At 51.9% G+C, this 230,686-nt stretch carries 204 protein-coding genes, 9 tRNA genes, 7 rRNA genes, 3 pseudogenes, 3 riboswitches and 1 other annotated feature (2 of these 227 running past the window's edge); of the genes and pseudogenes, 64 read left to right on the top strand and 159 right to left on the bottom strand.

What is annotated here, in order from left to right:
* The 8 genes in view from recD to JL661_RS15495 are tightly spaced (at most 49 nt apart) and all read right to left on the bottom strand, a layout consistent with a single transcriptional unit that may run on beyond the window.
* Window positions 1-777: the 5' end (the start) of an exodeoxyribonuclease V subunit alpha gene (recD, locus tag JL661_RS15460; protein WP_062773213.1), read on the bottom strand. The gene continues 1,056 nt to the left of window position 1, outside the view; 777 of the gene's 1,833 nt are visible here — the first part of the coding sequence; it begins with the start codon at window positions 775-777; the stop codon falls past the left edge of the window.
* The gene (gene recB, locus JL661_RS15465) at window positions 777-4,394 is read right to left on the bottom strand and encodes an exodeoxyribonuclease V subunit beta (RefSeq protein WP_062773210.1); all 3,618 of its coding nucleotides are present in this window, start codon (window positions 4,392-4,394) and stop codon (window positions 777-779) included. The genes recD and recB overlap by 1 nt, the downstream gene beginning before the upstream one ends.
* 4 nt (window positions 4,395-4,398) lie before the next feature.
* Window positions 4,399-7,290: a pitrilysin gene (gene ptrA, locus JL661_RS15470; protein WP_174525727.1), complete on the bottom strand. Its 2,892-nt coding sequence runs from the start codon at window positions 7,288-7,290 to the stop codon at window positions 4,399-4,401.
* Window positions 7,274-10,675, bottom strand: a complete 3,402-nt coding sequence (gene recC / locus JL661_RS15475; RefSeq protein WP_036417861.1) for an exodeoxyribonuclease V subunit gamma — start codon at window positions 10,673-10,675, stop codon at window positions 7,274-7,276. Before recC ends, ptrA begins: the two co-directional genes overlap by 17 nt.
* 10 nt (window positions 10,676-10,685) lie before the next feature.
* Window positions 10,686-11,018 (bottom strand): prepilin-type N-terminal cleavage/methylation domain-containing protein, encoded by a 333-nt coding sequence (locus JL661_RS15480; RefSeq protein WP_036417863.1) that lies wholly within the window; start codon window positions 11,016-11,018, stop codon window positions 10,686-10,688.
* Complete coding sequence (locus tag JL661_RS15485; protein WP_225875399.1) at window positions 11,011-11,451, bottom strand: YgdB family protein; 441 nt, start codon at window positions 11,449-11,451, stop codon at window positions 11,011-11,013. Before JL661_RS15485 ends, JL661_RS15480 begins: the two co-directional genes overlap by 8 nt.
* 49 nt (window positions 11,452-11,500) lie before the next feature.
* Window positions 11,501-12,088, bottom strand: a complete 588-nt coding sequence (locus JL661_RS15490) for a prepilin peptidase-dependent protein (RefSeq protein WP_004237191.1) — start codon at window positions 12,086-12,088, stop codon at window positions 11,501-11,503.
* Complete coding sequence (locus tag JL661_RS15495; protein ID WP_004237190.1) at window positions 12,082-12,549, bottom strand: hypothetical protein; 468 nt, start codon at window positions 12,547-12,549, stop codon at window positions 12,082-12,084. Before JL661_RS15495 ends, JL661_RS15490 begins: the two co-directional genes overlap by 7 nt.
* A 483-nt stretch (window positions 12,550-13,032) precedes the next feature.
* Between JL661_RS15495 and thyA the strand changes: the two genes are divergently transcribed.
* Window positions 13,033-13,968 carry a thymidylate synthase gene (gene thyA / locus JL661_RS15500; RefSeq protein ID WP_062773207.1) on the top strand — a complete coding sequence of 312 codons (936 nt, stop codon included), beginning with the start codon at window positions 13,033-13,035 and terminating at the stop codon, window positions 13,966-13,968.
* Between the two features lie 76 nt (window positions 13,969-14,044).
* On the opposite strand, the gene lgt is transcribed toward thyA, so the two are convergent.
* The 3 genes from lgt to rppH all read right to left on the bottom strand — a co-directional run bounded on the left by lgt (window position 14,045) and on the right by rppH (window position 17,837).
* Window positions 14,045-14,941 (bottom strand): prolipoprotein diacylglyceryl transferase, encoded by an 897-nt coding sequence (lgt, locus tag JL661_RS15505; RefSeq protein WP_004237185.1) that lies wholly within the window; start codon window positions 14,939-14,941, stop codon window positions 14,045-14,047.
* A gap of 106 nt (window positions 14,942-15,047) precedes the next feature.
* Entirely contained in the window at window positions 15,048-17,294 is a 2,247-nt protein-coding gene (ptsP, locus tag JL661_RS15510) for a phosphoenolpyruvate--protein phosphotransferase (RefSeq protein WP_062773204.1), read from the bottom strand.
* A 9-nt stretch (window positions 17,295-17,303) separates the two neighbouring features.
* Window positions 17,304-17,837 (bottom strand): RNA pyrophosphohydrolase, encoded by a 534-nt coding sequence (gene rppH, locus JL661_RS15515; protein WP_015422452.1) that lies wholly within the window; start codon window positions 17,835-17,837, stop codon window positions 17,304-17,306.
* Between the two features lie 180 nt (window positions 17,838-18,017).
* Window positions 18,018-18,126: riboswitch (TPP riboswitch) on the top strand.
* A 69-nt stretch (window positions 18,127-18,195) separates the two neighbouring features.
* On the opposite strand from rppH, the gene thiB reads away from it, so the two are divergent.
* The 6 genes and pseudogenes from thiB to rluA all read left to right on the top strand — a co-directional run bounded on the left by thiB (window position 18,196) and on the right by rluA (window position 27,762).
* Complete coding sequence (gene thiB / locus JL661_RS15520) at window positions 18,196-19,206, top strand: thiamine ABC transporter substrate binding subunit (protein WP_004242184.1); 1,011 nt, start codon at window positions 18,196-18,198, stop codon at window positions 19,204-19,206.
* Window positions 19,182-20,792 carry a thiamine/thiamine pyrophosphate ABC transporter permease ThiP gene (thiP, locus tag JL661_RS15525; RefSeq protein WP_046024416.1) on the top strand — a complete coding sequence of 537 codons (1,611 nt, stop codon included), beginning with the start codon at window positions 19,182-19,184 and terminating at the stop codon, window positions 20,790-20,792. Before thiB ends, thiP begins: the two co-directional genes overlap by 25 nt.
* Complete coding sequence (thiQ, locus tag JL661_RS15530) at window positions 20,789-21,487, top strand: thiamine ABC transporter ATP-binding protein ThiQ (RefSeq protein WP_004237179.1); 699 nt, start codon at window positions 20,789-20,791, stop codon at window positions 21,485-21,487. The genes thiP and thiQ overlap by 4 nt, the downstream gene beginning before the upstream one ends.
* 72 nt (window positions 21,488-21,559) lie before the next feature.
* Window positions 21,560-23,935 carry a DNA polymerase II gene (locus JL661_RS15535; protein WP_062773201.1) on the top strand — a complete coding sequence of 792 codons (2,376 nt, stop codon included), beginning with the start codon at window positions 21,560-21,562 and terminating at the stop codon, window positions 23,933-23,935.
* Between the two features lie 213 nt (window positions 23,936-24,148).
* The gene (gene rapA / locus JL661_RS15540; RefSeq protein WP_036409232.1) at window positions 24,149-27,055 is read left to right on the top strand and encodes an RNA polymerase-associated protein RapA; all 2,907 of its coding nucleotides are present in this window, start codon (window positions 24,149-24,151) and stop codon (window positions 27,053-27,055) included.
* A 49-nt stretch (window positions 27,056-27,104) separates the two neighbouring features.
* A pseudogene (gene rluA / locus JL661_RS15545) lies at window positions 27,105-27,762 on the top strand (bifunctional tRNA pseudouridine(32) synthase/23S rRNA pseudouridine(746) synthase RluA).
* A gap of 236 nt (window positions 27,763-27,998) precedes the next feature.
* Here the strand turns inward: rluA and djlA are convergent.
* Window positions 27,999-28,820, bottom strand: coding sequence for a co-chaperone DjlA (djlA, locus tag JL661_RS15550; protein ID WP_004242174.1), 822 nt, complete (start codon window positions 28,818-28,820; stop codon window positions 27,999-28,001).
* A gap of 179 nt (window positions 28,821-28,999) precedes the next feature.
* On the opposite strand from djlA, the gene lptD reads away from it, so the two are divergent.
* The 6 genes from lptD to apaH all read left to right on the top strand — a co-directional run bounded on the left by lptD (window position 29,000) and on the right by apaH (window position 35,757).
* Window positions 29,000-31,369: an LPS assembly protein LptD gene (gene lptD, locus JL661_RS15555; RefSeq protein ID WP_062773195.1), complete on the top strand. Its 2,370-nt coding sequence runs from the start codon at window positions 29,000-29,002 to the stop codon at window positions 31,367-31,369.
* Window positions 31,370-31,439: 70 nt separating this feature from the next.
* The gene (gene surA / locus JL661_RS15560) at window positions 31,440-32,738 is read left to right on the top strand and encodes a peptidylprolyl isomerase SurA (protein WP_004237172.1); all 1,299 of its coding nucleotides are present in this window, start codon (window positions 31,440-31,442) and stop codon (window positions 32,736-32,738) included.
* The gene (pdxA, locus tag JL661_RS15565) at window positions 32,722-33,720 is read left to right on the top strand and encodes a 4-hydroxythreonine-4-phosphate dehydrogenase PdxA (RefSeq protein ID WP_049245661.1); all 999 of its coding nucleotides are present in this window, start codon (window positions 32,722-32,724) and stop codon (window positions 33,718-33,720) included. The genes surA and pdxA overlap by 17 nt, the downstream gene beginning before the upstream one ends.
* A complete protein-coding gene (gene rsmA, locus JL661_RS15570) occupies window positions 33,717-34,529 on the top strand; it encodes a 16S rRNA (adenine(1518)-N(6)/adenine(1519)-N(6))-dimethyltransferase RsmA (protein ID WP_004237170.1) in 813 nt (270 codons plus the stop codon). Before pdxA ends, rsmA begins: the two co-directional genes overlap by 4 nt.
* Before the next feature lie 10 nt (window positions 34,530-34,539).
* Window positions 34,540-34,917, top strand: coding sequence for a Co2+/Mg2+ efflux protein ApaG (gene apaG / locus JL661_RS15575; RefSeq protein ID WP_004237169.1), 378 nt, complete (start codon window positions 34,540-34,542; stop codon window positions 34,915-34,917).
* Between the two features lie 6 nt (window positions 34,918-34,923).
* Entirely contained in the window at window positions 34,924-35,757 is an 834-nt protein-coding gene (apaH, locus tag JL661_RS15580; protein ID WP_062773192.1) for a bis(5'-nucleosyl)-tetraphosphatase (symmetrical) ApaH, read from the top strand.
* Between the two features lie 96 nt (window positions 35,758-35,853).
* On the opposite strand, the gene folA is transcribed toward apaH, so the two are convergent.
* On the bottom strand, window positions 35,854-36,348 hold the full coding sequence (gene folA / locus JL661_RS15585; RefSeq protein WP_015422448.1) for a type 3 dihydrofolate reductase: 495 nt from the start codon (window positions 36,346-36,348) through the stop codon (window positions 35,854-35,856).
* 171 nt (window positions 36,349-36,519) lie between these two features.
* Here folA and JL661_RS15590 point away from each other — a divergent pair, with 171 nt between their 5' ends.
* Entirely contained in the window at window positions 36,520-37,134 is a 615-nt protein-coding gene (locus JL661_RS15590) for a LysE family transporter (RefSeq protein WP_004237166.1), read from the top strand.
* Window positions 37,135-37,145: 11 nt separating this feature from the next.
* The gene (locus tag JL661_RS15595; RefSeq protein ID WP_225310107.1) at window positions 37,146-37,898 is read left to right on the top strand and encodes a nucleotidyltransferase domain-containing protein; all 753 of its coding nucleotides are present in this window, start codon (window positions 37,146-37,148) and stop codon (window positions 37,896-37,898) included.
* Window positions 37,899-37,951: 53 nt separating this feature from the next.
* Here JL661_RS15595 and ftsP read toward each other — a convergent pair whose 3' ends face one another.
* The 7 genes from ftsP to nudF all read right to left on the bottom strand — a co-directional run bounded on the left by ftsP (window position 37,952) and on the right by nudF (window position 46,887).
* The gene (ftsP, locus tag JL661_RS15600; protein ID WP_062773237.1) at window positions 37,952-39,379 is read right to left on the bottom strand and encodes a cell division protein FtsP; all 1,428 of its coding nucleotides are present in this window, start codon (window positions 39,377-39,379) and stop codon (window positions 37,952-37,954) included.
* A 228-nt stretch (window positions 39,380-39,607) separates the two neighbouring features.
* A complete protein-coding gene (locus JL661_RS15605; protein ID WP_036413758.1) occupies window positions 39,608-40,354 on the bottom strand; it encodes a 1-acylglycerol-3-phosphate O-acyltransferase in 747 nt (248 codons plus the stop codon).
* Between the two features lie 79 nt (window positions 40,355-40,433).
* Window positions 40,434-42,695: a DNA topoisomerase IV subunit A gene (gene parC, locus JL661_RS15610; RefSeq protein WP_062773189.1), complete on the bottom strand. Its 2,262-nt coding sequence runs from the start codon at window positions 42,693-42,695 to the stop codon at window positions 40,434-40,436.
* 42 nt (window positions 42,696-42,737) lie between these two features.
* Complete coding sequence (parE, locus tag JL661_RS15615) at window positions 42,738-44,633, bottom strand: DNA topoisomerase IV subunit B (protein WP_004237161.1); 1,896 nt, start codon at window positions 44,631-44,633, stop codon at window positions 42,738-42,740.
* A gap of 95 nt (window positions 44,634-44,728) precedes the next feature.
* Window positions 44,729-45,307, bottom strand: coding sequence for an esterase YqiA (yqiA, locus tag JL661_RS15620; RefSeq protein ID WP_046024409.1), 579 nt, complete (start codon window positions 45,305-45,307; stop codon window positions 44,729-44,731).
* The gene (cpdA, locus tag JL661_RS15625; RefSeq protein ID WP_004242163.1) at window positions 45,307-46,140 is read right to left on the bottom strand and encodes a 3',5'-cyclic-AMP phosphodiesterase; all 834 of its coding nucleotides are present in this window, start codon (window positions 46,138-46,140) and stop codon (window positions 45,307-45,309) included. The genes yqiA and cpdA overlap by 1 nt, the downstream gene beginning before the upstream one ends.
* A gap of 108 nt (window positions 46,141-46,248) precedes the next feature.
* Window positions 46,249-46,887, bottom strand: coding sequence for an ADP-ribose diphosphatase (gene nudF / locus JL661_RS15630; protein WP_049245657.1), 639 nt, complete (start codon window positions 46,885-46,887; stop codon window positions 46,249-46,251).
* Between the two features lie 219 nt (window positions 46,888-47,106).
* On the opposite strand from nudF, the gene tolC reads away from it, so the two are divergent.
* The 3 genes from tolC (at window position 47,107) to JL661_RS15645 (ending at window position 50,621) form a co-directional block, all read left to right on the top strand.
* The gene (gene tolC / locus JL661_RS15635; RefSeq protein WP_004237157.1) at window positions 47,107-48,471 is read left to right on the top strand and encodes an outer membrane channel protein TolC; all 1,365 of its coding nucleotides are present in this window, start codon (window positions 47,107-47,109) and stop codon (window positions 48,469-48,471) included.
* A 306-nt stretch (window positions 48,472-48,777) separates the two neighbouring features.
* A complete protein-coding gene (locus JL661_RS15640; RefSeq protein WP_004242161.1) occupies window positions 48,778-49,455 on the top strand; it encodes a DUF1190 family protein in 678 nt (225 codons plus the stop codon).
* A 5-nt stretch (window positions 49,456-49,460) separates the two neighbouring features.
* Window positions 49,461-50,621 (top strand): glutathionylspermidine synthase family protein, encoded by a 1,161-nt coding sequence (locus tag JL661_RS15645; RefSeq protein ID WP_004242160.1) that lies wholly within the window; start codon window positions 49,461-49,463, stop codon window positions 50,619-50,621.
* Between the two features lie 75 nt (window positions 50,622-50,696).
* Here JL661_RS15645 and ygiD read toward each other — a convergent pair whose 3' ends face one another.
* Both ygiD and ribB read right to left on the bottom strand, forming a co-directional pair.
* Entirely contained in the window at window positions 50,697-51,476 is a 780-nt protein-coding gene (ygiD, locus tag JL661_RS15650) for a 4,5-DOPA-extradiol-dioxygenase (protein ID WP_062773187.1), read from the bottom strand.
* Window positions 51,477-51,662: 186 nt separating this feature from the next.
* A complete protein-coding gene (gene ribB / locus JL661_RS15655; protein WP_004237153.1) occupies window positions 51,663-52,316 on the bottom strand; it encodes a 3,4-dihydroxy-2-butanone-4-phosphate synthase in 654 nt (217 codons plus the stop codon).
* Window positions 52,317-52,483: 167 nt separating this feature from the next.
* Window positions 52,484-52,629: riboswitch (FMN riboswitch) on the bottom strand.
* A 141-nt stretch (window positions 52,630-52,770) separates the two neighbouring features.
* On the opposite strand from ribB, the gene ubiK reads away from it, so the two are divergent.
* The gene (gene ubiK / locus JL661_RS15660; RefSeq protein ID WP_004242156.1) at window positions 52,771-53,031 is read left to right on the top strand and encodes a ubiquinone biosynthesis accessory factor UbiK; all 261 of its coding nucleotides are present in this window, start codon (window positions 52,771-52,773) and stop codon (window positions 53,029-53,031) included.
* A 46-nt stretch (window positions 53,032-53,077) separates the two neighbouring features.
* Here the strand turns inward: ubiK and hldE are convergent, their stop codons facing one another.
* The 3 genes from hldE to JL661_RS15675 all read right to left on the bottom strand — a co-directional run bounded on the left by hldE (window position 53,078) and on the right by JL661_RS15675 (window position 58,439).
* Window positions 53,078-54,505, bottom strand: a complete 1,428-nt coding sequence (hldE, locus tag JL661_RS15665; protein WP_004237151.1) for a bifunctional D-glycero-beta-D-manno-heptose-7-phosphate kinase/D-glycero-beta-D-manno-heptose 1-phosphate adenylyltransferase HldE — start codon at window positions 54,503-54,505, stop codon at window positions 53,078-53,080.
* Between the two features lie 90 nt (window positions 54,506-54,595).
* Window positions 54,596-57,424 (bottom strand): bifunctional [glutamate--ammonia ligase]-adenylyl-L-tyrosine phosphorylase/[glutamate--ammonia-ligase] adenylyltransferase, encoded by a 2,829-nt coding sequence (gene glnE / locus JL661_RS15670; protein WP_062773184.1) that lies wholly within the window; start codon window positions 57,422-57,424, stop codon window positions 54,596-54,598.
* A gap of 46 nt (window positions 57,425-57,470) precedes the next feature.
* Entirely contained in the window at window positions 57,471-58,439 is a 969-nt protein-coding gene (locus tag JL661_RS15675) for a CYTH domain-containing protein (protein WP_015422446.1), read from the bottom strand.
* A 228-nt stretch (window positions 58,440-58,667) separates the two neighbouring features.
* On the opposite strand from JL661_RS15675, the gene JL661_RS15680 reads away from it, so the two are divergent.
* A complete protein-coding gene (locus tag JL661_RS15680; RefSeq protein WP_024474998.1) occupies window positions 58,668-59,285 on the top strand; it encodes a TIGR04211 family SH3 domain-containing protein in 618 nt (205 codons plus the stop codon).
* Window positions 59,286-59,316: 31 nt separating this feature from the next.
* Window positions 59,317-60,498, top strand: coding sequence for a multifunctional CCA addition/repair protein (locus JL661_RS15685; RefSeq protein ID WP_062773181.1), 1,182 nt, complete (start codon window positions 59,317-59,319; stop codon window positions 60,496-60,498).
* 30 nt (window positions 60,499-60,528) lie between these two features.
* On the opposite strand, the gene exbD is transcribed toward JL661_RS15685, so the two are convergent.
* Complete coding sequence (gene exbD, locus JL661_RS15690; RefSeq protein WP_004237145.1) at window positions 60,529-60,951, bottom strand: TonB system transport protein ExbD; 423 nt, start codon at window positions 60,949-60,951, stop codon at window positions 60,529-60,531.
* A 6-nt stretch (window positions 60,952-60,957) separates the two neighbouring features.
* Window positions 60,958-61,866 (bottom strand): tonB-system energizer ExbB, encoded by a 909-nt coding sequence (exbB, locus tag JL661_RS15695; protein ID WP_032098749.1) that lies wholly within the window; start codon window positions 61,864-61,866, stop codon window positions 60,958-60,960.
* A 377-nt stretch (window positions 61,867-62,243) separates the two neighbouring features.
* On the opposite strand from exbB, the gene JL661_RS15700 reads away from it, so the two are divergent.
* The 3 genes from JL661_RS15700 (at window position 62,244) to dkgA (ending at window position 65,090) form a co-directional block, all read left to right on the top strand.
* A complete protein-coding gene (locus JL661_RS15700; RefSeq protein ID WP_004237143.1) occupies window positions 62,244-62,942 on the top strand; it encodes a DedA family protein in 699 nt (232 codons plus the stop codon).
* A gap of 137 nt (window positions 62,943-63,079) precedes the next feature.
* A complete protein-coding gene (yqhD, locus tag JL661_RS15705; protein ID WP_004237142.1) occupies window positions 63,080-64,237 on the top strand; it encodes an alcohol dehydrogenase in 1,158 nt (385 codons plus the stop codon).
* A gap of 28 nt (window positions 64,238-64,265) precedes the next feature.
* A complete protein-coding gene (gene dkgA / locus JL661_RS15710; protein ID WP_004237141.1) occupies window positions 64,266-65,090 on the top strand; it encodes a 2,5-didehydrogluconate reductase DkgA in 825 nt (274 codons plus the stop codon).
* A 295-nt stretch (window positions 65,091-65,385) separates the two neighbouring features.
* On the opposite strand, the gene JL661_RS15715 is transcribed toward dkgA, so the two are convergent.
* From JL661_RS15715 to ribF, 9 genes are all read right to left on the bottom strand, one after another.
* Window positions 65,386-66,630: a YadA-like family protein gene (locus tag JL661_RS15715; RefSeq protein ID WP_218480986.1), complete on the bottom strand. Its 1,245-nt coding sequence runs from the start codon at window positions 66,628-66,630 to the stop codon at window positions 65,386-65,388.
* Between the two features lie 230 nt (window positions 66,631-66,860).
* The gene (carB, locus tag JL661_RS15720) at window positions 66,861-70,088 is read right to left on the bottom strand and encodes a carbamoyl-phosphate synthase large subunit (RefSeq protein ID WP_062773175.1); all 3,228 of its coding nucleotides are present in this window, start codon (window positions 70,086-70,088) and stop codon (window positions 66,861-66,863) included.
* Window positions 70,089-70,102: 14 nt separating this feature from the next.
* On the bottom strand, window positions 70,103-71,242 hold the full coding sequence (carA, locus tag JL661_RS15725; RefSeq protein WP_004237138.1) for a glutamine-hydrolyzing carbamoyl-phosphate synthase small subunit: 1,140 nt from the start codon (window positions 71,240-71,242) through the stop codon (window positions 70,103-70,105).
* 436 nt (window positions 71,243-71,678) lie between these two features.
* Complete coding sequence (gene dapB / locus JL661_RS15730) at window positions 71,679-72,494, bottom strand: 4-hydroxy-tetrahydrodipicolinate reductase (protein WP_032099050.1); 816 nt, start codon at window positions 72,492-72,494, stop codon at window positions 71,679-71,681.
* Between the two features lie 177 nt (window positions 72,495-72,671).
* A complete protein-coding gene (gene ispH, locus JL661_RS15735; RefSeq protein ID WP_004242138.1) occupies window positions 72,672-73,622 on the bottom strand; it encodes a 4-hydroxy-3-methylbut-2-enyl diphosphate reductase in 951 nt (316 codons plus the stop codon).
* A 112-nt stretch (window positions 73,623-73,734) separates the two neighbouring features.
* Window positions 73,735-74,166 (bottom strand): FKBP-type peptidyl-prolyl cis-trans isomerase, encoded by a 432-nt coding sequence (gene fkpB, locus JL661_RS15740; RefSeq protein ID WP_004237134.1) that lies wholly within the window; start codon window positions 74,164-74,166, stop codon window positions 73,735-73,737.
* A 60-nt stretch (window positions 74,167-74,226) separates the two neighbouring features.
* Window positions 74,227-74,748 carry a signal peptidase II gene (lspA, locus tag JL661_RS15745; protein ID WP_004242137.1) on the bottom strand — a complete coding sequence of 174 codons (522 nt, stop codon included), beginning with the start codon at window positions 74,746-74,748 and terminating at the stop codon, window positions 74,227-74,229.
* A gap of 3 nt (window positions 74,749-74,751) precedes the next feature.
* Window positions 74,752-77,565 (bottom strand): isoleucine--tRNA ligase, encoded by a 2,814-nt coding sequence (gene ileS, locus JL661_RS15750; RefSeq protein WP_032099047.1) that lies wholly within the window; start codon window positions 77,563-77,565, stop codon window positions 74,752-74,754.
* Between the two features lie 27 nt (window positions 77,566-77,592).
* On the bottom strand, window positions 77,593-78,537 hold the full coding sequence (gene ribF, locus JL661_RS15755; RefSeq protein WP_004237131.1) for a bifunctional riboflavin kinase/FAD synthetase: 945 nt from the start codon (window positions 78,535-78,537) through the stop codon (window positions 77,593-77,595).
* A gap of 351 nt (window positions 78,538-78,888) precedes the next feature.
* On the opposite strand from ribF, the gene rpsT reads away from it, so the two are divergent.
* Window positions 78,889-79,149, top strand: coding sequence for a 30S ribosomal protein S20 (gene rpsT, locus JL661_RS15760; RefSeq protein ID WP_015422441.1), 261 nt, complete (start codon window positions 78,889-78,891; stop codon window positions 79,147-79,149).
* A gap of 62 nt (window positions 79,150-79,211) precedes the next feature.
* Here the strand turns inward: rpsT and nhaR are convergent, their stop codons facing one another.
* Together nhaR and nhaA are read right to left on the bottom strand one after the other, a co-directional pair.
* Window positions 79,212-80,141, bottom strand: coding sequence for a transcriptional activator NhaR (gene nhaR / locus JL661_RS15765; RefSeq protein ID WP_004237129.1), 930 nt, complete (start codon window positions 80,139-80,141; stop codon window positions 79,212-79,214).
* A gap of 91 nt (window positions 80,142-80,232) precedes the next feature.
* Window positions 80,233-81,411, bottom strand: a complete 1,179-nt coding sequence (nhaA, locus tag JL661_RS15770) for a Na+/H+ antiporter NhaA (protein ID WP_004237128.1) — start codon at window positions 81,409-81,411, stop codon at window positions 80,233-80,235.
* Between the two features lie 252 nt (window positions 81,412-81,663).
* Here nhaA and JL661_RS15775 point away from each other — a divergent pair, with 252 nt between their 5' ends.
* A complete protein-coding gene (locus JL661_RS15775) occupies window positions 81,664-82,506 on the top strand; it encodes a DMT family transporter (RefSeq protein WP_004237125.1) in 843 nt (280 codons plus the stop codon).
* 364 nt (window positions 82,507-82,870) lie between these two features.
* Here the strand turns inward: JL661_RS15775 and dnaJ are convergent, their stop codons facing one another.
* The 5 genes from dnaJ to tal all read right to left on the bottom strand — a co-directional run bounded on the left by dnaJ (window position 82,871) and on the right by tal (window position 89,420).
* A complete protein-coding gene (gene dnaJ / locus JL661_RS15780) occupies window positions 82,871-84,016 on the bottom strand; it encodes a molecular chaperone DnaJ (protein WP_004237124.1) in 1,146 nt (381 codons plus the stop codon).
* 102 nt (window positions 84,017-84,118) lie between these two features.
* A complete protein-coding gene (gene dnaK / locus JL661_RS15785; RefSeq protein WP_049245647.1) occupies window positions 84,119-86,041 on the bottom strand; it encodes a molecular chaperone DnaK in 1,923 nt (640 codons plus the stop codon).
* Window positions 86,042-86,355: 314 nt separating this feature from the next.
* The gene (locus tag JL661_RS15790; RefSeq protein ID WP_004237120.1) at window positions 86,356-87,654 is read right to left on the bottom strand and encodes an MFS transporter; all 1,299 of its coding nucleotides are present in this window, start codon (window positions 87,652-87,654) and stop codon (window positions 86,356-86,358) included.
* A gap of 121 nt (window positions 87,655-87,775) precedes the next feature.
* Entirely contained in the window at window positions 87,776-88,360 is a 585-nt protein-coding gene (mog, locus tag JL661_RS15795) for a molybdopterin adenylyltransferase (RefSeq protein ID WP_004237119.1), read from the bottom strand.
* A gap of 106 nt (window positions 88,361-88,466) precedes the next feature.
* A complete protein-coding gene (tal, locus tag JL661_RS15800) occupies window positions 88,467-89,420 on the bottom strand; it encodes a transaldolase (protein ID WP_004237118.1) in 954 nt (317 codons plus the stop codon).
* 321 nt (window positions 89,421-89,741) lie between these two features.
* Here tal and yaaA point away from each other — a divergent pair, with 321 nt between their 5' ends.
* Window positions 89,742-90,524: a peroxide stress protein YaaA gene (gene yaaA, locus JL661_RS15805; RefSeq protein WP_004237116.1), complete on the top strand. Its 783-nt coding sequence runs from the start codon at window positions 89,742-89,744 to the stop codon at window positions 90,522-90,524.
* 91 nt (window positions 90,525-90,615) lie between these two features.
* On the opposite strand, the gene thrC is transcribed toward yaaA, so the two are convergent.
* The 4 genes from thrC to thrL all read right to left on the bottom strand — a co-directional run bounded on the left by thrC (window position 90,616) and on the right by thrL (window position 95,485).
* Window positions 90,616-91,908: a threonine synthase gene (thrC, locus tag JL661_RS15810; RefSeq protein WP_062773172.1), complete on the bottom strand. Its 1,293-nt coding sequence runs from the start codon at window positions 91,906-91,908 to the stop codon at window positions 90,616-90,618.
* 9 nt (window positions 91,909-91,917) lie between these two features.
* A complete protein-coding gene (gene thrB / locus JL661_RS15815) occupies window positions 91,918-92,850 on the bottom strand; it encodes a homoserine kinase (RefSeq protein ID WP_036413714.1) in 933 nt (310 codons plus the stop codon).
* Window positions 92,851-92,853: 3 nt separating this feature from the next.
* Entirely contained in the window at window positions 92,854-95,313 is a 2,460-nt protein-coding gene (thrA, locus tag JL661_RS15820) for a bifunctional aspartate kinase/homoserine dehydrogenase I (protein ID WP_062773169.1), read from the bottom strand.
* A gap of 29 nt (window positions 95,314-95,342) precedes the next feature.
* Window positions 95,343-95,460 (bottom strand) — a sequence feature (Thr leader region).
* Entirely contained in the window at window positions 95,399-95,485 is an 87-nt protein-coding gene (gene thrL, locus JL661_RS18695; RefSeq protein ID WP_064483359.1) for a thr operon leader peptide, read from the bottom strand. (Overlaps the previous feature by 62 nt.)
* Window positions 95,486-96,101: 616 nt before the next feature.
* Here thrL and arcA point away from each other — a divergent pair.
* A complete protein-coding gene (gene arcA / locus JL661_RS15830) occupies window positions 96,102-96,818 on the top strand; it encodes a two-component system response regulator ArcA (RefSeq protein WP_004237112.1) in 717 nt (238 codons plus the stop codon).
* A gap of 79 nt (window positions 96,819-96,897) precedes the next feature.
* Here arcA and creA read toward each other — a convergent pair whose 3' ends face one another.
* Window positions 96,898-97,389 carry a protein CreA gene (gene creA, locus JL661_RS15835; protein ID WP_015422440.1) on the bottom strand — a complete coding sequence of 164 codons (492 nt, stop codon included), beginning with the start codon at window positions 97,387-97,389 and terminating at the stop codon, window positions 96,898-96,900.
* A 211-nt stretch (window positions 97,390-97,600) separates the two neighbouring features.
* Here creA and robA point away from each other — a divergent pair, with 211 nt between their 5' ends.
* A complete protein-coding gene (gene robA, locus JL661_RS15840; protein ID WP_004242113.1) occupies window positions 97,601-98,521 on the top strand; it encodes an MDR efflux pump AcrAB transcriptional activator RobA in 921 nt (306 codons plus the stop codon).
* A 75-nt stretch (window positions 98,522-98,596) separates the two neighbouring features.
* On the opposite strand, the gene gpmB is transcribed toward robA, so the two are convergent.
* Window positions 98,597-99,244: a 2,3-diphosphoglycerate-dependent phosphoglycerate mutase GpmB gene (gene gpmB / locus JL661_RS15845; RefSeq protein ID WP_004237109.1), complete on the bottom strand. Its 648-nt coding sequence runs from the start codon at window positions 99,242-99,244 to the stop codon at window positions 98,597-98,599.
* A 189-nt stretch (window positions 99,245-99,433) separates the two neighbouring features.
* Here gpmB and yjjX point away from each other — a divergent pair, with 189 nt between their 5' ends.
* Complete coding sequence (gene yjjX, locus JL661_RS15850; RefSeq protein WP_004237108.1) at window positions 99,434-99,970, top strand: inosine/xanthosine triphosphatase; 537 nt, start codon at window positions 99,434-99,436, stop codon at window positions 99,968-99,970.
* A 50-nt stretch (window positions 99,971-100,020) separates the two neighbouring features.
* Here yjjX and JL661_RS15855 read toward each other — a convergent pair whose 3' ends face one another.
* Complete coding sequence (locus JL661_RS15855) at window positions 100,021-100,563, bottom strand: GNAT family N-acetyltransferase (protein ID WP_004237107.1); 543 nt, start codon at window positions 100,561-100,563, stop codon at window positions 100,021-100,023.
* 169 nt (window positions 100,564-100,732) lie between these two features.
* Between JL661_RS15855 and JL661_RS15860 the strand changes: the two genes are divergently transcribed.
* On the top strand, window positions 100,733-101,596 hold the full coding sequence (locus JL661_RS15860) for an AraC family transcriptional regulator (protein WP_004237106.1): 864 nt from the start codon (window positions 100,733-100,735) through the stop codon (window positions 101,594-101,596).
* Between the two features lies 1 nt (window position 101,597).
* Here JL661_RS15860 and trpR read toward each other — a convergent pair whose 3' ends face one another.
* Together trpR and sltY are read right to left on the bottom strand one after the other, a co-directional pair.
* Window positions 101,598-101,903, bottom strand: a complete 306-nt coding sequence (gene trpR, locus JL661_RS15865) for a trp operon repressor (RefSeq protein WP_004237105.1) — start codon at window positions 101,901-101,903, stop codon at window positions 101,598-101,600.
* A gap of 110 nt (window positions 101,904-102,013) precedes the next feature.
* Window positions 102,014-103,939, bottom strand: coding sequence for a murein transglycosylase (gene sltY / locus JL661_RS15870; RefSeq protein ID WP_062773166.1), 1,926 nt, complete (start codon window positions 103,937-103,939; stop codon window positions 102,014-102,016).
* Between the two features lie 580 nt (window positions 103,940-104,519).
* On the opposite strand from sltY, the gene JL661_RS15875 reads away from it, so the two are divergent.
* Window positions 104,520-104,945 carry an Exc2 family lipoprotein gene (locus tag JL661_RS15875; protein WP_004237103.1) on the top strand — a complete coding sequence of 142 codons (426 nt, stop codon included), beginning with the start codon at window positions 104,520-104,522 and terminating at the stop codon, window positions 104,943-104,945.
* A gap of 213 nt (window positions 104,946-105,158) precedes the next feature.
* Window positions 105,159-106,826 (top strand): energy-dependent translational throttle protein EttA, encoded by a 1,668-nt coding sequence (gene ettA / locus JL661_RS15880; RefSeq protein WP_032099035.1) that lies wholly within the window; start codon window positions 105,159-105,161, stop codon window positions 106,824-106,826.
* A gap of 346 nt (window positions 106,827-107,172) precedes the next feature.
* Here the strand turns inward: ettA and nadR are convergent, their stop codons facing one another.
* Genes nadR through serB form a run of 3 tightly spaced genes read right to left on the bottom strand, consistent with a single transcriptional unit; the run spans window position 107,173 to window position 110,839 of the window.
* Window positions 107,173-108,435 (bottom strand): multifunctional transcriptional regulator/nicotinamide-nucleotide adenylyltransferase/ribosylnicotinamide kinase NadR, encoded by a 1,263-nt coding sequence (nadR, locus tag JL661_RS15885; RefSeq protein WP_004237101.1) that lies wholly within the window; start codon window positions 108,433-108,435, stop codon window positions 107,173-107,175.
* Between the two features lie 12 nt (window positions 108,436-108,447).
* Complete coding sequence (gene radA / locus JL661_RS15890) at window positions 108,448-109,836, bottom strand: DNA repair protein RadA (RefSeq protein ID WP_015422438.1); 1,389 nt, start codon at window positions 109,834-109,836, stop codon at window positions 108,448-108,450.
* A gap of 25 nt (window positions 109,837-109,861) precedes the next feature.
* Window positions 109,862-110,839 carry a phosphoserine phosphatase gene (gene serB / locus JL661_RS15895; RefSeq protein ID WP_004242106.1) on the bottom strand — a complete coding sequence of 326 codons (978 nt, stop codon included), beginning with the start codon at window positions 110,837-110,839 and terminating at the stop codon, window positions 109,862-109,864.
* A gap of 101 nt (window positions 110,840-110,940) precedes the next feature.
* Here serB and JL661_RS15900 point away from each other — a divergent pair, with 101 nt between their 5' ends.
* On the top strand, window positions 110,941-111,609 hold the full coding sequence (locus JL661_RS15900) for a YtjB family periplasmic protein (protein WP_004237098.1): 669 nt from the start codon (window positions 110,941-110,943) through the stop codon (window positions 111,607-111,609).
* Window positions 111,610-111,621: 12 nt separating this feature from the next.
* On the opposite strand, the gene crcB is transcribed toward JL661_RS15900, so the two are convergent.
* From crcB to JL661_RS15980, 16 genes are all read right to left on the bottom strand, one after another.
* Window positions 111,622-112,005 (bottom strand): fluoride efflux transporter CrcB, encoded by a 384-nt coding sequence (gene crcB, locus JL661_RS15905; protein WP_004237097.1) that lies wholly within the window; start codon window positions 112,003-112,005, stop codon window positions 111,622-111,624.
* A 40-nt stretch (window positions 112,006-112,045) separates the two neighbouring features.
* Entirely contained in the window at window positions 112,046-112,960 is a 915-nt protein-coding gene (locus JL661_RS15910; protein ID WP_004237095.1) for an FUSC family protein, read from the bottom strand.
* Window positions 112,961-113,141: 181 nt separating this feature from the next.
* Window positions 113,142-114,308 carry an NAD-binding protein gene (locus JL661_RS15915; protein WP_004242104.1) on the bottom strand — a complete coding sequence of 389 codons (1,167 nt, stop codon included), beginning with the start codon at window positions 114,306-114,308 and terminating at the stop codon, window positions 113,142-113,144.
* Between the two features lie 12 nt (window positions 114,309-114,320).
* Window positions 114,321-115,313, bottom strand: coding sequence for an urea transporter (gene yut / locus JL661_RS15920; RefSeq protein ID WP_004242103.1), 993 nt, complete (start codon window positions 115,311-115,313; stop codon window positions 114,321-114,323).
* Between the two features lie 93 nt (window positions 115,314-115,406).
* Window positions 115,407-116,372 (bottom strand): urease accessory protein UreD, encoded by a 966-nt coding sequence (locus JL661_RS15925; RefSeq protein WP_015422437.1) that lies wholly within the window; start codon window positions 116,370-116,372, stop codon window positions 115,407-115,409.
* Window positions 116,369-117,007: an urease accessory protein UreG gene (gene ureG / locus JL661_RS15930; RefSeq protein WP_036417900.1), complete on the bottom strand. Its 639-nt coding sequence runs from the start codon at window positions 117,005-117,007 to the stop codon at window positions 116,369-116,371. The genes JL661_RS15925 and ureG overlap by 4 nt, the downstream gene beginning before the upstream one ends.
* 33 nt (window positions 117,008-117,040) lie before the next feature.
* Complete coding sequence (locus tag JL661_RS15935) at window positions 117,041-117,727, bottom strand: urease accessory protein UreF (RefSeq protein ID WP_004237086.1); 687 nt, start codon at window positions 117,725-117,727, stop codon at window positions 117,041-117,043.
* Window positions 117,728-117,751: 24 nt separating this feature from the next.
* Entirely contained in the window at window positions 117,752-118,435 is a 684-nt protein-coding gene (locus JL661_RS15940; RefSeq protein ID WP_032099033.1) for an urease accessory protein UreE, read from the bottom strand.
* 56 nt (window positions 118,436-118,491) lie between these two features.
* A complete protein-coding gene (locus JL661_RS15945) occupies window positions 118,492-120,210 on the bottom strand; it encodes an urease subunit alpha (RefSeq protein WP_024475038.1) in 1,719 nt (572 codons plus the stop codon).
* A 67-nt stretch (window positions 120,211-120,277) separates the two neighbouring features.
* Complete coding sequence (locus tag JL661_RS15950) at window positions 120,278-120,700, bottom strand: urease subunit beta (protein WP_004237083.1); 423 nt, start codon at window positions 120,698-120,700, stop codon at window positions 120,278-120,280.
* Between the two features lie 29 nt (window positions 120,701-120,729).
* The gene (locus JL661_RS15955; RefSeq protein ID WP_004242097.1) at window positions 120,730-121,032 is read right to left on the bottom strand and encodes an urease subunit gamma; all 303 of its coding nucleotides are present in this window, start codon (window positions 121,030-121,032) and stop codon (window positions 120,730-120,732) included.
* 423 nt (window positions 121,033-121,455) lie between these two features.
* A complete protein-coding gene (locus JL661_RS15960) occupies window positions 121,456-122,253 on the bottom strand; it encodes an ATP-binding cassette domain-containing protein (protein ID WP_004242096.1) in 798 nt (265 codons plus the stop codon).
* Window positions 122,253-123,059 (bottom strand): ABC transporter permease, encoded by an 807-nt coding sequence (locus JL661_RS15965; RefSeq protein ID WP_004237079.1) that lies wholly within the window; start codon window positions 123,057-123,059, stop codon window positions 122,253-122,255. Before JL661_RS15965 ends, JL661_RS15960 begins: the two co-directional genes overlap by 1 nt.
* Window positions 123,056-124,024: an ABC transporter permease gene (locus JL661_RS15970; protein ID WP_004237078.1), complete on the bottom strand. Its 969-nt coding sequence runs from the start codon at window positions 124,022-124,024 to the stop codon at window positions 123,056-123,058. The genes JL661_RS15965 and JL661_RS15970 overlap by 4 nt, the downstream gene beginning before the upstream one ends.
* Window positions 124,024-125,619: an ABC transporter substrate-binding protein gene (locus tag JL661_RS15975; RefSeq protein WP_004237077.1), complete on the bottom strand. Its 1,596-nt coding sequence runs from the start codon at window positions 125,617-125,619 to the stop codon at window positions 124,024-124,026. Before JL661_RS15975 ends, JL661_RS15970 begins: the two co-directional genes overlap by 1 nt.
* A gap of 669 nt (window positions 125,620-126,288) precedes the next feature.
* Window positions 126,289-127,065, bottom strand: coding sequence for an energy transducer TonB (locus tag JL661_RS15980; RefSeq protein WP_015422436.1), 777 nt, complete (start codon window positions 127,063-127,065; stop codon window positions 126,289-126,291).
* Between the two features lie 192 nt (window positions 127,066-127,257).
* Here JL661_RS15980 and JL661_RS15985 point away from each other — a divergent pair, with 192 nt between their 5' ends.
* The 5 genes from JL661_RS15985 (at window position 127,258) to JL661_RS16005 (ending at window position 136,130) form a co-directional block, all read left to right on the top strand.
* Window positions 127,258-127,800, top strand: a complete 543-nt coding sequence (locus JL661_RS15985; RefSeq protein ID WP_036417906.1) for an RNA polymerase sigma factor — start codon at window positions 127,258-127,260, stop codon at window positions 127,798-127,800.
* Window positions 127,797-128,759, top strand: a complete 963-nt coding sequence (locus JL661_RS15990) for a FecR family protein (protein WP_004237073.1) — start codon at window positions 127,797-127,799, stop codon at window positions 128,757-128,759. Before JL661_RS15985 ends, JL661_RS15990 begins: the two co-directional genes overlap by 4 nt.
* An 89-nt stretch (window positions 128,760-128,848) precedes the next feature.
* On the top strand, window positions 128,849-131,611 hold the full coding sequence (locus JL661_RS15995) for a secretin and TonB N-terminal domain-containing protein (protein WP_062773234.1): 2,763 nt from the start codon (window positions 128,849-128,851) through the stop codon (window positions 131,609-131,611).
* A 42-nt stretch (window positions 131,612-131,653) separates the two neighbouring features.
* Window positions 131,654-133,354, top strand: a complete 1,701-nt coding sequence (locus JL661_RS16000; protein ID WP_004237071.1) for an ABC transporter ATP-binding protein/permease — start codon at window positions 131,654-131,656, stop codon at window positions 133,352-133,354.
* Window positions 133,344-136,130 carry a M16 family metallopeptidase gene (locus tag JL661_RS16005; RefSeq protein WP_062773163.1) on the top strand — a complete coding sequence of 929 codons (2,787 nt, stop codon included), beginning with the start codon at window positions 133,344-133,346 and terminating at the stop codon, window positions 136,128-136,130. Before JL661_RS16000 ends, JL661_RS16005 begins: the two co-directional genes overlap by 11 nt.
* 736 nt (window positions 136,131-136,866) lie before the next feature.
* Here the strand turns inward: JL661_RS16005 and deoD are convergent.
* The 12 genes from deoD to JL661_RS16065 all read right to left on the bottom strand — a co-directional run bounded on the left by deoD (window position 136,867) and on the right by JL661_RS16065 (window position 149,503).
* Window positions 136,867-137,586, bottom strand: coding sequence for a purine-nucleoside phosphorylase (gene deoD / locus JL661_RS16010; protein WP_004237065.1), 720 nt, complete (start codon window positions 137,584-137,586; stop codon window positions 136,867-136,869).
* 68 nt (window positions 137,587-137,654) lie between these two features.
* Complete coding sequence (gene deoB / locus JL661_RS16015) at window positions 137,655-138,878, bottom strand: phosphopentomutase (protein WP_004237064.1); 1,224 nt, start codon at window positions 138,876-138,878, stop codon at window positions 137,655-137,657.
* A gap of 62 nt (window positions 138,879-138,940) precedes the next feature.
* Window positions 138,941-140,263 (bottom strand): thymidine phosphorylase, encoded by a 1,323-nt coding sequence (gene deoA / locus JL661_RS16020; protein WP_036417933.1) that lies wholly within the window; start codon window positions 140,261-140,263, stop codon window positions 138,941-138,943.
* Between the two features lie 92 nt (window positions 140,264-140,355).
* Window positions 140,356-141,135: a deoxyribose-phosphate aldolase gene (gene deoC, locus JL661_RS16025; protein WP_004237062.1), complete on the bottom strand. Its 780-nt coding sequence runs from the start codon at window positions 141,133-141,135 to the stop codon at window positions 140,356-140,358.
* Between the two features lie 446 nt (window positions 141,136-141,581).
* Entirely contained in the window at window positions 141,582-142,847 is a 1,266-nt protein-coding gene (locus JL661_RS16030) for a NupC/NupG family nucleoside CNT transporter (RefSeq protein WP_004237061.1), read from the bottom strand.
* 360 nt (window positions 142,848-143,207) lie between these two features.
* On the bottom strand, window positions 143,208-144,002 hold the full coding sequence (locus JL661_RS16035; RefSeq protein WP_004237060.1) for a TatD family hydrolase: 795 nt from the start codon (window positions 144,000-144,002) through the stop codon (window positions 143,208-143,210).
* A gap of 4 nt (window positions 144,003-144,006) precedes the next feature.
* Complete coding sequence (locus JL661_RS16040; protein WP_004237059.1) at window positions 144,007-145,071, bottom strand: patatin-like phospholipase family protein; 1,065 nt, start codon at window positions 145,069-145,071, stop codon at window positions 144,007-144,009.
* 33 nt (window positions 145,072-145,104) lie between these two features.
* On the bottom strand, window positions 145,105-145,509 hold the full coding sequence (locus JL661_RS16045) for a BON domain-containing protein (RefSeq protein ID WP_004242077.1): 405 nt from the start codon (window positions 145,507-145,509) through the stop codon (window positions 145,105-145,107).
* Window positions 145,510-145,610: 101 nt separating this feature from the next.
* Window positions 145,611-147,200: a peptide chain release factor 3 gene (prfC, locus tag JL661_RS16050; protein ID WP_004237057.1), complete on the bottom strand. Its 1,590-nt coding sequence runs from the start codon at window positions 147,198-147,200 to the stop codon at window positions 145,611-145,613.
* A gap of 124 nt (window positions 147,201-147,324) precedes the next feature.
* Window positions 147,325-148,557, bottom strand: a complete 1,233-nt coding sequence (fliB, locus tag JL661_RS16055) for a flagellin lysine-N-methylase (RefSeq protein WP_049245635.1) — start codon at window positions 148,555-148,557, stop codon at window positions 147,325-147,327.
* 111 nt (window positions 148,558-148,668) lie between these two features.
* Window positions 148,669-149,124 carry a ribosomal protein S18-alanine N-acetyltransferase gene (gene rimI, locus JL661_RS16060; protein ID WP_004237054.1) on the bottom strand — a complete coding sequence of 152 codons (456 nt, stop codon included), beginning with the start codon at window positions 149,122-149,124 and terminating at the stop codon, window positions 148,669-148,671.
* Window positions 149,093-149,503 carry a DNA polymerase III subunit psi gene (locus JL661_RS16065; RefSeq protein ID WP_032099229.1) on the bottom strand — a complete coding sequence of 137 codons (411 nt, stop codon included), beginning with the start codon at window positions 149,501-149,503 and terminating at the stop codon, window positions 149,093-149,095. The genes rimI and JL661_RS16065 overlap by 32 nt, the downstream gene beginning before the upstream one ends.
* A 91-nt stretch (window positions 149,504-149,594) precedes the next feature.
* Here JL661_RS16065 and rsmC point away from each other — a divergent pair, with 91 nt between their 5' ends.
* The 3 genes from rsmC to JL661_RS16080 all read left to right on the top strand — a co-directional run bounded on the left by rsmC (window position 149,595) and on the right by JL661_RS16080 (window position 150,932).
* Window positions 149,595-150,608: a 16S rRNA (guanine(1207)-N(2))-methyltransferase RsmC gene (gene rsmC, locus JL661_RS16070; protein WP_062773160.1), complete on the top strand. Its 1,014-nt coding sequence runs from the start codon at window positions 149,595-149,597 to the stop codon at window positions 150,606-150,608.
* Window positions 150,609-150,710: 102 nt separating this feature from the next.
* Window positions 150,711-150,797: transfer RNA gene (locus JL661_RS16075), tRNA-Leu, on the top strand.
* A gap of 48 nt (window positions 150,798-150,845) precedes the next feature.
* Window positions 150,846-150,932: transfer RNA gene (locus JL661_RS16080), tRNA-Leu, on the top strand.
* Between the two features lie 36 nt (window positions 150,933-150,968).
* On the opposite strand, the gene JL661_RS16085 is transcribed toward JL661_RS16080, so the two are convergent.
* From JL661_RS16085 to JL661_RS16115, 7 genes and pseudogenes are all read right to left on the bottom strand, one after another.
* Window positions 150,969-151,229 carry a DUF1435 family protein gene (locus JL661_RS16085; RefSeq protein ID WP_004237051.1) on the bottom strand — a complete coding sequence of 87 codons (261 nt, stop codon included), beginning with the start codon at window positions 151,227-151,229 and terminating at the stop codon, window positions 150,969-150,971.
* 179 nt (window positions 151,230-151,408) lie between these two features.
* Window positions 151,409-151,522: pseudogene (locus tag JL661_RS16090) on the bottom strand (GNAT family N-acetyltransferase); the annotation flags it as partial.
* Between the two features lie 9 nt (window positions 151,523-151,531).
* Window positions 151,532-153,187 (bottom strand): Na/Pi cotransporter family protein, encoded by a 1,656-nt coding sequence (locus JL661_RS16095; RefSeq protein ID WP_004237049.1) that lies wholly within the window; start codon window positions 153,185-153,187, stop codon window positions 151,532-151,534.
* Between the two features lie 343 nt (window positions 153,188-153,530).
* On the bottom strand, window positions 153,531-154,967 hold the full coding sequence (gene phoA / locus JL661_RS16100; RefSeq protein WP_015422431.1) for an alkaline phosphatase: 1,437 nt from the start codon (window positions 154,965-154,967) through the stop codon (window positions 153,531-153,533).
* Between the two features lie 81 nt (window positions 154,968-155,048).
* Window positions 155,049-156,530, bottom strand: coding sequence for an alpha/beta hydrolase-fold protein (locus tag JL661_RS16105; protein ID WP_080981830.1), 1,482 nt, complete (start codon window positions 156,528-156,530; stop codon window positions 155,049-155,051).
* A 179-nt stretch (window positions 156,531-156,709) separates the two neighbouring features.
* Window positions 156,710-157,336 (bottom strand): ATP-binding cassette domain-containing protein, encoded by a 627-nt coding sequence (locus JL661_RS16110; RefSeq protein ID WP_036417914.1) that lies wholly within the window; start codon window positions 157,334-157,336, stop codon window positions 156,710-156,712.
* A gap of 41 nt (window positions 157,337-157,377) precedes the next feature.
* Complete coding sequence (locus JL661_RS16115) at window positions 157,378-158,274, bottom strand: LysR family transcriptional regulator (RefSeq protein ID WP_049245686.1); 897 nt, start codon at window positions 158,272-158,274, stop codon at window positions 157,378-157,380.
* A 107-nt stretch (window positions 158,275-158,381) separates the two neighbouring features.
* Here JL661_RS16115 and JL661_RS16120 point away from each other — a divergent pair, with 107 nt between their 5' ends.
* The 3 genes and pseudogenes from JL661_RS16120 to umoC all read left to right on the top strand — a co-directional run bounded on the left by JL661_RS16120 (window position 158,382) and on the right by umoC (window position 161,685).
* Window positions 158,382-158,825: a PACE efflux transporter gene (locus tag JL661_RS16120; protein WP_049245684.1), complete on the top strand. Its 444-nt coding sequence runs from the start codon at window positions 158,382-158,384 to the stop codon at window positions 158,823-158,825.
* A 492-nt stretch (window positions 158,826-159,317) separates the two neighbouring features.
* Window positions 159,318-161,196, top strand: a pseudogene (locus tag JL661_RS16125) (glycoside hydrolase family 3 protein).
* Between the two features lie 69 nt (window positions 161,197-161,265).
* Window positions 161,266-161,685, top strand: a complete 420-nt coding sequence (gene umoC, locus JL661_RS16130) for a lysozyme inhibitor LprI family protein (protein WP_004237036.1) — start codon at window positions 161,266-161,268, stop codon at window positions 161,683-161,685.
* An 820-nt stretch (window positions 161,686-162,505) separates the two neighbouring features.
* Here the strand turns inward: umoC and rrf (JL661_RS16135) are convergent.
* The 4 genes from rrf (JL661_RS16135) to JL661_RS16150 all read right to left on the bottom strand — a co-directional run bounded on the left by rrf (JL661_RS16135) (window position 162,506) and on the right by JL661_RS16150 (window position 167,649).
* Window positions 162,506-162,621: ribosomal RNA gene (gene rrf, locus JL661_RS16135) — 5S ribosomal RNA — on the bottom strand.
* Window positions 162,622-162,729: 108 nt separating this feature from the next.
* Window positions 162,730-165,636 (bottom strand): 23S ribosomal RNA (locus tag JL661_RS16140).
* A gap of 312 nt (window positions 165,637-165,948) precedes the next feature.
* Window positions 165,949-166,025, bottom strand: a tRNA-Glu gene (locus JL661_RS16145).
* A gap of 80 nt (window positions 166,026-166,105) precedes the next feature.
* Window positions 166,106-167,649, bottom strand: a 16S ribosomal RNA gene (locus tag JL661_RS16150).
* Together the 16S, 23S and 5S rRNA genes with 1 tRNA gene alongside form the textbook arrangement of a ribosomal RNA operon.
* Window positions 167,650-168,134: 485 nt before the next feature.
* Between JL661_RS16150 and JL661_RS16155 the strand changes: the two genes are divergently transcribed.
* A complete protein-coding gene (locus JL661_RS16155; RefSeq protein ID WP_032099228.1) occupies window positions 168,135-168,680 on the top strand; it encodes a gamma carbonic anhydrase family protein in 546 nt (181 codons plus the stop codon).
* Here the strand turns inward: JL661_RS16155 and JL661_RS16160 are convergent.
* Genes JL661_RS16160 through dprA form a run of 5 tightly spaced genes read right to left on the bottom strand, consistent with a single transcriptional unit; the run spans window position 168,656 to window position 171,998 of the window.
* Window positions 168,656-168,919, bottom strand: a complete 264-nt coding sequence (locus tag JL661_RS16160) for a DUF1488 family protein (RefSeq protein WP_036418982.1) — start codon at window positions 168,917-168,919, stop codon at window positions 168,656-168,658. The two genes, JL661_RS16155 and JL661_RS16160, sit on opposite strands and share 25 nt — an antisense overlap.
* Window positions 168,916-169,734: a shikimate dehydrogenase gene (gene aroE, locus JL661_RS16165; RefSeq protein WP_062773586.1), complete on the bottom strand. Its 819-nt coding sequence runs from the start codon at window positions 169,732-169,734 to the stop codon at window positions 168,916-168,918. Before aroE ends, JL661_RS16160 begins: the two co-directional genes overlap by 4 nt.
* 22 nt (window positions 169,735-169,756) lie before the next feature.
* A complete protein-coding gene (tsaC, locus tag JL661_RS16170; RefSeq protein WP_062773588.1) occupies window positions 169,757-170,329 on the bottom strand; it encodes an L-threonylcarbamoyladenylate synthase type 1 TsaC in 573 nt (190 codons plus the stop codon).
* A complete protein-coding gene (locus JL661_RS16175) occupies window positions 170,319-170,864 on the bottom strand; it encodes a DNA topoisomerase family protein (protein WP_004242257.1) in 546 nt (181 codons plus the stop codon). The genes tsaC and JL661_RS16175 overlap by 11 nt, the downstream gene beginning before the upstream one ends.
* A 27-nt stretch (window positions 170,865-170,891) precedes the next feature.
* Window positions 170,892-171,998, bottom strand: a complete 1,107-nt coding sequence (dprA, locus tag JL661_RS16180) for a DNA-processing protein DprA (protein ID WP_004238601.1) — start codon at window positions 171,996-171,998, stop codon at window positions 170,892-170,894.
* 130 nt (window positions 171,999-172,128) lie between these two features.
* On the opposite strand from dprA, the gene def reads away from it, so the two are divergent.
* The 5 genes from def to mscL all read left to right on the top strand — a co-directional run bounded on the left by def (window position 172,129) and on the right by mscL (window position 176,939).
* Window positions 172,129-172,638, top strand: a complete 510-nt coding sequence (gene def, locus JL661_RS16185) for a peptide deformylase (protein ID WP_004238602.1) — start codon at window positions 172,129-172,131, stop codon at window positions 172,636-172,638.
* Between the two features lie 87 nt (window positions 172,639-172,725).
* Window positions 172,726-173,670 carry a methionyl-tRNA formyltransferase gene (gene fmt, locus JL661_RS16190; RefSeq protein WP_015422328.1) on the top strand — a complete coding sequence of 315 codons (945 nt, stop codon included), beginning with the start codon at window positions 172,726-172,728 and terminating at the stop codon, window positions 173,668-173,670.
* Window positions 173,671-173,751: 81 nt separating this feature from the next.
* Entirely contained in the window at window positions 173,752-175,044 is a 1,293-nt protein-coding gene (gene rsmB / locus JL661_RS16195; protein ID WP_062773591.1) for a 16S rRNA (cytosine(967)-C(5))-methyltransferase RsmB, read from the top strand.
* 24 nt (window positions 175,045-175,068) lie between these two features.
* Window positions 175,069-176,445 carry a Trk system potassium transporter TrkA gene (gene trkA, locus JL661_RS16200; RefSeq protein ID WP_004238605.1) on the top strand — a complete coding sequence of 459 codons (1,377 nt, stop codon included), beginning with the start codon at window positions 175,069-175,071 and terminating at the stop codon, window positions 176,443-176,445.
* Between the two features lie 86 nt (window positions 176,446-176,531).
* Complete coding sequence (gene mscL / locus JL661_RS16205; RefSeq protein ID WP_004242253.1) at window positions 176,532-176,939, top strand: large-conductance mechanosensitive channel protein MscL; 408 nt, start codon at window positions 176,532-176,534, stop codon at window positions 176,937-176,939.
* Between the two features lie 4 nt (window positions 176,940-176,943).
* On the opposite strand, the gene JL661_RS16210 is transcribed toward mscL, so the two are convergent.
* The 37 genes from JL661_RS16210 to JL661_RS16390 form a co-directional block, all read right to left on the bottom strand.
* Window positions 176,944-177,144 (bottom strand): alternative ribosome-rescue factor A, encoded by a 201-nt coding sequence (locus JL661_RS16210; protein WP_015422329.1) that lies wholly within the window; start codon window positions 177,142-177,144, stop codon window positions 176,944-176,946.
* Between the two features lie 7 nt (window positions 177,145-177,151).
* The gene (zntR, locus tag JL661_RS16215; protein ID WP_004238607.1) at window positions 177,152-177,601 is read right to left on the bottom strand and encodes a Zn(2+)-responsive transcriptional regulator; all 450 of its coding nucleotides are present in this window, start codon (window positions 177,599-177,601) and stop codon (window positions 177,152-177,154) included.
* A 163-nt stretch (window positions 177,602-177,764) separates the two neighbouring features.
* Window positions 177,765-178,151 (bottom strand): 50S ribosomal protein L17, encoded by a 387-nt coding sequence (gene rplQ / locus JL661_RS16220; RefSeq protein ID WP_015422330.1) that lies wholly within the window; start codon window positions 178,149-178,151, stop codon window positions 177,765-177,767.
* 37 nt (window positions 178,152-178,188) lie between these two features.
* Complete coding sequence (locus JL661_RS16225) at window positions 178,189-179,178, bottom strand: DNA-directed RNA polymerase subunit alpha (protein WP_004238609.1); 990 nt, start codon at window positions 179,176-179,178, stop codon at window positions 178,189-178,191.
* Between the two features lie 25 nt (window positions 179,179-179,203).
* Window positions 179,204-179,824: a 30S ribosomal protein S4 gene (gene rpsD / locus JL661_RS16230; protein ID WP_015422331.1), complete on the bottom strand. Its 621-nt coding sequence runs from the start codon at window positions 179,822-179,824 to the stop codon at window positions 179,204-179,206.
* A 37-nt stretch (window positions 179,825-179,861) separates the two neighbouring features.
* Window positions 179,862-180,251, bottom strand: coding sequence for a 30S ribosomal protein S11 (gene rpsK / locus JL661_RS16235; RefSeq protein ID WP_003863312.1), 390 nt, complete (start codon window positions 180,249-180,251; stop codon window positions 179,862-179,864).
* A 15-nt stretch (window positions 180,252-180,266) separates the two neighbouring features.
* Window positions 180,267-180,623, bottom strand: a complete 357-nt coding sequence (rpsM, locus tag JL661_RS16240) for a 30S ribosomal protein S13 (RefSeq protein WP_004242250.1) — start codon at window positions 180,621-180,623, stop codon at window positions 180,267-180,269.
* Between the two features lie 145 nt (window positions 180,624-180,768).
* The gene (gene rpmJ, locus JL661_RS16245; RefSeq protein WP_015422332.1) at window positions 180,769-180,885 is read right to left on the bottom strand and encodes a 50S ribosomal protein L36; all 117 of its coding nucleotides are present in this window, start codon (window positions 180,883-180,885) and stop codon (window positions 180,769-180,771) included.
* Window positions 180,886-180,918: 33 nt separating this feature from the next.
* The gene (gene secY, locus JL661_RS16250) at window positions 180,919-182,250 is read right to left on the bottom strand and encodes a preprotein translocase subunit SecY (RefSeq protein WP_004238612.1); all 1,332 of its coding nucleotides are present in this window, start codon (window positions 182,248-182,250) and stop codon (window positions 180,919-180,921) included.
* Between the two features lie 7 nt (window positions 182,251-182,257).
* Complete coding sequence (gene rplO, locus JL661_RS16255; protein ID WP_004242249.1) at window positions 182,258-182,692, bottom strand: 50S ribosomal protein L15; 435 nt, start codon at window positions 182,690-182,692, stop codon at window positions 182,258-182,260.
* Between the two features lie 3 nt (window positions 182,693-182,695).
* Window positions 182,696-182,875 carry a 50S ribosomal protein L30 gene (gene rpmD / locus JL661_RS16260; RefSeq protein ID WP_004238614.1) on the bottom strand — a complete coding sequence of 60 codons (180 nt, stop codon included), beginning with the start codon at window positions 182,873-182,875 and terminating at the stop codon, window positions 182,696-182,698.
* Between the two features lie 6 nt (window positions 182,876-182,881).
* A complete protein-coding gene (gene rpsE, locus JL661_RS16265) occupies window positions 182,882-183,382 on the bottom strand; it encodes a 30S ribosomal protein S5 (protein WP_004238615.1) in 501 nt (166 codons plus the stop codon).
* Between the two features lie 14 nt (window positions 183,383-183,396).
* Complete coding sequence (gene rplR / locus JL661_RS16270) at window positions 183,397-183,750, bottom strand: 50S ribosomal protein L18 (protein ID WP_004238616.1); 354 nt, start codon at window positions 183,748-183,750, stop codon at window positions 183,397-183,399.
* A 9-nt stretch (window positions 183,751-183,759) separates the two neighbouring features.
* Entirely contained in the window at window positions 183,760-184,293 is a 534-nt protein-coding gene (rplF, locus tag JL661_RS16275) for a 50S ribosomal protein L6 (RefSeq protein ID WP_004238617.1), read from the bottom strand.
* 14 nt (window positions 184,294-184,307) lie between these two features.
* Window positions 184,308-184,700, bottom strand: a complete 393-nt coding sequence (gene rpsH / locus JL661_RS16280; protein WP_004242248.1) for a 30S ribosomal protein S8 — start codon at window positions 184,698-184,700, stop codon at window positions 184,308-184,310.
* Between the two features lie 34 nt (window positions 184,701-184,734).
* Window positions 184,735-185,040, bottom strand: coding sequence for a 30S ribosomal protein S14 (gene rpsN / locus JL661_RS16285; protein WP_004238619.1), 306 nt, complete (start codon window positions 185,038-185,040; stop codon window positions 184,735-184,737).
* Between the two features lie 12 nt (window positions 185,041-185,052).
* Complete coding sequence (gene rplE / locus JL661_RS16290) at window positions 185,053-185,592, bottom strand: 50S ribosomal protein L5 (protein ID WP_004238621.1); 540 nt, start codon at window positions 185,590-185,592, stop codon at window positions 185,053-185,055.
* A 15-nt stretch (window positions 185,593-185,607) separates the two neighbouring features.
* Window positions 185,608-185,922 carry a 50S ribosomal protein L24 gene (gene rplX, locus JL661_RS16295; RefSeq protein WP_004238623.1) on the bottom strand — a complete coding sequence of 105 codons (315 nt, stop codon included), beginning with the start codon at window positions 185,920-185,922 and terminating at the stop codon, window positions 185,608-185,610.
* Between the two features lie 11 nt (window positions 185,923-185,933).
* The gene (gene rplN, locus JL661_RS16300) at window positions 185,934-186,305 is read right to left on the bottom strand and encodes a 50S ribosomal protein L14 (protein WP_015422333.1); all 372 of its coding nucleotides are present in this window, start codon (window positions 186,303-186,305) and stop codon (window positions 185,934-185,936) included.
* 175 nt (window positions 186,306-186,480) lie between these two features.
* Window positions 186,481-186,735 (bottom strand): 30S ribosomal protein S17, encoded by a 255-nt coding sequence (gene rpsQ / locus JL661_RS16305; RefSeq protein ID WP_015422334.1) that lies wholly within the window; start codon window positions 186,733-186,735, stop codon window positions 186,481-186,483.
* A complete protein-coding gene (rpmC, locus tag JL661_RS16310; protein WP_004238624.1) occupies window positions 186,735-186,926 on the bottom strand; it encodes a 50S ribosomal protein L29 in 192 nt (63 codons plus the stop codon). Before rpmC ends, rpsQ begins: the two co-directional genes overlap by 1 nt.
* The gene (gene rplP, locus JL661_RS16315; protein ID WP_004238625.1) at window positions 186,926-187,336 is read right to left on the bottom strand and encodes a 50S ribosomal protein L16; all 411 of its coding nucleotides are present in this window, start codon (window positions 187,334-187,336) and stop codon (window positions 186,926-186,928) included. The genes rpmC and rplP overlap by 1 nt, the downstream gene beginning before the upstream one ends.
* A gap of 14 nt (window positions 187,337-187,350) precedes the next feature.
* Window positions 187,351-188,052 (bottom strand): 30S ribosomal protein S3, encoded by a 702-nt coding sequence (gene rpsC, locus JL661_RS16320; RefSeq protein ID WP_004238626.1) that lies wholly within the window; start codon window positions 188,050-188,052, stop codon window positions 187,351-187,353.
* Between the two features lie 16 nt (window positions 188,053-188,068).
* A complete protein-coding gene (gene rplV, locus JL661_RS16325; protein ID WP_004238627.1) occupies window positions 188,069-188,401 on the bottom strand; it encodes a 50S ribosomal protein L22 in 333 nt (110 codons plus the stop codon).
* Window positions 188,402-188,415: 14 nt separating this feature from the next.
* Window positions 188,416-188,694: a 30S ribosomal protein S19 gene (gene rpsS / locus JL661_RS16330; protein ID WP_015422335.1), complete on the bottom strand. Its 279-nt coding sequence runs from the start codon at window positions 188,692-188,694 to the stop codon at window positions 188,416-188,418.
* Window positions 188,695-188,708: 14 nt separating this feature from the next.
* Window positions 188,709-189,533, bottom strand: a complete 825-nt coding sequence (rplB, locus tag JL661_RS16335) for a 50S ribosomal protein L2 (RefSeq protein ID WP_004238630.1) — start codon at window positions 189,531-189,533, stop codon at window positions 188,709-188,711.
* A 19-nt stretch (window positions 189,534-189,552) separates the two neighbouring features.
* Window positions 189,553-189,855, bottom strand: a complete 303-nt coding sequence (gene rplW, locus JL661_RS16340; protein WP_004238631.1) for a 50S ribosomal protein L23 — start codon at window positions 189,853-189,855, stop codon at window positions 189,553-189,555.
* Window positions 189,852-190,457 (bottom strand): 50S ribosomal protein L4, encoded by a 606-nt coding sequence (gene rplD, locus JL661_RS16345; protein ID WP_015422336.1) that lies wholly within the window; start codon window positions 190,455-190,457, stop codon window positions 189,852-189,854. The genes rplW and rplD overlap by 4 nt, the downstream gene beginning before the upstream one ends.
* A gap of 16 nt (window positions 190,458-190,473) precedes the next feature.
* Window positions 190,474-191,103, bottom strand: coding sequence for a 50S ribosomal protein L3 (gene rplC / locus JL661_RS16350; RefSeq protein ID WP_004238634.1), 630 nt, complete (start codon window positions 191,101-191,103; stop codon window positions 190,474-190,476).
* Window positions 191,104-191,134: 31 nt separating this feature from the next.
* Window positions 191,135-191,446, bottom strand: a complete 312-nt coding sequence (gene rpsJ / locus JL661_RS16355; protein WP_001181005.1) for a 30S ribosomal protein S10 — start codon at window positions 191,444-191,446, stop codon at window positions 191,135-191,137.
* Window positions 191,447-191,784: 338 nt separating this feature from the next.
* A complete protein-coding gene (gene bfr, locus JL661_RS16360; protein ID WP_004238635.1) occupies window positions 191,785-192,267 on the bottom strand; it encodes a bacterioferritin in 483 nt (160 codons plus the stop codon).
* A 116-nt stretch (window positions 192,268-192,383) separates the two neighbouring features.
* Window positions 192,384-192,575: a bacterioferritin-associated ferredoxin gene (gene bfd, locus JL661_RS16365; RefSeq protein ID WP_004238636.1), complete on the bottom strand. Its 192-nt coding sequence runs from the start codon at window positions 192,573-192,575 to the stop codon at window positions 192,384-192,386.
* 141 nt (window positions 192,576-192,716) lie between these two features.
* A complete protein-coding gene (gene tuf, locus JL661_RS16370) occupies window positions 192,717-193,901 on the bottom strand; it encodes an elongation factor Tu (protein WP_036413223.1) in 1,185 nt (394 codons plus the stop codon).
* Between the two features lie 110 nt (window positions 193,902-194,011).
* Window positions 194,012-194,087, bottom strand: a tRNA-Thr gene (locus JL661_RS16375).
* 6 nt (window positions 194,088-194,093) lie between these two features.
* Window positions 194,094-194,168 (bottom strand) — tRNA-Gly (locus JL661_RS16380).
* A 102-nt stretch (window positions 194,169-194,270) separates the two neighbouring features.
* Window positions 194,271-194,355: transfer RNA gene (locus tag JL661_RS16385), tRNA-Tyr, on the bottom strand.
* Window positions 194,356-194,371: 16 nt separating this feature from the next.
* Window positions 194,372-194,447, bottom strand: a tRNA-Thr gene (locus tag JL661_RS16390).
* Window positions 194,448-194,833: 386 nt separating this feature from the next.
* On the opposite strand from JL661_RS16390, the gene coaA reads away from it, so the two are divergent.
* The gene (gene coaA, locus JL661_RS16395; RefSeq protein WP_062773594.1) at window positions 194,834-195,778 is read left to right on the top strand and encodes a type I pantothenate kinase; all 945 of its coding nucleotides are present in this window, start codon (window positions 194,834-194,836) and stop codon (window positions 195,776-195,778) included.
* Between the two features lie 28 nt (window positions 195,779-195,806).
* Here coaA and birA read toward each other — a convergent pair whose 3' ends face one another.
* The 10 genes from birA to btuB all read right to left on the bottom strand — a co-directional run bounded on the left by birA (window position 195,807) and on the right by btuB (window position 206,470).
* Window positions 195,807-196,787 (bottom strand): bifunctional biotin--[acetyl-CoA-carboxylase] ligase/biotin operon repressor BirA, encoded by a 981-nt coding sequence (gene birA, locus JL661_RS16400; RefSeq protein ID WP_004238687.1) that lies wholly within the window; start codon window positions 196,785-196,787, stop codon window positions 195,807-195,809.
* Complete coding sequence (gene murB, locus JL661_RS16405; protein ID WP_062773597.1) at window positions 196,784-197,821, bottom strand: UDP-N-acetylmuramate dehydrogenase; 1,038 nt, start codon at window positions 197,819-197,821, stop codon at window positions 196,784-196,786. Before murB ends, birA begins: the two co-directional genes overlap by 4 nt.
* 139 nt (window positions 197,822-197,960) lie before the next feature.
* Window positions 197,961-198,076, bottom strand: a 5S ribosomal RNA gene (gene rrf / locus JL661_RS16410).
* 34 nt (window positions 198,077-198,110) lie between these two features.
* A tRNA-Thr gene (locus JL661_RS16415) sits at window positions 198,111-198,186 on the bottom strand.
* A gap of 35 nt (window positions 198,187-198,221) precedes the next feature.
* Window positions 198,222-198,337: ribosomal RNA gene (gene rrf, locus JL661_RS16420) — 5S ribosomal RNA — on the bottom strand.
* Between the two features lie 110 nt (window positions 198,338-198,447).
* A 23S ribosomal RNA gene (locus JL661_RS16425) occupies window positions 198,448-201,354 on the bottom strand.
* Between the two features lie 312 nt (window positions 201,355-201,666).
* Window positions 201,667-201,742: transfer RNA gene (locus tag JL661_RS16430), tRNA-Glu, on the bottom strand.
* A gap of 80 nt (window positions 201,743-201,822) precedes the next feature.
* A 16S ribosomal RNA gene (locus tag JL661_RS16435) occupies window positions 201,823-203,371 on the bottom strand.
* Between the two features lie 377 nt (window positions 203,372-203,748).
* On the bottom strand, window positions 203,749-204,615 hold the full coding sequence (gene murI, locus JL661_RS16440; RefSeq protein ID WP_036424778.1) for a glutamate racemase: 867 nt from the start codon (window positions 204,613-204,615) through the stop codon (window positions 203,749-203,751).
* Window positions 204,560-206,470 (bottom strand): TonB-dependent vitamin B12 receptor BtuB, encoded by a 1,911-nt coding sequence (gene btuB, locus JL661_RS16445; RefSeq protein ID WP_036424781.1) that lies wholly within the window; start codon window positions 206,468-206,470, stop codon window positions 204,560-204,562. Before btuB ends, murI begins: the two co-directional genes overlap by 56 nt.
* A 65-nt stretch (window positions 206,471-206,535) precedes the next feature.
* Window positions 206,536-206,721: riboswitch (cobalamin riboswitch) on the bottom strand.
* 107 nt (window positions 206,722-206,828) lie between these two features.
* Between btuB and trmA the strand changes: the two genes are divergently transcribed.
* From trmA to JL661_RS16475, 6 genes are all read left to right on the top strand, one after another.
* Entirely contained in the window at window positions 206,829-207,929 is a 1,101-nt protein-coding gene (trmA, locus tag JL661_RS16450; RefSeq protein ID WP_062773321.1) for a tRNA (uridine(54)-C5)-methyltransferase TrmA, read from the top strand.
* A gap of 435 nt (window positions 207,930-208,364) precedes the next feature.
* Window positions 208,365-209,054, top strand: a complete 690-nt coding sequence (locus JL661_RS16455) for a DUF4198 domain-containing protein (RefSeq protein WP_036424784.1) — start codon at window positions 208,365-208,367, stop codon at window positions 209,052-209,054.
* Window positions 209,055-209,063: 9 nt separating this feature from the next.
* Window positions 209,064-209,576 (top strand): nickel ECF transporter, encoded by a 513-nt coding sequence (locus tag JL661_RS16460; protein WP_004904707.1) that lies wholly within the window; start codon window positions 209,064-209,066, stop codon window positions 209,574-209,576.
* A 13-nt stretch (window positions 209,577-209,589) separates the two neighbouring features.
* Complete coding sequence (gene cbiM / locus JL661_RS16465; RefSeq protein ID WP_004237994.1) at window positions 209,590-210,222, top strand: cobalt transporter CbiM; 633 nt, start codon at window positions 209,590-209,592, stop codon at window positions 210,220-210,222.
* Window positions 210,215-210,931 carry an energy-coupling factor transporter transmembrane component T family protein gene (locus JL661_RS16470; protein ID WP_004237993.1) on the top strand — a complete coding sequence of 239 codons (717 nt, stop codon included), beginning with the start codon at window positions 210,215-210,217 and terminating at the stop codon, window positions 210,929-210,931. Before cbiM ends, JL661_RS16470 begins: the two co-directional genes overlap by 8 nt.
* Window positions 210,846-211,490, top strand: a complete 645-nt coding sequence (locus JL661_RS16475; protein ID WP_015422339.1) for an energy-coupling factor ABC transporter ATP-binding protein — start codon at window positions 210,846-210,848, stop codon at window positions 211,488-211,490. The genes JL661_RS16470 and JL661_RS16475 overlap by 86 nt, the downstream gene beginning before the upstream one ends.
* A gap of 64 nt (window positions 211,491-211,554) precedes the next feature.
* Here the strand turns inward: JL661_RS16475 and JL661_RS16480 are convergent, their stop codons facing one another.
* From JL661_RS16480 to JL661_RS16495, 4 genes are all read right to left on the bottom strand, one after another.
* Window positions 211,555-212,889: an NCS2 family permease gene (locus JL661_RS16480; protein ID WP_004237991.1), complete on the bottom strand. Its 1,335-nt coding sequence runs from the start codon at window positions 212,887-212,889 to the stop codon at window positions 211,555-211,557.
* Between the two features lie 129 nt (window positions 212,890-213,018).
* Window positions 213,019-213,792: an amino acid ABC transporter permease gene (locus tag JL661_RS16485; RefSeq protein ID WP_004237990.1), complete on the bottom strand. Its 774-nt coding sequence runs from the start codon at window positions 213,790-213,792 to the stop codon at window positions 213,019-213,021.
* A 1-nt stretch (window position 213,793) separates the two neighbouring features.
* Entirely contained in the window at window positions 213,794-214,531 is a 738-nt protein-coding gene (locus JL661_RS16490; RefSeq protein ID WP_004237989.1) for an amino acid ABC transporter permease, read from the bottom strand.
* A gap of 77 nt (window positions 214,532-214,608) precedes the next feature.
* On the bottom strand, window positions 214,609-215,442 hold the full coding sequence (locus JL661_RS16495; RefSeq protein ID WP_004237988.1) for an ABC transporter substrate-binding protein: 834 nt from the start codon (window positions 215,440-215,442) through the stop codon (window positions 214,609-214,611).
* A 630-nt stretch (window positions 215,443-216,072) separates the two neighbouring features.
* Between JL661_RS16495 and JL661_RS16500 the strand changes: the two genes are divergently transcribed.
* From JL661_RS16500 to JL661_RS16520, 5 genes are read left to right on the top strand one after another with little or no spacing between them, the layout of a single operon-like run.
* Window positions 216,073-216,660 (top strand): fimbrial protein, encoded by a 588-nt coding sequence (locus tag JL661_RS16500; protein WP_004237987.1) that lies wholly within the window; start codon window positions 216,073-216,075, stop codon window positions 216,658-216,660.
* 55 nt (window positions 216,661-216,715) lie between these two features.
* Entirely contained in the window at window positions 216,716-217,408 is a 693-nt protein-coding gene (locus JL661_RS16505) for a fimbrial biogenesis chaperone (protein ID WP_004237986.1), read from the top strand.
* Between the two features lie 14 nt (window positions 217,409-217,422).
* Entirely contained in the window at window positions 217,423-219,933 is a 2,511-nt protein-coding gene (locus JL661_RS16510; RefSeq protein ID WP_062773324.1) for a fimbria/pilus outer membrane usher protein, read from the top strand.
* Window positions 219,934-219,942: 9 nt separating this feature from the next.
* Window positions 219,943-221,022, top strand: a complete 1,080-nt coding sequence (locus tag JL661_RS16515; protein ID WP_004237983.1) for a fimbrial protein — start codon at window positions 219,943-219,945, stop codon at window positions 221,020-221,022.
* 13 nt (window positions 221,023-221,035) lie between these two features.
* Entirely contained in the window at window positions 221,036-221,728 is a 693-nt protein-coding gene (locus tag JL661_RS16520; protein ID WP_062773327.1) for a fimbrial biogenesis chaperone, read from the top strand.
* Window positions 221,729-221,760: 32 nt separating this feature from the next.
* Here the strand turns inward: JL661_RS16520 and JL661_RS18700 are convergent, their stop codons facing one another.
* The 9 genes from JL661_RS18700 to greB form a co-directional block, all read right to left on the bottom strand.
* A complete protein-coding gene (locus JL661_RS18700; RefSeq protein WP_062773329.1) occupies window positions 221,761-222,021 on the bottom strand; it encodes a zinc-ribbon domain-containing protein in 261 nt (86 codons plus the stop codon).
* A 124-nt stretch (window positions 222,022-222,145) separates the two neighbouring features.
* Window positions 222,146-222,916 (bottom strand): phosphate signaling complex protein PhoU, encoded by a 771-nt coding sequence (phoU, locus tag JL661_RS16525; protein ID WP_004904690.1) that lies wholly within the window; start codon window positions 222,914-222,916, stop codon window positions 222,146-222,148.
* Window positions 222,917-222,929: 13 nt separating this feature from the next.
* Window positions 222,930-223,706, bottom strand: coding sequence for a phosphate ABC transporter ATP-binding protein PstB (pstB, locus tag JL661_RS16530; RefSeq protein ID WP_004237979.1), 777 nt, complete (start codon window positions 223,704-223,706; stop codon window positions 222,930-222,932).
* Between the two features lie 31 nt (window positions 223,707-223,737).
* Window positions 223,738-224,625: a phosphate ABC transporter permease PstA gene (gene pstA / locus JL661_RS16535; protein ID WP_004237977.1), complete on the bottom strand. Its 888-nt coding sequence runs from the start codon at window positions 224,623-224,625 to the stop codon at window positions 223,738-223,740.
* Between the two features lies 1 nt (window position 224,626).
* Window positions 224,627-225,583, bottom strand: coding sequence for a phosphate ABC transporter permease PstC (pstC, locus tag JL661_RS16540; protein ID WP_004237976.1), 957 nt, complete (start codon window positions 225,581-225,583; stop codon window positions 224,627-224,629).
* A gap of 82 nt (window positions 225,584-225,665) precedes the next feature.
* Complete coding sequence (gene pstS, locus JL661_RS16545; RefSeq protein ID WP_004237974.1) at window positions 225,666-226,706, bottom strand: phosphate ABC transporter substrate-binding protein PstS; 1,041 nt, start codon at window positions 226,704-226,706, stop codon at window positions 225,666-225,668.
* A 295-nt stretch (window positions 226,707-227,001) separates the two neighbouring features.
* Window positions 227,002-228,336: a two-component system sensor histidine kinase EnvZ gene (envZ, locus tag JL661_RS16550; protein WP_024474736.1), complete on the bottom strand. Its 1,335-nt coding sequence runs from the start codon at window positions 228,334-228,336 to the stop codon at window positions 227,002-227,004.
* Window positions 228,333-229,052, bottom strand: coding sequence for an osmolarity response regulator transcription factor OmpR (ompR, locus tag JL661_RS16555; RefSeq protein WP_004237971.1), 720 nt, complete (start codon window positions 229,050-229,052; stop codon window positions 228,333-228,335). The genes envZ and ompR overlap by 4 nt, the downstream gene beginning before the upstream one ends.
* Window positions 229,053-229,102: 50 nt before the next feature.
* A complete protein-coding gene (gene greB, locus JL661_RS16560) occupies window positions 229,103-229,588 on the bottom strand; it encodes a transcription elongation factor GreB (protein WP_024474735.1) in 486 nt (161 codons plus the stop codon).
* Between the two features lie 185 nt (window positions 229,589-229,773).
* Between greB and JL661_RS16565 the strand changes: the two genes are divergently transcribed.
* A protein-coding gene (locus JL661_RS16565) for a Tex family protein (protein WP_049246095.1) crosses the window boundary here: on the top strand, window positions 229,774-230,686 show its beginning. The gene runs 1,418 nt beyond the window's last position; only the first 913 of its 2,331 coding nucleotides appear in the window; its start codon is at window positions 229,774-229,776; the stop codon falls past the right edge of the window.

Raw genomic sequence — 230,686 nt, forward strand, 5'->3', positions numbered from 1 at the left:
CTGATGATGGCGTAACCGGCGGCTGTCCGGCTGAGCGCCCAGCAGGCGGTGCAGGGTTTTGGCTTGCTCCGGCATCATGGCCCGCTGTGCATCCGTCAAATCAAGCTGCGCGATCGCCTCACCCAGTGATTCAGTCAGGCGGGCTGCCGCTTTGCCGGTCGGTGCTGCCAGTTCAATCAGCAGCGGCTCAGCGGCGGATTGCACCAGTGCCGCCAGAATACGGGCAACGGTTGTGGTTTTACCGGTACCGGGCCCGCCGGAAATAACGGAAGTCCGGCTGCTGACCGCTACCGCTGCGGCAATTTTCTGCCAGTCCTCCGGTTCTTCCGTACCGAACAATGCATCCAGAACCGGGCGCAGTTTCTCTGCATCAGCAGAAATCCGCTGAGGCCGGGAGAAAAATTCAGCCACCCGGCATTCATACTGCCACATCCGGTGCAGGTACAAATTCTCTTCTGACAGCACAACCGGGGCGGGAAGTGAGCCATCACTAACCGCATCAGAGGCAGACAGCGCCGCTTTTATCTCCGGCAGTCCCGGCTCATTCAGTGCCCGCCAGACAGACTGCATGATTTCCGCATGCCGTCCGCCCTGTTCCGCTGCGGGAATAATCCGCGACAGCGGCAGGCAGACATGTCCGCCGCCGGTTTGTGCACTGAGCAGCGCAAACACAAATTGCAGCAGCGGATGACTATCCGGTGCCAGCATCGCCGCAAACTGACAGTCCAGGGGACGCAGGATCTGCTCTGCACATAAGGTTTGTAAGTGAGTATTCATTAACCTTCCTCCCCTTTGAACAGGGCATCCAGTTGCTCCGTGAATGCCTGCTCTGGGCGATAAAACCAGATCCCCCGGCCGGGATGGTCCGGTGTCATGCCGCGCAGAAAGAGGTAATACACACCGCCGAAATGTGTCTGATAGTCATAATCCGGCAACCGGTGACGCAGATAGCGGTGCAGCGCCAGCGTATACAGCTGATACTGCAAATCATAGCGGTGTTCCAGCATCGCCTGCACCAGTGCGTCCGGCTGATAATCTGCGTGACTGTCACCCAGATAGTTTGATTTATAGTCCGCTATGTAATATTTACCGTCGTGATAAAACACAAGGTCAATAAAGCCTTTCAGCATACCGGTCACTGCCGCGAAATCCAGCGGCGGTGCCTGTGCTGACAACGGATCATACTGCCGCGTCAGTGCATCCAGTTTTTGCGCGGTCAGGTCGCCGTCTATCGGCAGGAAAAACTGCATTTCATCCTGTTTATAACGTACCGGGATTGCACTGAGCACCAGCCCTTCAGCGGACAGCGGCGTATTAACCAGATCCGTAAACCAGGTTTGCAGGAACGGTGCCCACTCAGCAGAAAATCCGTATGACAGCAGTTGCTCCCTCAGCCACTCAAGTGAGGGCTCACTATCAAATTCAAGCTCTTCAAACAGGCTGTGCAGGAATGTCCCCGCCATCGCACCGCGCGGGAAGGTGCCGGCGGTCTGTGCCGTTCCGGTTTCGTCCTGCACTTCACCGAGCGTATCTGTATCCAGTGACGGGCTGAGAGAACGGATCATCGCCATCATCTCTTCCTGCCTGTCCTGTGTATACACAGAGCCACCAGACGATGCGCCGTAACTCAGGCCGCTGTAACTGGTCACACGCCAGCGGCTGCTGACATTCCGGGTAAACGGCTTCACCGCCAGGGACGGCGGCTGTGACATACCGGGCTGCCACAGTTGCAGTTGTGGTTCTGTTATCCGGGTGACAGCAACCGGGCTGTCGCCCTGACAAAAAGCATCAAGCCGCTCCGCCAGGGTTTTGCTGTCACATGCCTGTCCGTTCTGAAGCAGATACCCCAGCCCGTTAAGATGCAGGTCGGTATTACCTGTTTTTTTACGGTTCCCTCTGATAATCGGCGCAACACCCAGGCTGCAATGGTAAACCGCCCGCGTCACCGCCACATACAACAGACGCAAATCCTCTGCCAGACGTTCTTTATCCGCCAGGGCAAGCTGTGTTTCATCCGGTGACAGTGTCAGGCACGGCTCGAAGGTGGTTTCATCATGATAAAGCCGCTGACCACCCGCCTGAAAATTACAGATAAACGGCAGCCACACCAGCGGGTATTCCAGTCCTTTGGATTTATGGATAGTGCAAATCTGAACCAGATGATGATCACTTTCCAGCCGCATCTGCTGACTTTCTGACTGCGCATCCGGGCGTAATACCTGTTGTGCCAGCCAGCGCACCAGGGCGTGTTCATTTTCCAGCGTCAGTGATGTTTCCTGAAGTAACTCACTGATATGCATGATATCGGTTAAGCGCCGTTCACCGTCCTGCCCCGCCAGAAGATTTTCCGCAATCTTCCGCTGACTGAGCACCCGGCGCAGCATCGGCAGAACGCCCTGCTGCTGCCAGATCTGACCATAACCGGCGAACTCGTCCACCAGCCTGTCACGGGCAGCTTCATCCTGATTCAGTGCATCAATTTGCGCAGCATTCAGACCAAACAACCCGGATGCCAGCGCACTGCGCAACAACCGCTCCTTTTCCGGATTCAGCACCGCCTGGAGCAGCCACAGCAACTCGCGGGCTTCCGGTGTGTCAAACACGCTGTCGCGGTTTGAGAGAAAAACAGACGGGATCGCCCGCTGGTTAAGGGCATCTTTTATCAGTTGTGCTTCCCGGCGGCTGCGTACCAGCACGGTAATATCTGCCGCACTGACCGGCCGTTGTTTCCCGGGCTTGCCAATCAGTGCCGTGCCGTTTTGTCCGGCATCCAGCCAGTCGCGGATCTGCCCGGCACACACTCCCGCCATTGTCCGCTCATAATCCCCGCTGCTGACCCCCTCTGCGGCCTGCCACCAGAACTGCACCGCCGGTTGTGTTTTTCCGCCGATAATAAAAGCGGCCTCATCATTATCCGGTGCGGAACTGACCGGCTGAAACGGGATCTGTTTAAAGCAGAAAGGCTCATCCGCCTGTAAAAACAGCTTGTTGACGCTGTCGACCATCGTCTTCGCGGAACGGAAGTTAGTCCCAAGAGTGTAATGCGCACTGACATCCTGCCGCGCTTTGATATAGGTGAAAATATCCGCGCCGCGGAAGGCGTAAATCGCCTGTTTCGGGTCACCGATAAACAGCAGCCCGTATGGATCTGCCGGTGTGCCGTTGTCACCGGTGTTTTCCTGGTAGATAGTGCGGAAGATCCGGTATTGCTGGGGATCGGTATCCTGGAATTCATCAATCATCGCCACCGGAAAACGTCTGCGCAGTGTCTGCGCCAGCAGAGCGCCGTTTTCCTGATGCAGCGCGTTATCCAGCCGGGTCAGCAAATCATCAAATCCCATTTCGCCCCGGTTCTGTTTTTCCTGCGTGATGGTCCGGCGGATCTCATACACCGCGCGGGTAAACAGGATATCCTCCAGCGTCAGTGCCTGCTCAGTCAGCTCCTCAATCGCAGAGAACACCGGATGTGACGGCGGCGTACCGCCTTTTTTGGTTTTTTCATCCAGCACTGCCTGACTGAAACGTTCTATATTTTTCGGCAGTGCGTAATGTGTGGTTTCGGTTTCCTTCGCCCAGTCATCAATGCCGGCAATCCATCCGGGCACCAGATTAGCGCGGTAACTGCTTTTATTCAGATCAGAGTTCTGAATAAGACTGACAAAATCAACATCACTTTCCCGCCAGCACTGTTTGACCTCATCAATCGCGGCGATAATTTTTTCATGGCGGGAAAGTAATGTTTCATCCGATTCCGGTGCATCTGTAATTCCGGGCAGTTCCCCCTGCAACCAGGGGTAAATATCCCGCAGCAGCGCCTCAGGATCAGACCAGAGCTGTGTAATGGCTCTGGCCAGTTCAACCGGCAGCGGGTAACAATGACGCCGCCAGAAGTCCTCGCAGGCCTGTTTACGGACAGGATGCTCATCCTGAATCAGCGTTTGTTCAAAGAGCACGCCGGATTCAAAGGCGTTGTGTGTCAGCATACGCTGACAAAAACCGTGGATGGTAAAAATGGCGGCTTCATCCATCTGCCGTTCAGCCAGCAGCAGGCGCTGAGCAGCACTTTGTTTATCCTCAATCAGCGCCAGAAGCGGACCGAATCCGTAATCCTCCTCCGGTTCCCCGCCTTCTTCATGACGCAGACAGGCGATCCGCAACTTATGGATGTTCTCACGGATACGCCCCCGCAGTTCATTGGTTGCCGCTTCGGTAAAGGTCACCACCAGGATCTCTTCCGCCGATAACGGCCGGACAAATGCCCCTTCACCAATACCCAGCAGCAGACGCAGATAGAGCCGGGCCAGGGTGTAAGTTTTCCCTGTACCGGCAGATGCCTCAATTAACCGCTGCCCCTGCAGCGGTATTGTCATCGGATTTAAAGATTCAGCCGCCATCGTTTTACCGGATTTCTTCTTTAACAGGTAACAGCGCCTGGAAAGCCGTGACAGACGGATACGTCGTCCATCCGGCCGGTTTCGCGTAATCATCCGCTTTGCCGCCGGTACCGGTCACCTGAGAGTAAAGCGCCAGTCCTTTTTTCGACATCACCGCGTTCTCATAGAATGTCACCACATCCTGTTTGGTCATTTTCTTCACTGCCGCAATCGTCTGCTCGCGGGTGTTGAAATCAAAGTAATTATTTTTGAAATCAAATGAATAACGGGATGCTTCTTCCTCAAAGGTTTCCGGCGGCTGTGTCATTTCGGTCAGCAATGCATTGCGGTATTTATCAAACTCCGCATTATCCAGTGCTTTCAGGCGTTTTTCCGCATTGATATAAAAATCATCAAAGCGTTGTGACAGATAAGCCGGATTCTTTTCATTGCTTTGCAGCAGGAAACCGATCCCCCACTGGCGGCCGAAGTTCGGGTTAAATGCAAACAGGGCATACCCCAGCTGTTCCTGTGTCCGCAGCTGATCATAGAACCAAGGATGCAGAATTTTCGACAGCACAGACGAGAATGCAGCACCTTCCGTCCGTGAATAACCGTCCGGAATAAAGATATTGGCCAGCGCGTTATCTGTGCTGTTGGCTTTTTCGTCAAAGTTTGGTTTCAGGGCTTTATCAATCACATAGTAATCCCCGACCCACCATTCCGTACCCTGTGAACCGAGCTGTGCCTGAGCTTTCGATGCAATCTGCTCTGCCTGAGGTGCTGTCAGATTACCGAACACAAACATCTGGAGCGCCCCTTCACGGATAAGACGGTTACGGTACTGCGTGATGTCACTTTCGGTAATGGTGTCCAGCGCTGCGAGGCGTTCTTTATCTTCGAAATAAGGCACTGATTTCAGACGGCTGAACGGACGCATTGCCATTTCATAGGCTTTGCCGTTATCCGATACCGCAACCTGCTCACGATACCAGGATTTCGCCTGTGCAAGCTCCGATACTGACGGTGTAAAGGACTGGTATTCACTCACTGCGGTGGTCAGCAGTTCCGGCAGATGCTGGGAATAACCACTGACGCTGATATTCAGACCGTCGTCATCACTGATATTGATCCCCATTCCTGCCACACTGGCCTGATAGCTGAGCTGATTCAGTTTCAGTTCACTGACATAACTGAGCAACGCGCTGGTGACAACATCTTTGGCTGTTCTGCCGGCATTCCGGTTACGCAGTTCCAGCGCGATAATTGCCTTCGGCTCATCCGCAAAATAGCGGCTCGGCATATAGAACAGACGCAGTTTTGCAGTGTCTGTCAGCTGTACCGGTTTTTGCTGTTCCTGCCGTTTGATCAGGTCAAAATTATCCGGAATAAACGGGTTCAGTGCAGGCAGAGAGAAACGGAAATCACCTTCAGATTTACGCCATTTATCCAGTTGAGCGGCAGTCACTGCATCCACCTGATAAGGCGCATCAACGAAATAGGCTTTTTTATTGCTTGGTTCCTGCGGGCTGGTATACCAGATGCGGGCTTTTTCCGGTGTTAAATCCGCAAGGCGGGCTTTGATGGCGGCAGGATCCCAGTCATCAGCCAGATAGCCGACATTCAGAACATTTTTTACCGGATATTCCATCATCGTATTTGCCAGTGATTCAACATAGTTCATATCACGGACAACCGAGCTGTAGCGGAATGCCAGCATATTCACGCGGGCGATTTCATCGAAATAGTCTTTATTGATCCCTTTTTCTTTAATCAGATTCAGGTACGCAAAAACAGCGGCGGTAATTTCATCGCGCTTCGCCATGCCCTCATCAGTCAGTGAGACAGAGATAATAAACACGCCCTGGTTACGTGCCAGGGTTGAGGATGCCGATGCACTGACGCTCTCCGCCAACCCGTTGGATATCAGCCAGTTCGCCAGCGTACCTTCACTGCGGCTTCCCAGCAGATACGCAATATAGGTATCTGTCTGCTTGCGGAAATCTTTGCTGTTGTTGTCGATGACAAACTCAAAATCCAGCGATTTCTGCGGCTGCGCAGGAACATAGTGAATGATTTTCTGCTGCTCGGCTGCGGTGATCAGCGGAACGGTAATCTGCGGAACAGCTGCGTGGCGATCCGGAATCGTGCCGAACGTCTCATTGGCCAGTTTTGCCAGTTCTTCCGGGGACTCCGGTCCGTAGATAACAGCTTTCATCAGATTGGATGAATAATAGGTATTATAAAACTTCAGCAGCTCTTCATGCAGGATGCTGCCGGGCTTATCTCTAAGGGTTTCCAGGTTACCACCGGAAAAACGGGAAATCGGATGTGCCGGGTTCCAGGTTTCCGCCCGGACCTGATACATGCGGTGCCCGTCACGGGAACGCGCCATGGTCAGCTCGGCGTTAACCGCATTACGTTCTTTATCCGCATTCACCGGATCCAGCAGCGGTTCTGCCAGGGCATCAGCCAGCCTCTCCGTTGCCCCTTTCAGCGCATTATTTTCCACTTCAAAATAGAAGTCAGTGTAATTGGAGCCGGTACTGGCATTATGGCTGCCGCCGTGCTTCGCCAGATAATCACTGAAATTACCGGGTTCAGGGAAACGTTTTGAGCCCATCAGCACCATATGTTCCAGATAGTGCGCAAGACCCGCCTGGCTCTGCGGCTCATCCATACTGCCGATAGCCAGACTGACCGCTGCAGCTGATTTACGTGCGGTTTTATCGGAAATCAGCAGAACCGTCATATTATTTTTCAGGGTGATTGCCTGATACTGACGCGGATCGTTGGCGCTTTTCTCAATCTCTCCGGGCAGAACCTGCCAGTTATTCTGAGCAAGTGCATTGGCACCGGTAAAAAAGAAAAGCAGCGTAAAAATAAACTGCACTAGTTGTTTAGGCATCAGCCTCATTCTCCCTGTTTTTCTGATGTTGAAACATCGGCAAAAAGAGTTGTTGTGAAAATTGCTTTATTGCATCCATAAGTGCTTCATCAAAATGGCGGAATGCGCGGACGACATAATCGTCCTCCGCCTCACCGGTAAACTGATATCCCCCCTGCAGTGTCTGCAGAAGCAGTAAACCGGCTTTATGTTGGAGTGCATCATCATCAGAGAGTTCACCGGTGTTCTCATCCGCCAGTGTGGTCAGCCATGCCCAGCCGCTTTTGACAAAGACAGGCAGCGGCTCATTCAGACCACGGACAAACACATCCAGCAGCTGACGCAGATAGCCCTGCGCCTGCTCTGCCGTCAGCGGCTCAAAGATCCACACCGTATCACCGCGCCCGTACATCCGGCTGTACTGCTGCCGTCCGCTCAGGCTGTATGTCAGATGTTCAATCCACAAACGCAGCCCGTCAGCGGCGGTAAGTGCCGCCGGACGCCAGCGGAGCAGCCCGTTCTCCTGAACTCCGGTCAGTTGCCCGCTGTAAGTATACGGCCCGGTAACATAGTGAAACGACTCAATATCAGATTCTGTCCGTGCATTACGGATTTTCTCCGCCAGAACATCCATTTCCTGTAATTGTTCTTCCCAGTAAACCTGTGCAAACGCCCCGGCCGGCAGTTCCCCCGCCGCCTTCAGTATGCGGAAGACCCGCTCTTCCGGTTCGCCGTCCACCAGCGCATCAAGCAGCCGGGTGTTAAACCCGTAACGCTGTAAATTATCAACACTGAACGGTTCTTCTTCCGGCAGAGCCACATCCTCAATATCAAAATGGACATTCAGACGCTGCTGAAAAAATGCCCTGACCGGATGACGGTAAAACCTCAGCAGCTGATCAATGGTTATTTCTGTTATATCTTCTGACGGAACCGGGACATTAAACGGCCCCTGCGCTTCGCCCTGCCGTAATGCTGCCGGTAACCACTGCGGCGAAAAGCTCTGAAATTCCGCGCCCTCCCGGTAGTTATCCGCCGCAAACGGAACCCTGGTGTGCCGGACAATCAGATGATTTTCCAGCGCTTCCCGGCTGGTATCCAGGTCAGCAAACCGGTCTTTCTCCAGACAAAAACTGAGACCGGCATATTCCAGCAGTTCACTGACCAGCACTGACGGGTTACGCTCTTCATTATCGCGGATAGATCGGCCGATATAACTGATATATAAATATTCTTTTGCTGACCCCAGCGCCTCCAGGAAAAGATAGCGGTCATCATCCCGGCGTTTGCGGTCACCCCGGCGGCTTTTTTCCGCCATAAGATCAAACCCCAGCGGCGGGATTGTCCTCGGGTACACACCGTCATTCATACCCAGCAGGCAAATAACCTTAAACGGCACAGAACGCATCGGCATCAGCGTGCAAAAGTTTACCGCTCCCGATAAAAAGCGCTGGCTGATTTTCTCGTCATCCAGCCGCAGAGAGAGCTCATCCCGGATCAATGCAAGCGGAACATCGCCGTCATAACAGGCTTTAACCCCCTGATCCAGTACCTGCTGCCACTGCTGTAACACCATACTGAGCACCGGTTCGGTATCCGGTGTCGTCATGAAAAAGGCAGACAGAAGCTCAGAACCGGTTTCACGCCATTGTGCCGGTGTCCGCGGTTCACTCAGTATTTTCTGCCACTGCCGCAACGTATCAATAAAAGCAGCCAGTTGTCCGACCCGGTCCGCTGACATACCGGAAACCTCGTCATACGGCAGGATCCCGCGCCAGGTACCTTCCTCCTCTGCCATGGCATAGCCCAGCAGCATGCGTTCCAGCCCGAATTTCCAGGTGTTCTGGCCAAAAACCGGCAGTGAGAAAGATTCAATATTATGGTCATCCAGCCCCCAGCGGACACCGGATCCGCTGACCCAGCGGCGCAGAAGCGGTAAATCGCTCTCATCCAGCCCGAACTGCTGCGCCACCGCCGGGACTTCCAGCAGACTGAGTACATGCTCTGAGGTGAAACGGCTCTGCGGTAATTCCAGCAGTGTCAGTACTGCCTGTAATACCGGATGAGCCTGGCGGGCTTTACGGTCTGAAATAGCAAACGGCAGATAGCGGTTTTCATTCCCCTGGCCAAATACCGCCTGAATATAAGGAGAATAACTGTCGATATCCGCCACCATCACAATAATGTCGCGGGGAGTCAGTGACGGATCATTTTCCAGCAGGTTCAGTAAATAGTCCTGCAAAATCTCGACTTCCCGCTGCGGACTGTGGCAGGAATGGAATGTCAGGGAACGGTCATTATCCGCAATCACCCGCCGCCGCTTACTGGTGACAAATTCCTCTTTGTTTTTTCCCACCACACTGCCGTCTTCCAGATTAAGAATATCCTGCTGAACAGCAGACAGCAGTGTATCTGCAGGGCGGTCGACAAAGGCTTTAATAGCATGGATTTCTTCAATTTCTTCCAGGAAAAACAGATTATCCCGGCCGGGACGCCCCCACGATGCCAGCAGCGGGTTACCGGTATTCTGTTCCCCGTCAGCCTCAAAATCGAACAGTGAAGGTGCATCCTCATCCGATTTAAACCAGCTGACGGCTTTTTTATCCCAATAACTTTGCGGCTTGCGCGCCAGCATACGCCGCAGTGCAGCCGGGCTCTGTAAATCGCCCCAGTAATACTGGCAGGGATTGGTAAACATCAGATGGATATGGGTATGTTGCCCGAGCGCCCGCAGAGCCTGCAGATAGACCGGCGGTAATGCGGAGATACCACAGATAAAAAGTCGGGGCGGCAGATTGGAAACCACTTCCGGATCACCTTCATTGAGCACATCAATAAAACGCTGATAAAGATTGGCACGGTGCCATTCCGGCTGCCCCAGGCTGCGGGTTAGTGTCTGCAAATCCTGCCACAGGCATTTCTGCCAGGACTGGTTCTGGCTCAGCCCGTCAATCAGTTCATTATTTTCCCACGCCGTCAGCCAGTCCGGCCGGTAGACAAGATACTGGTCAAATAAATCAGCAATACGTCCCGATAGCTGATGCAGTTTGCGTTTATCCCCGTCATCATCAAGATAATGGCGCAGCGGGGCAAAATCCGGATCATCAAGGCGCTGCGGCAGCAGTGACATCAGCTTCCAGGTCATTGCGCCCTTACTGAAGGCACTCTCCCTCGGAATGTCCGGCAGGACACGGGTAAACATATCCCAGATAAATGTGGCGGGCAGCGGAAATGTTATATTCGCGGCAATACCCAGTTTTTCTGCCAGGCTGATTTGCAGCCACTGAGACATCCCCGGGCTTTGCACCAGCACGGTTTCAGGACAAAAAGGATCATTAATTTTATCATTATCAATAATATGGCATATCAGATCTTTCAGCAGATCCAGATCATTGGAGTGATAAACTGTAAACATTGTCCTGTCCTTACATACATTGCCATCTGCCGGCGGTTAACCGGCGCTCTCCCGGAGAGACCAGCCCGATAGTAACGGAAATACAGCCCGGTGACACATTTTCCTGATAACTTTCCCATTTCTGCCGGGGAGATAAATGTGTCTGCATCATCTGCCGTAATATCCCGGGATCCGACGTAAAACGCATCATCTGATGCAGATGACGTACCGTGCTGACATCCGCATATTGCCGCTGTTTTCCGCTATGCAGGAGCTGATAATAGCGTAATAATCCGGTAACCAGAATCGCAAAAATAAAGGCACAAATCATCACTTCCGGTAACGACATGCCGCGCTCATTCATTGTTTTCTCCCGTTTCAGTATGCCGGTTGCAGCCGGGTTTTAAATCCGGCGGGCAAAAATCACTCCATCCCTGCGGTATTGCTGTCAATATCATGTTGTCTCCTTCTTCCCGTGCACTGACCAGCTGATAATGCGTGATATTTTGTTCAAACCAGGGAGAAAACATGCTGCCCTGTAATAACAGCTTATTGGCTCTCAGCCGCCGCAAACAACTCTTCAGTTCCGGATCCGGTGCTGTCCGGCAGTAAAACTGTGTTTCGTTCAGTGCTTTCCGGGACCACGCCAGTGTCAGCCCCCATTCCAGTGCAGAGGCCGCACCGGCATCCGCCCGGTAAAATGCCGTTTCATCCTGACCGTTACGCCACTCTGTCTGATAAAAGCGATGTAAAACAGACAACATCATCAGTGAAATTCCCAGCAACAGCATAATCATCAGCAACAGGGCATTGCCTCCGGAGTGACCGGCTTTCTCCCCGCCGGATCTACAGGTGGTAATTAGGCATGACAATCAGGCTTTCTCCGGTTCGCTGTATTAAGGGCATGTCCCGTCCGGTGAGTGTCAGGGTCAGTTTCAGGCCATTTTTTCCGTACAGTTTTACCGGCGTGACCAGAAACCGGGAAACATTCACATAGCGGCTATCCGTGACCTTTTGCCAGCCGGTATCCCGGCAGCTGCGGGCGTCGCGCGTCCATTCCAGTGCCTGCTTATTCAGACGGTAGCCGAAATGCTCCCCGATTTTACGGACATTCCGCTCCCAGCGGCCATTGTGATTGAGGTCGTAAGCAACAATGATGCAACTGCCGTCTGTCTCGCCGCGCCGGGCGGCAATTTCCAGCGGTTTGCCCTGACAGTGCCCCCGGCAGAATGCCGTCCGCCGGAGATCTTTTTCCAGCCGCAAAAGGGTTTCCCGCATTATCGTATCCAGCTTGTATTGCCGGTATGTGTTCAGTACATCCTGCCCCAGCGCCGGAAAAAAGCGGGTGACCGTGACCAGAAGAATTGCACTGACAGCCATTCCCGCCAGCATTTCAAATAGCAGTGAACCCTTTTCCCGCCTTTTATTCAGCATGACGGTACTCCGGATATCGTGTCCGGCGTGCACAACCGTATACGGCCCGGGGCCGAGATAATCAGTTTTATCTGTCCCTGCGTATTTTCCAGTAAAAAGCTGGCAGCAGAGGCGGTATGCCGGGTTCCCCAGAACAATACGGTACCGGTCGTGCCGGAAACAATCCGGACACCTTCCATCGGTGTGAATCCTTCCGGATCATCATCACACCGTGCTGCGGATACCTGATGACAGGCCCGGCTTTTCTCACCAAACGTAACCGCGATTTTCCGTGTTTCGTTCAGATAGGTTGCTTTCAGTTTATGGCTGCTGAGATATTGCTGAAACAACGCAGCCGTTTCTGTCAGATAACGCCGCTCTCTGTGGCTTTCCCATGAAATATTAATAAATGAAACAGGTAATGCCATAATAAATAAAACAATAATGACTTCCATCAGCGATATCCCCCGTTCTGTCAGCATGTATTCATCCGTTCGTTTTCTCTGCCGAAAAAATAACGGATTTACCACTCCCGGAAAGACAAAACCGAAAAAAATGCGATGCAACAGGAAAAAAAATTCTGCGGAATACTGCAAATTCACATTCATTTTTCGTGTTGTACGGAAAAAAATTATCTGCCAGAGAAAAAAAGTGTGGAGTGAACAAAATGAAGGCGCTAAAAAGTACAGACACCACCGCTCTTTAACAATACGAAAATTAACTGATATAAAAACCAGCCGCCGGTACTGTATTTGAATATCAGTACCGGTGAGCCGGAAATAATCAGATAAAGAATAAAAAACCCACTAATGATTTTTATAAATAACAAAAACATTAACTCAATTATTAATATGGTTAATAGATTTAACACTGATAAAAAATCAAAATAATATTATCTTGTATTAAAAAAATGAAAATAATGTTATAATATAAAAACCATATACTGCGTCAACAGGAAAACGAAAGTGGAACAATATTTAGACATTGCAAAGCGGATTCTGGAGGAAGGGAAATGGATTGAGAATAAACGGACAGGTAAAAGATGCCTGACAATTATTAATGTCGATTTCACTTACCACGTTGACAAAAATGAGTTCCCGCTGGTGACCACCCGCAAGGCATTCTGGAAAGCCGCAATTGCAGAGATGCTGGGTTACTTACGCGGATATGACAGCGCCGCTCAGTTCAGAGCCATCGGCTGTAATACCTGGAACGCTAACGCCAATGAAAATACCGACTGGCTGGCAAACCCGAACCGCAAAGGTGAGGATGATATGGGCCGCGTTTATGGTGTTCAGGGACGGCAGCTGAAAGTATCCCCGACAGAAGCACAGTATGATTTATTATTATCATTAAATGATTCCGGAGATAAAGAAGGTGTTAAAACACTGATTAATGAACTGCGAAAAAATACATTCGATCAACTCCGTAAAGTCTATGATAATTTAAAAAAAGGAATTGATGACCGCGGTGAAATTATTTCATTCTGGAATCCCGGTGAATTTAATCAGGGTTGCCTGAGACCCTGCATGTTTATGCATCATTTCTCCGTTCTTGATGGCACATTATATTTAAACAGTTATCAGCGCAGTTGTGATTATGCACTGGGTTATGTTTTCAATGCGCCGCAATGTTATTTCCTGCTGGCTATTATGGCTCAGATAACCGGCCTGAAATGCGGTAAGGTTTATCACAAAGTGGTTAACCTTCATTTATATGAAGATCAGCTGGAATTAATGCGTGATGTCCAGATTGCACGTAAGCCATTTGCATCACCGAAACTGCATATTAACCCTGACATTAAAACGCTGGATGATTTAATGACATGGGTAACCACCGATGACTTCACAGTGACAGATTATCAGCACCACGACCCGATTAAATATCCGTTCTCTGTCTGAGAAACCATTAAACAGCCGCGCATAAAAAAACTGCATCCGTTACGATGCAGTTTTTTATTACTCACTAAAGCCTGATCTATTCCGGTGCGTTCTGTTTTCCGGTATTACTCTGCTTTTTATTACCCGGGCATTTGTATGCCCATACCATCATCAGTACACCAATAATAATCATCGGCACAGACAAAATCTGCCCCATGCTGATCCCGCCGAATAAACCAAGCTGGGCATCCGGCTGGCGGAAAAATTCCACAATGATACGGAACAGCCCATAGCCGATCAGGAACAGACCTGACACACTGCCCATCGGGCGGGATTTACGGACAAACACATTCAGAATGATAAAGAGGACGATCCCTTCCAGCAGCATTTCATACAGTTGCGACGGGTGACGCGGCAGAACGCCGTATTGCTCAAGCACCGGCATCAGAGACGGATCAGCAGCAGCCAGTTTCACGTCTTCACTGTAAGACGTCGGGAACAGAATGGCCCACGGCGTATCGAGTGTCACACGTCCCCACAGTTCGCCGTTAATAAAGTTACCTATACGCCCCATACCGAGACCAAACGGAATCAATGGTGCCACGAAGTCAGCAACCTGCAGGAAATGACGCTTCGTGCGGCGGGCAAACCACCACATAGCAATAATAACGCCCATCAGTCCGCCGTGGAATGACATACCGCCATCCCAGACTTTGAACAGGTACAGCGGGTTTTCCGCAAACAGCGGGAAGTTATAAAACAGCACATAGCCGATACGGCCGCCCAGGAAAACCCCCACAAACCCGGCATATAACAGTGTTTCAACTTCACTGCGTTTCCAGCCGCTGCCCGGTTTGTCTGCACGCCGGTTGGCCAGCCACATGGCAAACACAAACCCGACAAGATACATCAGCCCGTACCAGCGTAACGCCACCGGCCCCACAGAAAAAATAACAGGATCAAAATCCGGAAATGCCAGATAAGTGTTACTCATCGTACCTCACACTGTGTGTTGTATCCGGCTGCGGTTACAGCTCTGCCTGCCGCAGACCGGGATATATGACTGTAAGGACAGAACGGCCTCATCTCCGGAGTGCCGGTCAGGCACTGCCCCGGATAAGCTGTCCCAGTCCCTTGTTCTCAATAAACAGTTCCGCTTTTTCACGGATCTCAGCCGCTGTCTGCGCATCCAGCAATGATGCCAGCAGCGGCTCCAGTACTCCGGCATCCAGATGCCGCAGCAGATACTTAATACGCGGGATACTCCGCCCGTTCATACTCAGCTGACGGTATCCTAAACCAATCAGTATCATTGCACCTAACGGATTTGCCGCCATTTCCCCGCAAACCGAGACCGGGATCCCCAGCCGGGTGGTTTCAGTCCGGACAAAATTCAGCATACGCAGGACCGCCGGATGGAGCGAGTCATATAATGGTGCAACATGTGTATTATTCCGGTCAACCGCCAGCAGATACTGGGTTAAATCATTCGTACCGACAGAAATAAAATCAATATATTGTTTCAGCTCCGGCAGCATAAACAACAATGACGGCACTTCCAGCATCACACCTACCGGCGGACGTTCCACCCGTTCCCCGGTCAGTACCGATACTTCCTCACAGGCACGATCAAGCAGGCGGATGGCCTCTTCAACCTCCGCAAGCCCGGAAATCATCGGGAATAATATCTTCAGATTATTCAGCCCGATATTGGCCCGCAGCATGGCCCGCAACTGGATAAGAAAAATCTCCGGCTGATCCAGCATCACACGGATACCGCGCCAGCCCAGACACGGGTTTTCCTCGCTGATAGGCATATACGGCAGCTGCTTATCAGCACCGATATCCAGTGTCCGCAATACTACCGGTTTCCCGGCAAAGAGTTGCAGCATATCCTGATAACGGACTTTCTGCTCTTCTTCTGACGGAAAACCATTATGCACAAGAAACGGTATTTCCGTACGGTACAGGCCAATCCCGTCAATACTTTTGACGATTTTTTGCTCATACTTCAGACTGAGCCCGGCATTCAGCTGAACGGAAACCCGTTCGCCGCTTTTCAGTGCAGCTGAGTGGCTGAGCTCATCCTCGGCCAGTTGGCTGATAGCCTGCTCCTGCTCAATAATCTGGCTGAATTCCTGTGCTATCAGCGGCTCCGGTTCGATATACACCACGCCCCGGTAGCCATCGAGGATAAGCAGACGGTTGTGTAACAGCTCCGGCTGAATATCCGCGCCCATGATAACCGGAATACCCATCGCCCTGACCAGAATGGCGGAATGGGAATGTGTTGCCCCGTCACGCACCACCACACCGGCAAGCTGTTCCTGCGGCAGCTCTGCCAGCAGGCTGGCACTCAGTTCATCAGCCACCAGCACAAAGCGTTCCGGCCACTGGTTGCTGCCGGTAAAATTATCATCAAGATGGAATAACAGCCGCTGCCCGAGTGCACGCAAATCCGTGGCCCGCTCGCGCATATAGCTGTCCTGAAGCCCGGCAAACCGGCCCGCAAATTGCTCAATGACCGTTTTGACTGCCCATTCGGCCACAAACCCCTGCTCCACAATACTGTATAACCCTTTTTTCAGTTGCAGGTCATTCAGCAGATGGGAGTAGAGATCGAAAATAGCGGCACTCTCTTTTTGTGAGGCGGCATTAAAACGCTTGCTGATACGGCGGCACTCTGCCGTGGCATCCTCCAGCGCTTTATTCAGGCGGGCACGCTCCTGCACGCGGTCCAGTGCCGAGGCTTCAGAAACATTCTCAAGCACCGGCTGTGAACGATCTTCCCAGCCATAGGCCATCACAATCCCGGAAGAAACCGGAATTGCCTGGATCCGGGTCTGGCGGAACTGCCCGAACAACCCTTTGGTCTGAGCCTGAGCCAGCAGCACGGCAAGCTGCATCGCCAGAGTGACAATAAAAGACTCTTCCGTTTCACTGAACAGGCGTTTTTCTTTCTGCTGAACCACCAGCACGCCCAGTAACTGGCGGCGGTAAACCACCGGCGCACCGAGAAATGCACGCAGGTTGTCTTCTTTAACCTGGGGGAGATATTTAAAACCGGGGTGTTCGCGGACATCCGCGATATTGATAAGCTCGGCGCGGCGGCCGACATGACCGACCACACCTTCGCCGAAAGCAAGGCTGACAGCACGGCCGCGGGGCTTTTTCAGCCCCTGCGTTGCCATCAGATAAAAACAGTGATGCTGATTATCTGCCAGGTAGATGGAACAGACATCCGTTCCCATCGCCTGACAGGTTTCTTTAACCAGAAGCTCCAGCGCTTCCGCGAGATCGGCGGCGGCAGCCACTTTTTCAATCACTTCACGTAAACGCGTCAGCATCCGTTCCCCCTAATTCTGGCGCCGGCGACGGTAGGGAAACGGTGCCCGCACAGCCGTCGCTTCGCTGTTGGCAGGCATCACAACGGAAGAAAACTCTTTCATTACGCGGCGGTATACATCACGTTTGAAAGAGACCACCTGACGAACAGGATACCAATAGGTGACCCAGCGCCAGCCGTCAAATTCCGGCGACTTGCTGCGGGTCACATTGACCTCTTTGTCCTCGCAGAGCAGCTGAAGTAAAAACCAGCGCTGCTTCTGACCGATACAAACCGGTTTGGTATCCCAACGCACCAAACGTTTGGGTAATTTGTAGCGCAGCCAGTTGCGGGTGACCGCCAGGATACGCACATCTTTACGCGTTAAACCAACTTCCTCATACAATTCACGGTACATGGCCTGTTCCGGTGATTCGCCGGGATTGATACCTCCCTGAGGAAACTGCCACGAGTGCTGTCCGTAGCGGCGGGCCCATAAAACCTGGCCTTCCTTATTACAAATTACAATCCCGACATTCGGGCGGTAGCCATCATCATCAATCACTCGACTACCTCAGAAAAAAACTGAAAGATAGCCAATTGTTTCACACTCCCATCATGGGGTAAACCTCTGCACTCAAAATCCTTCAGCCCGCCGCATTTCCGGCTCTGACAGAAGAAAAACAACACGCCACGTTAACGGTTCCGGACAGTGGCAAATTCCTGAGAAAAACACTACACTATTCCTCTCTCAACGGGGTGCAGCTCCGGCTTTCCGGCCGGTGTTGCTGAGATAACACCCGAGGAACCTGATCCGGTTAATACCGGCGTAGGGATTTGAGCCGCCACTGCTGACAGCACAGCCTGTCGCCATCATGCTGCACTCAGATCCTTTGCCAATCCTTCCCTTACAGGAGCGCAAAGTGTTACAGAAACTGACCAGAAATATCATCGCAGGCGGCCTTGCTGCTCTGTTCTCTTTCCAGGCGGCTGCGGATAACAGCAAGCCGGTTCTGACTGTCTATACCTATGACTCATTTGTTGCTGAGTGGGGACCGGGGCCGGAAATTAAGAAAAACTTTGAAGCGCAATGCAACTGCGAACTGAAACTCGTCGGTCTGAGTGACGGCGTGACGCTGCTGAACCGTCTGCGGATGGAAGGTAAAAAATCACAGGCCGATATCATCTTAGGTCTGGATAACAACCTGATGCAGGCGGCTCTGGATACCGGACTGTTTAAAGAAAGCAATGTTGATCAGTCAAAACTGGTGCTGCCGGTCAAATGGGAAAGCAAAACCTTTATTCCTTATGACTATGGCTGGTTTGCTTTTATCTACAACAAAGACACCCTGCCGAACCCGCCGAAAAGCATGAAAGAACTGCTTAACAGTGATCAGAAGCTGACCATTATTTATCAGGATCCGCGCACCAGCACACCGGGACTGGGATTACTGCTGTGGATGGAAAAACTCTACGGGGATGATGTGGCGGCACAGTGGGCCAAAATGGCGAACAAGACCCTGACGGTCACCAAAGGCTGGAGTGAATCTTACGGCCTGTTCCTGAAAGGTGAAGCTGACCTGGTACTGAGTTATACCTCTTCGCCTGGTTACCACATGCTGGCAGATAACAAAGATAACTATGCCGCAGCACTGTTTGAGGAAGGACATTATCTTCAGGTGGAAATGGCAGGTGTACTGGCCTCCTCAAAACACCCGGCACTGGCGGAACAGTTCATGCAGTTTATGCTGACACCGGATTTCCAGAAAACGCTGCCGACCACCAACTGGATGTATCCTGTGATTGATATGCCGCTGCCGCCGGTTTACGACAAAATGCCGAAACCGGCGAAAACGCTGGAATTTGATGCAAAAGAAGTGGCGAAAGAGCGCAATCAGTGGATACGGATATGGCAAAACGCAGTCAGCCGTTAATTGCCGCGTACCTGATACCGGGCGCACTCGCGTCCGGTCTTCTTCTGGTCGTTGCTGTCAGTGCCTTCGGGGCGCTGTGGTTTAACACACCGGATACAGACTGGCAGCAGATATGGGATGACAGCTACCTGTGGCATGTCGTCCGCTTTACCTTCTGGCAGGCTTTCTTATCCGCACTCTTTTCCGTTATCCCGGCTGTTTTCCTGGCCCGGGCACTCTGGCGCCGACGTTTCCCGGGACGGACGGTCTTTCTGCGGTTATGCGCGATGACGCTGGTACTGCCCGTGCTGGTAGCCGTATTCGGTATTCTGTCAGTTTACGGACGTAACGGCTGGCTGGCACATATTTCCGGTTTTCTGGATCTGGACTATACCTTCTCCCCGTACGGATTACAGGGCATTCTGCTGGCGCACATCTTCTTCAATATGCCGCTTGCCACCCGGATGCTGTATCAGCAGCTCGATAATATTGCCACGGAGCAGAGACAGCTCGCCGCTCAGCTTAATATGAATGAATGGCAGCATTTCCGGATTGTGGAGTGGCCTTATCTGCGCCGTCAGTTGCTGCCGACCGCCGCACTGATTTTTATGCTCTGCTTTGCCAGTTTTGCCACGGTGCTGGCACTCGGTGGCGGCCCGGCGGCAACTACCATTGAACTGGCGATTTATCAGGCACTGAATTATGACTTTGATATTGGCCGCGCTGCCCTGCTGGCGCTGATCCAGCTGGTGTGCTGCATCGGGCTGGTGCTCGTCAGCCAGCATTTGTCCGGTCATTTTTCTGTCGGCTTTACCCAGTCACTGCAATGGCGCAACCCGCAGGACACGCTGCCGCGCAGACTGGCTGACGGCCTGATCATCCTCTGTGCCCTGCTGTTTCTGCTGCCGCCGTTTTTTGCCATCATCGCGGACGGTCTGAATCCGGGATTACTGCCGGTCCTGCAGCAACCGGCACTGTGGCGAGCTTTTTTCACCTCGCTCGGAATTGCGCTGGCTTCCGGTTTTATCTGTGTGCTGCTGACCATGATGCTGTTATGGAGCAGCCGTGAACTGCGGCTGCGGCAGGCGGTCAGAGCAGGACAGGCCATGGAGCTTTCCGGGCTGGTGATCCTCGCCATGCCGGGAATTGTACTGGCTACCGGGTTTTTCCTGCTGCTCAACAGCACGACCGGCACCACTGATTTGGGAGCAATTCCATACGGGCTGGTGATCCTGACCAACGCGCTGATGGCGATTCCGTATGCACTGAAAGTGCTGGATAACCCGATGCGTGACCTGGCTGAACGCTATAACCCGCTCTGTCTCTCGCTGAATATCAGCGGCTTCAACCGGCTGAAACTGATTGAACTGAAGGCTCTCCGTAACCCGCTGGCACAGGCAGTGGCATTTGCCAGTGTGCTGTCGGTCGGGGATTTTGGTGTGATAGCCCTTTTCGGTAATGAAGATTTCCGCACACTGCCGTTCTATCTTTATCAGCAGATCGGCGCTTACCGCAATGCGGATGCCGCGGTCACTGCGCTGCTCCTGTTTTTACTCTGTTTCGGGCTGTTTACCGTTCTGGAACGTCTGCCGGGGAAACGCCCATGATTAATTTTGATCATATTCTTTACCGCTATCAGCAACAGACCATGAATTTTCATTTTTCCGTTGCCGCAGGAGAAAAAATTGCCATTCTCGGCCCGAGCGGGGCGGGTAAAAGTACCCTGCTGTCACTGATTGCCGGGTTTCAGTTTGCCGAAAGCGGTACTATTTTGCTGAATAATGAAGATCACACCCGCACACCGCCCGCTTCACGCCCGGTATCCATGCTGTTTCAGGAAAATAACCTGTTTGCTCACCTGACGGCGGAACAGAATATCGCCCTCGGTTTTCATCCCGGTATGAAACTGAATGCGGCGCAAAAAGTGCAGCTGGAACAGATCGCTGAACAGGTTTCGCTGACACCACTGCTGAAACGGCTGCCATCACAGCTTTCCGGCGGTCAGCGCCAGCGGGTGGCACTGGCACGGTGCCTGGTGCGTTCCCAGCCGGTTTTGCTGCTGGATGAACCTTTCTCCGCACTGGATCCGGCACTGCGCAATGAAATGCTGGCACTGCTGGAAACCATCTGTGATTCACGGCAGCTGACACTGATGATGGTCTCCCACAATACAGATGACGCGGCCAGAATCGCGCCCCGCGCGATGGTGGTGGATAACGGTACCATTGCCTTTGACGGCAGTACCGCCGCCCTGGTCAGCGGTGAGGTTCCCCAGGCTCAGATCCTCGGTATCCGTCCGTAAACCGCACCTTAAATACTGTATATATCCACACCACTCTGCTATAGTTATTTTTTCATCAGCAGAACGGACAAAATGATGGCAGGGCACAACAGTTTTCCCTCCCGTCAGGTGGCAGCACCGGCGGAAGCCGGTTTTATTCTGACCCGTCACTGGTCTGATACCCCGCGCGGTATTGAGGTCCGTTACTGGCTGGCGACAGATAACGGGCCACGGCATGTTTCTGTTCCGCTGCAGCAGGCTGTCGGCTTTGTCCCGCACCGGGAGCTGGCGGAAAGCCGTCCCTTCATTAACAACATTCCCGGCGCCACACTGACAGCACCTCCGCTAAAGGATTTTCATCAGGATGATGTCAGTGCCGTTTACTGCCGCCAGTACCGCCAGTTACAGCAGCTGGAAAAACAGCTCGGCGAACAGCATCTGCACCTTTATGAAGCGGATATCCGCCCCTGCGAGCGCTATCTGATGGAGCGTTTTATCACCGCCGCTGTCTGGGTGCAGCCACAGCCGGATGGTCATGTGCTGATGAAACCGCATCCGGATTACCGCCCGGCGCTGAAAATCGTTTCTCTGGATATCGAAACCACGGAGTTCGGTGATCTTTACTCCATCGGGCTCTCCGGTTGCGGTGCTGATACTGTTTTTATGCTCGGCCCGGAGAACGGCACACCGCTGACCAATCCTGATTTCACGCTGGAGTATGTCCCGCGCCGCCCGGATCTGCTTCACCGTCTGAACCAGTGGCTGGCGGAACATGATCCGGACATGATAATCGGCTGGAGCCTGATCCAGTTTGATCTGCGCATTCTGCAGCGCCATGCGGAAAAATATCAGATCCCGCTGATTTTCGGCCGTAATAATGCCCCGCTTTCCTGGCGGGAGCACGGCTTCAAACCCGGACAATTTTTTGCCGGTGCTCCGGGGCGGCTGATTATTGACGGTATCGATGCCCTGAAAGCCGCGACCTGGCAGTTCCCGTCTTTCAGTCTGGAGGCCGTGTCTCAGACACTGCTCGGCGAGGGCAAAGACAGCGATTCCCCGTATGACCGCATGGATGAAATCAACCGCCGTTTCCGTGAGGATAAACCGGCGCTGGCACGGTATAACCTTCAGGACTGCCGTCTGGTCACCCGGATTTTTGAGCACACCCATCTGACAGAATTTTTACTGGCGCGGGCTGCCGTAACCGGCCTGGCACCGGATCGCATGGGGGGTTCTGTCGCCGCCTTCACCCATCTTTATCTGCCGCCGATGCACCGTAAAGGCTATGTCGCACCCGACCCCGGCGAGAAACCCGGTGAGCCGATACCGGGCGGCTTTGTGATGGATTCTGCCCCGGGATTATATGACTCGGTGGTGGTGCTGGATTTTAAAAGCCTGTACCCCTCCATTATCCGCACTTTTCTCATCGACCCGATTGGTATGGTAGAAGGTCTTGCCGCACCGGAACAGGCGGTTCCCGGGTTTAAGGGGGCGTATTTTTCCAGGGAAACCAACTGCCTGCCGGATATCGTCAACCGAATCTGGCATGAGCGGGATATGGCAAAACTGGCAGGGGATAAGCCGCTGTCGCAGGCACTGAAAATTATTATGAATGCGTTTTGTGGTGTTCTGGGTGCCGCCGGATGCCGTTTTTATGATCCGCGCCTGACCTCCTCCGTCACCATGCGCGGACATGACATCATGCGCAAAACCCGCACTATTATTGAGTCTCTGGGTTATCAGGTCATTTACGGCGACACCGATTCCACCTTTGTCTGGCTGAAAAATGCGCACAGTGAAGCCGGTGCGGAACGTATCGGACGCTGGCTGGTGGAAGAGATCAATCAGTGGTGGCAGACACATTTAAAGGATGAATACGGGCTGACCTCTGCCCTGGAAATTGAGTATGAAACCCACTACCGGCGTTTTCTGATGCCGACAATCCGCGGAACTGACCTCGGCAGCAAGAAACGGTATGCGGGGCTTTCGGGGGATAACATGGTCTTTCGCGGGCTGGAGACGGTCCGCAGTGACTGGACACCGCTGGCACAGCATTTCCAGCAAACCCTGTACCGGCTGATTTTCGATAAAATGCCGTATCAGCAGTTTATCCGTGATTATGTCCGTGACACACTCGCGGGACGCTACGATGACCGGCTGGTGTACCGCAAGCGTCTGCGCCGTCCGCTGGCGGATTATCAGCGTAATGTGCCGCCTCATGTCAAAGCGGCCAGAATGGCGGATGAGTATAATGTCCGCATGAATCGTCCGCCGCAGTACCAGCGCGGTGCGGGGATAAGCTATATTATTACCCGCTCCGGGCCGCAGCCGCTGGAGATTCTGACGGCACCGCCGGACTATGAGCATTACATTAATAAACAACTGATGCCGATAGCCGACGCCATTCTGCCTTTCCTGGAGGATAACTTCACCACATTGTTAACCGGGCAATTATTGATGCCATTTTAATTTTGCCATTTTACAGGTGACGATGCGGATCTTATGGATTAACATAGCGCCCCTTTACTGCTTTTAACACCGGAGCAGAGTGATGCAGCTGACGCTGCTGTTCTGACTGTCGGTGTTTTTTCCCGGTGAATACAATGCCGTTTTTGTATCACCGGTAATGATGTCCACAGCATTTTTCTAATTAGCCCTGAATAACAGAATCGAGCCAAAAATATGCCGTTTACTCTTGGTCAACGCTGGATAAGCGATACTGAAAGCGAGCTGGGATTAGGTACAGTTGTATCTGTCGACGCCCGGATGATCACCCTTCTTTTCCCTGCCACCGGTGAAAACCGTCTCTATGCCGCAGCCGATGCCCCTATCACCCGTGTGATGTTCAACGAAGGGGATACCGTTACCAGTCACGAAGGCTGGCAGCTCAGTGTGACCGCCGTTGAAGAGAGCGACGGATTATTAACCTATACCGGGCAGCGTACCGATACCGGTGAGGAAAATGTCCGCCTGCGCGAAGTGTTTCTCGACAGTAAACTGACATTTAATAAACCTCAGGATCGCCTGTTTGCCGGTCAGATTGACCGTATGGATCGCTTTGCGCTGCGCTACCGTGCCCGCAAATTCCTGAGTGAAGAGTACCGCCGCGCCACCAGCGGCCTGCGCGGCATCCGCGCCAGCCTGATCCCGCATCAGCTGTTTATCGCCAATGAAGTCGGTAAACGCCACGCGCCGCGTGTTCTGCTGGCGGACGAAGTGGGCCTGGGTAAAACCATTGAAGCCGGGATGATTATCCACCAGCAGTTAATGGCCGGACGCGCCGAGCGTGTGCTGATTATCGTACCGGAAAGCCTTCAGTACCAATGGCTGGTGGAAATGCTGCGCCGTTTCAATCTGCGGTTTTCTCTGTTCGATGACAGCCGCTACACCGAAGCACAGCACGAGAGTGACAACCCGTTTGAGACCGAACAGCTGGTATTATGCTCGCTGGATTTTGTCCGCAAGAGCAAGCCGCGTTTTGAACACCTGGCTGAAGCCGGCTGGGATATGCTGGTGGTGGATGAAGCACACCATCTGGTCTGGAGCGAAGAAGCGCCAAGCCGTGAGTATCAGGTGATTGAAACCCTGGCAGAAAGCATTCCGTCTGTACTCCTGCTGACCGCCACTCCGGAACAGCTGGGCATGGAGAGCCACTTTGCGCGTCTGCGCCTGCTGGACCCGAACCGTTTCCATGATTTCGAAACCTTTGTTGCCGAACAGCAAAAATATCAGCCGGTTGCCGATGCGGTCACTCTGCTGCTCGACCGCGCACCGCTGACCAAAGATCAGCAAAATGCCATTCATGACCTGATCGCCGAACAGGATATTGAGCCGCTGCTGAAAGCCGCCAATACCGACAGTGAAGACGGCGAAAATGCCCGTCGCGAGCTTATCAGCATGCTGATGGACAGACACGGCACCAGCCGCCTGCTGTTCCGCAACACCCGCAACGGTGTGAAAGGCTTCCCACGCCGCGAACTGAAAGCGATTAAGATGCCTCTGCCGGCACAGTATCAGACCGCGATTAAAGTCGCCGGGATCATGGGCAGCAAAAAAACCACTGAAATCAAAGCCCGTGAAATGCTCTATCCGGAGCAAATTTATCAGGAATTTGAAGGCGAAAACGCCACCTGGTGGAACTTCGATCCGCGTGTTGAATGGCTGCTCGGCTTCCTGCTGGCAAACCGCAATGAAAAAGTGCTGGTAATTTGTGCCCAGGCCGCAACCGCTCTGCAGCTGGAGCAGGTTCTGCGCGAGCGCGAAGGCATCCACGCTGCGGTTTTCCATGAGAATATGTCCCTGCTGGAACGCGACCGGGCGGCGGCCTACTTTGCCTCCGAAGAGGAAGGCGCACAGGTGCTGCTCTGCTCTGAAATCGGTTCTGAAGGGCGTAACTTCCAGTTTGCCAATCAGCTGGTGATGTTCGATCTGCCGTTTAACCCGGATCTGCTGGAGCAGCGTATCGGGCGCCTCGACCGTATCGGTCAGAAACGCGATATTCAGATCAGTATTCCGTATCTGGAAAATACCGCACAGGCCGTGCTGCTGCGCTGGTTCCACGAAGGTCTGGAAGCCTTTGAATATACCTGTCCGACCGGCCGCACCATCTATGACCGCTATTACGACAGACTGATTAACCTGATGGCAAACCCGGCGGATCTCAGTGGTTTTGATGAATTTATCGCGGAATGCCGGAAGACTCATGATGTCCTGAAACAACAGCTGGAACAGGGCCGTGACCGCCTTCTGGAAATGCATTCCAACGGCGGCGAAGCCGGTAATGAGCTGGCCGCTGAAATTGCGGATCAGGATGAAGATACCGAACTGGTCACCTTTGCCCTGAATCTGTTTGATATTGTCGGCATCAATCAGGATGACCGCAGCGATAACATGATAGCCCTGACTCCGTCTGACCACATGCTGGTGCCGGATTTTCCGGGTCTGCCGGAAGACGGCTGCACCATCACCTTTAAGCGTGAACAGGCATTGTCCCGCGAAGACACACAGTTTATCAGCTGGGAACACCCGATTATCCGCAACGGTCTGGATCTGGTCCTGTCCGGTGATACCGGCAGCTGTGCGGTCTCCGTGCTGAAAAACAAAGCCCTGCCGGTCGGCACACTGCTGACAGAGCTGATTTATGTGGTGGAAGCACAGGCTCCGAAGAATCTGCAGCTGACCCGCTTCCTGCCGCCGACACCGGTGCGTCTGCTGATGGATGTGAAAGGCAATAATCTGGCATCTCAGGTGGAGTTTGAAAGCTTTAACCGCCAGCTGAATGCCGTAAACCGCCATACCGGCAGTAAGTTTGTCAATGCGGTGCAAAATGAGGTGCATCAGGTGCTGCGTCTGTCTGAAGACGTGGTTGCCGGTCAGGCCCGTGAGCTGATTACCGCAGCGAAAGCAATGGCAGATCAGCACCTTACTCTGGAACACGACCGCCTGCTGGCACTGAAATCGGTTAACCCGAACATCCGTGATGACGAGCTTGATGCCATTGAAGAAGAACGTCAGCAAATCCTGTCACATCTGGATGATGCCAACTGGCGCCTGGATGCTATCCGGCTGATTGTCGTTTCGCATCAGTAACCTGTATCCCGGCAGAGAATATCTGCCGGGTCTCTGATTTGGTGATCCCATGCTAATGGAACCCTATAACCCGCCTGCCGCTCCCTGGCTGAACATCCTCTGGCAGGATGAAAGTATCATTGTGGTGAATAAACCAAGCGGACTGCTTTCCGTACCCGGCCGTGCGCCCGAACATAAAGACAGTGTGATGACACGAATTCAGCGTGATTATCCTGCCGCAGAATCTGTTCATCGTCTGGATATGGCAACCAGCGGTATTATTGTGGTTGCGCTGACCAAAGCCGCCGAGCGGGAGCTTAAACGGCAGTTCCGCGAACGGGAACCGAAAAAAAACCTATGTTGCCCGTATCTGGGGACGCCTGGAGCCGGAAACCGGCATGGTGGATTTACCGCTGATTTGTGACTGGCCGAACCGGCCGAAACAGAAAGTGTGTTTTGAAACCGGCAAACCGGCTCAGACAGGTTATGAAGTGCTGGAATATGAGGAAAATGCCACGCGGGTAAGACTGTTTCCGGTTACCGGGCGTTCGCATCAGTTGCGGGTGCATATGCTGGCACTGGGACACCCGATTCTGGGGGACCGTTTTTATGCACACGATGAAGCAAGAGCCGCAGCGCCCCGGCTGCAGCTTCATGCAGAGGCGCTGTCTGTCACACATCCGGCAAACGGCAAGCCGATGCATTTTACTTGTAAATCAGATTTTTAGTGGATTAACACGGTCACCGAATTCATTGAGGCAAGAATCAGGCAAAGTGCTAATCCCGCTACTCCGATAAGAACACGGGTATTGGCCATGGATCATATCCTTAACATATTTAATAAAATATTTACGTAATTTTTCAACTGCATTTATATTTTATAGCAATTATATGAAAAGAATATGATCCGCCCTGCACTTTCCCGGCAACATGTTTTACACCTTTAAAACGGTATTAAACGGGATTATTTAAAGCCTTTCTCTTTTTTAATGAGATCATATGCTGCCTGGATAGATTGCGCTTTCTCTTTCGCCAGCTCCATCATTTCCGGTGGTAATCCCTTCGCCACCAGTTTATCCGGGTGATGTTCACTCATCAGCTTGCGGTAGGCGCGTTTGATGACAGTACTGTCGTCGCTTTCTTTCACGCCCAGCACCCGGTAAGCGGCGGCAAGGTCTGCGGTCTGATCGCGGTAATAACCCTGCTGAGACTGCTGCTGCCAATTACCGCTCTGTGCCCCGCCGTGCATCTGCGCCTGCATCATTGCCAGTACATTTTCAAACTGATGACGCGGGATCCCCAGCTCTTCGGCGATCACCAGGAGTACCTGGCGTTCATTCGGATGCAGCTCCCCGTCACCAAACGCCGCCTGGATCTGGATTTCCAGAAACATGCGCAGTAAATCCGCCCGCCCGTAACAGGCGCGGCGTAACTGGCGCAGTGCATCGCGCAGCGGGAAACCGGCCGCTTTACCTTCACGGAAAGCATTCTGAGCCTGAGTCCGTGCACTGCCGTGCAACTGCATGCGATCCATCAGGGCGGTGGCCAGATAAATGTCTGACTCCGTTACCCGGCCTTTTGATTTGGTCAGATGCCCCAGAATCTGAAAGGTTGTACTGAAAAAGAGTGCCTGTCTGGACTGATTGTTGCTGAATGAGCCACCCAATTGCTGACTGCGGACTTTATCAATCGCATGACCAATAAGAAAGCCGAGAAAAATACCCCAAAAACCGGCCCCTGACGCCATGCCTAATAAAATTCCGATGATTTTTCCCAAATAGTGCATATACTCCTCAATTCAACAATGCCCTTGGCGCAATTTTGCATTATCATACTACCCATTCTGTACGATGCCTAACGCCATTTGGATACGTGAACCTGTTTCACGCGCGCTCTTTTTTCGTGTAAATTAGGCTTTTGGCGTTCGGGCAATGTGCTACCGAGGACGGAATTGCAGACATACTTATGAAGAAGAGTTATCCAACCCTGCTGGCCACCATTATCTGGGCAGCGTTATACAGTCAGGCTGCACAAGCCGCCACACTTGCCGAGCAATGTATGCTGGGTGTTCCGGTGTATGACGAACCGGTTGTTGACGGTAAACCCGGCGATTTTCCGGTCAATATCACTGCACAAGGTGTGTCAGGCGAATATCCGCACGCGGTAAAATATGATGGTGGCGTTGATATCCGCTCAGGTAACCAGAATCTGAAAGCGGATGAAGTCGAAGTTACCCAGAGCGGTGAAGAAACTAACCCTGTCCGTATTGCGACAGCGACCGGTGATGTCCGCTATTCTGATCCGCAAATCCGTCTGAAAGGGCCGAAAGCGTGGCTGAATCTCAATAACAATGATGCTGATGTTGAGAAAGGTGATTACCAGATGGTCGGCCGTCAGGGCCGCGGTGATGCCGACAAAATGAAGCTTCGCGGCGAAAACCGTTATACCATCCTCGAAAACGGGGTCTTTACCTCCTGCCTGCCGGGCAATGACAGCTGGAGCGTCAAAGGCTCTGAGGTCATTATTGACCAGGAAGAGCAGGTTGCGGAAATCTGGAACGCCCGTTTCCGTGTCGCCAATGTCCCGATCTTCTACAGCCCGTACCTCCAGTTACCGATCGGTGATAAACGCCGCTCCGGTTTTCTGATCCCGAACGGCAGCTATTCCAAATCATCCGGCCTGGAATTTACCCTGCCGTATTACTGGAATATTGCCCCGAATTACGATGCCACTATCACGCCGCACTATTTCAGTAAACGCGGCCTGAAAATGGATAATGAATTCCGTTACCTGACACAATTCGGTACAGGCACACTGGCCTTTGATTTCCTGCTGGATGATGAGCAGTATAAGAAGGACAAAGAAGCTGCCGGTGATGCAGAGTGGGCGAAACGTGATTCCAATGACCGCTGGTTATTCTACTGGGGTCACAGCGGGTCATTTGCCCAGGACTGGTGGTTCTCCTCTGACTACACCAAAGTCAGTGACTCGCGCTATTTTACCGATTTCACTTCCGCTTACGGTAACTCCACTGACGGCTACGCCACACAAAAACTGGCTGTGGGTATCCGAAAATCGAACTGGAACGCCACCGTAACCGCCAAACAGTTCCAGATTCTGACCAACAATGATAACGCGACATCCTACCGTGCTGAGCCGCAGTTAGATCTCAATTATTATAAAAATGACCTCGGAGTGTTTGATTTCCGTGCCTACGGTCAGGTCTCCCGCTTTACCAGCGTAGGTAAAAATAATCCGGATGCCGTCCGTATTCATGCGGAACCGACACTCAGCATGCCGCTGTCTAACGGCTGGGCCAGCTTCAATACTGAAGCGAAACTGATGGCAACCCATTATGATCAGGATATTCCTGAAGTACTGAAGAACTCCGAACTTGAAAAAAATGTTACCCGGGTGCTGCCGCAGTTTAAAGCTGATGCGAAGATGATCTTCGAGCGGCCGATGTTCTTTAATGACAGCTTCACCCAGACATTAGAGCCGCGCGCACAATACCTGTATGTCCCGTATAAAAACCAGGACAATATCAATAACTTTGACTCCACACTGATGCAGTCCAGCTACAGCGGTCTGTTCCGTGACCGCATGTACAGTGGTCTGGATCGCATTGCATCCGCCAACCAGGTCACCACCGGGGTAACCAGCCGGATTTATGATGATGAATTAGTTGAACGATTTAACGTTTCTGTGGGTCAAATCTACTACTTTGAACGTCCGCGTACCGGTGACTCTCAAAATACTGTCGTGGATGAAAAAGATGAAACCGGTTCGATGGTCTGGGCAGGTGATTCCATGTGGCGTTATAACGACAACTGGGGCCTGAAAGGCGGTATTCAGTATGACCGCCGTCTGGGCAGTGTCTCCATGTCCAACGCCACTCTGGAATACCGTCAGGATGCCGAGCGTCTGATTCAGCTGAATTACCGCTATGTGGACCGGGACTATATTCAGGCGATGCGTCAGCATACCCGGTATGGCGAAAAATACGTTTCACCGCGGAACCAGCAAGGTATCTCTCAGGTCGGTATTGTGGCCAGCTGGCCGGTTGCAGAGCAGTGGGCCTTTGTCGGTCAGTATTACTATGACACCAAAGAGAGCCAGCCGGCCAGCCAGTTAGTCGGTCTGCAATACAATACCTGCTGCTGGGCGGCAAACGTCGGTTACGAGCGTAAGATTATCGACTGGAAAAATGACGCCAGTGAGTACGACAATAAAATCACGTTTAATATCGAATTACGCGGTATGAGCAGCAATTACAGTCTGGGCAGCCAGAAAATGCTTGAGCGCGGTATTCTGCCGTATGTTCCGGCATTTTAACCGCCTGAGCTGACACAATTTTCACATGCCGTACCGGCGGTACGGCGATACGAAACATGATGGGATACTTATGAAAAACTGGAGAACACTCATTCTCGGCCTGATGTTCACGGCAAGCACAACCTCATTTGCAGCACCGCAGCAGCTTGATAAAGTTGCGGCAGTCGTGAATAACGGTGTGGTTCTGGAGAGTGATGTCAATAATATGCTTCAGACTGTCACCATGAATGCCCGCAATGCCGGTCAGCAGATTCCGGATCAGGCAACATTACGTCAGCAGATTCTTGAACGTCTTATCATGGACAATATCGTGATGCAGATGGCCGGACAGATGCAGATCTCTATCCCTGACCAGGCGGTTGACGGCGCTATCGAAGATATCGCCCGTCAGAACAACATGACCCTTGCCCAGATGAAAGATCGTCTGAAACGCGACGGTATGAGCTATGACAAATACCGCAGCGATATCCGCAAAGAAATGATGATGGCGGAAGTCCGTAACAACGAAGTCCGCCGCCGTGTGGTGATCCTGCCGCAGGAAGTTGATTCTCTGGCAAACCTTATCAGCACGCAAAACGCTGCGGATACTGAACTGAACATCAGCCACATCCTGATCCCGCTGCCGGAAAACCCGACAGAAGAGCAGATGAATGCAGCAAAAGAAAAAGTCACCACCATTATGAATGAACTTCAGCATGGTGCCGATTTCGGTAAACTGGCGATCACCTATTCTGCGGATCCGCAGGCGCTGAAAGGCGGTAATATGGGCTGGAGCCGTTTACAGGAGCTGCCGGGTCTGTTTGCCGAGCGCCTTCAGACAGCCAAAAGCGGTGAGATTGTCGGGCCGGTTCGCTCCGGTGTCGGCTTCCATATTCTGCGCGTGAATGAAGTCCGCGGAAACAGCCAGCCGATTTCTGTGACTGAAGTGAAAGCCCGTCACATTCTGATCAAACCGTCACCGGTGATGACCGATGACCAGGCCCGCAGCAAACTGCAGCAGATTGCCGCTGATGTGAAAAGCGGTAAAACCTCCTTTGATGCTGCGGCAAAACAATTCTCAGAAGATCCGGGCTCTGCCCTGCGTGGTGGTGAGTTAGGCTGGTCAATGCCTGATATCTACGACCCGGCTTTCCGCGACGCACTGATGAAACTGAAAAAAGGCGAACTGAGTCAGCCTGTCCGCTCCTCTTTCGGCTGGCACCTGATCCAGCTTGAAGATACCCGCAACGTGGATAAGACCGAAGCGGCTCAGAAAGATCGCGCTTACCGTATGCTGTTTAACCGTAAATTCAGCGAAGAATTACAGAGCTGGATGCAGGAACAGCGCGCCGGCGCTTACGTGGAAATTTTAGATGGCAGTAACAAATAAGCTGAAACCTGTCGTTATTACCCCCGGCGAACCTGCCGGGGTTGGTCCTGACCTGACAGTCGCGCTGGCACAGCGCGACTGGCCGGTAAAACTGGTGGTCTGTGCTGACCCGCAACTGATGCAGCAACGCGCACACGCCCTGTCACTGCCGCTCACCCTTGAACCTTATTCACCGGATACCGCCTGTCAGCCACAGCGCGCCGGTACACTGACGATTCTGCCTGTTGAACTGAAAGTGCCGGCTGTCGCCGGTGAGCTTAACGTGGCAAATGCCGCCTATGTGACCGAAACACTGGCCCGTGCCTGTGACGGCTGTTTACAGGGTGAATTTGGTGCTTTGATTACAGGCCCGGTGCACAAAGGCATCATTAACGATGCCGGGATCCCGTTTATCGGCCACACAGAATTTTTCGCTGACCGCAGTCACTGCAAGCGTGTGGTGATGATGCTGGCCACCGAAGAGATGCGGGTGGCGCTGGCGACCACGCATCTGCCGATTTTACAGGTGCCTGCAGCCGTTGACCGCACCTGCCTGCATGAAGTGATCACTATCCTCAATCATGACCTGCGCACCAAATTCGGTATCGCGCAGCCACATATCATCGTCTGCGGTCTGAACCCGCATGCGGGGGAAGGCGGCCATATGGGGCATGAAGAGATAGACACCATTATCCCGGCACTCGATGAGCTGCGGGCACAGGGCATTTCCCTGGAAGGTCCGCTGCCGGCAGACACCCTGTTCCAGCCGAAATACCTGGAGCGTGCGGATGCCGTGCTCGCCATGTATCACGATCAGGGCCTGCCTGTGCTAAAATATCAGGGATTCGGCCGTGCCGTGAATATCACGCTGGGACTGCCGTTTATCCGGACCTCTGTCGACCACGGCACAGCCCTGGAACTGGCAGGTACCGGCAAAGCAGATGTGGGTAGCTTTATCACCGCATTAAATTTAGCGATTACAATGATTAAAAACAGTCAATGAATACACGAGTCCATCAGGGGCATTTTGCCCGTAAACGTTTCGGGCAGAACTTCTTAACCGATCAATTTATTATCGACAGCATTGTTGCGTCGATTAACCCGCAACCCGGCCAGGCGATTGTTGAAATCGGGCCGGGACTGGCTGCACTGACTGAGCCGGTCGCCGATCGCATGGACAAAATGACGGTCATTGAAATTGACCGTGATCTGGCCGCCCGTCTGGCCAGCCATCCGTTTTTACAAAGCAAACTGACCATTATTCAGCAGGATGCCATGACCGTGGATTTCACGGCACTGGCACAGGAACGCGGCCAGCCGCTGCGGGTGTTCGGTAACCTGCCGTACAATATCTCCACGCCGCTGATGTTCCATCTGTTCACGTTCACTAACGCAATCAGTGACATGAACTTTATGCTGCAAAAAGAAGTGGTTAACCGTCTGGTTGCCGGTCCGGGCAGCAAAACATACGGCCGTCTGAGTGTCATGGCACAGTATTACTGCCAGGTCGTTCCGGTTCTGGATGTGCCGCCGACGGCATTCCGCCCGGCACCAAAAGTGGATTCAGCGGTTGTCCGTCTGATCCCGCACCGCGAAAATCCGTATGTACTGAAAGACGTCGCGCTGCTCAGCCGTGTAACCACGCAGGCCTTTAACCAGCGCCGCAAAACGATCCGCAACAGCTTAGGTGATCTGTTCAGTCCGGAAACCCTGACTGAGCTGGGTATTGATCCGGCCACCCGTGCAGAAAATATCAGTGTTGCGCAATACTGTCTGATGGCCAATTACCTGGCGGAACATCCCGCCTCATAGGGGATTCATCATGAATAACGACCCGAGAATTTGTATTCAGGTTCAGAGTGTTTATATCGAAAGTCAGTCTGAACCGGATGCGGAACGCTATGTTTTCGCGTATACCGTTTCTATCCGTAACCTGGGTCGTGATCCTGTGCAGCTTATCAGCCGCTACTGGCGCATCACCAACAGTGAAGGCCGCCAGACAGAAGTTCAGGGGGAAGGTGTCATCGGTGAACAGCCGGTGATCCGGCCCGGTGAAGAGTATCGTTATACCAGCGGCACAGTTCTGGAAACACCGCTGGGCACCATGGAAGGTTATTACACTATGGTGGATCACGAGGGTGCGGATTTCATCAGTGAGATCCCTGTTTTCCGGCTCGCAATACCAACCTTTATTCACTGATTTTCTATGGCAACCTATCTTATCGGCGATGTTCATGGCTGTTACCATGAACTTCGCGCATTACTGGCTCAGGCTGATTTTGATCCCCATGCAGATACCCTGTGGCTGACCGGCGATCTGGTCGCCCGCGGCCCGGATTCACTGGATGTCCTCCGCTATGTCAAAAGCCTGGGTGACTGCGTCAGGCTGGTGCTCGGCAATCATGATCTGCATCTGCTGGGGATCTACGCGGGGATCAGCCGTAACAAACCGCGCGATCATCTGAACAAACTGCTCAGCGCACCGGATCTGGATGAGCTGATCAACTGGCTGCGCCGTCAGCCGATGTTGCAGGTTGATCATGAGAAAAAACTGGTCATGGCACACGCGGGGATCACCCCGCAGTGGGATCTGGATACCGCTATTATATGTGCCCGTGAAGTGGAAGCGGTTCTCAGCAGTGATACCTATCCGCTGTTTATTAATGCGATGTATGGTGACCTGCCGAATGACTGGTCACCTTCCCTCACCGGCCTGCCGCGTCTGCGCTTTTCCACCAATGCCCTGACACGGATGCGTTACTGTTTCCCGGGCGGGCAGTTGGATATGGTCTGCAAAGATAAACCGGATCAGGTTTCCGCGCCGCTGAAACCTTGGTTTGCCCTGCCGTCAAAACTGCCGGAAGGCTACAGTGTGGCCTTTGGTCACTGGGCGTCACTGGAAGGTAAAGGGGCACCGCGTGGTATCTATGCACTGGATACCGGCTGCTGCTGGGGCGGACAGCTCACCATGCTGCGCTGGGAAGATCGCTGCTATTTCTGGCAGGAATCTTTTGCGGTGCGGGATGAGGATAATGACTGACCGGCCACCGGTAACAGACAAGAAAAAAGCAGAGCCGGTGGCTCTGCTTTTTTTATATCAGCATTATTTATGAAATAATACGAATCAACTGATTAATCAGCTCTTACGGCGCTCTAAGATTTCAAAGCAGAAACCGTGAGAGTTTGCTTCATCCGCGTCATGATATTCCATAAAAGTAGAGTCCCACTCATCCGGCTCATAGTCAGGGAAGTAAGTATCCCCGCTGACTTCCGCATCAACGTGTGTCAGATATAAACGATCCGCCAGCGGCAGGAATTGTCCGTAGACTTTACCGCCGCCCATTACCATGATCTCACCGTCTGTTTCTTTCTGTGCAATCGCCAGTGCTTCTTCCACAGACTTCGCCCAGACCACGCGATCATCGTTGCCCGGCGTACGGCTGAGCACGATATTGAGGCGATCCGGCAGAGGACGGCCGATAGATTCATAAGTCACACGACCCATGATCACCGGTTTATTCACCGTATTACGTTTAAACCATGCCAGGTCTTCCGGCAGTGTCCATGGCATCGCATTTTCCATGCCAATAACCCGATCCATAGCTAAAGCAGCGATCAAGCTAATGTTCATTCATTTCACCTTAGGGCTGAGAGAAATTTTGCCGTCACTATACGTAAACTACTCAATGCCGTCGACTGAATTCAGTGTTTCATCAATACAAATAATTTATTTGTCTTCACACTTGAAGGTGAGTCATACTTTTACTCTGCATTCAGGTCTTTTTCAGCAAGGATATACCACATGTATGACGCCACTCTGATGGTCACCACCATCGCTGCGCTCGGTATGATCTCCCCGGGCCCGGACTTCTTTCTGATTGTGAAAAACGCAGCCCGTTACCAGCGTGCCGCCGCCATGATGACCGCATTGGGCGTGCTGTCCGCGATCGCCATTCACATGACCTACTGCGTGGCCGGGCTTGCTGTGATCATCACCACCACACCGTGGCTGTTTATGATCCTCAAATATGCCGGGGCGGCTTACCTTATCTGGATAGGGATCAACAGCCTGCTGGCACGTGCCGGGCATACCCTTGATACCGGGGACGGCTCACATCAGCGCATTTCTTATAAGAAAGCCTTTATGCAGGGATTTCTCTGCAACCTGCTGAACCCGAAAGCCACACTCTTTTTCCTTGCTATTTTTACCCAGGTACTGGATATCAATTCCGGATTTGGTGAAAAACTCTGGTATGCTGCTATTGTGATGGGACTGGCAGTGGTTTACTGGCCATCGCTGGTACTGCTGATTCAGAGTGCTCCGGTACGCCACGGATTGGCGAAAATTCAGAAATATATCGATAAGGTCCTTGGCGTCGTCCTGATTGGCTTTGGCGTCCGGGTCGCAATGAGCTGATGATTATGATAATGAAAACAGATAAATACACTTTTCAGCCGGAATTTCAGAATGTGATACAGGATGCAGTACAGTCCCTGTGTACTGCACTGCCGGGTATTCTGCACAGCATCTATGTTTACGGCAGTGTGGCAGAAGGCCGCGCTGTCCCGGGCCGCTCTGATCTGGATCTGACCCTGGTTTTGCACCGGCCGCTCAGTGCGGCGGAAAAAACCATTCTCCGTTGTCTGGACAAAGCACTGACCGCGCGTCACAGCAGTGTGTCAAAAATCGGGTTTGATACCGGCCTGCTGTCAGAAGTGACCTCTGCGGAAGAACAGCCGGTCTGGGCTTACTGGCTGGCACACTTTTGCCTGCCGGTCTGGGGTGATGACCTGACACTGAAACTGCCTGTCGTGACACTGAACCGTGAGATTATACACGGCATTAACGGTGATTTTCCGGTACTCGTCCGTACCAACCTGATGCAGTTACAGAAAAGCCCGCCGCTGACTGAGATCCGGCGGATAAAACGGGAAACCGCGCGGCGTCTGCTGCGTGCCACCGCCCTGGTGTGGAATGACTATGAGACCTGCACTTACCCGCTGCCGCTGCCGCAGATGGCCGGAAAAGCGATTGCGCTGTATCCGGAAAAGCGCCACGCGATCACCTTCCTGCTGGGGCAGACCGAAGAACCGGATACCGGCATCATTCAGTTTATCGCAGTAGCAGGGACATTCTCCCGCTGGCTGCGGGATGAGGAAAAACGGCTGCTGAGCCGCTGAGAAAACCATAAAAAGACCGCTGATTATTCAGCGGTTTTTTTATATCCGGTATTTTAATACTGGGAAGAAGGTTCGATTTCCAGCTGCCCGGTAACCCCTCTGTCAGCCTGCTCCAGGAACTGGCTGTAATAGAAGAACGGGAAGTGGGAATACGACGACTGCATCATCTGCACCAGCAATTCACTGCGCCCGTCAATCCAGACAGTATCTTTCCAGCCGTAATCCTGCGGCTGCGGGGACTGACCGTTATGGTTGATCACCTTAAAGCGGACACCGCTGATATGGAACGGCTGCGGGGTATCGGTTGTGACAACCCAGCGCTCCCAGTTGCCCTGCTGTGTGCGGATATCAGTGCGGCTCATATCCCACATCGCGCCGTTAATCCCCGGCGGTGACAGACTGAGTGACACATCGCGGTTACGGACACCGGTCGTGATTTGTGTCGGATCCTGAATCAGGGTGGTTGGTAAATTATCCGTTACCAGCGAGATCAGGCCGGTTGCGCGGATAGTCAGCACATTGGTATTCACCAGTGTGTTTGATGTCTCAAACAGACTTTTAAAACGCTCTGTCAGAGTAGCAGATTCCCCGGCCGTGATAGTCAGTGTTTCTGTTTTTGACATATCGATCAGCACTTCACGCCGTTCACCCGGTGACAGGGACAGCACCTCAACCGCCACTGGTGACGGCAGCAGCCCCTGATCAGAGGCAATCATATAGAACGGACGGCCGTCACTGAGTTTCAGTTCAAAGCGGCGGGCGTTTGCGGCATTAACCATGCGCAGCCGGATCCAGCCTTTCGACACTTCCAGATACGGATCTTCCGCACCGTTGACGATCAGCCGGTCACCGATAAACATACCGTCACTTTCTGTGCGGTACTCCGGTGAACCGAAGGAATCCAGGCGTTTATCCTGAATGATCAGCGGGAAATCATTGACGCCGTACTCTTTCGGCAACGGCAGATTACGGCTTTCCTCATCATCCACAATCCACATGCCGGCGAGCCCGTTATAAACGTGCGGCGCCATCCGGTTCGGGGTATTGGCATGATACCAGCAGGTTGCAGCCGGCTGGCGCACCGGGATCACCGGCGACCACTCGGTATTCGGTGAAATCAGACGGGCAGCGCCCCCTGCGACAGTACCGGGCACCAGCAGCCCGCTGACATTGACCGCAACCGGCTCTGACAGGCGGTTGCTGTAAATCATTTTGATGTCATCGCCGTTACGGACGCGGACAGTCGGCCCGAGATAACGGCCGTTAAAGCCCCAGACACTGGCCTGAGTTTTACCGTTAAATGACCAGTGTGTACGCTGCATCGTCAGAAATAACGGCTGTCCGTTGCGGCTTTCCAGCAATGGCGGAACAGGTAACGGCTGACTGCCGCCCTCATCTGCCGCGCGGACAGACAGAGGCAGTGAGCCTAAACACACAGCTAAGCCGGATGCTTGAATAAACCGGCGCCGACTCAGGGTCATAGCATCTCCGAAAAAAACGTTTCCATGATTTTTATGATTTGTGCCGAACACCCGTATGCCGGTGAGCAGACAGAGACATCCGTGTTATCGTTTCATGAAGGGCATACGCTTAACAACGGAGTGTTAAGCGTATGATATAGCGGATGAAGAGCAATTCCTAAACTTATCTATGATAAGTTGCAAAATAATAAGGCTGGTATTGTATAACCAGCGTGACAGTCACGGAAATTAAGCGTCTTTACGACCCTTTTGTTTTTCCATTTCAATCACTTCCTTATCCAGCTCCGCGATACGTTTGATCATCATCTGGCGGCAATCTTCGGCCAGTTCACGCACCTGTTCACGGGTATATTTTGAGGTATCAACCGGCGGCAGCATTTCCACAATCACCACACCATTATCCCAGCGGTTCAGTTTAATACGCCCCTGAGTGGTGGACACACATACCGGCACCACCGGCACACCGGCGGCCATTGCCGCGTGGAAAGCACCGGTTTTAAACGGCAGCATACCGCGGCCCCGGCTGCGCGTGCCTTCCGGGAACATCCAGACAGAGATATTGCGTTTTTTGATCTGATCCGCCACCTGGGTAATGGTGTTATGGGCCTTGCTGCGGTTGCTCCGGTCAATCAGGATATTCCCCGAAATCCAGTACAGCTGCCCGAAAAACGGGATCCAAATCAGACTGCGTTTACCGACAGTCACTGTACGCGGCTGCACCGCATTCGACATAGTGATCATGTCATAGTTGTTCTGGTGGTTGCCCACATACACACAGGAACCGTAGTGTTTCGCTTCTTCCGGAATGCGGTACACCATTTTGATGCCGAAAACATGAGAGAGCTTGCCGTACATGCGGCCGAAAGTCATCACATGCTTCGGGTTACGCGGGCTGGTCAGGCAGATAAGAATGCCGGCCAGACTACCGAAAATACAATAAAAAATAACGATGATGATACGTAAAATGGCTAACATGCGTCCCCCGCAAAATGGCCTTTTAAGAAAAGCGGGGCAATCATTGCCCCGTGAATAGTATCGCTGTTAATACCGGATATTACGCCTTCGGCTCCGGTACAGAAATATCAATCCGTTCGATCTTTTTCTGCATGCCGCGCGGCAGTGCCGTACCACGGCGTCCGCGCTCAGCACGGAATTTCTGCAGATCTTCCGGACGCAGCATCAGTTTACGCTTACCGAAATGCAGTGTCACACTGGCATCCGGGCGGATCACAAACAGATGTGCCAGACCGTCTTCCCCGGCTACGGCCGCCGCAGAGGTAATGGAGATAATTTTGTTCCCCTTCCCTTTTGACAGCTGCGGCAGGTCACCGACAGGGAACAGCAGCATCCGCCCTTCCTGCGATACTGCCAGCAGAAGGTCGTTTTCCTCGTCATTCACCTCAATCGGCGTCATGACTTTCGCGTTATCCGGCAGCGTGATCAGTACTTTCCCGGCTTTGTTTTTCGCGACCAGGTCACTGAATGTACAGATAAAGCCGTAACCAGCATCCGAGGCCATCAGGTACTTCTGATTTTCATCGTTCATCAGTACCTGTTCAAACACGGCACCCGGCGGCGGTGTCAGTTTGCCGGTCAGCGGCTCGCCCTGACCACGGGCACCCGGCAGTTCCAGCGGATCGAGCGAATAACTGCGCCCGGTGGAATCAAGGAATACCACCGGCTGATTACTTTTGCCCCGTGCCGCGCCAAGGAAGGTATCACCCGCTTTGTAGTTCATGCCGGACGGGTCGATATCATGGCCTTTGGCGCTGCGCACCCAGCCCATCTGTGACAGCACAATCGTCACCGGTTCGGACGGCAGAATGTCATGCTCGCTCATGGCTTTCGCCTCTTCGCGCTCGTTGAGCGGGGAGCGGCGATCGTCACCGTACTGTTTAGCGTCTTCCTCAAGCTCTTTTTTCAGCAGCGTGTTCATACGCCGCTCAGAGCCGAGAATAGCCTGTAATTTATCACGCTCTTTGGCCAGCTCATCCTGCTCGCCACGGATTTTCATCTCTTCGAGTTTGGCTAAATGGCGTAATTTCAGTTCGAGGATGGCTTCCGCCTGAGTATCACTCAGCCCGAAACGATCCATCAGTACCGGTTTCGGCTCATCTTCCGAACGGATGATTTCAATCACTTCATCAATGTTGAGATACGCGAGCAGCAAACCGTCAAGAATATGCAGACGGCGCAGTACTTTTTCCAGCCGGTGATTCAGGCGGCGGCGCACCGTTTCGCGGCGGTAAACCAGCCACTCATTGAGGATCTCAACCAGCCCTTTAACCGCCGGACGTCCGTCCAGACCGATCATATTCAGGTTGATACGGTAGCTTCTTTCCAGATCCGTGGTCGCGAACAGGTGAGTCATCACCTGATCAAGATCGATCCGGTTACTGCGCGGCACAACCACCAGCCGGGTCGGGTTTTCATGATCCGACTCATCGCGCAGATCTTCCACCATCGGCAGTTTTTTCGCCCGCATCTGTGCAGCTATCTGCTCCAGCACTTTCGCGCCGGAAACCTGATGCGGCAGCGCGGTGATCACCGCATTACCGTCCTCAGTTGTCCACACCGCGCGCATACGCACAGAGCCACGGCCGGATTTATAGATTTTACGGATATCCTCCGGTCCGGTGATGATTTCCGCTTCTGTCGGATAATCAGGGCCGGGGATAAACGCCATCACCTCTTCGAGAGACAGAGACGGCTTGTCAATCAGCGCCAGCAGTGCACCGGTCACTTCACGGGCATTGTGCGGCGGAATATCCGTCGCCATACCGACCGCAATCCCGGTGGTGCCGTTGAGCAGAATGTTCGGCAGACGCGCCGGTAACATTTTCGGCTCCTGCATGGTGCCGTCAAAGTTCGGCACCCAGTCTGCGGTGCCGTGTCCCAGTTCACTGAGCAGCACTTCCGCATATTTTGACAGGCGCGATTCGGTATAACGCATGGCGGCGAAGGATTTCGGATCATCCGGTGCCCCCCAGTTCCCCTGACCGTCCACCAGCGGGTAGCGGTAAGAGAACGGCTGCGCCATCAGTACCATCGCCTCATAGCAGGCGCTGTCGCCGTGCGGATGGTATTTACCCAGCACGTCACCGACGGTACGGGCAGATTTTTTGTATTTGGCGGAGTTGCTTAACCCCAGTTCAGACATGGCATACACGATACGCCGCTGAACTGGTTTTAACCCGTCGCCGATAAAAGGGAGTGCCCTGTCCATGATGACGTACATGGAATAGTTGAGGTAGGCATTCTCTGTAAAATTATGAAGCGCCTGGCGCTCCACACCGTCATGAGTTATTTCACTCATTCACTCTGTTCCTCTGACCTTTTGTGCCGTCACGGGGTGACATCACACATCCAATTCCACCCGATCACCCTTTTCCTGCAGCCAGTTACGGCGGTCTTCCGCACGTTTCTTGCCGAGGAGCATATCCATCACCGACATCGTTTCCTGATAGTTTTCCTCACTGATAGTGAGCTGTACCAGACGCCGGGTATTCGGATCCAGGGTCGTTTCACGCAACTGGCCGGGGTTCATTTCCCCCAGCCCTTTAAAACGCTGCACATTCGGTTTGCCGCGCTTGCGGCTTAATTTATCCAGAATTGCATTTTTCTCGCTCTCATCGAGGGCGTAATGCACCTCTTTGCCGAGGTCGATACGATAGAGCGGCGGCATAGCCATATAGACATGACCGGCTTTCACCAGCGCCGGGAAGTGACGCACAAACAGCGCACACAGCAGGGTGGCGATGTGCAGCCCGTCCGAGTCCGCATCCGCGAGGATACAGATTTTGCCATAACGCAGGGTGCTTAAATCGTCGCTGTCCGGATCGATACCGATAGCCACGGAAATATCATGCACTTCCTGAGATGCCAGCACTTCATCAGACGACACTTCCCAGGTATTCAGTATCTTACCGCGCAGCGGCATGATGGCCTGGAATTCGCGGTCACGCGCCTGCTTGGCTGAACCGCCCGCCGAGTCCCCTTCCACCAGAAACAGTTCGGTCTGATTCAGATCCTGGGATGAACAGTCCGCCAGTTTCCCCGGCAGCGCCGGACCTGACGTCAGCTTTTTGCGCACCACTTTTTTCGCGGCCCGCAGACGGCGCTGGGCGCTGGCAATCGCCATTTCCGCCAGCTGTTCCGCTGCCTGTACGTTCTGGTTGAGCCACAGACTGAATGCATCCTTCACCACACCGCTGACAAATGCCGCGCACTGGCGTGATGAGAGACGTTCTTTGGTCTGACCGGCAAACTGCGGATCCTGCATTTTCACGGAGAGCACATACGCACAGCGCTCCCAGATATCGTCAGCGGATAACTTCACGCCGCGCGGCAGAATATTACGGAATTCGCAGAACTCGCGGATACCGTCGAGCAGCCCCTGGCGCAGGCCATTGGCATGGGTACCGCCCAGCGGGGTCGGGATCAGGTTGACGTAGCTTTCAGTCAGCAGTTCGCCGCCTTCCGGCAGCCACAGCAGCGCCCAGTCCACCTCTTCGTTGTCCCCGGCATGTTTGCCGGTAAACGCCGCTTCCGGCAAAGTGACCAGGCCGTTGACGTTTTCCATCAGGTAATCGGTCAGGCCATCCTGGTAGCACCAGCGCTGTTCAGTCTCGTTCACATTATCTTTGAAAAGGATCTCAACACCCGGGCACAGCACGGCTTTGGCTTTCAGCAGATGCACCAGCCGGGAGACAGAGAAGCGCGGACTGTCAAAAAACTGCTCATCCGGCCAGAAATGTACGCTGGTACCGGTGTTGCGTTTGCCGCACTGCCCGATGACAGCCAGTTCACTGACTTTGTCACCATTTTCAAAGGCAATCTGATAAACCTGTCCGTCACGGCGGACAGTCACTTCGGTGCGTTTTGACAACGCATTGACCACGGAAATACCTACCCCGTGAAGACCACCGGAAAACTGATAGTTTTTATTGGAGAACTTCCCCCCGGCATGCAGGCGGGTCATGATCAGTTCGACCGCAGAGACTTTCTCTTCCGGGTGGATATCCACCGGCATTCCGCGCCCATCGTCAATCACTTCAACAGACTGATCTTTATGTAAAATAACTTCGACAGATTTAGCGTGACCAGCTAAAGCCTCATCGACGCTGTTGTCGATAACTTCCTGAGCAAGGTGATTCGGCCGCGTCGTGTCCGTATACATACCCGGACGGCGGCGGACAGGCTCCAAACCACTGAGGACTTCAATATCCTCTGCGTTATAAGATGATTGCGTCATGTTGGATTATCGGTTTTTCGCTAAAAAATAAACAAAATACGTGAATGATACTGGCGATAATACCAGTCCCTGATAAATTTAAATACGATTTTTCATTAATGGCCGAGGCCGAGGAACTCAATTATCTGCGGAAAATAGCGCTGAAATCCGGTAAAGGCATGGTTTCCGCCGGGTTCAATCGTCTGTTTGCATGCCACCAGATGGGTGACCGCCTGGCGGTAATCCAGCACTTCATCGCCGGTCTGCTGCAATAACCAGATCAAATCCGGTGATTCGACAGGATCGGCAAAAATCGCCCGTAAATCCTGCATATGATGCGGTTCGAGTGTGTAACGCTCGCCGGTGTAGGGGTTTTGATTTTCCCCGAGATAATCCTGAAGCAGATCAAACGGATATACTGCCGGATTGACCACCACAGCGGGGACATCAAACGCCTGTGACAGCCAGAGGGCAAAATACCCGCCCAGCGATGACCCGACAATTCCGGTGGTCTCACCGGCCAGCGAGTTCATCAGATCTTCCAGAAACAGTGCAGCTTCATCCGGATAACAGGGGAGCTGCGGCTGTAACATCCGGATCGCCGGATGGTGCTCAGCCAGCCACGCTTTCAGCATCGTCCCTTTCTCTGACAACGGGGAACTGTTGAAGCCGTGCAGATAAAGGAGCGTCGCCATCAGTAACCGTCCGAACCCAGGTCGGGGCTGAATTCATCCGTATCCAGCCGGAACAGCTGTGTGGTCAGCGACGGATTATCACCGGTGGTCAGCTCCAGATAACGCCAGCCCGGAGCGGCGGTATCCAGCGTAAAATTGGTGCAGTGCGGTTTGAACTGGACACAGGTCGACGGCGTGGCCAGCATGCGGATACCGTTCCACATCACATCCAGATCCTGATGAATATGCCCGCACAAAATACCTTCAATATTCTGATAGCGGGTCAGAACCTCAGCCAGCATATGCGAGTTGCGCAGACTGTGCTGATCGAGCCAGGTACAGCCGGATGCCAGCGGATGGTGATGCAGCATAACAACAGTATGGCGGTCAGGCTGCTGCGCCAGGCAGTTATCCAGCCAGATAAGCTGATCATCACTCAGTTCGCCGTGCGGCACACTCTGAACCTGACTGTCGAGCAGCAGGATCTGCCACTGATCCCCGAGCAGCACCTGCTTGGAGGGAGAGATACCGGCGGCGGCCAGCTCCTGCGCCATGGACGGCTGGTAATCATGATTCCCCGGCAGCCAGACACACGGCGCCGGTAAACGGGCAATACCGTCCGTAAACCGCTGATAAGCCCGGGTGCTCTGATCCTGAACCAGATCACCGGTGGCAACAATCAGGTCGGCCGGTAACTGCTGTTTTACGATAGCATCCAGCACGGCATGGTAACTGTGCAGGGTATTAATGCCCAGCAGCGTGTCGGTTTCGCCGGCAAAAAGATGCGTATCAGTAATCTGTAAAATTCTGACCGCAGCGCCGTCAGCCACGGGCAAGTGCAACGGGGTTTCCAATCGATGTCCTTGTTATTTTAACAACTAACATATAATGATAACGTGTTTCGGCGGAGAAGATCTGCAATCCCGCACACAATTCCCCGGATGCGTATAAAAAAATCCGGATTATTTATCCCGCCACGTTGTGCGTATACGTTCATAGTGCAGTGTAAGCCACTGAATTGCAATGACAGTTGCTGCGTTATCGATCACACCTTTTTCAACCCATTCATACGCCTGTTCCCGGCTGACCACATGAACACGGATGTCCTCATTCTCCTGCGCCAGCCCGTGAACCCCGCCCGCCGCTGTGGTATCTGCCTCGCCGATATACACATACATCCGCTCGGACGTCCCGCCCGGGCTTGAAAGATAACTCAGTGCAAAGGTACAGCGGCCGATTTTCAGCCCCGCTTCCTCTTCCGCTTCACGCCGTACCACATCTTCAGCGGATTCCCCGCTTTTATCGATCATCCCGGCCACGGCTTCCAGCAGCCAGGGCGTCTGACTGCTTTCGATGGCCGGCAGACGAATCTGTTCAATCAGCACAATTTCATCACGAACCGGGTCATACGGCAAAATCACTCCGGCATTGCCCCGTTCGAAGACCTCGCGGCGGATTTCCGGGCTCCAGCCGCCCTCAAATAACCGGTGACGGAAACGGTATTCATTAATCTTAAAGAATCCTGAAAACAGGGTTTTCTTACTGATTATCTCCACGTCATCGCTGCTGAACTCAAAAGGTAATCCTGATGTGTGTTTCATACTATTTTCTCCGCCAATACATCAATTATCAGTGATAATGGCCTTTTTCCTCTGCTGAGATAAAGAAATTTTCATCCCGTTGAGGTAAAGTTAAGCTAATTTAACGCAGAAGGCACAAACGGCTACCTTTATTAGCGAGCGGACTCTGCTAGAATTAGAGCCATTTGGTGCTTCCCGTGAGGCAACTGACAGATTAGCGCTGTGCAAAAAGGAATCCTAATGAAGAAACTGCTTTCTCTTCTCATTGCTGTGAGTGTGGCAGGTTTCAGCTCTGTCACCCAGGCTGAAGACCTCCTGCAGGTTTATCAAAAAGCGAAAGAGACCAACCCGACCCTCCGTCAGACTCAGGCTGAACGTAACCAGGCTTTCGAAAAAATTAACGAAGCCCGCAGTCCGTTACTGCCGCAGTTAGGTTTAAGCGGGGGTTATGACTATAACACCGGTTACCGTGATAACAGTAACCAGAGCAATAATGCACTGAATGCACAGCTGAAACTGACTCAGACAATTTTTGACATGAGCAAATGGCGTCAGCTGAACCTGCAGGAACAAACTGCCGGGATCAGCGATATCACATTCCAGAGTGCCCAACAGCAGCTGATTGTGGATACCGCCGTTGCTTACTTTAATGTTCTGCGCGCGCTGGATACCCTGTCTTTCGTACAGGCACAGAAAGAAGCCGTCTACCGCCAGCTGGATCAGACCACTCAGCGTTTCAATGTGGGTCTGGTAGCCATTACTGACGTACAAAACGCCCGCGCTAACTACGACAGTGTTCTGGCTCAGGAAGTCGCCGGCCGTAATGATGTCGAAAACGCCATTGAAGCACTGCGTCAGGTGAGCGGTATTTATTACAGCGAATTAGCCTCCCTGGATGTGAACCGCTTTAAAACCAATGCCCCGGATGCCATCGAAGCCCTGCTGAAAGAAGCACAGGAACGTAACCTGAACCTGCTGGGTGCCACACTGAGCCGTAATCTGGCGAAAGAGCAAATCAGCCTGGCGGAATCCGGTCACTATCCGACTGTAAACCTGAGTGCCGGCACAGGCGTAACCAACACCGATTACAGCGGCAACGGCTACCCTAACGGCCGCCCAAATAACAGCTACGCCGGTCAGAGCACCATCGGCGTGAACGTCAGTATCCCGCTGTACACCGGTGGTGCCGTGTCATCACAGGTTGATCAGGCTCAGTACGGCTATACCGCTGCCAGCGAAAAACTGGAAGCGACACTGCGTCAGGTTGTTCAGACCACCCGCTCTTCTTACAACAATATCAACGCCTCAATCAGCAGCGTGAACGCCTACAAACAGGTTGTGACCTCTGCGGAAAGCTCACTCGATGCAACCGAAGCCGGTTATCAGGTGGGTACGCGTACGATTGTGGATGTGCTGAACGCCACCACTACCCTGTATGAAGCGAAGAAAAGTCTGTCCAACGCCCGTTATGACTATCTGATTAACCAGCTTTATATCGGTCAGGCACGCGGTACGCTGAATGAAGACGATATCCTGCGCCTCAACCAGGTGCTGGGTAAAACTATTTCCACATCACCGGCTTCCGTGGCACCGACCACCCGCTGATCCTGATGTTTGTATGATAAGAACCCGCCTTCCGGCGGGTTTTTTTATACTTTTGCTGTTTTTGCGGATAATACTTCTGCCGGGCAGTGAAATATCAGGTTATATACCGGAGGCCGCAATATAATTACACCGGCCGGGCGTATTCCCCCCCGTAAAAATACCGCGATACCGGTATCTTTTTTTTCTGTTAATCTGATTTAATTCACATCAGATGCAAAAAGCAGATTATTGCTTTAATTTCACACAGTTTTCCCCTATCCTAGACAGTAATTACCTCCCATAAAACCGTTTCCGGATATAACGACGATGACAATGAAACGCACCAAGAATATTAACCGCGACGCTTTCCGCAAAACCTGGCGTCAGTACCGCCTGGCACCTGTTGCGGCTGCTGTCGGCGCTGTTCTGATGTTAACCGCCTGCGATGAAGCCGATGAAACCGTTGCGCTCTACACCACCGCAGAGCAGTGCTCCGCCGCGAACCCGTCACAGGCCGGTGAATGTACCACTGCCTATAACAACGCACTGGAAGAAGCAGCAAAAACCGCACCGAAATATGCCACCCGCGAAGACTGCGTGGCGGAATTCGGTGAAGCCCAGTGTACTCAGGCACCAACAGAGCTGGCGAATAACAGCCAGCAGCAGCAACCTGCCCAGGCATCCGGCAGCTTCTGGATGCCGCTGATGGCCGGTTATATGATGGGCCGTATGATGGGCGGCGGTGCCGCTGCTTCTCAGCCGCTGTTCACTTCCCGTAACCCGGCAAGCCCGGCTAACGGCAAGTTTGTTGATGCCACCGGTAAAAACTACGGTTCTGCCACCGGCGGACGCAGCATGACAGTACCGAAAACCGCCATGGCACCAAAACCGGCCACCACAACCACCACAACACGCGGTGGCTTCGGTGACAGCGTGGCGAAACAGAACACCATGCAGCGCTCATCCGGCAGCAGCAATTCATCTTCCCGTTCAATGGGCGGCTGATTTACATGAAACGCGTAGCGATTAGCGAGCGCCCTGACTGGCGCGGGAAAGCCGAGGAATTCGGCTTCCATTTTCATACTATGTACGGCGAGCCGTACTGGTCAGAAGATGCCTGTTATCAGTTTTCTATGGCACAAATCGATGAAATCGAGGAAGTGACCAGCGAACTGCATCAGATGTGTCTTCAGGTGGTGGATAAAGTCACACAAAGTGACGAGCTGATGGCCCGTTTTCAAATCCCGAAACACTGCTGGGATTTCGTGCGTGAGTCATGGGCAACCCGCCAGCCGTCGCTTTATTCACGCCTGGATCTGGCCTATGACGGCGTGAATCCGCCGAAGTTACTGGAAAATAATGCGGATACACCGACATCGCTGTATGAATCCGCTTTCTTCCAGTGGATCTGGCTGGAAGACCAGATTGCCGCCGGTAACCTGCCGGAAAATGCCGATCAGTTCAACGGCATCCAGGAAAAGCTGATTGAGCGTTTCGGGGTGCTGGCGGAAGAGTACGGGTTCCGTTATCTGCACATGGCCTGCTGTCAGGATTCCGTGGAAGATCGCGGTACTATCCAGTATTTGCAGGATTGTGCACAGGAAGCCGGTGTCACCACTGATTTTCTGTTTATCGAAGATATCGGGCTGGGCGATCGCGGTGAGTTTACTGATCTTCAGGATCAGATTATCAGCAACATGTTTAAACTCTATCCGTGGGAATTTATGATGCGGGAGATTTTCTCCACCAAGCTGACAGACGCCGGTGTTCGCTGGCTGGAACCGGCCTGGAAGAGCATTATCTCCAACAAAGCCCTGCTGCCAATGCTGTGGGAAATGTTCCCGGATCACCCGAACCTGCTGCCTGCCTATTTTGCGGATAAACCGTATCCGGAAATGGAGAGCTACGTCATCAAGCCGCTGTTCTCCCGCGAAGGTGCCAATATCCGTATTATCGAAAACGGCAAAGAAATCGCCGCAGCGGACGGCCCTTACGGCGAAGAAGGCATGATTGTCCAGCAGTTCCATTCCCTGCCGAAATTCGGCGACAGCTATACCCTCGTAGGCAGTTGGCTGGTAAATGATGAATCTGCCGGGATCTGCATCCGTGAAGATAAAGAGCTTATCACCCAGGATCTCTCCCGTTTCTATCCGCATGTCATTATTGACTGACGAATAGTCTCTGGCTGATACAAAAATCCCCGGGACATCAGATGTCCCGGGGATTTTTTATGACAAAAGAAATCGTCAGCCGACTTTGACTGTCAGCATACTCAGTGAGCCGGATTCAATACCATCCACCGGTACGGTGACCGGCTCGCTGCCCTGCCGCATACCGAGAATATAGAGCAGCGGCAGATAGTGTTCCGGCGACGGATTCGACCGTTTGCCGTCTTCGCGCTCAAGTGCATTCACCAGCGGATGCGGCCGGGCGTCGCTCTCCAGGTTATCACGCACGAAATTATTAAAGCTCACTGCCCACGGATACGGTTCGGCCTGTGCATTCTGCCAGTCCATTTCTCGCAGATTATGCACCACATTACCACTGCCGAGCACCAGCACACCTTCATCGCGCAGTGCCGCCAGTTTACGGCCGGTATCATAATGCCATTGCGCCGGTTTGCTGCCGTCGAGGCTGAGCTGCACCACCGGGATATCCGCATCCGGATACATTTTCACTAAGATCCCCCAGCTGCCGTGATCTAACCCCCACTCGCCGTGATCTTCCCCGATATTATCATCACTGAGCAGATCTTTTACCCGCGCCACCAGCGCAGATGATCCGGGAGCCGGATATTCCGTTTCATGCAGCGCAGGCGGAAAACCGCGAAAATCATGGATAGTGCGCGGGTGTGCGGCAGATGTCAGCCACGCCCCCTGTGTATACCAGTGCGCGGAAATCACCAGAATGGCGGACGGGCGTGGCATCTGTTCTCCCAGCTGCCGCCAGGTTTCGGTATAACGGTTGGTTTCCAGGACATTCATCGGGCTGCCGTGACCCGCAAACAGAACCGGTAATCGTTTCATTGCTGACCTCACACAAAAATTGTTCACTGAGATCAGTGTATGCCATTCCGGGATTTATCACGCAGGGTAATCATGATGAAGTTATTCAAAAAATATGACAGGAGTGCGGATACAAAAATGCCGCTGTGTCAGCAGCGGCATTCTCAGGATTTCAGTCTTGTTCAGTTACTGACCCTGTCAGTGATGTCAGCCCGCTTTCGCCATTAACTGCTCACGGTACTGCACCAGGTCATCAATAGTCACAACCGGCATATCATGGGCTTTTGCAAACACAATCACTTCCGGTGCACGGGCCATTGAGCCGTCATCGTTGGTCAGTTCACACAGCACACCGTACGGCTTCAGACCGGCGAGTGTCGCCAGGTCAACAGAGGCTTCGGTATGACCGCGGCGGGTTAACACACCACCATTCTGCGCGCGCAGCGGGAATACGTGGCCGGGACGGTTCAGATCCGCCGGAACAGCGCCATCAGCCACCGCAGCGCGGATGGTGGTGACGCGGTCAGCCGCAGATACCCCGGTGGTCACACCGTGAGCGGCTTCAATCGTGACGGTAAAGCCGGTTTTGAACTGGCTGGAGTTGTTCTCCACCATCATCGGCAGCTCAAGCTGCTGACGGCGTTCGTCAGTCAGGCACAGGCACACGATACCGCTGCCGTGACGGATGGTCAGTGCCATCTGCTCAACGGTGATGGTTTCGGCGGCGAACACCATGTCGCCTTCGTTTTCGCGGTTTTCATCATCGAGTACCATTACCCCCCGTCCCTGACGGATAGCTTCAATGGCACGTTCTGCACGTTCAATCGGATTGCCGTAATCTGATAACAGCGTCTGATTCATGGTAAATAAACCTCATCGTAATTAAAAATGATTACCAGAACCAGGGCATCTTAGGAGTTGCATACATATCATAACGCCATGTCATAAAACCATGCCGCAACAGGTTTTTACCTGTGCAGATAATTGATGATATGCGATCGGACGGGCGGATATTGCCCGGCTGATGCTGACTCTCTCCCATCCGGACTATAACCGTCGGCCCCGGAATTACACCGGATCTGCTGACCTTCACCGTAGTGAAGCGCTCGCGGGCTTCATTCGCAATGGAATGTTTACCGCCGGTGGGGACTTTCACCCCGCCCTGAGATAGCAGAGTTACTATACCCCCAACGAGTGAGCCCGGCCAGTGGTTATTTTTACCGGGGGCTCAAAATGAGAACTCAGACTGGTTCAGAATCCCGTAACAGGTTACTATTTGCGGCATAACGATCCTCCGGCTCAGAAAGGAAAAATCATGATTGACCCGAAAAAAATTGAACAGATTGCCACACAGCTGCAAAGCGCGCTGCCGAAAGGTGTGCGGGAGATCGGAGCGGATATCGATAAAAAGATGCGTGCCATTTTACAGTCACAGCTCGGCAAGCTGGATTTAGTCAACCGCGAAGAGTTTGATGTGCAGACTCAGGTGCTGCTGCGCACCCGCGAAAAACTGTCGCAGATGGAAAAACGTCTGGCAGAGCTGGAAGCGCGCCTGGCGGAAAAAGGCGGCGAGTAATGACAACAGGAGATACGCCGTGCGTATCTCCTGCATAATCAGCCGGTTACTTTGATTTATTGATCGTATTGATGATATTGGTGGTGGAAATGCCATCCTCAAAATTGAGGACTTTCACTTCCCCGCCTGCGGCCCACACTTCCTCACTGCCGGCGATCTCTTCCGGACGGTAATCCCCGCCCTTAACCAGCACATCCGGCAGAACAGAAGCGATCAGACGCTGCGGCGTATCTTCCTCAAACGGCACCACCCAGTCCACGGCACCCAGCGCACCGAGTACAATCATCCGCTGATCCAGCGGGTTGACCGGACGGCTTTCGCCTTTCAGACGTTTGGTGGAAGCATCACTGTTTACCGCCACAATCAGGCGGTCACCCAGTTTGCGGGCGTTGGCAAGATAAGAGACGTGTCCGGCGTGCAGAATGTCGAAACAGCCGTTGGTCATCACCACTTTCTCGCCGCGCTGACGGGCATCCGCCACCGCCTGATGCAGCTCTGCTTCGGTCATCACACCAAAGCCGTTATCGCTGCGGCCGCGTACGGCATTTTCCAGTTCAACCGGCGATACGGTGGATGTCCCCAGCTTACCGACCACCACACCTGCAGCGGCATTGGCCAGCGCACAGGATTCGTCCAGGGTTTTCCCGGCGGCCAGCGAGGTTGCCAGCACACCGATTACCGTGTCCCCGGCACCGGTCACATCAAACACTTCCTGCGCCTGTGTCGGCAGATGCAGGGCAGGCTGTCCCGGACGCAGCAGGCTCATGCCCTGCTCGGAGCGGGTCACCAGCAGTGCCTGCAAATCGAAATCACGGATAACTTTCAGGCCTTTTTCTTCGATATCCGCATTATCGGTGCATTTCCCGGCCACAGCCTCAAACTCTGACATATTCGGCGTCAGTAAGGTTGCGCCGCGATAACGGGCAAAATCGGTGCCTTTCGGGTCGATCAGAATCGGTACACCGGATTTGCGGGCCAGCGCGATCATCTCTTCCACATGCGCCAGTGCGCCTTTGGCGTAATCAGACAGCACCAGCGCGCCGATGTGCGGCAGCGCCTGTGCGATACGCTCAAGCATCGGCTGCGGATCTACATCCGAAAAACCTTCTTCAAAATCCAGGCGGATCAGCTGCTGGCTGCGGGATAACACGCGCAGCTTGGTGATCGTCGGGTGTGTCGGCAGGCCGACAAAATCACAGCGGACTTTCACATCATTCAGGCGCTCGGTCAGTGCACGGGCGGCGTCATCAATACCGGTCAGCCCCACGAGGCGGGAATTTGCCCCCAGAGACGCGATATTCATGGCCACGTTTGCCGCACCGCCGGGACGCTCTTCAATTTCAGTGACTTTCACCACCGGTACCGGGGCTTCCGGGGAGATCCGGCTGGTCGGCCCGTGCCAGTAACGGTCTAACATCACATCACCGACGACTAAAACTGCGGCATTCTGAAAATCCGGGAGTGTTACTTTCATTCCCTGCTCCACCTTATGAATAACGAAATTATTGCTGATAATATCACAAACTGGCCGCCGGACAGAAAATCCGCGTGCGGCAACCGGTGCTTATTCCCCGAGCCAGTGCTGCCAGCGGGCGCGGACAAATTCGCGCTCAGCGGCAAATTCCGTCAGCGGCACCACGCCGGATTTATCCTGCAAAGAAAGATGATGCAGCCTGTCGCGCATCATAATATAGGCCGCAGTCAGCCGCAGTGACTCCTCTTCCGGCATCACATCATAATTAGCCATCAGCTCAAAAATCCGGACATTATCAGACCAGCGGATCAGCGCTTTATTCTCCGGTGCAAAACGCAGTACCAGATACTGAGCGATAAATTCAATGTCCGTGATCCCGCCCGGATCAGTTTTGATGTTAAACACGCTGTCATCACGGCTGCCGAGATGCTGATACATTTTTTCGCGCATCTCACGGACATCCAGTTTCAACTGTGCGTTATCACGCTGACGGCACAGAATATCGCGGCGGATGCTGTCAAAACGGGCAGCAATCGCCTCATCTCCGTACACCTGACGGGCACGGATCAGCGCCTGATGCTCCCAGGTCCAGGCGCTGTTCTGCTGGTAATCCGCAAATGCCTCCAGCGTGCTGACCAGCATCCCGGCTTCCCCGGATGGCCGCAGACGGGCATCCACCTCATACAGCACGCCGGATGATGTGCGGGTGCTGAACAGATGCATAATGCGCTGCGCCAGCCGCAGATAGAACTGCCGCGCGTCGATTTCACGCGGGCCGGTGGTTTGTGTGCCTTCCGGGCAATCCAGCAAAAACACCAGGTCGAGATCAGAACTGTAGCCCAGCTCCCAGCCGCCCAGCTTGCCGTAGCCGATCACCGCAAAGCCTTTGTCCCCGTCGCGGGTCAGATGTGCAGGTTCACCATAACGTCTGACCATCTGCCCCCACGCCTGCTGCACCACAGCACCGATCATCGCTTCTGCCAGCCAGGTAAGGTGATCACTCACTTTCATTACCGGCAGCACGCCGGTGATATCTTCCGCCGCGATCCGCAACAACTGCGCCTGCTTAAACTGACGCAGTGCCTCAAGCTGCTGCTCCTCATCGTCTTCCGGAACCCGCATCAGATACTGACGCAGCTCATCGCGGTACGCATTCAGTGGCAGCGGCTGGTAGAGTGAGGCCGGATCCAGCAGCTCATCAAGCAGCAGCGGATGGCGTGCCAGTTGCACGGCAATCATCGGGGATGCCGCACACAACCGCACCACATGGGTCAGTACCACATCGGATTCCAGCAGCAGCTCCAGATAGGTGGTCCGGCTGACAATGCTGAGCAGCAGCGGTGTCAGGCGCTGCAACACCCGCTGTGCATCCGGTTGTGATACCAGTTTCGCCAGCAGTTTGGGCAGCAGGTGGTCCAGCACATCCCGTCCGCGCGGCCCGATGGTCCGTTTGCCGAGATCCTGCCGGAACCCCTGTAAGCCGGTAAGAAACTGTGCGGCATCATCTTCATTCAGGGAAAACAGTGACGTGATATCAGTCAGTTCCGGCTCACTCTCCCACAGCGAGATAAACGGCTGTAAGGCGGTTTCATCCTCACTTTCCTCATCATCCTCACCGATAAGATCGGTAAAAATCTGGTGCACTGCCACCATTTTACTGTTCAGCACCGTTTCCAGATCCACCCACAAGGCGGCATCCATCCCCTGCGCCAGCCGCGCCTGATCCAGCGGTGAATCCGGCAGCGTCTGTGTCTGGCTGTCATTAATGGCCTGCAGCAGATTTTCCAGCCGCCGCAGATACGCGTAAGCATCCAGCAACTGCGCGACCTGCTCCTCACCGAGCAGCCCCAGACGGGCAATTTCCGCCAGTGCCGCATGCAGGGATTGTGTCTGTAATCCCGGCTCACGTCCGCCGCGGATCAGCTGAAAGACCTGAGTGATAAATTCCACTTCCCGGATGCCCCCGGCACCGAGTTTAATATTGTTGGTCAGCCCGCGCCGCCGGACTTCGCGGCCAATCATACCTTTCATATTGCGCAGAGACTGGATCACACTGAAATCGATATAGCGGCGGTAAACAAACGGACGCAGCATCCGGCGCAGCGTCTCACTGTAAGCAGAATCATCACGACCGAGGATACGCGCTTTGACCATCGCATAACGCTCCCAGTCGCGTCCCTGCTCCTGATAATAATCTTCCAGGGCGGAGAAGCTGAACACCAGCGGCCCGCTGTCGCCGAACGGCCGCAGGCGCATATCCACGCGGTAGACGAAACCGTCCGCCGTGGCGTGATCCAGCATTCTGATAATTTTTTGTCCCAGGCGGGTAAAGAACTGCGCGTTTTCCAGCTCGCGGCGGCCACCTTGTGTGACACCGTTTTCCGGATAAGCAAAAATAAGATCGATATCGGAGGAGAAATTCAGCTCGCCGCCGCCCAGTTTCCCCATCCCGAGGATCAGAAGCGGCATTGCGCTGCCGTCTGCCGAGCAGGGTGTGCCCCAGTCCGCACAACAGCGCTGATAAAGCCAGTCACGGGCGGCGATAATCAGCACTTCCGCCAGTTCACTGAGCTGACGCAGCGTCTCTTCTGTCGTGCTCCGGCGCAGGATCTGCATGACGGCAATGCGCATCAGCATCTGATAACGGAACAGGCGCAGCACCCGCATCACATCCTCTTCCTGTGCGGCATCCGCCATCATCTCCGTCAGGCGGGCGGCATAATCCTGCCATTCATCCGGCTGCGGTGGTGTATTGCGGAGGGCGGAGAGCCAGTCCGGGTGGCGGATACACTGCTCTGCCACAAAATCACTGCCGGCAAAAATCAGCGCTTCCTGTTCAGAGTAAGGCACCAGTCCGGTATCAAGCCGGGCGGTTACCCGCTCAGCAGCTTGCCGGAGTATCGGGGTCAGCGGCAGCATCAATGTTCCTTTTGTTATCAGATTCACATAACAGCTCAACACCCGGTTACGGCATGGCAGGCGCCGCCATCCACAGTGCGAAAACCCATTGCGTGAAAGCCAGTTTACACTGCAACCATACCGGACTGAAACAGACATCCGCAGATTTTGCATCCGCTTCCGCCAGTGACGATGCCACCTCCGGCAGCGGACAGTCACGGACGAAATCAGGCACCGCGCCGGGATAGTGGTCTGCCAGTGTCAGCAGCAGAGAAAGGGTTTGCTGCAATGCCGGTAATGCACCGTCCGCATCCAGCAGCCAGGCTTCTTCCAGGCTCTGCCACTGTTTGATCAGACGGACAACCACATCGGTCAGCGGGGTCTGCGGATCCCACGCTGTGAACAGTTCAGGCAGTTTCGGTACCGGTGCGCCCTGTGCCAGCCAGTAGCCGCGTGCCGCTTTGCTGCGCCCGGCAAGGCGCAGCCCCGGCAATTCCGCCAGAGCTTTGGCAGCTGTCAGCAAATCAGCGGCTGTACCTTCTTTCAGTTCCATCTCAAATTCGCAAATCGGACATTCTGCCTCACCGGCAACCACACTGCCCTGATCCAGCACCGCTTCCACCACACTGTGATTGACTGTCAGCAGCCACTTTTCACGGGCGAAATCCGTGGTAAAACGAGCCTGCAGTGATGATTGCAGCGCCGCGACATCCGTTTCCGGCGGCCAGACATCAGCAGGCAGTGCCGCTAAATCCAGTTCCGGGCGGGAGAGCGGAATATTATATTCAGGACGCTGATGTAAACCGCCGATATCATTTCCGGCCGTTTTCAGGGTCATTTCATATTCGGTATCACATCCCCGGATCCGCAACCCCATATCCCACTGCCGCAGTGTGTCGTCAGCTGTTTCAAAATAGCTGTTGGTCAGGCGGACAGCACGGAAATGCTGATGAGGAAAGGCGGTCAGCGCGGCGATCACCGCCGTGATGGCTTCCGGTTTTACCGCAAATTTCAGTTCTGTTTCGTAATCGCTCATAGACATTCCCGTAATCTTATACCGTTATTTATCGTCAGTCTGACCCTGCATTCGTGATAAAGATGACACTAATTTGTTATAAACAGCCGGATTTTTCGCTGTTTATCCACTTTATCCCGTCATTTATTCCGTTGTTAAGAGTAATCTCATGGCTGTTTAACGTTTGCACCCGCACACTTAACTCATTAGTATGCTATTCATAACCAACGATTGATAAAGCTTATGACGATGAAAAAACTCGCCTTACTCCCTTTGCTGTTTGCAGCAACCGTCAGCATTACCGCCCATGCTGAAGAAATCCGTTATGTCTCTGATGACCTCTCCACCTATGTTCACAGCGGCCCGAGCAACCGCTATCGCATTGCCGGTTCACTCAATTCCGGAGAAAAAGTCACCGTTCTTGATGTGAATAATGAGAGCGGTTTTGTCCGTGTCCGTGACAGCAAAAACCGTGATGTCTGGTTACCGAAAGAGCTGCTGAGCACCACGCCGAGCCTGAAAGAACGCGTACCGGCCATGGAAGAAGAAATTAAAACCCTGCGCGGCAAACTCGCCAATATCGACGGCACCTGGAACGACAAAACGGCGGACATGCAAAACCGTGTGGCCGCCAGTGATGATATCATCAATAACCTGAAAAAAGAGAATGACAGCCTGCGTAATCAGGTTGTGGTCGCAAAGAAAAAACTGGATGCCATCAGTGTGCAGCTGGATGACAAACAACGCGATATTATCCTGCAATGGTTTATGTACGGCGGCGGTGTAGCCGGTGCCGGTCTGCTGCTGGGTCTGCTGCTCCCGCATATGATCCCGCGCCGCAAGAAAAAAGATCGCTGGATGAACTGAGCCTCACAGTAACCGCAGTACGGAGAAAAGCGTGGATATTTATCTGGTCGGCGGCGCAGTCCGCGATGCCCTGCTGGGTCTGCCTGTCTCGGACAGAGACTGGGTGGTTGTCGGTGCCACCCCGGAAATGATGCTGGCGCGCGGCTATCAGCAGGTCGGGCGTGATTTCCCGGTATTTCTCCATCCGGATACCCGGGAGGAGTATGCGCTGGCCCGGACAGAGCGGAAAACCGGGGCCGGATATACCGGGTTTGCCTGTTACAGTGCGCCGGATGTCACGCTGGAAGATGATTTACAGCGCCGGGATCTGACCATCAATGCCATTGCCCAATCAGTTGATGGCACACTGCATGACCCGTATCACGGGGCGGATGACCTGAAAAACCGGGTGCTCCGCCATGTTTCTGCGGCGTTTACGGAAGATCCGCTGCGCGTGCTGCGCGTGGCACGCTTTGCTGCCCGTTTCGCCCCGCAGGGATTTGTTATTGCACCGGAAACCCTGGCGCTGATGTCTGCTATCACGCAGCAGGGAGAGCTTGCCCATCTGACGGCGGAGCGGGTCTGGAAAGAGACAGAAAAAGCCCTGAACAGCCCGTGCCCGGATATCTATTTTGCGGTACTGCGTGATTGCGGTGCGCTGGCAGTGCTGTTTCCGGAGCTGGAAGCCCTGTTCAGCGCCACTGACGGGCAGACAGGCTATGACATCCTGTCCGCCGCACTCCTGCGCCGGACAGTGCTTCTGACTGACAGTACAGATATCCGCTTTGCTGCGCTGTGTCTTTACCTGAGCTGTCACAGTACCGCAGAGGGAACCGCCGCAATTCAGAAGATGTCTGAGCGCCTGCGGGTGCCGAACCCGGCACGGGATCTGGCTCTGCTTGCCACCCGTGATTACCGGACTGTTCATGACATCAGCCATCTGGCCGCAGACGATATCATTGCCCTGTTTGATTCACTGGATGCCTGGCGCAAGCCGGAGCGCATCACTCAGTTGGCTATCCTTTGTGAAGCGGATTACCGCAGCCGGATAGCACCGGATGCAGCAGATTATCCGCAGGGGCAGTTACTGGCTGAGGCCTTCGCGCTTGCACAGCTGGTTGCCGTCAAACCGGTGATTGAGGCCGGTTTTAAAGGCGCGGACATCAAAGCGGAACTCACCCGCCGCCGCGCTGAGGCCATCAGAGTGTGGCAACAAAAAAGCCGTTCATCATGAACGGCTTTTTTCATTTCAGGCTGCGGATGATTATTTCTCCGCCGACTCCATACCCACTAACCCGACTTTCAGATATCCCGCTTTGCGCAGAGCATCCATAATGCCCATCAGCGTTTCATAATCGACTGTTTTATCTGCCTGGAAGAAGATCGTGGTTTCCTTATTGGATTCCGTGGTCTGATCCAGGATCTGAGCCAGTGTTTCTTTTGTGACTTCCTGCTCGCCCACCAGCAGCTGGTTATCTGCTTTCACCGTCAGGAAGACCGGTTTTTCCGGACGCGGCTGTGGTTTTGCCGTTGAGGCCGGCAGATTCACTTTAATATCAACGGTCGCCAGCGGTGCGGCCACCATAAAGATGATCAGCAGAACCAACATCACATCAATAAAAGGTGTGACGTTAATTTCATGCAATTCGCCGCTGTCATCCGACTCTTCGTTAAGACGCATTGCCATCAGATATTACCCTGCTTTGCTGTCTGCCAGGTCGAGATCACGGCCCAGCCATAAAATAGTGTGTGCTGCGGTATCACCCAGGTCACCACGGTAAGCGGAAATCATACGGGCAAAGATGTTGTAGATAACGACCGCAGGAATTGCCGCGACCAGACCCAGTGCCGTTGCCAGCAGTGCTTCTGCAATCCCGGGGGCCACAACCGCGAGGTTGGTGGTCTGTGAGTGAGCGATACCGATAAAGCTGTTCATGATACCCCATACGGTACCAAACAGGCCGACAAACGGTGAAATAGCCCCGATAGTGGCCAGATAGCCGTTACCGCGTCCCATATGACGGGCAACACCGGCAACGATACGCTCCTGACGGAATGTCACACGGTCTTTGATGCCGCTCAGATCACGGCTTTTTTCTGATGCAGTCCGCTCATTGACGGCATCAAGCACCAACATCCGGGTGACGCTCTTTTTCCCGAATGTATCGGCGATGGCAGCTGCTTCATCCAGCGAGCGGGCATCTTTGATTGCTGCCGCTTCACGGCGGATACGGCGGCGGGAAGCGATAAGATCCGCGCCCTTGGCAAAGAAAATGGACCAGGTAATCACTGAGGCGATAATAAGGCCGATCATAACCGACTTAACGATAACATCCGCGCCCTGATACATGGAAATCACGGACAATTCCGCCGCAAAGCCACGGTTACCGTCTGCCGGTGCTGCGCTGATTTCCTGAACAGGAACCTCTGTCGCGGATACCGGGGCCGCCGGTTGTTCAGGCGTCTGAGCAGGCTGACCGGCGGTTGCTGCCGGCGCGGTGACAGGTGTTGTTGTCGCTGGTGTGACAGCTGCAGTGTTATCTGCGAATGCACTGCCGGTTAAACATAATGCCAATAGCACAGAAACGGTCAAATTACGCATCAGTTGGCCTTCAACTCTCTTTTGTTATGAACTCTTTCTCAGCAAAAAATAAATCGTGTTATTCATCGCTACCCAAAAAACGAAACCCGCTGATCATACCAAACCCTGAGCAATTTGATAGTAATTATCATTACCGTTTACCAAAAAAATGCGATTCCGGCGGAAAATTTCACACGGAATGCTAAGGGTTTTCAGTCATCCGTCCGGGATCACCACAGATAAAACGCACAAAAAATGCCCACAGAGACATGATTCACCAACCTCCCTTTATACCGTCAGTGAATCGGAAGAAAAACCCGATCAAATCAAACGGGTGAGCAATTTTTGCGATACACTGTCTGTACCGTTGTTCCGGATCTCGTTTTACAGGAAATCTAATGTCTAGTTTATCAGAGATTGTGAGTGCGCTCTGGTCTCACGATTTTGCCACACTCTCTAATCCCGAAGTCCTCTGGCTGGTTTACGCTATCCTCTTCACCGTTATTGTGCTGGAGAACGGCATTCTGCCCACCGCGTTTCTGCCCGGGGATACCCTGCTTATTTTGTCAGGCGCACTGATTGCGAAGGGCGTGATGGATTTCCTGCCGACACTGGCTATTCTGACCGCCGCCGCCGGTATCGGCAGCTGGCTGGGTTTTGTTCAGGGGCGCTGGCTGAGTGATACCAAAACCGTCAGGCGCTGGATGACGCAGATCCCGAAAAATTACCATCAGAAAGCCGAAGTGCTGTTTAACCGCCACGGCCTGTATGCCCTGCTGATCGGTCGTTTTCTCGGTTTTGTCCGTACTCTGCTGCCGATGCTGGCAGGTCTCTCCTCGCTGCCGAACCGCCGTTTCCAGTTCTTTAACTGGCTGAGCGGATTCCTCTGGGTGGCGATTATTACCACCTTCGGTTATGTGCTCAATCAGATCCCGTTTGTCAAAGCACACGAAAAAACGGTAATGACCGCACTGCTGCTGATCCCGGTCTTTTTCCTGATTGTCGGTATCGTGGCATCCCTGTATCTGCTCATCCGACACTACCGCAGACGCCGCGCCCTGCTTAACCGCAGACGCCACCGCGTCCATAAGAAATAAGATAAGGGCTCCTGCGGGAGCCTTTTTGCTGCCGGTGTGCCGGAAAGCACAATCCGGTTCGCCACCACGCCTGCCCTGATTTACACTACACTTAATGGTTATCCGCTTCATTTTTCCTAATCTTACCCGGAGAAATAATGAACAACTTCACTCTTTTCACCCCGACAAAAATTCGTTTCGGCAAAGGCCAAATCGCCAAACTCAGCAGTGAAATCCCGAAAGATGCCAAAGTACTGATGCTGTACGGCGGCGGCAGTATTAAGCGTAACGGTGTTTACGAGCAGGTACTGGCTGCCCTGGACGGTTATGATGTTCATGAATTTTCAGGTATCGAACCGAACCCGGCCTATGAAACGCTGGTAAAAGCGATTGCGTATATCCGTGAGCATGACATCAGCTATCTGCTGGCGGTCGGCGGCGGGTCTGTTATCGACGGTACCAAGTTTATTGCCGCTGCGGTGGATTATCCGGGCGATCCGTGGGATATCATCACCACCGGAGGCCGCAATATCCGCAGTGCACTGCCGATTGCCTGTGTGCTGACACTTCCGGCCACCGGTTCTGAAACCAACTGTTTTTCTGTGGTCAGCCGCCGTGAAACCGGAGATAAGCAATCATTCGGTCACCCGCTGGTGCATCCGAAGTGTGCCATTCTTGATCCGCAGACCACTTACACCCTGCCGCCGCGCCAGACAGCCAACGGTGTGGTCGATGCCTTTATTCACACCCTCGAGCAGTATCTGACGTATCCGGTGAATGCCAAAATTCAGGACCGGTTTGCAGAAGGTATTCTGCTGACACTGATTGAGGAAGGCCCGAAAGTACTGGCAAACCCGGAGGATTATGACAGCCGTGCCAATGTGATGTGGGCCGCCACCCAGGCGCTGAGCGGGCTGATTGGTGCCGGTGTGCCGCAGGACTGGGCAACCCACGCACTGGGCCATGAAATTACTGCGCTGTACGGACTGGATCACGCGCAGACACTGGCGATTGTGTTACCGGCACTGCTGCGGGAAAAACGCAAAACCAAGCGCGAAAAATTATTACAGTACGCTGAGCGTGTCTGGCATCTGACAGACGGTTCTGAAGAGAGCCGGATTGAGTGCGCCATTGAAGCAACCCGCGTTTTCTTTGAAGAGCTGGGCATAAAAACCCGTTTCTCTGATTATCAGATTGATGACAGCGGCATTCCCAAACTGGTTGCCAAGCTTACTGAACACGGCCAGACTGCCCTGGGTGAACACCAGGACATCACACCGGAAGTCAGTGAACGGATCTACCGGGCTGCCGTCTGATACACCATAAACACTGATTGGAGGCCACATGAACAAACCTGCATTAGTTACCTTATCTGACGGACACTTAATGCCGCAACTGGGGCTGGGTGTCTGGAAAGCCGGGAACGACGTGGTCGGCTCTGCTGTGCAGACCGCACTCGAAACCGGTTACCGGCTGATTGATACTGCCGCGATTTATCAGAACGAGGAAGGTGTCGGTGAAGGACTGAAAGCGACCACCGTTCCCCGAGACGAGTTGTTTATCACCACCAAACTGTGGAACAGCGATCAGCAACATGCCGGTAAGGCGCTGGAAGCGAGCCTGAAAAAGTTACAGCTCGATTATGTGGATTTGTATCTGATCCACTGGCCCGCACCGGCAGAAGACCATTATGTCTCCGCCTGGGAGCAGTTGATTGAATTACAGAAATCCGGACTGACCCGCAGTATCGGTGTCTGTAATTTTGATATCGGCCATTTGCAGCGCATTATCCACAAAACCGGCGTGGCACCGGTACTCAATCAGATAGAACTGCATCCTCTGCTGCAACAGCGCGAGCTTCAGGCCTGGAATGCGACCCATTCCATTCACACTGAATCCTGGAGTCCGCTGGCACAGGGCGGCGAAGGCGTTTTTGATACTGATATCATTCAGGCATTAGCGGCGAAATACCAGAAAACACCAGCACAGATAGTGATTCGCTGGCATCTGGATCGCGGGCTGATTGTGATACCGAAATCAGTCACCCCTTCGCGGATTCATGAAAACTTTGATGTCTTTGATTTCCGTCTGGAGAAAGAAGAACTCTCACAGATTCAGTCTCTCGATTCAGGTACCCGCTTAGGGCCGGATCCAAAAGAATTTAATTAAGTTAGTTACTGTCTAAAAGCCATCTGTATAAATTATACAGGTGGTTTTTATTTATTTTATAACTGCTTTTCAAATGACCATTCAATAAACAAATAATTCATAAATAAAAAAGGGGAAATACACGAACGCAATATGTATTTCCCAAAGCATGGCAAATATAGCAGGATTAATTATCCAAATTTCAGCCTTGCTGTCATCAATATAATTAATTCACTATTTATTAAAAATAAATTCAAACGCCAATATGAAAGGAGGAGTATATGAAACATGACCTTTCAGTCACCATAACACAGCATTACCATTCAAGGTTAAAAGCCATGTTGTACATCACATCGTTCGAACCGGTGTATGCAACACCAGTCTTCACAGCGATGTTCTCGTTGAACCGGTAACCGGTTCCCACTGCGACTGCCTGAGTGGACTGGTATCCGCCCATCGCCGCAGTGATATTCAGTTTACCGACACCGTACGGCTGGAACAGACCGTTCAGTGCGGCACTGGCCGCCAGACCGTTATCAAGGCGCTCGTTGGTTTCACGTAAATCATTTTCCAGTGAACGCAGATCCTGGCGGTTCTTCAGGATATCGAGGGTATTTTTATCAATTTTGGTCGCGTGTTTATCAATATCTCTTCTGTTAGCATTAGCCACATTGGTTGTCGTATTACTCTTTTTGCGAACATCTTTTAAATCTGTTGTCAGCTTGTCTGAACCGGCTTTCAGTTCAGAGATCATTTTTCCCTGCTGCTGAATTTCGTTACCCTGTGAAAAATTCACTTCATCTGTCAGTTCGATAGCTGATTCCAGATTATTAATTTCCTGCTCATTCTTCTTACTATCTTGTTTTAACTGATAAATTGCATTATCGGCAGGGATCGCTCGTTCAATCAGAGAATTGATATTATTTCTTATGTTTTTATTTTCCGAATGAAGTTCTTCGAGTTGATCATCCTGTTCTTTATTCACAGTCTGAACGGCTGAGATATCCGTATGCAGTTCACCCACAGATAAAATGACAGATTCACTCTGTATTTTGATACTGTCTGCATCCTGTTTTAACTGAGATATCTCATTGAATACCGGTGATATTGTCTCATTTATCTCATTGATTTTAACTTCAGCAGACAGGGCTGCCGCCCCCAGTTTCTCCAGCTTAGTATCCTGTTTTTCATTAGCATCCTGTATATTTTTCATGTCACTATTAAATTCATCAATAGTTTGAGATAATGACTGATTATAAACAGGGGAATTACTCTGTATCTCCGTAACACTGTTCAGTGTATGATTAATTTTGTCATTTAAGTAATTATATGTTTGAATAACTTCTGAAATACCCGCACTGCGGTCATACTCATTTTTAATTTCAGATGTAATCAATGGCTGATAATTATTTTCTACAAAATATAATTTAGTACTGGTTTCCGGTACTAATACCGGAATCTCGTCTTCAGTAACTTTTTTATATTCAGATAAATCAACAAGTGTTCTTGCATAATAGTAGTTGCTGTTATCATCAGCGTTCGCATATGAAAAAGGCAGCATGATAAGCAGGGAAATTAAATTTTTTTTTCATTCATTAACTCTCAATATAGATAAAACAGGATTTGAAAAAATATACCTGCATTACCGCAGAGAAAGAATAAACAAAACATAAACACAAAAAAAAGCCAAAAAATATAGTTAGGTAATTATTTTAACAGAAGAGAATCGAATCGTTTTTCCGGAGAAATAAAAAATCCGCCGCAGCGGATTTTTTATTTTAACAAACGTGATTATTTATCTTTAATCAGGCTGTGCATTTCCTGTACTGAAATCACTCTCTCTGTCGGATCCATATTCAGAGACAGTGTGGTGGCAAAGCCGCCGTTCATGGTGGTGTCGTAATGCACTTTATATTGCAGGGCGCTGCGGCGGATCACTTTGGAATCCTCAATCGCCTGACGACCGGCGGTGGTATTCACAATGTAATCGTATTCGCCGTTTTTAATTCTGTCCTGAATGTGAGGGCGACCTTCGTGCACCTTATTCACCAGGCGCGGGTTAATACCCGCCTCACCCAGCACAATCGCAGTACCGTGTGTCGCATCCAGCTCAAAACCCTGTTTCAGCAGTTTTGCCGCCAGATCCACCACCCGCGCTTTATCACCTTCGCGGACAGAGAGCAGCGCACGGCCTTTCTTCTTCAGTGAGGAAGAGCTGCCGAGCATGGCTTTGGCAAAGGCTTCCGCAAAGGTGCGTCCCACGCCCATCACTTCCCCGGTAGAGCGCATTTCCGGCCCTAAAATCGGGTCAACGCCCGGGAATTTGTTGAATGGCAGCACCACTTCTTTCACCGAGTAGTACGGCGGGATGACTTCTTTTGTCACACCCTGCTGCGTCAGTGTCTGACCGGCCATCACGCGCGCTGCGACTTTCGCCAGCGGCACCCCGGTGGCTTTGGAGACAAACGGCACCGTACGCGCCGCACGCGGGTTAACTTCAATCAGATACACTTCGTTGTCTTTGACCGCAAACTGGGTGTTCATCAGACCGCGCACACGCAGTTCCATCGCCAGTTTTCTCACCTGGTCGCGCATCACATCCTGGATTTCCTGACTCAGCGTGTAAGCCGGTAACGAGCAGGCAGAATCCCCGGAGTGAACCCCCGCCTGTTCGATGTGCTCCATAATGCCGCCAATCAGCACCTGTTCGCCGTCGCAGATAGCATCGACATCCACCTCAATCGCATCGTCGAGGAAGCGGTCAAGCAGTACCGGCGCGTCATTGGAGACACTGACTGCATTCTGGAAGTAACGGCGCAGGTCGGTTTCGTCGCAGACGATTTCCATCGCGCGACCGCCCAGCACATAAGAAGGACGCACCACCAGCGGATAACCAATTTCTTTTGCCCGCTCAACCGCCTGCTCAATATTAGAGACGGTGGCGTTTGCCGGTTGTTTCAGGCCGAGGCGGACGACCGCCTGCTGGAAACGCTCGCGGTCTTCCGCGCGGTCAATCGCATCCGGGCTGGTACCGATAACCGGCACACCGGCCGCTTCCAGGCTGCGCGCCAGTTTCAGCGGAGTCTGGCCGCCGTACTGAACAATCACACCCGCCGGTTTTTCGACACGCACGATTTCCAGCACATCTTCCAGCGTCACCGGCTCGAAATAGAGGCGGTCAGAAGTGTCGTAGTCAGTGGAAACCGTTTCCGGGTTGCAGTTGACCATGATGGTTTCGTAGCCGTCTTCACGCAGCGCCATCGCCGCGTGTACGCAGCAGTAGTCAAACTCAATGCCCTGGCCGATACGGTTCGGCCCGCCGCCGAGTACCATAATTTTCGGTTTGTCGTTGTTCGGCTGCGCTTCACACTCTTCTTCATAGGTGGAGTAGAGATAGGCGGTGTCAGTGGCAAATTCCGCCGCGCAGGTATCCACACGCTTATAAACCGGCCACAGCTGATAGCTGTCACGCAGTTTGCGGATTTCAGCTTCCGCCACACCGACCAGTTTTGCCAGCCGCGCATCCGCAAAACCTTTGCGTTTCAGGTGACGCAGGAATTCGGGGGTCAGGCCGTTAATCCCGACTTCTGCCACCTGCTCTTCCAGACGCACCAGCTCTTCAATCTGTACCAGGAACCAGCGGTCAACGTTGGTCAGGTTAAATACGCCGTCAACTGACAGTCCGGCGCGGAATGCGTCCGCGATATACCAGATCCGCTCGCCGCCCGCTTCTTTCAGCTCACGGCGGATGCGGGTCAGTGCATCCGGGTCGTCCAGGTTCACTTTCGGATCAAAACCGGTCGCGCCCACTTCGAGGCCGCGCAGCGCTTTTTGCAGGGATTCCTGCTGAGTGCGGCCGATAGCCATCACTTCACCGACGGATTTCATCTGTGTGGTCAGACGGTCATTGGTGCCGGCAAATTTTTCAAAGTTAAAGCGCGGGATTTTTGTCACAACATAGTCGATGGACGGCTCAAAGGAGGCCGGTGTCAGGCCGCCGGTGATGTCGTTTGACAGTTCATCCAGCGTGTAGCCGACTGCCAGTTTGGCCGCGATTTTGGCAATCGGGAAGCCGGTCGCTTTGGAGGCCAGCGCGGAGGAGCGCGATACACGCGGGTTCATCTCGATAACAATCAGACGACCGGTTTTCGGGTTCACCGAGAACTGCACGTTGGAGCCGCCGGTTTCCACGCCGATTTCACGCAGCACCGCCATCGAGGCGTTACGCATGATTTGGTATTCTTTGTCGGTCAGGGTCTGTGCAGGGGCAACAGTGATAGAGTCACCGGTGTGGATCCCCATCGCGTCGAAGTTTTCGATGGAGCAGACAATGATGCAGTTATCATTTTTGTCCCGCACCACTTCCATTTCATACTCTTTCCAGCCAATCAGTGATTCATCAATCAGCAGTTCGTTGGTCGGGGAGAGATCCAGGCCGCGGGTACAGATTTCCTCGAATTCTTCACGGTTATACGCAATACCGCCGCCGGTGCCGCCCATGGTGAATGACGGGCGGATAATGCACGGGAAACCGACATCATCGGCGACCGCAAACGCTTCTTCCATGGTGTGTGCGATACCGGAACGCGCTGTATCCAGACCGATTTTTTTCATCGCGATATCGAAACGGCGGCGATCTTCGGCTTTATCAATCGCATCTGCTGTCGCGCCAATCATTTCGACGCCGAACTCTGCCAGCACGCCGTGACGTTCCAGATCCAGCGCACAGTTCAGCGCGGTTTGTCCGCCCATGGTCGGCAGAACGGCATCCGGGCGCTCTTTTTCGATGATTTTGCGCACCACTTCCCAGTGAATCGGCTCGATGTAAGTCGCATCCGCCATTTCCGGGTCGGTCATAATGGTTGCCGGGTTCGAGTTAACGAGGATAACGCGGTAGCCCTCTTCGCGCAGGGCTTTACACGCCTGGGCGCCGGAGTAGTCAAATTCACAGGCCTGGCCGATAACAATCGGACCGGCGCCTAAAATCAGGATGCTGCTGATATCTGTACGTTTTGCCATTTTTCTGCTCCTGATCAGTGACGGGCGTTTTTCATCAGTTCAATAAAGTGGTCGAACAGCGGGGCGGCGTCGTGCGGGCCCGGGCTGGCTTCAGGGTGACCCTGGAAGCTGAATGCAGGCTTATCATTACGGTGAATACCCTGCAGTGTGCCGTCAAACAATGATTTATGCGTGACGCGCAGTGTCGCGGGCAGCGTCGCCTCATCCACCGCAAAACCGTGGTTCTGCGCGGTAATCATCACCACATTATTTTCAATGTCTTTAACCGGGTGGTTGCCGCCGTGGTGACCAAATTTCATTTTGATGGTCTTTGCACCGCTGGCGAGTGCCAGTAACTGGTGCCCCAGGCAGATGCCGAACAACGGAATATCGGTTTCCAGGAAACGGGTGATAGCCTCAATCGCATAATCACACGGTGCCGGATCACCCGGGCCGTTGGAGAGGAAAATACCGTCCGGTGCCATTTTCAGCACCTCTTCCGCCGGGGTCTGTGCCGGTACGACGGTCAGGCGGCAGCCGCGATCCACCAGCATACGCAGAATATTGCGTTTAGCACCGAAGTCATACGCCACCACATGAAACGGCAGCTCTTCCGCTGTTTTATCCGCCGGTAAGCCGCTGTCCAGTGTCCAGGAGCCCTGTGTCCAGCTGTATGGCTGCGCGGTGGTGACTTCTTTCGCCAGATCCAGCCCGTTAAGCCCGCTGAAGCTCTGTGCATTTTTCAGCGCCAGTGCCGCATCCGGGTGTTCACCGGCGATGATGCAGCCGTTCTGAGCGCCTTTCTCGCGCAGTAATCGGGTCAGTTTGCGGGTATCAATATCGGCGATAGCCACGACGTTGCGGTGTTTCAGGTATTCGGAGAGGCTTTCTTCACTGCGGAAATTACTGGTGGTCAGCGGCAGGTCGCGGATAACGAGGCCTTGTGCATAAACATCCGGGGATTCTTCATCAGCACTGTTAGTGCCGGTATTACCAATATGGGGATAAGTGAGAGTGACTATCTGGCGGGAATAAGAGGGGTCGGTGAGAATTTCCTGATACCCCGTCATCGAGGTATTAAAAACAACTTCGCCGGTAACGGCACCCTCTGCGCCGATGGCGCGTCCGTGAAATGTGGTTCCGTCTTGCAGAACCAGGATTGCTGACTTAAACAAAACACCCTCCGGAGGAATAATAAATCACAATTAGTGCATATTAATTCAGATTTGGGGCTATAAAGCAATGCCAAAATAGAAATTTAACCAAATTTTGACAAATTGCGGCGCATTCTAAAGATCGAACGGGCAGTTGTCCAGAGAAAATCGACTTTTTTATATTTTTTTACTCATCATGATCAAAACAGGCTGGCTGACAGGGATAAAACAGTATCATTATTAGCTTTATGCTGAATTTTTGATGAGATGACTGAAAAAAAGGCTAACGGCCGGAAAAAGAGGTGAGAAAGGCAAAAACAGCAATAAAAAAGAGAGTAACAACGATGATAATGATAAAAAACATAGGTCAGATAAAGAATTATAAAAAAAAGAATAGTTAAAGCAGTGATAAATCAAAATATCACTGCTTTATCAATCTGTTGTAATTTATACTTTATTATAAATTTTCCAGATCAAGCACATCCTTCATAGTGAATAGACCGTTCTTTTTATCACTCAGCCAGGCTGCTGCCTTAACCGCGCCATTTGCAAATGTCATCCGGCTTGAAGCCTTGTGGCTGATTTCAACACGCTCGCCGATATCCGCAAACATCGCTGTGTGCTCGCCCACAATGTCCCCGGCACGCACAGTGGCAAACCCGATAGTGTTCCGCTCCCGCTCGCCGGTATAGCCTTCACGGCAATACACCGCGCAATCCTTCAGGTCACGCCCCAGCGCCCCGGCAATAGATTCTCCCATCGCCAGCGCTGTTCCGGACGGCGCATCCACTTTATGGCGGTGATGCGCTTCAATAATTTCAATATCGGTATAGTCGCCCATGACTTTGGCCGCCTTTTCCAGCAGTTTCAGCACCAGATTGACGCCAACACTGAAATTCGCCGCAAAAACCACAGGAATTTGCTGCGCAGCCTGTGCAATAGCGGCCTTTCCGGCATCATCAAACCCGGTGGTGCCGATAATCATCCCTTTGCCGTTCGCGGTACAGAACGTCAGATGTGTCAGGGTGCCTTCCGGGCGGGTGAAATCAATCAGGATGTCGAAATTGTCTTTCTGGCTGTTCAGATCAGCCGTCAGGATCACGCCATTGCGCCCGGTACCGGCCAGTTCACCGGCATCAGTCCCGGTGAGTGAGGAGCCTTCGCGCTCAAATGCCGCACCCAGCACCACATCATCATTCTGTGCAATCGCCTGAATCAGCTGGCGTCCCATGCGGCCACCGGCACCCGCAACCGCGAGCCGTAACTTACCCATATTTGTTATCCTCAGTTTTCTGTCTGTATGTCAGCAGATTAACGGCTGTCCGGCCGGATTACCAGTTACCCGCCGCTATCATCAGAAAATCACAATACAGCCCGCCGATTATCAGTAAAACTGTATTTACCGGACTGCAGACAAAAAAAAGCAGAACCTGCGTTCTGCTTTGCTGTGTCAGACTTCTTTGATATCCACCCGTAACTCTTTCGGGACTTCAAAGATAATATTTTCCTCACGCCCCTCGAGCTGACTGATTTCATCCGCCCCCAGTTCCTGAAGACGGCTGATCACCTGCTGTACCAGCACATCCGGTGCGGATGCCCCGGCCGTCAGGCCGATAGTATCCACATCACGTAGCCAGGCGGGATTAATATCATCCGCAGAATCAATCAGATAAGACGGTTTTCCGACCCGCTGCGCCAGCTCCGCCAGCCGGTTGGAGTTTGATGAGTTTTTAGAGCCAACCACCAGCACCAGATCTGCCTGACCCGCCAGATCCCGCACTGCTTCCTGGCGGTTGGTGGTGGCATAGCAGATATCGTCTTTGCGCGGCCCGATGATTTTCGGGAAACGGGCATTCAGCGCATCAATAACTTCGGAGGTATCATCGACAGACAGAGTGGTCTGCGTCATAAAGCTGAGGTTTTCCTCATCTTTGACGTTCAGTTTCCACACATCTTCCGGGGATTCCACCAGATACATGCCGCCTTCCGGGTTGTTGTACTGTCCCATCGTCCCTTCCACTTCCGGATGCCCGGCGTGGCCGATCAAAATCGCCTCTTTGCCTTTGCGGCTGGCACGGGCCACTTCCATATGCACTTTGGTAACCAGCGGACAGGTGGCATCAAACAGCATGGTGAGATTACGGGAACGCGCTTCCTGGCGGATTGCCTGCGAGACACCGTGGGCGGAGAAGATCAGAATGGCGTTATCCGGTACTTCAGCGATTTCCTCAATAAAAATCGCGCCGCGCTCACGCAGATCATTGACCACATAGCGGTTGTGCACGACTTCATGACGGACATAGATAGGCGCACCATATAACTCCAGCGCCCGCTCCACAATACTGATTGCCCGGTCAACACCTGCACAGAACCCCCGCGGGTTAGCCAGTAAAATACGCACGTTCAGCCTCCAAACGATCGCCCGGACGGGCAGTAAAACAAAAATTCAACATTTGCGCGCTACTATACCAGAGCCGTCCCCCGGACCGTAATGCTAATTATTGCTCTGTGTCTTATGCAGTGACGTCACGGACACTGATATCAAACGTCACATCCTGTCCGCACAGCGGATGGTTGAAATCCACCTCGACAGAATCTTCAGTAACGGATTTGATAATCCCCGGCATTTCGCTGCCGTTCATGGCGGTAAACAGCATGATCGTGCCGGTTTCCGGCAGACCCGCTTCCAGGAAATCGGCGGCAGAGAAAAACTGAATCAGATCCGGGCTCGGCTTGCCGAACACCGCCTCACCGGGCAGTGTGAAGGTTTTTTTATCCCCGGCGGATAAGCCCAATAATTGCTGCTCCAGTGCATCAGACAAACTGCCGTCACCGAGGCGGAACAGTGCCGGTTTGCCTTGTGCTTCTGTGGAATCCGCCACCGAGCCGTCAGACAGTTTCAGGGTGTAATCCAGTAATACGCTGTGATGTTCTGCAACCTGCATATAATTATTACTCTCTGTATCAGATAAAAAATATCCGCCTGGCGGCGGATATTCGGGTCATCAGTCTGATGATGTCTTGTTCTCTGGTTTGTCGCTTTTCTTACCGTCAGGGATAAAGCTTTCAATAATGATAAGCCCCGCCCCGATGATGATCCAGCTGTCCGCCAGGTTGAACGTCGGCCAGTGCCAGTCACCGACATAAAAGTCGATGTAATCCACCACAAAACCGTGCATCAGGCGATCAAGCAGGTTGCCGATCGCCCCGCCGATAATCAGTGCATAGGCAATATTACTGAGTTTATTGCGCGCACTGGTGCGGTACATCATCACCAGTAATGTCACGGAGATACCGATAGCCACCGCTGTGAAGAACCAGCGCTGCCAGCCGCCCTGAGATGCGAGGAAGCTGAATGCGGCACCGTAATTCCGCACATAGGTCAGATTAAAGTACGGTATCAGTGATGTGGATTCATGCAGCCCGTAATTGGCTAAAATCAGCTGCTTTGAAATCGCATCCAGTACCAGTACCAGGACCGCCAGCCACAGCCAGCGCAATCCGGTCGAACACAGTGGTTTTTTCATTTATCAGGCAAACTTACGTTCTTCACCGTTTCCGGCTACGTTTGTCACACAGCGGCCGCACAGTTCAGGATGTTCACTGTCCTGACCGATGTCGGTCGCATAATGCCAGCAACGCGGACACTTACTGCCTTCCGCTTTGCCGAAGCCGATGCGCAGGCCGTCCAGCTCACTGTTTACTGCACTTTCCGGTGCCGCAGACAGCGGTTTCACATCTGCCTGAGAGGTCAGCAGCACGAAACGCAGTTCATTACCCAGGCGGTTCAGCTGTGCCGCCAGAGCATCATCCGCATACAGGGTCACCGCTGCTTCCAGCGAACCGCCGATCAGTTTGTCGGCACGTGCCTGCTCCAGCACTTTGTTGACTTCACCACGCACCGCCAGCAGCGTTGCCCAGTAATCATCGTTCATGCTGTCCTGTGCATTCAGTCCGAACAGGCCGTCATACCACTCTTCAGTGAAGACGTACTGAGGACGTTTGCCCGGCATCACATTCCAGATTTCATCAGCGGTGAAGGACATGATCGGCGCCATCCAGCGAACCAGAGCTTCCGCGATGTGGAACAGTGCGGTCTGACAGCTGCGGCGTGCCAGGCCATCGCTTTTCGCGGTGTACTGACGATCTTTGATGATATCCAGGTAGAAAGAGCCCATTTCCACCGAGCAGAACTGCATCAGACGCTGTACCACTTCATGGAAATCATAGGCTTCATACGATTTCAGAATATCAGCCTGTGCCGCCAGTGCGCGGCCGACAGCCCAGCGGTCTGCCACAATCATCTCTTCCGGTTTCACCATATCGGTTTCCGGATTGAAACCATTGAGGTTCGCCAGCAGGAAACGCGCAGTGTTACGGATACGGCGGTAAGAATCTGCAGAACGTTTCAGGATTTCATCCGAAACCGCAATTTCACCGGAGTAGTCAGTAGAAGCAACCCACAGACGCAGGATATCCGCGCCGAGTTTGTTCATCACATCCTGCGGGCTGATGGTGTTGCCCAGCGATTTGGACATTTTGCGTCCCTGACCATCGACGGTAAAACCGTGAGTCAGTACTTCGCGGTAAGGCGCTTTGCCTTTCATCGCGGTGGACAGCATCAGTGAGGACATAAACCAGCCGCGGTGCTGGTCAGAACCTTCCAGATACATGTCCGCAGAATTGCCATGGAACTCCGGACGGGCATCGACAACAGCAAAGTGGGTGGATCCGGAGTCAAACCAGACATCCAGGGTATCCGGTACTTTTTCATAGATATCGGCATCATCACCCAGCAGGTCGCGCGGATCGAGATCCCACCATGCCTGAATACCGTGCTCTTCCACACGTTTGGCGACGTCTTCCATCAGTTCCAGGGTACGCGGATGCAGTTCCTGGGTCTCTTTATGGACAAACAGAGACATCGGTGTGCCCCAGGTGCGCTGACGGGAGATACACCAGTCCGGACGGTTTTCCACCATCGCGGTGATACGCGCTTCGCCCCAGCCCGGGATCCACTTCACGCCTTTGATTTCATTCAGAGACTGCGGACGCAGACCGTTCACATCCATCCCGATAAACCACTGTGGTGTGGCACGGAAAATAACCGGTGTTTTGTGACGCCAGCAGCACGGATAGCTGTGCGAAATATTTTCACTGTGCAGCAGTGCGCCTTTCTCTTTCAGCAGGTCCAGAATGATGTCATTGGCTTTCAGCACAAACACACCGTCCAGTGACGGATAAGTGCCGCTGACATAACAGCCGTTCGGGCCGACCGGGTTGGCGGTTTCCAGGCCGTATTTCTGGCCGATTACATAGTCGTCAGGACCGTGGCCCGGCGCAGTATGCACAGCACCGGTACCCGCATCCAGGGTGACGTGATCGCCGAGGATAGCCGGAACGTCAAAGCCCATAAACGGATGATTAAACCGCAGCAGTTCCAGGTCGCTGCCTTTGCAGCCCGCTTCAACAGTCCAGCTGGTGATACCGGCGCGTTTCATCACGCTTTCCACCAGGTCAGCGGCCAGAATCAGGCGTTCGTCGTTCACGCGGACTAACTGATAATCAAATTCCGGGTTCAGGGAAATCGCGCGGTTCGCCGGTAAAGTCCACGGGGTGGTGGTCCAGATAACCAGAGAAACCGGCAGCCCGTCATTTTTCACGCCGAATTTGCTGTAAACCGCATCCGCGTCCGCAGCGGTGAAACGCACGTCAATGGACGGGGAGGTTTTGTCGTAATATTCCACTTCCGCTTCCGCCAGGGAAGAGGCACAGGAGGTACACCAGTGAACCGGTTTTGCCCCTTTGACCAGATGGCCGTTGGCAATCACTTTTGCCAGTGCGCGGATAATGTGAGCTTCGGTTTTGAAGTCCATGGTCAGGTACGGATGATCCCAGTCACCCAGCACGCCCAGACGGATAAAGTCTTCCTTCTGGCCTTCAATCTGCTCTTTTGCGTATTCACGGCAGGCAGCACGAAACTCAGCCGGTGTGACTTTATCACCCGGCTTGCCAATCACCTGTTCGACTTTGTGTTCAATCGGTAAGCCGTGGCAGTCCCAGCCCGGAATATACGGGGAGTCGAAACCGGCCATGCCTTTGGATTTAATAATAATATCTTTGAGAATTTTATTGACTGAGTGACCAATGTGAATGCTGCCGTTTGCATACGGAGGGCCGTCATGCAGGATAAATGTTTTTTTACCGGTTTTGGCTTTACGGATCGCCTGGTACAGACCTTCTTTGTACCAGCGTTTCAGCATATCAGGTTCGCGCTTTGCTAAGTCCCCGCGCATAGGGAACCCTGTCTCCGGGAGATTCAGGGTATTTTTATAGTCACTCATTCGATTCTCAGTTCCAATATTATTCCGTTAAACACATAACGAGGGGTTGGATTGTAAAAATTCCCTTGCCGCAATCTCATCCCGCGCGATTTGCGCTTTCAGCTCATCGAGCGAGGCAAACCGCTGTTCATTTCGCAATTTCTTGCGCAGTACCACATCCGGATGCTGCCCGTATAAATCCATTGCCGCATCAATCAGATGAACTTCCAGTTGCTGGCCCTTGCCCTGTACAGTCGGGCGGGAGCCGATATTGGCCACACCCGGCAGCGGATGCGGCCCGAGGCCGTATACGTCCACAGCGTACACACCGTTTACCGGTGCGGCCAGACGTTTCAGGGGGATATTGGCAGTCGGGAAACCGATCGTGCGCCCGAGTTCGTTGCCGTGCACCACGCGCCCGCTGATGCGGTAAGGGTGCCCGAGCAGTGCCTCAGCCAGTGCCAGATCGTCATTTTCCAGAGCACGGCGAATGGCCGTGCTGCTGATCCGTTTGCCGTTATCACAAAAACTTTCCGTGCTGCGGACCGTGAAACCATACTGTTTCCCTGCCTCACACAGCCCGTTAAAATCGCCCTGACGATTTTTTCCGAAACGAAAATCATCCCCGACCACCAGAAATTTTACCCCGAGCTGTTCAACCAGCAGGTGTGAGATAAAGGCATCCGGTGTCAGTGATGCAAATTGTTTGCTGAATTTAACACACAATAAGTAGTCCACACCGTACTGCGCAAGATATTTTACCTTATCGCGCAGCCGGGTCAGGCGTGCCGGCGCTTTATCCGGGGCAAAAAATTCCAGCGGCTGCGGCTCGAAGATCATGACGACCGACGGCAGCCCCAGGCGTTTTCCTTCCTGCGCCAGATGTGACAGTAATGCCTGATGTCCGCGATGAACGCCATCAAAATTACCGATAGTCAGCACGCAACCATGGTGACGCGCACGAATATTGTGAGTACCGCGAATTAGCTCCATAGCCGGCTCAATACAGTCAAAATTAGTCCGATTATACCTTGTCCGCCGCGTCAGGTTAACCCACTAATGCGGCTGAATCGCGAATTCTCTGTACAAAAAGCGGGGCATCCCCCTCTGCGGAAAGTGAAAAATAATTTTTTTCGTCAGAATCTTACCATTCCGGTGACTTTTTTCCGTGTAAGGGCTGTATTCCCGCTGCGTAAACTGATAAAATCCCCGCCCATCACAACGTACATTTGCGTCGCTGTACAACGACGCATATTTGCACAAATCCATTGACAAAATAAAGCGGAGCAGGCATATTCCTCCACCTTTGTATTGTCCTCGAAGAATATATTTGGGAGTTGGACCTTGGCTAATATCAAATCAGCTAAGAAACGCGCCATTCAGTCTGAAAAACGTCGTCAGCATAACGCTAGCCGTCGTTCTATGGTGCGCACCTTTATCAAGAAGGTTTACGCTGCTATCGCTGCCGGCGACAAAGAAGCTGCTCAGAACGCATTTAATGACATGCAACCACTTGTGGATCGTCACGCTGCTAAAGGCCTGATCCATAAGAACAAGGCTGCCCGTCATAAGGCGAACCTGGCTGCTCAGATCAAAGCAATGTAATCTGATTGTGCAGACATAAAAAAAACCGGCATCAGCCGGTTTTTTTATGTCCTTTTTCTGCCTCAGTCCGGTAAACCGGCATCCGCAGCCGACTGCGAACCACTGAACAGCGCAGAGAAATCCTTGTTACACACCCGCTGAACCGCCGGATGCTGGATCATACGCTCGGCAAAAATCACATAATACTCTTCTTTGATGGTATCCACTGTTCCCAGTTCGACAACATCACTGTCCGCAAAAATGCCTTTGGTGTAGAGCGACGGCGCCACAAAAATTGCATTGTGATACATACCAAATGCTTTCATCAGTGCCGCATCGTCAAACTCACCCAGAATTTCCACCTCCAGGTTTTTATTGCGGATCCAGGTCAGCAACTGACGGCCGAGCATCGAGCGGCGGCCGGGCACCAGCAGGCGGCGCTCTTCCAGGCATTCCGGGAACGGCTTCTGCGGCGCGGGCTGGCGGCAGTAGAAACTCATACTGCATTCCCCGAGCTTCACGGAAAACAGCCCTTCCTGCTGGGTGGAATCCACCGGGCAGTCAGAGAGGATCATATCCAGTTTGTGCTGGCTGAGCTGCTCCAGCAGCATTTCGTGAGTGGATTCAAAACAGCGCAGATGGATTTGCTCATGCTCCATCACCGCCGTTTCCAGCACTTTGCTGACCAGACGTTTTGACAGTGCGTCCGCAACCCCGACATCAAACAACAGATTGGATTCGCGGCTGTAAGTGACAATATCCAGCATTTCCTGGCTCAGCATAAACATTTTGTCCGCATAGCGGAACACCAGCTGACCGAGTTCTGACGGCACCAGGCCGCGTCCCTGACGTTTGAACAGCTTACCGTCCAGACGCTCTTCCAGCGCCTTGATTTGGCCGGTAATGGTTTGCGGGGTGAGATAGAGCGCTTCTGCCGCCCCCACCACCGAACCTTCTTTGCAGACGTGCCAGAAATAATAGAGGTGATTGTAGTTTAAATGGGAGACTCGCATAGTTTTTCCCGGTACATACCTTATCTTTTTTTGATGATTAACTCGGAAATTCTGTTGTATTCACCGGCCGCGGAGGCCGGTGAATAACGGATTACTGCCGGACTGTTTTCTTCGGTAACACGGAATGGAGCAGGAACAACCCGGTAACTGCCGCCATAGTGGAACCAATCAGAATTCCCAGCTTGGAGTAGGTGTTAAATGCTTCCGGAAGCCCGGTAAATGCCAGTCCCGCGATAAAGATAGACATTGTAAAACCGATCCCGCATAACACCGATACAGCGAATATCTGGTTAAGAGTAATCCTCTCCGGCAGTTTTGCAAAGCCCAGTTTTACCGAAATCAGACATGCGGTGAAAATCCCCAGCGGTTTGCCGACAAACAGACCGAGCAGGATCCCCAGCGGCAGTGTACCCATCAGTGCATCAAAGGAAATTCCCTGAACACTGACACCGGCATTGGCAAAGGCAAACAACGGCAGGATCAGAAACGCCACCCACGGATGCAGCACATGCTCCAGCTCCTCTGACGGTGAGTGCTCACCATCTTTACTGCGCAGCGGGATCAGGAACCCGACGATCACTCCGGCCAGAGTTGCGTGCACGCCGGATTTCAGAATACACACCCACAATATCAGCCCCGCAATCATATACGCAGCGGTGTTGCTGACATTACGCCAGTTCATCACACACAATACCACCACCATCAGTGCCGCCAGCAGCAGCGCTGTCAGTGAAACGGTTTTGGTGTAAAACAGCGCGATAATCACGATAACCCCGAGGTCATCAATAATCGCCAGTGCCAGCAGAAAGACTTTCAGCTCTGTCGGTACTCTTTTACCCAGCAGTGCCATTACGCCGAGGGCAAAGGCAATATCGGTTGCGGCCGGAATCGCCCAGCCCTGTGCAGCAGCGGCATCCCCGCCGTTAAACAGCAGATAGACCAGCGCCGGGGCTATCATACCGCCGAGTGCGGCAATTGCCGGAAACATCGCTTTGTCGCGCCCGGCCAGAGAGCCGGTCATCAGCTCCCTTTTTACTTCGAGCCCGACGACCAGGAAAAATATCGCCATCAGAGCGTCATTAATCCATAATAACAAGGGCTTATCAATTTCCAGTGCCGCAAATTTTACAGCAACAGGAATATCAAGAAACGACTGATACAACGCCGACAACGGCGTATTCGCCATTACCAGCGCGATCAGCGCGGCGATAATCAGCAGTATGCCGCCTGCGGCTTCGAGTTTTAAGAACTGTCGGATAATTGCGGTCATGGGTTAACTCCTTTAATACTGTCGGCGTTAATAATATGCAAACAATTAACTCGAAAAAAGCAGATTATTCAGCAATAATAACTCGATAATTCCTGATCAATAAGGGTTTGAATCACAGAATTTCCTGATAAACACCCTGAAATTAACTATATATTAACATTTTAGTTTCTGTGAAGTGTATCGTATGATCCCTCATACCGGCGGATATTCTGTTGCCGTTGCCACCGCTCACTGAATAAAACAGGTTATCCCATGTCCGCCACGCTGTTTATTGCTGTACTGTTTGCTGCCTTCTTCCATGCATCCTGGAATGCGGTGATTAAATTCGGACAGGATCGCTTTCTGGGTATCGCGGTGATGACCATCTGGTCCGGCGTGGTCTCTGTTCCCGCCCTGTTTTGGCTCGGCTTACCGGATGCAGCAGCGGTAAAGTGGCTGCTGCTGTCTGCCCTCTTTCACATCGGTTATGCCATTTGTCTGAGTAAAGCGTATTCAAAGGGCGATCTCAGCCAGATTTACCCGGTTTCCCGGGGTTGTGCCCCGCTGCTGACGACCCTGTTTGCGGTACTTCTGTTTGGTGAGCACCTGCCGTGGCTCTCTTTAGCCGGTATTCTGCTGATCATCACCGGGGTTATCCTTCCCGCGCTGAAACACGGAGCCTCCGGGCACGCCCGCAGCGGGCTGATCTATGCGGTGATCACCGCCTTTTTTACCGCCTGTTACACACTCTCCGACGGCTTCGGTGCCCGCAGCAGCACAGACTCACTGACTTATATTTTCTGGTTGTTCGCCCTGAACGGACTGGTGATGGTGGTGATGGGTTTTGCCCGTTACCGCCACCATTTCACCCGTGACTTTCTGCGTTACAGCAAGCCCGGGCTGACCGGCGGTATTCTGCAAATCTTCAGCTACGGCATTGTGATATGGGCCATGGGACAGGCGCCGATAATGATTGTCGCAGCGTTACGGGAGACCAGTGTGCTGTTCGCACTGCTGCTCTCCGCGTATTTCCTGAAAGAAAAGCTGACTCCCGCCCGGATTCTGGCCGCCTGTATTATTGTGGCCGGGGTGATTGTGACGAAGATGGGGGGATAGTTTCAGCCCTGATGTTATACAGCGTGTTCAGCATCAGCAGATTTATTTCACCTGACTTCACATTCACTTTTACCGCGTCAGGTGCAGTCATCTCCTGCCGGGCAAACTCGGCCCGGGTATTGCAGACCTGTGTCACGGGTATGCTTTTCGCAACACCGGCGCTGTGTCCGGTAGATACTGAAGGCTGAACTGCAACCAGTCCGGCGTGAATAATGGCGGATCCGATAGTATTCATCGCGTTAATCCCTGTTGATAATCAGAGCAAAAACAATAACGCGTTCAGATAAAACAACTTTTACAAAACACACAAAAAAACCGGCCGGGAAAATTATCCCGGCCGGTTATATACATATCTGACAATGGCTTATTTGGTCAGGTCATCAAAGAATTTTTTCACACCGTCAAAGAAGCGTTTTGCTTTCGGGGTGTTGTTGTGACCGCTCTGGCCATCCACAGATTCACCGAACTCACGTAACAGTTCTTTCTGTTTTTCGCTCAGTTTCACCGGGGTTTCCACCACCACACGGCACATCAGGTCACCCTGCATTCCGCCGCGCGCCGGTCTGACACCTTTGCCTTTCATGCGGAACAGCTTGCCGGTCTGGGTTTCTGCCGGGATTTTCAGCTTAACGCGCCCGTCCAGTGTCGGTACTTCAATTTCACCGCCCAGCGCCGCAACCGTAAAGCCAATCGGCACTTCACAGTAGAGATTGCTGCCGTCACGCTCGAAGATATTGTGCTGGCGGACATGAACCTCGACATACAGATCGCCTGCCGGAGCCCCCATTTCGCCTGCTTCACCTTCGCCGGTCAGACGGATACGGTCACCGCTGTCCATCCCCGCAGGGATTTTGACTGACAGGGTCTTATAGCGTTCAACACGCCCGTGACCATGACATTTGCTGCACGGATCTTTGATGATTTTGCCGCGGCCGTGACAGGTCGGACACGCCTGCTGCACTGCAAAGAAGCCCTGGCGCATCTGCACCTGGCCCATACCGTGACAGGTCGGACACTCCTGCGGCTCTGTACCTTCTTTCGCCCCGCTGCCGTGACATTTATCACAGGTTTCCAGGGTCGGAATACGGATCTCTTTGGTCACACCACGAACCGCTTCTTCAAGGGTCAGTTCGATGTTGTAACGCAGGTCTGCTCCGCGTGCCGCGCGTTGCTGACGGCGACCACCACCAAAAATATCACCGAAGACGTCACCAAAGATATCACCGAAATCAGCACCGCCGAAACCGCCGCCGCCAAATCCGCCGCCACCGCCCATACCGCCCTGCTCAAATGCCGCGTGGCCGTACTGGTCATAAGCCGCACGTTTCTGTGCGTCGGTGAGGATCTCGTATGCTTCTTTTACTTCTTTGAATTTATCTTCCGCGTCTTTATCGCCCTGATTACGGTCAGGGTGATATTTCATCGCAAGGCGTTTGTAGGCTTTTTTAATCTCTTTGTCATCCGCAGATTTCGAGACGCCCAACACCTCGTAGTAATCTTTTTTTGCCATCCGTTTTGTCCCTTAACACAAGCACACGGGCGCAGAGTTTCCTCAACGCCCGTGCCGGTTTTCAGTGATTAATAACAGTCATCACCGCGCCCGCTAAGGGCCTTATTTTTTGTCTTTGCTGTCGTCAACTTCTTCGAATTCAGCATCGACAACATCATCATTTTTACCTGCATCCTGCGCGGCATCAGTACCTGCTGTACCTGCCTGCGCCTGCTGCTGGGCAATTTCCATCAGTTTGGCAGAAGCGTCGATCAGCGCTTTCGTTTTCTCTTCGATAGCGGCTTTATCTTCGCCTTTCGCTGCGATTTCCAGCTCACTCACCGCCTGCTCGATTTTCACTTTATCGTCGCCCGGCAGTTTGTCGCCCGCTTCTTCGATCTGTTTACGGGTAGCGTGAACCAGCTGATCTGCCTGGTTACGGACCTGTACCAGCTCTTCGAACTTACGGTCAGCTTCAGCGTTGGCTTCCGCATCACGTACCATTTTCTGGATCTCTTCCTCGTTCAGACCGGAAGATGCCTTGATGGTGATGTTCTGCTCACGGCCGCTGTTTTTGTCTTTCGCGGACACATGCAGGATACCGTCGGCATCGATGTCAAAAGTAACTTCGATCTGCGGCATACCGCGCGGAGCAGCCTGAATACCATCCAGGTTAAACTGACCCAGTGATTTGTTGTCACCGGAACGTTTACGCTCACCCTGCAGAACATGGATAGTTACCGCAGACTGGTTGTCTTCCGCTGTGGAGAACACCTGGCTGTGTTTGGTCGGGATAGTGGTGTTCTTCGCAATCAGCGGAGTCATCACGCCGCCCATGGTTTCGATACCCAGAGACAGCGGGGTAACGTCCAGCAGCAGCACGTCTTTAACATCACCACCTAACACACCGCCCTGAACCGCAGCACCAACAGCCACAGCTTCGTCCGGGTTCACGTCTTTACGCGGCTCTTTACCGAAGAAATCAGCAACGGTTTTCTGAACCAGCGGCATACGGGTCTGACCACCTACCAGGATGACATCATTGATATCATTCACTGACAGACCGGCATCCTGTAATGCAACTTTGACCGGATCCATAGAGCGTTTAACCAGATCTTCAACCAGTGATTCCAGTTTCGCACGGGTCACTTTGATGTTCATGTGTTTAGGACCGGTCGCGTCCGCCGTGATGTACGGCAGGTTAACGTCAGTCTGCTGTGCGGAAGAAAGCTCAATTTTCGCTTTCTCGGCAGCTTCTTTCAGACGCTGCATTGCCAGCGGGTCGTTACGCAGATCGATACCCTGTTCTTTCTTAAATTCTTCAACCAGATAGTTGATCATGCGGCTGTCGAAGTCTTCACCACCTAAGTGGGTGTCGCCGTTCGTTGCCAGCACTTCATAGGTTTTTTCGCCGTCAACTTCATCGATTTCGATGATGGAGATATCGAAAGTACCACCACCGAGGTCGAAGACCGCGATAGTACGGTTACCCACTTCGCGATCCAGGCCGTAAGCCAGTGCCGCTGCAGTCGGTTCGTTGATAATACGTTTTACATCCAGACCTGCGATACGGCCGGCGTCTTTGGTTGCCTGACGCTGAGCATCGTTAAAGTAAGCAGGTACGGTGATAACCGCTTCGGTTACCGGCTCGCCGAGATAATCTTCAGCGGTTTTCTTCATTTTTTTCAGGACTTCAGCAGAAACCTGTGGTGGTGCCATTTTCTGGCCTTTTGCTTCCACCCATGCGTCGCCGTTATCAGAGCTGACAATTTTGTACGGCATGATGTTCATATCGCGGCGCACTTCTTCATCGTCAAAACGACGACCAATCAGACGTTTGATTGCAAACAGTGTGTTCTGCGGGTTGGTAACAGCCTGACGTTTTGCCGGCTGACCGACCAGGATTTCACCATCCTGTGTATACGCAATGATTGACGGCGTTGTGCGGTCGCCTTCTGCGTTCTCCAGGACACGTGCCTGATTACCATCCATTACAGCAACACAAGAGTTGGTTGTACCTAAGTCGATACCAATAATTTTACCCATCTAAAGGCCTCCGAATAATTCTGTTCGTCTTACGCTACCGATGTATATGAGGTTCAATTTTCACTTTTCAAGAAAAAATTTTTCGCTCACCCGTCACCCGGAATATTTCCTGACGGTACCGGACATCCGCAGCGTTAAAGGGGATTCAACTGAGTTTCAGTTTCCGATGACAAGTAGATGGGGCCATAAATGCATTCATCAAGGGGAAAATGAAAAAAAAACAGATTATTTAAAAGAAAATGATGAAACACTGAAAAATGCCGCGCTGACAGTCATATCAGCACGGCATTCACACAACACAATGCAGGGGGTTATCAGGAGCTGAACACCATCATCCGCTGACGCACCGCCGCTTTCCCCATATACAGTCCCAGCAGCAGGCCGATCAGTGAAAGCCCCAGCATGTAATACGCCGGTGCCAGCGGGGTCCATTTCAGGAATAGCGTGACCACCACCGGCGTCAGTCCGCCGAAAATGGCATAAGAAAGGTTGTAGGAGAACGAAATACCGCTGAAGCGGATCTCCGCCGGATAACTGTTCACCATCACAAACGGTACCGCGCCCACCACGCCGACACTGAATCCGGCCAGTCCGTAGGTCAGCGACAGCGGCGTACCCGGCTCACCGGCGGTCAGGTAAAAATAGCCGGTGCAGACCGCCAGCAGCAGGCTGCCGAAGGTAAAGACCACAGAGGCGCCCAGTTTGTCACACAGATAACCCGCCACCAGACACCCGGCACACAGTGCCAGAATCGCGGTCATATTGGCGACTGAAACCACCGCTTTTGCCAGGCCGAACTCCGTCTGTAAATACGCCGGTGTCAGCAGGATCACCACCACAACCCCGGCGGAGAGCAGCCAGGTCAGCAGCATGGAGATAACAATCGCTTCTTTGTGATTCACCACCACGGTTTTCAGCGGCAGCTCTTTCGCCAGTGCTTTTTGCTGCTTCATCTCCTGAAAGATAGGGGTTTCCGCCAGCCAGCGGCGCAGATACAGTGCCACAAACCCGAAAATCCCCCCGAGGAAGAACGGTACACGCCAGCCCCAGGCAAGCTGCTGCGCTTCAGTAAAGAGTGTCGCCATCATCATGGCCACCAGCGAGCCGAGCAGGATACCAACCGTCAGCCCTGCCGTCAGTGTGCCGCAGGCAATGCCGATACGATGCTTCGGCACATGCTCGGAGACAAATACCCAGGCACCAGGCACTTCCCCGCCGATAGCCGCCCCCTGCATTACCCGCATTAATAAAAGCAGTAACGGCGCGGCAATGCCGATAGATTCATAAGTCGGCAGCAGGCCGATACAGAGTGTCGGCACCGCCATCAGCAGAATACTGAGGGAAAACATTTTCTTGCGCCCGACCAGGTCACCGAAGTGTGCCATCACAATACCGCCCAGCGGGCGTACCAGATAACCGGCAGCAAAGATCCCGAAAGTCTGCATCTGCACCAGCCACGCAGGGATGTCAGGCGGGAAAAACAGTTTGCCGATAGTGACGGCAAAAAAGATGAAAATAATAAAATCGTAGAATTCGAGTGCGCCGCCCAGAGCCGCGAGAGAGAGTGTTTTATAGTCCTGCCGGTTGAGTGTCCGGGGAATGGTCTGTGCCATGGGTTCACCTTTCCTGTCTTTACATTGCTGTTATCTTTACTTTACATAAGTGGATAACCGCATCATAGGACAAGAAAGGTGTCCGGGGGAATGTTTTTTATTTTATGCTGAAAACGCAGCATTACTGCGGCTTTATTGCTGATTTAGGGCGAAACGCCGCGACAATTTCAGGGTCAGTTTCGATGTAAGGCCCGTCGAGCAACTGTATACAATACGGTACACTTGCAAAAATACCGGAAACCATTACTTTGCCGTTTTCATCTTTCAGCCCTTCCAGGGTCTCAGCGATAGCTTTCGGCTGCCCCGGCAGATTGAGGATCAGTGACTGATTGCGGATCACGCCCACCTGGCGGGATAAGATTGCCGTCGGCACAAATTTCAGGCTGATCTGACGCATCTGCTCGCCGAAACCCGGCATTTCGCGATCCGCCACCGCCAGTGTTGCGTCCGGAGTCACATCACGCCGCGCCGGGCCGGTTCCGCCGGTTGTCAGCACCAGATGGCAGCCGAATTCATCCACCAGCTCACACAGCGTCTGGCTGATCATCGCTTCTTCATCCGGGATCAGGCGGGTTTCTGTCTGAAAAGGCGTGGTGATAGTTTTTTCCAGCCATGCCTGTAAGGCCGGAATGCCTTTATCTTCATAAATACCACCGGATGCGCGGTCAGAAACCGAGACAAGACCGATGCGCAACACATTGTTCATAGTCACCTCAACGTCATTTTGACTCCGGGGCACAGCATAGCATTGCCGCCGGAAACAAAAAAGGCAGCCTGCCGGCTGCCTTTTATATCTGACTGTATTATAACGATTACAGCAGATCGGCGATCATTTTTTCCAGTTTGCCCTGGTCTACCGCAAACTTACGGATACCGTCCGCCAGTTTCTCGGTTGCCATAGCGTCACTGTGGTGGCCCCAGTAGAACTCAGCTTCTGTCAGCGGTGCAGGACGCGCTTTCACTTCGCCTTTGTATTCCAGTTTGCGTTCAACCGCACCGGTCGCTTCTGACAGCTCTTTCAGCAGTGCAGGGGCGATAGTCAGGCGGTCACAACCGGCCAGTTCCAGGATTTCACCTGAGTTACGGAAGCTTGCGCCCATAACCACGGTTTTGTAGCCGTGCTCTTTGTAGTAGTTGTAGATTTCAGTCACTGAAATCACGCCCGGATCTTCTGCCGGTGCGAACTCTTTCTTGTCACTGTTTGCTTTGTACCAGTCGAGGATACGGCCAACGAACGGAGAAATCAGATATACACCCGCTTCCGCACAGGCACGCGCCTGAGCAAAGGAGAACAGCAGTGTCAGGTTACAGTTGATGCCTTCTTTTTCCAGCTGTTCCGCCGCGCGGATACCCTGCCAGGTGGAAGCCAGTTTGATCAGGATACGATCGTTGCTGATGCCGGCATCGTTATACAGTTTGATGAGACGTTTTGCTTTCGCGATACTCGCCTGAGTGTCATAAGAGAGACGGGCATCCACTTCTGTGGAAATGCGACCCGGAATCAGTTTCAGGATCTCCAGACCGATATTCACCGCCAGTTTGTCACCGGCATCGATAATCTGCTGTTCACGTGAATCGCTCTGTGCACGCGCCCAGGTCACCGCATCATCAATTAACTTACGGTACTCCGGAATCTGCGCCGCATTGAGGATCAGAGAAGGGTTGGTGGTGGCATCCTGTGGTTTGTAAAGCTTCATCGCTTCGATGTCACCGGTATCGGCCACAACCGTGGTCAGATTACGCAGGGAAGTTAACTTATCGGTCATTTTCGTCTCTCATCTTATGTCAGAAGATACTCTGAATAATCCAGCATGCCTGCAGGCGGGCTTTGCGTAGTCAACACCCCGGCATTCTGAAGTATGGCGAGTACAGATGGCAATATGCCGCAACTGCACCTGATAATATCACGGACAGCCCGCCGCGCAAGCAGGGAAAATCCGGTGCCGCACCGGTGATCCGCCGTTATTCCGCTGTAATCCGGAACGCCTCCTGTTTTGTATGTATTACCGATTACAGTGATTTGCCCGCTCTGTGCTTTTTTTTGGTAGAGTACCGTTAATAATGACAATATCAGACCGGAGCCGACCATGCTGCTGACTATTTCCCCTGCCAAAACCCTCGACTATGACAGCCCGTTAGCCACTGAACGCCATACTCAGCCTGAGCTGCTGGCACAATCAGAAGCCCTGATGGAAACCTGCCGCAAACTGACCCCGGCGGATATCGGCTCGCTGATGCATATCAGTGATAAACTGGCGGGTCTGAATGCCGCCCGTTTCGGGGAGTGGCAGCCGGATTTCACGCCGGACAATGCCCGTCAGGCTATTCTGGCATTTAAAGGGGATGTGTATACCGGGATGCAGGCGGAAACCTTCAGTGAAGCCGATTTTGATTTCGCCCAGCAGCATCTGCGTATGCTTTCCGGCCTGTACGGCGTGCTGCGCCCGCTGGATCTGATGCAGCCTTACCGTCTGGAGATGGGGACGAAACTCGCCAATCCGCGCGGCAAAGATCTGTATGCGTTCTGGGGGGATATTATTACGGACAATCTCAATCAGGCACTGGCCGCACAGGGTGATAATGTACTGGTCAATCTGGCCTCTGATGAATACTTTAAAGCGGTGAAGCCGGAGAAACTGAATGCGGTGATTATCAAACCGGTTTTCCTCGATGAGAAAAACGGCAAATATAAAGTGATCAGTTTCTATGCTAAGAAAGCACGCGGCCTGATGAGCCGGTTTATTATTCAGAACCGCCTGACACAGCCGTCTCAGCTGACCGGCTTTAACCTCGACGGTTACCGTTTTGATGAGAGTCAGTCCGGTGAGCGGGAACTGGTGTTTACACGTTCAGAACACCACGCAGCATAACCGCCGGATAATTCAGCTGCGCCATCCATGGCGCAGTATGCTTTTTGTTCTCTTACCCGTTATCATCTCGCTATCGCTGATTGATAAGAAATTACGGCTTCACCGTCTTCAGCATATAGTCCCGCAGCGCCGCGAAATCCGCTGGTAACACGGCTGACAGCAGTGGTAAATCAGCCCGCTCCGCCAGTTCAGCCGGTAACGACAGTTTACTGCCCAGAATCGCTTCCACACTCTCCAGGAATTTTGCCGGATGCGCCGTGCCGAGGAAAATACCGTACTCACCGGGCTGCAAGTCACTGCGCAGCTGGCGATAAGCAATCGCGGCATGCGGCTCGGAAATATAACCTTTCGCAGCCAGATCGCGCATCGTTTCGCGGGTTTCGTCATCACTTACCGCACCGGAACGCAGATCCTTCAGAGACCAGCCTTCGCGCGCAAACAGCGCCTCAATACGCGGCCAGTTATTCGGCTGGCTGACATCCATGGCATTGGATAACGTTGCCACCGTCGCCGCCGGTTTCCACTGTCCGTCCGCCAGATAGCGCGGTACCGTGTCGTTGGCATTGGTCGCGGCGATAAAGCGTTTCACCGGCAGCCCCATCGCTTTCGCCAGCACCCCGGCGGTCAGGTCACCGAAGTTGCCGCTCGGCACCGAGAACACCAGTTCACCGCGTTTTTCCGCCGGAACCTGTGCCACCGCTTCAAAGTAATAACAGATTTGTGCCAGCAGACGGCTGATATTAATAGAGTTTGCCGAGTTCAGATGCAGCGTCTGCTTCAGTTCCTCATCATCAAATGCCTGTTTTACCAGTGCCTGACAGGCATCGAAATCATCCTGCACCGCCACGGTATGGATATTACCGCCGAGGGTACAGAACAGTTTTTCCTGTAACGGACTGATTTTTCCCTGCGGATAGAGGATCACCACCTGCACATTTTTCAGGCCGTAAAAGGCGTGTGCGACGGCAGCACCGGTATCCCCTGAAGTCGCGGTCAGAATAGTGACCGGCTTGTCACCGGCAACCGCGGCCAGCGCCTGGGCCATAAAACGTCCGCCGAAATCTTTGAATGCCAGTGTCGGGCCGTGGAACAGCTCCAGACAGGCCACATCCGGCTCTACCGGGTTCAGCGGTGCCGGGAAAGCAAAGGCGGCACGGACACGCGCTGCCAGCTCAGCTTCCGGGATCTCATCACCAATCAGGGCATGCAGAATGGCGGTGCTGCGGCTGACAAAATCCATCGCCAGCAGCTTATCCATTTCCGCCTGCTCAAAAAACGGAATCTCACGCGGGAAGAACAGCCCCTGTCCGCGTCCCAGCCCCTGTTTTACCGCCTGTGCAAAACTGACTTTTTCACTCTCATCTTTTAAATTGTACAGTTCCATTTTTTACCTTTATGCACTTATCTGACGTGCGCCTTTGAGATCGAGACGGCACAGATGGACAAACCCTTCGCTGTTCTGCAAATACTGTGTGTTAAAGACATCCGCTACCTGCTCTGCCGCTGATTTGCTGTCACAGACCGCAAACAGGGTCGGACCCGAGCCGGAGATGCCGCATGCCTTCGCGCCGCGTGCAAGCACCTGCTCACGGACCGCATCAAAATTCGGTAATAATTCACGGCGGTACGGCTCTGCCACCACATCACGGATCATCGCCGCCGCCAGGTCAGCCTGTCCGGTATGACAGGCGTGGATGAATCCGGCCAGGTTGCGGCCGTGGCTGACAATATCCGCCCGTGAATAGGTCGCCGGTAAAATCGCCCGTGCCTGCGCCGTGGAGACTTTGATACCCGGATACGCCATTACCCAGTACCAGTGTTCAAACCCCGGCACAGCCTGGCTGACGCTGTCGCCGGTTTCAATATTGAGCTGCAATCCGCCGAGGAAGCAGGGGGCGACATTGTCATAATGCACACTGCCGGAGATGCGCCCTTCCATCTCGCCCATCAGACGCAGCAGCGCCATTTCCTCCAGCGGCCTGCCGGTATACTCGTTCAGCGCCACCAGCGCGGCCACCACCGAGCAGGCGCTGGAGCCGAGCCCCGAGCCCACCGGCATATTTTTTTCCAGCACCATAGCGACCTGCAGATCATCATGAATGATCTCACTGAACCGTTCACGGCACTGATACACAATATTGTGCTTCGGATTCACCGGCAGTTTCCCGGCAAAACGCCCGCGGTTTCTGAGTGAAAACGTCTCTGCCTTCGCGATGGACACACAGTCGCCGAGCAGTGCCCCGCTGACCGGAGACACTGCCGCACCCAGCACATCGAACCCCACACTCACATTCCCGATTGACGCCGGTGCATAAATTTTTATCACGTTTTACACTCCCAGTTTCCATGACATTGTCCGCAGCACATCCGCAAACACCCCTGCCGCTGTCACATCATTCCCCGCGCCGTAACCGCGCAGTACCAGCGGGATAGGCTGATAGTAGCGGGTATAAAACGCCAGGGCGTTCTCGCCGTTTTTCACTTTATACAGCGGATCGTTACCGTCTGCCTCAGTGATTTTCACCTGACAGCGGCCGTGATCAATGATGCCAACATAACGCAAAACACGGCCTGCTTCTGCGGCTTTCGCCACACGCGCGGCAAAGGCCGCATCCAGTGACGGCAGATTCGCCATAAAGGTATTCACATCGCCGGAAGCATCGAAGTCCGGCGGCAGCACGGAATCCACCTCAATATCGGATAATTCAAGGGAAAGTCCCGCTTCGCGGGCCAGGATCAGCAGCTTACGCGCCACATCCATCCCGGAGAGATCATCACGCGGATCCGGCTCGGTAAAGCCTTTGGCTTTCGCCGCAGCTGTTGCCTCAGACAGTGACATTCCTTCATCCAGCATACCGAAAATAAAGGAGAGCGAACCGGACAGAATACCGCTGAACTGCATCAGTTCATCCCCCGCGTTGAGCAGGTTTTGCAGGTTTTCGATCACCGGCAGCCCGGCACCGACGTTGGTGTCGTAACGGAACTGACGTTTTGATGCCGCCGCCGCACTGCGCAGTTCATGGTAATAATCCATCGGCAGGGTATTGGCTTTTTTGTTCGGCGTCACCACGTTGAAACCGTCCTTCAGGAAATCCGCATATTGCAGGGCGATTTCCTCATTCGACGTACAGTCCACAATCACCGGGTTGAGGAAATGGTATTCTTTTTCCAGGCGGATCAGACGGCTGAGGCTGAACGGCTCTTTGGCCTGCGCCAGCGACTGACGCCAGTCCTGTAAATCAATGCCGCGCATATTGGTCAGCATCGCTTTTGAGTTGGCGATACCGCACACACGCAGATCGATACTCCGGGCTTTCAGCCACGCCTGCTGGCGGCGGATTTGCTCCAGCAGCGCACTGCCGACCCCGCCGGTGCCCACCACAAACACCTCCACAATGCGGTCAGTGTTAAACAGCATCTGATGACACAGACGCACACCGGCGGCCGCGAGATCATTATCCACCACCGCAGAAATGGAACGTTCAGACGAGCCCTGCGCGATCGCGATAATATTGATGTTGGCGCGCGTCAGTGCCGAGAAGAACCGCGCGGAGATGCCTTTGAGTGTCCGCATACCGTCCCCGACCACGGAGACAATCGCCAGGTTATCCAGCACATCCAGCGGGTCGAGCACGCCCTCTTTCAGCTCCAGATAGAACTCTTCTTCCAGTGCCTGCTGAGTGCGGGCCTTATCTTTCTGCGCCACACAAAAACTGATGCTGTATTCGGAAGATGACTGTGTAATCAGCACGACAGAGATATTACGCCGTGACATCACCGTAAACACCCGCGCCGCCATCCCGACCATCCCTTTCATGCCCGGGCCGGAGACGTTGAACATCGCCATATTATTCAGATTGGTGATCCCTTTCACCGGCAGGCTGTCATCACGCTGGCCGTCGCCGATCAGCGTGCCCGGCGCGTCCGGATTGAGGGTGTTTTTAATCAGACACGGGATCTGAAACTGGGCAATCGGCGCGATAGTACGCGGGTGCAGGACTTTTGCCCCGAAATAGGAGAGTTCCATCGCCTCCTGATACGACATGCCTTTCAGCAGACGGGCATCCGGCACCAAACGCGGGTCACAGGTATACACGCCGTCCACGTCAGTCCAGATCTCACAGCAGGAGGCACGCAGACACGCTGCCAGTACCGCCGCAGAATAGTCAGAACCGTTACGCCCCAGCACCACCAGCTCACCGTTTTCATTACCGGCGGTGAATCCCGCCATCAGAATGATGTGGTCAGACGGAATATTCAGCGCTGCAATACGTTTTGTTGATTCATTAATATCAACGGTGGATTCCAGATAACCACCAAACGCCAGCAGACTGGCCACCGGGTCAATCACTGTCACTTTATGGCCGCGGGCTTTCAGCAGTGATGCCATCACCGCAATGGAAAAACGCTCGCCGCAGCTGATCATATTGGCGTTGATGCCGTCCGGACACTGCCCCAGCAGTGACACACCGTGCAGTACCCGGCGGATCCGGCTGATTTCCTGCTCTGTTTCATGCTTCAGCCGGTCATATTCAAAGCCCGGTACCGCATCGCGCAGCCCGTCCAGAATCGCCCCGAGAATCGCGGCGGCATCGTGTACCAGGGTGTTTGCTTCCTGCCCGCTGACGGTCTGCTCCACCATCGCCACTAAGTAATTAGTGATTTTCGCCGGTGCGGAAAGCACCATGGCGAGCTGTCCCTGCGCGAGTTTTTTCTCCGCGATTCCTGCGATGTTCAGTATACGATCCGCGTTTGCCACGGATGTGCCGCCAAATTTAAGTACACGCATGTGTCACCTGCTCCTGCCGTTTTTAGTCCAAAAAAAAAGCCCGCACAGTCATTGTGCGGGCTTTTTTCGTGATTTCAGATATGCGTCAGCCCGCACCGCCGGTGGTAATGGTGGTGGTGGTAATAATAATCATGGTCAGGCTGTGATTACGCATGGGGTTCCTGTCTGTCATTTGTCTGGTTAACCCTATTACGGTTAAAGGAAAGGCAGGTTGATGTCAAATTATTCTTCAGATTTGCCCGCAGAATCAGACAATTTGAATCTGATCACATATCAGAATAAAAAGAAATTACGGCAAATTAACGCGGTTATCATCTCATCAACCGGCATTTAATTTTACAGAACCAGGAGTTTCTGTATTTTTTCACTTTTATCATGCAGGTTGCGTTTTTCGCTGTTTACCCGGCAGAAAAATGTACAATAATCAGACAAGTCAGATATAATGCTTAACATTGTATTTCTATTTATTTGACAATCATTAAAACCGGCAATTAACAATTGAAAATTGTGTTAACGTGCTACAATTGATTTTGATATGTATCAACAAAGGTTAGATTTCCGGATGGTAAATGATTGGGTTGCTGTTATATTGGTGTTAATAGACTAATATTGGTACGAATCGTTTCAATTCCTTACGTTCTGAGTTGAGTGATTGTTAAAATGCGGTCTGAACAAGATTTTTTTTCTGTCTGTGGTGATGTGCCGGACATAACCACAACGATACCGGCACAGGTTACACGGGCAGATAATCAGATTTCTTATTATTCTAAGTAATTTAGGTAGCGACTATGCAAACCCCGCATATTTTAATTGTTGAAGATGAGATCGTCACCCGTAACACCCTGAAAAGTATTTTTGAAGCAGAGGGTTACGTGGTACATGAAGCCACTGACGGTGCAGAGATGCACAATGTGCTGTCAGACCATGATATCAATTTGGTTATCATGGACATCAACCTCCCGGGAAAAAATGGTCTGTTGCTGGCGCGTGAGCTCCGCGAACAGGCAAACGTGGCACTGATGTTCTTAACCGGCCGTGATAATGAAGTGGATAAAATCCTCGGTCTGGAAATCGGTGCTGATGACTACATCACCAAGCCGTTTAACCCGCGTGAACTGACTATCCGCGCACGCAACTTACTGTCACGGACCATGAATCTGGCCGGTGGCAGCGAAGAGCGCCGCAGTGTGGAAAGTTACAAGTTCAACGGCTGGGAACTGGATATCAACAGCCGCTCATTAATCGGACCAACCGGCGAGCAGTACAAGCTGCCGCGCAGTGAGTTCCGTGCAATGCTGCACTTCTGTGAGAATCCGGGCAAGATTCAGACCCGCGCTGAACTGCTGAAGAAAATGACCGGCCGTGAACTGAAACCGCATGACCGTACAGTGGATGTCACCATCCGCCGTATCCGCAAGCATTTCGAGTCCACACCGGATACTCCGGAAATCATCGCCACCATTCACGGCGAAGGTTACCGGTTCTGCGGCGATCTCGAAGAGTAATCTTCCGCTGCGGTAACATATATACGAAATCCCCGGTGATGCCTGGCACCACCGGGGATTTGTTGTTGCTGTTATCCGGTTATTTGTTCCACGGAATGATCGGCACCGCGCTCAGCGCATTCTTCGGCGAGCCGTCGACCACTTTATCCGAATAGGTCAGATAAATCAGCGCGTGACGCTTCTCATCATAGAAACGAACCACCTGTAACTTCTTGAATACCATGGATGTCCGCTTCTGGAACACCACCTGGCCTTTATCTTTGCGGCCTTTTTTCACTTTATCACTGACTGTGACCGGCCCGACCTGCTGACAGGAAATCGCGGCATCAGATGTATCCTCCGCCAGACCCAGCCCACCCGAGATCCCGCCGGTTTTTGCCCGGCTCAGGTAACAGGTGATATTTTCCACATCCGGATCATCAAAGGCTTCCACCACAATCTTGTGGTCCGGCCCCAGAATTTTGAACACGGTGTCCACAGAGCCGATTTCTTCACCATGGCTCAAAAAGGATAACGAACTCAATGAAATAGCTGTGATAATTCCCAGTATAGACCGGCGAGTCTGATTCATAATCTTAATAGCCCAAGAAAATCATTTGAAAATTGTATGATTTTAAAGATAATCCATGTTACCAGTTTATGATAGTCGCCCTGTTCTTAAAACATTTTTTCCGGCCAAAAGTAAGAATTGGTAAATGATTATCCCGTTGATAATCACTCAGGTTAGAATATAAATTCGTTATATCTCTTTCAGAACTTCATCAATCCAATAAGGGAGATGTATGGATCAGACCAGCATCATTCGCGATTTACTCCGTTGGTTAGATGAGCATTTAGATCAGCCACTTTCCCTCGATAACGTCGCTGCGAAGGCAGGCTACTCCAAGTGGCATTTACAACGTATGTTCAAGGACGTTACCGGTGAGGCCATCGGCGCTTACATCCGCGCCCGCCGTTTGTCACGCGCAGCCATTGCACTGCGGCTGACTGCCCGTCCTATTTTAGATATCGCATTACAGTATCGTTTCGATTCACAGCAAACCTTTACCCGCGCATTCAAGAAACAGTTTAATAAAACACCTGCGCTGTACCGCCGTCTTGACGAATGGTGCTCTGACGGAATCTGCTCCGCCATTCTGCTTGATGATGTGCCGATGCCGGAGCACGAGTTTGTCACGCTGCCGCCGCGCACAGTCACCGGTATAGAGAACAGCTGTTCACATCGTCTGGAAGACTGGGCAACCGCGTGTACCCACATGCGCCAGGAGTTCTGGCTGCATCATATTTCTGTGGCGAAAACTATCCCGGACTATGTTTACGGGCTTTACAGCACTACCCGTAATCCGGACAAAGAAGATGAGCAGACAGTCCATTACACCACTGCCGTGGCGAAGGAATTTGCTGCCTTTACCACTGAGGAAAATGTTCACGAGGTGGAAATGCCCGGTGGCGAATATCTCTGCTTCACCTTCAGCGGCATTCCTTACCGCGGTGCGATGCAGGAATTCCTGTTCACGATTTACGGCCAGTGTGTGCCGCGACTGGGGATCACCCGCCGCCGTGGTTACGATATTGAGAGCTATAAACTGAGAAAGGGAACCGACATCCGCTATCCGGATGCGGCTGATGTGGATGAGACTGATCCGCGCCATCACATCGAGGAATTTAAATACTATATTCCTGTCAGACGTGACGCGCAGTAACAGCCTTCCCGCAGAACAAACACCGCCGCCGGTGGTGTCTTGTTCACCCGGGCGGTGTCTGATTCACCGGTTTACTCAGCGCTGCACTTCATCCAGCGCCGGAAGACTCAGATGTGTGGTGTCACCGGCCGTTTCAACTACCCAGCCATCCGCCAGCCACGGGCTTTCCTGATACTCCAGAACGGATAACGAACAGTTGCGCAGACGCAGACGGCGCTCCGCATACGCCGGCAGCCCCAGCACAGAGCCAATCAGGCATCCCAGCGCAATACCGTGACTGACCAGCAGAACTTTGCTGCCCTCCGGCAAATCCAGCGTGCTCTCCAGCGCCGCCCGCATCCGGCTTTCCAGCTCCGCGAGAGATTCCCCTTCCGGGATACGCCCGTCTTCCGCGCCGTTAAGCAGACTTTTACGCCAGCCCTCTTCTTCTGCGGTCAGGGTATGGATCTGACGTTTTTCCAGCACGCCCATATTGAGCTCACGCAGACGCGGATCCGCAATAATCTCACAACCGCAGGCTTCTGCGATCAGTTTCGCGGTCTGCTGTGTGCGGCCCAGATCACTGGCAATAATATGGGTGATCCCTTCATTTTTCAGACGCGCGGCAACCTGCTTCGCCTGATCGATACCACTTTGTGTTAACGGGCTGTCAGAATGACCCTGGATACGGCGCTGAACGTTCCATTCAGTTTCGCCGTGACGGACAAGAAATACCTGTGACATAACTATCAATCTCTGCTTTTACTGTGTGAAAGTCTGATTACCCCGCTACCATACCGTAAAAACATTCCCGGGATCACGCTTTATCCCTGAAACTCTTTCACCGCACGGCACCGTCTAAAAAAATCTGCGGAAAGCCGTCAATATTCGCTATACTGCGGCAAACATAATTACGTGGATAGTTTAATTATCATGTTTCATATTATCGCAGCAACGACTAATCCGGCCAAAATTCAGGCTATCCGTTCCGCTTTTGAAGTGGTACTGGGTAACGGCAATTTTGATATTGAAGATGTCAATGTGGACAGCAGTGTGCCGCAGCAGCCTATCGGGAACACAGAAACCCGTACCGGTGCCCGCCAGCGCGTCAATGCGGCCCGTCAGGTCAGACCGGAAGCGGATTTTTGGGTTGGTGTTGAGGCGGGTATTGAAGGCGATATGACCTTTGCCTGGATTGTTATCGAGCACCGTCAGCTGCGCGGGGAATCCCGTTCTGCCAGCCTGATGCTGCCGGAAAAAATTCTCGCGGGGATCCGCGAAGGCCGCGAACTGGGTGATGAAATGGCCGACCTGACCGGGGTGGAAGATATCAAACAGAAAGGCGGAGCGATCGGTTTCTTCACCGGCGGCGCGCTGACCCGCACCAGTGTCTATGAGCAGGCAATTATCCTGGCGCTGGTGCCTATCCAGCATGAAATTTATAAATCCCTGAACACCAAAGAATCCTGATCTGAAAAACCGGACCGGTACTCACCGGCCCGGTGACCTTCCCGGCACATTTACTGCTGTGCCAGCCACTCTTCCCGCGTAATGCGGCTGATATGTTCAGTCCGGTAATCATTCAGGAACTGATTGAATTTATTCTCTTCGGTATGATGATGACGGAACCCGCATTTGGCCTGGGCGCGGTGTGACTGTTCATTGTTTTCAAAATAGCCGCACCACAGTGCATCCAGCTCCAGGGTTTCGAATGCATGGCGCATCACTTCCCTGACCGCTTCCGGGATCAGACCCTGTCCCTGGTACGGTACACCAATCCAGTAGGCGATTTCCCCTTCCCGCTGACTGATGTCAAAGTTGCTGTTTTCACCGATCAGGATCCCGATACAGCCCACAGCCCGTCCGTTCGCTTTCAGTTCAGTGGCATAGACCTCATCGAGGTTAAAAACGGTGCGGATAATATCGGCACTTTCCTCAGCGCAACTGTGCGGCGGCCAGCCGGCAATCGGGCCGACGCGGTCATCTTTCGCCACTTCATATAAATCGGCGGCATCGGTTTCTGCCCACGGGCGCAGAATCATACGTTCTGTTTCTAATTTCATACTGCTTACCTTACTTCAGTTATACATTCAGCCTCAGCGGCTCTCTCTGTGATGACAGGAAGTGTAGCCTGACGGCAGACCGGCGGTAAGCAACAAACCTCCGCACTTCCGGTACTTTTGAAAACTATTGTGATAAATTTCCTCTGATATCTGCTTCAGGACGGCAAAAATGGCAACTCACGATATTACACTGACAGATCAGATTCCGGTGCTGACGGAAGAAACAGACACATTACTGACAGGGGAAAGCACACTGGCCGATCACAACGGCGTACCGCTGACCTTCGGAAATGCGTATCTCACCCTGATGATCTGCCGGGCGGGATACGCGCATATGTCACTGAACTTTAAATCTCAGCCTGTACGGGCGGGGGATATTCTGGTGCTGGCGGAAGATACGATCGCGCTGCTGAAAAAGCGTTCGCGGGGATTCCGTGTGTTTTTTTGTCTGATCCCGGCCTCCTTCTCTGCCGAAATCGCCTATGTCCTGCCGAACCCGCTGTTTCTGTTTCTGCATGAATATCCCCGCTGCATTCCGCTGCCGGAAGAAAAATCGCTGCTGACAATGTGGCTGGCACAAATGCAGGATATCACCCGCAACAGCCCGGTTTACCGGCATATCATGCAGCGTAATCATTTACAAAATCTGTTTTTGCGGATAGCGGAAAGAATGCCGCCGGATGCCCCGGCCGCCATACAGAAGTACAGCCGGAAAGAGACGCTGTGCTGGCAGTTCTGGGAACTTATCTGCCGCCACAGCCGGGAACACAGGGATGTGCAGTACTATGCACGGCGGTTAAATATCACGCCGTTTTATCTGTCACAGCTGACCGGAACGTTTTTCAATCACTCGCCCAAGTCACTGATCAACCGCCGGGTTATCCCCGAAATCAAGACACTGCTGCGTTACAGTACGCTGTCAGTAGAGCAGATCGCAGATAAACTGCACTTTGATGATCCGTCCTACCTGTGCCGCTATTTCAGACGGGAAACCGGCATTTCCCTGACAACGTACCGGCGGCAGAACAGCTGAGTTATTTTTTACCGCTGAGGAGTTCCTGCTCCAGCCAGGCTTTTACCTCTTCCGGGGCATATTTCAGGCTGTTGGAGCCCCGGGTGATGGTCGCAATGCCGACCCCCAGCTCACTTTTCAGCTCCCGCTGACTCATCTTACCGCGCAGCAGTTCCTCAACGATCCGCACACGTGTGCCCAGCGCTGTGCGCTCATCCGGGGTAAAAAGCAGCTGAAAAAGGTGGGATTCAATATCCTGTGAATAGGCATTGCGCAGCAGGCTGACAAAGCGCTGCCAGTCGCTGTCCTGAAGTTGGTCTGTCGTCATGTGTCACCCCATAGGATCGGGAGTACAAAAAGTACCCGTTAACTAGTACATCTAGGATAACACAAGCCCGGTGCAGCTGTCTTCTGCTGAACCGGGCCGGAGGGGAATGATCAGTAACGCATTGATTGTTCGGAAGGTGTCAGTACATCCGCCGGGCGCTGCCCTTTCAGGAAGTTCTGATAAAAGACATCAAATGCCAGCACATTCTTCACATAACCCCGGGTTTCCGCGAACGGAATGGTTTCCACGAAGGCAACCGCATCGAGCCGTCCGCCGCTGTTGCTCAGCCAGCGGGTCACACGGTTCGGGCCTGCGTTATACGCAGCACTCGCCAGGATCCGGTTCTGACCGAACTGGTTATACACGCCGTTGAGATACGCGGTGCCTATCTCGATATTTTTGCGCGGATTAACCAGCTGCGCACTATTGCTGTAATCCGCAATACCATTGTCGCGGACCGTCTGGGTTGCCGTTGCCGGCATCAGCTGCATCAGCCCCGTTGCGCCGACCGGCGAACGCGCCTGCGGGTTCCAGGCACTTTCCTGACGGGCTATCGCCATCGCATAGCTTTTGCTGATATTTTTATTCTGAGTGAACTCATCAAACTCACTCTGCCAGGCCAGCGGGAAGCGCTCTTCCAGATGATCCCACAGCTTGCCGTTGATCGTCGCCTGCACACTCAGATCCGCCCAGCCCTGCTCCAGCGCATAACGCGCCAGCTGTGCTTTGCGCGCCGGTGTCTGGCTGTCCACCAGATTCAGCCACTCGGTGCGGGCCAGCCCTTCCATCTGCCAGTACAGCAGCTCACGGATACGCTGAATTTCCGGCAGATTGCTGATGCTGTTGTCCGGTTTATCCGCCGCATTGATCATCATGACATACGGTTTACCCAGACGCTGTGCCGCCACCATCGGATAGAACCCGCGACCCTGAGTGATTTTTTCCAGAATGGCATCTGCTGCCGCTTTATTGCCGCCTTTTTCCAGCAATACGGCGCGCCAGTACTGCCATTCCTCTTTCTGCTGAGCATCCGCCGGTAACCGGGTCAGCCAGCGATCCAGATCGCGGTCATCCGCGTTACTCAGCGCCAGACGCACACGGCGCTCGCGCAGGGTGACAGAATCGGTTTCCTGAATCACTTCGTCACGCCAGGCAGCCTGCTCATCTGTCACATCGCTCCCCATATACTGCCACGCAACGGCATCTTTCAGTTGCTGACGCTCGCTGTCATTCATTTTCTGGGCGCGCGCCACACTGTTCAGGTCAGCCCTTGCCGCATCAGGTGATTTGCGGGCATAGGCGGAGAAAGCGGAGATGGTGGCCTGACGGGTGAAATCAGTCGGGCTCAGTTGGGCAAATGTCACCACTGATGCCGGGTTTTTCTGTAAGTTAATCAGACCATTGCTGATGGTCTGATAAGAGGCAGGCAGGCGTTTTGCCAGATAACTGACCAGAGAGGTGTTGCCGTTTTTCAGCGCCAGGCTGATGCGTTCAAGAACACGTTCCGGTGTCAGTCCGCCGGACTGATCCCAGACATCAAATAGCTTATCGCAGGAGGACGGCAGGGAATTTCCCGCCAGCCAGACTGATTTCGCCCCGTCCAGCGCCACCTGACGGTTTCCGGTCTGCCAGTTGGCATAGTAATAGTCACACTTCGCACTGACCGGTTTTGGTACAGTCGTGCTGTAGCTGACCAGCCCCTGCCAGTCATTACGTTTGGCCAGCTCACTGATAAATTTATTTTTCAGACTTGCCGCTGACGGCAGATTCAGATGGGTATCCGTAAAATTTTTCACCTGACCTGCTGTCAGCAGGCTCATGTCCTGTGTCAGCTCACGGTATTCCAGATAAGGATAGAGCGGATAGTCCCGCAGTGACGGCATCAGGCGTTCCACTTCCGCCATATTATTGGCATCCCAGGCAGATTTGACATCCTGATAGCGCTGACGCTGCTCACTCAGTGAATCCGCTGACGCCAGTGCTGAAAACATCAGCATGCTGAGGGCTGCCACGCCCGGCCATATACATTTCCTCATGATCTGCTCCTGTCTCCTTCATTACCGTTTATCTGCACAATACCTCAGACCCTGATACACAGTGTAAGTGCCCTGTCACGCAGACACAAATCATACCGTTGTGCCGCATAACCAGATACCGGAAATTATATTATTCAGAATATATGTCTGATTATTCTTATTGTGCATTCCCTTTACCGTAAATGATGGTTTATTAAACAGGATGCAGTGATATCGTCTGGTGCACTCATCATTCTTACTATATAGTAAAGTTAAATTTAAAATTATAATGATAACACTTCAGGAAACCGGCTACCGCCGTAAGCGGGATCCTGAGCACTACCAATAACTCTATAAGTAGTGAACACATTTCAGACGACTCCGGTCGTCTTTTTTTTTACCCCTTGCTCCGGGATAAACACGCTATTTTAATTAATCAGATAGTTATATTTTTGAAGTATTTTTATTTTCCAGATTACAGACAGAAATCATAAAATATATGATGTACATCACTTGCTGTATTTCCGGTTTCCATTAAAAATATTCTCATATTTTTACACCACATCCGGTTTACTGATAACCGTAAAGGACGTAATACATTATGAATAATATAAAAAACATAATAATCATCTCTGCATTATTTGCTCTGACAGCATGTGCATCACAGCAGACCGCCTATGAGAAAATCACCCGACACTATGTCTACCAGCAGGCCGCGCAGGATTCTGACCCTAACTTTCAGACTCATATAAATGGCTCCGTTAAACTTATGACGCCGTTTTTTAAACAATTCTATGATGCCGGTATAAAAGATAAAAAAGACGGAATAACACCGCAACAATATAAAGAGCGAATTAGTTATTTCAGAAGTAACGAATTTTTGAGCCGTATGACCGGGACAACACAGTTTATTTCACCAAAAGTACATACTGAGAAAGTAAATGAAAGTGACCGCACGGACCGGCAGAAAAAAATGCTGACAGACAATATTATTGCTGCTTATGAGGCCGGTTACAGCGGCCGTTAGCACACCGGCCCCGGGTTCATCATGATACGGATCCCGGCGACGGCACGATCACCGTGAGAATAACGCAGGCCGGTGTTAGAATGGGGAATCTGCTGTACCCGCCGGTCACTGCCGGCAACCGGGCAATACTGACACCGGAGTGGCTTTAACTAAACGTAAAACTTAGTCATAATGCCCCGCAGATGCCCCATCAACGAAAAAAGGTAGACTACATTGGCTCAATACGTTTATTCGATGCACCGTGTCGGCAAAATTGTGCCGCCGAAGCGTCATATACTGAAAGATATCTCTCTGAGTTTCTTCCCGGGCGCCAAAATCGGTGTTCTCGGCCTGAATGGTGCCGGTAAATCAACCCTGCTGCGCATCATGGCAGGTGTGGATACCGATATTGAGGGCGAAGCACGTCCGCAGCCCGGCCTGAACATCGGCTATCTGCCGCAGGAACCGAAACTGAATCCGGAACACACTGTCCGTGAAGCGGTTGAAGAAGCGGTTGCGGAAGTGAAAAATGCCCTGACCCGTCTGGATGAAGTGTACGCGCTGTACGCCGATCCGGATGCGGATTTTGACAAACTCGCCAAAGAGCAGGGTGAGCTGGAAGCGATTATCCAGTCTCATGACGGTCATAATCTGGATAACCAGCTGGAACGTGCGGCAGATGCCCTGCGTTTACCGGCCTGGGATGCCAAAATCGGTAATCTGTCCGGGGGTGAGCGCCGCCGTGTGGCTATCTGCCGCCTGCTGCTGGAAAAACCGGATATGCTGCTGCTCGACGAACCGACCAACCACCTGGATGCGGAATCTGTCGCCTGGCTGGAACGCTTCCTGCACGACTACGAAGGTACCGTTGTGGCAATCACCCACGACCGTTACTTCCTTGATAACGTCGCCGGCTGGATCCTCGAACTTGACCGCGGTGAAGGTATTCCGTGGGAAGGAAACTACTCCAGCTGGCTGGAGCAGAAAGATGCCCGTCTGGCACAGGAAGCGTCTTCTGAAGCTGCCCGCCGCAAGTCTATCGAGAAAGAGCTGGAGTGGATCCGTCAGAATCCGAAGGGTCGTCAATCCAAAGGCAAGGCCCGTCTGGCCCGCTTTGAGGAACTGAACAGCGTCGAGTACCAGAAACGTAATGAGACCAACGAACTCTTTATTCCGCCTGGCCCGCGTCTGGGTGACAAAGTTCTGGAAGTGGAAAACCTGACCAAATCCTATGATGGCCGTACCCTGATCGATAACCTGAGTTTCTCGCTGCCGAAAGGGGCGATTGTCGGGATTATCGGGCCGAACGGCGCGGGTAAATCCACCCTGTTCCGTATGATCAGCGGCAAAGAACAGCCGGATTCCGGTACTATCACTCTCGGTGATACCGTGACTATCGCGTCTGTTGATCAGTTCCGTGATGCCATGGATGATAAGAAAACCGTCTGGGAAGAAGTGTCCGGCGGGCAGGATATCATGCGTATCGGCACCACTGAGATCCCGAGCCGTGCTTATGTCGGACGCTTTAACTTCAAAGGCGTTGACCAGGGCAAACGTGTCGGTGAGTTATCCGGTGGTGAGCGCGGCCGTCTGCATCTGGCCAAACTGCTGCAGGTCGGCGGCAACATGCTGCTGCTCGATGAACCAACCAACGACCTGGATATCGAAACCCTGCGTGCACTGGAAAACGCCCTGCTGGAATTCCCGGGCTGCGCTATGGTCATTTCCCATGACCGCTGGTTCCTTGACCGTATCGCCACCCATATCATCGACTATCAGGATGAGGGCAAAGTGGAGTTCTTCGAAGGTAACTTCAGTGAATATGAAGATTACAAGAAACGGACTCTCGGCGAGGCCGCACTGGAGCCGCACCGCATCAAGTACAAACGTATGACCAAATAGGCCATATAACGGAAAATGCCGCGTGGTGAGGGACCGCGCGGCATTTTTTGGTTGGATGGATAAAAGAGTGTCTTTTGTTACGGGTATTACATTGAACCTGGTACTTAAGGTACAACCGAAGCTGACTTACTACTTCATACTTACCGCTTTCATAACACTTAAAACTGATAAATAAATCAATCAGTTAACACCATCAGTAAAGGGATCCTTTACTCTTCATCTTTCCTCCCTTTGTTGCCCTGAATTCTGTCGGACGCTGTGTGTTGTCCTTGTTCTTTCAGTATAGAAGAGAAAAATAATTTCTCACGGAAATTACCTGATTATTTTTCGATTCTCACAACATTCTTTATTTTTGCTGATCCCCGTCACGAATTTCAGGGGTATCCAGCATCAGCAGACGCTGAACCAGCTCGACGCACTCGAGAAAACGGGTGTCGTAATCCGCCGATGTCACATGGACAAACTTAATACCGTTTTCCCGCAGCATATCGATCAGCAGGTCCTGAAACGCTTTGCGGTCATTGTCACTGCCGAGGCTGCGCAGTCCGTCAGCCACCCACGGCGTGTTATTTTCCAGCAGGATCACCAGGTCAAAGCGGTACTCCGCAATCAGTGCCTGCACAAACGGATGCTCTTTACCCTCATACCGTTTGCAGAAAGCCTGGGTCGTGACAAAATCCGTATCCACAAACGCAACTTTATTGGCATATTTTACTGCAAAATCAATATACTGAGCATGACCCAGCGCGATTTTGTCATAGTCGGAATATTGCAGCGCCATTTCATCACCGCCCAGGTGGGAAAACACATAATCGCGTCCGTATTCCCAGGCACTGGTGGTATTGAACATATTCGCCAGTTTATTAACGAGGGTGGATTTTCCGCTGGATTCCCCGCCGAGCACCGCCACAGTGCGCACAAAGAAGGGTTTGACCTCTGTCGGAATATAGTCCCAGTAGCGGAACGGCGCCTGACGGATCTGCCGCCCGCTGATATTCATAAAGGTACGTTCCGGGTCGATAAGCACTGTTTCAATGCCGAACGATTCACGGTAACGCGGCACATCCGCTTTTTCGCCTGAATAGATAAAATCCGGCGTGATCCCTTTTTCCCGCATAAACTGACACACACCCTGACTCCAGTGTTCCCAGCCGTGCGGATACGGATCATAAGCGTGCTCATCAAATGAGTGAATGCGGATATTTTTCTGATACTTAAAGGTTTGCAGAAGCCAGCGCAGGCGATCACTGACGGTCGGCTGCTGAGACATTGAACTGTTGATAAACAACGCCTTATCACGCGGTTCGTCGTGACAGAGGATCACATGCAGCTCATCCACCTGGCTGCACGCCCTCTGGATCAGGTAAATATGGCCGGTGTGCAGCGGGTAAAATTTCCCGAACACCACCCCGGTAATTTTCTGCTTCAGCGGGTAATCGAGCCCCAGCGCACTGTGCAGCCCGGCCAGCTTCTGGCCGCCGGGACTTTTGATTTTGTTGTTAATCAGCTGGCTGAGATACCCTTTGGTCACCCCGCACTGATCCGCCAGTTGCTGGAGTGTGACACCCGCCTGTTTAATGGCTTGTTTCAGATAGGAAAAATCGGTCATTCTCTGCCTCACTTATTCCAGTTCATCCAGCACAGACAGGGCATCCGACAGTTTTTTCACCCCGAACACCTGCATACCCGGTGGCGGGTTTTTCGGGCGGTTGGCATTCGGCACAATCGCCCGTTTAAAACCGTGTTTGGCCGCTTCCGAGATCCGCTCCTGGCCGCTCGGCACCGGACGGATCTCCCCCGCCAGCCCGACTTCACCGAAGATCACCACATCACGCGGGATCGGCCGGTCACGGAAACTGGAGACCAGCGAGAGCAGCAGCGCCAGATCCGCACTGGTTTCGGTGACTTTCACCCCGCCGACCACGTTGACGAACACATCCTGATCCGACATCTGCAATCCGCCGTGACGATGCAGTACCGCCAGCAGGATAGCCAGCCGGTTCTGCTCCAGCCCGACCGCCACACGGCGCGGATTCGACATCATGGAGTGATCCACCAGCGCCTGGATTTCCACCAGCAGCGGACGTGTGCCTTCCCAGACCACCATCACCGAACTGCCGGACGTGATTTCATCCCCGCGGCTCAGGAAAATGGCGGACGGGTTGCTCACCTCGCGCAGCCCCTGCTCCGTCATGGCAAACACACCCAGCTCATTCACCGCACCAAAGCGGTTTTTATGGCTGCGCAGTGTGCGGAAACGGGAATCGGCCTCGCCGTCGAGCATGACCGAGCAGTCAATACAGTGCTCGAGTACCTTCGGTCCTGCCAGAGAGCCGTCTTTGGTGACGTGGCCGACCATAATGATCGCCACACCCCGGGTTTTGGCAAAGCGGGTCAGATAGGCAGCTGTTTCGCGTACCTGTGCCACACTGCCCGGCGAAGACTGAATATCCGCCATGTGCATCACCTGGATGGAGTCAATCACCATCAGCTTCGGCTGTTCCTGCTCTGCGATCAGGCAAATCTGCTCAATCGCCGTTTCCGACAGCATATTGAGATTGTCCATCGGCAGCCCGAGGCGGTGCGCCCGCATCGCCACCTGCTGTAAGGATTCCTCCCCCGTGACATACAGGGTTTTCATCTGTGCGGCGAGCTGGCACATGGTCTGTAACAGCAGGGTACTTTTCCCGGCGCCCGGGTTACCGCCGATCAGAATGGCACTGCCCGGTACCACGCCGCCGCCCAGCACACGGTCAAATTCTTTGAAACCGGTGGAGAAACGCGGCAGTTCCTCAAGACTGATTTCCGACAGCTTCTGTACTTTGCTGACACCGCTCTGCCCCGCATAGCCGCTGAGGCGATCATTGCGTGCCGCAGACGATGAGACAGAAGCCAGCCGGACTTCCGTGATGGTATTCCACGCCTGACACGCGGTGCACTGCCCCTGCCAGCGGGGATAATCCGCCCCGCACTCGTTACAGACAAAGGCGCGTTTTGCTGGTTTTGCCACTCGTGACCCCGTAATAACTGATAAATTAACGTTCTTCGTGTTTCAGACCACCACTGAGGGTGCACATCACCCCCATCAGGTCGGCATGGCGGATAGCCACTTTTGCCCGTGCATACACTTTCGGTTTGGCGTGGAAGGCAATGCCGAGACCGGCTTTTTTCAGCATTTTCAGGTCATTGGCACCATCACCGATCGCCACGGTCTGCTCTAAAGGAATATTGAGAAATTCCGCCAGTTTCACCAGCGCCTGCGCTTTGTATTTGGCATCCACCACCGGACCTTTGACTTTGCCGGTCAGTTTGCCGTCTTTGATTTCCAGCTGATTGGCATAGACGGCAATCAGGCGCAGAGAATCTTTTAAATGATTGGCGTAGAAAGTAAATCCGCCGGAAGCAATCGCGACATGCCAGTCCATCGCCTGGAGTTTACGCACCAGGCTGGTCAGCCCCGGCATCAGCGGCAGCGTATCCAGCACCTGCTGTAAAATGGCGGCATCCGCCCCGGCCAGCAGGCCGACACGCGCTTTCAGGCTTTCGCTGAAATCCAGTTCGCCCTGCATCGCTCTTTCCGTCACCTCCGCGACTTCATCACCGACGCCGGCTAATCTGGCGATTTCATCGATACATTCGATTTGGATCGCAGTGGAATCCATATCCATCATCAGTAATCCGGGGGAGCGCAGTTTCGGGATATTACCCAGCGGCACGACATCCATCTGAAACTCATCTGCCACCCGCTTGATGCGCCCGGTCAGACTGCCCGCAATCCGCACCACCTGATAATCATCGATCCGCCATGACGAGACCACCACAATTGCCGCCCCCAGCCGGTGCTGGAAATCGCTGATCCGCGCCTTATCCAGCCCGCGTCCGTACAGCAGCCAGCCGCTGTCACCCGCCCGGTAGTCCAGCGGCATTACTTCATCACCGCTCAGGGAAAGAGGAAGGCCCGGCCACTTATGGATTTCATTCGGCAAATAACAGTAGGTCAGACTCGTCGACATCAACAGATACTCCTATAATCCCTGATAATATTCATGATGGTAGCAGATAAAAATTTCCGCTTCTGGCAATATGGTGGCGACAACGGAAAAACGGATAAACAATGGCCAAAACGAAGTTAACATTCCGGCTGCATAAAACAGCCATTATTCTGATTTGTCTCGCCCTGATGGTGTGTCTGTTACAGGGTGTGTCTTATTTCAGCCGCGTCCACCAGCAGTCGTCAATGGATCAGTTTAATGAACTGGCCTATTCGCTGGCACAACAGGTGGCGTTTAACCTTTCCGATGCTATAGACGATAACGGGAAAGTGCTCAATAAGAAACAAATTACGGCAAATTTAGCGCAGCTGACCACCAACAGCCGCATTCTCGATGCCACAGTATATCAGGATGACGGGGTACAGATAGCCGGCAGCGGCGAGAGTATCACTGTCCGCGACCGCCTGGCGCTGGACGGGCAAAAAGCCGGCAGTTATTTTAATCATCAGATTGTCGCCGCCATCCCGGGAAAAAAAGGTCCGAAAGGCTTTCTGCGCCTGACCATCGATACCCACCGTCTGGCCACAGAATCCACCCAGGTGGATAACACCACCAACCTGCTGCGGGTGATGTTACTTCTCGCTCTCGGTATCGGCTTTGTGCTCGCCAATAACCTGCTGCAGCTGACCCCGAGCCGCTGGCAGCAATCCCTGTATCTGCTGACCGCCAATCTGAAAAATGAAGATGAAAAGCCGGGGAAGAAAACGGAAGAGAAAGAAAAAGGGGAATAATTTCCCCTTTTTTTACCGGTGCTGCAACACCTGCCAGGTCAGCAGGCCGAGCCAGGTCATCAGCAGGGAGCTGAGTACATGCAGGGCGATTTCTGCCATACCGTGGTGGATGCGCCCGGCCTGGAAAGCCTGCACAATCTCGAGTGAAAAAGTCGAGAATGTCGATAACGCGCCGCAGAAACCGGTGACAATAAACAGCCGCCATTCCGCCGGAAGTGTCGGGTGAGAAGAGAAAAACGCCACCGCCAGCCCGATAATATAACCGGCAATAATATTAGCGAGATACGTCCCCAGCGGCATCATTGCCAGCACCGGGTTGAATTTATTACTCAACACCCAGCGGCCGAGGCCGCCGAGTACTGATCCTGCGGAAATGCTGAGGATCACATTTAACATAGAAAAACCTTACGTCATTTTTGTTTCAATATTTCTGTGTTTATGCGCATTTCTTTAAAATGTCAATCTGAACCAGCCCGCACACTTCATCCAGCAGCTTGATTACTTCCACACTCATCCCGACCATCATGGCATCCGCCGAGTTACTTTCCGGCTGTGCATTGATCTTCTGATGCAGCTCATGTGTGCTGGCACGCAGTGCCTGGAGCTTATCCATGGTGTCATCGTCTTTCCCCTGCACAAAGATATCAGAGAGCAGTTTCATGATCTCACTGTTGCTTTTCTGCAACTGCACAATGTAGGGATTTTCGGTGTTCAGCGCATGAGCGAAGTAGTTTTTACTGAAGGTATCGGTCAGCAGTTCCAGTATCGCCACCAGCCGCCGGATGCGCCCGTGAATGGCCGTAAAGGTGGCAGCCGGAACATGGGTTTCTTTGACAGCCGGTGCAATGTAGGTATTACAGGTCAGCAGTGTGGATAACGTGTCTTTCAGCTGATTATCCCATCGCTCCGGGTCGGTACTGCTCAGTTTCATGATGTGCTCATCATATAATCTGGCAATATCGCGCAAAATAGTGCTGATATTCATCCGCCAGAACACAAACCCTTTCAGCGGCAGAATCGCCGAGAACACCAGTGCCAGAATCGAGCCGCCCACCGTCTGCGCCGAACGGATCAGCGCAGAGTCCATATCCCCGACCGGTGCGGTGGCAACGATACTGATGGTCATCCCGATCAGCATCCCGACATACATGTTTTTACCCAGCGCGATCAAGCCGCAGACAAACATCGCAATAGTCGCCAGCGCCAGCATCAGCGGGAAAGAGTGGGTTTCCGTGTACAGCAGCAACATCCCGATCAGTGAGCCGATAACAGTACCAAGGGTGCGCTGCATCGAGCGGATCAGCACATTTCCCCAGTACGGCATCGGCATCAGGATAGAGATAAGTGTCATAATGATATAATCGAGCTTATCGCTGTGTAATTCCCGGAACACCAGAAACGTCAGTGTAAATGCCAGCGCAATGCGGATGCCGTGCAGCTGTTTAAACCGGGAATAGAAAAATGACTGAGCCCGGGAGATCCCGTGGCTCAGATTTATTTTTTTTTTCTTTATGCTTCACAACCGGCCCTGCTTATGGCGCTTTGGCTAATAAGATGTCAGCCATAACGCTGTTATTGATGCTTTCACCGCACAGCATTTTCATCAGCACTTCACTGCCGAGCTGTGACAGGGAGAAGGTCATATCCGCATGCAGCAGGCGCATTTTGTCGCGGTTCTCTTCCTGATTCACCACAGTCACGGTTTTCACGCCTTCACCGGCCAGCTGTTTCACCGCCAGCAGCGCAAAGGTGTTATCCGCATCATTATCACTGATAGCCATCACACAGCGGGCATCTTTGACATTAGCTTCATTCAGGGTCACGGCATCCGCACTGTCACCGGCCACGGTCACGGTGCCGTCAGGGAAGTGCTTTTTGTCCTCATCAGAACAGATCACCACCACCTGCAAACCGCGTTTTTTCAGTCCTTTATAGATATTGACCGCCAGCGGATTCGCGCCGATAACAACATAATGCTCTTTCATGTGTAACAACCTCTTTTTGACAATCTCGCGTGTGCCGCGCAGGACGACACCCACAATGTACACAATGGATGTGGTGAAAATCGTGATACCGAACACCACCACCGTCAGGGTAAACATCCGCGCTTCCACGCTGATCGGGATGATGTCCCCGAAACCGACCGTGGTCATACAGACCAGGGCAAAGTAGAAGGCCGCTGAGATATCCGTGACATGCGGCTGGAACTCATTGCCGAGATACAGGGTGCCGAAGACGGAATAGACCACCAGCAGGATAATACTGCTGACCGCCACCACGCCGGCACTGGTCAGGCTGTGATGCGGGAACTGCCGCCACAGGCAGCCGGACGCAATCAGCAGCGCCAGCGAGAATAACCCCTGCAGTGAGTATTCCCGGGCCAGCCCCAGATCCATCAGTACCATCGTGAGCAGGATAAACAGGGAGAACAGCCAGGCGATGCGTGCGCCGGTCAGCATCAGCAGCGCCAGCAGTGCCAGCAGTAACCCCAGCATAAAGCGGGGAATATCCAGCAGTTTTATAAACCCGAGCGACTGTAACCACGCGGTGAAACCGCCGTCCTGCCAGGCAATATCTCCGGTATAGGAAAACAGAACCGGCGACAGGATCATCACCCCGTCAATAAACAGCAGCACCGACAGGATCACCCGCAGACTCAGTAATTTATGTAACCCTGTCTTCAGTAGATTACTCTGCATATTTCTCCCCTTTTACTGACGGTGTTCCGGCATGATGTCCTGATTCGGCACCAGGAACAGCCAGGAGGCCAGAACAAACGGCATGGTCAGTGTCGGAATGCCGAACGGCGAGACCACCACATCCAGCGCGCCCTGGACAAACACCGTAAAAATCACACCCACAACGGTATACACCAGCACTTTGAAACTCGGTTTATTAAATGTGGAACCCAGCGCGATCGCAGTTAACACGGCGCTGAATGAATACAGCCCGGTATGCACACTACCGAAGTCTGCTTTCAGGAAAGATGCCACACCAAAAGCCAGCAGTGAGCCAAAGACCGCAAAGACCGCCGCCCACACAGAACTGACTGCCAGACCGATCACAAACAGGATCCCCACGGTAATGCTGCTCAGCAGAAAGACCTCTGACACACCACGAAAAATATCCGGGATCAGATCGGAATACGGGATCCCGGCGATCGGTGCCACATACTGATCCGGCAGTGCCGGCCCCGGCAGACTGACGCCTTTGATACCGAAGAAACTGTAACTGGCCAGCAGGATAGTCCAGGTCACCAGCACGAAAGGCGCGGTCAGCGCAGCAACTTTCCAGTTTTTCAGGAAATCGGTCAGTGAGATGGTGGCGATCACCGCCACGATACTGCCGAGCACAATGGCCGCCCACATAAACGGTGTGTTATCCAGGAAGGTCGGCAACGCCACACCGACCAGACAGCCGTTATAGCCGTACAGCCCGGCACGCAGTGAGGTGACATCCATTTTGCTGACATACGCCGTCAGCGTGGACACCACGGTACCGAGCAGACAGCCCCAGCCGACCGCCGGAATACCTTCACTGTATGCACCGGTAAAAATAGCGGCGAAAAAGAACAGCCCGGTCAGCGGGTTGTTCTGAAACATCACCTGCGCACAACCACGCAGCGTGATATCAATAAAATGTATGACAGGATTGGATCCGGCCAGTTTATTCCAGCCGTTCTGACTGACTGTTGAAGTTGCCATCGTCTTTCCCCTGAAGGTAAACCGGACAAAGGGACTGATTATGCTGATAATAACCAGTCCCCTGAGTAACCACCGGTGTCATCCTGCAGCGCATCAGCGCCACAGGAACGGTTTCTGCAATGTGATGCCGAGGATCTCTTCCCGGGCGATTTGCCAGAAATAACGGACAGCCTCTTTGGTTTTCGGGCTGTCGATTCCCAGCACTTTGAAGACCAGACCGCACTCGTTCGGCAACTGCGTCGCCCCGAATGCAACCTCTTCATCCGTGTCATAACGGGCTTCCAGACGCTCCAGGATACGGGCATGATGCTCTTTCGGTGTCAGTAAAATCACGTTACCGAAAACATCAAAACCCCCCATCACGCCGACCACATTCAGTGCTTCTTTTTTCGGTTCCAGAATGTATTTTTCAACAAATAATTCTTTTCCCTCATTGTCCTGCGCCCGGATCTTTGAGGAAAAAATATCAAACCCGAACTGTTCGTCCGGATGGTGATATTTCCGCCCCGACATCAGGATCTCGGAGTAGATCACGGTTGCTGTCGGATCAACCGTGATCTGAGTGTCCGTTAAAAAACGGGCATTACGGTGCGGGATAATCGGATCCGGCATAAACTCCAGATAACCGCCGGCTTCCACCACCACATTCTGGTACTGCGTGGCGTAGTTCGCCTCCATCATGTGGATTTTGGTGGCGGACTGTGTGGTGACGTGGGCGCACGCCCCCTCTTCCACAATCAGATCCAGCGCCTGGCGGTCGCCCTGTAACAGGCAGCCGGAGGTGGAAATCATAGTGACACACGGCATCTGCGGCATCATTTCATCCCAGTACAGCGCGCGCTGCACCAGGGAAGGTACGCGGCGCTCCATTTCCACCATTTCACTGCGGTATTCCCGTTTGGCAAACCGCAGTTTCAGATAGCCGCTTTTCCCGATGGCACCACTTTGCATCTGCTTTGGCTCATCCTGGTAAGGCGCCATTTCCGGCGCCTTTTCCCCTAAGAGATGAGCCCGGAGGCGCGTAGGCGTCCCCGCAATCTCAGCCCTCAGTTGTGTCATGCTTTCGCTCCCGGGATCTGATGGGTGAACAGGAATTTATCCATGATCATATCCACCAGCTCCACCACGCCTTCGCCGGTTTTGCAGTTGGTCATGACATACGGACGGTTGCCGCGCACCACTTTGGTGTCACTTTCCATCACTTCCAGGCTGGCACCAACATACGGTGCGAGGTCGATTTTGTTGATGACCAGGATATCCGCCTGCACCAGGCCCGGGCCGTTTTTACGCGGGATTTTTTCCCCTTCCGCCACATCGATAACATAGATGTAGAAGTCAGCGAGTGCCGGGCTGAAGGTCAGCGTCAGGTTATCGCCGCCGCTTTCAATCATGATGACGTCGCTGTCCGGGAAACGCTCTTCCATATCTTCCACGGCTGCAATGTTCATACTCGGGTCTTCGCGTACGGCAGTGTGCGGGCAGGCACCGGTTTCAACGCCGAGGATTTTCTCTTCGTCGAGGATCCCTTTCAGGGTGCGTTTGACCTGCTTCGCATCTTCGGTGGTCACGATGTCATTGGTGATGATTAACGGCTTGATCCCGCGTTCGATCAGGATCGGGGTGATCACTTCAATAATCGCCGTTTTACCTGAACCAACAGGGCCGCCGATGCCGATCCGTGTCATTTTTTTCATCAATATACTCCCGGAAAATAAGTCAGCCGCCTGTCAGTTCATAAACAGGCGGACAAAAGATTTGGTATGAACTGCCGCAAGGACGTCGATCACCGGCACATAGGAAGACATCTGTTCAATGTCGCCGCAGGCTGCAATATCGCAGAAGGTTTCAATGTCGTTGTTCAGCTCAAATAAAATGTGCTGTGTTTCAAAGTGCGTGATCCGCATCAGGCGCATGGCGGCGCTGAGGATCGTCATTGCGATCCCGTACTGATGCATAACCACCACTTCGCGTTCGCCGATACCCTGTACCGCCATCACAATAGCCTGAGTGACAGGCTGGGTGCCCGGGGTGTCCCCGCTTTTAATCTGTGCCAGCCACCATGCCACGAGCGGATCGTCAAAAATATGGACAGAAATTTCCGCCAGTTTTTTCCCCATCCGCGTTGCCATCAGGCGGGCTTCTTCATTCAGTTTGCGGTTATTCACCGCCCGGTCGACCCGCAGAATGGCGTCGTTATCACCGGCAAGCACTGCGCGGTGTGCCGCGACAACAGCAATACCGTCACCGCTCGCCGCCTGTTTCAGCGCGGTGCGGACAAAGCCTTTCAGGGTTTCGGCATCATGTACCACACCCGTCTGAATCGCCGATTCCACACCGTTTGAGAAAGTAAAGGCGCCGACGGGAAGTGCCGAATCACCAAACTGCATGATCCGGATAAGATCAGCCGCTTTCATCACACGTTCTCCCGTTCCGGTCTGTCAGTGTTTGTGGTCATGGTCGTGATCGTGGTGATGATCATGACTGTGGCCGTGGTCGTGACTGTGGTCATGATCATGGCTGTGCCCGTGATCGTGGCCGTGTGAATGTGAGTGCCCGTGGTTATGTGCCACATGCACGTGAGTATCTGTCTCTTCCGCGCCGCCGAACAGCAGACGGGATTCTGAGTTGGTCAGGATCGGCAGAATGGTTTCGCCTTTGACGAAGGCAAACGTATCATTGCCGAAGCCGTGGGTGCGCATCACCGATTCCATCACTTTTTCACTGACGGTCAGCGGGACATACACCTTGTTTTCTTTGATAACGGCTTTCCAGTGCTGGTTACCGAGCGCATGGCCCAGTTCAAAACTGATGCGGATCTGCTCTTCCGGCGTGCTGCCCTGAAGACGTTTAAGATCAACAACCATGACATCACGCAGATCGATCTGGACAACAACCATCGTATTGGTGGCGTCGTCGGTGTGGATCACATCTCCGTCAGACAACAGCACGTTGCGATCCAGCGCGATCCCGATATCCAGCCCGTTTTGGGTGTGTTTACGGCAGCGGCTTTTCTGGGCTTCACGCTGATCGAGGATCAGCATATCCACCGTCATTTCGTTCGCTTTATCAGCCCACGCCTGATCTTTTCTGACGTTGCCGAGAATGTGCTCAATGAGGATCATGGAATTACCTTTTTGTTATGCCCGGCGGGCAGAACAACACCCGCCGGGGAAGTCAATCAGCCGAAGAAATAACGCTGGTTCATCGCCGCCACCGAGATTGGCTGGCAGGTCGCATGTTCCCCGTTAACTTTCACCGCGAAGGTTTCCGGATCCACTTCGATATCCGGGGTTTCGCCGTTACGGACCAGGTCGCGTTTGGTAGTGGTGCGCATGCCCTGAACCGCGACAACTTCGCGCTCCAGACCCGCTTTCTCTTTCACGCCATCTTCCAGTGCTGCCTGGGAAACGAAAGTCACACAGGTATCCTGCAGGGTTTTACCCATCGCACCAAACATCGGACGATAGAAGACCGGCTGCGGAGTCGGCAGGGAGGCGTTAGGGTCACCCATCGCTGCCCAGTTGATCATGCCGCCTTTGATAACCAGTTTTGGTTTCGCGCCGAAGAAACGCGGATCCCACAGGACCAGGTCCGCCATTTTGCCGACTTCGACTGAGCCGAGCACATGGCTGATACCCTGGGCAATCGCCGGGTTGATGGTGATTTTTGCCACGTAACGCAGAACACGGAAGTTATCGTTACCCGCCGCATCTTCCGGCAGCTTGCCGCGTGCCGCTTTCATCGCGTTAGCGGTCTGGATCACACGCAGCCAGTTCTCACCGACACGGCCCATCGCCTGGGAGTCACTGGAGAACATGGAGATAGCACCCATATCATGCAGTACGTTTTCCGCTGCGATGGTTTCCGGACGCACGCGGCTTTCCGCGAAGGAAACGTCAGCCGGGACATTCGGGTTCAGGTTGTGACATACCATGATCATGTCGAACAGTTCTGCCTGGCTGTTGATGCCGTACGGCAGTGTCGGGTTAGTGGAGCTCGGCAGCACGTTCGGCTGGCTGACCACTTTGATGATGTCCGGCGCATGACCACCGCCCGCACCTTCGGTGTGGTAAGTATGGATAGTACGGCCTTCAAAGGCTTCGATGGTATCTTCCACATACCCGCCTTCGTTCAGACTGTCAGTATGTACCGCAACCTGGATATCATAATCATCTGCCACACGCAGGGCATGACGGATGGCGTTGGAGGTTGCACCCCAGTCTTCGTGGACTTTCAGACCGGCAACACCGGCAATGATCTGTTCAACCAGCGGATCGCGGGCAAAAGAGTTACCTTTCCCGAGCATACCGACGTTAACCGGTAAACCTTCCAGTGAACGCAGCATCGCGCGGATGTTCCACGGACCGGCGGTAACCGTTGTCCCGTTGGTGCCGTCTGTCGGCCCGATACCGCCGCCGAAGAAGGTGGTGACACCGTTGGACAGCGCCGCATAAGCCTGCTGTGGTGAGATCAGGTGAATGTGGGTATCGATACCCGCCGCTGTCAGGATCAGATGCTCACCGGAGATAGCATCGGTGGCCACACCGGCGACCATTCCCGGGGTGATACCGTCCTGCAGGTTCGGGTTACCGCTCTTGCCGATACCGACAATTTTACCGTCCTTCACACCCACGTCCGCTTTGATGACGCCTAATTTGGCATCCAGGATAGTGACGTTGGTGATAACCAGGTCGAGCACGCCGTTGTCGCTGGTCAGCGTGTTGTTCGCGCCCATCCCGTCACGGAGGGATTTCCCGCCGCCGTAAACAGATTCTTCGCCGTAACCGCGTAAGTCTTTTTCAATTTCGATATAGAGATCGGTATCACCAAGACGGATTTTGTCTCCGGTGGTCGGCCCGAACAGGCCGCAATATTCTTGTCTGGAAATCTGTGGCATAACGTGTTCCTTATTTCGTTCAGGATGCCTGTGCATCACTGCCGGAAAATCGTGTCAGGACGGAGAATTACTTCTTCGCTTCTGCTTTATGGCTGAAACCGCGGGCAATTGCCTCGTTCAGTGCAATCGCTTTTGCCGGACGTTCGCTGGTGGCCACATTATTACCGGCCCAGCCGTCCACCAGGTTGTTAAACCCGTAAACTGTCTGTTTGCCGCCGTAAGGAATAAGAGAAACTTCAGTTTCATCACCCGGCTCAAAACGGATTGCGGTGGTGGATGAAATATTCAGGCGTTTGCCGTAAGCCGCTTCGCGATCAAATTCCAGGGCATGGTTCACTTCAAAGAAATGAAAATGCGAACCGACCTGAATCGGGCGATCCCCGGTGTTACGGACTTTAATTTTGGTTTCCGGCTTACCGGTATTAAATTCAATCGGGGTATCCGCAAAAATGACTCCGCCTAACGGCGTGGGTTGTTTTGTATTGCTCATAATCAGAACCTCACCTTTTTGCTGTACGTTTATTTGATTGGGTTATGAACCGTCACCAGACGGCTGCCGTCTGTGAAAATCGCCTCAACCTGCACATTCGGGATTAAATCATCCACCCCTTCCATCACGTCGGCTTTGGTCAGTACGGTGGCAGCTTCTTTCATCACATCTTCCACTGTTTTGCCGTCACGGGCGCCTTCCAGTGCTGTCACGGTAATAATCGCGACCGCTTCCGGGTAATTCAGTTTTACCCCTCTGTCGCGACGTCGCTGCGCGACATCCGCCAGGGTATATACCATCAGCTTTTCAACTTCTCTCGGGGTTAATTGCATAACGCCTCCACAATTGAATGAAAACAGAGTCATCAGACAGCAATCCGGATATCAGTATTCCGGGATACCGTGATTTCAGTTTTTATTTCAGTGACGCATCCGCTGAATGCAGACACAATCCGCCACTGACCGCCGGACATGCGCAGGCGCACACCCGGAAATACTAAAGCGTGAAAAATGTAAGCTGTTAATCAGCCATAAAAAAAATAAATCATGCACCGCTGTTCTCCTGATAAGAAAACGAGGTTCAGATCCCTTTCAGACTATGCGGAGTTTCCGTTACCGCATATAAATGAATTAATATCCGCTACTGTGTTTAAATATAAAATAAATAACCCTGCTGATTTTCAGCAAATAAATAAAAAATACTCATATACGGACGAATTAAAGCGGATTATCACCTGTATTCATCCGTCATTCTTATTACCGCCTCATCCCGGTATATTTCCGCCCCGCCAGAAAACGGTGTTCCGGCAGTGCGTCCCACAGTGACTGCAGCCACGGGCTACCTTCCCCGTTCAGTAATGCCTGCGATGTCAGTGTTTCCTGTAAAACCCCGTGACGCAGCACGGCAATCCGGTCAGCAAAGCGGGCGGCCATCGCCAGATCATGCGTGACCCACAACACACCGCGCCCGTCCGCACACAGCACTTTCAGATGCGCGAGTATCTGCCCCGCATGTTCGTCATCCAGCCAGGACGTAATTTCATCCGCCAGAATATACTGCGCCCCGGTCAGCGTTGCGCCGCAGGTCAGCACCCGTTTTGCCATCCCGCCGGAGAGCCGGTTCGGAAACGCATCCGTCAGCTCAGGCCGGAGGTTATAACGTTGCAGCTGGCGCGCCACGTCGTGCATCTTCACATGCATACCGCTGAGTGTGGCCGCGCGTTCCAGCTGCGGGCCGACCCGCACCAGCGGATTCAGCGCACTCACCCCCTGCGGTACGTAACACAGGGTGTTGCCGCGGTGCAGTTGTTTACTCTCTTCCGTCAGGGTTTCCCCCGCCAGCGAGATAGCACCCCGGCAGCGCATATTATCCGGCAGCAGTCCCAGCGCACTCTGCAGAAGCAGACTTTTGCCTTCCCCGCTGCTGCCGACCAGCGCCACCAGCTCACCGGGCTGAACTGCCAGGGAGATATCTGTCAGCAGCGGCTGCCAGCGTTTTTTCCGCAGCCAGCTGAACTGTGCGACATCAATGGCAAGCCGGTCAAATTTCAGCATTATGCGATCCTCAGCCAGAGCTGTTGTAAGGCTTTCGCAAACTGATCAAACAGTAACACCAGTCCGACCAGCACCAGTCCCGGGAAAAATGCCAGCCACCAGGCACCGGTACTGAGATAGCGCAGTGCATCTGACAGCAGGATCCCCAGTGATGCCTCATGCGGCGCAAGCCCGAAGCCCAGAAAACTGAGCGCCGCACTGTGCAGTACCGAATGCGGGAACATCAGCAGTGTGCCGACAATCCACTGCGGTAATAACATTGGCAGATAATGATGACGCCAGCAATACAATCGCGAATTTCCCATGCGTTGTGCCAGCATCACATAATCCGTTTCCCGCACCCGCAGAATTTCCGAGCGCAGGATCAGCGTCAGTTTCGGCCAGTGTGTCAGGGCTATCGCCCAGATCACGCCGGATTTTCCGCCGCCCAGGGTGAAACAGATTAAAATCAGCAGCAGCAGATGCGGCAGCGCCAGCAGTGCATCAATCACCCCGCGCACCAGATAATCTGTTCCTTTGTTAACCGTTGATAACCCGGCCATTGTCAGCGCCACCAGCCCGCTGGTCAGGGCGGAAATCAGTCCGATCTGCAGACTGGTTGCCATGCCCTGAAAAGTGCGATCCCACAGATCACGCCCCAGGCTGTCAGTGCCGAACCAGTGCGTGACAGACGGTGCCTGCCGCCGCGCCAGGAAATCCATATCAATATCAGTGTGTGTGATCCATATGGCATAGACGCCCAGCAGGATCAGCATCAGTAATGTGCCCGTCAGTTTTAACAGCGCACGGTTCGGGTTATACGTCATGATTCGCGGATCACTCCCTGATTCACGCGGCGCAGTAAAATATCCGCCGTGCTGTTACCGATAAAAATCAGGATCGCGCAAAACATCACAATACCCATCAGCAGCGGGATATCCCCCCGCAGCCCCGCGTCTATCGTCGCCTGTCCCAGTCCGGGATAGGCGAACACTTTCTCCGCCAGCAGTGAACCGCTCAGCAGTTCCCCCACAGAGGCAAACTGTAAACAGAGTGCCGGGGTAATGGCGTGACGCAGCACATGAAATTTAATCATCGGCCAGCCTTTATCCCCCTGCGCTTTCGCATAACGGATAAATTCGGTCCCCATCACTTCCGCCACTTTTGCCCGTGTGTGCAGGGCAATGTTACCGACACCGAGTAAGCCCAGCGCCAGCACCGGCAGAATCAGGTGATGAATTTTCTGCCCGAAGGTTGCTGTATCCGCATCCTCGCCCATCGGCCAGGCACAGCAGATTGGTGCCCAGTTCAGGGTGACCGCAAACAGCGACAGCAGCAGCAACCCTATCCAGAACGTCGGTATCGAAGCCAGCAGATACGACAGTGCCGAAATAATTTTGTCCGGCCAGCGGTTCAGATAACGCCCGGCCACCAGCCCCAGCAGCAGCCCGGCAATGCCCGAAAGCAGCCAGGCGCTGATAAGGAGTGCCAGTGACGGCCCGAGCCGCGCCGAAATCACCTCTGACACCGGCGCGTTATACAGCATAGAGTAACCGAGATCGCCCCGCAGCATCTGTGAGAACCAGATCCAGAACCGCTGCCACAGCGGCTGATCCAGTCCCCAGCGGGCGGCAATCGCCGGATACTGCTCCGGCGGCACATGCAGCAGATCATTTCCGATATAGGCTCTGATCGGGTCAATTGGCGAATAGCTCAGGAGGATAAATACCCCCGCCGCCGTGACCGTCAGCAGACAAACAAACCGCACGAAAAGGAGCAGGGCACTGCGCATTATTTACAGGTCCAGGCCCAGTCATCCACACTGTTGAGCAGTGACCATGACCCGTGGATCTCCGGTGCCCCCTTGCCCAAATCAACACAATCACTCACCACATAGGTATGCTGTACATTCAGCAGCCACGCCCAGGCGGCATCCCCTTTAATCCCGGTACCGGTTTTGCCGTTCCAGTCCACCTGCTGCCAGACAGGAATGGCGGCTTCCTGATCCGGCGCACTCATGGCTTTCTCAAGAATGGCATCCACCTGCGGATTTTTGTAATAGCCCGGGTTGTAGAATTCCACACCCGCCGCTTTGCTGCTGTAGTGATGGACTAACTCCATCGGATCCAGGCTGCCCCAGCCGAACAGCGTCGGGTTGGCGTGCATATGGCGTTCGACGGTTTCCCAGCTGCCGGACTGTAAATCCAGTTCAATGCCGATTGGTTTCAGGAAGGCGCGGATAGCCTGTGCCAGGTCACGGCGGGTGGTATCCCCGCTGGTGTACCACAGCGTCAGTTTGGCGACTTTGCCGTCTTTCTCACGCAGCCCGTCTTTATTGAGTTTCCAGCCGGCTTCTTCCAGAATCTGTTTTGCTTTTTCCGCATCACCATCTTTAAAGGCGGCTTCCGGGTTGTTCCACGGCAGGCCGTGAACACCGGTAAAGGCCGGTACGGCGTACCCTTCCATCACCTGCTCAGACAGCAGTTTGCGGTCAATCGCATAGTTGATGGCTTTACGGATGGCAACATCAGAGGTGATATCGTTACCGATCGGGTAACCCTGTGCATCTTTTTCACCGGCTTTCGGGATAGGGAAAACAATACCGCGGTTTTCCACGCTGGCGCGTTCCACCAGTTTCATCCCTTTGACATCACCGGCAGTTGCGGCAATCACCGGCGGAATGCGGACAACCTCAAGCTGGCGGCTCTGTGCGGCAGCAAAGGCGGCATCCTCATCCAGGAAGACAAACACCAGCTTGTTAAAGTCATTTTTCGGCCCGGCGTAGTACGGGTTAGCCTCAACAATCAGCTGCTGGCCCGGCTGGAAAGCTACCAGGCGGTACGGCCCGGCACCCACCGGTTTTTGGGCATACTGTCTGGCATCATATTTATCGGCGGATACAATGCCGAGAGAGCCGAGCACGTTGATAAACGTACTCTGAGGTTCGGACAGGGTGATTTTCACTGTCAGCGGATCAATTTCCTCTGCTTTGGCAAAGTTACCCATATCGATTTTACCGCCGCCGGCGGCCGCATTGTTATAGGTGAACGCCACATCTTTGGCGGTCAGCGGGGAGCCGTCAGAGAATTTCAGGTCTTTTTTCAGCTTCAGTGTCCACTCTTTGCCGTCGGCATTGTGGTCGTAGCTGTCCAGCAGGTAGCTGTGCCAGGAAAGATCGGCCTTTTGTTTGAGCAGCGGGCTGTGCAGTAACAGATAACTGCCGTGGCTCCAGCCGAGCATCGGGTCAAACCCTTCTGTCGGTTCTGCGCCGATGGCCAGCCGCAATGTATGACCGGTATTTTCTGCCGCAGCCAGCGCTGAAGCACTGATTGCTGTACCTAACAGCAGAGAGACGAGTGTTCTTGCAAAAACTGACTTTTTAGTCATTACTTGTCCTTACCTAACTAAAATTTACAATGTTTAATTTTGAGTTAATCCGGCGTTACGCAAAATCACCTATAAAAAATTAATCTACCAAAGAAAACAGAGTTTATACCACTAAAATCACGTCCGAAAATGATGCATATTAATGAATCGTGGTAAAAATCGGATTTCTCATATATTAAATTCTTTTATTCAATCCTGCTGCTGAATAATAACATCATTACATATTTCTCTGATAATTTCAGAATGAAATATTTTGTAACAACCTACCCGTAAACAGACTAAAAATGATTATTTGCCAAAGCATTATGATGTTTACACACGGGCTCGCAGGTGATGTTATCAGCATGACAGTTACACATTTCTTAACAGCTTAACACACTCTTTTTGATTATAACGGTTGAATTCTCTTTAGTATTATATATTAATAATATTAATTATTTTCTTTCGGAAAATATAATCATAACACGTCATCACAGGATTTTATCCAGGTCTGAACCCGCTTTACTGCGCCTGTTGCAATATGAGTAACTGAAACTCATTCAGATAAATTAAGAAAACCACAGAAAAACCGAAATATTAAGCAGAGAAAAGATAACAAGGGAAACAAAAATGCGGAAAATACAGACAATTCCTGGTAATAAAAACGTAACTTCGGGAATTGTCTGCTGGTTACAGGTAAAAACCGATGGGAGTGACTATCTCAATATGACCGTTTCTGCCGCGTTCCTGTGGCGGCAGCGGGAAAGGTGATGCCCGTTGTACGGTGGCAAGCGCTTCTTTATCGAGCAGTTTTGTGCCGGATGAATTAACCAGCTCCGCAGAGACAACATTTCCCTGCATGTTCAGAGTCACTTTCACATGAGAAACGCCGGTGGATTTATAGCGCAGCAGTGCGCGCGGATAGCGTTTATATTTCGCCAGATGCGAATGTACCGAGCTTTCCCAGCCGGTACTGCCGCTGACCGGCTGCGGTGCATGGCTGGTAAAATCCGCACGGCTCGCGGAACTGTCGCCCTGACGCGGCGCGGAAGTGCTTTCTGCCAGTACCGGAGACGGATTATCCGTTTCCGGCATTTTGATCTCTGTTACCGGTTTTTTGTCCGCTTTTTTCTTTGGTTTTTCCGCTTTCCGTGTCCAGGTGCCCTGGTCAGAAACCGCCAGTTTATCGACAGCAGACTCCCGCTCCGGCTCAGCCACCGGCTGTGGTGCCGGTTGTGACATCACCTGTCTGACACCTTCCGCCTTTTCCGGCGGTGCACTTTCCAGCTGATAAACTCCCGGCATCAGTACAAACGCCGGGGGCAGCATGCCTTTCGGCTCATCCGCTGAAAAACCCAGCCAGCCCAGAAACAGTGCCAGCAGCAGCGCGTGAGCACCCACACTGGCAGCTGTGCCGCCGACTGAATATCGCCTGTTCTGATAACAGGCCGCAGCCACATTCAACATCACTCAACTCACTTTTTTAATCGTTATTCACGTATTTCAATTTGTAAAATTACAGGCATAATGATAACGCAAATGATATTGCTTTTTATTATTAAATAATAATTCAAATAACAACAATGAGATTTTTTGGATTTTTCTAAGCAATGCGTAATGACTCCTTCAATTACGATGACTTCGATACACACCAGAAAAATGACGACTGAAAAATCGGTAAGCAGGCTTATCGCCGGAGCTTATCACTCAACCTACCATCAGCTTGTCCGCTTCTTCCATAAGCGGCTGGGCAACAGTCAGGATGCACGGGATTTGTCGCAGGATGTGTTTGCCCGCTGGCTCAAAGGCGGCAACGAGACATCTGTGCAGGAAACCCGCGCGTTCCTGTTTAAGATCGCCAACAATGTGCTGACCGACCACTGGCGTCACAGCCAGCGGAAGGGCCGAGACCGAGTCAGTGAATGGGATGATTCACTGACAGAGAAAGTGGCACAGGCACATGCCGATCCTCAGGTACAGCTCGAACACCGGCAGCGGCTGGACAGGCTGTATCAGGTGCTGAATGAACTGCCGCCCCGTCAGCGGGAAGCCTTTGTGCTTTACCGGTTTGACGGACTTTCGCAAAGTGACATTGCCGAACGGATGGATATTTCTGTCAGTATGGTGGAAAAGCATATTGCCCGTGCCCTGCTGCAATGTAAACGCGCCATGAATGCCGCAGAGCAGAAGGACGGGGAATGACAGACCGGCGGGAGCAGGACGAACGGGAAGACGCCGCCGCACTGTGGTTTACGCGCTGGCACAGCCAGAGCATGACGGCACAGCAGCAGCGGGAATTACAGGCATGGCTGGCGGCTTCCCCGGAAAACCGGCAGGCGTTTGATGATATGGCGCTGCTGTGGCGGGAGATGTCGGCCCTGCCGCGCCCGGAAATCACAGAGCAGGCACCCGCCCGGGCTTTTCCGCTTCTGCGCCCGCTGCGCCATACCCTCGCCGGACTGTTTATCCTGGTGATGCTGTTTCTGCCCTACAGCCAGTTACCCGCCCTGCTGATGGATAACCTGACGCTCGCCACCGCCGCGGAAAGCAAATCCATGATCCTGCCGGACGGCAGCCGCATTTTTCTCAGCCGTGACAGCGAAGCGGATATTACCTATGAACAGACACACCGCCGTATTTCCCTGGTGCGCGGTACCGCCTTTTTTCAGGTGAAATCCAACCCGTGGCGGCCGTTTGTTATCCGCGCGGACGGCAGAGAGATAACGGTTGTCGGCACGGAATTTGATGTCAGCCGCCGGGGAACGGAAGTGGCAGTCTCTGTGGCAAACGGGATTGTCGCCCTGCGGGATGCGCCGGATGAAAAACCGGTGTATCTGCGTGCCGGGGATAAAGCTGTCAGCCCCGCGCAGGGCGCTGCACTGCTGCTCAGCCATATCCCGCCGGAACAGGCCGGGGAGTGGCGCAACGGACAGATCACCCTCACCGATACCCCGCTGCGTGATGTTGTTGACCGCCTCGCACCTTACAGCAACCACCCCGTCTCACTTGCCGCGAATGCGGCGGATCTGACCGTCTCCGGCCGGGTCACCCTTTCCGAAACCGATGCCTTTTTCACGGCACTGCCGCTGCTGTTACCGGTTGAAGTCACCGAACTGCATGACGGCAGCCTGTTGATTGTGAAGAAAAATAAAAATAAATGAAAAAAAGAATAATTATCAGGTGAGGATAATTCTCATTTCCGCGTCTTCTGATACAGGGGATAACTATGACACTTCCGGAAATGATAAAAATGACAATAAAACCATCACCATTCAGCATCAGGGCGGCCGGTTCTGCCATTGTGCTGGCACTCGGGCTGACAGCGGCACCGGCCGGAGCCGCAGATCTCACGCTTGATCTGCCCGAACAGGCACTGAGCCGTTCACTGAACACCATCGCACAGAAGGGACAAATCCAGTTACTGTATGATGCCGGACAACTCGGCGCACTGCGGGCACCGGCTCTGCACGGCAGCTATTCCGCACAGACCGCCATCCAGACACTGCTGGCAGGCTCCGGCCTGACGCTGGTGCAGCAGGGCAGCAGCTATGTTATCCGCCCGCTGACAACCGAAGCGGAAACCATTTTAATCCCGGAAACCCGGGTTCAGGGCGAACTGGCTTACCATCCGGCCACGGATGTCATGTCTGCCCCGCAATACATTACTGCGGAGGAGATCCGCCAGCGCAATACCGGCGACGGCAACGTCACGGAACTGCTGCGCACCAACCCGGCGGTACAGTTCGCCGGTAATGACAGCTCGTCCCTCAACCAGGGCGAAATCAAACCATCACGGATTTCCATTCACGGCGCATCCAGTTTCCAGAACGCCTATAAACTCGACGGCATCAGTTTTAACAACGATTTCGACCCGGCAAAAGATACCCTGGGTGAAACCTCCACCCGTCTGGACAGCGGCGACCAGGGCATGTATATAGACAGCCGTCTGATCGACAGCGTGACGGTTTACGATAACAACATCCCGGTGGAATTCGGCGGCTTTACCGGCGGCAGTGTGGATGTCACCAGCCGCCGCTGGAACGGCGAAAACAGCGGCCATATGTATTACCGCACCACCCGCTCCTCCTGGAATCATCTGTTTGAGGATTCCTCACAGCCGATTGATTCATCAAAAAATGATATCAGTCACCCAGCCCGTTTCCAGAATGAATATAACAAACACGATTTCGGCGGCTGGTTTGAAGTCGGTGTAACAGAAAACAGCGGCCTGACGGTATCCGCCTCCCGCCGTACCTCCACCATCCCGGCCAATACCTCGGTACTGATGGCAGTGATGGAAGGTGAAGAACTGATCGGTTATGAGTTTGATAAGCGCAAACGCAACCAGAAACGTACCTCAGACAACCTGTTTGTGAAGTATGCAATGGATCTCTCGCCGGTCACCACGGCGGATATTTCCCTGAATTATTCTGACTACAAGGCGCGTTTATTCGCCTCCAATATTGCCAACTCCGGTTATGACAATAACCACAAAGGGTTAGGTGTGACCGGTGTTCTGAAACACCAGACCAGCCTGGCTGATCTGGAATTCACCCTGGGTTATCAGAAACTGAAAGATAACCGCGTGAATGACGAGCAGAATTTCTATGAAATGAAGAACCGGTCACCGGACGGAAAAACGATTGTTAACACCAAAATGGGCGGACTGGGTGATCTACGGACCGAGCAGGACAATGTCACCACCAAAGCCGTCGCCCGTTTCCTGCCGTCAGAAGGCTTCGGGATCACACACCGCCCGACACTCGGGATGGAATCCACCCATACCAAAGGCCGCTATATCCGCGATAAGTCGCACTATCACACCAGCGAGGACTATGTCAGCTATGCGGAATGGGGGTTTGAGGATCCGGTAGTCAACAAGCACCGCTTCCTGCCGGGAACCGCCTCTGTCAGTTATAACAACTACTCCCTGTTTGCCGATGACAATATTGAAATCGGCCGCCTGACACTGCGTCCGGGTGTCCGTGTTGACCGGGATGATTTTGTCCGGCAAACCAATATCGCGCCGCGCCTGGCCGCCACTTACGACCTGTTCGGTAATAAAGAAACATTGCTGATCGCCGGTGCCAACCGTTATTACGGCCGCTCCATGCTGACTTATGCCCTGTACGGCGCGCAGAATGCCGGGCTGGAAAAATGCTATATGTGCGGCTTTATGGGCATGGATCCGACCTGGGATAAAACCAATGATTATGAAGGCCTGGATTCACTGAAAACCCCGTATAACGATGAGATTTCCCTCGGCCTGCAACAGGAAATCCTCAGCACCACCTGGCGTCTGACCTATGTCCACCGTGAAGGTTACGATGAAGTCCGCAGCCGCACCAAATACAACAACCTGACCGAGTCAGATAAATACTCCGATAAAGGAAAAATCCGTACCTTTGATAATGCCGGACGCAGCAAACATGACTCCGTTACCCTGGCTGTCAGCAACAGTCAGCCGTGGGAATGGGGACAGGCAACCCATGTCTTTACCTCCTCAATCGTCTGGCAGGATACCAAAACCAACTTCCCGTCTGACCAGGGCTATGCCTTCTTTGAACCGGGCACTGCCATTAACTCCGACAAAGTGATGTACGGCGGCAAAGTGATCGATGTCAGTGATCTGCCTGCCAGTAACTTTAACTCGCCGCTGAAGCTGAACGTTGAGCTGACCAGTGACTGGGATAACTACAACATTTCCTGGTACAACCGCCTGCAATGGTGGGGCGCGCGTAATCAGGCTGTCCGTCATGACAACGAAGTGGTCCGTGATCCGCAGTACGGCGAGTTACGTGTCTATCAGAAAGAGCATTTCGCATCCAAATTCACCTGGGATACCCGCGTGAACTGGAAACCGGAGTTTGCTTACGGCGCGTCTGTCTCGCTGGAAGTGAATAACGTTCTGAATAACAAAAATGTCGCGGATACCTTTATCTACGCCGGTAACAAGGTGATTGCCTATGATCCGGGCCGTCAGTTCTGGTTACAGCTGAATTACGATTTTTAATCTGAGCATGTGAGCAATGTCTCTTAACGTTATGAATAATCAATGAAAACAATAAAACAATTTTTCTGGCTGGTGAAGCCGTTCTGGGGGCGGCGTGCCGCCCTGTTTTGCTGGTTCTTACTGTTGTTGTCTCTCGGGCTGACACTCTCCTCTGTCTGGTTCAATATCCGCATGAACCAGTGGAACGGGGATTTTTATAATGCACTGCAAAAGCTGGACGGCGCGGCGCTGTATCAGCTGATCAAATTTTTCGTCGTGCTGGTCAGCGGGCTGATTCTGGTGGTGGTGCTCGGCACGTATTTCCGGCAGAAACTGGCTATCCGCTGGCGGGAGGGGATGACAGAACAGATCCTCAGCCGCTGGCTGTCGCCGCAGAGCCGCCATTACCTGCTGCGCCTGACCGCCCGCGAGCCGGATAACCCGGATCAGCGGATTGCCGAGGATGTCCGCCTGCTGGTGGAATCTACCCTCAGTCTGCTGATCACCTTCCTGCATTCACTGCTGACCCTGATTTCCTTTGCCGCCATCCTCTGGCAGCTTTCCGGCAGTATTCTGCTCTCTGTCGCCGGTACTGACTGGCGCATCGACGGCTATATGTTCTGGGCCTGTATCGCCTACACCTTAGTGGGTATCGCGCTGACACAGCTTATCGGCGGGCCGCTGCGCAAACTGAATATGGAAAAACAGCAGCGTGAGGCGGATTACCGTGCGGCACTGATCACCCGCAGACAGCACGGCGATGCCATTGCCGGACAGCGGGGGGAGTTACAGGATAAACAGCAATTGCTGGCCCGCTTTGCCCGGGTGGCGGCCAACTGGAATCAGCTGATCCGCTGCGAGCGGAATTTATCCTTTTATACCGTGGGTTATCAGCAGGTGACCGCACTGGCACCGATCCTGTTTGCTCTGCCGAAATTCCTCGCCGGGGAACTGATGCTGGGCGGATTAATGCAGCTGCGTCAGGCCTTCAGCAGTGTTGCGACGTCACTCGGCTGGTTTATTTTTGCCTATAAAGAGATAGCCGCCTGGCAGGCGACGGTAACCCGTCTGTACCATTTCGTCCGTCTGCTGGAAAATGACGCGGTGTCTGATGTCACCGAAACCCGTCAGTCGGCAGTGCGCCTGGATGTTTGCGCCGATATTCTGCTGCCGGATAATCGTCCTCTGCTGGAGAATGTCTCACTCTCTCTGCACGCCGGAGAATTTGCCATTATCAGCGGCCGCTCCGGACTGGGTAAATCCACTCTGCTGCGCACACTCAGCGGTCACTGGCCTTATTACCGGGGCAATATCAGCCGTGAACAGGATGTAATGTGGGTGCCGCAGTCACTTTATCTGCCGTCCGGGACACTGAAATCCCTGCTCGCCTATCCGCATACCGCCGCACAGTTCACGCCGGAGGCTTACCGCGAAGTGCTGGACGCCACCGGGCTTGCTGCACTGACACCACAACTGGATACCGATGCCGACTGGCGTCAGCGCCTGTCCGGCGGTGAACAGCAGCGGTTGCTGATCGCCCGTCTGCTGCTCAGTCAGCCAAAGCTGATGCTGCTCGATGAAATTACCTCCGCACTGGATGATGACAATGCGGTCCGCATGATCCGTCTGCTCCGTCAGCGTCTGCCGGACAGCACGCTTCTGCTGGTCAGCCACCAGCGTTTTCTTCAGCAGGAGGCAGATCGCGTGATCGCCCTGTCCGCCCCTGCCGCCACCTGCACATCAGGAGTCCGATATGCATTATAAACTGACCTTTGCCGGTGTGGTGCTGATCCTCACCGGCTGTACCGCTGTCAGCACAACCGGCACAGATAACCGTCCGCTGCCGCAGCGCAGTGATTTACAGCACATCCGCCTGGCAAACGGCATGAATGTGTATCTTCTGTCACGCCCGCAGCCCGGCGCAGAGCTGCGGCTGCTGGTGGAAAGCGGTTCATTACAGGAAACAGAAGAGCAGCGCGGTCTCGCGCATTTCACCGAACATATGGCCTTTAAAGGCACCACGCATTTCCCGGACACACAGAGTTTTAAACAGCTGGAAAAACAGGGGCTGAATCTCGGCAGCCATGTGAATGCCGCCACCAGCCTCAATTCCACTGTCTATAAACTGTCGCTGCCGCAGGCCACCCCGGAACAGATTCAGACCGGTTTGCAGGTACTCGCCGACTGGGCACAGGGCATGACCTTTGACCCTGTTGCGTTTGATAAAGAACGTTCCGTGATTATTGAGGAGTGGCGGCTGCGTCAGGGCATCGGCTTCCGCATCAATAATGCCCTTGAGCAACTGCGCTATGCGGGCAGTCTCTATGCGGAGCGTGACCCAATCGGGTTATTGGATGTGATCCGCCATGCACCGGTCAGCACAGCAAAAGACTATTATCAGACCTGGTATCAGCCGCAGCGGATGAGTCTGGTGGTTATCGGACAGTTTAACCGCCACGACGTCAGCAATCTGGCGGAGGCGTATTTTAATCAGCCCGCCAAAGAAGATGCCGCACAGGATGATCCGGCCCGTCAGCGCTTTGCCCCGCACCCAGGACTGCTGGTAAAACCCGTCTTCGATAAAGAGCAGGGACAGCGCATTATGCAGTTCGCGCTGCAGCGGGATATCCGCGCGCCGCTCAATACCCGTGACGGGCAGTATGATGACCTGCTGGATAATCTCTGGGTGACTATCCTCAACCAGCGCCTGACCGCGCTGGTGGATAACGGACAGCTACCGGCTGCCAGTATCAACCCGCAGGGCGCCATGCTGGACAGCCGCCGTCTTCAGCAACTGATGATAGTGCATCCGCAGGGCGGGGATTACCTCGGCAGTATCACCTTATTGTGGACAGAAATTCAGCGCCTGGCGACACAACCCGTCACACAGGCAGAGCTGGACGATGCCCGGCAGAGCCTGCTGGCGAAACTCAGTCAGCAGGCCGCCGGTGAATCCCGCTACGGTAATGATTATCTCGCCGATACCATCACCACCGCACTGGAATACAGAATGCCGGTTCAGGACAAACGTCAGCAGCTCACCACAGCATGGGAACTGCTCAAACCGGTCACACCGGATACGCTGAAAACCCATGTGAGCGGATTCCTGAATCAGGCATCACCACGGCTGGCGCTGCTCGGGCCGGACAGCGAACAGGCCCGTTTTGATGAGAAAGCGTTCACTGACCGCTGGCAGCAGATCCGGCAGTCCGCCCCCGGGCCGTTTTCCCTGACCGTGCGGCAGGTCGCGCTGAATGTCACCCCGGCGGCGGCCGGCAGCATTGTTCAGGAGCAGGCACTGCCGTTACCGTCCACGGAATCGTGGCAGTTATCCAACGGTCTGCGGGTCATTGTGCATCAGGATAAAAGCCTGAAAGATAATATTCAGATCAATCTGCGCATTCCGGGCGGCCGCTCACTGGAGCCGGCCGGACAGGAAGGACTGACCGACTGGGCACTGAAACTGCCGGAAAGCAGCGGTTACGGTGAGCTGAGTGCCCGTGAGCTGACCTTATTCAGCAAACAGCACAGTCTCAGCCTGCGGCCGTACAGTGAGCTGCTGAATCACGGATTCCGGGGTGAAGCCCCGCCGGAAGAACTGGATACCCTGCTGAAACTGCTGCATCTGAAGATCACACAGCCGCAGTTCAGCGGCGAAAAATTACTCCGCAATCAGCAGCTGACACTGGAAAGCCTGAACAGCACTCCGGTGGAGCGCCGCTTCCTGGATGCCATTAACCGTGAAAGTCATACTCACGGCGAACGTCTGGTGATAAATGAAAACGGCGGCTGGCGTCAGTTTACTGCCGCGCAGTTACAGCAGAACCACCGTCTCCTGCTCAGCCCGGTACAGGACATGACACTGGTGATCAGCGGTGCGGCAGATAAAAAACAGATAAAACAGGCTGTTGAGAAATGGATCGCCACCCTTCCCGCTTCCGGGCAGCGCCTGCAGTGGCGGGATCCGGCTATCGCACCCAAAATGCAATCCTTCAGCCGGACTTACCCGATAGCCAGCTCTGATAAAACCATGGTGAGTATTCAGTATGCCGCCCCGGCACAGTGGTCACTGAAAGAAAGCCTGACACTGCAACTGGCCGACAGCATCATCAGCAAACAGTTGCGCAGCGCATTGCGGGAACAGGCGGGCGGTATTTACGCCCTGAGTTTCTCCTCTATGCTGGCAAAACTGCCGTCACCGTACTACAGCGCCCGGCTGAATTTCACCACCGATCCTCAGCGCGCCGCAGAGATGACAGCACTGAGCCGGAATGTGCTGAAAACCCTGAAAACAGACGGTGTGAGTGACAATGCCCTGAAAGAAGCCAGAGCCAACTGGTTACTGGAAAAACAGCAGGTTTACCAGAGTGCGGCTTTCTGGACAGAATCACTGGCTCAGATTGCCGGGGACGATAATGAGTTTACGCGGATAACCGCAGAAGAGGCGTTAGTTAATCAGATAACCGCAGAGGATATAAACCGGGCATTATCCCGCTACAGCGGTGAGAATGAAAAATTATTTATGCTCACACCGCCATAATAATATAAAGCCGCTTAACAGCGGCTTTATTATTTCCGTTAACTGACAGAAATAACAATCATTGTATTAACGAATAATGAGAATATATTTTGTGATATATCTCCGTATTATCCCCCGAATGAGGCAGAGATAAAGAGAAACACAGTTGTTATATTTTCTGCGGGTGCCTGATTCTGTCCGGATCAGGCTATGTTTTCCCTGTTCCGGATAGAAGAAAGCCCCGATTACGTTTTTCAACATAAACCGGGGCCGAATCTCTACCAAACAATAGGGATTTTGCCTCCTTAAATTAAAGGAGTCAAGAGAAATGACCGGAAGATCAATAACAACATTAGCTATAGTTGCAGTGGTATTAATAACTGCTCTTACAATTTCTGATGTTGTAAATTCGTTACTCAATAATCATCGGGTATCCGATTTTTCATTGAAAGGCGGAGATATGCTGGTTGACGCAACATTGTCCTGTAACGATAAATGATGCTGAGGGGAGAAAATCCCCCCGTTTCTCTCTGTTGCAGGTAACGGTTAATCAGGCACCTTATTTTACTTTATTATTAACATTAATTTTATCCATAACCTACGCTAAAATTCTCAATAAAACCTGTGACTTTAGTTTTAAAATTACGATAGGAAATGGTGTTTCAGAAATTCATACCAGACCTGATAACAGTAAAAAATAAAAAAACCGCTGCAGGGAAATAATACCGGCAGCGGTTTTTATAATGACTGAAATAAATTACTTCTTATCGCCCAGTAAAACAGATTCCAGCGCGATAGTGATCATTTCATTAAAAGTAGTCTGGCGCTCTTCTGCCGGTAAATTTTCACCGGTACGGATATGGTCAGAAACGGTGCAGATAGTCAGTGCTTTTGCACCGAATTCAGCAGCCACACCATAAATACCGGCAGCTTCCATTTCCACGCCCAGAATGCCGTATTTTTCCATCACGTCAAACATTTGCGGATCCGGTGTATAGAATAAATCCGTAGAGAAGATATTACCGACACGCGCTGGGATCCCGGCGGTTTCTGCCGCTTCAACCGCATTACGTACCAGCCCGAAGTCCGCGATAGCCGCGAAATCGTTATCCTTGAAACGCAGACGGTTCACTTTGGAATCCGTGCTCGCGCCCATGCCGATAACCACATCACGCAGTTTGACATCACGGCTGATAGCCCCGCAGGAACCGACGCGGATAATGGTTTTCACGTCAAATTCAGTGATCAGCTCTTTGGCATAAATAGAGCAGGACGGGATCCCCATACCGTGGCCCATCACGGAGATACGGCGGCCTTTATAGGTTCCGGTAAAACCCAGCATGCCACGCACATTGTTGACTTGTTTAATATCTTCCAGAAAATTTTCTGCAATGTATTTCGCGCGCAGCGGGTCGCCGGGCATCAGAACAACATCAGCAAAATCACCGCGTTCGGCATTAATGTGAGGGGTAGCCATAAAAAAATCCTTTCAGTCAATCCAAAGGGAAAGGGCAGACTGAAAGCCTGCCCGAAAAAAAAGACACATTACAGCATGTTTTTGCCGTAATCCATCGGGGATAAATTAAAATAGGATGCAACAGTCTGCCCGATGTCCGCGAAGGTTTCACGGTAACCCAGAGAGCCCGGTTTGACTTTCGGCCCGTACACCAGCACAGGGATATGTTCGCGGGTGTGATCGGTACCCGGCCAGGTCGGGTCACAACCGTGGTCTGCGGTCAGGATCAGAATATCGTCCTCTTTCACCAGCTTCAGCATTTCCGGCAGACGGCGGTCAAACAGCTCCAGCGCAGCAGCATAACCTGCCACATCACGGCGGTGACCGTACGAGGAATCGAAATCAACGAAGTTGGTAAACACGATGGTGTTATCACCCGCCAGTTTTATCTCTTCCAGTGATGCATCAAACAGCGCATCAATACCGGTCGCTTTCACTTTTTTGGTGATACCGACATGGGCATAAATATCCGCGATTTTACCGATAGATACCACTTCGCCCTGCTTCTCTTCCACCAGCTTCTGCAGCATGGTCGCTGACGGCGGCTCGACCGCGTAGTCGTGACGGTTACCGGTACGTTCAAATGAACCGGCTTTTTCACCGGTAAACGGACGCGCAATCACACGCCCGATGTTGTAACCGCCTTTGGTCAGTTCTTCGCGGGCAATTTCGCACAGCTCATACAGTTTTTCCAGGCCATACGTTTCTTCGTGACAGGCAATCTGGAAAACGGAATCCGCAGAGGTATAGAAAATCGGTTTGCCGGTTTTCATATGCTCTTCGCCGAGCTGATCCAGAATCACAGTACCGGATGAGTGGCAGTTGCCGAGGTATCCCGGCAGATTGGCGCGTTTAACGAGGATATCCAGTAATTCCTGCGGGAAGCTGTTTTCATGATCGCTGAAATAGCCCCAGTCAAACAGAACCGGCACCCCGGCAATTTCCCAGTGGCCGGACGGGGTATCTTTACCGGAAGATAATTCCCCGGCATAGCCGTATGCGCCGATAATTTCCGCATTCTTATCCAGACCTTCCGGGAAGTGTCCGGTGGATTCCTCAGCTGCTTTACCCAGCCCCAGACGGGACAGATTAGGCAGATGCAGCGGGCCTTTACGGCCTTTATCTGCTTCACCGCGGGCACAGGCCTGTGCGATATGACCTAACGTGTCAGCGCCGGTGTCGCCGAAATCAGCGGCATCATGTGCTGCGCCGATACCGAATGAATCCAGCACCATAATAAATGTACGTTTCATACTTCTCTCCTGTGTCAGATCACGTCAGGATGCAGGGCTCCGCGTGAATAACAAAATTGTTCTTATTCGCTGATCCGGCGGTAAATCAGCGGGGTATCTGTAACCGGGCTCTCACTGAGTGTGACTGCCCGGCGCACGGCCTGAGCAGCTTCATTCCACGCATCTTCATTATTGGCGTGGATCATCGCCAGCGGCATCTGTCCGTCAGCAACACTGTTGATCGGCGCGATATCACTTAACCCGACACTGTAGTCAATCGGGTCGCTGGCCTTACGGCGTCCGCCGCCCAGCGAAACAACCGCCATACCCAGTGCGCGGGTATCCATGGCGGTCACAATCCCTTCTGTCTCAGCATAGACCGGTTTACTGAGCACTGCCGATGGCAGATAGTGCGAATAGCGTTCGATAAAATCAGCCGGTCCGCGCTGCGCGGCAACCATCCGGCCGAAGATTTCCGCCGCTTTACCATTATCCAGCACCTGCTGTAATTTTGCTTCCGCCTCTGTGCGGTCAGCCGCCAGCCCGCCGGAAACCAGCATCTCTTTGCACAGCGCCATAGTGACTTCATACAGGCGCGGATTGCGGTACTCACCGGTCAGGAAACGCACCGCTTCACGCACTTCCACCGCATTACCGGCGCTGGATGCCAGCACCTGGTTCATGTCGGTCATCAGTGCAGTGGTCCGGCAGCCCGCGCCGTTGGCAACCTGTACGATCGCCTGCGCCAGCTGCTCTGATAATTCATAGGTTGGCATAAATGCCCCGGAACCGACTTTCACATCCATCACCAGTGCATCCAGTCCTTCGGCCAGTTTTTTGCCGAGGATAGAGGCGGTGATCAGCGGAATGGAATCCACGGTTGCCGTAATATCGCGGGTCGCATAGAAACGCTTGTCCGCCGGTGCCAGTGAGTTGGTCTGGCCGATAATCGCCACACCGGTCTCTTTGATGATACGGCGGAAGGTTTCATCATCCGGGAAAATATCAAAGCCCGGAATCGCTTCCAGTTTGTCGAGCGTGCCGCCGGTATGTCCCAGGCCGCGGCCGGAGATCATCGGGATATAGCCGCCGCAGGCAGCCACCATCGGCCCGAGCATCAGGGAGGTCACATCCCCCACGCCGCCGGTGGAGTGTTTATCCACAACGGGGCCCGGTAAATCAAGGTTTTTCCAGTCCAGCACCGAGCCGGAATCCCGCATCGCCAGTGTCAGCGAGACGCGCTCCTGCGGGTTCATATCATGAAAATAGATAGTCATCGCCAGCGCGGCAATTTGTCCCTCAGAGACTGAGTTATCACGCACGCCGTTAATAAAGAAACGGATTTCCTCATCAGAGAGCGGGTGTCCGTCCCGTTTTTTGCGAATGATTTCCTGAGCCAGAAACACAGTGAACTCCTTAAAATACCGGATCCGTCCCGGTACCACAGATACCGGGTTAATCAGAAAGCCGGGCGGCAAAAGCGGCCCGGAAAGCGTGATTAATACTTACTGTCAGATTTGGCGTCTGCGTAGCCCAGTGCATTGAGCAGGCTGGCTAACAGGCTGGATGCGCCAAAGCGGAAGTGACGGGAGTCAGCCCAGCCTTCGCCCATGATACGGTCAGCCATCGCCAGATACTGCGCGGCTTCTTCCGCAGTGCGGACACCACCGGCCGGTTTGAAACCAACGGTTTTACCGACGCCCATATCACGGATCACAGTCATCATGATTTCCGCAGTTTCCGGCGTGGCGTTGACCGGCACTTTACCGGTGGAGGTTTTAATAAAGTCAGCACCGGCTTTGATGGAGATTTCAGATGCCTGACGAATTAACGCAGGATCTTTCAGCTCACCGCTTTCGATAATCACTTTCAGCAGCACATTGTGTTTCGCACAGACTTCTTTGCAGGCTTTCACCATATCAAAACCAACCTGGGTATTACCGGCCATCAGTGCGCGGTACGGGAACACCACATCCACATCATCTGCGCCGTAAGCAATCGCAGCATTGGTTTCAGCCAGTGCAATCTCAATGTCATCATTACCGTGCGGGAAGTTGGTGACAGTCGCGATACGCACTTCCGGCGTACCCTGCTCACGCAGAACTTTACGGGCCAGCGGGATAAAACGCGGGTAAATGCAGATGGCCGCAGTCTGGCCGGCCGGGCTTTTCGCCTGATGACACAGCGCAGTGACTTTCGCGTCAGTATCATCATCATTCAGGGTGGTTAAATCCATTAAGGACAGCGCGCGCTGCGCTGCGGCGGTTAAATCGGTCATAAAACTCTCCAACGTATGTCTGCGCCGTTGCCGGGCAGACGCAATATCTGAACGATGCAAAATGTGTTGGCGAGCGGGACTTGGTTCCGTGAAGACGTTGTCTCTCTTGAGATAAGAGCTAACGCTGAGATCCTTCTCACCGCGCTGTAATACAGGTGACTGATAAACAGAATCACCGAATCCGTTACATGGTATCCATGCCGTATTTGAGCATGTCCTGGCGCTATAATACGTGCCTTTCATCACGTTTATATAACAGCATTTACATCAATACATATGATTATGTGATAAAAATCACGTTAATGGCCTGATATGCACAAAATGGCAGCACATATTCACGGCATAGTATAGCGCAGGAAAGGGATAAACAGGGAGAGACAGAAAGACAAGTACACTGAATCAGTGAAGTGCACAGGTGAACCGGGTTCACCTGTGCAGGAAGAGCATTACAGTGCCAGGAAGAAACCGGCGATGGTTGCACTCATCAGGTTGGAGAGAGTACCGGCCATCACAGCTTTCATACCCAGACGTGCCACGTCTTTACGGCGGTTAGGTGCCATACCACCCAGGCCACCCAGCAGGATAGCAACAGAAGAGAGGTTGGCAAAACCGCACAGTGCAAAGGAGATAATCGCTTTGGTGTGATCAGACAGCGGTTGTAAACCGGCAGCAATCACCTGTGCATCCGGCTTCATGTATTCACCGAAGTTCATGAAGGCAACGAATTCGTTGACCACAATTTTTTGTCCGATGAACGAACCGGCGGTCATAGCTTCACTCCACGGCACACCAATCAGGAAGGCGATTGGCGAGAAGACCCAGCCGAGGATCAGTTCCAGTGACAGCTGCGGATAGTCAAACCAGCCACCGACGCCGCCCAGGATACCGTTGATTAAGGCGATCAGCGCGATAAACGCCAGCAGCATCGCACCCACGTTCAGTGCCAGCTGCATACCGGAAGATGCACCGCTTGCCGCCGCATCAATGATGTTGGCAGGGCGCTCTTCTTCCGCCATACCGGCCATTGCTTCGGTACGGTCATCAAAGTGTTCGGTTTCAGGCACCATCAGTTTCGCAAACAGCAGGCCGCCCGGTGCCGCCATAAAGGATGCCGCGATCAGGTACTCCAGCGGTACCCCCATCTGCGCATACCCGGCGAGAACTGAACCGGCCACGGATGCCAGACCACCACACATCACCGCAAACAGTTCAGAGTTGGTCATCCCGGAGATATACGGACGCACCACCAGCGGGGCTTCAGTTTGTCCGACAAAGATGTTGGCTGTCGCGGACAGGGATTCGGTACGGGAGGTGCCCAGCAGCTTCTGTAAACCGCCGCCGAGGATTTTAATCACAAGCTGCATAATGCCGAGGTAATACAGAACGGCAATCAGCGAGGAGAAGAAAACGATAACCGGCAGAACACGCAGGGCAAAGACGAAACCGCCACCGCCGAATACCTCGAACATTTTGTCGGATACCAGGCCGCCGAAAATAAAGTCCATCCCTTTCTGGCCATAGCCGATAACACTGGCGACACCGTCAGACATTGCCAGGAGGATTTTACGTCCCACCGGGACATAGAGAACCAGCGCACCGATCAGTACCTGAATAATGAAGGCACCGACAACAGTCCGCAGTTTGATTGCCCGGCGATCACTTGAAAACAGCACTGCGATAAAGATCAGCGCTGCCATCCCGACCAGACTCATAAGGAGTTGCATGGAAGTATCCCTGTTCACGATAATGTAGATTAATAGTCCTGCTCCGCATGCAGCTCTGAGCAGGACCCTGTGGCGCTGATTATACCCGGTCAGTCCGGCCAACAATCAACTTGCGTCACAAATAACGACTGAAAAAAGTAACAAAAAATACAAAAATATGATGATAATCACATTATTCAACTATTTTACCCTGAAAAGTCTCCCGCAAAGCCGGGAATTGGCGGGTATTTAACCAGATGACGAACATGAAATAACATCTGCTTACAATTGTAAGTGATTTCAGGTGATTTGGCACACAAAATGCAGGCTTTAACAGGACAAAATCGCGGGAAAATCGATTCAGGAATCTTAATCAGATGATTGCAGCGAAAAAAGTGTACAGCTGTTGCGATAAATCTGAGCAGCAATCTCTTCCGGAGACTCACTGCGCAGTGAACAGAGCACTTCAAATGTACGGACAATCCGCTCCGGCCGGTTCGGTTCACCCTGAAAACCGCTGAGCGGCATATCCGGGGCATCCGTTTCCAGCAGTAACGCAGAGAGCGGGAGCTGCGCGATTGCCCGCCGGGTCTTCTGAGCCCGGTCGTAAGTAATCGTCCCGCCGACCCCGATGTAATAACCCAGCTTCACAAAGGCATCCGCCTGGGCAAAACTTCCTGAAAATCCGTGAATCACACCACGGCGGGGCACCGGGTGACGGCGCAGAACAGCAGCGAGCGTGTCATGGGTTTTGCGGGAGTGCAGAATAACCGGTTTATCTGTCCGTGCGGCCAGTTTCAGTTGAGCAATAAAAAAATCCAGCTGCTTATCCCACTGCGGCTCCGCCATATAGCGATCCAACCCGATTTCCCCCACCGCCACGCATTCTGTCCCGCTTGCGGTGATAAACGACTCAAGCTGTTCCAGATGTTCAGGGGTGTGTTCGGCAATATAAAGCGGATGCAGACCAAATGCCGCGTGCAGGCGGGGAAATGCATCGCCGGATGACCGGCACAGCCCGGCCACCGTGCTGAGGTTCCGATTGCTGACCGCCGGGATAATAATATCGGTCAGCCCGGCCTGTGCCGCTGCGGCTTTATGGCGGGTAAGATCATCCGTAAAAAACGGGAAATCGAAATGGCAGTGGGTATCAATAAATTGCATTTATTCAGTCCGCCGGCTTTTCCGGTGAGCGTTCCGGTGAATGTAATACCGCCGCTGTACCGTCCGTGACCGGCAGTTGTGAGTCGTTGTCGTTGGATGCGGGCGGAACCCTCAGTACGGAACTTCGTACCGGCTCATATGACGCCCAGCGCTCACCGAGTGTTGCCAGAAAATAACGTCCGCTGCGGCGGCCCAGCCGGTAATCCTGCATCAGCGTTTTAACCCGGCTGCCGAGCGCATTGCTTGCCAGCGGTGCATTCGGATAAATTTCAGCAATTTCAACCCCGGGCGGCGGTGACTGAATAAATTTTTGTGTCCGGTAATAGCTTTTGGCATGCTGTTTCATCATGGCAACCATCCGTTTCAGATGGCTTTTTTCCAGCCAGCGTTCCATCCTTTTCACCCATTCCGGGGTGTAATAGAGCTGTGACGGCACAGTCCGGATCACCACAATCCGGGTCGCGCCCCGCCGCCATGCCTCAATAACCGGCACCGCATCACTGATGCCGCCGTCGTGATACGTGATGCCGTCAATTTCCACCCCTTCACGGTAGAATCCGGGGATAGCGCTGGAGGCTTTGATATATTCCAGCCAGTCTTCGGCCTGCGGGCTGAAATACGCGGCATCCAGATTATCCGCCCTGCTGGCACACATATAAAATTCCTGCCCCTGATCAAAGCGCCGCAGTGCATGCGCAATATTCAGCGGACATTCCGCAGAGGTTGAAGAAATAAGCCAGTCGAGATCGATAAGATTGCCGCCGCGGATAAAACGCAGCGGATTAAAGAATTGTTTGTCGGTGGTGTAGCGGGTAATGACATGACGGGCGTAGCCGCGCTGACCGCACAGATACGCAGACAGGTTCTGCGCACCGGCAGAGGTGCCTATCAGCAAATCAAACGGGTTAAACCCGGCTTTGAGAAACTCATCCAGCACACCGGCCGTAAAAATCCCGCGCTGGCCGCCGCCTTCACAGACCAGCGCCAGTTTACCGGTCGCCTGAAGCGGATCAGGCAACCAGGCCAGCGGTGCGATTTTCCCGGGCGTTACCGGGATATACGTTCCCATCCTGCTCTTCCCCCGGCTCAGATTACCTGCCGGTTATTTATACTGCCCGATACTGACTTCCACGGCACGGACACCGGGAACGCCTTTGGCAATATCGATGATTTTTGTACGCTGCGCATCTGTGGTAACAAATCCGGAGAGATACACAGTACCGTTAATGGTTTTCACGGCGATATCATTGCTGTCAATATCATCCGCACTCAGCAGCTGACCACGGATTTTGGCGGTGATCGTGCTGTCATCCACCAGCAGTGAGGCATCTTTTACCGCGCCGTCAAATTTTTGCTCCGCCTGCTTACCCAAATCTTCCGCAGACTGAGAAGCACTGTCCCACGCCTGGCCGGCTTTCTGACTCAGAGATTCCCCCGCCATGGCGGATGCGCTGAACAGCGCGCCGCTGACCAGCAGGACGGCCAGTGATTTCATGGTATTGCGCATTATCGTATCCTTCTTCATTTTCATGATGAACATCATCTGTCTGTCAGTGTATCTTAACTCCGCCATAAAAAAAAACGCGCCGGAGGCGCGTTCTCATTCTGTCAGTGTTCGCGGGTTTTGTGGAAACTCACATCCGGATAACGTTCTGCGGTGAGGTTCAGGTTCACCATAGTCGGTGCGATATAAGAGAGGTTATCGCCGCCGTCAAGTGCCAGATGCAGTTCGTTTTTACGTTTGAACTCTTCCAGTTTCTTCACATCGTCACACTCCACCCAGCGGGCGGTGGAGACGTTAACCGCCTCATAAATAGCTTCGACGTTGTACTCGCTTTTCAGACGGGCAACCACCACATCAAACTGAAGCACACCCACCGCCCCGACAATCAGGTCGTTGTTGGCCAGCGGACGGAAGACCTGCACCGCGCCCTCTTCGGACAGCTGAACCAGTCCTTTCAGCAATTGTTTCTGTTTCAGCGGATCACGCAGACGGATACGGCGGAACAGTTCCGGTGCAAAGTTCGGGATACCGGTGAATTTCAGAATCTCACCCTGAGTGAAGGTATCACCAATCTGAATGGTGCCGTGGTTATGCAGACCGATAATATCACCGGGATAGGCGCAATCCACATGCGCACGGTCGCCGGCCATAAAGGTCAGCGCATCAGAAATCACCACGTCTTTTTTGAGACGCACCTGATGCAGTTTCATGCCTTTTTCATACACACCGGAGACAATGCGCAGGAACGCCACGCGGTCACGATGTTTAGGATCCATATTCGCCTGAATTTTAAAGACAAACCCGGTGAATTTATCTTCTTTTGCAGTCACTTCACGGACATCCGTCTGACGCGGCATCGGTGCCGGTGCCCAGGAAACCAGGCCGTCCAGCATATGATCCACCCCGAAGTTTCCCAGCGCGGTACCGAAGAAGACCGGTGTCAGTTCACCAGCGAGGAACAGTTCCTCATCAAACTCATGGGATGCGCCCTGCACCAGTTCCAGCTCATCACGCAGCTGTTTTGCCAGCTCTTCGCCGACAGCAGCATCCAGATCCGGGTTATTCAGCCCTTTTACAGTACGGACTTCCTGAATGGTATGCCCCTGGCCGGTCTGATACAGATAGGTTTCGTCGCGGTACAGGTGATAAACCCCTTTGAACAGCTTACCGCAGCCGATAGGCCAGGTGATTGGCGAACAGGCAATCTTCAGCTCGTTTTCCACTTCATCCAGTAACTCCATCGGGTCACGGATATCGCGGTCAAGTTTGTTCATAAAGGTCAGGATCGGCGTGTCACGCAGACGGGTAACTTCCATCAGCTTACGGGTACGATCCTCAACCCCTTTTGCCGCATCGATCACCATCAGGCAGCAGTCCACCGCCGTCAGGGTGCGGTAGGTATCTTCGGAGAAGTCTTCGTGTCCCGGGGTGTCCAGCAGGTTCACCAGGGCATCGTGATACGGGAATTGCATCACGGATGTGGTGATTGAGATCCCGCGCTGTTTTTCCATTTCCATCCAGTCAGATTTGGCGTGCTGATTAGAGCCGCGGCCTTTGACGGTACCGGCTTTCTGGATAGCCTGTCCGAACAGCAGGACTTTTTCGGTAATGGTGGTTTTACCGGCATCGGGGTGCGAAATGATCGCAAAGGTGCGGCGTTTGGCCACTTCCTGTAAAAATGCATTATTTGACATCTGGGCGTTCTTCTGGGGCTGCGAGGCAGAAACACACGGTTTCCGCCTCTGATTTCTCATTAATGGTGCTTATTTTCGCCCGGTTTGCCCCGTGAAACAACAAAAGCTTGAAAATCCGGCTCCGTCAGTTATCCAGCAGACAGATACAGGCGATTGCATCGCTCATCTGACAACGTTCCATCAGTGCCAGTAAATCTGCATTAATATCACCCACATGCATTTTCAGTGAGAAATAGGCGCCCAGCAAAAGCTGAACATCACTCTCTTTCAGTACCCGTTCTTCCGTTACCGCCAGCGCCGTCAGATTGGTCCGCAAATAGAAATAATCCATGACCAGCAGACTGAAGTGAGACAAGGCATTGCGGGAACCGGTAACACCACCGGCGAAATTAGCCGCATGCGGGAACTGGCTGTGATACAGCAGATAGGAAAACAGATTACGCAGTGTGTATGGTTGATTCAGACAACTGTTCTGCTGCTGTACTTTCCATTCTGACCGCAGACGCGCCATGTTTTCTTCCGTGCGTACTGCGGTCTGTTGCTCATCCATTCCGAGTTGCTTCAGCGTATTGATATAAGTGGAGAATAAAAAAGTACCACTGCGGGATAACCTGGGAATAAATTTACCGTAAACACTTAATACTGCGGTCTGAAAACTGACCGGGTGCGGCAGTGCTCTGCGCTCTGCCGTCAGTTCTCCGTTTTCCGTTGCATTGAGCAGAAATTCATACACGCCCTGAATACGATCAAAATTCGCTTCAATGTCATAATTGAGCTTACTGATAAACGTCAGCAGCTGCATAACGGCATAGAGGTTATCCTCAAACTCCGGTGACGGTACCTGCACCAGATTCAGACACCAGAGGTACATCAGGTATTGCGGATCAGTCAGCGCCGCATCCTGCGGTACTTTTTTCAGATACTGCTCTTCTTCTGTTAACTGCATGGCATCGGCGGAAAACAGCAACTGACGAACAACCTCCGGGCAGGAAAGTGACAAACGTTTGAACGTCGCATTCTGATATTTTATTTCACTGCGCGGATATTCACGGCAGGTATCACTCATTGCCGAAGGCCCGAGCTTACTGTAAACACCACACAGCCGCTTTTCTGTCAGAAACGGACACTGTTTTTCTTCTGTCAGCCGGATATACGCATATGTACCGGCACGCTCCGATTTAAGAACATGTTCCTGAGAAATCTGTTTAATTTCAATGCTGTCCGCATTGTGATATTTTTTATAGGTTTTCTTATCGATACTGATAAACCAGTCCTGGCAGCAGTGCGACAGGCATTCAGAACCGACGCATTCAAAGCGCCGGATAAACATCGGTGTGATAATTTTATGGATAAACATGACAAGGCGCGCCTGTGATAAATGTATACCATCACAGTAACACGCAGAAAATTGCCGAAAGGGATAAAAAACCGCCGTTTTATCTGACTTATCGCTCTATTACATTTCGCGCTATGACATTCCGAAACTCAGGTAAAGCGCCATAATCACTGCATCCTCTTTACCCTGTGCCGCCGGATAATAGTTCTTCCGCACAGTGACCTCATTAAAACCAAGCGATTCATACAGCGCAATCGCCGGGCTGTTTGATGCCCGGACTTCCAGCCAGAGTGTCGCAATCCCTTTTGCTGTCAGGTCTTCAATCACTTTTTCCAGTAACTGACGGCCATAACCTTTTCCCTGATGCTCAGGTGAAACCGCAATATTAAACAGGGTCGCTTCATCCAGTACCGTCTGGTTGATGGCGAATCCGGCCAGTTCCCCGTCTGCTTCCAGTTTCAGGTTATGGTAACGTTCGCCGTGATTGCTGCGGAATGTGGCTTCACTCCAGGGATAAGCGTGAGCGGCCTGTTCAATACGGAATGCGGCGGAAAAATCAGCGGGAAGCAGCGGTGACAGTCTGATCATAATGATAAATTTGTGTCCATAATCCGCGTTTTGCCTGCGCGTCCTGATACAGGTCGGCAAGACGGGGAGAGTGTAATGAAGGCAGTGAATCCGGCAGTTCAGCTTCCGTTCCCGGCAGCCAGCACAGGCAGTTTGTCTGCGCCGGGATACTCTGTACATTATCCGGTGTGATGCAGTAAACATCATCCGCCGTGATATTCAGGCTGCGGAATATATCGCTGAGTAAATCACAGGTGAGATCTGCCTGCTCATCGGTTATGATCAGCAGACGTGCCGAAGCCGGGATCTGTACAGACAGTTCCCCTTTCAGGCGCTGCGGCTGACGCAGCGTCCATTGGGTGATCCCCATCTGAGCCAGCATTCTGTCTCGTCGCGTCATAATGTATCCCTGAAATAACAAACGACACTATCTTAGCAAAGCGCGCTGCCCGCGCCAATGCTGCCGAATTATGATTTACAGGAGTTAACGGATGTCCATGCTTACCCCGGCCAGTGAAGTGATTTTACGTCATGCAGACGAATTTACCGGGAGCCGTGTCCTGCTTGCCGGGGACATTCAGGATCCCCTCGCTGCACAGCTTTCCGCGCAGTCAGTGTATGTCAGCACCAGCCAGTATCATCAGTGGCAGGCCCTGCGTGTCCCGCTGGGTGATCGCGCCGCATTTGCGCTGACCGTCAGCCCGGAAGCCGCCGCACAATGCGACACACTGATCTATTTCTGGCCGAAGAGTAAACAGGAAGCGCTGTTCCAGCTGACACAGATTTTTTCCTGCCTGCCGGTCGGCAGTAATATTTTTATTGTCGGTGAAAACCGCAGTGGTGTCCGCAGCGCGGAAAAAATGACAGAGCCATTCACAGCACTCCGTAAAATTGACAGCGCACGCCGCTGCGGCCTTTATTACGGCGAACTGACCACGCCGGCACACTTTGCCCTGAAAGAGTGGATCGGCAGTTATACCGCTGAAGGGACGCAAATCGTGACGCTGCCGGGTGTATTCAGCCAGGACAATATTGATGTCGGCAGCGCACTGCTGCTGGAATCACTGAACCAGCCGGTGACCGGCTCTCTGCTGGATATTGCCTGCGGCAGTGGTGTTATCGCGACCGTACTGGCAAAACGTAACCCGGGGCTGACCCTGACACTCAGTGATGTCTCAGCGGCCGCCCTTGAAGCCGGACGAGAAACTCTGGCACGCAACCAGCTGGAAGGCCGTGTAATCGCCAGTGATGTGTATTCGGATATCAGTGACCGCTATGACTGGATTGTTGCCAACCCGCCGTTCCATGACGGTCTGAACACCAGCTACAGTGCCGCACAGCGCCTTATTTCCGGTGCCAAAGCCCGTCTGAACCACGGCGGGAAACTGTGCATCGTGGCCAACGCCTTTTTACCGTATCCCGATCTGCTGGACAGCACATTTGGTCAGCATAAGGTTCTGGCGCAAACCGGTAAATTTAAGGTCTACCTGGCTACAAATGCCTAATAAGTAAGCGAAGTCACCAATTTTGATAAAAAAATATTGACGGCGCGGATAAAACCGCTAAAATCCGCCTCCATGCTATCAGTTACAAGATAGTTCTGAATTGCGAGGGTGGCGGAATTGGTAGACGCGCTAGCTTCAGGTGTTAGTGTCCTTACGGACGTGGGGGTTCAAGTCCCCCCCTTCGCACCAATCAGATCTTATCACACACAATTGACAGCAGATTGAATGACAGTACCTGCGAGGGTGGCGGAATTGGTAGACGCGCTAGCTTCAGGTGTTAGTGTTCTTACGGACGTGGGGGTTCAAGTCCCCCCCTTCGCACCACTGTTATGACAATCTTCTGACATCACTTCCCGGATATCACATCCTCAGATGCTCGAACCAGAGCAGACTTCCCAGAACGAATGCAATCCCTGCCGGAATCAGCAGGAAATGACGCAATACGCGGTTATACAGCATCGGCATTGTCAGCAGAATCACCACTGCTAATGCAATACGGGCAGCATCCTGTTCATGCCCCTGTGATAAAAACAACACGACCGGTATCAGCGCCAGCATCATGCCACCGACCCCGGTTAACTGCTGCCAGAAAAACGATGAAAGCGGGTGTTTGATTTGCATCACAGCCACTCCTTACAATAACGAAATGAGAATCATTACTGTTATCATAAATAATCTGCCGCCTGTTGCAACCGCTTTTTCGCATAAAATGCAAAAAAGGCGCATGATTATATACCTGAAAATCATACACCTATAATTAATGCGTCTATAAATTGAACAGATATTAATGTGTTAAATGATCAGTTCCGGAAAAGAGACACAAAATGAATGTCTTCCGGTTCCAGGGCAAACAGCGCCGGATCCGGCTTTGCGATCAGTTCACATCCCAGATGCTGATAAAAATGCACGGTATTTCCTGCCGTTCAAGCTGTCTCGTGAGAAGTGTCATCATTTGTTGTCTCTGTTTTTATATCTGCGACACCTTCTAACACATGATAGGCCACAGAGCAAAACAGCGAGTTCAGACGCTTCATATCCCCCAGCAGCCCGATATGTAACCGGCTGCTGCCGATGCTCTGCAGATTATTGACATGCAGCCGCTCCACATGAGCAAAAGAGTAACGCTGATTCAGCAGACGGAACCGGTGTTTTGCCCGGCGCAGCCGCCGTGCATTATCCACATCCCCGGAAACAAATACCGACATCGCCAGATTCAGGTTATTCTGCAGCCGTGACATCATGGTGGTCAGTTCACTGTAGCCGTCTTTCGAGAAAACACGCTGCGGATCCGCCGTCTGATTCGCCACATCGTGGGACATCCGCCCGATAATCAGGGAGGACTGCTGAAGTGACATCGCGGTATCAATCACCTCCGCCCAGCGCCGGGAATCACTTTCCCCCAGTTCGGTTTGCTGTAACTGCGCCAGATAGAGTTTGATACTGCTGTGCAGCATCTCTGCTTCTTCTTCCAGGTGGCTGATCAGCCGTTTCTGCTCACCTTTACCCGCCAGCTGACTGTCAAAACGCTGAAGCATCTGCTCAATCACATCCCCCAGCCGCAGGGTTTCCCGTACCGCATTAGCCAGCGCAAGAGAAGGAGTATCCAGCGCACTCTGATCCAGATAACGGGGCGCTGCGCTGTCCTCTTCCGCCTCCGGTTCGGCGATAAGACGCTGACACAGCCGTGCCATCGGCTTCACCAGTGCCAGCATCAGCACACAGCGGACCAGGTTATAGACCACATGGAAATAAATAACGACTTCCGCCGCCGGCAGATTGTACTGGCCGACCCAGAGCGCCAGCGGTTTCACCCACGGCAGCACCAGCACACAGCCAATCAGTTTGAACAGCATACTGCCGAGCACCACCTGACGCGCAACCGCATTCTGACCGCGGCTGCTCAGCATGGCCAGGAAGCCGCTGCCGAGGTTAGAGCCGATGACGATCGCCAGACTGATATGCAGCGGCACCAGGCCGGTGGCACTCAGTGTGGCCGTCAGCAGCACCGCCGCCAGGCTGGAGTAGCTGACCATGGCGAACAGTGCGCCCACCAGTAGCGCCAGCACCGCATCCCCGCTCAGTGAGGTGAAAATAGCCTGAACAGCGGACGCCTGTGTGATCGGTTCTGCGGAAGCCACAATCAGCTGAAGCGCCAGGATAATCAGACCCAGCCCGATACCGACCCTCCCCAGTTGCCCGGTCCGGCTCTTTTTCTGACTCAGAAACGTAGTAACCCCCGCCAGGATCAGCAGAGGTGAGAGCCAGGAGAGATCAAACGTCAGCACCCGTGCCATCAGCGCCGTCCCGACATCCGCCCCCAGCATAATCACCAGGGCGGGCGGCAGCGCTATCATGCCCTGTGCCACAAACGAAATCACCAGCAATGCGGTGGCATTACTGCTCTGCACCAGCGCAGTCACCCCCAGACCGGCGAGAAACGCCCGTGATGTTTTCCGGATGCTCTTTCCGAGCAGTCGCCGCAGATCCGCACCGAAAACACGCATAATTCCTGTCCGGACAATGTGTGTCCCCCAGACCAGCAGCGCAACCGATGAAAGAAGATGGAGTAATGTCAGCATAGTGTTTTCGTCAGCATAAGGTCCCGTTAAAACGATCAGATCAACGGTATATCACACAGGCACTGTGTCACAATGTGATAATGGTAATAAACACCGCCGCCATCAGAATAAAAAATCGCATAAAACACACAGTCTTACGGAATACAGGATGTCTGCCCCGGAGCCGGGACATCGGATAAGTATACCTTATGGTAAATATATTTCAAAAATCATCATGTTACAAAAAAAATAAAAAAACCGCCGGCACAGAGTACCGGCGGCAGCCACTGCTGAAATCAGCAAAATGATGCAATCAACATGAAGAAAAGCACTTCAGAACAGTGTGAATATCAGGTACCGCAGATTACTTCAGCTCCATCGCGTCCCGCATGGTGAAGAACAAATCTGTCTGATCCGTCAGACCCACCACATTCGCCGCCCCCGGACCGTATGCCGCCACACGCAGCTGGGCACCGGTATGCTCCTGCGAATCTGATTCCGAGTTACCGTAGTTAACTGCCATCACGCTGCCGTCTTTGGTCAGCAGTGCCTGAGTCAGACCCGGTGAGACTACATCCGCTTCAATAATCTGGCTGGAATGAGCATGATCAGCGGTCACAATCACCAGCGTATCACCATGTTTTTTCGCGTATTCCATACCGATTTGTACCGCTTCATCCAGTGCAACGGTTTCGCCGATCTGGCCGCAGGCGTTTGCCGCGTGATCCTGTTTATCGATAGAGGCGCTTTCCACCTGTAAGAAGAAGCCGTTTTCATGATCTTTAAGCAGATCAATGGCTTTTTCAGTCATCTGAGCCAGTGTCGGAGCATTCGGATCCAGTTTTGAACTTGGCTTACACTCCACGACAGGTTTGTCGAGGTTGCCGCGGTAGGAGGCTTTCGGACCTTCCCACGCCACTTCCATATTGCCGTCACTGAATAATCCGAGCACCGGTTTATCCTGATTTGCCGCTTTCACATCCGCCAGCGATTTGGCATCTTTCACAACCAGATAACCACGTGCCGCTGCCTGCTCTTCCAGGGTTTTACCTGCATAGTCCCCGGCTTTGGCTGTCTGGCGGAAACTCTTCGCACCGCCGCCGAGCGTGACATCCGCACGGGCATTCAGCAGTTGTTCACTGATGGAGCCCAATCCGCCGTTTTCCAGTGCATCCGCACTGCAGCGCTCTGCGGTTTCTTCCGGGCCGTAGCATTTACGCTGACTGATATGTGAGATCAGTGCGGCTGGTGTGGCATCCTGAATTTCAGATGTGGTGACATTCCCGGTCGCTTTGCCGTTTTTCTTTGCCAGCTCGAGAATGGTGGTGTGCGGTTTGCCGGTAACATCAATGCCCAGCGCACCGTTATAGGTTTTCACCCCGGAAGCCCAGGCAGTCGCAGAGGCAGCGGAGTCAGTAACATAATTCGGTTTCTGTGTTTTCTTATCGAGCGCATACGTGGTGTACTGGCCGGTCAGCGGCAGGGAATCAATTCCTTTAAACACGCCACCCGCGCCTTCTGCATAGTTACGCGCCACGGTAATTTCGGAATCCCCCATACCGTCGCCGATAAACAGAATCACATTTTTTGCTTTGGTCTGACCGATAGCCGCTTTCAGCGCCTCAGTCTGATCGGATGACAGACGTCGCGCACCGCCGAACTCCGTGATATTGCCTTTGGCGGCGCGATCCTGTGCCAGAATGGCATCTGCATTCCCCGCTGCAACTGCCGGTAATGCAGAGCCTGTCAGCAGTGCCAGAACGGCAGCTGCAACCCGTGTTTTCATCGTCGCATGAAGCATGAGCAGAATCCTTGTCATTAATAAAATAGTCAGTTATCAACGCAGGACAGCCTAATCCGCTCTTATGACATCAGCGTGACACTATTGTGACCTCTTTGTGTCAGTCAGATGCATCAGCCCGGAATGCAGGGTTTCGCACCATGAGACATAGTCATGCCCACCCGGGCGCTCCTCACGGGTAACCTCGTAACCTTTTTCCTGTAAAACCTGATACAGCGCCCGGTTGTTATGCAAAATCCCGCCGGCACCGGCACGGGTTTCAAACACACCGGCCTCAAGAAAAAACCGCAGCGGAAGTTTGTGAGTACCTGCAAACTCGCGAATCAGCCATTCCTGCGGCTCTCCCTCCGGTGACCACCAGTAAGAGCCGGACATACTCAGCACATTACCGAAACGGTGGGGTAATTTCATCGCATTCCAGGAAGACGCAAGGCCGCCGTAACTACTACCGGAAACAATGGTCCGCCCCGCAGGGATATTAATACCCTGCTGTGCCAGCCACGGCATCAGCTCTTTATCCAGAAACTGCGGGAATTGCTCATTCGGCGGCAACTCTTTGCCGCGCTGCTCACTGCTGATACTGTCCACCATCACCACATACAGCAGCGGGATTTCCCCGCGCTTCACCCACTGATCAATAAATGTGACGATATGATAGTTTTTGCGGTATATCTGCCCGTCAAACAACACCAGCAACCAGGGCTTCGCACCCGGCTCCGGCGGGGTATACACCGCAATTTCCCGCTGATTATTCAGAATATCGCTGTGCAGCTGATGCAGCGTCACCGTACCAAAAACCGGTTGTTGTCCGGGCGCCCGGAAATCACACACTCTGTTGTTATCTAACGCAATAATGGCATGGCGATTAAATTCATCTGCCCCGTCGGCACCCGCACTCAGCGGGTTACGCGGATCCGCCTGTGCCGTGCTCAGCAGCGCTTTACGGCGGGCACCTTCAACGGAACTGTCAAGCTGCGGAATATCCGGGGCAATTTTATACTGACTGACAGTCTCTGCGGGAACAATGTAGGAGCGATACCAGATATCGGTATCATTCAATCTGGCCATCGGATCATGCTGTCCGGAAGGTGCGCCAAGTATGTAAGCATTCACTTTTGCACCACGCCAGAGAAACGTGATCCGCTTGTGGTGCTCGTCATACTCCTCAACCAACGGGGTTTCTGTCACCGCCTGCCAGAAAGCCGAGGTATCGCCCCCGTTAACCAGCGTTATCAGCTGTTGCAGGCGCACACTGTCCACCGGCAGGGAGATGTTTTCAGCTACCGGCTGATACGGATAGTTAGTAAGCGCCAACTTCCATTCAGAGCCCGGTATCCCCTGTGAGGTCAGTGTCCAGGTGTCATCAAACGGTAATGTGAATGTCACAGATTGCATTTCTGTGACAGGATTGTCGGTAAGCAGCGTCCGGCGGGGTGTCATCTGACTGTCATAGAGTGACAAATCACGGATATTCTCACTTTCCGCAATCACTACCTGTTTTTCTGACAACGGCAACTGCACACAGGCCTGTCCGTTGTGATCAAATGTGCCGGTAATCGTCATCGTCTGTTTTTCATCCGGAACGGAAAGTGACTGACAGGAAGAAGAGGCCTGCGCGGAAAATGCAGAAAATGCCGCGCAGCAAAGCAGAGTTTTTTTTCACGTCGCTGATCCTTCAAAATCAGTAATAATTATCATTATTATTTATCAGCTTCGTATTTTTATGCCACCGGACGGAAAAGTCAAACTGCCACATCAGACAGCAGGCCCTCTTCCGGCTCCCCGGCAATCCATACCGATGTGCAGACCTTTTCCAGCAACGCCTTATTGTGACTGAATACCACCAGCCCGAGCGGCCGTTTCTCTGATTCTTCAATCAGCACCTGCCAGATCTGTGCCTGAATATGTGCATCCAGTTGCGCGGTCACCTCATCGGCGATCAGGAAACGGGTACGCGGATCTAACGCCCGCAGCAGTGCGATTCTCGCCAGTTCCCCGCCGGACAACTCATCCGGACGACGTTCCAGCCAGTGAGGCTCAATGCTGAGCTTTTCCAGCCATTCCGCATCCGGTTTCCAGGCATCATATAACCCGGCACCAGTCGTACGGTACGGATTAAAACACTTCTCAGGATGCTGCGGTACCAGCTGTACCGGACAATAGCCGGCTTTCGGTAGCGGTTTGCCGTCGAGCAGCAGTTCCCCGGCATGCGGTTGCTGCCACTGTGCCAGGACCCGCCCCAGCGTTGTTTTCCCGAACCCGCTGGGTGCGGAGATCCCCAGACGCTCACCGGCATTCAGCCGGAAAGAAAGGCCGTCCCACAATGTTTTTCCGCCCTGGATAACCTGTAAATCGCGGATTTCAAACATACGCTTTTCCTCTCTGCTGATTTATCCCGTTATCATAACAACTAATTTCCCGCAGACACACGGCTTTCCGTCAGCAGCCCGATGCACTCCTGAGCACCACGTTTAAGCACATCCCCTTTCCGGCTGACAATATGCACCGGCAGCACCAGACCGTTGCGGGTATTGCGGAATGACAGAACTTTCAGTGTCCCGGACGCCACTTCCGCCCGGATCATCGATTCCGGCAGATTCCCCCAGCCGATACCCGCTTTAACCAGTCCCAGCGCCATCGAAAAATTATCAGTCTGCCAGGTTTTCGTCGCCATCTGTGAACGCACATCAGTGAGAGAATGGTGAAGACTGGCAATAACGATTTGTTTTGCCTGTACCAAATCCTCAATATAAACAGACTGTTGCTGAGATAAAGAAGGATGAGTGGCTGAAATGGTGGCCACCAGGGCTTCATGACCGATACAGTGAAATTGCTCGCGCGGATCCACATACAGCCCGCCGAAAACCAGTGCCAGCTGGATCCGCCCCTGATGCAGCAATGGCAGAATGTCATCCTGTGACCCGGATAAAATTTCTGTTTTCAGCAACGGATAACGCTGATTCAGTATCTGCAGAGCAGAAAACAAGTCCTGCGGATTCACACAGGTTGCGACCCCCACCGCCAGTGTGCTCTCCACATCCTGCGTCAGCTCGCGGGTAAACACATTCAGCTGATGAATTTTATCCGTTATCTCTCTGGCATACGGTGCCAGCGCCAGGGCTCTTTCTGTCGGTACCGGTGCCCTGCCCGAACGTTCAAACAGTGCAAAACCCAGTTCAGCTTCCAGATTACTGACCGCCATACTGACCGCTGACGGCACGCGGTGCAGCGCTCTTGCGGCGGCTGAAAATGATCCTTTCTCCAGCACCGTCAGAAAAAGCTGCAAGTTATCACTGTTAAACGGCATATACCCTCCTGCCTGTCAGAAAATCTGATAGTAGCTGACTTTTATTATCATCTCTATTGATTTACTTTCCCTGCATTCTTTACAGTAAACAGCAGCAGGATATCAATATGCAGGGTTTAAAACGAAAACTGGTCTTTATCACCGCTTATGAGCTCATCGGCTGGATCATTTCATCAGTTGCGCTGGCCATACTCTCCGGTAATTCAGCCGGTGTAACCGGGCCGCTGGCGCTGGCAATTACCACCATCGCCGTCAGCTGGAATTTTATCTTTAATACATTGTTTGAATTCTGGGAATCCCGCCAGATTTCCCGTATCCGGACATTCCGCCGCAGATTCGTACACGCCATCCTGTTTCAGCTGACGCTGGTGGTTTTCCTTATTCCGCTGATTGCATGGTGGTTATCGGTCAGTTTAATACAGGCTTTCCTGCTGGATTTTGCCCTGATTATTTTTATCCCGATCTACACATTTTTCTTTAACTGGGCGTTTGACAAACTATTCGGAGTTCCGGCTTCCGCATTGCCCCGGAAAGAGACAGCCACACATTAATAATAATATTAAAAATAGCCATACCGGTGAAACGGCATGGCTTTTTACCTGATAAAAACAAAATTTAAAAACTAATATTTAATCCCCAAACCAGTCATACCTCTATTTCCTGTTAGTTTAAATTCAGCATTACCTTTATTAATTTCAATTCACTCAACAGTTTCATCAGGATCAACAACATCCCGCCCTGACCGGGAATTTGCTTCCCGTCATCACCTGAGCCCGGCTTGATACCGGCCAGGTTATCGCCGCTGAAGCTGTCATTGAATTCACTAAAAGTACGCCGCAGATGACATTTGCAGTGCTGTTTTTTGCATCATTTTTTGATTTCCTTATCTGACCGTTATATCCTGCTGACAAACAGAAATCAGAGTAAAAATTCGCCGGATGGAGCTATCAGGATGAAAAGAACTATCAGCAATCTGATAGCTCAGAAAATAAAAATAACCGGCCACAATAAACAGCTGAAAACATCATGAAAAGGATGTCATTATGAAAAAGGTATTGCTGTTATTTATATTATTCAGTTTTCAAATTATCGCAGCACCTCTGACTCCTTCAGATATCGATGCACTGAAAAAAAAAACCGGAAAGGGCAGCAGAAAACATTGTTGCATCCATGAGTCAGACAGAAAAAATTGGTCAGCTGATGATGCTTGATTTTCGCTATTGGGATATATTCCGGAGTCCGGTTCCTGTTCCCGTGATCAATATAAATAACGATATCAAAGATATTATCTATCGTTACCGGTTAGGTGGCATTGTATTATTCAGGGAAAATTTAATTAACACACCCCAGACAGTAAAACTGATCAATGATATTCAGTCTTCCCGTTACCGTCTTCCGTTATTTATCAGCACTGATCAGGAAGGTGGTTATATAACCAGGCTGCGGGTTGGTACAGAAATGCCCGGAAATATGGCTCTCGGAGCTACACGTGACCCGGATTCAGCAAGACTAACCGGTGAAATTCATGGCAGTGAGTTATCTGCACTGGGATTTAATATGAATTTTGGCCCGGTTGTGGATATCAATAATAATCAAAATAACCCGGTTATTGGTGTACGGGCGTATTCTGACAGAAAAGAGCTGACAGAAATCCTGTCAGCCGCCTATATCCGTGGTATTCATCAATACGGACTTATCACTGCTCTGAAACATTTCCCCGGACACGGCAATGTCTCTGCAGATTCACATGTCGCCCTTCCGGTTGTCACATCAGATGAAAAAACCTGGCGGCAAACAGAATTACCGCCATTTATTTATGCGCTGCAACATGGTGCAGATGCGGTTATGACTGCACATATTATTGTTCCGGCACTGGATGACACAAAAATAAAAACCCGTGACGGTTCAGAAGCAGGTACACCAGCCACATTATCAAAACCTATCCTGACCGGCATATTACGCAAAGAACTTCATTTTCAGGGGCTGATAATTACGGATGCCATGGATATGAAAGCCATCACTGATAACTTTGATCTCAATTTTGCCGTTGAGCACGCCCTGTCTGCAGGCGCCGATATTATCCTGATGCCGGTAAAAATGTGGGATGAAGAAGCAGTTAAGCGCCTTGATAATTTATATCGCTATCTGGATGAACAGGCACAGAAAAACCCGGAACTGCAGCAACGTATTGATGAATCCGCAAAACGGGTGGTTCTGATGAAGCTGAATAAAGCCATCAGCGGAGCACCTGCGGATCCGGTGAAAGCACAGCAAATTGTCGCCTCAGTACAGCATAAAAATCAGGAAAATAAGGTATCTGAACAGGCCGTTACCATAATAACAAATGACGGTATCCTGCCTTACCAACTGAAACCGGAAAATAAAATTCTGGTAATCTCCGATGAATATCCCCGTAATCAGTTAATTAAAAAGCATCTGAATGATATTGCACGGGAAACGGAAACCCGTATTCATGTCACTGCACAAAAAATAAAAACAGATAAGAAAACGCTCTCTGAAAAGAAAATCAGCACCATGATCAGCGGGCAGGATATTATTTTACTGGTCACTTACAACCTGCGGGAACGTGATACAAATGCACAATTTATCATCAACTCCGCTAATGATGCAGGCATTCCCTTAGTCGTGATATCTTCACGGGATCCATACGATATTGCGAGTCTGAGTAATGTAAAAGCGAATATTGCTATCTATGGTATTACCGGATTTGATATTACAAATGGTCAGCGTAATGCACTGGAAACGAATATCCGGAGCGGCTTGCGGACGTTATTCTCCGGTAAAAACGCCCGCCCGCTTAATTATCCCGCCGGACGGTTACCCGCAGACATTAAAGACCCGGAAAGTGGTATTATTTTATACCCTTATGGCACAGGGGAAACCTATGATAAGCAGGATTAGAAATACATCTGCCGGAATCTTCATCTGTCAGCCGGACAGTAACGAACAGGATTGAAATAAGGAATAAGCATGAATTTATCCCGCACTGCTGTAATACTGGGTATCGTCGGTCTGAGCATCAGCTTTCCCGCTGTAACGATGGCGGAAGAGAAAGGATTAAGTCCGCTGGAACAATGCTATCAGTCTGTCGGGGATTCACCACGGACAAAAATTGCAGGCTGCCTGGGTGCAAAACTGAATGCCGCAAATACCCGGCTGAATACGATTCTGGCACAGCAAAAACAGGAAATTGCATCACTCCATTCAGCCGGAAGTGAAAAAGCCATTCAGTCACTGAATTTGTCACACTCCGCCTTTATCACTTTCCGCGATGCTGAGTGCCGGTATCGCTATGATGCAACTCTCGGTGGTAGTGGTGCCGGCGATATCATGAAAGCCTGCCAGATTGACCTGACAAATTGGCGGATAAAACAGTTACAGGAAAATTAATTCACAGAAAAAACAGCAGATAACGCTATTCCGGCACAGAAATACCGGCCAATGCATTTCCACCACAGAGCATCCCGGTCAATTCATTATCTGCTGTTTTTTTTCACTGATTTCACACAGCCTATCCTGCAGATGTCATCCCCGGCAATATTTATTACTCTTGTGTAGCCGTACCCTCTGTCTTTTCCTGAAACAACTAAGATAAGTATCTATATTATCTGCAGACTACCATTATTAACCTGATTATCAGGATGATGATGAAAATATCATCATGATGACAGATAAAATACAAACGGAATTATTTTTCTGGTCACAGTCAGATTCCGGGAAGGCGATTAATTATCTGATTTTTTGTATTCAGAGGGATAAAGGGATGGCAAAGATGTCTTTATAAATACCACTCTGGTCTGCCCGGCCTGTTCGCCGGGAAACCATATCGATGAGCAGGCTGCGGACAGTTCATCAGCCCGGGCGCTTTCATGAGTCTGCTATCCAATACTGAAACTTCTTTCGATGACTAATATTATGAAGTTCCTGTATCTGACGGCGTAATATAACCCGCCAGCCATCCGGCTTATCAGGCCAGCTTTTCCGGTATTTGTAGCTGCTGCATGAACCCAGGACTCCCGGCAGAGTTTGCCCACAAGATAGTGCGTTCTGAATTTCCCGGTTACCGGGAATTGTTCGGGGAGTCTGGTATCTGGCACGTGGTGACTTTTTTAATAAAAGGATATCCGGAGAGAAGTGGATTCAGAATAATTTTTCTTTTCGCCCAAACGCAAAAAAGCCACCCAAAGGGTGGCTTCTTCACTTAATAATAACCTGGCGGTTCCCTACTCTCACATGGGGAGACCCCACACTACCATCGGCGCTACGGCGTTTCACTTCTGAGTTCGGCATGGGGTCAGGTGGGACCACCGCGCTACGGCCGCCAGGCAAATTCATTAATCCAAAACAAGCTTTCACAGTGAATGACTTCTGCCTCTTCACTGTGCTGAAAAATCTCTCTAATCGTCTCTCAACTCAAAACACCTTCGGTGTTGTCAGGTTAAGCCTTTCCGGTTCATTAGTACTGGTCAGCTCAACGCATCGCTGCGCTTACACACCCAGCCTATCAACGTCTTAGTCTCAAACGTTCCTTCAGGACCCTTAAAGGGTCAGGGAAGACTCATCTCGAGGCAAGTTTCCCGCTTAGATGCTTTCAGCGGTTATCTCTTCCGCACTTAGCTACCGGGCAATGCAATTGGCATCACAACCCGTACACCAGTGGTGCGTTCACTCCTGGTCCTCTCGTACTAGGAGCAACCCCTCTCAATCTTCCAGCGCCCACGGCAGATAAGGACCGAACTGTCTCACGACGTTCTAAACCCAGCTCGCGTACCACTTTAAATGGCGAACAGCCATACCCTTGGGACCTACTTCAGCCCCAGGATGTGATGAGCCGACATCGAGGTGCCAAACACCGCCGTCGATATGAACTCTTGGGCGGTATCAGCCTGTTATCCCCGGAGTACCTTTTATCCGTTGAGCGATGGCCCTTCCATTCAGAACCACCGGATCACCAAGACCTACTTTCGTACCTGCTCGAGCCGTCACTCTCGCAGTCAAGCTGGCTTATGCCTTTGCACTAACCGCATGATGTCCGACCATGCTTAGCCAACCTTCGTGCTCCTCCGTTACTCTTTGGGAGGAGACCGCCCCAGTCAAACTACCCACCAGACACGGTCCCAATCCAGATTATGGACCCGGGTTAGAACATCAAACGTTAAAGGGTGGTATTTCAAGGATGGCTCCGTGCAGACTGGCGTCCACACTTCGTTGCCTCCCACCTATCCTACACATCAAGGCTCAATGTTCAGTGTCAAGCTATAGTAAAGGTTCACGGGGTCTTTCCGTCTTGCCGCGGGTACACTGCATCTTCACAGCGAGTTCAATTTCACTGAGTCTCGGTGGAGACAGCCTGGCCATCATTACGCCATTCGTGCAGGTCGGAACTTACCCGACAAGGAATTTCGCTACCTTAGGACCGTTATAGTTACGGCCGCCGTTTACCGGGGTTTCGATCAGAAGCTTCGCCTTGCGGCTGACCTCATCAATTAACCTTCCGGCACCGGGCAGGCGTCACACCGTATACGTCCACTTTCGTGTTTGCACAGTGCTGTGTTTTTAATAAACAGTTGCAGCCAGCTGGTATCTGCGGCTGGCTTCAGCTCCGTGGGTAAACCACTTCACCTAATGCCAGCGTGCCTTCTCCCGAAGTTACGGCACCATTTTGCCTGGTTCCTTCACCCGAGTTCTCTCAAGCGCCTGAGTATTCTCTACCTGACCACCTGTGTCGGTTTGGGGTACGATTATGGTAACCTGGAGCTTAGAGGCTTTTCCCGGAAGCAGAGCATCAATCACTTCACCACCGTAGTGGCTCGTCGTCACGCCTCAGTGTTAACAACCGACCGGATTTGCCTGGTCAGTCCACCTGCACGCTTAAACCGGGACAACCGTCGCCCGGATGATTTAGCTTTCTCCGTCCCCCCTTCGCAGTTACCACCAGTACGGGAATATTAACCCGTTGCCCATCGACTACGCTTTTCAGCCTCGCCTTAGGGGTCGACTCACCCTGCCCCGATTAACGTTGGACAGGAACCCTTGGTCTTCCGGCGTGCGGGTTTTTCACCCGCATTATCGTTACTTATGTCAGCATTCGCACTTCTGATACCTCCAGCAACCCTCACAGGTCACCTTCACAGGCTTACAGAACGCTCCCCTACCCAACAATATTTACATATCGCTGCCGCGGCTTCGGTGCATAATTTAGCCCCGTTACATCTTCCGCGCAGGCCGACTCGACCAGTGAGCTATTACGCTTTCTTTAAATGATGGCTGCTTCTAAGCCAACATCCTGGCTGTCTGAGCCTTCCCACTTCGTTTCCCACTTAATTATGACTTTGGGACCTTAGCCGGCGGTCTGGGTTGTTTCCCTCTTCACGACGAACGTTAGCACCCGCCGTGTGTCTCCCGTGATAACATTCTCCGGTATTCGCAGTTTGCATCGGGTTGGTAAGTCGGGATGACCCCCCTAGCCGAAACAGTGCTCTACCCCCGGAGATGAGTTCACGAGGCGCTACCTAAATAGCTTTCGGGGAGAACCAGCTATCTCCCGGTTTGATTGGCCTTTCACCCCCAGCCACAAGTCATCCGCTAATTTTTCAACATTAGTCGGTTCGGTCCTCCAGTTAGTGTTACCCAACCTTCAACCTGCCCATGGCTGGATCACCGGGTTTCGGGTCTGTACCTGCAACTAATTCGCCCAGTTAAGACTCGGTTTCCCTGCGGCTCCCCTATTCGGTTAACCTTGCTACAGAATATAAGTCGCTGACCCATTATACAAAAGGTACGCAGTCACACCATAAAGGTGCTCCCACTGCTTGTACGTACACGGTTTCAGGTTCTTTTTCACTCCCCTCGCCGGGGTTCTTTTCGCCTTTCCCTCACGGTACTGGTTCACTATCGGTCAGTCAGGAGTATTTAGCCTTGGAGGATGGTCCCCCCATATTCAGACAGGATAACACGTGTCCCGCCTTACTCATCGGACTCACAACACCAGTGCTTTCAGATACAGGGCTATCACCTGCTGTGGCCAGCCTTTCCAGACTGTTCTCTTAACACTGATGCTGATTAAGGTCCTGGGCTGCTCCCCGTTCGCTCGCCGCTACTGGGGGAATCTCGTTTGATTTCTTTTCCTCGGGGTACTTAGATGTTTCAGTTCTCCCGGTTCGCTTCATTACCCTATGTATTCAGGTAATGATAGTGTGACGGATCACACTGGGTTTCCCCATTCGGAAATCGCCGGTTATAACGGTTCATATCACCTTACCGGCGCTTATCGCAGATTAGCACGTCCTTCATCGCCTCTGACTGCCTAGGCATCCACCGTGTACGCTTATTCGCTTAACCTCACAACCCGAAAGTGTCTTATCCGACAGGCTGTGCTTTGCGATTTCTTTGTCGGGCGGTGCTCGTGATGCTCACATACCTGAGTATGCTCCGCTCACTGTGCTCCGGCCTCCGCGAAATCACTTCGCTCGCCGTGTCGTAGTAACACGTTCTGTTGCTTGGCTGAGAGACTCATCAATATTACCTCGGTGATAATATTGATTGTTTCAATTTTTCAGCTTGTTCCGGATTGTTAAAGAGCATAATTGTTAAGCTGACTCTTGAATCAGCTTAATCATTATTTGCAGATGACTTTCACTCATCCGCGCAGACTGGCGTCCCCTAGGGGGATTCGAACCCCTGTTACCGCCGTGAAAGGGCGGTGTCCTGGGCCTCTAGACGAAGGGGACATTAGTCAGCTTCGCAGACGCTCTCTGCTCATTTTCTATCAGACAATCTGTGTGAACACTCACATTCAGTATCAACTAGGTAAGGAGGTGATCCAACCGCAGGTTCCCCCTACGGTTACCTTGTTACGACTTCACCCCAGTCATGAATCACAAAGTGGTAAGCGCCCTCCCGGAGGTTAAGCTACCTACTTCTTTTGCAACCCACTCCCATGGTGTGACGGGCGGTGTGTACAAGGCCCGGGAACGTATTCACCGTAGCATTCTGATCTACGATTACTAGCGATTCCGACTTCATGGAGTCGAGTTGCAGACTCCAATCCGGACTACGACGTACTTTATGAGTTCCGCTTGCCCTCGCGGGTCGCTTCCCTTTGTATACGCCATTGTAGCACGTGTGTAGCCCTGCTCGTAAGGGCCATGATGACTTGACGTCATCCCCACCTTCCTCCGGTTTATCACCGGCAGTCTCCTTTGAGTTCCCGCCATCACGCGCTGGCAACAAAGGATAAGGGTTGCGCTCGTTGCGGGACTTAACCCAACATTTCACAACACGAGCTGACGACAGCCATGCAGCACCTGTCTCAGAGTTCCCGAAGGCACCAAAGCATCTCTGCTAAGTTCTCTGGATGTCAAGAGTAGGTAAGGTTCTTCGCGTTGCATCGAATTAAACCACATGCTCCACCGCTTGTGCGGGCCCCCGTCAATTCATTTGAGTTTTAACCTTGCGGCCGTACTCCCCAGGCGGTCGACTTAACGCGTTAGCTCCGGAAGCCACGCCTCAAGGGCACAACCTCCAAGTCGACATCGTTTACAGCGTGGACTACCAGGGTATCTAATCCTGTTTGCTCCCCACGCTTTCGCACCTGAGCGTCAGTCTTTGTCCAGGGGGCCGCCTTCGCCACCGGTATTCCTCCACATCTCTACGCATTTCACCGCTACACATGGAATTCTACCCCCCCTCTACAAGACTCTAGCTGACCAGTATCAGATGCAATTCCCGGGTTAAGCCCGGGGATTTCACATCTGACTCAATCAACCGCCTGCGTGCGCTTTACGCCCAGTAATTCCGATTAACGCTTGCACCCTCCGTATTACCGCGGCTGCTGGCACGGAGTTAGCCGGTGCTTCTTCTGTCGGTAACGTCAATTGCCAAGGTTATTAACCTTGACACCTTCCTCCCGACTGAAAGTACTTTACAACCCGAAGGCCTTCTTCATACACGCGGCATGGCTGCATCAGGCTTGCGCCCATTGTGCAATATTCCCCACTGCTGCCTCCCGTAGGAGTCTGGGCCGTGTCTCAGTCCCAGTGTGGCTGATCATCCTCTCAGACCAGCTAGGGATTCGTCGCCCAGGTAAGCCGTTACCTTACCTGTCAGCTAATCCCATATGGGTTCATCTGATGGCGCGAGGCCCGGAGGTCCCCGCTTTGGTCCGAAGACATTATGCGGTATTAGCTACCGTTTCCAGTAGTTATCCCCCGCCATCAGGCAGATCCCCATACATTACTCACCCGTCCGCCGCTCGTCAGCAGAGAAGCAAGCTTCCCCCTGTTACCGCCCGACTTGCATGTGTTAGGCCTGCCGCCAGCGTTCAATCTGAGCCATGATCAAACTCTTCAATTAAAAGTGTCTGATGCTCAAAGAATTAAACTGTTTACTGCTGCTTATTACTAAGCTGCTGTATTGGTCACTCTTCAAGACTTCTCAAAAATAATATTTTTTGTGATATGTCCTGCGAGTGCCCACACAGATTGTCTGATAAATTGTTAAAGAGCAGTTGCAACATTCGCTGCCGTTGCCGGTCTTCTGCGTTGTTGCGAGGCTGCGTATATTACGTTTCCAGCCCCTTCGAGTCAAGCGTTGTTTTTCAACTTTCCGCTTTTTCTCTTTCTGCCGGAACCGCGTGTTATCGCGTTGTTCCGTGTCAGTGGTGGCGCATTATAGGGAGCTTTTCGTTTTGCACAACCTTTTTTTTTGAATTTTCTTATTAACTGTCTGTCTTTTGAGCATCATGTCTTATTTTCCGGCAATTATGCCCGAAAGTTGCATTGCCTCCGGTAAACTCTCTCATTAAGATCACCAAAATACATTTATATTCTGAGGTAATTATTGTGAATAAACTCCGTCCCTATCTGACATTAACCCCTTCTGTCGGTAAAAATGTCATGATCGATGACTCCTCCGTCATTATCGGTGATGTGCGTCTGGCTGATGATGTCGGTATCTGGCCGCTGGTTGTTGCCCGGGGAGATGTCAATTACATTCAGATTGGTCAGCGTACCAATATTCAGGACGGCTCCGTATTACATGTCACTCACCAGACGGCAGATAACCCGGCCGGTCACCCGCTGATTATCGGTGAGGATGTTACCGTCGGCCATAAAGTGATGCTGCACGGCTGCACTATCGGTAACCGTGTCCTGGTCGGTATGGGTTCAATCCTGCTGGATGGAGTGGTGGTAGAGGATGATGTAATTATCGGCGCGGGCAGTCTGGTCTCTCCCGGCAAACGTCTGGAAAGCGGCTACCTGTATCTCGGCAGCCCTGCCAAAGCCGTCCGTCCGCTGAAACCGGAAGAATATGAAGGGCTGAAATATTCAGCCAATAACTATGTTATGTGGAAAAATAATTATCTGTCACAGGGCAACCGGTAAGGCGGCTCATCCGCCTCACCTTTTTCAATGAATTCCGCAAACTCTTCCTCCAGATCCCAGCGGTTCCGGCGGAAGAGAACCAGCATATCCTCCCCGGGAGCCGTTCCGTAACGGGATTGCAGGTATTGTGCAGAGACGCGGCAATCTGATAAAAAGCCGTTGATCATCACCGGAAAAACAATGCACTCCCGATCATCATCCCGTGATTCGCGGTCCGGAAACTGAATGGACTGGTTCATGATGTCATCTTCTGTTTGAGTTTTGTCAGTACCGGTGCAATATCCGGCAATACACCATGCCATAACCTGAATGCAAAAGCCGCCTGACCAGCCAGCATACCCAGCCCGTCAGCATACCGGGTTACACCGTTATCTGCGGCAAGCTGCAGAAAAGGTGTCAGCCCCGTACGGTAAAACATATCGTAACAGGCAACAGACGGATTCAGTAATGACTGAGGGATTTGCGGAACCGCGCCGTCCACCCCGGATGATGTGGCATTAATAATCAGTGAAAATCCGGTCGTTCCGGTTTCACTGACAGGCATTGCACTGACTTTTCCGTGACCGGCAAACCGCTCAGCCAGAGACTGCGCTTTGCTGAATGTCCGGTTGGTAATGGTAACAGCGCAACCTGCCTGCAACAGAGACAGCAACGCGCCGCGGGCTGCGCCACCTGCACCAATCAGCAGAATACTGTCGCCGGGGCGGATAAACATCAGCCGCTGCAAATCAATTACCAGTCCTTCACCGTCGGTATTATCCCCTGCCAGCCGTTTATCTTCTGTCAGATACAGGGTGTTTACCGCACCGCAGACCTGTGCCCGTTCACTCAGCTCATCCGCCAGCGCATGTGCCTGCTCTTTAAAAGGCAGTGTGACATTCGCCCCCAGCCCGCCTGCAGCAAAAAATGCAGAAACGCTGTCGCGGAAGCCGTCGAGCGGAGAGAGGATCCGTTCATAACTCAGCTCAATACCAAACTGTCCGGCAAATTCCTGATGAATAAAAGGTGACTGACTGTGTGCAATCGGATGGCCAAAAACGGCAAATTTTTTCATTCCGGGTCCTTTTGGTGTTCTGTCAGCCCTGGCGGTATAACTGCCCTGTCAGTACATCACGGATCTCAGACGGATTTTTCCGCCCGCCGACCAGCCCGTCAACCACCGGGATCCGTCCGTTAAACTGTGCATTTACTTCATCAGTTGTCCGGCATGGCTCCAGCCCGCTCAGGTTCGCACTGGTGGAGACCACCGGTTTGCCGTACGCCTGACATAATGCTTTGACCACCGGATGATCTGTCACGCGGACAGCCAGCGAGTCAAAACGGCCGGTCAGCCATTTTGGTGTGGCGGGTTTTGCCGGGATCACCCAGGTCACCGGGCCCGGCCAGGAGGCAAACATCGCTTCACGCTGCTCATCTGTCAGCCGTGAGTCATCAATATAAGGTTTTACCTGATCATAGTTATCTGCGATCAGAATCAGTCCTTTTTCCCACGGGCGCTGTTTCAGATCCAGCAGCGCCATCACGGCCTGCTCACTGTCAGGATCACAACCCAGGCCAAAAACAGCCTCTGTCGGATATGCGATAACTTCGTGGTTATTCAGGGCTTTTATAATTGTGTCGAAATTTGCTGTGGTTTGATTATGATTCATCATTATTCTCATTTTGTTCTTTTTGTCGTTTTGCGCAGGCTTTACTCGCACAACTTAATCTTACGCCTGTTGATGTCCTTTTTTCCACCAGCAGCGGATAACCACAATACTGACACTCACCGGCAACCGGTTTGCTGTTCAGTGAAAACTGGCAGGCAGGATAGCGGTTACAGGCATAAAAAACTTTACCGAACCGTGACTTACGCTGAAGTAACTTACCATCATGGCACTGCGGACAGGCCACCGTCGTTTCATCTGGTGAATCAATAGATGCAATATATTCACATTCCGGAAAATTTCCGCAGCCGATAAACATCCCGTAGCGCCCCTGGCGCAGCACCAGCGTCCCGCCGCACTGCGGGCACAACTGTCCGTCCAGCACTTTGATGATATGCCCGTCAGTACCGGCTTTCAGTGGACGGATGTAATCACATTCCGGATAAGCAGAACAGCCGAAAAAAGGCCCGTGGGCACCATTACGGATAACCAGCTCTCCGCCGCATTCCGGACAGCATTCCGCCGTTGATTTTGACATGATAATTTTACCTTACGCCGATACCGTTCAGTGATGCAGGCGGATATATCCCCCGCTGACCACGGCTATTTTACCTGATAACTCCAGCTGCAGCAGTTGTGTTGTCACCTCTGTGACCGGCAGCTCACACCGAGCGGCAATGATATCTGCCGGTGTCGGTTCATCATCCACATTAATCAGCACATGTGCAAACGGCAGTTCCTCCTGTACCGGTGTGATAATCACTTCCGGTGCTTCCGTGACCGGCGGCAGCGCCAGCCACTGCATATCCAGCGCGAGATGATCCGTGATATCAGCCGGTGCTGTCGCAATATAGGCGCCCTGCTGCAACAACCAGTGATTACCCTCATACGCCGGATTACCAAGCACCGCCGGTAACGTAAATACATCCCGCCCCTGTTCCAGTGCGCATTGTGCCGTAATTAATGACCCGCTGCGCCGTCCGGCCTCAATCACAATCAGCAGACGGCTTAACCCGCTGATTATCCGGTTACGGCGGGGAAAGTTTTTGGCCAGCGGCGGTACATCCGGAAAATATTCAGAGATAAGTGCGCCATTTTCTGTAATCTCCTCTGCCAGCGACCGGTGTTTTGCGGGATAAATATGAGACAGCCCGCTGCCGGATACCGCAACCGTCTTTCCGCCTGATGCCAGCGCCGCCTTATGGCAGCATCCGTCCACGCCCGCAGCCAGGCCGCTGGTTATCACCAGATTGTGCTGCACAAGATGCCGGGTAAAACAGTCCCCCCACTTTTCGCCGTAATGGGTAACCGCGCGGCTGCCCACCATACTGACCTGCGGGGCAGATAACACCTCATACTGCCCTGCCACAAAAAGCACAAGCGGAGGTGAATAGATCTGCTTTAATAAAAACGGATAGTGTGGTGATGACAGGGGTAATATCATGTTACCCGGTGAATCAGCCCATATAAGTGCCGTTTTCAGCCTGGATGTATTCACATTCATGAATTGCTGACACTGTACCAGTGTAAGTCCGCACTGATGTAACTGGCGGCGGATCTCACCGTTTTTCTGTGTGCAGGTCTCTGTCAGTATTGTCGCAGCACTGACAGCATGATGTGCACTTAACCGCCTGATACACGCCAGACGTAACCAAATTTCCCTTTCATCCATTGCGCCATCCTGACTGAGCCTGTGATAAAAATGCGGTGTCCGCTGCGGGCAATACTGTCAATCAGGCTGATAACTGTCTAGAATAGACATTAATTTCCATCCATTTTTTAGATAGAACACGAAAAAATCTATGGCGTTATTAACTGTATTACATTATCCCGACGAGCGGCTTCGCAAGATTGCAAAGCCGGTTGAAAAAGTCGATGCCGGCATTCAGAAGATTGTCGATGATATGTTCGAAACCATGTACGACGAAGAAGGTATTGGTCTGGCAGCCACTCAGGTTGATATCCACCAGCGCATTATCGTGATTGATGTGTCAGAAGAGCGGAATGAGCGCCTGGTGCTGATCAACCCGGAACTGCTGGAAAAATCCGGAGAAGCCGGAATCGAAGAAGGTTGTTTATCGATTCCTGAGCAGCGGGCATTCGTACCGCGTGCCGAGCACGTTAAAATCCGGGCGCTGGACTATAACGGCGAGCCTTTCGAGCTGGAAACCGGCGATCTGCTGGCAATTTGTATCCAGCATGAAATGGATCACCTGGAAGGTAAATTATTTGTCGATTACCTTTCCGCTATGAAGCGCCAGCGCATCCGTCAGAAAGTCGAAAAACTGGACAGACTCAGAGCCCGGTCTTAATACCCGCAGTCTTTATCTGCCACAGACCGCAGCAGCGCACGGGCACTGTTATTGTTTATGGCATTATTATTTTTACAGGAAAGCAACGTGTCAGATTCATTACGTATTATCTTTGCAGGAACGCCTGATTTTGCCGCACGTCACCTCGATGCCCTGATTCAGTCAGAGCACAATGTCGTTGGCGTCTTAACCATGCCGGATCGCCCTGCCGGCCGCGGGAAAAAAATCACCGCGGGCCCGGTAAAAGAACTGGCACAGCAGCACGATATTCCTGTTTTCCAGCCATCCACGCTGCGCAAAGAAGAAAATCACCAGTGGATACGTGACCAGCAGGCGGACATTATGATTGTCGTAGCCTACGGGATGATTTTGCCGCAGGCAGTGCTGGATATTCCGCGTCTTGGATGCCTGAATGTTCACGGTTCCCTGTTACCGGCATGGCGTGGTGCGGCGCCTATCCAGCGTGCATTGTGGGCCGGTGATACCAAAACCGGGGTCACCATCATGCAGATGGATGCCGGCCTGGATACCGGCGATATGCTGTATAAAGCTGAGTGTGATATCACATCAGAAGATACCAGTGCATCCCTGTATGAAAAACTCGCCGGTATCGGCCCGCAGGCACTGTTACAGACACTGTCTCTGGTGTGTCAGAATGCACTCCGCCCTGAAAAACAGGATGACACCCTGGTTACCTATGCAGAAAAACTGAGCAAAGAAGAAGCCCGGCTGGACTGGTCTCTTTCTGCCGCACAGTTAGACCGCTGTATACGTGCCTTCAATCCGTGGCCAATCAGTTATATGGTGATTGATGAGCAGCCGGTGAAAGTCTGGCAGGCCAATGCGATTGCGGAACAGACTTCCGCAGCGCCGGGAACGGTTATCCGTGCGGATAAAAACGGCATTCAGGTTGCCACTGCAGAAGGGATCCTGAATATCACACAGTTACAGCCTGCCGGGAAAAAACCGATGTCAGCCGCTGATATTCTGAATTCCCGCAAAGAATGGTTTACCCCGGGAAATTCACTGTAATTTTGTTTCATAACCGGCATTCCCCGCGTGGTATGCCGGTCCCCCTTTCTCTTTATCGCTTGCCGGCATACCGGAATCACAATGAAAAACAGCTATAACTTACGCAGCATTGCTGCCCGTATCATCAGCCAGGTCCTGGATCAGGGACAGTCACTCAGCGCACTTCTGCCTGAATATCAGCGGGATATCAACCCGAAAGATAAAGCATTACTGCAGGAATTATGTTTTGGTGTGATGCGGGTGCTGCCGGAGCTTGAATGGTACAGCCAGCAGCTGATGGCAAAACCGCTGACCGGTAAGCAGCGGGTACTGCATTATCTGATTCTGGTCGGTTTTTATCAGCTCCGTTATACACGGATCCCGGCACACGCAGCACTATCCGAAACGGTTGACGGTGCTGTGACACTGAAAAAACCACAGCTGAAAGGACTGATTAACGGCGTGCTGCGTCAGTTCCAGCGTCAGGAGCAGGTGTTGTCCGAGCGTTTTGCTAATAATGAAAGCCGCTGGCTGCATCCGAAATGGCTGCTGTCGCGGATTCAGGCGGCATATCCTGACAACTGGGAAGCTGTTATTACGGCAAATAATGAAAAACCGCCGATGTGGCTACGGGTTAACCGTAACCATCATTCCGCTCAGGAATATCAGGCGCTGCTGACAGAGAAGGATATTGAAGCCTTTTATAATCCGGCATATCCGGATGCACTGCGTCTGGCAGTTCCCTGCCCGGTCACTGATCTGCCCGGGTTTGCTGATGGCTGGGTCACCGTGCAGGACAGCTCCGCTCAGGGCTGTGCATTACTACTTGATCCGCAGAATGATGAGACTATTTTAGATTTGTGCGCGGCACCCGGCGGGAAGACCACCCACATTTTAGAGATAGCGCCCCGCGCTCATGTCATGGCTGTTGATGTGGATAAACAGCGTTTAACCCGGGTTAATGAGAATTTACAACGACTTAAACAAAACGCGGTGGTGAAAACCGGTGACGGCCGTTATCCGGAACAATGGGCAGAATCACAGACATTCGATCGCATTTTGCTGGATGCACCTTGCTCCGCGACCGGCGTTATCCGCCGCCATCCGGACATTAAATGGCTGCGCCGTGATAATGACATCAATGAGCTGGCGGCACTGCAACGGGAAATTCTGGACGCTGTCTGGCCTTATCTCAAACCCGGCGGCACACTGGTCTATGCAACCTGTTCTGTATTACCGGAAGAGAATATTCATCAGATAAATAATTTCCTCTCTTCGCACCGTGATGCTGTATTAACCGATACACCGGCAACAGGCTACCAGATGCTGCCGGATGCGCAGAGCGGAGACGGATTTTTTTACGCTAAACTGGTTAAACAGGCACTTTCTGCCTGATAAACAACCCGGACGATCATTTATATGAAAATTATTATTCTCGGTGCCGGTCAGGTCGGCGGCACACTGGCAGAAAACTTAGTGGATGAAAACAACGATATTACTGTTGTGGATACCAACCCGGACAGGCTGCGTCAGTTACAGGATAAATTCGATCTCCGGGTAATAAACGGTGCTGGCTCTCATCCGCGGGTACTGCGGGAAGCGGGCGCTGAAGACGCGGATATGCTCGTCGCGGTGACCAACTCCGATGAAACCAATATGATCGCCTGCCAGGTTGCATACACGCTGTTCAATACACCGAATAAGATCGCCCGTATCCGCTCTTCTGAGTATGTCCGGGAAGCTGATAAATTATTTTTACCGGAAGCGATCCCGATCGATCACCTGATCGCCCCTGAGCAGTTAGTGATCGACAGCATCTATAAACTGATCCAGTACCCCGGTGCTCTCCAGGTTGTAAATTTTGCCGAAGGGCGTGTCAGTATTGTTGCCGTGAAAGCCTATTACGGCGGTTCGCTGGTCGGAAACGCCCTTTCCAGCCTGCGCGAGCATATGCCGCATATTGAAACACGGGTTGTAGCCATCTTCCGCCAGGACAGACCGATTCGTCCGCAAGGTTCAACCATCATTGAAGCCGGTGATGAAGTATTTTTTGTCGCCGCATCCGAGCATATCCGTGCGGTGATGAGTGAATTACAGCGTCTGGAAAAACCGTATAAGCGGATCATGATTGTCGGCGGCGGGAACGTCGGCGCCGGTCTGGCACTGCGTATCGAGAAAGACTATAACGTCAAACTGATCGAGCACAACGCCAACCGGGCAACCGACCTCGCTGAGCTGCTGCATGACACCATTGTTTTTTATGGAGATGCCTCTGATCAGGAATTATTAGCAGAAGAACATATTGAGCAGGTTGACGTCTTTATTGCCCTGACCAACGATGACGAAGCCAATATTATGTCCGCGATGCTCGCCAAGCGCATGGGTGCCAAGAAAGCAATGGTGCTTATCCAGCGCAGTGCCTATGTGGATCTGGTCCAGGGCGGCGTGATTGATATCGCTATCTCCCCGCAGCAGGCCACCATTTCTGCATTACTCGGCCATGTGCGTAAAGCAGATATTGTCAGTGTATCGTCATTACGACGCGGTGTTGCTGAGGCGATTGAGGCTATCGCACATGGCGATGAAAATACGTCAAAAGTTGTCGGACGCAAAATTGCCGATATTAAGCTCCCGCCGGGCACTATTATTGGTGCGATTGTCAGAGATGAGCAGGTTATTATTGCGAATGACGAGCACAGTATTGAACAGGGAGACCATGTCGTGCTGTTCATCACTGACAAACGCCACGTACCCGAGGTGGAGAAGCTCTTCCAGCCAAGTCCGTTCTTCTTATAAATAAGTACTTAATATTTTGATAGTAAATACTATTGATTTATACTTGAGAATGACAACTTGTTAACATTTTGGGTAAGGAAAAGGGTATGAGCTTCATAAAAGAGTTTCGTGAATTTGCGATGCGCGGCAATGTCGTTGATATGGCTGTCGGTATCATTATCGGTGCGGCATTCGGCAAAATTGTGTCCTCATTAGTTGCTGATGTCATCATGCCACCACTCGGTTTACTGATCGGCGGGATCGACTTCAAACAGTTTGCCGTTGTACTGCGGGAAGCCAGCGGAGATGTGCCTGCTGTTGTACTGAATTATGGTGTATTCCTGCAAACCGTCTTTGATTTCGTTATCGTTGCGTTTGCTATCTTCATTGCCATCAAAATGCTGAATAAATTACGCCGCGAACAGGCTGAAGCACCTGCGGAGCCGCCGGCACCGTCAGCAGAAGAAACATTACTGACTGAAATCCGTGATTTATTAAAAGAACAAAAGAAATAATAAACTAAAAGGCCAGTAGTAAAAGATTATCTAATCGTTTACTACTGGCCTCCCGGTAATCTGCCTTGTTGTGTTTTTCTTTCCGGTTGTAACTCCCTTTACCTTTCTTATTTTTTTCTACTCTCTGCCGGAACAACGGATCGGATAGCAGTGCTTCCAGGGCGTTATCTTGTATTACGCCACGCTTGTGAGCATATTTTGTCATAGTAACCTCATTGATTATGTTTACTCTCTTTTTGTGAACAGCCACAGGGCTCTGTCGCACCTTGTTCCAGGATCTCCAGAATGGTGCATTGTGAACTGACATGTGCCGTTCCGCAACAGGCATCACTCAGCATCTTCAGAGAATCCCGCATTCGCTGCATTTCGACTAACTTCGTTTCCACATCTTTCAGCCGATCATCCACAATTTGCTTTGATTCACGGCAGGTGTGATGTTCAGGATCAACCCGGATCGATAACAGTTCCGTGATCGCTTCCAGTGTAAACCCTAATTGTTTTGCATACCGGATAAAGCGCAGCCGGTGCAGATCCTGCTCAGTATACAAACGATAGCCGCCATCCGTTCGGGTCTGATGATCCATCATGCCCTGTTTTTCATAAAAACGGATCGTATCCGGTGTCACTTCTGCAAGTTTTGCTAACTGACCAATTCGGTACATCGGCAACCTCCTGACATCATCTGGCCTGAAGCCATCATATCAGAATAGTAAAATGTTGTATGTCGTTGGCAGAGATATGGGGCTGAGGAAAGTAACTTCAAGGGCAGGATTAACAGAAATAAAAAAACCGGGTAAAAACCCGGTTTTTTTACGCAGTAACAGATTACTCTGCTGCTGCTTCAGTCTGGGATTCAGCGCGGTCAACAAGCTCAATGTAAGCCATTGGAGCATTGTCACCAGCACGGAAACCACATTTCAGAATGCGGGTGTAACCACCTGCACGCTGAGCGAAACGTGGTCCCAGCTCGTTGAACAGTTTTGCCACGATTTCGTTATCACGAGTACGGGCGAATGCTAAACGACGGTTAGCAACGCTATCCGTTTTAGCCAGGGTAATCAACGGCTCAACAACGCGACGCAGTTCTTTTGCCTTAGGCAAAGTCGTCTTGATAATTTCGTGACGAACTAAAGAACCGGCCATGTTACGAAACATAGCTTGGCGATGGCTGCTGTTGCGGTTCAATTGACGACCACTCATACGATGGCGCATGACCTTATCCTTCTCAGTAAAACCTTAACCTGTGATCTTATTCGTCAGCAATACTTGCCGGCGGCCAATTTTCCAGACGCATGCCCAGAGATAAGCCGCGAGATGCCAGAACGTCCTTAATTTCAGTAAGAGATTTCTTACCGAGGTTAGGTGTTTTGAGCAACTCAACTTCTGTACGCTGTACCAGATCACCGATGTAGTGGATTGCTTCTGCCTTGAGACAGTTAGCAGAGCGGACAGTCAATTCGAGATCGTCTACTGGGCGCAGTAAAATCGGATCGAATTCTGGTTTTTCTTCTTTCACTTCCGGCTGACGAACATCACGTAAGTCAACGAAAGCTTCCAGTTGTTCGGCCAGAATGGTTGCCGCACGACGAATTGATTCTTCTGGATCAATCGTGCCGTTGGTTTCCATTTCGATAACCAATTTATCCAAGTCGGTACGCTGCTCAACACGTGCTGCTTCAACATTGTAAGCAATACGCTCAACTGGGCTGTAGCACGCGTCTACTAACAGACGACCGATTGGGCGCTCATCTTCTTCCGAATGAATTCGGGCAGAAGCTGGAACATAACCACGACCACGCTGAACTTTGATGCGCATATTAATAGATGCGCCTTCGTCAGTGAGATGGCAAATTACATGCTCCGGCTTGACGATTTCAACATCACCGTCATGGATGATGTCGGCTGCAGTCACAGGGCCAATGCCAGATTTATTCAGAGTTAAGATGACTTCATCTTTTCCCTGAAGTTTTACCGCCAGCCCTTTCAGGTTGAGCAGAATTTCCAGGATATCTTCCTGTACACCTTCTTTAGTGCTGTACTCATGGAGTACACCATCAATCTCAACCTCAGTTACCGCACAACCCGGCATAGACGAAAGCAGAATACGGCGCAGTGCGTTACCCAGAGTATGGCCAAAGCCACGCTCTAATGGTTCAAGGGTCACCTTGGCGTGCGTCGAACTGATTTGCTCGATATCAACCAGGCGCGGTTTAAGAAACTCTGTCACAGAACCCTGCATTGTGTCCTCTCTTTGGTGCTAAGCCTTACTTAGAGTAAAGCTCGACGATCAGGTGCTCGTTAATATCAGCAGAAAGGTCAGTACGCTCAGGAATACGTTTGAACACACCTTCCATTTTCGCAGCATCAACTTCCAACCAAGTTGGTTTTTCACGCTGCTCAGCCAGCTCTAAAGCAGCCTTAATACGAGACTGTTTTTTCGCTTTTTCACGAATGCTGATTACGTCGTTAGGGGAAACCTGATAAGAAGCAATGTTTACAACACGGCCATTTACCATGACAGCTTTGTGGCTGACGATCTGACGTGCTTCTGCGCGGGTAGCGCCAAAGCCCATACGATAAATAACGTTGTCTAAACGACCTTCCAGCAGAGACAGCAGGTTTTCACCTGTGTTGCCTTTCAGACGAGTTGCTTCTTTATAGTAGTTACGGAACTGACGTTCCAGCACGCCGTACATACGACGAACTTTTTGTTTTTCACGTAACTGAACACCATAATCAGACAGACGCGGTTTACGGGCGCCGTGCTGGCCTGGTGCTTGATCTAATTTACACTTGGTGTCAATCGCGCGAACACCAGACTTCAGGAAGAGGTCTGTTCCTTCGCGACGGCTCAGCTTGAGCTTCGGACCCAAATATCTAGCCATTTTCTTTCTCCAACTATCCTAAAAAACGTAAGGGCGATTAGACGCGACGTTTTTTCGGAGGACGACAACCGTTATGAGGGATCGGAGTCACATCAGTAATGTTAGTGATGCGGAAACCAGCCGCGTTTAATGCGCGAACGGTTGACTCACGGCCAGGACCAGGTCCTTTAACCATAACTTCCAGATTCTTAATACCGTACTCTTTCACAGCCTCTGCGCAACGTTCTGCTGCAACCTGTGCTGCGAATGGAGTTGATTTACGAGAACCACGGAAACCGGAACCACCGGCAGTTGCCCAACCTAATGCGTTACCCTGACGGTCAGTAATGGTAACGATTGTGTTGTTGAAAGAAGCATGGATATGAGCCACACCGTCAGAGACTTGTTTTCTTACACGCTTACGTGCACGAACAGGTGCTTTTGCCATTATAAGATTCCCCGATTATTTCTTGATCGGCTTACGCGGACCCTTACGGGTACGTGCGTTAGTCTTCGTACGCTGACCGCGTACCGGAAGACCACGACGATGGCGTAAACCACGATAGCAACCAATGTCCATAAGACGTTTGATGCTGAGGGTCACTTCACGGCGCAGGTCACCTTCTACAACGTATTTAGCAACTTCGTCACGCAGTTGGTCGATTTGCTCTTCAGACAGCTCACTGATCTTAACATCTTCAGCAATACCCGTTGCTTTACAGATAGCCTGTGAACGGGTTAAGCCGATGCCGAAAATTGCAGTTAATGCAATAACAGCATGTTTATGATCAGGAATGTTAATGCCTGCTATACGGGCCACTATGCACTCCTAAAAATTTTGGGGTAATACTGATCTGAAAAGCCCGTTTTCAGGATACTCAAACAGTAGAACCACGTTTAATAAAAAGATTGGCTGGCTAATTTAGCCAGCTCAATCCAACTTTGCAAGAAAAATATGCTTTTTATTAGCCTTGACGCTGTTTATGCTTAGGCTCAGCACTGCAAATCACGCGCACGACACCGTGACGCTTAACGATTTTGCAGTTACGGCATAATTTCTTGACGGAAGCACGAACTTTCATTTTTACTCTCCGTAACTTCTAAAGCAAACCGAATTAACGGTTATAACCTTTGAGGTTTGCTTTTTTCAATGCAGACTCGTACTGACTTGACATCATCAGAGTTTGCACTTGAGCCATAAAGTCCATGATGACCACAACCACGATTAAGAGGGAAGTACCACCAAAGTAGAAAGGTACTTTCATTGCGTCACGCATGAACTCCGGGATTAGGCAGATAAAGGTAATATATAACGCGCCAACTAAAGTTAAACGAGTCATTACTTTATCGATGTACTTGGCCGTTTGCTCTCCCGGACGAATTCCTGGTACAAATGCACCGGACTTCTTCAGGTTATCTGCTGTTTCTCTTGGATTAAATACCAGTGCGGTATAGAAGAAACAGAAGAATATGATTGCAGAGGCATAAAGTAACACATAGAGCGGCTGGCCTGGCTGCAGATACATAGAAATTGTCGTCAGCCAATCCCAGCCAGTACCATCACCGAACCAAGATGCAATTGTACCAGGGAACAGGATAATACTGGAAGCGAAAATCGCAGGAATTACACCCGCCATATTCACTTTCAACGGTAAGTGTGTACTTTGTGCCGCGTAAACACGGCGGCCTTGCTGACGTTTGGCATAGTTAACGACGATACGACGTTGACCACGCTCCATAAAGACAACAAAGCAAGTAACCGCAAATACCAAGACTGCAACCAATAGCAACAGGAGGAAGTGCAGTTCGCCTTGACGAGCTTGCTCAATGGTATGGCCAATTGCTGACGGAAGACCCGCAACAATACCGGCGAAGATGATGATCGAAATACCGTTACCGATACCGCGTTCAGTAATCTGCTCACCCAGCCACATCAGGAACATAGTCCCTGTCACCAAACTCACAACAGCCGTGAAGTAGAACGCAAAGCCCGGGTTAATAACCAGACCCTGCATACCAGGCATATTCGGTAAGCCCATCGCGATACCAACAGACTGGAACACCGCGAGGACTAACGTACTATACCGGGTGTACTGGCTAATCTTACGACGACCAGCTTCCCCTTCTTTCTTAATCTCCGCCAGGCGCGGGTTCACCACGCTCAGCAGCTGGATAATAATCGATGCCGAAATGTACGGCATGATACCCAGCGCAAAGATTGAAGCACGACTCAACGCACCACCAGAGAACATGTTAAACATCTCAATGATGGTGCCTTGTTGTTGTTCGAGCAATTTCGCAAGAACAGTGGCATCAATACCAGGGATAGGAATGAAAGAGCCAATACGGAAAACAATCAGTGCGCCGAGCACAAACAGTAAACGACGCTTTAACTCACCTATTCCGCCTTTAGCACTTTGGAAATCTGTACCTGGTTGCTTTGCCATCTGTTACTTATTCCTCGATTTTACCGCCAGCAGCTTCGATAACAGCACGAGCGCCTTTAGTAACACGCAGGCCGCGTACAGTAACTGCACGAGTCAGTTCACCAGACAGGAACACTTTCGCGTACTCAATCTGTGGACCAATAACGTTTGCGGCTTTCAATACATTAAGATCGATAACATCGCCTTCGATCAGCTGAAGATCAGATAAACGGATCTCAGCAGTGACCATCGCTTTACGTGAAGTAAAGCCGAATTTTGGCAGACGACGATATAAAGGCATCTGGCCACCTTCAAACCCACGACGTACGCCACCGCCAGAACGAGAGCTCTGACCTTTGTGACCACGACCTGCGGTTTTACCGAGACCGGAACCAATACCACGACCTACACGTTTTGGTGCGTGTTTAGCACCTGCTGCCGGAGACAGAGTATTTAATTGCATCTGTTACTCCTCAACTTTAACCATATAGGAAATACGATTAACCATACCACGGACCGCTGGTGTATCTTCGCGCTCTACAGTGTGGCCAATATGACGCAGACCTAAACCGACCAGAGTTGCCTTGTGTTTTGGCAGACGGCCGATTGAGCTGCGGGTTTGTGTAATTTTAATTGTCTTAGCCATGGTCCATTACCCCAGAATTTCTTCGACGGATTTACCACGCTTAGCTGCAACCATTTCCGGAGACTTCATGCTGTCTAAAGCATCCAGTGTTGCACGAACAACGTTAATTGGGTTCGTGGAACCATAAGTTTTAGCCAGGACGTTACGAACACCGGCAACTTCAAGAACAGCACGCATTGCACCACCGGCAATAATACCGGTACCTTCGTGAGCAGGCTGCATAAACACGCGGGAACCGGTGTGTGTGCCTTTCACTGGGTGGAATAATGTGCCGTTGTTAAGTGCAACGGTTTTCATGTTGCGACGGGCTTTTTCCATCGCTTTCTGGATTGCTGCCGGAACTTCGCGTGCTTTGCCGTAACCAAAACCAACGCGGCCGTTGCCATCACCCACTACAGTCAGTGCGGTGAAGCTAAAGATACGACCACCTTTAACGGTTTTAGATACGCGGTTTACCGCGATCAGCTTTTCCTGCAGTTCGCCAGCCTGTTTTTCGATGTGTGCCATCTTACACCTCTACCTTAGAACTGTAGGCCAGCTTCACGGGCAGCATCTGCCAGTGCCTGGACTCGACCATGATATTGGAAACCTGAACGGTCAAAGGATACTGCTTTGATTCCTTTTTCCAGTGCGCGCTCAGCAATAGCTTTACCTACTGCGATTGCGGCATCTTTGTTTCCGGTGTATTTAACTTGTTCGCTGATAGCTTTTTCAACAGTAGAAGCGGCCACCAACGTTTCAGAACCGTTTGGTGCAATAACCTGCGCATAGATATGGCGAGGGGTACGATGTACCACCAGGCGAGTTGCACCCAGTTCCATAAGCTTGCGGCGTGCGCGGGTCGCACGACGGATACGAGCTGCTTTCTTATCCATAGTGTTACCTTACTTCTTCTTAGCCTCTTTAATACGCACGACTTCGTCGGCGTAGCGAATACCTTTACCTTTGTAAGGTTCAGGGCGACGATAGGCGCGTAAGTCTGCTGCGATCTGACCAATAACCTGCTTATCAGCACCTTTCAGTACGATTTCAGTTTGGGTCGGACATTCAGCAGTAACGCCAGCCGGCAGTTTGTGCTCTACTGGGTGAGAGAAACCTACAGACAGGTTTACCACATCACCTTTAACGGCTGCACGATAACCAACACCTACCAGTTGCAGCTTCTTAGAGAAGCCTTCGGTAACACCAACAACCATAGCGTTAACCAGTGCACGAGTTGTACCAGCCTGTGCCCATGCGTCGGTATAACCGTCACGCGGACCAAAGGTTAACTGGTTGTCTGCATGTTTAACTTCTACAGCGTTGTGGATATTACGGCTCAGCTCGCCGTTTTTACCCTTAATCGAAATAACCTGACCGTTGAGTTTTACCTCTACGCCGGCAGGAATGACGACGGGTGCTTTTGCCACACGAGACATTCTTTCCTCCCGAATTATGCTACGTAGCAGAGAATCTCGCCACCAAGACCAGCCTGGCGAGCTGCACGATCAGTCATTACACCTTTAGATGTAGAAACAACTGCGATACCCAGACCTGCCATAACTTGTGGCAGTTCGTCTTTGCGCTTATAAATACGCAGACTTGGGCGGCTTACGCGCTGGATGCTTTCTACAACAGCCTTACCCTGGAAATACTTAAGAGTCAGTTCCAGTTCTGGCTTGATGTCGCCTTCGATTTTAAAATCTTCAATATAACCTTCTTCCTTCAGCACGTTGGCAATTGCCACTTTCAGCTTGGAGGAAGGCATGGTGACCGCAACTTTGTTCGCGGCCTGACCGTTACGGATACGGGTCAGCATATCCGCGATGGGATCTTGCATGCTCATCTGTCTTTACTCCCGTGATTCAATATGGTGACAATTACCAGCTAGCTTTCTTAAGGCCCGGGATTTCACCGCGCATAGCGGCTTCACGGACTTTAATACGGCTTAAGCCAAACTTCCGCAGAAAACCGTGTGGACGCCCGGTTTGGCGGCAACGGTTACGCTGACGGGAAGGACTGGAATCACGTGGCAGAGATTGAAGCTTCAGAACAGCATCCCAACGATCGTCATCTGATGCGTTGACATCGGAGATGGTAGCTTTCAGTTCTGCGCGTTTTGCGAAGAATTTCTCAGCTAATTTTGCACGTTTTACATCACGTGCTTTCATAGATTTCTTAGCCATGAATACCCTGCCTTACTTGCGAAACGGGAAGTTAAACGCTGATAACAGTGCGCGACCTTCATCATCAGATTTCGCGGTGGTAGTGATAGTAATATCAAGACCACGAACACGATCCACTTTATCGTAATCGATTTCAGGGAAGATGATTTGTTCACGTACGCCCATGCTGTAGTTACCGCGACCATCGAAAGACTTAGCGGACAAGCCACGGAAGTCACGAATACGTGGTACAGCAATAGAAATCAGTCGCTCAAAGAACTCCCACATGCGTTCGCCACGCAGAGTTACTTTACAGCCGATTGGATAGCCCTGGCGGATTTTGAAGCCTGCAACAGATTTGCGTGCTTTGGTGATCAATGGTTTCTGACCAGAGATTGCTGCTAAGTCAGCTGCTGCGTTATCCAGCAGTTTTTTATCAGCAATTGCTTCACCAACACCCATATTCAGGGTGATCTTCTCGACCCGAGGGACTTGCATGACAGAATTGTAGTTAAACTGAGTCATCAGTTGTTTAACTACTTCGTCTTTGTAGTAATCATGCAGTTTCGCCATCGTATACTCCAAAAATTACTTGATAGTTTCGCTGTTAGACTTGAAGAAACGGACTTTTTTGCCGTCTTCGAATCTAAAACCTACACGGTCAGCCTTGCCGGTTGCCGCATTGAAGATTGCAACGTTAGAAACCTGAATTGCAGCTTCTTTTTCAACGATGCCACCTGGTTGGTTCAGGGCCGGAACCGGCTTCTGATGTTTCTTAACCAGATTGATACCTTCAACGATAACTTTACCAGAAGAAAGAACCTGTTTTACTTTACCGCGCTTACCTTTATCTTTGCCGGTCAGCACGATAATTTCGTCATCACGACGGATTTTCGCTGCCATAGTTCCGCTCCTTAGAGTACTTCAGGTGCCAGTGAGATAATTTTCATAAACTTCTCGTTACGAAGTTCACGAGTTACCGGCCCAAAAATACGCGTACCGATAACTTGCTCGCTGTTATTGTTTAACAATACACAAGCGTTGCTATCGAAGCGAATGACAGAACCGTCAGGGCGACGTACACCCTTCTTGGTGCGCACCACTACTGCCTTCAGAACATCACCTTTTTTTACTTTACCGCGCGGAATTGCTTCCTTGATGGTAATTTTGATAATGTCGCCTACAGCTGCGTAGCGACGGTGCGAGCCACCTAGAACCTTGATACACATTACGCGACGTGCACCGGAGTTATCGGCCACGTTCAGCATAGTCTGTTCTTGGATCATTTTAGTGCTCCGCTAAATGTCAACTACTACTGAGCCACTCTTACTAAAAAGAGAGGCCGTCCAAATACCCAATTACGAGGGCGCGGCATTATAACACCACATCTTCGTTATGGATAGAAAAAAAATAAACGGCTCTAAAGCCGAGCCGTTTATTCTACATCAGAAAGCAGTGCTGTTACAGTACAGCTTTCTCTACGACGCGAACCAGGGTCCAGGACTTAGTCTTAGACAGTGGACGGGTTTCGCGGATTTCTACCACGTCACCGATACCACATTCATTGTTCTCGTCATGTACGTGCAGTTTAGTCGTACGACGGATGAACTTACCATACAGAGGGTGTTTCACCATACGCTCGATAGTCACAACAATGGATTTCTCCATTTTGTCACTAACAACACGACCTTGCAGAGTACGGATTTTATCGGTCATTACGCACCCGCCTTCTCAGTCAATAAAGTCTTAACACGTGCAATATTACGACGCACTTGTTTTAACAGATGAGACTGTTGTAACTGGCCGCTTGCCGCTTGCATACGCAGGTTAAATTGTTCGCGCAGCAGGTTCAGCAGCTCAGTGTTCAGCTCTTCAACGCTTTTTTCGCGCAGCTCTTTCGCTTTCATTACATCACCGTCTTAGTTACAAAGGTGGTTTTGATAGGCAGTTTAGCTGCTGCCAGCTTGAATGCTTCACGAGCAAGCTCTTCCGATACGCCGTCCATTTCATACAGGACTTTACCCGGCTGGATTAAGGCAACCCAATACTCCACGTTACCTTTACCTTTACCCATACGCACTTCAAGAGGCTTTTCAGTGATAGGTTTGTCCGGGAACACACGGATCCAGATTTTACCCTGACGCTTAACTGCACGGGTCATAGCACGACGTGCTGCTTCGATCTGACGTGCAGTCAGACGACCACGGCCAACAGCTTTCAGACCATAAGTGCCGAAGCTCACATCCGCGCCGGCTGCCAGACCGCGGTTACGGCCTTTGTGCACTTTACGGAATTTTGTACGCTTTGGTTGTAACATTCAGCGACTCTCCTTTACTTACGGCCTTTACGCTGCTGTTTTTTAGGTTGAGCAGCCGGTTTTTCCGCCTGTTCAACTGCAGCCATGCCACCCAGAATCTCACCTTTGAAGATCCACACTTTAACACCGATAACACCATAAGTAGTCTGAGCTTCAGAGGTGTTATAATCGATGTCTGCACGCAGGGTATGCAGAGGCACACGGCCTTCACGATACCACTCAGTACGTGCGATTTCAGCACCGCCTAAACGGCCGCTGACTTCGACTTTGATACCTTTAGCGCCTAAACGCATAGCATTCTGTACCGCACGCTTCATAGCACGACGGAACATAACGCGACGTTCCAGCTGTGAAGTGATGCTGTCAGCAACTAATTTTGCGTCCAGTTCAGGTTTACGTACTTCGGCAATATTGATCTGCGCAGGAACGCCAGCGATATCTGAAACGCTTTTGCGCAGTTTTTCAACGTCTTCACCTTTCTTACCGATCACGATGCCAGGGCGTGCAGTGTGAATAGTCACACGGATGCTCTTAGCAGGGCGCTCGATAACGATGCGGGATACTGACGCTTTTTCCAGTTCTTTAGTTAAGTACTTACGTACTTTAAAGTCGCTGTCCAGGTTGTCAGCGAATTCTTTGGTGTTCGCAAACCAGGTAGAGTTCCAAGGTTTAACAATACCCAGGCGAATACCATTTGGATTTACTTTCTGACCCATTGCTAGTCTCCAGGTATCAGCGATCGGACACAACCACAGTGATGTGGCTGGTGCGCTTAAGAATACGATCTGCACGACCTTTAGCACGAGGCATGATGCGCTTCATGGTTGGGCCGTCGTCAACGAAAATTTTCGCTACTTTCAGATCATCGATGTCAGCGCCATCGTTGTGTTCTGCGTTAGCAATAGCAGACTCCAGAACTTTCTTCACTAAACCAGCAGCTTTCTTGTTGGTAAAGGTTAAAATTTCCAGAGCTTGCGACACTTTCTTACCGCGGATCAGGTCAGCCACCAGGCGAACCTTCTGAGCAGAAGAACGAGCGTGGCGATGCATAGCAATAGTTTCCATCTCTTCCTCCTACCTTATTTCTTTTTGGCTTTTTTATCAGCCGCATGGCCGCGATAAGTACGGGTCGGCGCGAATTCACCCAGTTTGTGACCAACCATTTCGTCGGTAACGTAAACCGGAACATGCTGACGACCATTATGGACAGCGATGGTCAAACCGATCATGTTAGGAAAGATCGTTGAACGACGGGACCAAGTCTTAACAGGCTTTTTGTCACCGCTTTCCACCGCTTTCTCTACCTTCTTCAGCAAGTGCAGGTCAATAAAAGGACCTTTCTTGAGAGAACGTGGCATGGCTTATCCTCTAATTATTTCTTAGTACGACGATGAACGATGAAGTGTTCAGTGCGTTTGTTTTTACGAGTCTTCTTACCTTTGGTCTGAACGCCCCATGGTGTTACAGGGTGTTTACCAAAGTTACGACCTTCACCACCACCATGTGGGTGGTCTACCGGGTTCATCGCAGTACCGCGAACGGTAGGGCGAATACCACGCCAGCGACTTGCACCAGCTTTACCCAGAACGCGCAGCATGTGTTCAGCGTTACCCACTTCACCTAAAGTCGCGCGGCAATCTGAAGGAACTTTACGCATTTCACCGGAACGCAGACGAATAGTGACATAAGCACCATCGCGCGCAACGATCTGAACGTAAGTACCGGCAGAACGTGCCAGCTGGCCGCCTTTACCTGGTTTCATTTCTACGTTATGAACAGTAGAACCAACCGGGATGTTGCGCATTGGCAGAGCGTTACCCGCTTTGATTGCAGCATCAACACCAGACTGGATTTGATCACCAGCTTTCAGGCCTTTAGGAGCCAGGATGTAACGGCGTTCACCGTCTTTGTATAATACCAGAGCAATATTTGCTGAACGGTTTGGATCATATTCCAGACGTTCTACAACAGCCGGGATACCGTCTTTGTTACGTTTAAAGTCAACAATACGGTAATTTTGCTTGTGACCACCACCAATATGACGGGTAGTGATACGGCCATTGTTGTTACGACCACCAGACTTGTTGTTTTTCTCAAGCAGTGGTGCGTAAGGTTTGCCCTTGTGAAGCTCAGGGTTAACCACTTTAACGACGTGGCGACGGCCCGGAGACGTAGGTTTACATTTAACAATTGCCATTGTTCTTTACTCCTCCGACTTACTCAGCGCCGCCGACGAAGTCCAGATTCTGGCCTTCCTGCAGGGTGACGTAAGCTTTTTTCCAGTCGCTACGACGACCGAAACGCTGACCGTGGCGCTTCACTTTGCCTTTAACCAGCAGAGTGTTAACACCTTCAACTTTGACTTCGAACAGTTTTTCAACTGCAGCTTTGATTTCAGCTTTAGTCGCGTCTTTAGCAACTTTGAGCACGATGGTATTTGTTTTTTCCATCGCGGTAGACGCTTTTTCAGATACATGCGGCGCGCGCAGTACTTTCAGCAGACGTTCTTCACGGATCATGCCAGCATCTCCTCAACTTGCTTAACTGCTTCAGCAGTCATCACTACTTTACCGAACGCGATCAGACTGACCGGATCGATTGCAGTGACATCACGCACATCAACCTTGTACAGGTTGCGAGCTGCTAAGAACAGGTTCTCATCAACTTCGTGTGTGACGATCATCACGTCTTCCAGAGCCATATCTTTCAATTTCTGTACCAGCAGCTTGGTTTTAGGTGCTTCTACAGCAAATTTTTCGACAATGATCAGACGATCCTGACGTACCAATTCGGACAGGATGCTTTTCAGCGCGCCGCGGTACATCTTTTTGTTAACTTTTTGACTGTGGTCCTGTGGTTTCGCTGCGAAAGTGATACCACCAGAGCGCCAGATTGGGCTCTTGATTGAACCAGAGCGGGCACGACCAGTACCTTTTTGGCGCCATGGTTTTTTACCAGACCCAGTAACTTCAGCACGAGTTTTCTGAGCACGTGTACCTTGACGAGCACCAGCTGCATACGCAACAACTACTTGATGGACAAGCGCTTCATTGAAATCACGCCCGAAGGTAGTTTCGGAAACAGTCAGCGCGCTTTGCGCGTCTTTCATTACCAATTCCATTCCTATCTCCTCGACGTTAAGCCTTGACAGCTGGTTTAACAATCAGGTTGCTACCGGTTGCACCCGGGACAGCACCTTTTACCAGCAGCAGGTTACGCTCAGCGTCAACGCGAACGACATCCAGGCTCTGAACGGTTACACGTTCGTTACCCAGCTGACCTGCCATTTTCTTGCCTTTAAATACCTTACCCGGAGTCTGGTTCTGACCGATAGAACCCGGAACACGGTGAGACAAGGAGTTACCATGAGTAGCATCCTGAGTACGGAAATTCCAGCGCTTTACAGTACCGGCGAAGCCCTTACCTTTAGATGTACCAGTAACGTCAACTTTCTTAACGTCAGCGAAAATTTCAACGCTGATGTTCTGGCCAACAGTAAACTCTTCACCTTCTGACAGGCGGAATTCACGTAACAGGCGACCAGCTTCAACACCAGCTTTTGCGAAATGTCCTGCTTCAGGTTTGTTCACGCGGTTAGCTTTTTTGCTGCCGGTGGTAACCTGAATAGCACGATAACCGTCAGTTTCGTCAGATTTAACCTGAGTAACGCGGTTATTTTCGATTTCGATAACAGTAACAGGGATTGACACACCTTCTTCAGTGAAGATGCGGGTCATACCCACTTTTTTACCGACTAAACCAATCATTGTTTCAACCTCTCAATCAATTGATACCTGATTAACCCAGGCTGATCTGCACGTCAACGCCGGCAGCCAGATCCAGACGCATCAGAGCATCAACGGTTTTTTCAGTTGGCTCAACGATGTCAACCAGACGTTTGTGAGTGCGAATTTCGTACTGATCGCGCGCATCTTTGTTGACGTGCGGAGAGATCAGAACGGTAAAACGCTCTTTACGGGTCGGCAGCGGGATAGGACCACGAACTTGCGCACCAGTGCGCTTAGCAGTCTCTACGATTTCCGCAGTTGATTGATCGATCAGACGATGATCAAAAGCTTTAAGGCGGATACGGATTCTTTGGTTCTGCATGAGACCAGAGCTCCAACTATTTTATAAACGTAAAAAATTACTCCTCGCACCCATTTCGATTGACGGGGGAGTGTAATCGTTCTCGATGTAATCCCCATATCGGGGATATTTTCATGAACAGCTAAAAAACATACTGTCCAATGCTGGTATCAACCAGGCTTGCACAATTGGCAAGCCCGCGCATTATACGTGAATGAGCCCTGAAAGCAAGCCGCAAACCGGGATTTGTGCAAATTATCTCCGGCGCCATGACAAAAAATCAAAAAAGAAAAACCGCCGCGGGTTTCCCTGCCGGCGGTTCTGCACATTGCTTACTTTAGTGATTATTTCTCTGTTTTTTATTCTGTGTCTGCGTCCGCCATCTGTGCCTGCTGATAGTTCTGCAGACCCACACGGGCTATCAGATCCAGCTGGGTTTCCAGCCAGTCGATATGAGACTCCTCTTCCGCCAGTATTTTTATCATCAAATCACGGCTGACATAATCATGTTTGGAATCGGCATAGGCAATGGCTTCACGTAAATCTTTGGCGCCATCCAGTTCCAGCTGAAGGTCAGACTTCAGCATTTCCTCAACATCTTCGCCGATATGAAGTTTACCGAGATCCTGAAGGTTCGGGATCCCTTCCAGAAATAAGATACGCTCAATGTATTCATCAGCGTGTTTCATCTCATCAATGGATTCTTCATACTCTTTGTTGTTGAGTTTAATCAGACCCCAGTTTTTGAACATGCGGGCATGCAGAAAATACTGGTTAATAGCAACCAGTTCATTTCCCAGCAATTTGTTCAGATGCGAGATCATTTTTTTATCGCCTTTCATGTACCCTCCTTTGTTTCCTGTCTGTTCAGTATAGACACAGGAAATAATTCACGGAGTGATTACGGTGACAAAATAGCGATACAGTTCAAAATTCCGGCGGGTTTCAGAGAGAAGATTCAGGCGACGCGGTCAACCGGGACAGACATATGCTCTTCTGCAATAACGGCTTTGGCGTGGCGGATACATTTGCCGCATTCAGTGCCGACAGGGATAATTTTACGCAGTTCACCGATGGAATGAACCTTATTCTGGCGCACGGCATTCCGGATGGCTTTATCGCTGATGGCATTACATAAACATACGTACATATCATTCCTCCTGACTGCGGTAAAGAGTAAATGATAATCAGTATTATTACAATTGCTATTGTGTAAATTTTGTCAGCAGTTGCCGGAAAGCAGGCATAAAAAAAGAGAGCCGCAGCTCTCTTTTTAATAATCAGCGGGGAATTAACCCATCACTTTCGCTACAACACCCGCGCCAACGGTACGGCCGCCTTCACGGATTGCGAAACGCAGACCATCGTCCATTGCGATTGGGTGGATCAGGGTGACGATCATTTTGATGTTGTCGCCCGGCATTACCATTTCAACGCCTTCCGGCAGTTCGATAGTACCTGTTACGTCTGTGGTACGGAAGTAGAACTGTGGACGGTAGCCTTTGAAGAATGGAGTATGACGACCACCTTCATCTTTGCTCAGAATATAAACTTCTGATTCAAATTTGGTGTGTGGTTTGATTGAACCTGGTTTAGCCAGAACCTGACCACGTTCGATTTCTTCACGCTTGGTACCACGCAGCAGAACACCGACGTTCTCACCTGCACGGCCTTCGTCCAGCAGTTTGCGGAACATTTCAACACCGGTACAGGTGGTTTTCGCAGTATCTTTGATACCCACGATTTCAACTTCCTCACCAACCTTGATGATACCGCGCTCAACACGACCGGTAACAACGGTACCACGGCCGGAGATTGAGAATACGTCTTCGATTGGCAGCAGGAACGGCTTGTCAATTGCACGCTCTGGCTCCGGGATGTAAGAATCCAGGAAACCTGCCAGTTCAACGATCTTAGCTTCCCACTCTGGCTCGCCTTCCAGTGCTTTCAGCGCTGAACCGCGAACGATTGGCGTGTCGTCGCCAGGGAAATCGTACTGAGACAGAAGTTCACGAACTTCCATTTCAACCAGTTCCAGCAGCTCTTCATCATCAACCATGTCACATTTGTTCAGGAATACGATGATGTAAGGAACGCCAACCTGACGACCTAACAGGATGTGCTCACGGGTCTGTGGCATAGGGCCATCAGTTGCAGCAACAACCAGGATAGCGCCGTCCATCTGTGCAGCACCGGTGATCATGTTTTTAACGTAGTCGGCGTGCCCCGGGCAGTCAACGTGCGCGTAGTGGCGAGTCGGAGTATCGTACTCTACGTGAGAAGTAGAGATGGTGATACCACGTGCTTTTTCTTCAGGCGCGTTATCGATCTGGTCGAATGCACGAGCGTTACCGCCGTAGGTTTTTGCCAGAACGGTGGTGATTGCAGCAGTCAGGGTAGTTTTACCGTGGTCAACGTGGCCGATAGTACCAACGTTAACGTGCGGTTTCGTACGTTCAAACTTTTCTTTAGACATTAGTTGTCCCTCTAAGACACGGAATCGGTGGTTTCACCACATCAACCAAGCAGTATTGCTTGTCTGGATATTTACAGGGAAAAAAATCAAGGAATGGAGAACAACGGAAGTGGTGCTGATAGGCAGATTCGAACTGCCGACCTCACCCTTACCAAGGGTGCGCTCTACCAACTGAGCTATATCAGCACATCTTGGAGCGGGCAGCGGGAATCGAACCCGCATCATCAGCTTGGAAGGCTGAGGTAATAGCCATTATACGATGCCCGCGTGAACTCGGCTACCTGACTTTAATCTGCTGTAACTGAATCCGGAGTATTTTACATCGAAGGAGTCTTGAGTAAAACACTCAGGATAATAATTCACATTGGATGGTGGTGGGAGAAGGATTCGAACCTTCGAAGTCTGTGACGGCAGATTTACAGTCTGCTCCCTTTGGCCGCTTGGGTATCCCACCTTTCCAAATTGTTAAATGGTGCCGGCACCAAGAGTCGAACTCGGGACCTACTGATTACAAGTCAGTTGCTCTACCAACTGAGCTATGCCGGCATCAAGTGCTGCGCATTCTATGGAGACTTTGCGCAGGATGCAACAAAAAAATCGCTGAAATTGTTCTTTTGCTCACAAAGTGGACATTCTTCCGTATTTTGCTGTTTTTTTCAATAGGTAATGTACAAATTAGCAGCGATACTTATCACTTAAACTCTCAGTAATCACACAGATGGACTACCGTAAAAACCAATAATCCGCTTATTTTTAACTCCTTGTTTATGTCATGCGCAATGTAATTTATGTCCGCGACATCAAAAAAAATGCATTTTTTCAAAAAAATTGCTACGCCTGACTCTCATCTCTCGCTATGATGCGATTTATTTTCAGCCGGTACGGGTATTAATGACCTGTCCAACCTGCGTAATAAAGGCAGCTGTTGGTTTATGTATAAAGAAAAATCGCTCTCTCCTTATCTCCATTTCAGCCGCAGTCAGTGGGCGACCCTGCGTAACTCCGTTCCGATGACGTTGTCTGAGCAGGAAATTGACGATCTGCGCGGTATCCACGATGAAATCTCGATTGATGAAGTTATCGCGATTTATCTGCCACTGTCCCGTCTGCTGAACTTCTATATCAGCTCAAACCTGCGCCGTCAGGCCGTACTGGAGCAGTTCCTCGGCAGAAATGAAGCGAAAGTCCCTTATGTGATTGGTATTGCCGGCAGTGTGTCAGTCGGAAAAAGTACCACCGCCCGGTTATTGCAGGCGCTACTGAGCCGCTGGCCGGAACATCGCAAAGTGGATTTGATTACCACTGATGGTTTTCTTCATCCCAATTCTGTGCTGAATGAACGCGGTATTATGAAGAAGAAAGGATTCCCTGAATCCTATGACATGTATAATCTGGTACGTTTCGTTTCTGAAGTGAAATCCGGTACCCCGCGGGTTCTGGCGCCGGTTTATTCACATCTGACCTATGACATTATCCCGGATAAACAGTTAGTGGTTGAGCAGCCGGATATCGTGATCCTGGAAGGCCTGAATGTGCTGCAGAGCGGGATGGATTATCCGGAAGCCATGCACCATGTGTTCGTGTCCGATTTTGTGGATTTCTCTATTTATGTGGATGCGCCGGAAGAATTACTGAAGAGCTGGTATATCGGGCGGTTCCTGAAATTCCGTCAGGGCGCATTCAGTGATCCTAATTCCTATTTCCATCACTATGCGCAACTTGAGGAAAGTGAGGCCGTCAGCATTGCCTCAACAATCTGGGATGAGATTAACGGCCTGAATCTGCATGAAAATATTCTGCCGACCAGAGAGCGGGCCAGCCTGGTGATGACCAAAGGCACCAATCATATGGTGACCAATGTGAAACTGCGGAAATAATCAGTTTTTCTGTTAAAAATAAACCGGCTCAGGCCGGTTTATTTTTTGAATTCACACCGCGAAGTGATATTTCTCCGCCGATATAGGGGGTAATTTCACCAAACTGGTCTAATAACAAAGCACCCTGCCCGTTTATCCCTCTGGAAACGCCAAAGACCTCACGCTCACCAATAATCAGTTTTACTTCACGATTAAGGTAATTATCAAAAGCATACCAGCGTTCAATAAACGGGGTCAGTCCGCTTTTTTCGAACAAGTGCAACGCATCTGTCAGATGTTTAATAAACTCTGCAGATAATATATTACGGTCGATCTGAATACCGGATTGCTGCAGATTGATCCACTGCTGGCCAATCTGATCTGTACCGCTGCTTTCCATGGTCAGGTTAATCCCGATCCCGATAACCACATGCGCGGCATCCCCGGTTTTTCCCTGAAGTTCGACCAGAATACCGGCCAGTTTTTTGTCATCCAGATATAAGTCATTCGGCCATTTGACTTTTACACCGGTCGCACCCAGCTCATGCAGTGTCTCAGCAAGCACAATACCGACTACCAGACTCAGCCCGATAGCCGCTGCGGGTCCCTGCTCAAGACGCCAGTACAGAGAAAGATACAGATTGCGGCCAAACGGAGAGATCCACTGCCGCCCGCGGCGACCGCGTCCGGCATACTGGTATTCCGCCACACAGGCATCACCGGATGTCAGTTCCCCGACTTTATCCATCATATGCTGATTGGTGGAACCTATGACCGGCAGCACTTCGACATTTCGCCCGGGCAGCAGCGTGCGGATAACATCGGGCTGTAACAGATTCATCGGTGCAAAGAGGCGGTAACCCTTACCGGTGACCGTTTCCATCTCTATCCCCATCTCACGTAAGGTGCGGATATGCTTATTAACTGCAGCCCGGGTCATCCCCAGCTTATCGCCGAGTTGTTCACCGGAATGGAACTCACCGTCAGATAAAATGCCGATCAGCGTCAGCGGTACACTGTAATCTTTCATGCGATAGCCTCTGTGGCACTGATTTCACCGTCCGTACCGATAAAACGGACTTCCGGCTCCAGCTGAACCCCGAAACGGGCAGCAACCTGCTGACGGACATAACGGGCGAGACGAATAACATCATCACCTGTTGCATTATCACGGTTGATTAATACCAGCGCCTGATTCATATGCACAGCTGCACCGCCTTCCTGATGGCCTTTCAGTTGACACTGGTCGATAAGCCAGCCGGCAGCGAGTTTGATTCCGTCTGCCACCACATACTGCGGGCAGTCAGGATACTGTGCTTTGATTTTCTGCGCACACTCAGCAGTCACAACCGGATTTTTAAAAAAGCTGCCTGCATTGCCGGTTACAGCCGGATCCGGCAGTTTGCTCATCCGCATCTGACAGACCATATCAAATACCTGCTGAGGTGTGACAGTCGCTGGATCCAGCGATTTCAAATCACCGTAGCTCAGATTCGGTTTCCATACTTTCGGCAGTTTCAGTCCCACCGCTGTGATAGCATATCCCTGCTGATAATCATGTTTGAAAATACTGTCACGGTAGTCAAAGCGACATTCCTCTGCAGTCAGGCGTGTTGTCTGCCCGTCTGACAGAGAGGTGACATCCACATAGTCACATACGTCTTTAAATTCGGTACCGTATGCCCCGATATTCTGAATCGGTGCAGTACCGGCACAGCCCGGGATCAGCGCCAGGTTTTCCATGCCGTAAATACTGTTCGCCAGCATCCAGCGGATTAATTCATGCCAGTTTTCGCCGGCACCAACTTCGATAAACCAGGCATCCGGTGTTTCCCGGACGGTCTTGCCGGGGATCCGGTTAATGACAACGGTGCCATTGAAATTCTCAGTAAACAGTACATTACTGCCGCCGCCTAACAGCAGGAAGGGGGATTTTTCCGTTTGTGCAGCCAGCCATAAGCGGCAGAGATCAGAAATGGTCTCTGCGACATCAATATGCCGGGCACCGGCTTCGATACCAAATGTATGTAACTGGCGGAGTGAATCAGCAGGTTTGAGGGACATAATGAAAAACTCATCTGACAAATATGCTGTCTAGTTTATCAGTCCGCAGACGCGGATCCCAGCACTGCGGGAATTTGTATTTTGGCGGACTGCAAATGCAAAAAAGCCACTCAGATGAGTGGCTTTCTTTAAATATAAAACCTGGCGGTTCCCTACTCTCACATGGGGAGACCCCACACTACCATCGGCGCTACGGCGTTTCACTTCTGAGTTCGGCATGGGGTCAGGTGGGACCACCGCGCTACGGCCGCCAGGCAAATTCTTTTCAATTTCTGCCGAACTAAATTAATGGTGCTGATACCCAGATTCGAACTGGGGACCTCACCCTTACCAAGGGTGTGCTCTACCAACTGAGCCATATCAGCAAAAATCTGCGCTTTTGCACAGACTTTAAATAATAACCTGGCGGTTCCCTACTCTCACATGGGGAGACCCCACACTACCATCGGCGCTACGGCGTTTCACTTCTGAGTTCGGCATGGGGTCAGGTGGGACCACCGCGCTACGGCCGCCAGGCAAATTCATTTCAATCCAAAACAAGCTTTCACAGTGAATGACTTCTGCCTCTTCACTGTGCTGAAAAATCTCTCTAATCGTCTCTCAACTCAAAACACCTTCGGTGTTGTCAGGTTAAGCCTCACGGTTCATTAGTACTGGTCAGCTCAACGCATCGCTGCGCTTACACACCCAGCCTATCAACGTCTTAGTCTCAAACGTTCCTTCAGGACCCTTAAAGGGTCAGGGAAGACTCATCTCGAGGCAAGTTTCCCGCTTAGATGCTTTCAGCGGTTATCTCTTCCGCACTTAGCTACCGGGCAATGCAATTGGCATCACAACCCGTACACCAGTGGTGCGTTCACTCCGGTCCTCTCGTACTGAGGAGCAACCCCTCTCAATCTTCCAGCGCCCACGGCAGATAGGGACCGAACTGTCTCACGACGTTCTAAACCCAGCTCGCGTACCACTTTAAATGGCGAACAGCCATACCTTGGGACCTACTTCAGCCCCAGGATGTGATGAGCCGACATCGAGGTGCCAAACACCGCCGTCGATATGAACTCTTGGGCGGTATCAGCCTGTTATCCCAGAGTACCTTTTATCCGTTGAGCGATGGCCCTTCCATTCAGAACCACCGGATCACCAAGACCTGCTTTCGTACCTGCTCGAGCCGTCACTCTCGCAGTCAAGCTGGCTTATGCCTTTGCACTAACCGCATGATGTCCGACCATGCTTAGCCAACCTTCGTGCTCCTCCGTTACTCTTTGGGAGGAGACCGCCCCAGTCAAACTACCCACCAGACACGGTCCCCAATCCAGATTATGGACCCGGTTAGAACATCAAACGTTAAAGGGTGGTATTTCAAGGATGGCTCGTGCAGACTGGCGTCCACACTTCATTGCCTCCCACCTATCCTGACACATCAAGGCTCAATGTTCAGTGTCAAGCTATAGTAAAGGTTCACGGGTCTTTCCGTCTTGCCGCGGGTACACTGCATCTTCACAGCGAGTTCAATTTCACTGAGTCTCGGATGGAGACAGCCTGGCCATCATTACGCCATTCGTGCAGGTCGGAACTTACCCGACAAGGAATTTCGCTACCTTAGGACCGTTATAGTTACGGCCGCCGTTTACCGGGGGCTTCGATCAGAAGCTTCGCCTTGCGGCTGACCTCATCAATTAACCTTCCGGCACCGGGCAGGCGTCACACCGTATACGTCCACTTTCGTGTTTGCACAGTGCTGTGTTTTTAATAAACAGTTGCAGCCAGCTGGTATCTGCGGCTGGCTTCAGCTCCATGGGTAAACCACTTCACCTGCAGTGCCAGCGTGCCTTCTCCCGAAGTTACGGCACCATTTTGCCTGGTTCCTTCACCCGAGTTCTCTCAAGCGCCTGAGTATTCTCTACCTGACCACCTGTGTCGGTTTGGGTACGATTAATGGTAACCTGAAGCTTAGAGGCTTTTCCGGAAGCAGAGCATCAATCACTTCACCACCGTAGTGGCTCGTCGTCACGCCTCAGTGTTAACAACCGACCGGATTTGCCTGGTCAGTCCACCTGCACGCTTAAACCGGGACAACCGTCGCCGGATGATTTAGCTTTCTCCGTCCCCCCCTTCGCAGTTACCACCAGTACGGGAATATTAACCCGTTGCCCATCGACTACGCTTTTCAGCCTCGCCTTAGGGGTCGACTCACCCTGCCCCGATTAACGTTGGACAGGAACCCTTGGTCTTCCGGCGTGCGGGTTTTTCACCCGCATTATCGTTACTTATGTCAGCATTCGCACTTCTGATACCTCCAGCAACCCTCACAGGTCACCTTCACAGGCTTACAGAACGCTCCCCTACCCGACAATATTTACATATCGCTGCCGCGGCTTCGGTGCATAATTTAGCCCCGTTACATCTTCCGCGCAGGCCGACTCGACCAGTGAGCTATTACGCTTTCTTTAAATGATGGCTGCTTCTAAGCCAACATCCTGGCTGTCTGAGCCTTCCCACTTCGTTTCCCACTTAATTATGACTTTGGGAACCTTAGCCGGCAGTCTGGGTTGTTTCCCTCTTCACGACGAACGTTAGCACCCGCCGTGTGTCTCCCGTGATAACATTCTCCGGTATTCGCAGTTTGCATCGGGTTGGTAAGTCGGGATGACCCCCTAGCCGAAACAGTGCTCTACCCCGGAGATGAGTTCACGAGGCGCTACCTAAATAGCTTTCGGGGAGAACCAGCTATCTCCCGGTTTGATTGGCCTTTCACCCCCAGCCACAAGTCATCCGCTAATTTTTCAACATTAGTCGGTTCGGTCCTCCAGTTAGTGTTACCCAACCTTCAACCTGCCCATGGCTGGATCACCGGGTTTCGGGTCTGTACCTGCAACTAATTCGCCCAGTTAAGACTCGGTTTCCCTGCGGCTCCCCTATCCGGTTAACCTTGCTACAGAATATAAGTCGCTGACCCATTATACAAAAGGTACGCAGTCACACCCCGAAGGGTGCTCCCACTGCTTGTACGTACACGGTTTCAGGTTCTTTTTCACTCCCCTCGCCGGGGTTCTTTTCGCCTTTCCCTCACGGTACTGGTTCACTATCGGTCAGTCAGGAGTATTTAGCCTTGGAGGATGGTCCCCCCCATATTCAGACAGGATAACACGTGTCCCGCCTTACTCATCGGACTCACAACACCAGTGCTTTCAGATACAGGGCTATCACCTGCTGTGGCCAGCCTTTCCAGACTGTTCTCTTAACACTGATGCTGATTAAGGTCCTGGGCTGCTCCCCGTTCGCTCGCCGCTACTGGGGGAATCTCGTTTGATTTCTTTTCCTCGGGGTACTTAGATGTTTCAGTTCTCCCGGTTCGCTTCATTACCCTATGTATTCAGGTAATGATAGTGCAACGAATTGCACTGGGTTTCCCCATTCGGAAATCGCCGGTTATAACGGTTCATATCACCTTACCGGCGCTTATCGCAGATTAGCACGTCCTTCATCGCCTCTGACTGCCTAGGCATCCACCGTGTACGCTTATTCGCTTAACCTCACAACCCGAAAGTGTCTTATCCGACAGGCTGTGCTTTGCGATTTCTTTGTCGGGCGGTGCTCGTGATGCTCACATACCTGAGTATGCTCCGCTCACTGTGCTCCGGCCTCCGCGAAATAACTTCGCTCGCCGTGTCGTAGTAACACGTTCTGTTGCTTGGCTGAGAGACTCATCAATATTACCTCGGTGATAATATTGATTGTTTCAATTTTTCAGCTTGTTCCGGATTGTTAAAGAGCATAATTGTTAAGCTGACTCTTGAATCAGCTTAATCATTATTTGCAGATGACTTTCACTCATCCGCGCAGACTGGCGTCCCCTAGGGGATTCGAACCCCTGTTACCGCCGTGAAAGGGCGGTGTCCTGGGCCTCTAGACGAAGGGGACATTAGTCAGCTTCGCAGACGCTCTCTGCTCATTTTCTATCAGACAATCTGTGTGAACACTCACATTCAGTATCAACTAGGTAAGGAGGTGATCCAACCGCAGGTTCCCCTACGGTTACCTTGTTACGACTTCACCCCAGTCATGAATCACAAAGTGGTAAGCGCCCTCCCGAGAGGTTAAGCTACCTACTTCTTTTGCAACCCACTCCCATGGTGTGACGGGCGGTGTGTACAAGGCCCGGAACGTATTCACCGTAGCATTCTGATTTACGATTACTAGCGATTCCGACTTCATGGAGTCGAGTTGCAGACTCCAATCCGGACTACGACGTACTTTTATGAGTTCCGCTTGCCCTCGCGGGGTCGCTTCCCTTTGTATACGCCATTGTAGCACGTGTGTAGCCCTACTCGTAAGGGCCATGATGACTTGACGTCATCCCCACCTTCTTCCGGTTTATCACCGGCAGTCTCCTTTGAGTTCCCGCCATCACGCGCTGGCAACAAAGGATAAGGGTTGCGCTCGTTGCGGGACTTAACCCGACATTTCACAACACGAGCTGACGACAGCCATGCAGCACCTGTCTCAGAGTTCCCGAAGGCACCAAAGCATCTCTGCTAAGTTCTCTGGATGTCAAGAGTCAGGTAAGGTTCTTCGCGTTGCATCGAATTAAACCACATGCTCCACCGCTTGTGCGGGCCCCCGTCAATTCATTTGAGTTTTAACCTTGCGGCCGTACTCCCCAGGCGGTCGACTTAACGCGTTAGCTCCGGAAGCCACGCCTCAAGGGCACAACCTCCAAGTCGACATCGTTTACAGCGTGGACTACCAGGGTATCTAATCCTGTTTGCTCCCCACGCTTTCGCACCTGAGCGTCAGTCTTTGTCCAGGGGGCCGCCTTCGCCACCGGTATTCCTCCACATCTCTACGCATTTCACCGCTACACATGGAATTCTACCCCCCTCTACAAGACTCTAGCTGACCAGTATCAGATGCAATTCCCGGGTTAAGCCCGGGGATTTCACATCTGACTCAATCAACCGCCTGCGTGCGCTTTACGCCCAGTAATTCCGATTAACGCTTGCACCCTCCGTATTACCGCGGCTGCTGGCACGGAGTTAGCCGGTGCTTCTTCTGTCGGTAACGTCAATTGCCAAGGTTATTAACCTTGACACCTTCCTCCCGACTGAAAGTACTTTACAACCCGAAGGCCTTCTTCATACACGCGGCATGGCTGCATCAGGCTTGCGCCCATTGTGCAATGTTCCCCACTGCTGCCTCCCCGTAGGAGTCTGGGCCGTGTCTCAGTCCCAGTGTGGCTGATCATCCTCTCAGACCAGCTGAGGGATCGTCGCCTCAGGTAAGCCGTTACCTCACCTACTAGCTAATCCCCATATGGGTTCATCTGATGGCGCGAGGCCCGGAGGTCCCCCGCTTTGGTCCGAAGACATTATGCGGTATTAGCTACCGTTTCCAGTAGTTATCCCCCGCCATCAGGCAGATCCCCATACATTACTCACCCGTCCGCCGCTCGTCAGCGGAGAAGCAAGCTTCTCCCTGTTACCGCCCGACTTGCATGTGTTAGGCCTGCCGCCAGCGTTCAATCTGAGCCATGATCAAACTCTTCAATTAAAAGTGTCTGATGCTCAAAGAATTAAACTGTTTACTGCTGCTTATTACTAAGCTGCTGTATTGGTCACTCTTCAAGACTTCTCAAAAATATATTTTTTGTGATATGTCCTGCGAGTGCCCACACAGATTGTCTGATAAATTGTTAAAGAGCAGTTGCAACCTTCGCTGCCGTTGCCGGTCTTCTGCGTTGTTGCGAGGCTGCGTATATTACGCTTTCCTCATTTGGTGTCAAGTATTTATTTTCAGACTTTTCACCTTGTTATCTCAGCAGACTTCGCGTTCTGTGCTGTGACAACGGATGCGCATTATAGGGAGTTTTCATCTGACCGCAAGGGGTAATTTATAAAAATGTGCTGACTGCTGATTAATGCAGCAAATCATCCTGTAATCGTCAGTTTTTTCAGCGATTCGAGTCCCAATTGCTGCAAAACAGGCTGTAATTTCTGTGTCGTTTCATCATTCCGCATGCAATACGCCACATTTTTTTCAGCGGTTAAGTGATGAGGTTTCTCGCTGTTATTGATTAACCACTGCACGCGGCGGGCAATCGCCGCCCCGGAATCCACCAGCCGGGTGCCGTCGGGTAATGCTGATTTCAGTTCTTCGGCAATCAGCGGGAAGTGAGTGCATCCCAGAACTACTGTGTCAGGTGGCTCTTTCATATTCCGCCACGGCGCAAGGATAGTTTCCAGGGCACCTGCCGGAATCGCCTCACCATACAGCTTGCGCTCTGCGAGTTCGACCAGCTCCGCCGACCCTAGTAGTGATACCTGACACTCAGAAGCAAACCGGTCAATCAGTTCCCGGGTGTAAGCCCGTTTTACCGTTGCCCGCGTTGCCAGCAGCCCGACCAGGCCGTTGCGTGTCAGTTTCGCTGCCGGTTTAATCGCCGGAACCACGCCGACCACCGGAATATCAGACATTGCACGCAGTGCAGGCAGCGTAATAGTGCTTGCGGTATTACAGGCAATGACAATCACTGCCAGCGGATGCTGCAGAGCAATCTGGCGGACAATCTTAGTCACACGTTCGACAATAAAGGCTTCGGTTTTTTCACCGTAAGGAAACGCCTCATTATCGAATGCATATATATAGTGGAGATCAGGAAGTAATTTTCTTACTTCCTGATAGACAGATAAACCGCCCATGCCGGAGTCAAACAGCAGCACTGTCGGGCGGGTTTTCGGATCAGAAGTTGTAGCTTCCTGTGAGGAAGTATTCGCGGCCAGCGGTTCGATAGCCATACGCAGTCTCGTAGTCTTTATCAAACAGGTTAGCTACTTTACCACGAATTGTCAGATGGTCAGTGATCGGATATGCAGCTGTGATATCAAAAACACTTGTTCCACCCAACGATACACTTTCAGTTTTATAGGTTTTGTCGTTATAAAACTTATCTGCCCGCTGACTGATATACTGATATGTCACGCCCATATCAACATCAGTAATCACCCAGTCCAACTGGTATTTTACCTGCTGTCTTGCCCTGCGATCTAATCGTTCATTAGTATCTTTATTTCTTGCATCCAGATACTGATAAGTCAGCTGATGGTGGAAAATGCCCGTATCCATCTCACCGACCCATTCCAAACCTTTGAACTCAGCCTTGCTGCGGTTACTGTATGTACTGACCATACCGATATCATATTCGATGAGGTTTTTGATCTCATTACGATAACCGGATAATTTCCATGACAATGGTCCGGTATCACCCTCCAGACCTAGTTCCCACTGTTCACTTTCTTCAGGCTTCAGATTTGAATTTCCTTTCAATATTCCTCCGCCATCAAATACTGTATCCGCATAAAGCTGACCTAATGTCGGCGCTTTGAAACCTGTTGCATAAGAACCGATGACACGATATCCATCAATAAATTCCCAGCCAGCACTTGTCTGCCAGGTTGTATGCCATCCGAATTGAGAATGATGATCAGAGCGTACTGCCCCTTCCAAAATAAAATTATCAATCTGCTGTTGTGCAGTCAGATATAACCCAGTATCAGAGACGGATTTACTTTCTGCGGTAAGCGCTGTACCCGGTTCTGTTTCCTGTTTCTGATAATCAACCCCAGCGTTGATACTGCCATAGCCCACACGGTAATTGTTACCCCACTGGACTGAATACTGTTTTGAATTGTCTAATGTTGCACTTTTTTCATAACGCCCGTAACGGTTATCATAGTTGTAATCTTTGACCCTACTGTAGCTCATGAGCAATTGGGAGGAGTAATCATCCTGATTAAAAGTTACGCCTGCATCATACGTGCGGTTTTCCAGCTCGCGGCGGTCATTCGCAGGATCTTCCGGTCGCGACCACTCTGCTGATTTCATTGCAAAGTATTTGCTGCGATTATCATATCCATAAGCTCGGCCATATACTGAAAACTGCTCATTCAGCTTATGATTGACGTCCAGCCAATATGTTTTATTCATGAACCCATAATCACGGCCGCTAGGTGTGTAATAGCCATCATAGTCATTACGAATTTCGAAACCTTTGGAGTAGGTATATGCTCCCGCAGCAGTGACCCTCGTATTTTCGCCAATCTGCTGCTGAGTGGTTCCGGTATAATTCTGATAGCCGTGTGAACCAATACCCGCTGTGATATTTGAGCCGATGTCATCGCGGATAGTAATTATATTCAGCACACCACCTATGGCATCCGAACCATACACAGCAGAACGTGCACCACGGATATACTCAACCCGCTGTACCAGTGCCACCGGGAACTGATTCAGATCCGGCTGACCGGAAATACCGGCATTATTCAGACGGACACCATCTATCAATACCAGTAAATGTTTTGCGTCTGTCCCGCGAACCGATACTGTACTGTTCTGGCCCAGACCGCCGCTCTGTGTCACATCCACCCCCGGTAACCGGCGCAGAATATCGACGACAGAATTCGACTGCCACTTATCTATCTCTTCACGGGTCACAACGGTTACCGGCGCCAGCACAGACGAAACCGGCTGCTGGAATCGGTTAGCAGAAACAATTATCTGATCATCATTAGTATTAGCAGAAGCGCTAAACGATAACGCGGAAAACACGGCCAGTCCGACAGCGGACAGCGCATAAGGCGAGGTCATTTTCATTTTTTCCTGAGCACCCACATATATATAAAGAGGATGCCACCCGTCTGCTTTGTAGCGTCAGCAGGACGGACGACAAATCTTCGGCAGGTCTTCGGACTCAGGAGGGTACCACATTATTCCCCGCAACGACTTCCCGTCATTTATAACAGTGTCATCGTGTTGCTTTTACCATTACCGCTGCGCGCCAGTTCCGGAATTTCACCGGATTCCCTTTTCATTCTTATGAAGAAACCGAATTATCATGCTACGATCCGGTTTTAAAACCTGTCCAGAGTAAGATATCTGAATTGTCGGGCGGGACACTTTATTCATAAACACACGAACAATTTTTGTGATCAGCAAAACGGATCGACGCGCCATGCATAACACGTTACCTATTGAAAATTATGAAGAACAACTTGCGGAGAAGGTAAGAAGTCTGCAAACAATGATGCAGCCTTTTCAGGCGCCGGATGCTCACGTATTTGCGTCACCAGTTTCACACTACCGGATGCGCGCCGAATTCCGTATCTGGCATGAAGGGGATGACCTCTGGCATATCATGTTTGATCAGCAGACCAAACAGCGTATCCGGATTGATACCTTCCCGGCCGCAAGCCAGCTGATTAATGACATGATGCAGGCCATTTTGCCGTTACTGAAACAGACTCATCTTCTGCGTCATAAACTTTTTCAGATTGATTATCTGTCGACACGCAGCAACAAAATTATTGTTTCCCTGCTCTATCATAAAAAACTCGATGACAGCTGGACAGAGGCCGCTAAAACATTACGGGCACAATTGCAGTCACAGGGTTTTGATTTACAGTTGATTGGCCGTGCCTCTAAAACAAAAATCATGCTGGATAATGATTATGTTGATGAAGTTTTACCGGTCGCAGGTAAAGAGATGATTTACCGCCAGGTTGAAAACAGCTTCACGCAGCCGAATGCAGCGGTCAATATTCATATGCTGGAGTGGGCACTTGCCGCGACAGAAGGTTCACAGGGCGATTTGCTGGAGCTGTATTGCGGTAACGGTAATTTCTCACTGGCGCTGGCGCGTAATTTCCGCCGCGTGCTGGCAACCGAAATCGCCAAACCGTCAGTGGCTGCCGCGCAATATAATATCGATGCTAACCATATCGATAATGTGCAGATTATCCGTATGTCCGCGGAAGATTTCACACAGGCGATGCAGGGCGCGCGTGAATTTAACCGCCTGGCGGGAATTGATCTGTCCTCTTATGAATGTAATACCATATTTGTCGATCCGCCGCGCAGCGGACTGGATGCGGAAACCGTTAAACTGGTTCAGGGCTACGAGCGGATTATGTATATTTCCTGTAATCCGGAAACATTATGTGAAAATCTGGAAACACTGAACCAGACACATGATGTCGTGCGGCTGGCGCTGTTTGATCAGTTTCCGTACACCCCGCACATGGAAAGCGGCGTTTTGTTGATCCGGCGCGGATAAGTTGTTACGTGTTTCCCCGGAAAGTTCTTGATCGTTGATCAGGAACTTTTTTACTTTATGAGTTTATATCAATTATTTCTTTATGATCTCCGGCTGGCGCCCCGGTTTTCTTGATTCATCAGAATGATCCACTGAGCCCGCTGATAAACGGTGAAAAATACATCATAAAGTGACATTTAAATCCTGTAAATATTCATTCAACGAATATTCATTACACTCATAACATTTCAGAGACAAAAAATAACCCTCACGCAATAGATTAACAACCCGCCCAAGACCATTAAAAAAAAACGTTTGCGGTAAATAAATATTTAACAATTTACTGTGAGCTATTCCTGATATTAATTATTCTTCTGAATTTAAGGTCTTATTTTCATTTTCACTCATCTATACTCGGCCGTAAATAATCCCGCAACTTAATCGAAAGGTATTTTTATGTCTCTGAAGAAAATGACGTTAATTTCAGCCGCCCTGTTATTTGGTAGTTTTCAGGCAAATGCGCACAATATTTGGATTGAACAAACTGACGGCTCTGATTATGTTGTCCGTTTTGGTCATAATCCGACAGAAAAATATCCGGAAAATAAATTAAAACCGGTTCAGGCTGTAATGCATGACGGTAAAGTGGAAACCGTCAGTACCACCTTTAAAGATGGCGAAGCTTACTTTGTCATGCCTGAGAGTGCATCCATTATATTATTAGGTTACGACAACGGTGTCTGGAGTAAATTAAAGAATGGCCGCACCGTTGAGAAAAATAAAATTGAAGTACCGGATGCAGAGTTCAGCAAGAACCCGATTAAATTCAGCAAAAATATCGTTAAGTGGGATGACAACGCTACAAAAGTCTTTAACACCCCTTATGAGCTGGTACCGATGACCAAACCGGTGGCCGGTCAGGAGTTTGAGATCAAAGCCCTGAAAGATGGTCAGCCGCTGGAAGGCATGAAAATCGCCAAAAGCGAAGAAGACCCGGGAGTGCTGACCAACAAAGACGGCCTGGCAAAATTCAAAGCTGAAAAAGGTGCCAATAAAGTTTACGCCGAATACAAACTGGATACACCGGATAATAAAGAGTACGGGTTCCAGCAGCTGGAATATGTTTTATCTTTTGACGCTGAGTAATTAAACGTTATGAAATCTGTTTATTTATTTGCCATTTTACTGATTAACGGGGTGCTGTTGGCAACAACAGCACAAGCTCACTCCATGCATGTGGTTGCACAGCTGGAAGGGAATGTGATCAGCGGCCAGTCTTATTATTCTGATATGTCTCCGGCAAAAGATACTTATGTCGGTACGTATCTGAAAGGCCACGAAGATGATGAAATATCCGGAAAGACCGATGAAAAAGGGTATTTTAAAATCGAAGTCCCGGCGACCGGTGATTATATTCTCTATGTTGAAGGTGATGAAGGGCACAAAGTGGAAACGGAAGTTCCGGTTATTTCCGCCTCAGCTAACACCGGCAGCAGTGATTCCTCTTCCGGTTATATTCAGATCCGCCAGGATATTGACCAGCTGAAGAATAAAATCTATCTGCAGAATATTCTCGGTGGTGTGGGCTATATCGTGGGTATTTTCGGTGTGATTGCATTCTTCCGTGCCCGTGAATTAACAAAGCAGGCCGCTAAAAACGCCGCATAACAGGAGGAAGACCATGCATTTATCTGAAGGCGTATTACATCTTCCTGTTCTGGCCGGTGCCGGTGTGGTGGCTGCGGCCGGGGTTGCCATCGGCATCCGCCAGCTGGATACCTCGCGTCTGTCACTGGCAGCCCTGTTCGGGGCGGCATTCTTTGTTGCCGGTACCATCCATGTGCCGATCGGGGTCAGCAGTGTGCATCTGATCTTAAACGGACTTGCCGGATTGTTCCTCGGCTGGGCGGTTTTCCCGGCATTCCTGATTGCCCTCGCGCTGCAGGTGCTGTTTTTCTCCTTCGGCGGCTTTGCGGTTCTCGGGGTTAACCTGTGTAATATCTCTATCCCGGCGCTGCTGGTCTATTACCTGTTCCGTAACTCCCTGCGTCCGGGGCTGAGTCAGGGACGTCTGGTTTATCTCGGGGTAATGGCCGGGGTTATCGGTACGCTGGGTACGGTGTGCCTGACCTCGCTGGCACTGGTGCTCGACAGCGGTAAATCCTATATCGATCTGGTCTGGCTGCTGTTTATCGGACACCTGCCGATTTTTGTCACCGACTCCCTGATCAGTGTGGGGATCCTGCTGGCGCTGGCCAAAATGCGTCCGGCCTCCCTGATGGTCAATCAGCCCGGGCAGCATACCTATGGATAAATGGCTGCCTCCTCACCGGCGCCTGCTTCTTGCTGTTCTCTGGGCTTTTCTGCTCAGCGGTATCCGGCAGACCGACTGGCTTATTGCCGGTCTGTCGGGTGCTTTTCTGCTGTTTGTTGTCTGCCGCCGCCGTCAGTTGGGCCGTTCACTGCTGACGGTGCTGAAACTGAATATTTTCATCCTGTTTGTCTGGCTGACACTGCCGTGGAAAATTGAGAGTCAGGGCATTGTTCAGTCCCCGGCCGGGGTGTTTCTCGCCCTGCAAATCACGCTGAAAATGAATGCGATTCTGCTGTTTGTCTCTGCGATGCTGACAAACATGACAGATATCGATCTGGCGTGTGCGGTGAAACGTTATCCCCTGCCCGATAAACTGATAAAGCTGTTTATTCTGACTATCCGTTATATCGCGATTTTCAGCGAAACCAAACAACAGCTTGAAACGGCCATGAAAGCCCGGGGATTCCGCAAAGGGATGAATAAACGGACATTTACCATGTTGTCCCAATTGGTCGCCCTGCTGCTGATCAAAGCCATGCACAAAGCGGAAACCACTGAAATGGCGCTGAAAGCCCGGGGTTTTTACGCGCGTCCGTCTTCTGTTAATACAAAAAGGTCTGTTAATGACGTCCCAAAATCCCCTGATTCAGGTCAGCAATCTGGTTGTCAGCCGCAACAATGCGCCGATAATTCAGGATCTGAGCTTTGAACTGAACGCCGGAGAACGGCTTTTTCTGTGCGGTGATATCGGCAGCGGGAAATCAACACTGCTGCACACACTGTTAGGTTTTATCCCGTTCACCGGGGATATTTCGGTTTTCGGTAAATCCCGTCTTTCCGAAGATGATTTCACAGAGGTGCGCGGCCCTCTGGGATTGCTGTTTCAGCATCCGGATGATCAACTGTTCGGCCCGGGTGTGCTGGATGATGTGATGTTTGGTCCGCTGAATATGGGGATGACACAGGATGCGGCGCGGGAACGCGCTTTACAGTGCCTGGAAATGCTGGATATTGTCCGGCTGAAAGACCGCGCTGTGACTGAGATTTCCGGCGGAGAGAAAAACTTCACCGCACTGGCCGGTGTGCTGGCAATGTCGCCGTCTGTTCTGTTGCTGGATGAGCCGACCAACGGACTCAATGAGAAAAATATTCAGCGTCTGGAAGACATTCTTACACAACTGGATCTGCCGATGATTGTGGCCTCGCATAATCAGCAGTTTACACAGCGGATGGCGCACTGCGTGATCCCGTTCCCCTGCCGCTCCTGAGCCTGATATAAAAAACCCGGCAGCGGTTGTCCGGCTGCCGGGGGTCTGTTCAGACGGATCGTAATCAGGCGTCCACAAATACCATTTTAAGAATAAACAGCAGCGATACCACCACCACACACAGGTTCAGCTCACGCCAGCGGCCGGTACCCAGCTTCATTGCGCAGTAAGCGATAAACCCTAATGCAATCCCTTCTGTGATAGAGAAGCTGAACGGCATCATCACGGCAGTCACAAACGCCGGAACGGATTCGGTCAGATCATTCCAGTTTACCCGCACCAGGCTGGAGGTCATCAGCACACCGACATAAATCAGTGCCCCTGCAGTCGCATAGGCCGGCACCATTGACGCCAGCGGTGAAATAAAGATAGCCGCGAGGAACAGCAGGCCGACCACGATAGCTGTCAGGCCGGTACGCCCGCCGACAGAAACCCCGGAGGTACTTTCAATAAATGCGGTAACAGAGGACGTCCCCATCGCAGAACCGGCGACGGAGCTGATGCTGTCCACATACAGCGCTTTTTTCATGTTCGGGAAACGGCCTTTTTCATCCGCCAGCCCGGCCTTATCAGTCACGCCGATCAGGGTGCCGGAGGAGTCAAACAGGTTCACCAGCATAAACGAGAAGATAATCCCGGCGAGAGATAAATCCAGCGCGCCCATAATATCAACATGGCCGACAACCGAGGTGATTCCCGGCGGCACATCAAACACGCCCTTGTAGGTCACATCCCCGAGGAAAAGTCCGATGGAGGTTGTCACCACAATCGATACCAGCACCGCAGCATGGATATTGCGCGCGGCCAGAATGGCGATAATAAAGAAGCCCAGTGCACCCAGCACCACACTGTGATCGGTAAACTTACCGATAGTCACCAGGGTATCCGGGTTCGGCACAATAATACCGGCGTTTTTCAGCCCCATCATGGCGATAAACAGCCCGATACCACTGGTGATACCGACCCGCAGACTCAGCGGGATATGGGCAATCAGCCAGTAACGGATGCGCAGTAAGGTCAGGATAAACAGCCCGACCGCACCCCAGAAAATCGCGCCCATCGCCACTTCCCAGGAGTAGTGCATCGCGCCTACCACCACAAAGGCGAAAAAGGCATTCAGCCCCATTGCCGGCGCAACCGCCACCGGCAGGTTAGCAAATAACCCCATTCCGATACTGCCGATGGCAGCGATCAGACAGGTGGTGACAAACACCGCTTTGATGTCCATCCCGGCGAACGAGAGGATCTGCGGGTTTACAAAAATGATATACACCATGGTGAGGAAGGTGGTCAGCCCGGCAATAATTTCTGTGCGGACAGTGGTACCGTGTTCCTGTAATTTGAACACGCGCTGGAGCAGGCCCTGATGAGGATCAGTGCCGGAAGTCGGAGTAGTCATGAATAAGAAGTCCCGGAAATTTGTTTTTTTCGGCTTATCCTACCGCATCGTTTTCAAAAAGAAAACGTTTGCGTTTCATTGCGGGAAAATCCCGGCCATTAACCGTACCGGGATTGTTACTGATCAAACTTATGATGAACAGGATGCCGGTTTTTCTGACAGCCGTACCGGTTTCTCTCTTCCCCGGCCAAACAGACGGGCAAGCCACGACTGACGGGGCTGCCGCTGTAATGAATAACGGCGCATCAGCGCATTTGCCCCCAGTTCCAGCCCGGAACACATCACAAAATAGATAAAAGCAACAAACAGGAAAATCTCTGTCGGGTAGACCATACTGCGGTTATTGACCTGAGACGCAAGGAACGACAACTCCCCCACACCGACGATATAGGCCAGCGAGGTATCTTTAATCAGCGCAATCCACTGATTAATAAAGGACGGGATCATCATCCGCAGCGCCTGCGGCAACACAATATGCCACAGCACTTCCCACCGGCTGAAACCGAGAGACATCCCCGCCTGCCACTGCCCTTTGCCTATTGCCAGAATACCGGCCTTCACACCGTGGGCGATATAAGCCGAGGTAACCAGCGCCAGTGCGCAGACGACCGTGGTAATTTCCGGCACATCCACACCAAAGGCAATCGGCAGCAGGAAATAGACCCAAAATATCAGCATAATGATGGGAATAGCGCGGAAAAACCCGAGAAATGCCGCAAACAGGTTTACCCACCAGCCACGCAGCATTGCCAGCATCACTCCGCCGATAGTCCCGAGCACCACGGAAATGGCCCCGGCAATCAGGCTGATCACCAGCGTCAGTGCCGCACCCTCAAGCGGACCGTCCGGGAAAGTGCCGAACAACAGATATTCCCAGTTATCACGAATTACGGAAAAGTCCATCTTAATGCCCCTGTGCCAGTGCCCGTTGTGTCCGCCACTGCCCGAAGGCTTCCATTACGGCAATAATGGCGATATAGAGGATCGTCGCGACTCCGAAGGCTTCAAAGGTTTGTAAGGACTGACTTTCCACCTGACGCGATGCATAAGAGAGTTCAGCCACACCGATCGCCATAGTCAGGGACGAGTTTTTCACCACATTCATATACTGCCCGAGCAGCGGCGGCATGGCGATTCTGACCGCCTGCGGCAGCACCACATAGCGCATGGACTGCCACGGAGTCAGCCCGAGCGCCAGTGCGGCTGATTTTTGCTGCCGTCCGATACCGGCAATTCCCGCCCGTAGTTCTTCCGCAATGAACGGCGCAGAATAGAGTGTCAGCCCGAACCACCCGGCGATAAATTCAAATGACGGCCATGCGAGTGTCAGCCCGGCCAGTTCAATTTCATGCGGCGTGTTCAGCCAGATTTTCAGCGCCTGCGGCAGGATTTCTCCAGAGGCGAAATACCAGAAAAACAGCTGTACCAGCAGCGGCGTATTACGGAATACACTGGTGTAAGCACTGACTAACCAGCGGAGCGGTGCGAGCTGGCTGTCCCGCCCGGCCACCAGCAGGAAACCCAGCAATGTCGCCGCGAGAATCGTCCAGAATGAGATAAGCAGGGTGATCACAAACCCCTGCCCCAGCCATCCCAGATATTCCGGCGCAAGTAAGTGCGCACTTATAAATTGCTCAAACATCCGCTAATCCCGTCTGTTACCGCAAAAATGCAGGAAGCCTCACCGGAGTGAGGCCTGATTCAGAAAACACACTCACGTTACTTCGGCTGGTCAGCCAGCGGAGCGAACTTAAATTCACCGCGCGGTTGTTCGGCTTTGGTGCCCGGACCAAACCACTGGTTATAAATCTGCTGTGATTTGCCCTCACTTTCGAGTTTCAGCAGGGTTTTGTTCACTGCTTCCACCAGACGGGTTTCTCCTTTCGGTGCTGCAAGCGCCTGGTATTCACGGGTCAGACTGAACGGAGAGAGTTCAAACTCCGCTTTTACTGACTCCGGCAGGTTACCGAGCAACCCGACCAGTTTGGCATCATCCTGCGTGATAGCATCGACGTTACCATTGCGCAGTGCTGCGAAGGCCAGCGGGGTATCATCATAAGAAATCACTTTGGTGCCCGGATATTTCTCGCGCAGCGTCACTTCCTGAACGGTACCTTTATCCGCGCCGATGCGCAGTTTTGCCACATCTTCCGGGGTTTTCAGCACACCTTTGCGGGCAATAAATTTTTGTCCGGTCTGAAAATCAGGAATGGAGAAATCCACCTGTTTCGCACGCTCACCGGTAATGGTGAAGTTCGCCCCGATTAAATCCACTTTGCCGGAGACCAGCAGCGGAATACGGTTTGCCGGGTTAGTCGGACGCAGTTCCAGCTTCACGCCGAGATCATCGGCAACGGCCTGTGCAATATCCACGTCATAACCTGCCAGTTTTTTGGTCTGCGGGTCGATAAATCCGAACGGCGGGTTGCTGTCAAAAACCGAAATACGGATCACGCCGGCTTTCTGAATATCATCAAGCTTATCAGCCTGTGCTGTACCACTTACTAATGCTAAACCGGCAAGCAGAGCCGGAACAAATAATGTCGGTTTCATACACACCCCTGGAATCAGTCACGGAAAACGTCAATTTGTGTAAATCACCATCTCACGCTATCAACTCCTGCTTAGTTCCTGAAATACTAAGAAAGAATAATTCCATAACTGATTGTTCTAAGATGAACACAAGGGCAGATCCGCTCTCCGCAATAACAAGCCATTATCTTTAATTTATCCATTTTTATTAAAAAAATTAATTACATTACTTATGATTATTTATCGAAATAAAATCATACGTTATTTTTTCTACGGAAATATTCACTGACCATGATAAGAGATACTAAACGCTCCATACAGCTGTTAATTAAAATTAATATCTAAAAGAAATTACTTATCAGAAAACCGTTAATAAACAATCACATCTTATTATTTGTATATTTATCTTTCCATTACCACCAAAATAAAAAATGAATACGAACTTATAAAAAATACAAGTTCTGAAAATGAAAATTTATAAACCTTGACAATAATCACATATCTGTAAATTTAAAAATTAAGAACTGGTAAATATCCCTAATGATTATAGATTTAAATAGACTGATTCTTATTAGTCTCTTTAAATGAAAATCCGCAAAAATAGCCTCTTATTTTTGTCAGTCTGGTATCTTATTTTTACCGGAGTTAACCATGTTAAAGAAAACGCTTATTACGGCATTAGTTTCTGCCGCCTTTTTTTCAGGCTCAGCGTCTGCGGTCACTGCTGCGGGCGGGATTATAAACATCACAGGTGCTATCAGTGACACCACCTGTACTATTAACGGAGGCAACAGCGCCGACTTCGCCGTATTATTAGATCCGATTACAGTAACGGATGCCGGGGTAACCGCAAATACCGTCATTACCAAAAATCAGAAAGCATTTACCATGACATTCTCTGATTGTGCACCTGCTTCAGTCCCGCCCGGAAGTAACCTGAAAATACATTTCGCGTCCCCCAACAATATATCGTCAACCGGAAACTACCTGATTAACGATACCGTTAATGAAGGGGATCCGTCTGTCGCGAAAAATGTCGGGTTCAGTTTATCGTCAACAACCGCACCGTCAGTGGCACTTTCACTGAATGCGGCGTATGACACCGGAGTGAAGGGAGATAAAACCGCACCAGCATCGGATCAGGTGACATTAATTGCCAGTTATTACAAAACCAATACCTCTCCTGCAAAAGTCGGGCCTGTACATTCCAACGTGATTTATACAGTCTCTTATTTATAACCATTGTCAGACAGTCAGGCTTGTCAAAAAGCCTGACTGTTTACAGGGGAATATAATGAAACGCCGATTCTTTTTTCTGATGATGCTTATTTTATCAGGTAATGCTACCGCCAATATCGTGATTAACGGAACGCGGCTTATTTATCATGAAGAAAATGACAGCATTACTGTTCAGCTGAATAATAACAGCCAGACATCATCATTAGCCCAGAGCTGGACAGATGACGGTGACATTAATGCCACACCGGAAAACAGCAGTTCCCCGTTTTATGTTTATCCGCCGATTGTCAAAATAGACGGAATGCAGGGACAGCAGCTTAAAATAAAGAAAAATAATGAAAAACTACCGGATGACCGGGAAAGTGTCTTTTATCTCAGTGTGCTGGATATTCCGGCCACGCCCGCCAATGCCAAAGGAAAAAGTGTGTTACAGGTGGCCCTGCGGTCACGGATAAAGCTGTTTTACCGCCCAGCCGGGCTGACGGCAAATCCGGAAACGGTTATTGATAATATTCAGTGGAAGCTCAACGGTGACCATTTATCCGTCACTAATAATTCCCCGTATCATTTTACCATTGCGGCGGTCAATGCTAATGACAGCAGCCACACCTGGCTGGCCGCCTCCGAAATGATTCCGCCATTTTCTGAAAAACAATTACCACTGAAAAATAAACCCGCAGCCCGTAATGCCTCAGTGACCTATGTGGATGATTACGGTGTGTATAAGTCGAAGAATATTACCTTCTGACGGACGATAATAACGTGAAAACACAACACTGCCTGCCGATTCTGATTATTGCCGGATTATGGAGCTATCCCCGCGAAGGCTTCACGGAAGAGTTCGATACCACCCTGCTGGCCGGTGAATCCGCTAAAGGGGATATTTCACGTTTATATCAGGAAAATACACTGCCGTCCGGCGATCAACTGATGGACGTTTATGTCAATAACACCTGGAAAGGTCAGTTTACCGTTGAAGTAGGGGAGCATAATAATGCCCTGAATTTTCAGCCGGAAGATATTAATAAGCTCGGGCTGAATCTTTCTGATGACGCGAAAACATTATCCGCAGAGAAACAGCCGGTTCCGGCAGATGATCTGACTTCCGGACTGACTTACCACCTGAATAAAAGTACATTACGGTTAGATTTGTCCGTGCCGCAAATCGGGGTAAAGACCGCCGATGCCGGTTATATTGATCCGGAATTATGGGATAACGGGCAGCCCGCCGTTATTCTCGGCTATAACGTTAATTACTATAACGCCAGACAAAAAAAGAATAACAAACAGAGCAATGACAGCTTTTTTGCCACAGTAAACTCCGGGCTGAACCTCGGTGTCTGGCAATTCCGCGATGAATCGGTTTACACCTCTTATTCCGGCGGACATAAAGGCTGGAAAAATAACAGCCGTTATCTTTACCGTCCGATCAGCCGTATTTTATCTGCGCTGACGCTGGGGGATTTTTATACGCCGCCTTCTATGTTCGGCAGCTTTAAATTCAGAGGCGCATCACTGGGAACGGATATGAATATGCTGCCGCCGTCCGGCCAGGGATTCGCACCAATCATCCGGGGTGTTGCTCAGACCAACGCCCTCGTCAGTATTTACCAGAACGGCAATCTTATTTTTCAGGAAAACGTACCGCCGGGTGAGTTTATGTTCCGTGATATTCAGCCGACCGGCGGCAGCGGCGATTTTTCCGTCATTATTCAGGAAGCAGACGGACGGAAAGAATCATTTACCGTCCCCTTCTCCGCTGTACCCGATATGCTGAAAGAGGGAATTTATAATTACAGTCTGACCGCCGGTCAGGCACGCCTGGATAATACACACTACCGCCCGGAGTTTGTGCAGGGGGAATTCCGTTACGGGCTGAATAATACCGTGACACTGTATACCGGCGGGATTGCCGGAAAAGATTACCGCTCTCTTTTGGCGGGCAGTGCCTGGAATCTGCCGTTCGGTGCGCTTTCTGTTGATGTGACACAGGCGGATGCGGACTTTAAAACCGGCCACAAAAGCGGCCAGAGCTACCGTATCACCTACAGTAAGTTTGTCAGCACCACCTCCACCAACCTGACTCTCGCGACATACCGCTACTCCACCGGGAATTTTTACAGTTTCACCGATGCCATCTATCAGCAGGATAACTACCGGGCGTGGGATGCTTACCGTAATGAGCAGGAAAACCTCACCGATAACACGCCGCGTCAGATACCGGATCTGATGACAATGGATGCCATGCGCGGTGCTCGCGCTAAAAATACCTTCACCGTGAATTTAAATCAGTATCTGGGAGAGAACCGGGGGGTGATTTATATCTCCGGCACACACCGGGATTACTGGAATTCCGGCGGCAGCAACCGGGAATATCAGCTTGGATATTCAAACAGTTATAACGAGATCAGCTATACCGTGTCTGCATCACGCACCCGCAATTTTGATGATAAAAATGAAACCCGGTTTTACCTGAATGTCAGCGTGCCGATTTCTGTTTTCGGTAAAAGTGCATCACTCAGCAGCGGTATTTACGCCACCGATTCCCGTTATCAGCAGGCTACTGTCAGCCTGAGCGGCACAGCCGGTAAAGATGATTTGGTTAACTACACGCTGACCGGCTCAAACCAGAACGGCGGCAGTAATCTTGCAGGCGCGAACCTTACTTACCGTAACCCGTACAGCACCCTGTCCGGCTCATTCAGTGAGGGTAACGATTACCGTCAGGCGGGCGCCGGGGCAAAAGGAACTATCGTCGCGATCCCGGGCCACATCGCCATGTCCGGTGACACCGGCAATACCTATACCATTATTGATGCCCCGCAGGCCGGTAACCGGATGGTGAATTCGGATAAAGCATCCCTGACAAACAGTGATGGTGTGGTGCTGATGACACAATCTGTTCCTTACCGCGCCAATTCTTACACTCTGTCAGACACAGAAAAAAGTTCCGGTGCCGAAGTGACCGGTAATATCGGCCAGGTCAGCCCGTATAAAGGTGCGGTCAGTTATATCCGCATGGAAACCGATCCCCGTCAGACTTTCATTCTGCGGGCGGCGCGGGAAAACGGCAGCACACTGCCGTTCGGCACAGAAGTGACTGATGAGCAGCATCAGCCGCTGGGATATGTCGGGCAGTCAGGGCTGCTCTATCTGAAAAGCGGGCAGTTGCCGTCATCACTGATCATAAAACTGACGGCAGACGGGAAACAGCAGTGTGTTATCCGCAATCCGGTGGTCACGCCGGATAAAAATCACAATATCTGCCGGTAAAAGGAAACAATGATGAAAACATCCGCCGCTGTATTACTTTTATTCCTGACGGTGATAAGCAGCAGGGCGGCTTATGCCACCTGCTCGGTAACATCCACCCAGACAGCACCGGCCGTGGCGCTGGATCTTTCGGCTGATCTGATCGGCGCCACCACAACCGTATCCAAAGTATCTCAGACCAACTTCAGCGGCCCGTTTACCTGTACGACAGCATTGCCGCTGTTTCCGAATACCATCGGGATCGACTCTCCCTTTAATGGCCGGACAGCGACAATCGGGTTTAATAACGGCGCACAACTCGTCAATATCACCCTGACCGCACTGACAAAAAATAATGTTTCCGGCCTGGCGGCCGGTACTCACAACGGGACTGAACTCAATACCGGTTTCACACTGCGTTTTGATCTGGTCACCACGCCGACCGGCAACTACACCAAAGTTCCGGGTAATACTGTGACGATCACACCGGTCATTTTTGCCTCTGATGCCACCACCCTGGGGCTGGTGGGCTGGCTGGCAGCACTTCTCAATAAGATTTTGCAGTTTTTACTGACACTGCAATGGCCGTCCGATCCGAATGATATGTTTTTGCAGCCGGTGCAGATTACTTACAATCCGCCGGTGACCACCTGTACCTTTACCAATGCCGGGCTGACCGTCAGCCTGCCGCTGATGAGTATCAATGCCGTTAAAACCACCGATAAAGCCGGATACACCCCGTTCCGCCTCAATTTTACCTGTGGCGGCCTCCTCCCGGGTAACACCGCGTCCCGGGATATTGCCATGTTCCTGTCGTCGTCCAATTTACAGCCGTCCGATAAAACCGTGCTGACCAATACCATTTCCGGCGGTGCCGGTGGTGTCGGCTTCCGGGTGGTGAAAGCCAATAATCTCAGCAGTCCGGTACAGTTTTCTGACAGTGCCAATGCTCAGGGCAGTGCCACCAGCATTTTCACTGCCGCCAAAGGCAGCGCGGTTTCACCAGCGTTCTCTGTCGATCTCGGCGCGTATTATTATCCCTACAATCCGACTGCGGTAACACAGGGAAAAATAAGCAGTTCCGCGACTCTGGTTTTTTCCTACAACTGAACCGGTGGAGGACATGATGCGGACAGGCATTCTGATCATTCTGCTCCTGTGCATACAGGTGGGATACGCTGGTGTTGTCATCAATACCACGCGGGTGATTTTTCCGGGTAATCAGGAAAATACAGAAATCCAGCTGACCAACAGCGGGGACATGCCGTCACTGGTGCAGAGCTGGGTGGATGAGGGGGATATCAATTCCTCGCCGGAAACCAGCAGTGCACCCTTTATGGTGGTACCGCCGGTGACGCGGATTGCAGGGAGCGGCGGACAACAGCTGAAAATCCGTGTTCTGAAAAATAATCTTCCCCGCGACCGGGAATCGGTTTTTTATCTCAATGTGGTGGATATTCCGGCGAAGACGGCCACCACCGGTAATACCCTGCAATTTGCCCTGCGGACACGGATAAAGCTGTTTTACCGGCCGGATGATCTTTTGCAGCCGCCGGATGCAGTCCCGGAACAGATTTCAGCCTCGTTATCAGGAGAAACACTGATTCTGAAAAACCCCACGCCTTACTATTTCACATTATCCGCGCTCGTCTCCGGCGGAGATAATGCGCCGTCACATATCAGCACCGTGATGCTCGCCCCTTATTCAGAGAGCCGGGTGGCATACACCGGGCATTTATCTGCGGGAGAGTCCGTCACGCTGATCAGCATTAATGATAAAGGGCGCAGTGTGCGGACAGAGAAAAAGCTGAACTGAGAATGCCGGTCAGGTAATGACCGGCTTTTGCATTACGGGTTGAGTGCATTACCGCACCGGCCGCAGAAGCGGCTGTCCGGCGGGTAACCGGTACCGCACTTCTGACAATATCCGCTGATATTCTGCGGAGTATTGTTGTTTAACTGCTCCGGATAACCATTATTGTCACGGCCATGCTTATTGTAACCCGTATTACCATGTTTGCTGCCATGACCGCTGCTGCAGTGGCCGCCGCTGCGGTTCCCGTGACCGGATCCGCCTCCGCTGTTAAAAAACCGGCTGAATAAACCCATCGTACACCTCCGGAAACACTGTTTTGTCTGTTTCAGAAAGTATAAACCCCGGAGTTAACTCCAGGGTCAAATCAGAACAGGGACTTTTACAAAAACAGATAATATCGCCGGAGAAGCCACCCGGTTATGCCGGATCATTCCCTTTTTCGCCGTTATTACTGTGTGCGGAGACTTCAATCACATGCTCGCCGAGCAGGATACGTTCCACATCATCCCCTTTCACATGACGGAAATCCTGTCCCTTCACATAATAGAAGATAAATTCGCAGATATTCTGGCAGCGATCACCGATACGCTCGATAGAGCGGGCACAGAACAGCGCGGTCAGGACACTCGGGATAGTGCGCGGATCTTCCATCATATAGGTCATCAGCTGACGGACAATCCCTTCATATTCCTGATCCACTTTCTGGTCTTCGCGGTAGATGCGGATAGCTTCCTGAATATCCATACGCGCAAAGGCATCCAGCACATCATGCAGCATCTGAATGGCATGGCGGCCGAGGGATTCCAGACTGACCAGCAACGGCTGATGCTGCTGTGAAAATTTTTCCAGCGCGGTTTTGGCAATTTTATCCGCCACATCCCCGATCCGTTCCAGTTCGGCGATGGTTTTGGAAATCGCCATAATCAGGCGCAGGTCGCTCGCGGTCGGCTGGCGTTTGGCAATAATGCGGACACAGGCTTCATCAATCATCACTTCCATGATGTTGACCTGCTTGTCACCAGCGATAACCTCACGCGCCAGGTCTTCGTCCTGGTTATGCATGGCGGTGATCGCTTTGCTGAGCTGCTCTTCCACCAGCCCGCCCATTGTCATCATTTCTGTGCGGATATGCTCTAATTCAGCATTAAACTGCCCGGAAATATGTTTATTGTGATTCAGATTTTCCATGATTGTCTCCGCATCAGCCATAACGACCGGTGATGTAATCTTCGGTTTGTTTCTTGCCCGGGGTGGTAAACAGGGTATCAGTATCACTGAATTCAATTAGTTCGCCCAGATACATAAATGCAGTGTGGTCAGAACAGCGCGCCGCCTGCTGCATGTTATGCGTGACGATCACCACGGTGTATTCCGATTTCAGCTCGCTGATAAGCTCTTCAATACGCCCGGTGGAGATAGGATCCAGTGCCGAGCACGGCTCATCCAGCAGGAGAACCTCAGGGCGGATAGCAATACCGCGGGCAATACACAGACGCTGCTGCTGACCGCCGGAGAGGCTGTAGCCGCTCTGATGCAGTTTATCTTTGGTTTCGTTCCACAGTGCCGCTTTGGTCAGTGCCCACTGTACCCGCTCATCCATCTCGGCGCGCGGCAGTTTTTCAAACAGACGGACACCAAAGGCAATATTGTCATAAATAGACATCGGGAACGGTGTTGGTTTCTGGAACACCATGCCGACTTTGGCGCGTAATAACGCGATATCCTGGGTATCGGTCAGAATATTGGTGCCATCCAGCAGGATTTCGCCTTCCGCACGCTGTTCATTATACAGTGCGTACATTTTGTTGAAGGTACGCAGCAGGGTCGATTTCCCGCAACCGGACGGGCCGATAAAGGCCGTGACTTTATTTTTGGCGATATCCAGCGAAATGTTTTTCAGCGCGTGGAACTGGCCGTAATAGAAGTTCAGATCACGAACCTGAATTTTGCTTTCAGTTACGTTTTGAATTTTACTCATGACTCTCTCTCATTCATCCGCAGTCATTTAATCAGTGCTTTTTCTTCGCAAACAGCACACGCGCCACGATATTAATTAACAGCACACACAGTGTGATCAGCAGGACACCCGCCCAGGCCAGACTCTGCCACTCCGCAAACGGACTCATGGCAAACTTGAAGATAGTGACCGGCAGGTTGGCAATCGGCTGCATCAGATCCGTACTCCAGAACTGGTTGGAGAGGGAGGTAAAGAGCAGCGGCGCCGTTTCCCCGGCAATACGGGCAATCGCCAGCAGCACCCCGGTGATAATCCCGGAGACCGAGGCTTTCAGGGTAATCGCTGAAATCATTTTCCATTTTGGTGTGCCGAGGGCATACGCCGCTTCGCGCAGGCTGTCCGGCACCAGACGCAGCATGTTTTCCGTGGTACGGATAACAATCGGGATCTGTAACAGTGCCAGGGCAATCACCCCCGCCCAGCCGGAGAAGTGCTGCATCTGCATCACCACGATGGTGTAAACAAACAGTCCGACCACAATCGACGGTGCGGATAACAAAATGTCATTAATAAACCGGGTGACTTCCGCCAGCCAGGATTTACGGCCGTATTCCGCCAGATAAATCCCGGCAAGAATACCCAGCGGTGTCCCGATAACGGTCGCCCATAAGATCAGCAGGCCGGAACCGACAATGGCGTTCGCCAGACCCCCGCCTTCGGTATTCGGCGGCGGTGTCATTTCGGTGAACAGCGCCAGCGACATGCCGTCCATCCCTTTGGTGACGGTCGAGAACAGGATCCAGATTAACCAGAACAGCCCGAATGCCATGGTGGACATGGATAAAAACAGGGCAACGCGGTTTTTCTGACGGCGCCAGAACTGGCGTTTCTGCCGTGCGCTGATATCCACTTTCGGTTGTTGAATATTCATTTCAGCCATCTCAGCGCCCCTCTTTCTTATTCAGACGCATCACCATAAATTTGGAGATAGCAAGGACGATAAAGGTGATGACAAACAGAATCAGCCCCAGCTCCATCAGTGCCGCTGTGTGCAGCCCGGATTCCGCTTCCGCGAACTCGTTCGCCAGTGCCGAGGTGATACTGTTGCCCGGCATGTACAGCGAGAAGCTGTCCAGCTGATAGGTGTTACCGATGATAAAGGTCACCGCCATGGTCTCCCCCAGGGCGCGGCCCAGACCCAGCATCACGCCGCCGATCACCCCGTTCTTGGTGTACGGCAGTACAATCCGCCAGATCACCTCCCAGGTGGTACAGCCGATGCCGTAAGCCGATTCTTTCATCATCACCGGCGTCTGCTCGAACACATCGCGCATCACCGAGGCAATATACGGAATGATCATGATGGCGAGGATAACGCCCGCCGCCAGGATCCCGATCCCGAAGGCCGGACCGGAGAACAGCTCGCCGACAATCGGGATGCTCGACATCACCTCGCCGACCGGCTGCTGGAAATAGGTGGCAAACAGCGGGGCAAAGACAAACAGTCCCCACATGCCGTAAACGATACTCGGAATAGCGGCTAACAGCTCGATCGCGATACCCAGTGGACGGCGCAGCCAGTTCGGTGCCAGTTCTGTCAGGAACAGCGCAATCCCGAAACTCACCGGGACCGCAATCAGCAGGGCGATAACCGAGGTCACGATGGTGCCGTAAATCGGTACCAGTGCCCCGTACTCTTCCGCCGGCGGGTTCCACTCTTTATTCCATAAGAAACCTAAGCCGAATTTTTCAATGCTCGGCCATGACGCAATAATCAGTGAAATAATAATTCCGCCAAGTAACAATAGCGTAATCAGCGCTGCCAGTTTTACCAGAGCACTGAAAAGTTGGTCGCCGCGTTTGCCTGGTGGTTTCATTGCCGTTTTCAGTTCGGCCATAGTCGCTTCCGTTTTTACACAGATCCCCCCCGGTGCGGGGGGGATCAATTACTGATAAATCGTTACTTCATCATCTGCCGTATCAGTACAGCGGCTTACCGCTGCTGTCTTTGACACTGGTTTTCCATGATGCACGGACCTGTTCAATCACTTCTTTCGGCAGTACCGCGTAATCCAGTTTTTCTGCCTGCTCACCGCCGTTCTTGTATGCCCAGTCAAAGAATTTCAGAACTTCCTGACCTTTGGCAGCATCTTTCTGATTGGTATGAACCAGGATGAAGGTGGTGGAAGTAATCGGCCATGCATTCGGACCCGGCTGGTTAGTCAGATCCTGAGCGAAGCTTTTTGACCACTCGGCTTTACGCGCTGCGTTACTGAAGCTTTCGCCGGTCGGGGAAACCGCATCACCGTCCGCAGAAATCAGCTTGGTGTAAGCCAGTTTATTCTGTTTGGCGTAAGCGTATTCCACATAACCTATAGAGCCCGGCAGACGCTGAACGAATGCTGCGATACCGTCGTTGCCTTTACCGCCCAGACCAACCGGCCAGTTAACGGTAGAGCCTGCGCCGACCTGCTCTTTCCAGTCAGGGCTGACTTTTGACAGGTAGCTGGTGAAGACGAAAGAGGTACCGGAACCATCCGCACGGCGGACAACCGCGATATCCTGATCCGGCAGTTTAACTGACGGGTTCAGTTTGGTGATTGCCGGGTCATTCCATTTTTTGATTTTACCCAGGTAGATATCACCCAGGGTTTTGCCGTCGAGCACCAGTTCACCGGACTTCAGACCCGGCAGGTTGACGGCCAGCACCACACCGCCGATCACGGTCGGGAACTGGAATAAATTATCTGCGGCCAGTTTATCTTCGGACAGCGGCGCATCTGACGCCCCGAAATCAACGGTATTGGCTACAATCTGCTTCACACCGCCGGAGGAACCAATCCCCTGGTAGTTAACTTTGTTACCGGTTTCTTTCTGGTAAGTATCAGCCCACTGCGCATACACCGGCGCAGGGAATGTTGCACCCGCCCCGGTCAGACTGGTCGCGGCAAATGCAGAAAATGCAGAGAGAGAAAGTGTCGCTGCCATAACAGTGGCTACTGCGGTACGCATCGGTTTCATGATCCCTCCTGACGGGATTTATAGATAATGACGATAAACGTTGTATCTGGTTAATGTCGGAACATGAGGGAAAATAGGACAATCTGGTGACAATAATATGTAGGTTATATGACAGTTTTATGACACTGCAGGTGCGCGGGGACACAAAACCGGAAAAATGACGGGGAAACACAAAAACGAGGCAAGGCTGTAATTTTATGATTTTATTGATATTAAAAGTAAAACCCCTGAGATAATTGCTTACCGCAGGGGTTTATGACAGTCATATGACGATGACATGCTGCTGTCATAATAATTAATCATCTCTGTCATCCGGCAGCGGCAGCATCACGCGGATACGGAATCCGCCGCGCTGACTGCGGCCGACATCAATTTTGCCGTCATGTGCATCCACAATCCGGCGCAGAATTGCCAGCCCCAGCCCGGTACCTTTATTACTGCGCGCTTTTTCACCCTGTACAAACGGCTGGAACAGATCCGGAATATCCGCCTCGTCAATACCGTTGCCGTCATCTTCCACCTGGAACCAGGCGAAATGCTCATCACTGCCGCTGCTGACACGGATCCAGCCGTTGCCGTAGCGGGTGGCATTAACCAGCATATTGCCCAGTGCGCGTTTAATCGCAATCGGGTTACCGGTGAGATAAACCGGCGCCTGAATAACATCATTCTGAAGTGTGACATCCGAGTGGATGTGCGCTTCAATCACCTCATTGAGGACGGATGTCAGTTCCAGATGCATCATCTCCATCTCACGGCCGGTGCGCAGATACGCCATAAACTGCTCAATGATACCGTCACACTCTTCAATATCATTGTTGATGGATTCCGCCAGATAATCGTCATCCGGGTTCATCATTTCCGTTGCCAGGCGGATGCGGGTCAGCGGCGTGCGCAGATCATGGCTGACACCGGCCATCAGCACAGTGCGATCCTGCTCCAGCGTTTTGATATCTCTGGACATCTGGTTAAACGAGCGGATAACTGATCGCACTTCTGCCGCCCCGGCTTCCCGTACCGGAACCAGCGGGCCGCCGGTGCCGATCTGCCGGGCTGCGGATTCCAGCTCGGTCAGCGGACGGTTCTGATAGCGGATAAATACCCAGACACCTGCAAAGACAATCAGCAGAAAGGCAAAAATATAACGGAAGACCGGCGAGAACTGATCCTGACCGATTTCGGTCAGCGGCACTCTCACCCAGACATCCGGGGCAATATAGGAGTTCAGCCACAGCACGGGATAATCACGGCTGACTTCCAGCCGGACATCCGCATAACCGTCCAGATAATGGCTCATCTGTTTACTGAGGGATTCAAAATGACGCGCCCAGCGCAGTCCGCCCTCATCGGCTGTCTCTTCGGTAAAAAAGGTAATGCCCAGCTCTTCATAAATTTTCTTACGCAGCGCCGGAGAAACACGTACCGCGGTTCCGTCCTTCAGCACCATCTCTTCGCTCATCAGTGTGCGCACTTCATAGGCCAGCACCCGGTTAAACTGCTGCAGGCTGGGCATCACAATGAAATTCACAACGGCCAGATAACTTGTTGTTATGGTTGCAAACAACAGAAAGATGACCAGAAATAACGAACGCGAAAAGGTGCTCCTCGGCGAGAACCGCAGCCGCTTCATGCCTTGTTGCCGTCCGGAACGAACACGTAACCCAGTCCCCATACGGTCTGGATATAACGCGGATGTGTCGGATCTTCCTCAATCATGCGGCGCAGACGGGAAATCTGCACATCGATTGAACGTTCCATCGCACTGTACTCACGGCCGCGCGCCAGGCTCATCAGCTTATCGCGGGACAGCGGTTCGCGCGGGTGTGACACCAGCACTTTCAGCACGGCGAACTCACCGCTGGTCAGCGGCATGTTTTCATCTTCGTGGAACATCTCACGGGTGCCGAGGTTCAGTTTGAACTTACCGAACTGAATCACCGCATCATCCTGGGATGGTGCACCCGGCAGTTCATTCGCCTGACGGCGCAGCACCGCACGGATACGCGCCAGCAGTTCGCGCGGGTTAAACGGCTTCGGAATATAATCATCCGCACCAATTTCCAGCCCGACGATGCGATCCACTTCTTCCCCTTTCGCCGTCACCATAATGATCGGAATCGGGTTATTCTGGCTTCTCAGACGGCGGCAGATAGACAGCCCGTCTTCGCCCGGTAACATCAGATCCAGGACAATAAGATGGATAGATTCACGCGTCAGCAGGCGATCCATCTGTTCCGCATTCGCGGCGGTACGGACCTGGAAACCCTGCTCACTCAGATAGCGCTCAAGCAGCGCACGCAGACGCATGTCATCATCAACGACAAGGACCTTATAACTTTCCTGCATGTTTGACTCCCGGGTTCATTTTTTCATGCAACTCTTCAGATTAATTGTGCCTATTCAGCAATCGGCTGATAGCGGATAGACAAAATGACATAATTCACTTCACCGTCAGGTGTTATTACCGTTACTTCATCATCCGCCTGTTTTCCGATTAATGCCCGGGCCACAGGGGAATCAACAGAAATCCATTTCTTTGCCGGGGAAAATTCATCGGATCCGACGATGCGAAAAGTCTGAATTTCTTCATCATCATTTTCCAGTTCCACCCACGCCCCGAAAAATACTTTTCCTTCCTGGCGGGGATCCGGCTCGACTATCTTTAAGTTATCCAGACGTTTTGAAAGAAACCGGACGCGTCTGTCTATTTCACGCAGACGTTTCTTTCCGTATATATACTCGGCGTTTTCCGAGCGATCCCCCTGTGCAGCGGCTTCTGACACTGCCTGAGTGACCTGCGGACGTTCTGTTTTCCAGAGATATTTTAACTCCTGATCCAGCGCATCCCATCCTTCACGGGTAATCAGGTTACTTTTTGCCATATGTTACCTAAACAAAAAATAAATTATTTAAATAAATTGTAATACTAAATGCATTTTCTGAAAGATAACAGCTATGCATAATTCATTTATATTACTTTATATCGGCTGGTAATTCCCGTTTTGAACACGTATAACTGTCCCCTGAAATTTTTTTACGTCAATTTATCGCAGCCGGAAAGAATATCATGATGAATGAATCTCTGAGCCAGATTATTGCCGGTGAACTGAATGCGCAAACCCGCCAGGTCACCGCCGCGATTACCCTGCTGGATGAGGGAAATACCGTCCCTTTTATCGCCCGCTACCGGAAAGAAGTCACCGGCGGCCTGGATGATACTCAGCTGCGTCAGCTGGAAACCCGTCTCAGCTACCTGCGCGAACTGAACGACCGCCGCCGGGCCATCCTCAAATCCATTGAGGAACAGGGCAAACTAACCCCTGAACTGGCGGGGGCGATTAACGGCACGCTCAGCAAAACGGAGCTGGAAGACCTCTACCTGCCTTACAAACCCAAGCGCCGCACACGCGGACAGATTGCGGCGGAAGCCGGTCTGGAACCGCTGGCAGACACGCTGTGGCAGGATCCGTCACAGGATCCGGAAATCCTCGCCGCCACCTATGTGGACAGCGAAAAAGGGGTTGCCGACACCAAAGCCGCCCTCGACGGCGCCCGCTACATCCTGATGGAGCGTTTTGCGGAAGATGCCGGTCTGCTGGGGAAAGTCCGTGATTATCTGTGGCGCAATGCGCATCTGGTTTCCGTTGTGATCAGCGGAAAAGAGGCGGAAGGCGCAAAATTCAGTGATTATTTCGATCACCATGAACCGATTGCCAATGTCCCGTCACACCGCGCTCTGGCGATGTTCCGTGGTCGCAATGAAGGCATTCTGCAACTCTCCCTCAATGCCGACCCGCAGTGTGAGGAGCCGCCGAAAGAGAGCTATTGCGAAGAGTTAATCCGCGATTATCTCGGCTTCCGCTTTAACAATGCTCCGGCGGACAGCTGGCGCAAAGCGGTGGTGAGCTGGACATGGCGGGTCAAGGTGCTGCTGCACCTGGAAACCGAGTTAATGGCCGCGCTGCGCGAGAAAGCAGAAG

Origin of the sequence: Morganella morganii (genome assembly GCF_019243775.1) — a bacterium.
In the GTDB taxonomy this organism is placed as follows: domain Bacteria; phylum Pseudomonadota; class Gammaproteobacteria; order Enterobacterales; family Enterobacteriaceae; genus Morganella; species Morganella morganii.

Coding starts and splice junctions, on each gene's coding strand:
- recB (WP_062773210.1), bottom strand. CDS start 4,394: ATGGCGGCTGAATCTTTAAATCCGATGACAATACCGCTGCAGGGGCAG.
- ptrA (WP_174525727.1), bottom strand. CDS start 7,290: ATGAGGCTGATGCCTAAACAACTAGTGCAGTTTATTTTTACGCTGCTT.
- recC (WP_036417861.1), bottom strand. CDS start 10,675: ATGTTTACAGTTTATCACTCCAATGATCTGGATCTGCTGAAAGATCTG.
- JL661_RS15480 (WP_036417863.1), bottom strand. CDS start 11,018: ATGAATGAGCGCGGCATGTCGTTACCGGAAGTGATGATTTGTGCCTTT.
- JL661_RS15485 (WP_225875399.1), bottom strand. CDS start 11,451: ATGATTATGCTGTTGCTGGGAATTTCACTGATGATGTTGTCTGTTTTA.
- JL661_RS15490 (WP_004237191.1), bottom strand. CDS start 12,088: ATGCTGAATAAAAGGCGGGAAAAGGGTTCACTGCTATTTGAAATGCTG.
- JL661_RS15495 (WP_004237190.1), bottom strand. CDS start 12,549: ATGCTGACAGAACGGGGGATATCGCTGATGGAAGTCATTATTGTTTTA.
- lgt (WP_004237185.1), bottom strand. CDS start 14,941: ATGAGTAACACTTATCTGGCATTTCCGGATTTTGATCCTGTTATTTTT.
- ptsP (WP_062773204.1), bottom strand. CDS start 17,294: ATGCTGACGCGTTTACGTGAAGTGATTGAAAAAGTGGCTGCCGCCGCC.
- thiP (WP_046024416.1), top strand. CDS start 19,182: ATGGCAAAACGCAGTCAGCCGTTAATTGCCGCGTACCTGATACCGGGC.
- thiQ (WP_004237179.1), top strand. CDS start 20,789: ATGATTAATTTTGATCATATTCTTTACCGCTATCAGCAACAGACCATG.
- JL661_RS15535 (WP_062773201.1), top strand. CDS start 21,560: ATGATGGCAGGGCACAACAGTTTTCCCTCCCGTCAGGTGGCAGCACCG.
- rapA (WP_036409232.1), top strand. CDS start 24,149: ATGCCGTTTACTCTTGGTCAACGCTGGATAAGCGATACTGAAAGCGAG.
- djlA (WP_004242174.1), bottom strand. CDS start 28,820: ATGCACTATTTGGGAAAAATCATCGGAATTTTATTAGGCATGGCGTCA.
- lptD (WP_062773195.1), top strand. CDS start 29,000: ATGAAGAAGAGTTATCCAACCCTGCTGGCCACCATTATCTGGGCAGCG.
- surA (WP_004237172.1), top strand. CDS start 31,440: ATGAAAAACTGGAGAACACTCATTCTCGGCCTGATGTTCACGGCAAGC.
- pdxA (WP_049245661.1), top strand. CDS start 32,722: ATGGCAGTAACAAATAAGCTGAAACCTGTCGTTATTACCCCCGGCGAA.
- rsmA (WP_004237170.1), top strand. CDS start 33,717: ATGAATACACGAGTCCATCAGGGGCATTTTGCCCGTAAACGTTTCGGG.
- apaG (WP_004237169.1), top strand. CDS start 34,540: ATGAATAACGACCCGAGAATTTGTATTCAGGTTCAGAGTGTTTATATC.
- apaH (WP_062773192.1), top strand. CDS start 34,924: ATGGCAACCTATCTTATCGGCGATGTTCATGGCTGTTACCATGAACTT.
- folA (WP_015422448.1), bottom strand. CDS start 36,348: ATGAACATTAGCTTGATCGCTGCTTTAGCTATGGATCGGGTTATTGGC.
- JL661_RS15590 (WP_004237166.1), top strand. CDS start 36,520: ATGTATGACGCCACTCTGATGGTCACCACCATCGCTGCGCTCGGTATG.
- JL661_RS15595 (WP_225310107.1), top strand. CDS start 37,146: ATGAAAACAGATAAATACACTTTTCAGCCGGAATTTCAGAATGTGATA.
- ftsP (WP_062773237.1), bottom strand. CDS start 39,379: ATGACCCTGAGTCGGCGCCGGTTTATTCAAGCATCCGGCTTAGCTGTG.
- JL661_RS15605 (WP_036413758.1), bottom strand. CDS start 40,354: ATGTTAGCCATTTTACGTATCATCATCGTTATTTTTTATTGTATTTTC.
- parC (WP_062773189.1), bottom strand. CDS start 42,695: ATGAGTGAAATAACTCATGACGGTGTGGAGCGCCAGGCGCTTCATAAT.
- parE (WP_004237161.1), bottom strand. CDS start 44,633: ATGACGCAATCATCTTATAACGCAGAGGATATTGAAGTCCTCAGTGGT.
- yqiA (WP_046024409.1), bottom strand. CDS start 45,307: ATGGCGACGCTCCTTTATCTGCACGGCTTCAACAGTTCCCCGTTGTCA.
- nudF (WP_049245657.1), bottom strand. CDS start 46,887: ATGAAACACACATCAGGATTACCTTTTGAGTTCAGCAGCGATGACGTG.
- tolC (WP_004237157.1), top strand. CDS start 47,107: ATGAAGAAACTGCTTTCTCTTCTCATTGCTGTGAGTGTGGCAGGTTTC.
- JL661_RS15640 (WP_004242161.1), top strand. CDS start 48,778: ATGACAATGAAACGCACCAAGAATATTAACCGCGACGCTTTCCGCAAA.
- JL661_RS15645 (WP_004242160.1), top strand. CDS start 49,461: ATGAAACGCGTAGCGATTAGCGAGCGCCCTGACTGGCGCGGGAAAGCC.
- ygiD (WP_062773187.1), bottom strand. CDS start 51,476: ATGAAACGATTACCGGTTCTGTTTGCGGGTCACGGCAGCCCGATGAAT.
- ribB (WP_004237153.1), bottom strand. CDS start 52,316: ATGAATCAGACGCTGTTATCAGATTACGGCAATCCGATTGAACGTGCA.
- ubiK (WP_004242156.1), top strand. CDS start 52,771: ATGATTGACCCGAAAAAAATTGAACAGATTGCCACACAGCTGCAAAGC.
- hldE (WP_004237151.1), bottom strand. CDS start 54,505: ATGAAAGTAACACTCCCGGATTTTCAGAATGCCGCAGTTTTAGTCGTC.
- glnE (WP_062773184.1), bottom strand. CDS start 57,424: ATGCTGCCGCTGACCCCGATACTCCGGCAAGCTGCTGAGCGGGTAACC.
- JL661_RS15675 (WP_015422446.1), bottom strand. CDS start 58,439: ATGAGCGATTACGAAACAGAACTGAAATTTGCGGTAAAACCGGAAGCC.
- JL661_RS15680 (WP_024474998.1), top strand. CDS start 58,668: ATGAAAAAACTCGCCTTACTCCCTTTGCTGTTTGCAGCAACCGTCAGC.
- exbD (WP_004237145.1), bottom strand. CDS start 60,951: ATGGCAATGCGTCTTAACGAAGAGTCGGATGACAGCGGCGAATTGCAT.
- exbB (WP_032098749.1), bottom strand. CDS start 61,866: ATGCGTAATTTGACCGTTTCTGTGCTATTGGCATTATGTTTAACCGGC.
- JL661_RS15700 (WP_004237143.1), top strand. CDS start 62,244: ATGTCTAGTTTATCAGAGATTGTGAGTGCGCTCTGGTCTCACGATTTT.
- yqhD (WP_004237142.1), top strand. CDS start 63,080: ATGAACAACTTCACTCTTTTCACCCCGACAAAAATTCGTTTCGGCAAA.
- dkgA (WP_004237141.1), top strand. CDS start 64,266: ATGAACAAACCTGCATTAGTTACCTTATCTGACGGACACTTAATGCCG.
- JL661_RS15715 (WP_218480986.1), bottom strand. CDS start 66,630: ATGCTGCCTTTTTCATATGCGAACGCTGATGATAACAGCAACTACTAT.
- carB (WP_062773175.1), bottom strand. CDS start 70,088: ATGGCAAAACGTACAGATATCAGCAGCATCCTGATTTTAGGCGCCGGT.
- dapB (WP_032099050.1), bottom strand. CDS start 72,494: ATGGGTAAGTTACGGCTCGCGGTTGCGGGTGCCGGTGGCCGCATGGGA.
- fkpB (WP_004237134.1), bottom strand. CDS start 74,166: ATGCAGGTTGCAGAACATCACAGCGTATTACTGGATTACACCCTGAAA.
- lspA (WP_004242137.1), bottom strand. CDS start 74,748: ATGAAAAAACCACTGTGTTCGACCGGATTGCGCTGGCTGTGGCTGGCG.
- ileS (WP_032099047.1), bottom strand. CDS start 77,565: ATGAGTGACTATAAAAATACCCTGAATCTCCCGGAGACAGGGTTCCCT.
- ribF (WP_004237131.1), bottom strand. CDS start 78,537: ATGGAGCTAATTCGCGGTACTCACAATATTCGTGCGCGTCACCATGGT.
- nhaR (WP_004237129.1), bottom strand. CDS start 80,141: ATGCGAGTCTCCCATTTAAACTACAATCACCTCTATTATTTCTGGCAC.
- nhaA (WP_004237128.1), bottom strand. CDS start 81,411: ATGACCGCAATTATCCGACAGTTCTTAAAACTCGAAGCCGCAGGCGGC.
- JL661_RS15775 (WP_004237125.1), top strand. CDS start 81,664: ATGTCCGCCACGCTGTTTATTGCTGTACTGTTTGCTGCCTTCTTCCAT.
- dnaJ (WP_004237124.1), bottom strand. CDS start 84,016: ATGGCAAAAAAAGATTACTACGAGGTGTTGGGCGTCTCGAAATCTGCG.
- dnaK (WP_049245647.1), bottom strand. CDS start 86,041: ATGGGTAAAATTATTGGTATCGACTTAGGTACAACCAACTCTTGTGTT.
- JL661_RS15790 (WP_004237120.1), bottom strand. CDS start 87,654: ATGGCACAGACCATTCCCCGGACACTCAACCGGCAGGACTATAAAACA.
- mog (WP_004237119.1), bottom strand. CDS start 88,360: ATGAACAATGTGTTGCGCATCGGTCTTGTCTCGGTTTCTGACCGCGCA.
- tal (WP_004237118.1), bottom strand. CDS start 89,420: ATGACCGATAAGTTAACTTCCCTGCGTAATCTGACCACGGTTGTGGCC.
- yaaA (WP_004237116.1), top strand. CDS start 89,742: ATGCTGCTGACTATTTCCCCTGCCAAAACCCTCGACTATGACAGCCCG.
- thrC (WP_062773172.1), bottom strand. CDS start 91,908: ATGGAACTGTACAATTTAAAAGATGAGAGTGAAAAAGTCAGTTTTGCA.
- thrA (WP_062773169.1), bottom strand. CDS start 95,313: ATGCGTGTACTTAAATTTGGCGGCACATCCGTGGCAAACGCGGATCGT.
- thrL (WP_064483359.1), bottom strand. CDS start 95,485: ATGACAGACAGGAACCCCATGCGTAATCACAGCCTGACCATGATTATT.
- arcA (WP_004237112.1), top strand. CDS start 96,102: ATGCAAACCCCGCATATTTTAATTGTTGAAGATGAGATCGTCACCCGT.
- creA (WP_015422440.1), bottom strand. CDS start 97,389: ATGAATCAGACTCGCCGGTCTATACTGGGAATTATCACAGCTATTTCA.
- robA (WP_004242113.1), top strand. CDS start 97,601: ATGGATCAGACCAGCATCATTCGCGATTTACTCCGTTGGTTAGATGAG.
- gpmB (WP_004237109.1), bottom strand. CDS start 99,244: ATGTCACAGGTATTTCTTGTCCGTCACGGCGAAACTGAATGGAACGTT.
- yjjX (WP_004237108.1), top strand. CDS start 99,434: ATGTTTCATATTATCGCAGCAACGACTAATCCGGCCAAAATTCAGGCT.
- JL661_RS15855 (WP_004237107.1), bottom strand. CDS start 100,563: ATGAAATTAGAAACAGAACGTATGATTCTGCGCCCGTGGGCAGAAACC.
- JL661_RS15860 (WP_004237106.1), top strand. CDS start 100,733: ATGGCAACTCACGATATTACACTGACAGATCAGATTCCGGTGCTGACG.
- trpR (WP_004237105.1), bottom strand. CDS start 101,903: ATGACGACAGACCAACTTCAGGACAGCGACTGGCAGCGCTTTGTCAGC.
- sltY (WP_062773166.1), bottom strand. CDS start 103,939: ATGAGGAAATGTATATGGCCGGGCGTGGCAGCCCTCAGCATGCTGATG.
- JL661_RS15875 (WP_004237103.1), top strand. CDS start 104,520: ATGAATAATATAAAAAACATAATAATCATCTCTGCATTATTTGCTCTG.
- nadR (WP_004237101.1), bottom strand. CDS start 108,435: ATGACCGATTTTTCCTATCTGAAACAAGCCATTAAACAGGCGGGTGTC.
- serB (WP_004242106.1), bottom strand. CDS start 110,839: ATGTCGACGAGTCTGACCTACTGTTATTTGCCGAATGAAATCCATAAG.
- JL661_RS15900 (WP_004237098.1), top strand. CDS start 110,941: ATGGCCAAAACGAAGTTAACATTCCGGCTGCATAAAACAGCCATTATT.
- crcB (WP_004237097.1), bottom strand. CDS start 112,005: ATGTTAAATGTGATCCTCAGCATTTCCGCAGGATCAGTACTCGGCGGC.
- JL661_RS15910 (WP_004237095.1), bottom strand. CDS start 112,960: ATGACACTTATCTCTATCCTGATGCCGATGCCGTACTGGGGAAATGTG.
- JL661_RS15915 (WP_004242104.1), bottom strand. CDS start 114,308: ATGCAGAGTAATCTACTGAAGACAGGGTTACATAAATTACTGAGTCTG.
- yut (WP_004242103.1), bottom strand. CDS start 115,313: ATGGCAACTTCAACAGTCAGTCAGAACGGCTGGAATAAACTGGCCGGA.
- JL661_RS15925 (WP_015422437.1), bottom strand. CDS start 116,372: ATGACACAACTGAGGGCTGAGATTGCGGGGACGCCTACGCGCCTCCGG.
- ureG (WP_036417900.1), bottom strand. CDS start 117,007: ATGAAAAAAATGACACGGATCGGCATCGGCGGCCCTGTTGGTTCAGGT.
- JL661_RS15935 (WP_004237086.1), bottom strand. CDS start 117,727: ATGAAAGCGGCTGATCTTATCCGGATCATGCAGTTTGGTGATTCGGCA.
- JL661_RS15940 (WP_032099033.1), bottom strand. CDS start 118,435: ATGATCCTCATTGAGCACATTCTCGGCAACGTCAGAAAAGATCAGGCG.
- JL661_RS15945 (WP_024475038.1), bottom strand. CDS start 120,210: ATGCCACAGATTTCCAGACAAGAATATTGCGGCCTGTTCGGGCCGACC.
- JL661_RS15950 (WP_004237083.1), bottom strand. CDS start 120,700: ATGAGCAATACAAAACAACCCACGCCGTTAGGCGGAGTCATTTTTGCG.
- JL661_RS15955 (WP_004242097.1), bottom strand. CDS start 121,032: ATGCAATTAACCCCGAGAGAAGTTGAAAAGCTGATGGTATATACCCTG.
- JL661_RS15960 (WP_004242096.1), bottom strand. CDS start 122,253: ATGCTGAAATTTGACCGGCTTGCCATTGATGTCGCACAGTTCAGCTGG.
- JL661_RS15965 (WP_004237079.1), bottom strand. CDS start 123,059: ATGACGTATAACCCGAACCGTGCGCTGTTAAAACTGACGGGCACATTA.
- JL661_RS15970 (WP_004237078.1), bottom strand. CDS start 124,024: ATGCGCAGTGCCCTGCTCCTTTTCGTGCGGTTTGTTTGTCTGCTGACG.
- JL661_RS15975 (WP_004237077.1), bottom strand. CDS start 125,619: ATGACTAAAAAGTCAGTTTTTGCAAGAACACTCGTCTCTCTGCTGTTA.
- JL661_RS15980 (WP_015422436.1), bottom strand. CDS start 127,065: ATGTTGAATGTGGCTGCGGCCTGTTATCAGAACAGGCGATATTCAGTC.
- JL661_RS15985 (WP_036417906.1), top strand. CDS start 127,258: ATGACGACTGAAAAATCGGTAAGCAGGCTTATCGCCGGAGCTTATCAC.
- JL661_RS15990 (WP_004237073.1), top strand. CDS start 127,797: ATGACAGACCGGCGGGAGCAGGACGAACGGGAAGACGCCGCCGCACTG.
- JL661_RS15995 (WP_062773234.1), top strand. CDS start 128,849: ATGACAATAAAACCATCACCATTCAGCATCAGGGCGGCCGGTTCTGCC.
- JL661_RS16000 (WP_004237071.1), top strand. CDS start 131,654: ATGAAAACAATAAAACAATTTTTCTGGCTGGTGAAGCCGTTCTGGGGG.
- JL661_RS16005 (WP_062773163.1), top strand. CDS start 133,344: ATGCATTATAAACTGACCTTTGCCGGTGTGGTGCTGATCCTCACCGGC.
- deoD (WP_004237065.1), bottom strand. CDS start 137,586: ATGGCTACCCCTCACATTAATGCCGAACGCGGTGATTTTGCTGATGTT.
- deoB (WP_004237064.1), bottom strand. CDS start 138,878: ATGAAACGTACATTTATTATGGTGCTGGATTCATTCGGTATCGGCGCA.
- deoC (WP_004237062.1), bottom strand. CDS start 141,135: ATGACCGATTTAACCGCCGCAGCGCAGCGCGCGCTGTCCTTAATGGAT.
- JL661_RS16030 (WP_004237061.1), bottom strand. CDS start 142,847: ATGAGTCTGGTCGGGATGGCAGCGCTGATCTTTATCGCAGTGCTGTTT.
- JL661_RS16035 (WP_004237060.1), bottom strand. CDS start 144,002: ATGCAATTTATTGATACCCACTGCCATTTCGATTTCCCGTTTTTTACG.
- JL661_RS16040 (WP_004237059.1), bottom strand. CDS start 145,071: ATGGGAACGTATATCCCGGTAACGCCCGGGAAAATCGCACCGCTGGCC.
- JL661_RS16045 (WP_004242077.1), bottom strand. CDS start 145,509: ATGCGCAATACCATGAAATCACTGGCCGTCCTGCTGGTCAGCGGCGCG.
- prfC (WP_004237057.1), bottom strand. CDS start 147,200: ATGTCAAATAATGCATTTTTACAGGAAGTGGCCAAACGCCGCACCTTT.
- fliB (WP_049245635.1), bottom strand. CDS start 148,557: ATGTTTATCCATAAAATTATCACACCGATGTTTATCCGGCGCTTTGAA.
- rimI (WP_004237054.1), bottom strand. CDS start 149,124: ATGATCAGACTGTCACCGCTGCTTCCCGCTGATTTTTCCGCCGCATTC.
- JL661_RS16065 (WP_032099229.1), bottom strand. CDS start 149,503: ATGACGCGACGAGACAGAATGCTGGCTCAGATGGGGATCACCCAATGG.
- rsmC (WP_062773160.1), top strand. CDS start 149,595: ATGTCCATGCTTACCCCGGCCAGTGAAGTGATTTTACGTCATGCAGAC.
- JL661_RS16085 (WP_004237051.1), bottom strand. CDS start 151,229: ATGCAAATCAAACACCCGCTTTCATCGTTTTTCTGGCAGCAGTTAACC.
- JL661_RS16095 (WP_004237049.1), bottom strand. CDS start 153,187: ATGCTGACATTACTCCATCTTCTTTCATCGGTTGCGCTGCTGGTCTGG.
- phoA (WP_015422431.1), bottom strand. CDS start 154,967: ATGCTTCATGCGACGATGAAAACACGGGTTGCAGCTGCCGTTCTGGCA.
- JL661_RS16105 (WP_080981830.1), bottom strand. CDS start 156,530: ATGACGATTACCGGCACATTTGATCACAACGGACAGGCCTGTGTGCAG.
- JL661_RS16110 (WP_036417914.1), bottom strand. CDS start 157,336: ATGTTTGAAATCCGCGATTTACAGGTTATCCAGGGCGGAAAAACATTG.
- JL661_RS16115 (WP_049245686.1), bottom strand. CDS start 158,274: ATGCCGTTTAACAGTGATAACTTGCAGCTTTTTCTGACGGTGCTGGAG.
- JL661_RS16120 (WP_049245684.1), top strand. CDS start 158,382: ATGCAGGGTTTAAAACGAAAACTGGTCTTTATCACCGCTTATGAGCTC.
- umoC (WP_004237036.1), top strand. CDS start 161,266: ATGAATTTATCCCGCACTGCTGTAATACTGGGTATCGTCGGTCTGAGC.
- JL661_RS16160 (WP_036418982.1), bottom strand. CDS start 168,919: ATGAACCAGTCCATTCAGTTTCCGGACCGCGAATCACGGGATGATGAT.
- aroE (WP_062773586.1), bottom strand. CDS start 169,734: ATGAAAAAATTTGCCGTTTTTGGCCATCCGATTGCACACAGTCAGTCA.
- tsaC (WP_062773588.1), bottom strand. CDS start 170,329: ATGAATCATAATCAAACCACAGCAAATTTCGACACAATTATAAAAGCC.
- JL661_RS16175 (WP_004242257.1), bottom strand. CDS start 170,864: ATGTCAAAATCAACGGCGGAATGCTGTCCGGAATGCGGCGGAGAGCTG.
- dprA (WP_004238601.1), bottom strand. CDS start 171,998: ATGGATGAAAGGGAAATTTGGTTACGTCTGGCGTGTATCAGGCGGTTA.
- def (WP_004238602.1), top strand. CDS start 172,129: ATGGCGTTATTAACTGTATTACATTATCCCGACGAGCGGCTTCGCAAG.
- rsmB (WP_062773591.1), top strand. CDS start 173,752: ATGAAAAACAGCTATAACTTACGCAGCATTGCTGCCCGTATCATCAGC.
- trkA (WP_004238605.1), top strand. CDS start 175,069: ATGAAAATTATTATTCTCGGTGCCGGTCAGGTCGGCGGCACACTGGCA.
- mscL (WP_004242253.1), top strand. CDS start 176,532: ATGAGCTTCATAAAAGAGTTTCGTGAATTTGCGATGCGCGGCAATGTC.
- JL661_RS16210 (WP_015422329.1), bottom strand. CDS start 177,144: ATGACAAAATATGCTCACAAGCGTGGCGTAATACAAGATAACGCCCTG.
- zntR (WP_004238607.1), bottom strand. CDS start 177,601: ATGTACCGAATTGGTCAGTTAGCAAAACTTGCAGAAGTGACACCGGAT.
- rplQ (WP_015422330.1), bottom strand. CDS start 178,151: ATGCGCCATCGTATGAGTGGTCGTCAATTGAACCGCAACAGCAGCCAT.
- JL661_RS16225 (WP_004238609.1), bottom strand. CDS start 179,178: ATGCAGGGTTCTGTGACAGAGTTTCTTAAACCGCGCCTGGTTGATATC.
- rpsD (WP_015422331.1), bottom strand. CDS start 179,824: ATGGCTAGATATTTGGGTCCGAAGCTCAAGCTGAGCCGTCGCGAAGGA.
- rpsK (WP_003863312.1), bottom strand. CDS start 180,251: ATGGCAAAAGCACCTGTTCGTGCACGTAAGCGTGTAAGAAAACAAGTC.
- rpmJ (WP_015422332.1), bottom strand. CDS start 180,885: ATGAAAGTTCGTGCTTCCGTCAAGAAATTATGCCGTAACTGCAAAATC.
- secY (WP_004238612.1), bottom strand. CDS start 182,250: ATGGCAAAGCAACCAGGTACAGATTTCCAAAGTGCTAAAGGCGGAATA.
- rplO (WP_004242249.1), bottom strand. CDS start 182,692: ATGCAATTAAATACTCTGTCTCCGGCAGCAGGTGCTAAACACGCACCA.
- rpmD (WP_004238614.1), bottom strand. CDS start 182,875: ATGGCTAAGACAATTAAAATTACACAAACCCGCAGCTCAATCGGCCGT.
- rpsE (WP_004238615.1), bottom strand. CDS start 183,382: ATGGCACACATCGAAAAACAGGCTGGCGAACTGCAGGAAAAGCTGATC.
- rplR (WP_004238616.1), bottom strand. CDS start 183,750: ATGGATAAGAAAGCAGCTCGTATCCGTCGTGCGACCCGCGCACGCCGC.
- rplF (WP_004238617.1), bottom strand. CDS start 184,293: ATGTCTCGTGTGGCAAAAGCACCCGTCGTCATTCCTGCCGGCGTAGAG.
- rpsH (WP_004242248.1), bottom strand. CDS start 184,700: ATGAGCATGCAAGATCCCATCGCGGATATGCTGACCCGTATCCGTAAC.
- rpsN (WP_004238619.1), bottom strand. CDS start 185,040: ATGGCTAAGAAATCTATGAAAGCACGTGATGTAAAACGTGCAAAATTA.
- rplE (WP_004238621.1), bottom strand. CDS start 185,592: ATGGCGAAACTGCATGATTACTACAAAGACGAAGTAGTTAAACAACTG.
- rplX (WP_004238623.1), bottom strand. CDS start 185,922: ATGGCAGCGAAAATCCGTCGTGATGACGAAATTATCGTGCTGACCGGC.
- rplN (WP_015422333.1), bottom strand. CDS start 186,305: ATGATCCAAGAACAGACTATGCTGAACGTGGCCGATAACTCCGGTGCA.
- rpsQ (WP_015422334.1), bottom strand. CDS start 186,735: ATGACCGATAAAATCCGTACTCTGCAAGGTCGTGTTGTTAGTGACAAA.
- rpmC (WP_004238624.1), bottom strand. CDS start 186,926: ATGAAAGCGAAAGAGCTGCGCGAAAAAAGCGTTGAAGAGCTGAACACT.
- rplP (WP_004238625.1), bottom strand. CDS start 187,336: ATGTTACAACCAAAGCGTACAAAATTCCGTAAAGTGCACAAAGGCCGT.
- rpsC (WP_004238626.1), bottom strand. CDS start 188,052: ATGGGTCAGAAAGTAAATCCAAATGGTATTCGCCTGGGTATTGTTAAA.
- rplV (WP_004238627.1), bottom strand. CDS start 188,401: ATGGAAACTATTGCTATGCATCGCCACGCTCGTTCTTCTGCTCAGAAG.
- rpsS (WP_015422335.1), bottom strand. CDS start 188,694: ATGCCACGTTCTCTCAAGAAAGGTCCTTTTATTGACCTGCACTTGCTG.
- rplB (WP_004238630.1), bottom strand. CDS start 189,533: ATGGCAATTGTTAAATGTAAACCTACGTCTCCGGGCCGTCGCCACGTC.
- rplW (WP_004238631.1), bottom strand. CDS start 189,855: ATGATCCGTGAAGAACGTCTGCTGAAAGTACTGCGCGCGCCGCATGTA.
- rplD (WP_015422336.1), bottom strand. CDS start 190,457: ATGGAATTGGTAATGAAAGACGCGCAAAGCGCGCTGACTGTTTCCGAA.
- rplC (WP_004238634.1), bottom strand. CDS start 191,103: ATGATTGGTTTAGTCGGTAAAAAAGTGGGTATGACCCGCATCTTCACT.
- rpsJ (WP_001181005.1), bottom strand. CDS start 191,446: ATGCAGAACCAAAGAATCCGTATCCGCCTTAAAGCTTTTGATCATCGT.
- bfr (WP_004238635.1), bottom strand. CDS start 192,267: ATGAAAGGCGATAAAAAAATGATCTCGCATCTGAACAAATTGCTGGGA.
- bfd (WP_004238636.1), bottom strand. CDS start 192,575: ATGTACGTATGTTTATGTAATGCCATCAGCGATAAAGCCATCCGGAAT.
- tuf (WP_036413223.1), bottom strand. CDS start 193,901: ATGTCTAAAGAAAAGTTTGAACGTACGAAACCGCACGTTAACGTTGGT.
- coaA (WP_062773594.1), top strand. CDS start 194,834: ATGTATAAAGAAAAATCGCTCTCTCCTTATCTCCATTTCAGCCGCAGT.
- birA (WP_004238687.1), bottom strand. CDS start 196,787: ATGAAAGATTACAGTGTACCGCTGACGCTGATCGGCATTTTATCTGAC.
- murB (WP_062773597.1), bottom strand. CDS start 197,821: ATGTCCCTCAAACCTGCTGATTCACTCCGCCAGTTACATACATTTGGT.
- murI (WP_036424778.1), bottom strand. CDS start 204,615: ATGGCTATCGAACCGCTGGCCGCGAATACTTCCTCACAGGAAGCTACA.
- btuB (WP_036424781.1), bottom strand. CDS start 206,470: ATGAAAATGACCTCGCCTTATGCGCTGTCCGCTGTCGGACTGGCCGTG.
- trmA (WP_062773321.1), top strand. CDS start 206,829: ATGCATAACACGTTACCTATTGAAAATTATGAAGAACAACTTGCGGAG.
- JL661_RS16455 (WP_036424784.1), top strand. CDS start 208,365: ATGTCTCTGAAGAAAATGACGTTAATTTCAGCCGCCCTGTTATTTGGT.
- JL661_RS16460 (WP_004904707.1), top strand. CDS start 209,064: ATGAAATCTGTTTATTTATTTGCCATTTTACTGATTAACGGGGTGCTG.
- cbiM (WP_004237994.1), top strand. CDS start 209,590: ATGCATTTATCTGAAGGCGTATTACATCTTCCTGTTCTGGCCGGTGCC.
- JL661_RS16470 (WP_004237993.1), top strand. CDS start 210,215: ATGGATAAATGGCTGCCTCCTCACCGGCGCCTGCTTCTTGCTGTTCTC.
- JL661_RS16475 (WP_015422339.1), top strand. CDS start 210,846: ATGACGTCCCAAAATCCCCTGATTCAGGTCAGCAATCTGGTTGTCAGC.
- JL661_RS16480 (WP_004237991.1), bottom strand. CDS start 212,889: ATGACTACTCCGACTTCCGGCACTGATCCTCATCAGGGCCTGCTCCAG.
- JL661_RS16485 (WP_004237990.1), bottom strand. CDS start 213,792: ATGGACTTTTCCGTAATTCGTGATAACTGGGAATATCTGTTGTTCGGC.
- JL661_RS16490 (WP_004237989.1), bottom strand. CDS start 214,531: ATGTTTGAGCAATTTATAAGTGCGCACTTACTTGCGCCGGAATATCTG.
- JL661_RS16495 (WP_004237988.1), bottom strand. CDS start 215,442: ATGAAACCGACATTATTTGTTCCGGCTCTGCTTGCCGGTTTAGCATTA.
- JL661_RS16500 (WP_004237987.1), top strand. CDS start 216,073: ATGTTAAAGAAAACGCTTATTACGGCATTAGTTTCTGCCGCCTTTTTT.
- JL661_RS16505 (WP_004237986.1), top strand. CDS start 216,716: ATGAAACGCCGATTCTTTTTTCTGATGATGCTTATTTTATCAGGTAAT.
- JL661_RS16515 (WP_004237983.1), top strand. CDS start 219,943: ATGATGAAAACATCCGCCGCTGTATTACTTTTATTCCTGACGGTGATA.
- JL661_RS16520 (WP_062773327.1), top strand. CDS start 221,036: ATGATGCGGACAGGCATTCTGATCATTCTGCTCCTGTGCATACAGGTG.
- JL661_RS18700 (WP_062773329.1), bottom strand. CDS start 222,021: ATGGGTTTATTCAGCCGGTTTTTTAACAGCGGAGGCGGATCCGGTCAC.
- phoU (WP_004904690.1), bottom strand. CDS start 222,916: ATGGAAAATCTGAATCACAATAAACATATTTCCGGGCAGTTTAATGCT.
- pstB (WP_004237979.1), bottom strand. CDS start 223,706: ATGAGTAAAATTCAAAACGTAACTGAAAGCAAAATTCAGGTTCGTGAT.
- pstA (WP_004237977.1), bottom strand. CDS start 224,625: ATGGCTGAAATGAATATTCAACAACCGAAAGTGGATATCAGCGCACGG.
- pstC (WP_004237976.1), bottom strand. CDS start 225,583: ATGGCCGAACTGAAAACGGCAATGAAACCACCAGGCAAACGCGGCGAC.
- pstS (WP_004237974.1), bottom strand. CDS start 226,706: ATGAAACCGATGCGTACCGCAGTAGCCACTGTTATGGCAGCGACACTT.
- envZ (WP_024474736.1), bottom strand. CDS start 228,336: ATGAAGCGGCTGCGGTTCTCGCCGAGGAGCACCTTTTCGCGTTCGTTA.
- ompR (WP_004237971.1), bottom strand. CDS start 229,052: ATGCAGGAAAGTTATAAGGTCCTTGTCGTTGATGATGACATGCGTCTG.
- greB (WP_024474735.1), bottom strand. CDS start 229,588: ATGGCAAAAAGTAACCTGATTACCCGTGAAGGATGGGATGCGCTGGAT.